Consider the following 230,686-nt stretch of genomic DNA (forward strand, 5'->3'; position numbering starts at 1 on the left):
GCTTTCAGGAAGTACTGGACGAGGCGGAATCGCTGGGTGTGCAGTCGCGCTTGTGCCTGCTCAACGAGCAAAGCCTGCCGCACCTGCTGCGCACCTGCCATGCATGGATAGCGCCCGGCTCCGCGCCCGACGAACTGCCGGAAACACTCGGGGCTGGGCAGGCGGCTCAAACGCCCGTCATCTGCGGACAGAGCGCCCTGCATGAGCAGCGGCTTGCCGCCGCCCCCGATGCCGCCTGCATGTTTGAAGAAAACAATCCGCAGTCGCTGGCCGAATGCATGATAAACGTCATGACAGACGCAGCCCAGCGCCGCCGTATTGTGGAAGCGGGCAACGCATTGCGGCCCGGCCTGAGCCATGAATCCTTTGCCCTTGCAACCTGCACCCGGCACGAAGGCTGGTGCAGCCAGCTTGGCTGGCTTGAAAAAAACAGCCCGCCGCAAGCCCCAGTGCAGTCATAAACAGCCAGCTATCATCAGCGCGCCCCGCGCCAGTGGCAGCAGCATGCCGCCTGAACGTGGGACAATACCGCAAACACATACAGGAACCGTATGAAATGTAAAATCTGCAAAGCCGAGGCCGTGGTGGCTCTGCGCAGCCACAACGCCGCCTTTTGCCCCGACTGTTACAAGGATTTTTTTGCCCGCCAGGTGGAACGCGGCATTGAAGGCCAAAAGCTGTTTACCCGCGATGAGCGTGTGCTGGTGGCCCTTTCTGGCGGCAAGGATTCGCTGGCGCTCATGCTTGAGCTCTCCCGTCAGGGATACAACGTAACCGGTCTGCACATTGATCTGGATATTCCGGTTTCTTCCGCTGCGGCGCGCGGCGTGGTTGAACGCTTCTGCGCCAAGCACGGCCTCAAGCTGATGGTCAAGGAAATGGCCGCAGAAGGCCTGTCCATTCCGCTGGTCAAAGAAAGGCTGCACCGACCCATCTGCTCGGCCTGCGGCAAGATCAAGCGTCATTTCTTCAACAAGGTCGCTCTGGACGAAGGCTTTGACGCCCTCGCAACCGGGCATAACCTGGACGATGAAGTGGCCCGTCTTTTCAGCAACACCCTGCGCTGGGATACCTCGTATCTTTCAGATCAGGGGCCACGGCTGGAGAGCGAACACGGCTTTTCGCGCAAGGTTAAGCCCCTGTGGCGGCTTTCGGAATTTGAAACGGCCAACTACGCCTTTCTTATGGGCATAGAAAACCACTACGCCCCCTGCCCGTACAGCCCCGGCGCGAGCTTCACCACGCTCAAGGGTCTGATGCAGAACCTCGAGGCCGCCATGCCTGGCCGCAAGCTGGATTTCTATCAGGGTTTTCTCGCGCGCGGGCGGCCCGTCTTTGCCCGCCGTGAGGCGGAGGAAGGCCTGGAGTTGGCCCCGTGCACGGAATGCGGCTATCCCACATCCTCCGGCGACCGTTGCGGCGTGTGCCGCATCCGCGCCGCCCTGCTTGACGAGGGCTAGAAAGAACATCACTTTGTGCAAAACGGCCCGGCATCTGCCGGGCCGTTTTGCACGTTTACTACCGTCTATTCTTCATATTTCCTGAAGACGAGCGAAGCGTTATGCCCCCCAAAACCAAAAGAGTTGGAGAGCGCATAACAGGTGGATGTTTGCTCGGCCCGGTTGCAAATGTGCGGAACATCGCAGTCCGCATCGGGTGCATCCAGATTTATTGTCGGCGGCAACAGACCATGCCGCAAAGCCTCAAGAGTAATGATGGCTTCAATGCCGCCAGCCGCCCCAAACAGATGCCCTGTCATGGACTTAGTGGCGCTGACCTTTACCGGTTTAAGGCTGTCGCCAAAAACGCTCCTGATTGCTGCGGCTTCAGATCGGTCGCCTTCCTTTGTCCCTGTGGCGTGAGCATTGATGTAGCCAATTTCTGCCACGGAAGCGCCAGACTGGCGTATGGCGATTTCCATGGCCCGCGCTCCGCCCTGAAAGTCTGGCGATGTGATATGTCCCGCATCGCACGTTGCTCCGTACCCAACCACCTCGCCAAGGATTGTCGCCTGACGGCGGCGGGCATGTTCCTCTTCCTCCAGCAGCAACACAGCAGCGCCCTCAGCCATGACAAAGCCGTCACGCCCGCTGTCAAAAGGACGGCTGGCCTGCTCCGGCACATCGTTGCGGGTTGAAAGAGCCTTCATGCTGGAAAAACCCGCCAGCAAAAACGGTTGAATACCCGCATCGCTTCCGCCTGCCAGCATGACATCCGCCTGCCCGTGGGCGATGCTCAAAAATGCCTCGCCGATGGCATTGTTGGCAGTGGCGCAAGCGGACACAGGCGCATAGTTCGCCCCTTTAAAGCCCGTTCTGATAGCAACCACGCCCGAAGCCATGTTGACGATCATCATGGGAATCATGAAAGGCGAAACCCGCCGTGCGCCCTTGGCCAGAAATGCTTCATGATTTTTCATGATCGTTTCTATGCCGCCGATGCCAGAACCCACATAAACCCCGGCGCGTTCCGGATCCCAATCGGCACCTTCCAGACCAGACATTTCAACGGCCTGCAAGGCAGCAACAACGGCAAACTGGATATATTTGTCGTATTTTCTTGCGTCCTTTGCGCAAAAATATGTCTCTGCCGAAAAATCGTCCACCTTCCCGGCGATCCTCACCGGGGATTCATCAAACACAGAATCGTCCATATACCTGATGCCGGATTTTCCGGAGCTGATGTTCTTCCACATGGTTTCAGGGTCGTTTCCTGAAGAAGAGATAACCCCAAAGCCTGTTACAACTACTTTACGCATGGCGTCTCCTGGCCTGTTAATTTATATGTATATACATGAATATAACTGCACAAAGCCCAAAAACTCGCAAAAATTGCAGCATGCGCTAGGCGCTGTCCTTTTCTGCAATCCCGGAAACCTTGAGCAACAGTCGCAACAACTCCTGGACATCATCGTCCCCCATTTCTGAAATCATAAGCTGCTGCGCCTCTTCCCAATGAGGGTGAGCTTCCTTGAGACTGTCTGCACCAAGGGCCGTCAACTGCATGATCTTTTTGCGGGAATCCGTCGGGCCTGGGGCACTCGCAACAAAACCCATTTTTTCCAGCTTTTCCACATTTCTGGTCACGGTTGTCTGGTCAATGCCCAAAACCCGGCCAATCTCCGTTATCGAAGGCTCCTCCAGACCTGCAATCGCCCGCAGCAAACCATACTGGGTGATACGCATTCCGTTGCGCGCCAGAAACTTGCCGTAAAGCTGGTTGAGTTGCCGATCCGCCTTTCGGATTTGGAGAAAAAGACAAGGCAGTTGCATGGGTGCTCCGCGTTTTCATGTATGTACATACTTTATTCGATGCACGACCCATGTCAATACCAACCAATGCGCTTGACTTCGTCATAATTTGAAAATAGATTTCAATTCCATTCAAATTGAGCCACCCCGGCTGTTCCGGTGCGGCGATGACAGGAGCGCACAGCATGCCGGAATCTCTTTACGCCGTCGCCGGGGCGCGTGGCGGCAATGCCCGTACGCTCATCGGCGGTCTGGCCTATTCCCTGCGGCTTGCCATCGCTGGCAATCCCAACTGCGGCAAGACCACAGTTTTCAATGCCCTCACAGGCGCGCACCAGCATGTGGGCAACTACAGCGGCGTGACTGTTGAAAAAAAAGAGGGCTTTATCCGCCACGAAGGGCAGGAGATCATCCTTGTGGATCTGCCCGGCGCGTATTCGCTTTCCGCCTATTCGCAGGAGGAGGTGGTGGCGCGCAACGTGCTGCTGGGCGGCGCGGTGCAGGCGGTCATCAACGTTGTGGACGCGGGCATTCTGGAGCGCGGGCTGTTGCTCACGGCCCAGTTGCGCGAGATGGGCCTGCCTGTGGTCATTGCCTGCAACATGATGGATGAAGCCCGGGCGGCGGGCATCAGCATTGACTTTTTGCGCCTGTCGGAACTCATGGGGGCCATCGCCGTGCCCACGGTCGGCACCTCGGGCAATGGCCTGCGCGAGGCCCTTTCTGCGGCGCGGCAGGTTGCCCTTGATGCAGAAAACAGCAGCCAGCAGCATGGCATTCCCGCAGCTTCGCCCAGCGAAATCCACAGTTCTGCCCTGCACATAAGCTACGGCCCCCTGCTCGACCCGATACTGGAAACCATGGAAAAACGCATTGCGGAAAGCCAGGGCATGGCATCCTCGCCCTATGCCCACTGTGAGCCGCGCTGGCTGGCCCTGAGCCTGCTCCAGGATGATGCGGAAGCCGTGGCGGCCTTGCAGGCGGCGGATGCAGACCTTGCGGCCGACATGGCCCAGGTTTGCCGCTTTGTGCAGGAAGAACTGGGCAGCATTGGCCGCGATGCGGAAGGCTTGATAGCAGACGGACACAGCGCCTTTGTGCGCAAAATTGCCGCCGCCTGCGTTGTTAAAACCGGCAAGCGCCACCGCCTTAGCCTCTCGGACAGGCTCGACCGCGTACTGGCCCACGCGGTGTGGGGCGCGCTGATCATGCTTGGCGTGCTTTACGCCATGTTTCAGGTCACCATTGTTTTAGGCTCCTACCCGCAGGGCTGGCTGGAGGGTGGGTTCAGCGCGCTGGCTGGCGCGGTGCGGGGCACACTGCCCGAGGGTCTGCTCTCCTCCCTGCTGGTGGACGGCGTGATCGCGGGCGTTGGCGGAGTGCTCAGTTTTGTGCCGCTGGTACTTATCATGTTTGCGCTCATCTCCATTGTGGAAGACAGCGGCTACATGGCGCGCATGGCCTATATTGCCGACCGAGTGTTCCAGTTTTTCGGCCTGCACGGCGCCTCGGTGATGCCCTATATCATTTCCGGCGGCATTGCAGGGGGCTGCGCCATCCCCGGCGTCATGGCTACCCGCACCATGCGCAGCCCCAAGGAAAAACTGGCAACCATGCTCACCCTGCCCTACATGGCCTGCGGGGCCAAACTGCCCGTGTATCTGCTTCTGGTGGGCACGTTTTTTCCTCACAATGCCGCCAACATCATGTTTGCCATCATCATGCTCTCGTGGGTGCTGGCCTTTTGCGTGGCTCTGCTGCTGCGCAGAACCGTCTTGCGCGGCGAAGCGACGCCCCTGGTCATGGAAATGCCGCCCTACCGCATGCCCACAGTGCGCGGCATCTGCATACATTGCTGGGAGCGCACCTGGATGTACCTCAAAAAGGCGGGCACGGTGCTTGTGCCGCTGTCCATGCTCATTTGGGCGGCCATGACCTTTCCGGCCCTTGATCCGCAAACGGCCCTGCCCTTTGAAAACGAAATCGCCCGCCTGAGCGCGGGACTTGAGCGAGAAGACCTGCCTGCGGAAGCGCGCGCCAGTCAGGAAGAAGCCCTTGCAAAAGTGCAGGAGAAACTGGATGCCGAGCGCCTGCGGCACACCCTTGCCGGGAGCCTTGGCACATGGTTTGAAGGCGCAACATCCTACGCGGGTTTCAGCTGGCGCACCGATGTGGCTCTTATCGGCGGCATTGCAGCCAAGGAGGCCATCATTTCCACACTGGGCACTGCCTACGCCCTTGGGGAGCAAGACCCGGAAGACCCGGCCTCTCTGGCGGAGCTGCTGCGCGCCGACCCAACGTGGAATCAGGGCACTGCCCTGGCTCTGCTTGTTTTTGTCATGCTGTATGCCCCCTGCTTTGTCACTCTGGTTGTCATCCGGCAGGAGTCGGGAAGCTGGAAGTGGGTGGCATTCAGCATAGCCTTCAATACACTGCTGGCCTTTGGCATGGCCGTGGGCGTGTATCAGACGTACCGCTTTTTCTGGATGGACGCATGATGATCAGACGTACAGGGCGCGCACCCGGCATGAACATACGCGCATATGTTGCCTTGGGGCTCACGGTGATGGCCCTGCTTTTTACTGCCAGCTTTTTCTATTTTATGAGCATGGCGCGCGAGGTCAGCGTGTCCGGCACCCGAACCTACGGGCTTTTCATGACGCTGACCGAGAGCGACAAACTGACCGACAGCCGCAATATGGCGCGCCTGCGAGGCGCAGAATCCGCACTGGCGGCCTTGCCCTCACTGACCGCAAAGCCAGCGGAGCCGGGGGCCAGCGCCGCGCTGGCGGAGCTTTCCGCCGCCATAGCGGAACTGGCAACGGCACAGCCCGTAACTGATGACATGCTGCTGCAACTGCGCCGCACGGCTACCCTTGCGCACGAATTTGAAAACCGCCTGCTCGTGGGCTTTCTACTGCTGGGCACCGGGCTGGCCCTGTTGTTCGGCCTGCTGCGTCTGCATCTTGCACGCCCGCTGCAAAACATCATGGTCTTTCTCAACCAGTTGGGCACAGGTTCCGCCAGCCAGCCGCCCAAACACAGTTTTATCACCGAACTGCGCAACATATCGGCAGCGCTTGAAAATCTTGGCACCTATCTGTCGCTTGCCACGGTGCGCTCGCAAAAACTTGCCACGGAGCACGACCACTTTCAAAAAATGTCGCTGGTGGACGGCCTCACCGGCGTGGGCAACCGCCGCGCCTTTGACGACAAGCTGCATTCCCTGTGGCTTCATGCCCTGCAACATGGCACGCCCCTGGCGCTTATCATGCTGGATGTGGATACCTTCAAGCGATACAATGACAGTCTGGGCCATCAGGCCGGAGACGAATGCCTGCGCCGCATTGCAGTCGCCATGAGCCGGGCGGCACGCTCCACGGATGTTTGCGCGCGTTACGGCGGGGAGGAATTTGCCCTGCTGCTGCCCGGTGCGGATGCCGCAACGGCGCAGTCCGTGGCCGCCCGCGTGCATGCGGAGGTAGCGCGGGAGCAGTTGCCCCACCCCAGCTCGCCAGTGGGCGACATGGTGACGGTCAGCCTGGGAGTGAGCAGCCTCACGCCGCTGGAGGAGCAGAAGGAAGAAAGCCAGCTGCTGGTACGACAGACAGATTCCGCCCTCTATGCCGCCAAGGCCGCAGGCCGCAACCGCACCTGCGTTTATGGGCAGGCTTCATAAGCATCCAAGAGGGTAGCCCGGCATACAAAAAGCCGCCCGGATTCAATCCGGACGGCTTTTATTCACTGTTCTGGCAGGAAATATAACTTACTTCACCGTTACAACCGTTGAAGCCGCAATAGTTTCCTGCGTCAGTTCCTGGCCCAGACCGGGCAGCTCGGGCACGGAGTACATACCCTTTTCAGGCATGTAATTATGCACGCAGCTTCTGGTGTTGGGCTCAAGCAGTGCGTAGCGATGCAGCTCATGGATCATGAAGTTGGGGATAGCAGCCTCCATATGCAGGGCCGCAGCGGTCGAGATGGGGCCGCCGCACACGTGAATCTGCACGGTCACATCATAGACATGTGCCATGTCGCAAATTTTCTTTACTTCTGTGAGGCCACCGCAGGTGCAGATATCAGGCTGGATGACACTCAGCGAACCCTCTTCAAGGAAGGGACGGTAACCCCAGCGCCAGTAAATGCGCTCACCGGCAGCGATTGGAATCGGCACATTGTCCGCAACCTTCTTCATCTGCTTGGGGTTCAGAGGCATGACGGGTTCTTCGTAGTACAACACGTCAAGCTCCGCGATCATGCGGCCAAACTGGATGGCCGCAGTGGTGGACGTAAAGGAGTGCATTTCAACAATGATATCCATATCCGGCCCAACCGCCTTGCGCATGGCTGCAAGACGGTCATAGCCCCTGCGCAGTATATTGTCGGGCAGCACGCCTGAAAGATCCTGCTGGTTCCAGTTACCCTGCCCGTCCATGGCGAGTACGTCCACCTTAAGGGCATCATAGCCTTCTTCCTGGGCTATAAGCGCAGTTTCGGCATAGGCCTGGGGATCAACAAGCATGGCTTTGTCCTGCCCGGCCCCCCAGCCAAACTGCAACTGGCTGGCATAAGCTCGTATCTTGCTGCGAGTCTTACCGCCAAGTAGCTGATACAGGGGTACTCCAAGCGCTTTCCCCTTGATGTCCCACATGGCAAGGTCAAGGCCGCTCATGGCAGCGGAAAAAATACCGCCGCCGCCCTGTCCCCAAAATGTCTTGCGCAGCATCTTTTCCCAGATTGCTTCGTTGCACATGGGATCCATGCCAATGAGTATCTGGGCCAGATCCTTGGCCATGCCAAACCCGCCAGAAGCACCCACGCCGTAAGCAAGGCCCACTTCACCGAAGCCGCTGATGCCTTCATCCGTATTAACTCGAACAACAACCGGACGCCACTTGCTGGTGGCAGAGCTGAAGTCATTGGCCACATCAATAATATCAATGCTCGTAATCTTCATCATTATTCTCCTGTAAACTGTGCCGCTAATAACGCTTGGCCGCAAGAATACCTGCCGCAATGGTCGCCGCCGCCCCTGTGAACACAAGGCAAAGCAGGCCGCTGCTGTACTGGCCGGTAGTGCTTATGAAAAATCCGATCATGGCGGGCGCAAGCGATGCAAGCCCGTTGGCAAGGCCATTCATTATGCCTGACGCCGTGGACATGGACGAGCCGGGAATCAACCCCTGCAGCAACGTCCAGGCCACCGGCGTTCCCATGGTGCAGAATGCCACAGCCAGAGACAGCAATACGGCCGAGAGGTATTTCTGCTCGGCGACGGCCCCCAGATAAACACAACAACCGGCAAAGAACATGGCTGCCATAAGAATTGGCGCGCTTCTGCCTATCTTGTCCGTCAAAAATCCGCACGACACCTTAAAAATAATGGAAAGCACAAAGGGCAGTGACGCCAGCCAGCCCATTTCGCTCCAGCTGAACCCTCTGGCTGTTTTAAGGTAGCTCGGCAACCAGGTTATCAGGCCCCAGTACATGCATTGGAGGCACAAATACCAAAAGACCAAAAGCCAGTACCGGTAATTGCCGATGAATCCCTTGAGACGCTGCCCCAGAGGCAACGCAACTTCCTTGGAAGCCGTAACTTCCTGTCCTGCTTCAATATGGGCCAGTTCTGCATTGTTGATGCTTTTATGCTGCCTCGGGGTATCCGCCGTATGCCGCCACAAAAGATACAAAGGGATCAAGCCCACCACGAGGCAGAAATGGAAGTTGGCTCTCCAGCCGTAGTTTCCAATAAGATAAGCAAAAAACGGCATGGCCAGAGCTGGTGCGACAGATTGCCCGACAACCCAGGCGGCGTTGGCCCGCCCGCGTTCATGCCGGGGGAACCAGTTTTTTACAAAAACGCTTTGCAGCGGGTAGTACATGCCCTCGCCAACACCAAGCATGATCCGGCTGACGATGATGATCGCAAACGTAGAGGCAACGCCGCCCAGGAACAGAGAGGCCGTCCAAAGGCCAATGCAAAGCATCATGGACTTGCGCGGCCCCAGATAGTCACCGATCGGCGCCAGCAGCACGTTGGCCACACCATATGCCGCCAAGAAAACAGACATCATCATGCCTATTTGCACTGGGGCGCCCTTGATGCCCATTTCAAGCAGAAATGGATCGTTTGCGGCCAGAACAGAAACATTGACGCGGTCAAGATATGCTATGAATATCCCGATAAACAGACAAAACACGATTATGAATCGTTTTTTTGTTTGTGTTTCGTCTGTTTCTTGCGTTTCTTTCGCAAAGGAAACGATTTTTTCACCCATAGTATTCCTTCCTGACGTTTTTTATGATCAGGCAATCCGCACTTGCTGTAATCATACATATAGTTAATAAACTTTAAATTCCAAATATGAGTCACCGGTATTTCCCATATGGAATTTCTATTGTCACGACTATGCTGTGTAAATCCAGATTGGTAAAATTGTTTTTATTTGTCGATTAATAAGATAAAGTTATTGAAAGCGCTAAATGAAAGGAAAAACTCATGCAATTGACGCTGCGGCAAATTGAGGCATTTCTGACGGTTGCAAACCTTCGTAGCTTCACTGCTGCCGGGGCTTCCTTGCACATAACCCAAAGTGCCGTAAGCAACCTTATCAAGGATCTTGAGGCGCAGGTCGGCGTGCCGCTTTTTGACCGCACATCGCGTTTCGTCTCACTTTCCCCCGATGGGCGAGAGATGTACACGCTGGCCCAGAAGGCCTTTCACGAATTTTTGCTTATGGAAAAATACGCCGCAGATCTTAGCAGCCTGCGCGCGGGCAGAGTACGCGTTGTTGGCGCGCCGCTCATAGCCTGCACTCTGTTGCCGCTACTGCTCGCGCATTTCAAGAGAGCCCAACCTGCCATACGTGTCGAGCTGGTGGATCAGCCCATGGCGCTGGTACAATCGAGTATACAGCAAGGGGATGCAGAAGTCGGTTTTGGCCCGGCCCGCCTGACAGAAACAGACATTATCGCCCGCCATTTTTTTACCACCCCTGTGAGCATGCTCTCACGCCCGGATCATCCGCTGGCAGGGAGGCACAGCACCTGGAGCGAGGTAAAGAAGGTTCCGGTGGTTGCAGTTGGCAGGGAATCCGTGGGCTATATCGCCGCGGATGTGGGAACGCAGCCGCCGTTTACCATTGGCCATGTGGTCAACCAGATGCCAACGGCCTTTGCCCTGGCCGCAGCAGGGTGCGGCGTTGCGCTGGCTGGACGGTTTTCGCTGATGCTGGCGCGGGGCTATGGCCTTGTAGCTACCCTCCTGCACGACCCGGTACTGTACCGGGAAATGCAGATGTACTTGCCTGCTGCCCGCAAACTCTCGGACGCTGCTGCCACATTTGTGGATTTTGCCACGCAGTTTGTGAAAGATCACGATCCCAATACACTGGATTCAGCCACTGTTGCAGAGCTGGCACCGCCGCTCAGTACACGCAGAGACGCCTGATCACAGGGGCTGGCCTGCCTTTGCAGCATAAAAAAACGCCCTGCTGAAAAGCAGAGCGTCTGAACGCATACATGTAGGGCAAGCCTGAAAGCTAAAGTGCTAATTGTTTGCCGCAGCAGCGGGCTGCACCATGATGGCCCCGGCCTCCCTGCGGCGCAGGGCAATGGTTACTTCCGCGCAACGCAAGGCCAGAGGGTCGCGCAGGGGCGCATAGCCCACCACAGAAACAGGCATGCCCGAACCCAGCCCCATGTCGCGGATGCGCCGCGCAAGCTCGCCCCTGGCATTGATGCTGACAATACGCGCTACCTCGCCCACTTTGAGGGACGTGAGAGGAATAACTGAATCCATTGCGCCTCCGGGCATCTTTTAAAAAAGTCGCCCATTTTAAAAATAACATTCATTTTCAATTTAACGATCATCCTGCCCAGCGTCAAGAAAATATGACCACAGCAATCTGCAGTGGTTGCGCCACACTCGGCACCTCGCGCGGCAGGCCCCAGCCGCTCCACTCGACCATATGGCCCGACTCTGGCATGATGCCTTGCAGCGGGAGCGCCACTGGCCTCCACGCCGATCCGGCACACGTCAACAACGGACAAGCCATGAGCATCCTGAAAAAAGTTCTGGAACGGGGCCTCACCCCGTCCAACGTCATAAGCTATTTGTGTTTGCAGATCATGCGCGTAAACGGCGCGCTCTGGGGCACTCTGCGCCTGCGGCTCAAGGCCTTTGCGCTGGGTGTAAAGGTTGGAGCGGGAGTATCCGCCCACGGCCCTGTGGGTCTGCTGCGCTGGCCGGGCAGCCGCATGAGCATCGGCGCTGGCGCAAGCCTTATTTCTTCCTGGCGGCGGGCCACGGCTGCTGCGCTGGCACATCCCGTGCGGCTGCGCACCTTTGGCCCCGGAGCCAGCATTGAAATCGGCCCCGGCTGCCAGTTGAGCGGCACATCCATCACCGCGCGCTCCAAGGTCATACGCCTTGGGCGTCAGGTCATGGTTGGCCCCAACTGCGTTGTGGTGGATTCCGACTTTCACGCCCACTGGCCGCCGAAAGCCCGCGCCACAGAACCCGGCATGGAAGGCGACCGCCCGGTAACTATTGGCGACTATGCGTGGATTGGCATGAACTGCCTTATCCTCAAGGGCGTAACCATTGGCGAGGGGGCCATCATAGGCGCTGGCAGCGTGGTCACGCGAGATGTGCCGCCCTTCTGCCTTGCCGCTGGCTCTCCTGCCCGCGTGCTGCGCAGCCTCCAGCCCGGCGAAAGCGCGCAACAGCCCGCCACTGCGGAATAGGTCGCTGCACGGTGTCTGTGGGGGAATATATTGCGGCGCTGCTGGCGTCGGAAAAGCTGGGCGCGCAGGTCACGTGCCACAAGCTCTTTCCGCCAGTGGAGCCATGCTACGCGCCCACGCGCCTGCCCTGGCCCGCGGCCATCAGCCGTGCCCTTGAGCAGCGCGGCATCAAGGGACTTTACAGCCATCAGGCCCTTGCCACAGACCACATCCGCGCCGGGCATTCCATTGTTGCGGCCACGCCCACGGCCAGCGGCAAAAGTCTTATCTACAACCTGCCCGTGCTCGACCGCTACCTGCGCGACCGCGATGCCCGCGCCCTGTATCTCTTCCCGCTCAAGGCTCTGGCGCAGGATCAGCTGGGCGCGTTCAACGCCCTGGTGGAGGGCTGGCCCAAGGAGGCCCGGCCCACCGCCGCCCTGTATGACGGCGACACCACCGACCATTTTCGCCGCAAAATCCGGCGCAATCCGCCCACAGTACTTATCAGCAATCCAGAGATGCTGCACCTCGGCATTTTGCCCCACCACGAACAGTGGGCGGAATTTCTGGCGGGCCTGAGCCATGTGGTTGTGGACGAAGCCCATACTTACCGGGGCGTGTTTGGGGCGCACATGGCCCAGGTATTCCGGCGGCTCAACCGTATTGCCGGGCGCTACGGCGCGCGGCCCGTCTACGTGCTGTGTACGGCCACCGTGGGCAATCCCGGCGAGCTGGCAGCAGCGCTGACCGGCACGGAGGCTCCCGCCTCCACGTCTGCCCCTGCTACAGGTCTGGATTCCCCGGCTCGGGTTCCGTCCTCCGCTCCTGCCACCCGCACAGCGGATGCGCCTGTGGTTATTGACCAGTCCGGCGCGCCGCAGGGACCACGGCACTTTGTTTTTCTCAATCCGGAGCAAAGCCCCGCCACTGCGGCCATTGACCTGCTCAAGGCGGCGCTGGCCCGCAACTTGCGCACCATAGTCTACTGCCGCTCACGGCGCATGACAGAACTCATCAGCCTGTGGGCCGGGCAATCGGGTGTATTTTCCGAACGAATCTCCGCCTATCGGGCGGGCTTTCTGCCTGAAGAAAGGCGTGACATCGAGGCCCGCATGGCCTCGGGCGAACTGCTGGCAGTGGTCAGCACCAGCGCGCTGGAACTTGGCATAGACATTGGCGGGTTGGACGTGTGCATCCTTGTGGGCTACCCCGGCACGGTCATGGCCACCCTGCAACGCGGCGGGCGCGTGGGCCGCGCCCAGCAGGAATCGGCCGTTATCATCGTGGCGGGCGAGGATGCGCTGGATCAGTATTTTGCCCGCAATCCCGAAGATTTTTTCAGTCGCCCTGCGGAAAAGGCCGTGGTCAACCCGGACAACGAAGTCATTTTGACCCGGCATCTGGAATGCGCGGCGGCAGAAATGCCCCTCACCCCCGGTGAAGCCATGCTGGCAAGCCCTGCTGCCCGCGCCGCCGCCCGCGCGCTCAACGCCAAGGGGCTGTTGCTGCAGTCGGCGGACGGCACCCAACTGCTGGCCGCCCGCAAGCGCCCCCAACGGCATGTGGATTTGCGCGGCACAGGCCAGACCTTCAGCATTGAAGATCAGGACGGCCAGATCATCGGCTCTGTGGATGGCTTTCGCGCATGGCAGGAGACGCACCCCGGCGCTGTCTACCTGCACCGGGGCCGCAGCTATGTGATTGAAGAGATGGACCCGGCCCGCGCCCGCATTGTAGCCAAGGCGACCAAGGTCTCGTGGTTTACGCGTACGCGCGGGCAAAAAAGCACCGACATTCTTGAAGAAGTCGAGCGCACATCAGTGGGTCGTGTGCTGGTCTGCCGTGGCCGCCTGCGCATCACCGACACCGTGACCGGGTATGAAAAGCGCTCCACATCGGGCAACCGCCTGCTCACCATCACGCCGCTTGCCGCGCCGCCGCAGGTTTTTGAAACCGAGGGTCTGTGGTACGTCATACCAGACAGCATCCGCGCCTCGCTGGAAGAACGCTTTCTGCACTACATGGGCTCCATCCACGCCCTTGAGCACGCTGCCATTGGCCTGCTGCCCCTGCTCATCATGGCCGACCGCAACGACTTTGGCGGTATTTCCACCCCGCTGCATGCCCAGACCGGGCTGTCAGGCGTATTTATTTATGACGGACTGCCGGGTGGGGCTGGCCTGACGCGTCAGGCCTTTCCCGATGCGCGGGGCCTTCTGGAAGCCACCTTCAAGGCTGTTGCCGCCTGCCCCTGCGAGGACGGCTGCCCCTCCTGCGTGCATTCGCCCAAGTGTGGCTCCGGCAACAGGCCCATCAGCAAGATCGGCGCGCTGGAACTGCTGCGCGAAATGCTGGCCCCCGGCACGGAAGGCGATGCCCTGTGCCGCGACCTGCGCATCAGCCCCGCCCCTGACAGGCTGGAAATGGAATCGTTGGACGCAGCCTCTGCCCTGGCGGCAGCGCCCCGGCCTGCAGTTTCGGCTCTGGATTTCATCAATCAAGAAAGCCAGCCCGAAGCCGCGCACACTGCAATGGAGGAACAATCCATGAGCAAAAAGCACTCCGCGCCGGACAATCAGAACAGTCTGTTCGGCGCTAACGGTCTTGCGCAATCCGGCCCCAGCGGCAGTGCCCCCGCGCCGCAGGGCGCGGCCAGCAGCGCACCGGGCGCTCAGGGGACAACTACCTTTGACGCCGCAGGCCTGTTGACGCACATTCCCGTGCCGCCGCCAAAAAATTTTGTGGTCTTTGACGTGGAAACCCGGCGCTCCGCCGCCGAGGTAGGCGGCTGGAACCGGGCCGACCGCATGGGCGTAAGCGTTGCCGTGGCCTATGACAGCAAGGCGGACGACTATTTCTCCTACCAGCAGGAGGAGCTGCCCGCATTGTTCGAGCGCCTGCGCGCGAGCGACCTTGTGGTGGGCTTCAACAGTCTGCGCTTTGACTACGCCGTGCTCTCGCCCTTTGCGCCATTTGATCTGCGCACCCTGCCCAGCCTTGACCTTTTGCAGCGCGTTGCCGAGCGGCTGAACTACCGCCTCTCGCTGGACAATCTGGGACAGGCCACCCTGGGCGAACCCAAGAGCGCTGACGGACTGCAAGCCCTGCAATGGTGGAAGGAAGGAAGGCTGGAAGATATCGCCACGTATTGCCGCAAGGATGTAGACATCACCCGCCGCCTTTATCTGCACGGTCTGGAGCAGGGCTTTTTGCTGTTCAGCAACAAGGCTGGCTCCCGTGTGCGCGTTCCTGTGGATTTTCACCGGCGCTGAGACCGGCTTAGCCCGAAAAAGCAAAACGCCCGCAATAGCGGGCGTTTTGCTTTCAAATCTCTGTAACAAATTAGGGTTACTTCAATTTTTTCAGTGTCTTCTCCATACCTTCTGGCAGGGGGTAGACGTGATCCTCGCCGGGGAAAGCGCCCGCGCGCACTTCACGCGCGTAGGCCTCCACCGCGGAGCGCAGGCTTGCGCCCACTTCGCCAAAGCGTTTGACGAAGCGCGGCAGATGGCTCAGGGTCATGCCCGTCATATCCTGCCACACCAGCACCTGACCATCACAGCCAGCGCCAGCGCCGATACCGATAACCGGGATGGACAGCGCCTGGGTCACGCGCTCGGCCAGGGGCGCGGGCACGCATTCCAGCACCAGGGCGAAAGCCCCGGCTTCTTGCAGGGCACGGGCATCGTCCAGCAGCTTCTGGGCTGCGGCCATGCTTTTGCCCTGCACCTTGAACCCGCCAAAAGCGTTCACCGATTGCGGCGTGAGGCCAAGATGCCCCATGACGGGAATGGAGGCCCGCGTCAGCGCTCGCACTTCTGCGGCAAATTCCGCACCGCCTTCAAGCTTGACCGCCTGGGCACGGCCTTCAGTCATGAGCCGCCCGGCGTTGCGCACGGTTTCTTCCACAGAAACATGGTAGCTCATAAAGGGCATGTCGCAGACCACAAGGGCTTTTTGCGCACCCCGGGCCACGGCGGCGCAGTGGCGCACCATGTCGTCCACCGTGACGGAAAGCGTATCGGGATAGCCCAGCATCACCATGCCCAGCGAATCGCCCACAAGCAGGGCATCCACCCCGGCCATATCCATGACCTGTGCGGTGCTGTAGTCATAAGCCGTCAACATGACGAGCTTTCCCTGCCCTTTGGCCTCGCGGAAGGTAACTATCGTATTCTTCATGCCTGAGCCTCCTTCTGATTGGCATCGTGGGCCAGCCCCATGATGAGGTGGGTAAGCTTGGCAGCCGTAAAGTCCGCATGGTGCAGGCCCTCAATGGGGGCCAGTTCCACCACGTCCAGCCCCACCACGCGGCGGCCCGCGACGCAGCGTTCCAGCATGTACTGGGCCTCGCGCCAGTTGATACCGCCGGGCGAGGGCGTTCCTGTTGCTGGCATGATGGACGAATCAAGCCCGTCCACATCAAAGGTGATGTAAATATTTTTGGGGAAATCCTCGGGCAGGGGCAGTTCCGGCAGGCCCACGCGGGCAAGGAAGTAGGCGTCGTAATGGGTGACGTTGAACTTCTTGCGGATCTCGGCTTCTTCCCGGCAGAAATCGCGCACGGCAAACTGCGTGAGCGGCAGGCCGAGGTCGGCCACGGCGCGGTACATGACGCTGGCGTGTGAAAAGGGGCTGCCCTCATACTGGGGCCGCAGGTCGGCGTGGGCGTCAAACTGCACAACGCCAAAGGATTCGCCCGTTTTTTCAGCCTGCCGGACCAATGCCCGCAAGGCTCCAAGCGTCACGGTATGCTCGCCGCCCAGCACCACAGGCACTGCCTCGCAGGCAATGGCATGGGCCACAGCGGCCTCTATGCGGTCAAGCGTGTCGGTTATGGGGCCAGCGCAGTCCACGGCCTGAGCGGTAAAAAAACCTGACTCGCCCGGTGCGAATCCGCATTCCCAGGCCTCCAGCTGGTGCGATGCGGCAAGCAGGGCCTGAGGGCCTTTGACCGTGCCGCTGCCATAAGAAACGCTCTGCTCCAGAGGGACGGGGATAATGTGAAACCCTGCCTGCTCCGGTGCAGACTGGGGATATTCAGAAGCCAGAAACTTGTCTTGCATGTGATCCTGCCGTGATTTGACATAAAAAAACGGCCCGCTTGGGGAGGCAGGCCGTTTTGGTTGGAGGAGACTGTCAGCAAAAGAAAGGAAGGTACTTTCCAAGCTGCAATGGCCGTGCCACAAAAAGCAGCATACGAATAATCACATAACATACTGCTTTTTATTGGTAATTTTTTACAGCCCCGCAATGGGCGCGTTAAAAATGTTTAACCCCTCGTGCCTGTGCCCTGCCTGAAAGGCGCAAAACTGTACAAAATATTTTCTTGCGCAGCCTACTGCACAGTGCCCTTGCCCGGCGCGACAGCCGCCCCCTGCAAAGAAAGGGAAAGCTTTTCGGCCAGTTCACGCGCGGCGGGCGTATTGCGCCATTCGTCAAAGAGTTTCTGCCAGCCGCCAAAATCCACAAAGTTGCGGTCAAGCTGCGCTTCGTGCATCTGCACCCATGCGTTGAAAAGCTGCATCTGCACCTGGAAGGTGGCGCTTTCAAAAATCATGGTCGCAGAATCGCGGGGCATGACCTGACCGTCCACATGGGCCAGAACAAAATTACAGACCGCGCGGCGGGAGGTTTCAAAGGTCACTTCCTGGCCGTTCATGTCTTCTGCCAGGGGCAGCAGCCGGGGGAACATCTCGCTGATGCGCTCCATGGCCTTGACCGGCACGGCAATGAACAGGGCGGGCTGACCGTCAGTGGCGGCAGGGGCATCGGGCTTTTCAGAGATGAAATAAAAACGCAGCCAGTTCTCGAACATGACGGCTTCCAGAACCTTGGCAACGCCATTCTGAAATTGTTCTTGAGCTTCGGGCATGGGGACTCCCTTAGTGTTTTACGGCCACGACCCGCAGCCGCCGATAATCAGCAATCCAACCGCCGTTATTCCACATGGATGCGCGCAGGGCATCCGCCACGGCGGCAAAAACCTTTTCCTGAGCCTCTGGGGCCACGCAATCCAGATCCTGGGCAAAAAACTGGGCCATCCAGCGGGCAAGGCCTTCTTCCCCGCCTTTGAGAGGGGTGGGCCTGTCGTATTCTTCCGCCAGCCGCACGGAAAACCCGTGCCGGCTCAGCAGGGCCGCATATTCCTGCGCCGAGGGAAAATAAAAACGCTCGCAGTTCAGATGCGCCGGGCCAATGCCCTCCCCCGCCAGCGCGGCCTGAAAGGCCGCCCCAAAGGCAGCGCGGATGCGCCCGATGTTGCCGCGCGCGCCAAATTCGCACACCAGCAGGCCGCCGGGGCGCAGCGCCCGCGCCATGACGGCGGTCAGACGCTCCTGATCTTCTATCCAGTGCAGCGCGGCGTTGGAAAACAGCGCGTCCACGCAGCCGTTCCACGGCATGCCGCAGGCGTCCATTACCAGAAATTCCACTCGCGGCAGACGCATTCTGGCCTGCACGATCATGTCGGGCGAGGCGTCGATGCCCACCACGCGGGCGGCTCTGGCGGTCAAGGCTTCTGTCAGTGCGCCAGTGCCGCAGCCAACATCAACAACAAAGCCCAGACCATCGGGCAGCAAGCCCAGCAGATTTTCACCGTAGGCTGCCACAAAGTCGTGGCTCTGGTCGTAAAGGCGGGCATCCCAATCCATGAATCCGGCTCTCCCTGCGCGGCGAAAAAAAGCGCAAACGCCACTTGTTGTAAACATCAGACTACAGCGCGTCAATGCGGCGGGCTGATTTGCAGCAACAATGCCCCCGCTCCCCGCCAGAAACGACATGGCTCAGGCCTGCTTTTCCCGCAATACGCGCTTTTGCATTTCGCGGTTGCCAATTTGTCCAAGTACTGCGGCGGCAAGCCCCGTGCAAGCGCTCACCAGCCCCAGCGGCACAGCGGTATCTCCCCCGGCCAGCCCCACAAGGGGCGAAGTGCACGCGCCAAAAATAAAGACCGCCACGCCCAGAATGCCCGAGGCTGTTCCCGCGCCCACATTTTGCGCGCTGATGCCAAGGGTAAAGCTGGTGGGGAGCGTCATGCCCTGAAGGGCGATCATGAAAAACAGCCCCACGAGCAGCGGCAAGGGCGAAGCTGGCGCAATCACCGTCACGGCCAGCACACCAAGGCAGGCCGCGCAGCGCAGCGCGTTGCCGATCTGCAGCAAACGGGCTTCGCCAAAGCGGCGCGAGAGCCGTGCTGTGGCAAGGGCGACAAACATGACGCTCAAGGCGTTGCAGCCAAAAATGACGCTGTAGCCCTGCGGCGAAATGCCGTACATGCCCTGCAGCACAAAGGGCGAGGCCGCCACGTAGCCGAAAAATCCGCCCATGGTGAAGCCCTGCACACCCACATAGCACATAAAGGGCTTTTGCCGCAAAAGCTCGCCCATGGCCTTCCAAGAGGCGCGCAAGCCGCCCTCGCGGCGCATGGTTTCCGGCAGGGTTTCGGGCAGGCCCACAGCGCTCAGCACGATCAGCAGTACCCCAAAGCCCGTCAGAAAATAAAAAATCAGGGGCCAGCCGCTCAAGGACGCCAGCCAGCCGCCCAGAAGCGGCCCGGTAATGGGAGCAATGCCGTTGACCGCCATGAGCAGGCTCATGAAGTTGGTCAGCTCCGGCCCGCGAAACAGGTCGCAGGCCATGGCGCGGGCCAGCACAATGCCCCCTGCCCCGCCAAGCCCCTGCGCAAAACGCAGGGCAATAAAGCTGTTGCCCGTTTTTGCCGCTGCGCAGCATATGGAAGCCAGCGTAAAGAAGATCAATGCCACGAACAACGGCTTGCGCCGCCCTGTGGAATCTGAAATGGGCCCCACAAACAATTGCCCGAGGGCCATGCCCAGCAGACAGGCCGTGATGGTCAACTGGGTTGTTGCCGTGGAAATGTCAAGGTCTGCCGCCAGCGCGGGCAGACTTGGCAGATAGGTATCGGTACACAGCGGGCCAAAGGCGGCCATCATGCCCAGCAAGAGCGCCAGAAACAGCCTGCGGCGGCGTGGCAGCTTTGCGCCGGCACCCACAATATAATCATTTTCCGTAATGCGCATGTTTGTCCCTTTTCTTTTCTTTGCGCGATATTCGGGACGGGCGCGGGCAAAGTCAAGGGCGGGGAATGCCCCTGCGCGGCGCTGGTATGCGCTGCCGCCTTATGCTACCCTGCGCCCATGATTGATTACGCTCAAGCCCTTAACGAAGCCCAGTACGAGGCAGCCACCTGCGGCGACGGCCCGGTGCTGGTTGTGGCAGGCGCAGGCAGCGGCAAAACCCGCACCATCGTCTACCGTCTGGCATGGCTGGCAGAACACGGCGTGGAACCTGACGCCATGCTCTTGCTCACCTTTACCCGCAAGGCCGCGCATGAAATGCTGCACCGTGCGGGGCTGTTGCTCAATCAGGGGCTTGCGGGCGTGCAGGGCGGCACCTTCCACGCCTTTGGCTTTGGGGCGCTCCGGCGCTGGAAGCCCGCGTGGCTTGGCGACAGGCCCTTTACAGTCATGGATTCCGCCGACATCAACGAGGCGGTCAAACACTGCAAGGATCAGCTCAAGCTGGGCAAGGGGGACAGGTCGTTTCCCAAGACCCAGAGCATTGTGGGGTTGCTGAGCAAGGCCCGCAACAAGGAATTGCCGCTGGACGAAGTGCTGCGGCGCGAGGCCTTTCACCTGCTGCCCCACGCCGAGGGTCTGGCCCGGCTGGGTGATGCCTACAATGCCTACCGCCGCGACAAGGGCCTGCTGGATTACGATGATCTGCTGTTCGAGCTTGAGGCCCTGCTGCGCGAGAATCCGCTGGCAGCCGCCTCGCTGCGGCAGAGGTTCAGCCATATTCTTGTGGACGAGTATCAGGATACAAACCTGGTTCAGGCCCGCATTGTGCGCCTGCTGGCAGGGCCGATGGACGGCCCCCCAGGCAACGTCATGGCGGTGGGCGACGAAGCCCAGTCCATCTATGCTTTTCGCGGTGCCAACGTGCGCAACATATTGGACTTTCCCACGCTTTTTCCCGGCGCGCGCGTGGTGCGGCTGGAAGAAAACTACCGTTCCACCAAGCCAGTGCTGGATGTGGCCAACAACCTGCTCTCCCACGCTGCGGAATCCTTCCGCAAAAACCTCTTCACGCGCAAGGAAGGCGGCGACCCGGTGCGACTTGTGACGCCGCTCAGCGACATGAGTCAGGCCAAGCTGGTGGTGCGCCGGGTTGAAGAACTGCTGACGACACATCTGCCGCATGAAATCGCGGTGCTTTTCCGCGCTGGCTTCCATTCCTACAATCTGGAAATGGCCCTCAATCAGGCGGGCATTGCCTTTCGCAAATACGGCGGGCTGCGCTATACCGAGGCCGCCCACGTCAAGGATGTTATTGCCTACGCGCGCCTGCTGCTCAACCCGCTCGACCTGCCCGCCTTTGCCCGTGTGGCGGCCCAGCACAGCGGCATTGGCCCCAAGACGGTGGAAAAACTCTATGCCGTGGCCCGCAGCGGCGACCAGAAATCCACAGAAAAAGCCTTTGCCAAGTATCCAGGCTTTCTGGAAGACATGCGCTTTGTGGACGACCTGCGCGCCCGGCCCATGCCGCCCTCGGGCACGCTATCATCAGTTCTTGAACATTACCGCCCCCGCCTCGAGGCCCTTTACCCCGAAGACTGGCCCCGCCGCCAGCAGGGGCTGGAAGAAATCATCCAGATGGCCTCCGGTTACAGCGAGCTGGATCTCTTTGTGGCAGATCTGGCCCTTGAAGCGCCGGAAGACGATGACGCCGACAGCAACGAGGGCAAGATCACCCTTTCCACCGTGCATTCAGCCAAGGGGCTGGAGTGGAACGCCGTTCTGATCATTGATCTGGTGGAAGACCGCTTTCCCTCGCGCCACGCTCTGGCGCGGCCAGAAGATTTTGAAGAAGAACGCCGCCTCATGTACGTGGCCTGCACCCGCGCGCGCCAGTGCCTTGACCTTTACGCCCCGGCCTCGCTCTACAACAGGGCGGAGCGCGGCAGTCAGCACGTGAGCCAGAGTCCCTTTGTGCGCGAGCTTGCGCCCGGCATGGTTGAAGAATGGATTGAAGGCTTCGGCGGCGTGCTTTCGCGCCGCAGCGTTGGCGGCGTGGGCTTTGGGCGCAAACCCGCCGTGCCTTCAGCTGGCGGGCCTGGTGGAGCGCAGGGCTTTTCGGGCGGGCTTTTGCCGCGTCCGCAACGCCCGCCAAGCCACGATGTCTATGACGACTGCCAGCTTGCGCCAGACGATGCGCCGGGCTGCGCGTCAGCGAGAGGCCCGGCTGGGCAGGCCCTTCCCTTTGCGAATCCCGTGTCCGCCCCTGCGGCGGCTCATGGGAGTTCAGGGCCGCAGGCCGCAGGCGATGGTGAACTGTGCTACTGCCGCCACCGTATTTTCGGGCGCGGCAAGATCGTACGCCATCTGCCGCCGGACAAGGTGCAGGTGAATTTCCCCGGCTTTGGCCTCAAGGTCATTCTGAGCGAATATCTGATTCTGGAGAGCTGATATGGTTCCGCCCCACGCATCCCCTGTTTCTCATGGCTCTCTTTCTGAAGACGGCATTCTGGCCTGTCTTGGCAGACATTTTCCGCAAACCGGGCCTTCCCTGCTGCTGGGCAGGGGCGACGACTGCGCCGTGCTGCGCGGCGGCAAGCCCCTTGCCGTGAGCAGCGACCTTTTTCTGGAAGACGTGCATTTTCGCCGCTCGTATTTTACCCCTGAAGAAACAGGCTACAAGGCGCTGGCCGTCAATGTGAGCGATCTTGCGGCCTGCGGGGCGCGGCCCGCGGCCTTTACCCTGTGCCTCGGCCTGCCCGGCTGGGTGGACGAACCGTGGCTGGACGCGTTTTTCTCCGGCATGGCCGGTCTTGCCAAGCAACACAACATGGTGCTGGCTGGAGGCGATCTTTCCGGCTGCGAGCGTCTGCATATTTCTGTGACCGTGTGGGGCGAGCCCGCCGACCCCGGAACCTTTCTTGTGCGCGGCGGCAGCATGCCCGGCGATGTGCTTTTTGTGGTGGGACGTCTGGGCCTTGCCCGCGTGGGGCTCAAAGCTCTTGAAGCTCAGGGCCGCGCTGCCCTGGCGCAGTGGCCCGCCGCCTGCGCGGCGCACCTGCACCCCGAGCCGCAGGTGGACGCTGGCCTCATGCTGGCCCGGGCAGGATTCAACGCCCGGCCGCCTGCGCTCATGGATGTTTCTGACGGCATCATGCGCGATCTACCCCGGTTGCTTGGTCTTACGGGCGAGTTGAGCGCTGCGGGTCAGGTCTCGCGCGGCAGCCTGGGGGCGGAGATTATGCTGGCCCGTGGGCAACTGCACCCGGAAGTAGTGAGCTATGCCGAAGCCAATGGCAGAAATCCTGTGCACGAAGCCCTGCTTGGCGGCGAGGATTACGCCCTGCTTGGTTCGTGCGCGCCCGACATGCTGCCCCCCCTGCATGCGGCCATACCGCGCCTCACGAGCATCGGCGTTGTGACTGCGGGCGGCGGCATTGTGTGCAACAACGAACCGCTGGACACTCTGGCGGACATGCGCGGCTTTGACCACTTTGAACGCAAAGGGCAGGAAGCCTGACATACGCGCATGGCAAAACAAAGGAAACCCCGCATGAGCATCACCTCGCAGCGGCCAACAACCGCGCCGATCCCAGAAGATCAACCTTCCATTCCTTCTGAAATGGTTGAAGAATTTCGGGCAGTTTGCCGCGATGCATGGAAGCAGGGCCTGCTGTCCGGCTGCAACGGCAACGCCAGCCGCAGGCTTGGCAGCCATACGCCGGGGCTTATCTGCGTCACTCGCAGTGGCGCTGCCAAGGGCAGGCTGACCGCCGCCGACTGCTGCCTTATGGACATCGCCACAGGCGCCGCCGTGTCAGGAGGGCCAGCATCCACAGAATCGGGCATGCACCTTGCCATCTACCGTGCCCGCCCGGACTGTAATGCCATCCTGCACACCCACCCCCGCCGTCTGCTCGCCTTGAGTCTGCGGCTGGCGGGCAGGCAGGAGGACTTTTTGCGCCTGCCCCTTTTTGAAGCAGAAGTGTGGCGTGCCAAGCTGGGCTTTGCCCCGGCCCTGCCCCCCGGCACCACCGAGCTGGCAGATGCCGTGGCTCTGGCCGCCAGCGGCAAGGATGCCGTGTGGATGGCCGGGCATGGCTTGTGCTGCCTTGGGCGCACCCTGGCCGAAGCCCTGTGTCTGGCTGAAGAACTGGAACATCTGGCCGCACTGCAGATACTTGCCACGGTTTAGTGCAAGCATTGCCGCCCGCTCCTTGCAGCCCGCATTTTGCGGGCTTTTTTTGCGCCCATGAGTGTTACAACTTGCAAAAACATATGCGCCGCTGTAGCATACACTATATTTTCGTAACACAAACTCAAAGGAGCCCCCCACCATGCATATCCGTTCGCACTTCTACGCTGCTCTGGCCCTTATGGGTCTCATGATTTCCAGCACTGCCGCCCTGGCCCACGAATTTATCCTCAAGCCCGACACGGCAACCCCCGCCGCCGGGCAAAAAACCCGCATGCAGGCGCAGGCAGCTCATGTGTTCATGGTCAGCGAAGAAGCCGAAAATCCCGCCAACGTGCGCCTGTACCTCTTGCAGGGCGACAAAAAAACCGACATCGCCTTAGTGGAAGACAAGGCGCTTGTTTCGCTGGTGGGCGACTTCACCCTCGCGCAGAACGGCCCTGCCATGCTGGTGGGCCACCGCCTGCCCCAGATATGGTGCGAAACAACGCAGGGTGAAATGGAAGGCAGCCGCGCCGCCCTTGAAGCCAAGGGCATGAAGGTCAAATCTTCCGGCAAGTATGAAAAATTCGCCAAGACTCTGCTCAATCCCGCCAGCAACGACACCCTGTTCGGCAAGGCTCTTGGCCAGGATCTGGAACTTGTGCTGCTGACCAATCCCGCAGACATCAAGCCCGGCGCACCCCTGAACGTACAGGTGTTGCTGCGCGGCAAGCCCGTGCCCAATGCCACTGTGGGCTTGACCCACGATGCCTTCAGCAAGGAGCAGGACACCTACAAATCCAAGGCGCAGACCGATGCGCAGGGCAAGGCCTCCTTTACCGTGGACAAGCCCGCCCTGTGGATGCTGCGCACCACGGTGGTGGAAAAGACCCCCGGCGCGGATGCTGACGAGCACCATCTGCGCGCCACCTATGTGTTCCCCGTAAAGTAGACCCCATATCCACACGCAGGCAGGCGGGGGAAGGTTCGCTCTCTCCCGCCTGATCGCATTCCCACACCTGCTTGAGGCAAGGATAGTTATATGCGCATTTTTCTTTTGGGGCGCTGCGCCGCCATCTGTCTTGCGGTTGCGCTGCTTCTGGCAGGCGCTGCGGCTCGGGTTTCGGCCCATGCCCTGTATGCGGCAGACACCCGGCACGACGGCGTGGTGCTTGTGCAGTTTGCCTATTCCAGCGGCGAGCAGCCCACCTATGCCAAGGTGGAGGTTTACAGCCCCGCAGACGACAAGGTGGAATTTCAGAATGGCCGCACGGACGCGCAGGGGCGATTTGCCTTCATGCCTGATGCGCCGGGCCGCTGGCGCATTATCATGGCCGACAACATGGGGCACAGGGTTGAACACCCGGTGGAGGTCAGCGCCGCTCAGGGGGCCACAGCCGCAGACAGCGGGCACGATGCGGGGCCGGGCGGCTTTGCCATGCCCTTGCGCATTCTGCTGGGCCTGAGCCTGATCGCCAACATGGCGCTGGCGGCTGCCGTGCTGCGGCGCAGAAAAAAACTTACGGTCTGACCGCCGCTCCAAATTATTTTTGACCGCAAAAAAACCGGGCGCCTCCTGATGGAAGCACCCGGTTTTTACATCTGGCAAACAACGCTTATTTCGGCTCGATAACTTCTCTGCCGCCCATATAGGGAACCAGCGCCTTGGGCAGCACAAGGCTGCCGTCCTTTTGCTGGCAGTTTTCAAGGATGGCGGCAATTGTGCGGCCCGTGGGCAGGCCGGAGCCGTTAAGCGTGTGCAGGAACATGGCCTTGCCGCCCTTGGGCTTGAAGCGGATATCAGCCCGGCGGGCCTGAAAATCCGTGCAATTGGAGCAGGACGAAATTTCACGGAAGGTTTTTTGCGTGGGCAGCCACACTTCCACATCATAGGTCTTGGCAGAGCTGAAGCCCATGTCGCCCGTGCAGAGCGTGATGACGCGGTACGGCAGTTCGAGCATTTCCAGCAGGTTGCAGGCATGACCGCGCATGATTTCAAGCTGGTTGAAGCTGTCGTCAGGATGGGCGAAACGCACCATCTCGACCTTGGTGAACTGGTGCATGCGGATAAGGCCGCGCGTATCCTTGCCCGCGCTGCCCGCCTCGGAGCGGAAACAGGGCGTGGCCGCGCAGTAGGCGCGGGGCAGATCGGCCTCGTCCAGCACTTCGCCAGCGTGCAGGTTGGTCAGCGGCACTTCGGCAGTGGGGATCAGGTAGTATTCCCACTCGCGCAGCTTGAACAGATCTTCCTCAAACTTGGGCAACTGGCCCGTGCCTGTCATGCTGGCGCGGTTGACCATGTAGGGCGGACAGGCTTCAATATAGTCTTCGGCCACTGTGTGCTGATCGAGAAAAAAGTTCACCAGTGCGCGCTCAAGGCGTGCGCCCCAGTTCAGAGACACCACAAAGCGGCTGCCGGTCAGACGGGCGGCGCGCTCAAAATCAAGCCCGCCAAGGGCTACGCCCAGATCGCCATGCTCGCGCGGCTCAAAATCAAATTCGCGCGGCGTGCCCCAACGGCGCACTTCCACGTTTTCCGATTCGTCCTTGCCCACTGGCACGGTGGCGTCAGGCAGGTTGGGTACGCGCATGAGCCAGGTTTCCACATCGGCCTTGGCCTGGGCGGTTTCAACGTCCAGTTCCTTGATACGGTCGGAAACGCCGCTCATTTCGGCCAGCAGGGCCGTGGCATCTTCGCCCGCGCGTTTTTTGGCGGCCACTTCGGCAGAGGCCGCGTTGCGGCGGCTCTTGAGGGTTTCCACCTCGGTCAGCAGGGCGCGGCGGCGGGCGTCCAGCGCCAGAAATTCATTAACATCCAGATCCGAATGCCGGTCGGTCAAAGCCTTGGTCAGCACTTCGGGCTGCTTTTGCACCAGTTTGAGGTCAATCATAGCCGCTCCTGAAAAAAACGCGCACCGCGCGGGATATAGCAGAATCTGCTCCTCATGAGGATGGGGAGCGCAACAGACAGGCTGTAGCACGCTGGGCCGCTGCCTGCAAGGCGGCCGCACACGGCCTGTATCTGACAATCCGGCGCAGGCAGACCTGCAAACCTTGCAAAAGGCAAATTTTGCGTATACGTAGTAACGAGTATTCTGGAGATTTTCTATACAAGTTACGTGAGGCCGTCATGAAACATTTACGCATTGTTCTTTGTGTATCCCTGCTGGCGTTGCTTGCAGCCTGCGGGCCGAGCAACAATGTTCGACTCTTGCCGCCGCCCGCTCTGGACGCTTCAGTGCTTCCTTCTCCCAACGCACCCCGTGTGACCGTTGTGATGTTTGAAGACAAACGCATGGATCAGACCGTCATCGGCACCCGCCGCGACAGCAGCGCGTTTGTCACCACCGACAATGTCGCCCAGTGGATCAGCAAGGCTCTGGCCGATGAACTTGCGCGCAACGGCATGCAGGTTTCCTACTCCATCAGCGTGAACGAAGCGCGCAAGGGCAACCCCGACTTTATGGTCACTGGCCAGGTCGACGAAGCCAACATCCGCGAAACGTCCACCACCGACATGTCAACATCGCTGCGCGCAAACTACGTGCTTGCCAACCGGCAGGCGCGCATCCTGCGTGAATCGCTCAACGCGTCACAGTCGCGCACCGGCCTGCCCTCAGGCAGCGCTGCCGACAACCTGATGCTGGAAACTCTGCGCGACCTGGTCAAGCCCATGGCGCACAAGATTGTCCAGACCATCGAGGCAAAAAAATAAGCCCATGCGGGCCTTGCGTACATTTTTTTCCAGCTTGCCCCTGGCGGCTCTGCTGGGAACTTTTGCCCTGCCGCCGGTCTTGCTGACCGGCGGCGCGGCATGCGCAGCAGAACACACGCCCGGCCCTCCGGCGGCAGTCTCTGCCGCTGACAAACCAGCAACTGCGGGTAAGGGTAGCAACGGCAATACGGCTGACAACAACCCAGCCGAAAGCGCCAGCCCAACGCCTGATCCGCTCTCGCCTTTGCAAAACGGCCCATCTGCTTCCAGACCAGGCCCCCTCCCCCTGCCATCGCCCGTTCTTCGCAGCGCGCACTGCCCCGCCGCTCCACTGCCCCCGCATGCCCAAAGGCTGTGCGCGGAAGCCGCCGCCCTTCTGGATGCCCTGCACACTGCCGCAGCAGCCCTGCCCAACAGACGCGACATCCGCATGGGCATTACCGATTTCAACGAATACACGGCGCTGGCCGCAGAGCTGTACACCCCGCTGACAGAGGTTGACCATGCTGCCGCTGGTGGGGATTCCGGCGCGCAAAGCATCACAGTCACCTTGCTGGCCCGACCCGACGCGGCGGAAACGCTGCTGCGGCTGCTGCGCAATCCTGATGCCCTGAAAGTGCGGCGCTTGCTGCTGGCAGACCTGATGGCCGCAACGGCAAACGCCCGGCAGGTCGCTCAGGAGGTTGCCACTGCCGATGCCCTGCCCGGAGCGGGCGGCTCCGGCGATGCAGGCCCCGGTTCTGGCGGTACGTGGTATATTGCCAAGGCGACACCGCCGGGGCAGTTGACCCAGCACCCTCCCATGCCGACCCCCGAGGGTATCGCCAGGGAGACGGCGCAACAGAACGCGAGGCAGAAAGCAGACGCCCTGGCAGACTCTCTTGCCGCCGCCATTGCGGCTCTGGATACATTGCGCCTTTCGCCCGAGGGCTGGCTGACCTCGGCAGACTCTCTGGCAGTCCTTGAAAAATCTGCCGTCAATCTGCCGCAGAGCGCCGCAACCCAGCTACTTCTGAGCGAGGCACTTTTGCAGGCGGGCATGCCGCAGCGCAGTATCGCCTCCTGCACTGCCGCGCTGGAGCTTGCCCCCGGCCTTGGGCGCGCGCGGTACATCCGCGCACTGGCCCACTGGCGCTTGCAGCAACTGGCTCTTGCCGAAGATGACCTGAGCGCCGCGCTGGAAGCCACAACGGATGCTTTTCCCCACACTTCGGATAAAGTCCGGCTTTTGCGGGCGCGCGGCGCGTTGCGCATGCTGCGCAGCAACGAACCCGGCATGTGTGATGATCTGGCCGCCGCCTGCGCTCTGGGCGACTGCGATGGCCTTGCCGCCGCCCGTGGGCAGCAGATGTGCCTTACATCTTCAAGGCAAGAGGGAGGCCAGCCCGCGGTTGATGCCGTCACGCCCCAACCGCCCGTCAAGGCTGGCGACACGGCCGAAAAACCATGAGCCGATCCCCTCTGCTTAAGGTTTACGGGCATGTGTATCCTGTAAACGATGATTTTTACGCGGCCCTGGAACAGGCCTGCGCCGGTGCCATGCCGGATGAAGATGACGTGCCTGTTCTTGAGCGTGACGGCGACATGGCCCGCATTTCCTTTGAAGGCATGTACTTTCCCGTGGATGAAGTATTGGCTGTGCTTGGGGAGCACCTATGCCCGGAACATAAGGGAAAGCTCGACGTACTTGATATGGAGGGCTGGCGGCTTAATCGCCACACCTTCAACTGCGGACGTATTGAAAGCCACCGTGCTCCGCTGAACAATGTTCTGGATTACTCCGGCCATTGATTTCAGAATTTTGCCCTTCCTGCCTGAATTTCGTCATATTCCACAAAGGCATTCCGTGTTTGTGCCGCTGCGCCAAAATGTGATTTGATCACATTTTACTCTCGAATTTCCGCGCCAAAAAAATATGGTTTCCATATTTTTTTGTTTGCGCCCTCCCTTTGCTCCCATAATCACAACCATTGTGCCCGCCGGATATTTGGCATCTTCGATATTTCTTTGGCACTCGCCTTTCTGTCCGAAATCTCTGGCGAAATAGTTCCCTTCTATATATTCTGGCGTTGAAATCGACAGAGTCTTTGCCGCAGTTCCGCGCCAGCAGGGGCAATGCCCCTGAACCAGTCAGGGCGGCAAAGGAGGGGGAATCGTGTCGATGCAAAAAAACACCAGAAAATCATTTTGCTGGGGCGTTGACCCTGATCTGGCCTATCGCCATGTGGATGCGGCAAAGGAGCGGTTGCTGGATTTACCAGTGGGATCACTCGCGGGCAAATCTCTGGTTCATTGCATGCACCCGGACGATGCCGCCATGCTGCGCCGCGCTCTTGCTTCTGCCGAGCCAAGGGCGCTCACAGGCTGCACCGTGCGCTATGTGTGCCCAAAGGGTACACACACGGTTACCAGCCTGAGCATAAAACCACTACGCAGTGCCTGCGGCACACTTCTCGGCTTTGAAGGCGAAGAACACAACATAGGCACTGTGGACATGCGTGGAGATCTCACGCCCATTTTTGAGGAGGTGTTTGCGCACGATTTCATGGCGCTCTGCATCGTCAACAGGGATGGGCAACTGCTGGCGGTCAACGCGCAGTACGCCATTATTGCGAACAAGCCCGCCAACACGCTGGTGCGCGCCCACATTCTTGAAGCGGGCATTCCCTCTGTTGAAGATGTGGACAGGGCGTTCAGCATCCTTCCTTCTGGCAACGCCATCTCCGAGCAGGAGATCATCTGGGACGGCAAGGACTACGTCATGGCCATGTACGGCCTGCCCGATGCCTGCGGCGAGATTCGCTCCATCTGTGTTTCGCTGCGCGACATAAGCCTGCGCAAGGGGCTGGAGCGCCGGCTGGAGGCCGCCAATCGCCAACTGGAAGAGATGAATCTCAAGGATTACCTGACAGGCGTGTTTAACCGCCGCCATTTTGATGAAGCCCTGCAAAGGGAAGTGGCGCGCCTTGCCCGTGAAGGCGGCGAAATGTGCATTGGCATGGTCGATGTGGACAAGTTCAAGCTGTACAACGACGCCTATGGGCACCTTGCCGGGGACGACTGTCTTGCCCGTGCGGCAAAAGCCATGAGCGCCGCGCTTTTCAGGCCCGGTGACGAACTGTTTCGCTACGGAGGCGAAGAATTCGCCATCATCATGCCCCAGACAGGCAAGAAAAGCGCCACAATGGTTGCCGAGCGCGTGCGCGAAGCCATCAGCGCTCTGCGCATCCCCCACTGCCAAAGCGCCCTTGGACATGTGACCATCAGCATAGGCGTTGCGGCGCTTGATGCAACCAGCGCCCTGTCAGGCTACATGGCCTGCGAAGAACTTATCAGAGTAGCGGACAAAGCCTTGTACGCAGCTAAAAACAGCGGGCGCAACAAGGTCGCCTCAGCCGCATGCAGCCTTGCTGAGAGCGATTAGCAGTGCAAAACAAAGCCCCGCTGGTTTATCCGGCGGGGCTTTGCGGTTATGGCAAGCTTGATTAAAAGCGCGTCTGGCGCAGGCCTATTCCCGCTCAAAAAGTGATTTCTGGATCAGGGCGTCCGCACGGTCATCGGCCCCGCGCAGGGAATCATAGGCCTTTTGCAGGGCATCGGGCCAGTCCGTGTCGCTCACATCACTGATAAACAGCAAGGTCAGATCCCCCTCAGTGGACACATCCGCATGGGTCATGACCCTGCCGGACATGGCCTGGAACGTCCAGCCGCCGCCGTCGTCAGCCTTTGAAGGCGCAGTGCCTTTAAGCCTACCCGACTGCTTTTCGGCAAACTGCTTGGGCGTCATATTGCCGGTTTCCGCCTTGGTAAAAATACCAATGGAAAAAAATGAATCCTGCCCGCAGGTAACTGTTACAATGCTTTCTTTTTCTGTTGCCGAGCACTTGGCGGGCAAATCTATGCTGAAATGGTTAAATTTTTTTTCCGCAGCGGCAGCCGCCCCGCACAGGCCCGCCAACAGCACACAGGCCATCAATGAACCCAACAGCGCATATTTCATGGACAAGCTCCTTGAAATGTCCGCGCAGCGCGCGGTATTTTTCGGGCGGAAGTATCGCACAAGGAAGGGCGGCTGTCTAGAACAGCCGCCCGCAATACTCATAAGGACATAATTTTGTTAAGTATTATTGCCAGAGCGCGTTGGCGCTGGCAATATCTGTAACACTGCCCCCTAAAACTGATAAAGAAACACCGGGCTGCTGGAAGAAAGGCTGCCCAGCGCGCTCAGATCTACCCCAAGCATGGTCTTGAGACTGCGCGGTAGCCAGCCGCCTTCCTTGGGCCGGGTCACAAGCTTGCGCTCCGCTGGTACGCCGCACTGCTCCGAAAGCCAGACCAGGGCCGTTTGCTGCCCGCCCAGTTCATCCACCAGTCCAAGCTGCACGGCCTCACGCCCGGTAAAAATCTTGCCGCTGGCAAGCGCGGCGGCGCGGGCATGCTCCATATGCCGCCCATCGGCCACGATATCCACAAACTGCTGGTGCATGTCGTCCAGCACTTTTTTAAAATAGTCGCGCTGTTCGGTGCTCAGCGGGCGCATGTAGGAGCCTGCGTCTTTGTAGGGGGCGGTGGTTATGGTCTCCTGCCCCACGCCGATTTTACCCATAAGACCCTGTAACTGCGGGATGTCCATGCGTACGCCAATGGAACCTGTCACGGTGGAGGCATTGGCAAACACGCGCGACCCAGCCATGCTGACCATCAGCCCGCCCGAAGCAGCCAGAGAACCCATGCTGACAGCCACGGGCTTTTTGCGGGCCAGCTCGCGCACGGCGCTATAAATTTCCTGCGATGCCGCTGCGCCCCCGCCAGGCGAATCCACGCGCAGCAGCACACCCGCTATCATGGGGTCGCGCTCCACCTTGCGTATCCACTCAAGGGCAGGTTCCGGATCCATGATGGGGCCGGAAACAGACACAAGGGCTATGCGCTGGCCGCCCATGAGGCCATTGCTGCCAAGGGCAGCGCCAAACACGCCGACACCTGCCAGCAAAAGCAGTATAAGCCCCCAAAAGATGACCGGATGCCGCTTGCGGAACGGACGGCGCAGCAGATCCTTCCATACGTTTGCCGGAACCTGCGCCAGCGGGCAGACGCAGGGCTGCCCCCCAGATGGAGATGCGGATGACGCAGTGGATGACGACTCGGGCGTAGCCGCAGGGATGGAAGCAGACATGGCGTCAGCATGACCGACTTCGCTGGCGGCAGACATGGACAGGGGTTGATCTGTATTCAATGAAAATTCCTGATTGCTCATAACGCTCTTTGACCTGATTGTAGTTGTGATGGGCCTTGGCCCGAAGGTGGAAAAATTGCAGGCTGGCGGCGCTATCGGCGGGGATGGCCGCATGCCTGTTCAATGGCTTGGGAAATATTTTATGGCAAGGGGCTGTGCACACGGTTGGGCTGACGGCAGAGGCCGGAGACTGGCGCGGAGCGGGATTGTTCATGCAGGTTTATGCGGCGCCAAACTATCTGCCCGGTTCGTGGCGCGCATGGCTGCCCAAAGGAGCCTGCACTTTTCAGGCACAGCCTGATGATCTGTTGCACTGGCGCGCCCCGCAAGATGCAGGGCGCGCCCTTATGCTCAGCGTTGCATGGGCTCGGGCCAGAATTCTGCAGCCATTTCGCGCAGTTTGAACTTCTGGATTTTGCCGCTGGCCGTGAGCGGGAACCCTGTTATTGTTTTGATGTACTTGGGTATCTTATACCACGACACCTTGCCGCGGCAAAAATCACGCACGTCTTCCGGCAGAATTTCCACACCTGGGCGGGGGATGATGAAGGCCGCGACCTCTTCGCCGTACTTGCGGCTGGGAACAGCCACAACCTGCACGTCCAGAATGCCGGGCATGCCCAGAAGGAACTCTTCAACCTCACGCGGATAGATGTTTTCGCCGCCACGGATAATCATATCCTTGATGCGGCCTGTCACACGCAGGTAGCCGTTTTCGTCCATAACGCCCAGATCGCCGGAATGCAACCAGCCCTCGGGGCTGATGGCCTTGGCCGTATCATCGGGCATATTGTAGTAGCCCTTCATGACATTGTAGCCGCGGCAGAGGATTTCGCCCACCTCGCCGCGCGGCAGTTCCTCGCAGGTATCGGGGTCGCCCACGCGCACCTCAATGCCGGGCATGGCGCAGCCCACGGTTTCGCAGCGCAGCGACAGGGGATCGTGGATGTCCGACTGGGTCATCACCGGCGAAGCTTCCGTAAGGCCGTAGCAGATGGTGATTTCCGTCATGTTCATGTCGTCCACCACACGGCGCATGAGCGGCTCGGGGCAGACGGAACCGGCCATGATGCCGGTGCGCATGTGCGAAAGGTCAAAACGCTTGAAGAGTGGATGCTCCAGCTCTGCCAGAAACATGGTGGGCACGCCGTACACAGCCGTGCAGCGTTCGCTGTCGAGGGCAGCCAGCACCTTGAGCGCGTTGAACGACTCAAGAATAACCATGGTCGCGCCGTGATTCACTGCGGCGGAGACGCCAAGCACGCAACCGAAGCAGTGGAACAGCGGCACAGGCAGGCACACCCTGTCTTCCGCGCCGAAATTCTGGTGGCGGCCAATCCAGTACCCGTTCAGCCCCACGCCCACATGGGTCAGCATGACCCCGCGTGGAAAGCCCGTGGTGCCCGAGGTGTACTGCATGTTGATGACATCCCACGGCTGGAGCAGGGCCTGACGGGCGGCGTATTCCGCCTCGTCCACCATGACGGAAAGAGAGAGTATTTCCGGCACGGAATACATGCCCCGGTGCTTTTCCGCCCCCAGAAAGCACACACGCTTGAGGTGCGGCAGGCTTTTGCACACAAATCTGTCGCGCGACTGCAAACGCAGCTCCGGCGCGATGCGGTAAAGCGTGTCCAGATAGTCGTGGTCGCGCACGCTGTCGATAAGAAAAATATTTTCGCACTCGGAGTGGGTGAGCAGATAGCGCAATTCGTGTTCACGGTAATTGGTGTTTACCGTAATCAGTATGGCGCCGATTTTTGCCGTGGCAAACTGCAATGCTACCCAGTACGGCACGTTGGTGGCCCATACCGCGACCTTTTCGCCCTTTTGCACGCCAAGAGCCATCAGCCCCTTGGCGAAATCGTCCACCAGAGCGCCAAATTCGCTCCAGGTCTGGCGATAGTTGCGGTCAGGGTATACCAGGGCTTCATTATCGGGAAAGCGCGCCACAGTGTGGTCAAGCACCTGCCCCAACGTCCATTCACGCAGTTCAAACTGTGCCTGACGCTCACGAACTTTTTCTTCCATGCATCCTCCCAAAGGCGTGTTGCGGCGAGTGCGCCGCTGTTACGCGGTGTGCGGTCTGAAGGGCTTTGAATCGCGCCCGGAGCAGACCAACAGAAAGTGAAATGCCCTAGGGATTGTAGGTCACAGCCAGAAATTCCACAGGCTCGTCGCCCGCAGCGCCCACGTAATGAGGCACAATGGAATTGTAGTAAATTGTTTCGCCGGGCTTGAGCACGCGGGTTTCGCGCCCATAGACCACAAGCAGTTCGCCCTTGAGCACGCAGATAAATTCCTCGCCCTGATGCGAGGTGGTCTTGCGTTCGCCGCTGTCGGGGAAAATGCGGATGTGGAAGGGTTCCATGTTGCGGTCGTTCTTGCCCTTGGCCAGCGCATGATAGGTATAGCTGGAGCGGGGTACGCGCCCTGTGTGCAGCGCTTCATCGGCCTCGGCCTCGCCATTGATGCTGCTCACCACCGGGTCGCGCGAAAACTGGTCGTCCAGAAAAGTGCCAAGGCGCACGCCAAGAGCGCGGGCCACCTTTTGCAGGGGGCCGATACAGGGATAGATGGCGTCTGACTCCAGCTTTTCAAGATAGTCTTCCGTAAGGCCCGTATTCTGGGAAAGAGTTTGCAGGTCAACTTCGCGTTCTTCGCGAAATCCACGGATGCGGGAACCAATGGTACGCACGGGGGGCATAGACGCTCCTGATTGCCGGATATGCCGGGTTGGATGCCGCGCTGGCAGGATGACGTGGCGGCAAGCAACCAACTAAATACCGAAAAGCCCGTACGCTCGCAAGCAAACATGCGCTGTTGAGCGGTCATACCGTACCCCTGCTGACACATTTTGCTCTTTGCGCTATGATGAAAAGCATGAGCAAACAACCGTTGGTCAGAAGGGCCTTTGTGGCTTCCGGGCAGGTGCAGGGCGTGGGTTTTCGCCCCTTTGTCTATCGCCTTGCAGCCGAAGGCGGGCTTACAGGCACTGTGGGCAACACCTCAGAAGGCGTGCGTATGGAAATGCAGGGCGCAGAGGCAGAAGTGCAGCGCTTTGGCCGCCGCCTGCGCGCCGAACTGCCGCCGCTGGCACGGCTGACCGGTGTGGGCGAACACGACCTGCCTGTTGTGGAGGATGAAACAGCCTTCCGCATTGTTCCCAGCTCAGGGCAGGCAGCGCACAGCGTGCTTGTAAGCCCGGATATGGGCGTATGCGCCGACTGCCTCGCCGACATGCGCGATCCGGCCAACCCCCGCTACCAGTACGCCTTTACCAACTGCACCAACTGCGGGCCGCGCTATACCATCACGCGCTCCATTCCCTATGACCGCGCTGTCACATCCATGAGCTGTTTCCCGCTCTGCCCCCGGTGCAGCACAGAATATGCCGACCCGGCAGACAGGCGCTTTCATGCCCAGCCCGTGGCCTGCCCAGCGTGCGGGCCGCGCCTGTGGTTTGTGGATAAGGCGGCTGCCAGCAAGGGCAACACAGCGCCGACCGCAGAAAATCAGCAACAGGCTCTGGAACAGGCCGTGCAGACCCTGCTCCACGGCGGGATTCTGGCGCTCAAAGGTCTGGGGGGCTTTCAACTGGCCTGCGATGCGCGCAATGCCCAAAGCCTGCAAGAGCTGCGGCGGCGCAAAACACGCCCGCACAAGCCGCTGGCCCTCATGGTTGGTGATCTGGCAACAGCCCGCGCCCTGTGCGACCTCACACCGGAACACGAGGCTCTGCTGCAAAGCCCGGAAAAGCCTGTTGTTCTCTGCCCCCGCCGCAGCACGCCGCAACATGGTGCAGCCATTCAGGATGATGCTGCATATTTGCCGCATGAGGTAGCTCCCGACACTGGCAAGATCGGTATCATGCTCGCTTACACGCCCCTGCATGCCGTACTTTTCAGCCACCTTGCAGAATGCACGTCCTTGCCGCCCGTGCTGGTCATGACCTCGGCCAATGCCGGGGGCGAACCCATTTGCCTTGGCAACCGCGAGGCTCTGGCCCGGCTTGCCTATCTGGCGGACGCATGGCTGCTGCACGACCGGGATATTCTGGTGCGCGTGGACGACAGTGTGGTGACGCTCCAGCCGAGCCTGCCCGGCGCAGATGCGCACGGCACACCTGCGACCGCAAACCAGCTTGCCGAACCGCTGTTCTACCGCCGCGCCCGGGGCTATGTGCCGCGCCCGGTTTTTCTGCCCAAGGCGGACCAAAACGCCCCTTGCGTGCTGGGAACCGGGGCGGAGCTCAAGGCCACCATTTGCCTGACGCGCGGGGCCGAGGCCTTTGTGGGCCAGCACATCGGCGATCTGGAAAATCCCGCCACCCTGAGTTTTTATGAGGAGGTGGCCGCGCATCTGGAAAAACTGCTGGAGGTGCGGCCCGAGGCTCTGGTGTGCGATGCGCACCCCGATTTTCTTTCCACCCGCTATGCCGAGGCCCGCGCAGAACGCGAGGGCCTGCCCCTGTGGCGCTTGCAGCACCACGCCGCCCACGCCGCTGCGGTTTTGGCCGAAAACAGCCACTACGGCCCGGCGCTGGCCCTCTGCCTTGACGGCACGGGGCTTGGCGGTGATGGAACAGTATGGGGTGGAGAACTGCTGTTCATGGAGCTTGAGCAGGCTCAGTGGCGCAGGGTGGGCCGTCTGGCCCCCTTTGCCTTGCCGGGCGGAGATGCGGCAGTGCGCCAACCCTGGCGCATTGCGCTGGCCCTGCGCAGCCTTTGCGAGCAGGCGGAAATTCCCCTCCCGTCACTGCACACCCCCTGGCTGCCGGAACAGACGCAGGCCGCAGATGCTGTGACAGAAATGCTGCGGCGCGGCATCAACTGCCCGGTCACATCCAGTTGCGGACGCCTCTTTGATGCGGTGGCCGCGCAATTGGGGCTGTGCCTTGATACAAGCTACGAGGGTCAGGCCGCCATCCGCCTTGAAGATGCCGCCAACCGGGCAGATGAACGCATACGTACTGCGCTTGAGGGCAAGGCGCGCGACAAGGACGTGGCCGCATTGATCTGGCCCGTGGGTATTGCGCTTCACCACGATTTGCTGGAAATGGACAGCGCGGGCCTGTTTGCCCACGTTGCGCAGGCGCAGGCGCAGGGAATGGACGCCACAGAAGCCGCGGCGCGTTTTCACCTCAGCCTTGCGCGGGCACTGGCAGGCATGGCGGGCCGTGCGGCCCGCAAACTGGGGGCGAGCGGTGTGGGCCTCACCGGCGGCGTATTGCAGAATGCCACGCTGGCGCGGCTGCTGCCGCTGGCGCTGGCGGAACAGGGCCTCACAGCCCTCACCCATCATGAACTGCCGCCCGGCGACGGCGGGCTTTCCCTCGGTCAGGCCGTGTGGGGCAGACTGATGCTGGCAAGGGCTAAACTCTGATTGCAAACACGGCGGGAAACGCAGAAAGCTCTCGACTGACAGTCTCCGCGCCTATTTAAATCCGGCTATGGCCCTGCCCTGCTTGAGAACAATGCGCCCCAAAGGCAGATCGCGCCACCACAGGCCAGCCTCGCGTCCATTCAAACCTGTCTGGCGGCTTTGCCCGCTCAACAGGGCCGTGATATCGGCCACATCGTCCAGCACCAGGCTGGAGGCGGCATCCGGCGGCGACTGCATGAGCACGCGCAGGCGCGGCGCGGCATCCAGCGTTCCGCCGCTGAGCTTCCCCAGCAATGAACCCTGCCATACGCAACCGGGGGGCAAAAGAGCCGTGGCCTGAGGCGACACAAAGCGCACATGTTCACCATACAGCACGGCCCGCCCTGGGGGCAGCAGATCAGGGTTGCAGGTCGCGCCCACAAGGCTTTCCGGCGGCAACGGACTGCCCGAAGGACGTTCAACGGGCTTTCCCGCACGGTCGTCACCGCGATTCCTCCCGGTACGCCGTCCATTGCGCGGGCCAAGGCTCTGGCTCGAACTCTGGCCCGCAAGTGGCCCCCCGGAGGGAACAGAAGCAGGCACGCCCCAAACGGCTGCTTGCGGCTCAGACGCGCTGCTTTCAAAGGGCAAAACCGCCGCATTCTCATTACCCGGTTTGCGGAAAAGGGCCACATAAAATCCCTGAGCCTGCGAGCGTGCGCCATCCACACGCAAGGTGCCTTCACCGCCGGGCATTTCCTCCCACACGAAACCGGGGATGGGATCAAGGTGTTCGCGCTCCAGCCCCAGCTCCTGCTCGGCAAAGCGCACCTGCGCCTCGTTTTCATCCACATTGGTCGTGCAGGTGGAATACACCAGCCGCCCGCCGGGACGCAGCAACGAGGCCGCATGGCGCAGCAGACGGCGTTGCAGCCCGGTGAGGCTGTCGAGCTTGTCGCCCTGCCAGAGCTTGAGCACCTGCGGGTGTTTTTCTGCGGTTCCCCAGCCGGAACAGGGCGGGTCAAGCAGGATTGCGTCCCACGAGCCGGGGCGTAAAGGCAGGGCATCGCCGCTGTACGAACAGGTGGCGGCCTGTATCAGATTAAGCTGGTGCAGGTTGGCCCGCAGGGTGCCAAGGCGCGTGGGCGAAGGCTCGTTGCCGAGCACAAAACCATTGCGCCCCACAAGCTGGGCCAGAAAGCCGGTTTTGCTGCCTGGGCTTGCGCACATGTCGAGCACGGCGCTGCCAGCAGCGGGAGCCAGCGCCAGCGGCGGCAACATGGACGACCGGTCCTGTATATAAATGTAACCGAAAAATGCAGCCAGCGAACCGCCAAGCGGGCGCGGCTCGGCCACAAGGCGGCGGCACAGGGGAGAAAAAGGTTCCGGCTCAAAATCATACCCCTGAGCGCGCAGCAGGGCCTCCACTGCGGGCACCTGCTCCGGGGCGCATACCAGGCGGAAAGAACGGATAAGAGTTTTCGGCATGGCGGCATATTATTGACAGTACGCCCTTCCCGCAAGGAATTTATCTGTTGCGGCGCGCTCCGCAGGCTCCTTGCGTCTTGCACGGCGCTGCAAGTGTGCGTATAGTGCGCCAGTGCGGACGTGCCGGGCTGCATTTGACAGTCGGTACCGGTAGACCGCCACAACGGCCCGTGGCCGTACTTTACCGGGTATTTGCGTGAATACTCAAGGAGAATGGAATGAAATTCGCCATGCGACTGACTTTTTCGGTCTGCCTGCTGCTCGTCGCCGTTGCTGCGGGCGCCGCCAGCGCCGCCGCTAAAAGCGCTGTGGTATTGCCCTTTGTGGTCAATGCCCCCCAGAGCTATGCTTACCTTTCCAAGGCTGTTCAGGCTACCATTCAGGGACGCCTTGACCGCCCTGGCGTGCTTGAAGCCCGTACGGGACAGAACAAGGCCGCCAGCCAGGCAGAAGCCCAGCAGGCGCTCCGCTCTTCTGGTGCAGACAACGCCATATGGGGCTCGGTGAGCGTCATGGGCAACGACTGCACCGTTGTTATGAACAGCGTGGACAAGGCAGGCAAAACCTGGAGCAAAACCGCCCAGGCTCCTGTGAGCGAACTGACCACTTCTGTGCAGAAACTGACCTCGGCCCTGAGCCAGGAAGTGTTTGGTATTTCCTCAGCAATGCGCACCCCCGGCTCCACCGCCTCTGGTTCCCCGCGTGGCGCAACCGCCAATGGCGACATCGTCACCAACGAAACCGGGCAGCAGCAGGTATACCTGAACCCGCAGTTCCGCTATCAGGGCGCTGGCGCTGAAGACGGCTCCCGCCTGCGCACCCAGCGCCTGGGTTACAACATGGTCGATATGGCCGTGGGCGACTTTAACGGCGATGGCAAGAATGAAATCGCCATCCTGAGCGATCACGATCTGCGCATCTACAGCTGGCCCGCCAACGGTCAGCTCCGGCTGATTGGCGAAACCGTGGTTTCGCGCTCCAACAACAACTTCTCCATGCGCGCCATCGACCTCAACCGCGACCGCAGCATGGCTCTTGTTGTGACCACCACCGAAGAATCAAGCAACCGCCCTTACTCCTTCATTTACAGCTTCAAGGGCAACAAGTTCACCACCATTGCCGACCGCATTCCTTACTATGTGAGCGTCATGCGTGTGCCCCCCACCTACAGCCCCACTCTCGTGGGTCAGGGCTGGGATTCGCTCAAGCTCTTCGCCCCCGGCGTGCGCATCATGACCAAGCAGGACGGCAAGTTCACGCTTGGCACCCGTCTTGACCTGCCCACCGGCGCCACCGTGTTCAACTGCGTGTGGCTGCCCGCCGGCAAGAATGGCAAGGGTGAACAGCTTGTCATGCTGACCGACGACGAGCGCATCAAGCTCTTCCAGGGCCACGGCAACACCCTGGTTCACACCACCATGGAACGTTATTCCGGCTCTGCCACGGGCATGGATCACTACAAGGGCATGCCAGGCCTGGGCGTGGACAAAGCCTACCAGTTGCCCAGCAAGTACTACGCCCCCATGCGCCTCATCGCTGCCGACATCGGCAATACCGGCGACTACACGCTGCTGGTCAACAAGCCCATATCCACTGCGGCGCAGTTCTTTGACCGTTACCGTTTCTTCCCCCAGGGCGAAGTTCATGCCCTGTACTGGGACGGCGTGGGCCTTGGCCTCAAGTGGAAGACCCGCCGCATCCGTGGTTCTGTGGCAGAAATCGATTTGGCTGACGTGAACAACGATGGCATCCTTGATCTGGTGGTGGGCCTGAACACCTCGCCCGATCTCGGCATCGGCAGCCGCCAGTGCATGATTACCGCCTATCCTCTGGACGTTTCGGCCACCAACCCCAACGTGCCTGCGGACTTGAGCGACTTTGAAATAAGCCCCAACTAGCGGGGTAAGCGGCCCTTCGCCAGCGCGAGGGGCCGTTTTTATCTGCGGCGCAGAGCTGCGGATATGGAGCAACGGCCTTGCCGCGGCTCTGGCAATAGCCAATATTAAAGCGGTAAAATCCACATGGGTTTTACCGCTTTATAACCAGTTTACTGAAACGGAAAAAGTTTTTGGAGTAAGGAGACAGCATGCGCATCCTTGTGATCGGCTCCGGTGGCCGCGAACACGCCCTGGTTTGGAAAATTCTGCAAAGCCCTGAAGTCAGCGCCGTTTTTGTTGCGCCCGGCAACGGCGGCACCAGCAGCGAAGGGGCCGTTAACGTGCCTGTGGCTGTGGACGACCTGAACGGGTTGCTGGCCTTTGCGCGCAAGGAGCACATCGACCTGGTGATTCCAGGCCCCGAGCTGCCCCTGACGCTGGGCATTGTTGACCGCATGCGCGAAGCCGGCATTCCCAGCTTCGGGCCGGATGCCTATGGCGCGCGCCTTGAGGGCAGCAAGGCCTTTGCCAAGGAAATCATGAACCGCGCCAAGGTGCCCACCGCCCATTGCGCCGTGTTCAGCGATGCGCAGGCAGCCCGCGACCATATCAACAAAGTGGGCGCTCCTCTGGTCATCAAGGCGGACGGCCTCGCTGCGGGCAAGGGCGTCATCATTGCCCAGACCGTGCAGGAAGCACTGGACGCAATTGACGAAATCATGACCGAACGCGCCTTTGGCGACGCTGGCAATCTTGTGGTGGTTGAAGAATGCCTTGTGGGCGAGGAAGCCTCCTTCCTCTGCGTATGCGATGGCACCCGCGCGGTTCCCCTGCCCTCGGCGCAGGATCACAAGCGCGTATTCGATAATGATGAAGGCCCCAATACCGGAGGCATGGGCGCATACAGCCCCGCCCCTGTGCTGCCCGACAGCATGCTTGAAGAAATGGCCGACCTCACGGTGAGGCCCATCCTGCGCGAGCTTGCCAAGGACGGACATCCCTTTGTGGGCGTGCTGTACGCGGGGCTGATGATGACCGCCGACGGCCCCAAGGTGCTGGAATACAACGTGCGCTTTGGCGACCCGGAATGTCAGCCCCTGCTCATGCGCCTTGACGGCGACCTGCCTGCCATCATGCTGGACGCCGTACGCGGCAAGCTTGACCCGGCAAGCCTCGGCCAGACCAGCCAGACCGCGCTTGGCGTTGTGATCACCGCCAAGGGGTATCCCGGCTCCTACGCCAAGGGTTTGTCCATCGAAGGTATTGAAGATGCGGACAGCGTACCCGGCGTAAAGGTTTTTCACAGCGGCACTGCGGTTAAGGATGGGTCGCTCGTTTCCAACGGCGGGCGTGTTTTGTGCGTCACCGCACTGGGCGACAGCCTGGCCGCCGCGCAAAAGGCCGCCTATGCCGGTGTGGCCAAGGTACGCATGCAGGAGGGTTTCCATCGCACAGATATTGGCGAAAAAGGCATCCGCCGCCTGGCCGGAAAATAGCAACAGTCTGATTTTGCAAGAATATTCCGGCGCGCAGCGCCGCACCACAGGAAGGTAAGACTATGCCGCAAGTAGTCATTTTGATGGGGTCAAAGTCTGACGAAGAAAAGGTCAGCCCCTGCGTAGACGTTCTGAAAAGCCTTGGCGTGAGCTGCGCTATCACCGTGAGTTCCGCGCATCGCACGCCTGAACGCACCGAAAAACTGGTGAGCCAGTACGAAGCCGAAGGCACACGCGTGTTTATTTGCGCCGCGGGCATGGCCGCCCATCTGGCTGGAGCCGTTGCCGCACGCACCACGCGCCCTGTGATCGGCATTCCTGTTTCCAGCGCCGCCCTGTGCGGCATGGACGCGCTCTTCTCCACCGTGCAGATGCCTCCCGGATTCCCGGTCGCCACCGTTGCCACCGACAAGGCCGGCGCACGCAACGCCGCATGGCTGGCCGCCCAGATTCTGGCCGTGTCCGATCCTGCGCTCAACGAACGCATTGCCGAAGCCCGCGCCAGAATGCGCGAAGAAGTGGAAAAAGCCGGGGACGAAATCAGCCGCAAATACGCCTAGCGTAGTAGGCCCTGGCAACAGGGTCAGTTCTTGCGCTGTGTTCTGTCCATTGCTTTGATTCGCAATGGAAACGCACCGTACGCACCCAAAAAACATAAATGCCCGCAAGTTAAGCTCGCGGGCATTTTTTTATTGCCAATTGTTGCTGAGGCAGCAAAATGACAGGCAGATTGATTACACGGACGCGTCTGCACCGTAGTCAAGGCCAACAGAGCACACCCTGTTGCGTCCCTCCTGCTTGGCGCGGTACAGGGCTGTATCTGCCGCCAGAATGAGGGCATCGCAGATCTGCGTACTTTCCATGCCCTGCGGAGCGCCCGGCTCAAATACTGCGGCGGCAACGCCAACGCTAATGGTCACATTCATGGCAGTGCCGTTGAACGCCACCTCTAACATGGCGGCAACCTGCCGCAGCCGCTCCGCGAGAGCCACGGCCTCGTCCTGTCCCATACCTGGCAGCAGCACAGAAAATTCCTCGCCGCCATAGCGCCCAAGCAGGGCTTTGTGACCAAGCGTGTCTTTCAGGGCAGCCGTGACGCCGCGCAGGACTTTGTCGCCCGCCATATGCCCATATTCATCGTTGACGCGTTTGAAATGGTCGATGTCCAGCAGCATAAAACCGAGCTTGCCGCCAGCCTCCCGGCAGCGGTCGATCTCGCGCTGGAAGGCCTCCATAAAAAACCAGCGGCTGAACACCTGTGTCAGCGCGTCCTGCGATGCGATGCGCTGCATTTTTTCAAGCAGTTCCTTGCTCTCGGTCATGTCGTACAAGGAGACAATGAGGCCGGAATCTTTTTCAGACGCGCCAACCCTGGCGCAGGAAACCTTGTAAAAACGCAGCCCTCCCGCCACCGGCAGAGCAATCTCCATTTCCTCATTCTGCACAAGCGCCGCCACATCAAGGGAACTTTGTTCAGGGAACACATCCCTCACCGCCAGCCCCACGGCATCCTCTGACAGAGCTGGAAGAATGGACACGGCGCTGTCGTTGAAATCCACCACCCGCAGTTTGTCGTCCAGCACAAGGACGCTGGCGCTCATGGTCTTGAAGACCTTGTCGCGCGCTATGGGCACGAGGTCGAACATGCGCAGACGGGACATGGCAAAGCCGCTCAGCGGCAAGGCCGCAGAGAGGATGAAGGGCTCAATATCAATGCCGTAGGGCGCAAAGCCCAGAGTCTGCAAAAAATTGCCTATCCAGAGGCTCAGCGCGCCAATAAAGATGGTTTTTGCCTGCCGCCTGCGATAGCCCGTTGCCTTGCCATAGGAAAAGGCAAACAAAGCCAGCCCGGCAAAGGCAACAAGCATCTTGTAAACAAAATCAACATAATACCACCAGCCCTTCTGCGTTACCGCCACAGGGAAGGGACCGCTGGCATCTACAGCAAATGTTTTATAATGAAAGTGGTGATACTCATTGGTGTAGAGCATCACAATAGTCGTCAGCGGCACCACAAACAGCAGAGCCATCACAGCCTTGCTCTTTATTGAATAGTTATTGTAATAAACGGCAAAAAGAAACCAGAACACCGCTATAAGCGGTGCTCCAAGATATTCAATTTTTAAGGAAAGATAGATTGTTTCAGGCGTGCTTGATGCAAGCTCGAAAATGTACCCGACCGTGTACATGAAAATAGACATGAACAAAAACAAAAAGGCCGCATACCCGTTTGAGCGTGCTATTCTGGACGAATAGCAAACAGCATAGAGCATGCCCGCGCACGATATACTTAGAAAAAGAATACAGGCAGCTCTTATAATCACTAACTATGCCTTATACTATTCACCCTGTAAGCGCGTCATATGCAACTGGCATTTTGTGGCACAGCTGCGCATTCATAATGCTCTGCGGGAGCGGGAAAATACAGCCCCTCGCCCCTGTACAGCTTCGCTCGTCCGATTTTTTTACCTGCATCCCCACAAGCTGACAAGCCGTGCGGTCCCGGCAGCAAAACAAAAACTCCGGGGCTGCCTGAGCAGACACCGGAGTCTTTGCAACAATCAAACCAGCTTGCTGACTAAAATTTGCCGGTCACGTCCAGGCACTGCCAGGGCAGGCCGTACACATTGAGATCCTTCATGAAAGGATCGGGATCAAACTGTTCCATGTTCCACACGCCGGGCTTGCGCCACAAGCCCTGAGCCACCATCTTTGTACCGATCATGGCGGGCACGCCCGTGGTGTACGAAATGGCCTGGGAACCCACCTCTGCGTAGCATTCTTCGTGATCGCAGATGTTATACACGTAGACGGTCTTTTCCTTGCCGTCCTTAACGCCGCGCATGAGATCGCCAATGCAGGTCTTGCCCTTGGTCAGGGGGCCAAGGGAGGCCGGGTCGGGCAGCAGTTTGGCAAGGAACTGGATGGGCACAATGTCCTGCCCCTGAAATTTCACAGGGTCGATACGGGTCATGCCCACGTTGCCAAGTACCTTGAGGTGGTTGAGATAGTTCTCTGAAAACGTCATCCAGAAGCGGGCTCGTCGGATACCCTTGAGGTTCTGCACCAGTGATTCCAGCTCTTCATGGTACATGAGGAAGCACTTTTTGGAGCCGATGCCGTCAGGGAAATCAAAATTCATGGACCAGGACAGGGGGTCGGTTTCCACCCACTCGCCGCGCTCCCAGTACCGCCCGCGCGCCGTGACCTCGCGGATGTTGATTTCAGGATTGAAGTTGGTGGCAAAGGGCTGTCCATGATCGCCCGCATTGCAGTCGATGATGTCGAGCACATGCACTTCGTCCAGCTGATGCTTGAGAGCCCAGGCTGCGTACACGTTGGTGACGCCGGGGTCAAAACCGGAACCGAGCAGGGCCGTCAGCCCCGCCTCGCGGAAGCGATCCTGATAGGCCCACTGCCACTTGTATTCAAACTTGGCTGTGTCCAGCGGTTCGTAGTTGGCGGTGTCCACGTAATGCACGCCGCATTCAAGGCAGGCGTCCATGATGTGCAGATCCTGATACGGCAGGGCCACGTTGCAGACCACATCGGGCTTGACCTGCCGGATGAGGGAGCACAGCTCGGGTACGTTGTCCGCGTCCACCTGAGCGGTGGCAACCTCGACGCCAAGGCGCGTCTTGACGCTCTGCGCAATGGCATCGCAGCGGGAAAGGGTGCGGCTTGCCAGCGTTACCTTTGAGAATCCGCCTTCCTTGAGTACCTGCGCACACTTGTGCACCACAACGCTGCCTACGCCGCCCGCGCCAATAATCAGAATATGAGACATGTTCCTTCTCCGTGGTGGAAGAGGTATACCACTGCGCGGCATGACCGCGCCGCCATTTTCATATATTGCGCCCGTGGGCGCAGGGTTGCCGGGCCGCATGACCCAGGCCGGAAAACATGATGCCCGCACGGCGTGACAAAGTCGTTACGCCACGCGCGGAATGGGCCTTATGGCCCAGGAAAGTTCCGGCGTCAACAGGTCGCGGTGCAAAAACCATCAACTCTGCCTTATTTCTCACTTTTAGCCGCAGAACCCGGATCTGCCGCATCGCCATCCAGCAGGCGCACATGGGCGTAACGCCCGCTTTTGCGCGCCTGTTCGGCAAGCTCCAGCCCCTGGCTCCTGCACTGCGGGCAGGCGTGGCGCGGCACCAGTATGCACAGGGAGCGGGGCACCCGTTCCGAGGCGGTCTCAATGCGCCCCAGGCCCGAGCAATCGCTGCACAGCCGCCAGGCTTCTGTCTGCCCTTCGCGCAGATTGTCCGTATCGTAAAAGATGTGCTTGCGGCGCACCCACCAGCCGTTTTCTTCCTCGCCTTCCGTGGGCTGTGCCGGGGGATGAAAATACACATCGCGGATCTGCCCGCACAATCTGGCGATGTATTCCCCCACCTGCGGCCGCTGACGCGTGGCTTCCGGCGTCCAGCCCGGCTCGCGGATATCTGAGGCGTCCAGCCCCGCCAGGGCAAGGCAGATGCCCAGATTCACGTAGGGCAATGCCCCGCGTATGGAGTAGCCGCCTTCAAGCACGGCGATATGCGGCTGCAGGGCCGCATTGAGCGCCGCATAGCCCTGCGCCGAAAGTTTCATGTTGGCAAGGGGGTCAGTGAAGTGATTGTCCTGCCCGGCGGAATTGATGATCAGGTCAGGCTTGAAATCTTCCAGAATGGGCAGCACCGCATGTTCTATGGCGTACAGATAGCCCTCGTCCGAAGTTTCAGGCGGCAAAGGGATGTTGATGGTGCGCCCAAGCGCACCGGGGCCGCCGCATTCCTGCGGGAAACCCGATCCGGGGTACAGGGTGCGCCCGTCCTGATGCAGGGAGATGAACAGGGTATGCGGGTCGTTCCAGAAGATATCCTGACTGCCGTCGCCGTGGTGCACATCCGTATCCACAATGGCGATGCGCAGGGGGCGCCCATCGGGGCGGGGATAATGATCGCGGATATACTCCACCATGACGGCTTCGTTATTGATATTGCAGAAGCCGCGGTTGCCGTGCACCACGCGCATGGCGTGGTGGCCTGGAGGACGCACGAGTGCAAAGGCGCGCTGTTCGCGCCCCTCAAGCACCAGCCGGGCCGCGCGGATAGCCCCGCCCGCCGAAGCCAGATGCGAATCGGTACTCACCGCCGCAGCCGAAGGCAGGCAGAAGTGCGCGCGCTCAAGCTGGGCATGCGTGGCAAAGGCAGGGCGGTATTCCGTAATGCCGGGAATGTCGAACAGCCCCTCTTCCAGCAGCTGGTCGCGCGTATAGAGCAGGCGCTCTTCCCGCTCCGGGTGTGTTGCAGAAATGGCCCAGTCAAAGGCAGGGAAAAACACTACGCCAAGACTGCGGGCCGCCACCAGAGGCGGCAGTGGTTTTTCAGTCATCACCTTCGCCAAGTTCTTCAAAAATATCTGCCCCATAACGGGCATACGTCACCATACGGCCCATGTGCGCAAGGCCCATGCCGTAGGCCAGATTGCTTTCGGCCACGGCCATAAAAAGCACGCCTTCAGTATCATGCAGGGCAAAAAAGCCGCCAGCACCGCCATCCTTGCGAAAAACGGCGCAGTGCAGCAAACCGGGATCGCCAATAACGTTGACAAGAGTGTAGCCCTTGGGCGGCTGACCCGGCAGATAGGCCAGTTCCTTGCCTTCACGGGGGGCAAAGCGTACGCCCGCACCTTCAACTTCGAGTGTATAACATTCGTACATATATTCTCCTTGGTGGCGTATTGAGCGCGCCAAAAGCCTGCATAGCAGGCTGAACCGGCAAAATTGCAAAGGCCCGAAAAGCGGCTTTCACCGCAAAAAACTATTCCAATCCCCAACCGCGCTGACGCAAGTGGGACTCAATGGCGGAACGGCACTGCAAAACCACGTCTTCCGGCGGCTGCGAGGCGTCAATAATGGCAAAGCGCTCGGGTTCTTCCTCGGCCAGAGCCCTGTAGCCCTGACGCACCCGCTCGTGAAAATCAAGGCTCTCCGCGTCAAAACGGCCCTCTGAAACCACCAGGCCTTCCAGACGGTTGCGCTCGCCAGCGCGCATGAGGCCGCAACGCACCGGCAGATCCAGCAGCAGGGTCAGCTCCGGCTGCAGGCCGCCCGTGGCCGCCTGGTTGAGCCTGTGCAGATATTCCGTATCAAGCCCGCGTCCATGCCCCTGATAGGCCAGAGTGGAGTCGGTGTAACGGTCGCACAGCACGGTCTGCCCCGCTTCCAGCGCAGGCCGGATGATCTCCGCCACATGCTGCGCCCTGTCGGCAAGAAACAGAAAAAGCTCCGCCCTGCTGGAGAGTTCGCGCGTACGGGCATCAAGCAATATGGAGCGCAGGCTGCGCCCAAGCGCGCAGCCCCCCGGCTCACGTGTGCACAGGGGGTCGTGGCCGTTTTCCTGCAAGAAACCCGCAAGATAGTTGATGGCCGTGGACTTGCCCGCGCCTTCTATACCTTCAAAAGAGATAAACATTCTTCTTTCACCGCTTTTTTGCGGGTTGCGGGGGCGGCTTTGTCCGGCGTACGCGCGGCCCGGTGCACGGGTCGCCCCAGCGTAGCCTGCCAGGGTGTCCAGGCCTCGCCTTCGCCCTCTATCTGGGCAAAAAGGCCACGGCACTGGGCCATCTTGGCGTCCAGGTTGTCGGCATAGTGCAGGGCCATGGCTTCAGGCGTATGCGGCACGCGCACCGCGCCGAACTCCAGCTCGCCATGGTGGCTCAAGATCAGGTGTTTCAGATGCCGCTGCAACGGCTCTTCCAGACCGGATTTAGCCAGATACGGCTCCAGCATTTCAATGCCCAGCATGAGGTGCCCCAGCAGGCGGCCCTCATCAGTGTAATCATTGGCGATACCGCCAGAAAATTCGCGCAGTTTGCCAATATCGTGAAACAGAGCTCCCGCAAGAAAAGTCTGCCGGTCGAGTTCCGGATAATGGTCGGCAATACGGCGACAGAGCTTGAATACGCTCAGGGTATGCTCAAGCAGCCCGCCCACATAGGCGTGGTGCACCCCCTTGGCCGCCGGGCAGACCCGAAAGGCGGCGCGCATCTCATCGTTGTTAAAAAATCCCTGCACCAGCTTGCGCCATGGCGCGTGGACAAATTCCTTCTTGATGAGATCAAGCAGTTCATCCAGCATTTCATCCAGCGGAAAGGGGCTGGCGGGCATAAGGGCCGCATGGTCCACAGCAGCGCATTCCTCATCGGAAAGAAAGCGCATCTGCTCCACCGTGAGCTGTACCTGATCGCGGTACAACCCCGCGCGCCCTTCGGCCCACACAAGGGTTCCTGCCGCGATTTCGCTGAACTCCGCACTCAGCGGATGCCATATCTTGGCTTCAAGGCTGCCGCTGGCGTCAGCCAGGGCAAGCCGCCAGTACGGGCCGTTGCGCGACTGCCCCTGCGCCGCCTGCGTAACCACGAATATGCCGCGCGCCTCCGAGGCGGGGCCAATATCTTTGACGTAACAACCTTTTTCCATATATCGTTCCAGCGGCGCGCATCTGCGCCGGGCATATGCAGTTTTCCACGCGGGCATGGCCCCTGACGCGGAACTTCCAAATTGGCAGGGCCGCGCAAAACACTGAAACCACGCGGGCCTTAGGCCGAATTTCCCTTCTTTCCGAGGTATTGTCAAATGGACGTTCTTCTGACCAACGATGACGGCATCCGCGCACGCGGCCTGCGCGCGCTTTACGCCGCCCTGCTTGAAGCAGGGCATACAGTGCATGTGGTGGCCCCCATGACCCAGCAATCTGGCGTGGGCCACTCGCTGACCGTATTTGAACCTGTACGCGCCATGGATTTTGAAGAACCCGACTTCAAGGGTCTGGGTATTTACGGCACACCCACGGACTGCGTCAAACTGGCCCTTGGACAGCTCTTGCCCAAAAAGCCCGACATGGTCATTTCGGGCATCAACGCAGGGCCCAACGTTGGCCCGGACATTCTGTACTCCGGCACGGTGGGCGCCGCCACTGAAGCGGCCCACGAAAATCTGCCGAGCATCGCTGTTTCGCACGACTGCTACAAGGTCAAAAATGGCGATCTGCTGCCGCAGGCCCGGCATCTGGTGGCGCTGGCCGAGCGCATCGACTGGTCGCAGTTGGGCCGCCGCAGGGTCGTCAACGTCAACTATCCTGCCTGCCCGCTGGACGAGGTCAAAGGCATGCGCGTCTGCCCGCAAACCAGCGCCGTGTGGGTAAACACCTACTCGGAGCGCCTTGACCCGCGCGGCGCGCCCTACTGGTGGCTTGAGGGCGAAATCCCCGCGGAAACCATTGAACCGGACTCGGACAAAGACATGCTCAACCGGGGATACATTACCCTTACCCCCCTGCGCTTTGACTTTACCGATGCGGCTGGCTTGAACGCGCTGGCAGACATGAAGCTCGGCTAGCGCTCACACCGCCCCAAGGCCTTGGACAACCTGCCGGAAACATAAGGGATCAGGCGAACCCTCTTGACGCCGCCGCCACATGTGGGCTACAGGCGCGCTCGGGCATACAAAATATGTTTTGCGTTTGCCCGGGCACTGCGCCCGCCGGAAGAACTGCAAAGTAAGCCCGTTTCCTGCGCGACAGGCATTCCCCTTTACGGGGAATTGGTGTATGTGCAGACTTGTCATTTCCGGGCGACTTATGCTTTTTTGACCGTCCTTAATGCCAGACCCCTCTGGAGGAAATCATGCCTCTTATCAATCCCAAAGAAATGTTCGCTGCCGCCTATGCCGGCGGGTATGCCATTGGCGCGTTCAACGTCAACAACATGGAAATCATCCAGGGCATCATGAACGCGGCCTCCGAGGAAAAATCTCCGGTCATCCTTCAGGTGTCTTCGGGCGCGCGCAAATATGCCGGGCAGATATACATCATGAAGCTTGTGGAAGCGGCGCTTGCGCTTGATCCTTCCATTCCCGTGGTGGTGCACCTTGACCACGGCCCCAGCTTTGAAATGTGCCGCGACTGCATTGACGGCGGCTTCACCTCTGTGATGATCGATGGTTCGCACCTGTCGTTTGAAGACAACATCGCCCTGACCAGGCAGGTGGTGGATTATGCCCACCCTCGCGGCGTATGGGTTGAGGCCGAGCTGGGCAAGCTGGCTGGCATAGAGGAACATGTGCAGTCTGCCGAACACGTCTACACCGACCCCGATGAAGCCGTGGAATTTGTAAGCCGCACGGGCTGCGATTCGCTGGCCGTTGCCATCGGCACAAGCCATGGCGCGTACAAGTTCAAGGGCGAAGCCAAGCTTGATTTTGACCGTCTGGCCCGCATTGGCGACAAGCTGCCGAATTACCCCCTGGTGCTGCACGGCGCGTCCAGCGTACCGCAGGAATTTGTGAGCCTGTGCAACCAGTTTGGCGGCCAGGTTGGCGGAGCCAAGGGCGTGCCCGAAGACATGCTGCGCAAGGCTGCGGGCATGAACGTGTGCAAAATCAATGTGGATACGGACATCCGCCTGGCCGTCACCGCGTCCATCCGTCAGTATCTTGCCGAACACCCCGACCAGTTTGACCCGCGCGCCTACCTCACCCCCGCTCGCGATGCCGTCAAGAACATGGTGGCCCACAAGATCCGCAATGTCATGGGATCTTCAAATAAAGCCTAATCCCTACGCCCCAAGGAGCGCGAATCATGCCCGTGAAAGTTGGAATGAACGGCTTTGGCCGCATTGGTCGGTATCTGCTGCGTCTTATGGCCGACGACAAAAAAATTCAGATCGCCGCCATCAACGCCCGTGCGGACAACGCCGCGCTGGCCTATCTTTTCAAGTATGATTCCACTTACGGAACCTTTCAGGGCACTGTTGATCACGATGAAAACGGCATCATCGTCAATGGCCGCCACATCACCGTTACCCGCTGCAAGGCGGGCGAATGGGAATGGGAACGCCTTGGCGTGACTCTGGCCGTGGAAACCACGGGCACCATCAAGGATCGCGAAGGGCTGGCCCAGCATCTGGCATGCGGCGCAAAAAAGGTTGTGATCTCCGCCCCCGGCAAGGACGTGGACGCCATGATTGTTATGGGCGTGAACCATGATGTCTATGACGGCGCAAAACACAGCGTCATTTCTGCCGCGTCCTGCACCACCAACTGTCTGGCCCCTGCGGTCAAGGTGCTGCACGAGACCTTTGGCTTCCGCCATGGCCTCATGACCACCATCCACTCCTACACCATGAGCCAGCGCATTCTGGACGGCACCCACAAGGACTGGCGTCGCGGCCGCGCCGCAGCCGTGTCCATGGTGCCTTCAAGCACTGGCGCTGCCAAGGCTGTGGGACAGGTCATGCCGGAACTGGAAGGCAAGCTCAACGGCATGTCGGTGCGTATTCCCACCTTTGACTGCTCGCTGGTCGACCTGACCTGCGAAGTGGAAAAAGCCTGTGATGCCGCCGCTGTCAACGCGGCCCTCCAGGCTGCCAGCAAGAGCGCTCTGGCCGAAAACATGGGCTATTCCGAAGAGCCGCTGGTATCCATTGACTACAAGGGCAGCACCTTCGGCGGCGTAGTGGATGCGCTTTCCACCCAGGTGCTTGACGGCACCATGGTCAAACTGCTTATCTGGTACGATAACGAATCCGGCTTCACCAACCAGCTGCTGCGCCTGCTTCGCATGGTGGGCAAGGACTGCTGATAAAGATCGCGCCTTGCCCTAACAGGCAGGGATGGTCATGAATTACGCGCGCGGCGGGTTGCATTACCCGCCGCGCTCTGTTTTTGTTCGCCGTTTTGACAAGCACTACGCAGCGCGGCCACAATCTGCCCTTTTTGGGCCTTTCTCAACACCAGGTCTGACTTGCACGGCCCAGGCAAATTCTGCTCACCCCTCGCCACCACGGAAAAAAATTTCCTCTTTTCTTTGCCACATTTTAAACATTATCCAAGGAAACTGGCGCTGCTAAACGATTTTCAGACATTTGGCCTGAGCGCGTCATTTACGCCAGACCCTAATACTTTTTGCCGTTGCGCCGATAAAGTGGACAAAAGGTGGTAGCACGCAAGGACGCGTCGGCATTTCGCGCCGCCTGTGACATACAGCATTCATGGAGGAATGTATGTATATCAATCACAATACGATGGCCTCGCAAGTGGCCAACAATCTGACCTCGCACTACAACGACCTGAAAACCTCTACCTCGCGGCTGTCATCCGGCCTGCGCATCAATTCCGCTGCGGACGATGCCGCCGGTCTGGCCATTCGCGAACTCATGCGTACCGATATCGCCGCCCTGCAACAGGGCGTGCGTAACGCCAACGACGCCATTTCCCTCATTCAGACCGCCGACGGTGCCCTGGGCATCATCGACGAAAAGCTGACCCGTATGAAGGAACTGGCCGAACAGGCCGCCACCGGTACCTATGACTCCACCCAGCGTCTGATGATCGAATCGGAGTACCAGGCAATGGCTTCGGAAATTACCCGAATCGCCACCGCCACGGACTTCAACGGCATCCACCTGCTGGACGGCAACCTGTCGAGCGACACGCACACAGGCAGTACCATGTCCAGTACGGGCAAGCTCAAGGTACACTTCGGCACAGCCAACGATTCGGCGGAAGACTACTACTACATCCAGATCGGCACGAGTACTGCCTCTGCCCTTGGTGTAGGCAATCAGGCTGTCAGCACGTCTGCCGGCAGATCGGTATCGACTCAGGAGGCGGCGCAGAAGGCTCTTGTGGCCATCACCAACGCCGTTGTCTCCAAGGACAAGATCCGGGCGCATCTGGGTGCGCTGCAAAACCGGCTGGAGAACACAATCTCCAACCTGAGCACTCAGGCCGAGAACCTGCAGGCGGCTGAATCCCGCATTTCTGACGTGGACGTTGCCACGGAAATGACGCAGTTTGTCCGCAACCAGATTCTCACCCAGTCTTCTGTGGCCATGCTTTCGCAGGCCAACAGCATGCCCAAGCTGGCCTTGAACCTGATTTCCGGTTAGCGGCAAAACCAGGTGGTGGAGGGCAATAGCCCAGGACCGGCCAAGAGGCTGGGGAGAGCTTTAAGGCCACAACCAACACGTTTCTGATGAAAGCCGGGTCGTACGCGACCCGGCTTTTTTTACGCCCTGCCATCTTCTGAGCTTCGGCAAATTCTGCACTGGCACAGCAGCAGAGTTTTTCAGAATGCGCAGTCATTCCTTTCCCCATTTCCACGCTTGTGCTACGGACTCCTGCACACCTGCCCCGCAAACATTTCTGCACCCGTTCAAAAAACAACGCGGTGCCCCCGCCCGTTCTGCCAGAGCTTGCCTTGCACAGAATAGCCGTGGCAGGCAATGGATATTGTTCACAGCAGCATATCCCAAAAATTCGCATCATATAGAAATTTGTATATTTTTTCAGCGCGTGCCTCAGTATTTTGCCATTGGCGCACCAGCCGCCAGCTTATTGACGCATAACTCTGCGATCTCTGGCATGAATCCTGCTGTAAACGGAGTGCAGGTTTTCAGGCAAATATTGCCTCTCTGAAGCCACGAATCAGAAAGGCAACAGCGCCTGTTGTTTAGGGCTGCCAGCCCAGGTCGGCTCAGGCCGATACCAGTCTGGCTTTTTGGTAACTCTTTCCCCGCTCCTTGCGGGATGAACGGCGGCAGTCCGCATGGACGCGGGCGCGCATAGTGCGCCGCCGGGCAGACAGAACATTCATGGAGGAATGTCATGTATATCAATAACAACTCAATGGCTTCCAATGTTGCCAACAACTTGACCTCGCATTACAGCAACCTGTCGACTTCGACCCAGCGTCTGTCCACAGGCCTGCGCGTGAACTCCGCTGCCGACGATGCCGCCGGCCTCGCTATTCGCGAATTGATGCGTACGGATATCAAGGCGTTGCAACAGGGCGTGCGTAATGCCAACGACGCCATTTCCCTCATTCAGACCGCCGACGGCGCCCTGGGCATCATCGACGAAAAGCTGACCCGTATGAAGGAACTGGCTGAACAGGCTTCCACCGGCACTTATGACTCCACCCAGCGCTTGATGATCGAATCGGAGTACCAGGCCATGGCATCGGAAATTACCCGAATCGCCAACGCCACGGACTTCAACGGCATCCACCTGCTGGACGGCAATCTGTCTGGTGACACGCACGACGGCAGCACGATGACCGCCACTGGCAAGATGAAGGTCCACTTTGGCACAGCCAACGACTCCGCGGAAGACTATTACTACATCCAGATCGGCACGAGCACAGCTTCTGCCCTTGGTGTAGGCAATGAGACTACCGCCGGACGGGACGGTGCGACCATCTCCACCCAGGAGGCGGCGCAGAAGGCCCTTGTGGCCATCACCAACGCGGTGGTTTCCAAGGACAAGATCCGGGCGCACCTGGGCGCACTGCAGAACAGGCTGGAGAACACCGTCTCCAACCTCACCACCCAGGCTGAAAACTTGCAGGCGGCTGAATCCCGCATTTCCGACGTGGACGTGGCCACGGAAATGACGCAGTTCGTCCGCAATCAGATCCTCACCCAGTCGTCTGTGGCCATGCTCTCGCAGGCCAACAGCATGCCCAAGATGGCCATGCAGCTTATCCAGGGTTAACGCTGGTTGAGGGCGTGCTTTAGCACGTATCCCAAAATATCCCCGAAGGGTTCGCCCTTCGGGGATATTTTGCTGCGGAGACGTTTCTTGCGGCTGGGCCCGGTATGGGCCGAAGGCGCTGGCTCAGGCCAGAGCGGTCAGATCATAGTCCGTATTTTCCACCATATCGCATTCCACGAGCGCTCCGGGCGCAACGCCCGGCCCGCTCACGTAGGTGATGCCGTCCACCTCCGGCGCCTGAAACCACACGCGCCCGCTGTGCAGCCCCGGCCAGTCGGGATGCGGGGCGTCCACCAGCACCTGCATACGGCTGCCCACCTGCGCGGAGAGCAGCTCGTTGCTGATGTCGGCCTGAATTTCCATAAGAGAATCCCTGCGCCACTGCTTGACTTCATCCGGCACCTGATCTGGCAATGTTGCCGCCACGGTGCCGTCTTCTGCCTGATAGGCAAACACGCCCACATGCTGAAAGCGGCCTTCTTCCACAAAGCGGCACAGGGTTTCAAAATGCTCTTCCTTTTCGCCGGGGTAGCCAACAATAAAGGTGGTGCGCAAAGCCGCATGGGGCAGCACGGAACGCACTGTATCCAGCACGCGCCGGGGGTCGCCCGCAAAAGGCCGGCCCATGCGCGACAGCACATCAGGGTGAGCGTGTTGCAGAGGAATATCCAGATAGGGCAGCAAAGGCGCGCCGCAATCCCTGATAAAGCGCAAAAGCTCCGGCGTCACGCCTGTGGGGTACAGGTAGAGCAGACGCAACCAGGCGAGGCCCTCAAGCCCCACCAGCTTTTCAAGCAGGCTGGGCAGGCCGTGCTTGAGCCCAAGATCAACACCCCAGGAGGTCAGATCCTGCGCCACAAGATCAAGCTCGCGCACGCCTTGGGCCAGCAGAGCCCTGGCTTCATCGGCAATATCATCGGCGGTCAGCGATTTAAGTCCGCCCCGAATGGAAGGAATGGTGCAGAACGCGCACTTGTGCCTGCACCCCTCGCCCACCTTGAGCCATGCGTATGAAGGGCCGGTAGAAAGCAACCTGCCCCCGCCGGGGATACGGGCAGGCGGCTCAGGCAGGTTCAGGGCCGCTGCCAGCATGGCTGGCCAGCGCGGCAGTTCGCCCGTGGGCAGCCACACGTCCACTTCCGGCAGTTCCGCTGCCAGATCGGCAGCGCCATAACGCCCCACCATACAGCCGCCAACAGCCAGCAGCGGTTTGACCTTGCACTTTTCAAGCCTCTGGATAGCGTCCACAACCGCGCGAACGGACTCACGCACGGCAGGGTCGATGAATCCGCAGGTATTGATGAAAACCAGACGTGCCTTGCCCATGTGTTCCACATGCTGCACGGCGACCCCAAGCGAACCGAGCAGGCGCTCACTGTCCACACGGTTTTTGGGGCAGCCAAGGCTCAGCGACCATACTTTCAGGGAATTAGGAAAAATAACTCGTGTCATGGGGGCACAATACAGAGGGGCGGGGCGCTTGTCATCATTGAGGCCAGTCCTCATTCTTCAAACCGGGCGGGCTCAGGCCGGCAAATTTGCAAAACGATAACACAGATGCTAGATTCAATCTGTTGTCTAACAGGCTAATACACAAATGTAATGCCGCACGGCGGAACATAAATATGAAAAACGCGGACCCTGCAAACCTCAGCATATCGGCTACCCAATCCGGAGAAAAACCTCCTGCGGAATCTCCCCAGGAAATTTGCCTTTCCCACGCCTTGCAGAGCGTCTACGGCGACATATTGCTTATAGATTTTGAAAGGGATACCTGCCGCGAACTGTACCACGGGGAAGGTCATTTTGCGCGCATGCCGCTGGGTCAGCCCCTTGCCGAAACGCTCAGGAGCGAACTTGCCAAGAGGGTGCATCCTGATGATGCGCAGCGCTTTGCGGCGTTTTTTTCTCAGGACAGCCTGCGTCAGATGCTGGCTCAGACTCCCCTCTTTGCTGCGGAAGACATTCGCAAAAAAGCCCTCAACGGTTTATACAGGTGGGTGCGCGTTATTGTCTTTCCTGCACCCCAATACGGCGGGGAACAGACCTATATTGTCTGCACGGAAGACATTGAAAACCACAAGATTGCAGCCGACATTGCCCATGAGAACGAGATGCTGCGCCGGCAAAAGCTGGATGCCCTGCGTTACAAGGCAGTGGTGGACCACACCCGCACCCTGGTTTTTGAATGGAGCGGCACAGATCTGACCTACCTGAGCCACAGGATTCCCGAACTGCTGGCAGGCGAATATGACGGGCGCAATCCCTTTGACGTGTGGCGTGAAGACGATGTTCTCTACGCGGGCGACATGGAGCCATTTGACACCTGTCTGGCGCGCCTTGCCCTGGGCATCCGCTCTGGCGAAATGACCGTTCGGCTGCGCCGCCGCGACGGCCAGTACATCTGGTGCAAGATCACCTATACCAAGCTTGACGACGGGGAGTCGGAAGAACGCTACATCGGCACTCTCAACGATGTGGACGCCACCACCCGTACCGAGCAGGCCCTGCGTCTGCGCGCAGAGCACGACCCCCTCACCGGTGCTTTCAACACCCAGACATTTTTTGAAAAAATAGACAAGCTCATCAAAAACCGGCCCAACGAGCAGTACTGCGTACTGCGCTTTGACGTGGCCGGGTTCAAGGCCATCAACGAATCTTTCGGGCTTGAGGAGGGCAACCGCCTGCTGCGGGGCATTGCCCGCCTGATCCGCCAGCGCCTCATACCTGAAAAGGAAATCTTTGCCCGGCTCACCGCCGATGTTTTTGCCGTCTGCCTCACAGGCGGCACCGAGCGGACGCTACAGTTCATCCAGAACATTTCTCTGCGGCTGGATCACTATTCCGACACCTTTCGGGTCAAGCTGTTCTTTGGCATCTGCCCTGTGGAGAACTCCCGCACTCCGGCTCACATCCTGTGCGACTGGGCCTATCTGGCGCAGAAGACGGTCAAGGGCAGCGACATTGTCAATTTTGCCTTTTACGATGATGCCCTGCGCAAACGCCTGCACGATGAAAGCTACATCACTGACCAGATGTACGAAGCGCTGGAAAAACACCAGTTCAGGCTTTTTCTGCAACCCAAGGTGCAGATTTCCAGCGGGCGCATCGTGGGAGCAGAAGCGCTGGTGCGCTGGCAGCACCCCACAGACGGGCTTATCCTGCCTGGACGTTTTATTCCCTTGTTTGAGCGCAACGGCTTTATTGTGCGGCTGGACTCGTACATCTGGGACCAGACCTGCCAGACCCTGCGCACATGGCTCGACAAGCAGTACGAACCCATGCCCATCTCTGTGAACATGTCGCGGCTGCATTTTAACGATGACGACCTGCCCAACAAGCTCGTCAGCCTCCTGAACAAGTACAATCTGCCCCGTCACATGCTTGAGCTGGAACTGACCGAGAGTGCCTTTTTTGCCAATGAGCCAAGGCTGAAACGCCTGATGAACGAACTGCGGGCCGCGGGATTTGTTTTTTCCATGGACGATTTCGGCACGGGCTATTCATCGCTGAGTACATTGCGTGATCTGCCCTTCAACGTGGTCAAGCTTGACCGGGCCTTCATCAGCGACGGCACCACCAACAAGCGCGGCCAGATTGTGGCCCGCAACACCATCGCTTTGGCGCGCGATCTTGATATGTCCATTGTGGCCGAAGGCGTGGAAACCAAGGAACACGCCCGTTTCTTGCTCAACAGCGGCTGCAACTGCGCCCAGGGTTTCTATTATTCCAGGCCAGTGGATACGGCGGAGTTTGAAGTGCTCAGCTTTGTGCAGGAAAAGGCCTTCTGGGTGCATCCGCAACTGAAGGAAGACGCCATCCGTCTGGGGCTGCCCATAAGCACTGAAGCACCCATCAAAGAATACTGAGTCTTCCCGCCCCGCCTTCTCGCCCAAGCCTCGGCAACACACCCCAAGCCGTCAGATCGCGGCGGAACTGTCGCTGCACATGCTGTCTCAGCGTGTCTGGCATGCATGGTCGCGGGCTTTCCCCGGCTACTATTCCGTGACAGGGCTTGCCCCCGTTTACAGCGGCAGGCGCAGCAGGCGGATGGTGTGCGGCTGGATATACAGCAACTTGCCTTCGCGAATGTCGTCCGCACGGGTCACAAAGCTGTCTTTGTTCACGTTCAGGATGGCTTCTGCCTCGTGGCTGCAGTCAAAAAGATGCAGCACGTCATCAGTCAGCGAGTCGGCGGTGGTCCAGTGCCGGTTCACAGGCGGGCCATCCGGGGTGATGTGACGCAGAAAACGGAAGATCACAGCCCTGCCGCTGCCCGGCGCAAGCCATGTGCGGCAGCATTCCCAGACCTGATCCACAGAGGGGTCGTCCTCATCTGTAAAGGGCTGGCGCACTTCCAGCGGAAAGGAACGGCTCTGGATGCGCAGCATACCGTCAACCAGCCCGCAATAATCCGTTTCCTGCTCCAGCACGGCACGGAAGGCCTCAGGCGAGGCCGCAAGGCCCATCAGGGTTTCGTTAAGAATGTCGCGCGCCTTGAGAACCCTGATGGTGTGGGTCAGCCGCAAGCCGTTGAGCACTGCATAAATTGCGCAAAATGTGTCCAGCTTGCCCTGATAAAACGGTTTCAGCATGAATACCCCCATCGGTTGTTATGCCCACAGCAACACCCAGGGTCAAGCCTTCCACCCCGCCAGCTTTTCTGCTTTTGCAAAGGTCTTTCTTTACAAGCTGCTGCCTCACGTGTATAAAAGAGCCTTCACAAACAATATCACAATACCTTGATATGCAGATATTCACAAATCCCCGAGAGTTGGCGGCCCAATGCAAGGCCTGGCACCGCGCCGGAGACGATATCGCTCTGGTGCCCACCATGGGCTACTACCATCAGGGGCACGAAGACCTCATGGCCTATGCCCGCACGCAGGCAAAACGTCTGGTGGTGAGTCTTTTTGTCAACCCTACCCAGTTTGGCCCCGGCGAGGATCTGGAAGCATATCCCCGCAATGCCGAGCGCGATGCGGACATAGCCCGCAGTCATGGGGCGGACGCGCTGTTCATGCCGCAGCCCGAAACCATGTACGCGCAAGACCACGCCACCTGGGTGGAAGTTCCCGAACTTTCCCGAGGCCTGTGCGGCCTCACCCGGCCTGTGCACTTTCGCGGCGTATGCACCGTGGTGCTCAAGCTCTTTATGCTGACCGGCGCGGATGTCGCCGTTTTTGGGCAGAAGGACTGGCAGCAGCAGGCCGTTTTGCGCCGTATGGTACGCGACCTTGATGTGCCTGTGCGCATTGAAACGCGCGAAACCGTGCGCGAAGCTGACGGCCTGGCCCTTTCCTCGCGCAACGTCTACCTCAGCCCGGACGAACGCGCCCACGCTCCGGAGATCCGCAAGGCCCTGCTCTACGCTCAAAAACTGGCCCAGAACGGTGAAACCAGCGTCAAGCTGCTGCGCGAGGCTGTGCTGCGCCGCTGGGCGGAATTTTTGCCCATGGGGCGCCTTGACTACCTCAGTATTGTTCACCCGGAATCCATGGCTCCGCTCACCGAAGTCACCGGTCCGGCGCTCATGGCCTGTGCCGTGCGCATGGGCAAGGCCCGGCTTATCGACAATATTCTGTTGCGACCCTAAACCCGCGCCGCACTGACGCGAGCGCCCAAGGAGATTCATATGCACACCAAGGGCAAATACTTTTTCACTTCCGAATCTGTAACTGAAGGCCACCCCGACAAGGTCGCCGACCAGATTTCCGATGCCATCCTTGATACCCTGCTGGCACAGGACGCCAACGCCCACGTGGCCTGCGAAACCCTGGTGACCACGGGTATGGCCGTTATCGCTGGCGAAATCACCACCAGCGGCTACGCCGACCTGCCCCATGTGGTGCGCGAAACCATCAAGGGCATTGGCTATAACAGCTCAGAAATGGGTTTTGACTGGCAGACCTGCGCGGTCATCAACGCCATTGGCCGCCAGTCGCCCGACATCGCGCAGGGCGTACTGCGCGAAAAGCCAGAAGATCAGGGCGCGGGCGACCAGGGCATGATGTTTGGCTATGCCTGCAACGAAACCTCCACCCTTATGCCTGCTCCCATTTACTGGGCGCATCAGCTCTCTCAGCAGCTGGCGAAAGTGCGCAAGGACGGCACAGTGGACGTCTTCCGCCCCGACGGCAAGACTCAGGTGTCCTTTGAATATCAGGACGGCAAGCCCGTGCGCATCAACAACGTGGTGGTCTCCACCCAGCACAGCGCCAACGCCAGCCAGGCTGATGTGGCCGAAGCCGTGAAAAAGCACGTCATTCGCCCCATCCTGGAACCCTCCGGCTATTTTGACGAAAAAGCCTGCGAAATTTTCATCAACACCACCGGCCGTTTTGTGGTGGGTGGCCCCATGGGCGACTGCGGCCTCACAGGCCGCAAGATCATTCAGGATACCTACGGCGGCAGCGGCCACCACGGCGGCGGCGCGTTCTCCGGCAAGGATCCCTCCAAGGTTGACCGTTCCGGCGCGTACATGGGCCGCTACATCGCCAAAAACGTTGTTGCCGCGGGCCTCGCACCTATATGCGAAGTGCAGATCGCCTATTGCATCGGCGTGGCCCAGCCCGTCAGCGTGCTTGTTTCCTCGCAGGGCACCAGCGACCTGCCGGACGAACTGCTGACCAAGGCCGTGCGCGAAGTCTTTGACCTGCGCCCCTACTTCATCAGCAAGCGCCTTGATCTCAAGCGCCCCATCTACCAGAAGTCTTCCTGCTACGGCCACTTTGGCCGCGAACTGCCGGAATTCACATGGGAAAAGACTGATGCCGTAGCCGACCTGCGCACCGCCGCCAAGGTGTAGCGCAAGCCTGCGTATTTGCCCTTTTGAGGTGCAGGAAACTCCTTGCTGGGTTTTCTGCACCTCTTTTTTGTCCACATCTTTTTCTCGCATACTTCGGCCACAGGCTCTTTACCGCCTTAATCCCGGCGAAATATCCCGTTCGCCGCACGAGTTGCAAGCCGCCCCGCCCTTGCCTATACTGTCTCACTTGACCGCGCCGCTCCGGCGCTATTACGAGCAGTTTCCCCCTGGAACTGCCCGGCGTCTACGTGAACAGACGCCCGCCACGAAGGCCCAGACGCAATGTATTGCGCTGGCAAACGCCCCGTGAGCGACTAAATGCTGTAGTGAAGGCGAGGTAGCACATGGCTGGCAATACATTCGGACAGGCCCTGCGGCTGACAACATTCGGCGAATCCCACGGCGTGGGCCTTGGCGGCGTCATAGACGGCTGCCCGGCGGGCCTGGCCCTGACAGAGGCCGACATTCAGGCCGAGCTTGACCGACGCAAACCCGGTCAGGGCCCCACCGCCACCAAGCGCAAGGAATCGGACACGGTTCGCCTGCTCTCCGGCGTGTATGAGGGCCTCACCACGGGTACGTCCATTGCTTTTTACATCGCCAATGAAGACCAGCGCTCGCACGACTACGGCAATCTTGCCGAAGTTTTCCGCCCTGGCCATGCGGATTGGGGATATTTTCAGAAGTACAACGGCATACGCGACCATCGCGGCGGCGGGCGCTCCTCAGGCCGCGAAACCGCTGCACGCGTGGCTGGCGGCGTTATTGCCCGCAAGATCCTTGAACGCCGTGGCGTAAAAATCATGGCCGCCTGCGTGGAGCTGGGTGGCACAGCCGTACAGGACTGGGCTACCCTTGATCTGGACAATGCCCGCACACGTCCCTATTGCGCCGCTACAGAGGCCATGCCCTCCCTGTGGGATCAGGTGGTGCTGGCCGCCCGCAAAGCGGGCGACACATTGGGCGGCATTGTGCGCATTGAAGCGCGCAACGTGCCCGCAGGCCTTGGCGAACCCGTTTTTGACAAGCTGGAGGCAGTGCTGGCCCATGCCATCATGAGCATTGGCGCAGTCAAAGGCTTTTCTGTGGGCGAAGGTTTCGGCGTGGCCAAGCTGCATGGCTCCCAGAACAACGATCCCCTGCTCCCTGCTGACCCGGCGCAGCCCGGCAAGGCCTGCTTTGCTTCCAACCACGCAGGGGGCATATTGGGGGGCATTTCCAGCGGGCAGACCATTGTCATGCATGCTGCGGTCAAGCCTATCGCATCCATAGCTGTTACCCAGCAGACCGTGGACAAGGAGGGCAACGCCGCCTCCGTGCTCATTGGCGGACGGCACGACCTTGCCGCCATCCCACGCGTTGTGCCGGTTCTGGAAGCCATGACGGCTCTGGCCCTTGCCGATGCCCTGCTGCTCCAGCAGCGCATGGGGCTGGGCCTGTGAACAAAAAGGCCGACGCTCGCGCTCTGAACGCCCTGCGTTCTGTTGGCCCGGCAACCATTGAAGACCTGCGCCTGCTTGGCGTTGCTGGTATTTCCGACCTGGCGGGGCGCGACCCTCAGGCTCTGTATGATGAATTGTGCCGCATCAAAGGCCAGAAAATTGATATCTGCTGCCTTGATGTTTTCAATTGCGCTGTTGCCCAGGCAAAGAACCCGGAACTTTCCGATGAACAGCGCGACTGGTTCTGGTGGTCGCGGCAGCGCAAGGCTGCAACAAGCCCAAGGATTGCTGACAAGGCGAGTGCATGAGCAACCTGCCCCTTTTACAAGATCCCGATTCCGTTGAACTCACCGGTACGGTGGAGCGCGTTGTCTTTCATAACGAAGAAAACGGCTACACGGTGCTGCGTCTGTTGCCTGCAAGCGTGAACAGCGGCAGCGGCAATGCTGGCCTTACTCGCCCGCGCGACCCTGTTTCGTGCATCGGGCACATGGTCAACCCGCAGGCGGGAGTGCAGCTCAAAGTATCAGGCCGATGGGTCAACAACCCCCGTTTTGGCCGCCAGATCGAGTTTCAGAACGCCGATGAAATGCTGCCCGCCACCAGCGAGGGCATCCGCCTCTATCTCGCCTCAGGCCTTATCAAGGGCGTTGGCGAAGAAATGGCGGGGCGTATTGTTGAAGCCTTTGGCACAGATACCATACGAATTCTTGATGAAGAGCCAGAGCGTCTGCTCAAGGTGCGCGGCGTAGGCAGCAAGAGCCTTGACCGCATCCGCACCTCCTGGGCTGAACACCGGGGCATGCGCGACCTGCTGCTTTTTTTGCAGCCCCACGGCATCACGCCAGCCTACGCTGTACGCATCTACCGCGCCTATGGCGCGGACGCGCTCGCCATTGTGCGCGAAAATCCCTATCGGCTTGCCATGGACATTCACGGCATTGGCTTTGTCACCGCTGATGCCGCCGCCAGCAAGCTGGGCTTTGAGCACGACAATCCCCTGCGGGTTCAGGCGGGCACCCTCTATGTGCTGCAAAAAGCCACGGACGACGGCAACGTCTATTTGCCGCAGGCGGAGCTGACCGAGGCAGTCTGCGCCCAGATTGGCGTTGACGAAGGCCTTGTGGAGGATGCCCTCGCCGCGCTCGAAGCTGATGAACGCATCGTGCGCGAAAAACTGGACATGCCTGACGCCCCTGGCGAGATTGGCGTATACATGCGGCGCTACCACCACTGCGAGTCAAAAACCGCCTTCTACATCCAGCGCCTTTTGCGCTCGCCCAAATCCGTGCGTTTTGAAAAGCCGGATGCGCTGGTGGACAAGGTTGTGGGCGAACTGAACATATCCCTCGCGGCAGAGCAGCTTGAGGCCGTGCGCACCGCCGCCCGCAGCAAGATGATGGTGCTCACCGGCGGCCCCGGCACGGGCAAAACCACCATCATCAATGCCATCATCAAACTCTTTGGCGAGGTGCGCGCCCGCATTCTGCTGGCCGCCCCCACAGGCCGCGCCGCCAAGCGCATGTCTGAAACATCGGGTCGCGAATCGCGCACCATCCACCGTCTGCTGGAATACAGCCCCAAGGAAGACGGCTTTGCCCGCAATGAGGACAATCCCCTCGCCTGCGGCCTCCTCGTGGTTGACGAAGCCTCCATGATGGACACCCTGCTCTTCTATCACCTGCTCAAGGCCGTGCCGCTTGGCGCAACGCTTGTGCTGGTGGGCGACGTGCACCAGTTGCCCTCGGTAGGCCCGGGCAACGTGCTTGCAGACATTATCCGTTCCGGCGTTGTGCCTGTTGTGGAACTGACCGAAATTTTCCGTCAGTCCGCCGAGAGCGAAATCATCTGCAATGCCCACCTTATCAACCGTGGCGAAATTCCCTCGCTGGAATCAAGCAAGGAGCGGCTCTCGGACTTTTACTTTATCCACCAGAATGATGCCGAAAAGGCCGCAGAGCTCATTGTGGATCTGGTGCGCAACCACATTCCCCGGCGATTCAACCTCGACCCCGTTGACGACATCCAGGTGCTCACGCCCATGCACAAGGGCGCTGTAGGCGCTGGCCGCATGAACGCCTGCCTGCAGGAAGCCCTGAACCCGCACGGCATTGAAGTGCGCCGTGGCGACCGTTGCTTCCGCCTGCACGACAAGGTCATGCAGATACGCAACAACTACGACAAGGACGTTTTTAACGGCGACATGGGGCGCATCAGCTTTATGGACGTGCGCGAACGCACCCTCAGCATCACCTTTGACGAACGCGTTGTGCCCTACGAATTTGACGAACTGGACGAAATCGCGCCCGCCTACGCCATTTCCATCCACAAATCGCAAGGCTCGGAATACCCTGCTGTGGTTATTCCCGTCATGATGCAGCACTATGTGCTCCTGCAACGCAACCTTATTTACACGGGCGTAACGCGCGGCAAGAAACTGGTCATTCTGGTTGGCGAATCCCGCGCCTTGCACATGGCTGTCAAAAACAACAAGACCCGCAAGCGCTTCACCCGCTTGGCGCAACGCCTCACGCCTGTGGAGTAGCCGACTCTGCACGAATTATTTTTCTGAAGCTCCAGCCAATTTGTAATACGTTTTTTAAAGAAACAGTGCCGCACCAGGATTCATTATGAAATACCTTGATAACTCATGGGAAAGAAATGAACATTTCAATTTCTTTCAGTCACGAAAAAATCCGTGCTTCAGTGTTTCGTTTTCAGCAAATGTTGCCAGGTTGTATGAAGCAAAAAAACAGAATGGCTTTCGGCTTACAGATTGCATCTATTTTGCCGCCATGCTCGCCGTTCATGGCGTTGCTGGCTTCAGACAGCGCATAGTCAATCTGCGCCCCGTGGAATTTGACAGCATTGATGCAGCGTTTACCTACATCCCCAAAGGCAGAACCTTACATTGCAATTGCGTTGCGAAATTTGATCGCAAATTTTCCATATTCAGCAGCAACATCAGCGCAGCGCGGGCCATTGCCGACCAGAATCCAACGCTTTGCCCCGAGGGCGGCGATGTGCAAAACTTGATCTACTTTAGCTGCCTGCCAGATATTCCCATACTTTCTGCAACAAATCCCTGGGGTGATCCGTGGGTTGACAGCGTGCCCAGAATTCTTTTTGGAAAAAAGGATTCCTTGGGGAATCTCACCGTGTCCATTGAAGCGCTCCACAGCTTTATTGATGGAATACATCTGGCTGAGTTTTATAAGCTCTTCTCGCAAATCATCGAATCACCCCACGAATACTTCGGCTAATCACGACAGCGCCATTCAAAATTCAAGCCCGGCTCATTCCATGAACCGGGCTATCTTTTTTTCATGAGGTCAGACTTTCCTGCGCCATGTGAGGAAGGGCCGCTTTGCGTTCAGAGAGCCGCCCCCTTGACTTCCCGCACGATGGATTTTGTTCGCTGACGAGAAAAGCAGGGCTTTTTGCGCATAACCTTGATGGCCGCGCTGCATGATGCATTTTGTTCTCTGACAAGGAAGGAGCGCTTTGTATGCAGGGGGAGTGTACTCTTAGGTACTCGACCGAAATACAAAGCACTCCTGACGCAGCCAGAGGGCAAAAGGCGCATGCAGCGCGGCCATCAATTAAGCACTGGCGGCAAGGTGGAGGTCGCCCATAGCCAACCTCCACGCAGCAATATCTTCCACACTGCACAAAGGCATGTTGTGAGCGCGGGCAAAGCCCGCAACTTCGGGCAGCCGGGCCATTTCGCCGTCATCCATGGTCAGTTCGCAGAGCACGCCGCAGGGTTCAAGGCCTGCCATACGCATGAGGTCGACCGTGGCTTCCGTGTGGCCGCGCCGTTCAAGCACACCGCCGGGACGCGCCCGCAGGGGGAACACATGGCCGGGGCGGCGCAGATGGGCGGGCTGGGCAGCGGGCGCAGCGGCGGCCTTGATGGTGGCAACGCGGTCAGCGGCGGAAACCCCCGTGGTAACGCCCGTGGCCGCCTCAATGGTGACGGTAAAGGCAGTTCCCTGAGTATTGGTGTTGTGGTCGGTCATCATGGGCAGGTCAAGGCGCTGCACATGCTCGTCCGTGAGGCACAGGCAGACAATGCCGCTGCAATGCCGGATCAGCATGGCCATCTGCGGCACAGTGATGTGCTGCGCGCTGAAAATGAGGTCGCCTTCGTTCTCGCGGTTTTCGTCATCCACAACGCAGACGCCGCCGCCTTTGCGCAATGAGGCAAGAGCAGCGCGAACACGTTCTTCAGATGTGCCGAAAGAAGCAAGGGATAATGAGGACTGATGCATTCCGTTCTCCTGTTTCCGGCTTTGTTTGCCGGGAGATGGTGCATCAGGGCGTGGACGGGCCGCAACACAAAGTGCGCCTTCCAATAAAGGACGCACCGCTGCTGTGGGCGGCAAAAAACCGTTCTCTTCCATCCGGACTATAACCGTCGGCTTCGGATTCTCACCGAATCTGCTGACCCCAAACACTGGGCGCTCGCGGGCTGGCGGAAGCCTGCTGGCCGCCGCATCACCGCCGGTGGGGACTTTCACCCCGCCCTGAGAAATCTCGAGCAGCTTACACCCCGGAAAGGACATGTGCAAGCATCACGTCACCTGCCGCGCCCCAAAGAGGCGTAATTATTCAGGCCCGGCCATTCAGGTGGCGGCCTTGAACACAACAGCCTCATACCAGAATAATTGCGCCCCCGGCAGCTTCCACGAGCCGGGAGGCACCCCGGCCTTGAGACACAAATTATCCAGATAGGCCAGACGATCCCAACCCTGCTCCACAGGCACCTGGGGCAAAAAAACGCCGCTGCGCCCCTCGTAGACCAGCACAAGGCCGTGCCGCCCCACCTCCACTGCGTCCGGGCCGGAGCAAGGACTGAGCTCGTCCAGAACGGAAATATCGAGGGCAACATGCGGCCATTCGGCAAGCGTTAGCTCGGGGAAACGGGGGTCTGCAAAAGCCGCAGCCTGCGCCATATGCCACACAGTCGCATACAATGGCTCACGCCCCACAATATTGCCAATACAACCTCGAAGCCTCTCACCCATATTCAGGGTTACAAAAGCCCCAAGCGTTCGCCACAGGGCACTTTCTGGTGCAAATTGTCCGGCAGGAGGTTGCGGAGCATCCGTCACGCTTTTTCCTGCCAATCCGGCTTCTATGGACATGCGGGCCTGATGCGACAAAAATTGCTTTTCAGTGTCAGACAGGGAAAATGCAATGCTCATTCTGCCTCCCGCGTAACAAACAGGGTGTGAAAGCGAAACAGGACAGACCGGCATACAGGTTTACCCGTTCAGCACAGATTGCGGGGAATACCCGCGCAGAGCAAGCCTTTGTGATCAAGAGGGAGCGTGGATGCTGCCACATATGTGCCACATATGCCTTGTGACTTTCAGCTATGCATCTGTAGGCCAGTCTGCCGTAGCGCTTTAAACAAAGCCGAAGGCGGAGGAGCATACGACCGCCCCCCAAAAAAAAAGCAAGAAATGCCACAACTCGCGTTGCGGCATAACTTGCTGAGGCTTACACGCAAAGGCTGACGCACCTTGCGAAGGCGCATGCATCAAGACATGTCCTTGCCGTTCGGGATAAGAATCCCGACAAATAATCCTGAGGCATTCTGAAGAAATATGCCAGACGACATCGGCCAGCAGCCAGATACAGTCGGCAACAAAGACGCGCTTTTTATGCAGGGAGCGTACACGTTGTACTCGACCATAATAAAAAGCGCGTTTTGGCGCAGCCGAAAGCAAAGACCCTGGGCCAATGCGGTTTGCTGCTAATCTTCGCCTTCAGCGGCAGACTGCTTGCCCGCGCCCTTCATGCCGTACATGGTGGTGGAACCGGAAGACCAGAATTCCAGCACTTCTTCGTTCACCAGCTTGGTGAGCACTTTCTTCACGTCGCGGGGTCCCTTGTCGGGGAACAGTTCAAGGAAATCCTTGAAATAGAACTTGGACTTGGACGAGGATTTGCTTTTCAGGAATTCAACAACAACGTCTTTGTCGTCAGCCATGGTGAGTCTCCTGTCCCGGCGGCGCAAATAGCGCCGCCGGGGTTGATAAACAAGCTATATCTAGAACTTGAACTGCGTGCTCTGGCGCCACGTGTAGTAGGCGGGATCACGGAAGTCGTCGATAAGGTGGTGGGTGAATTCAAGGCCGGTCATCTTGAAGAAGGTTTCCCAGCCGATGCGTTCAGCCCAGTCGCCCAGACGTTCGTACTTGTTGGCGTTGGCCGCGTACACTTCAACGATGTGCTTCACGGTCTTGGTCAACGAAGGCCAACGGGGCGGTTCGTTGGGGATGTAACCCACAACGACCTTGGAGAACTTGGGCATGCTGATGCGGTTGGAAACCTTGCCGCCAACCATGATGGCAACGCCATCGCCTTCGCCGTCCGAGATGGGCAGCGCGGGGCACATGGTGTAGCAGTTACCGCAGTACATGCAGCGGTCTTCCTTGATGGCGATGGAGTTCACCTTGTTGCCGTTGTATTCCACCTTGGTGGGACGCACAGCGGCGGTGGGGCAAGCAGAAACAGCCAAAGGAATTTCGCAGAGCTGGTCAGCCCATTCGTGGTCGACCATCGGGGGCTTGCGGTGGATACCCACAAGGCCGATGTCCGAGCAGTGCACGGCGCCGCACATGTTGATGCAGCAGGCAAGCGCGATGCGCACGGGGGCGGGCAGACGCATGGACTTGAAGTCTTCAAACACGGCGTCCATCACGGCCTTGACCGGGCCGGAAGCATCGGTCGCGGGGGTGTGGCAGTGCACCCAACCCTGAGTGTGCACCATGTTGCTGATGCCAGCGCCGGTGCCGCCCACGGGGAACTTGAACGAGCCACCGTCAAACTTGCGGCTGTTCAGGTCGTCGCGCAGGGCCTTCATGCCGGCTTCGCTGTCCACCATGAATTCAATGTTGTTACGGGTGGTCCAGCGCAGGTAGCCGCCACAGTACTTGTCGGCGATGTCGCACAGCTCACGGATGTGAGTGATGGACATGGTACGGGTGCCGCCCACGCGGACGGTAAAGCACTTGTCGCCGCTTTCGGCCACGTGCACGAGCACGCCGGGCTCCAGAATTTCGTGATAGAGCCACTTGCCGAAGTTGTTCTTGATCACCGGCGGGAAGTATTCATTATACTTATGGGGTCCGATGTCAGTAATGCGGCCTTCCATCGGTTTTGCGGGATTGTACCCGGAAGAAATAAAAGCCATGTTCTTCTCCCCCTTTCACTAGCGTTGATGGCGTTTGCGGTAAGCAGCGAGGTCACGGGTCCAGCCGCCGGGCACTTCTTCTTCCTTGAAGAAGATGTACGGGTTGGAACGCGGTTCCTTCACATGGTAGGCAGCGGCGGGAGTGTCGGTGACTTCCAGCAGCTTCTGGAACGACAGGCGCTTCATGGTTTCACCCACGCGCTCGCGGTTCTTGCCTTCTTCCATCCACCAGTCCCAAATCTTTTCGATGACTTCTTTCACGTCATCGTAAGGGGCTTCACAGGAAACGAAGGGCACGAGCAGCGAACCCATCTGGGCGCCGTCCACCACGGGGGCCTTGGCGCCCACGAGGATGCTCGCGCCGCGTTCGTCACCGATGTGCAGCGCGCGGGGCATGGTGTTGATGCAGTGCATGCAGCGCACACAGTCGGCGGTCTTGATGGAAAGCTTGGAGCCGTCCCACTTCATGCACTTGGAGGGGCACAGGTCCACGACTTCCTTCTGGATGTCGAACTTGCCCCAGTCGCGACCGGAGTGAGCGCCGGCGTTGGGGGCGAATTCGCCGCCCACGTAGCCCTTCACGGCGTCCTGGTCGATCTTGATGTCGTCCTTCCAGGTACCGACAACGGCAAAGTCGGAACGCGCCATGGCGCACACGCAGCCGTTGGGGCAACCGTCGAACTTGAACTTGAACTTGTAGGGGAAGGCGGGACGGTGCAGTTCGTCCTGATAGTCCATGGTCAGCGTGTAGCACATGTCCTGCGTGTTGTAGCAGGCATATTCGCAGCGCGACTGGCCAAGGCAGGATTCGGGCGTACGCAGGTTGGAGCCGGAACCACCCAGGTCAACATTCATGTTGTGGGTCAGTTCGTGGAAGATTTCTTCCAGCTGGGCAGTCTGGGTACCGAGCAGCACGATATCGCCGGTGGAACCGTGCATGTTAGTCAGACCAGAACCACGCAGATCCCAAATATCGCACAGGTCGCGCAGGAACTTGCTGTGGTAGTACTTGCCGGAAGGCTGGGCCACACGCATGGTGTGGAAGTGCGCCACGCCGGGGAACATTTCGGGCTGGTCGCAGTAACGGCCGATAACGCCGCCGCCGTAACCGAACACACCCACGATGCCGCCGTGCTTCCAGTGTGTTTCCATTTCGTTGTAGGAAAGCTCAAGCACACCCAGAAGGTCTTCAGGGCAGTCCACAGGGATCTGATAATCAAGACCCTTGGGATTCTGGGCCCGAGAGGCCGCCTCCTGTTTGATGTCGGACACAAAGCTCGGCCAAGGGCCGCTTTCAAGCTGGTCCAACAAGGGGGTTGCATGTTTCGCCATTGCCATACCTCCACATGGTTTGTTTGTATCACGCGCTCGCGTGACGTGCCGGTCAACTGCGGCGATCCGGTGCGGCAATCCGGGGTACAGGCGCGAAATCGCTGCCCGTGCATGGCGGGGATACTCCCCCCAGCACACGCATGAAGGTAAAACCTGCATGCGCCCGCCCCGTAAAATCGGGACGCCCCAAGGGATCGCGGATAACGGACGTGCAAGGGCCACCGACCGTCAGGCCGCAACGCGGTCAAAACACTGATTAGCCCATTTTCCACTTAATGACAACCGGGGCGGCATGATATACGCAAAAGGCGCAAGAATACCCGGCGATCAAGGCTTTGCGACACAATGCACGTGAGCACAGCATGCCAAAATCATTACTTTAGGCGAGACGTAGGGGCATTTTTTTGCGGAAAAAAGCAACTTTTTTCTTAAATATTGTACTATTTTTCACAACAATACCGCACAGCCTTGGCAAAGCGCTTTCTTGCGCGTATGCTCAATATGGAATGTGCGGATGCGCCGCACCAACAACGGCCTCACACGGCCGCATATCCGCAAGGGTTATCACTATAATGAAAGACGAACTTGGACTGTACTATCACCCGCAGGCGGGCAATGCCCTCTCGCGCGTTTACGTGCGCCGCGGGCCTGACGGCGAGGTTGAATTTCGCCTCTGGCGCGCCGACCATCCCGAAGTGTGGGAGCGGCACCCCTGGCTGAGCATGGCTGTGGTGCGCAGTGCCGCGCGCATGTACCAGCAAGAACGCAATGCCGAATCTGACCCCCTGCTGCTGTACGACATCGCCGTGGCCCGCGCCCTGCTCCAGGAGGACGAAGCGTGAACGGGCGCTGGCTGCTGGCCAACCGCGATTTTCTCGTGCGCGATCTGGTGCGCGATTATTGCACCGTTTACAGCCTGCTGGCCGATCAACGCCGCCGCTTTGACGCGGACGGAGCCGTTTCTTACACAGCCTTGCGCGACCTTTTGGGCGAGGCCATGCGCAAGGGCGTTTTCTGGCGGCTCAAGGATACGGCCCATCACCTTTTCCGCAACAGCCCAGGCATCGAGGCCATGGCCCCCGGCGGCATGCCGCCGCTGGAGCTGCCACTGCCGGAAGAACCCGCCGATGAAAGCGGCAATACCGCGGAGATGGCTCAGATCACTGCGCTGCGCCGCCATGCGGACAGCGTGTTGCCTGGTGGCGCTCATGCCCAGAAGTCTTTTGAAACCCTCATTGACTGGTGCATCGGCTACGCCTTTCACGAATGCGCCAAACTGAAGGAAGACGCCTTTCAGGGCCAGCACTACGCCAACCGGCTTATTCAGATTTCGCGCAGGCCCGGGGTTACGGCAGACATGTACAACCCCTTGCGTGGCCTTGGCGGGCAAACCTCTGAAAGCTCCTCGCGCGAACTTTCGCGCATCATGCACGTTCTGGCTCACGGGTTGCGGCTTCTCACAAGCTATCTGGCGGTCGAGCGGCACAACGCGCATCTGGCGCGCTGGCTTGCCACCGAAGAAGACTTTGCCCGCCAGGTCTTTGGAACGGGTTACGAACACCTCCTGACTTCGCTCTTCGGCAACGACAGGGAACGCCTCTACCTTCTGGCTGCCAGGGATTTTCTCAATGCAGGCCGCCGCAATCCGGCGCTGGCCCTGCTTGCCCGCGCGCGCGACGGCGGGAGCCTTGGGCGGGAGGGCCATGCCCTGCTGCACGAACTGGAATGCGCCGCCGCGTCAGAGGCCGACTGCTCCGGGCTTTGCGCCGCCTGCGGCAAAAAGAACACACTCCCCTGCCTGCCCTACCTGAGCAGTCAGGGCCACGGATGTGCATGACGGTCAGACCGCTTCTTATTTTTCTTGTTGCCCTGCTTTGCGCCGCGCTCCTGAGCGGCTGTGGTTCGCGCTCCTGGCGCAAGGGCGGGGTTCCCGGCAGCCGCCCTTATACTGTGCGCGGCAAGACCTACTATCCCCTCAAGTCAGCCAATGGTTTTGTGGAAGAAGGCACGGCCTCATGGTACGGGCCAGGTTTCCACGGCAAAACCACGGCCAATGGCGAGACCTACAACCAGTACGCCATGACGGCGGCCCACAAACTGCTGCCCCTGGGCACCAAGGTGCGCGTCACCCACATGGGCAACGGGCGCTCCATCATTGTGCGCGTCAACGACCGTGGGCCTTTTGTGGATGACCGCGTCATTGACCTCTCCCGCGCTGCGGCCAGCCGCCTGAACATCCTTGGCCCCGGAACGGCGCGCGTGCGCATTCAGAGCATGGGCGGCGTTGAACGCATGAAAGAAGACGGCGACCTTACCGGGGCTTTTTATGTTCAGGTGGGGGCATTTGCCGACAGGGTGAACGCCGACAACCTCATCAACATCCTTTCCCAGACCGGCAAACGAGGACGCCTCATTTACGGCAGCAACAACATGTGGAATGTGCAGGTGGGGCCGTGGCCCGATTCTTTCGGGGCGCAGCAAGAGCTTGATATTTTCCGCGCCATGTATCCCGGCGCTTTTGTAGTGGGTGACAATTAGCGACAATTATACACAGATCCCAAGCAATTTTTGTGCGGCAATCACCCCTGCCGCAGCTTTCAAATTCTATCTAGCTTTGGGCAGCAAAAAACCCCGCTTGCGCGGGGTTTCATATTTCTGAAATGAGATCGGCTGCTACAGGTTGGCTGCGTACCAGTCGCCCGCAAGGCGCAGGCCCTGGCGCACGTCAAACTGGGGACCGTAGCCCAGCAGTTTTTCTGCGCGGCTGATATCGGCAAGGGAGTGACGCACATCGCCAGCGCGGAAGTCGCGATGCGCACACTCGGCGCTCATGACTTCGGGCTTGTGGCGGGCCACTTCTTCCTTGATGAGATCAAAAAGCTCATTCAGTGTGGTACGCTGGCCAAAGGCCACGTTGTAAATCTTGTTGGTGGCTTCGCCCTGGGCAAAGCTGGCAAGCAAATTGGCCTGCACAACGTTGTCGATATAGCAGAAGTCACGGCTGGTTTCGCCATCGCCGTTCACAAAAACGGTTTCCTTCTTGATAAGGCTGGCGAACCACTGGGGAATAACGGCGGCATACGCGCCGTAAGGATCCTGGCGCTGGCCGAACACGTTGAAATACCGCAGGCCAACACTTGAGAACCCGTAGCAGCGGTTGAACACGTCCGCATACAGTTCGTCCACGTACTTGGTGACAGCGTAAGGGGAAAGCGGGCTGCCGATCTTGTCTTCCACCTTGGGCAGTTCGGGCGAATCGCCGTAGGTGGAGGAAGAAGCGGCGTACACAAAGCTCTTCACGCCCGCATCGCGCGCAGCCACAAGCATGTGCAGATAGCCGGTGATATTGCAGCTGTTGGACAACAGCGGGTCGTCAATGGAACGCGGCACAGAACCAAGGGCCGCTTCGTGCAGAACATGCTGCACGCCCTTGCAGGCGGCGTGGCAGGTGTCGATATCGCGAATATCGCCTTCGATGAAGGTAAACCGACTCCACGCTTCTGGGCCAACGATGTCGCGCACCATGTCCAGATTTTTCTGGTAGCCGGTAAGAAAGTTGTCCAGACCAACCACGGTCTGCCCAAGTTTCAGCAGATGTTCCAGCAGGTTGGAGCCAATAAAGCCCGCAACGCCGGTGATAAGCCAACGCGAAGGCTGGGCAGTCATGGACTTGGTAAGATCGGAATACGCGCTCATTTTTGCGTCCTGTTTTCAGATTTCCGGCCTGCGCCAAGGCTGATTCCCGGGCAGCAGAACCATTGCTCTTTTACCCTGTAGCAGCACGACTGTAAAGCCGCGACGGCCTGCGCCGCCTATATATGCAAAAGCTCCTCCCCTTTTCATAACACGGTTGTAGTGCTATAGGCTTGCGCATGCGACACAAGCCCGCAGGACAAGCGCCGAACAAGGGAGAGCGCCGAGCATGAAGATCATTGTTCTGGGCAACCAGACCAAAGCCATGAGCAACTTCTGGAGCGTGTTGATCCGGCACATGCGCAAGGCCGGGCACGAGGTGGTTTGCTGCGCCCCGCCAGGCGATGCCGATGCTGAAGCAGCACTGGCCGCTCAGGGTGCGCGCCTGCGCCACTATTCGCTGGACAGAAAGGGGCTGAACCCCCTGAGCGACCTGCGCACCACGCGGGAGCTGTTCAGCCTTTTCAGGGACGAAAAGCCAGACCTGCTTTTTGCCTCCACCATCAAGCCTGTCATTTACGGCTGCATGGCGGCAAGGGCTGCTGGGATTCCCCACGTTTATGCCACCATCACCGGCCTTGGTTATGCCTTTGAGGCTGATACCTTCTTCAAGAAATGCGTCAACCGCCTGGGCCGCCTGCTATACCGAGTGGCGCTTTCGGGCGCGGAAGGCGTTTTTTTTCAGAATCAGGACGACATAAAGGTTTTCCGCCAGTCGGGCATCCTCGGCCGCAACGCGCGGGTGCTTACCGCGCGCGGCACCGGGGTGGATACAAAGCGCTTTGCCCCCAGCCCCTTGCCCGGCTATTCCGCCGATGGCCGCCTCAGTGGGTCGCCCCTTTTTCTGCTGGTGGCGCGCCTGCTTGAAGCCAAGGGCTTGCCGGAATATGCCGAAGCCGCACGCCTGCTCAAGGCCCGATACCCTGATGCCCGCTTTCAGGTGCTCGGCCCGCCGGAAAAAGGCCTCGGCAGCGTGAGCATGGAACAGATGGATGCGTGGCAGAAACAGGGCTGCATAGAATACCTTGGGGAAACACCCGATGTGCGCCCCTATGTGGCTGCGGCTCATGTGCTTGTGCTGCCTTCGTGGCGCGAGGGAACACCGACCTCCATTATGGAAGGCATGAGCATGGGTCGCCCCGCTGTAGTCACGGATGCCCCCGGCTGCCGCGAAGTTGTGCGCGATGGCGTCAACGGCTATCTTGTGCCGGTGCGCAATCCGCAGGCGCTGGCAGGTGCCATGGAATCCTTCATCACCAGCCCTGAAAGCATTGCCCGCATGGGGCAGGCCGGGCACGAACTGGCCCTGAGTGAATTTGACGCCGAAAAAGTGGCCGCGCGCATTCTTGAAGACATGCGCGTGCCCGCCATTGAGGATACCCTATGATAAGCACATACCGCATGGCCATGCTGCAGGTTCTGGATCTCGTCTGCATTTTGCTGGCACTCAGCATTACCGGCTTTCTGACGGTCGAATCCGATCTGAGCATTTTCCACGACTATACGGGCGCTACGCTCTTTACCATCTTCTTTTACATGCTCTTTTTTTACATCCTTGATGCGTACAGCGTTGGCAACGAGGACTTCAAGGAGACCGTGGGGCGTGTGCTGGTAGCCTGCCTGCTTGGCATCATTTCTTCGGCCACCGCTTCTTACGCCTTTCAGCACTGGCGTTTTGACCGCGAAACCGTGGCCATGCTTTTTGCTCTTTCGCTGGCCTTTTCTCTGGGCTGGCGCTGGATTTATCACCTCAATGCCGAAAGGCTCACCCATCCCCTGCGCATTTTGCTGGTGGGGGTGGACCGCGCAGGCAAGGTGCGCCAGTTGCTGGCAGAGGGGCTGCCCAAGGCCGAGATTCTTGGCTATGTGGGCGAACGCGATCAGGGGCCTGATGCCGGGCCGTGCCTTGGCGCACCCTTCATGGCTCTGGACATTGCCAAAGAAAAACAGGCAACCATGATCCTGCTGCTGCCCGATGCGCCCATTGACGACGACATCGCCCATGATCTGCTGGAAGCGAAGCTGCGCGGCAGCATGGTGGTGGATATCCGCAGTTTTTATGAGCATGTGGTGCAGCGCCTGCCGCTCTCGCAGATCAACGATGAGTGGCTGTTGCAGACTGAAGGCTTTTCGCTGAACACGCGCGGCTCGTTACGCAGGCTCAAGCGCGCCCTCGATGTGCTGATCTCGCTGCTCCTGCTCATTCCCGCAGCGCCCATCATGCTGCTGACCGCCCTTGTGGTGCGGCTGGAATCGCCCGGCCCGGTCATTTACAAACAGGATCGCGTTGGCCTTTTTGAAAAGGAATTTACGGTCTACAAGTTCCGCTCCATGCGCGCAGATGCTGAAAAGAACGGAGCCGTATGGGCCAGCGCCCACGACGCGCGCGTGACAAAGTTCGGCAAGTTCATCCGCAAGGTGCGCATAGACGAACTGCCCCAGATATGGAACATCCTGAAAGGGGACATGAGCTTTATCGGCCCGCGCCCCGAGCGCATGGCCTTTGTGACCAAGCTCAAGGAAACCATACCCTACTACAGCCTGCGGCATACGGTTAAGCCGGGCCTCACCGGCTGGGCGCAGGTGTGCTATCCATACGGCGCGTCAGAAGATGATGCCCGCCGTAAACTGGAATATGACCTGTACTACATCAAGAACATGTCCATTCTGCTGGACATAAATATCGTGTTCAAGACGGTCGGCGTTGTGCTCTTCCCCAAGGGAGCGCGCTAGTCCGCGCCTCAAAGCGCACAGCCGCTGCAAATACCAAAGCCCCGCGGGATAATCCCGCGGGGCTTTTTATGGCCTTGAAAAACTGGCAGATTAAGCCATTACCGCCGCAATGCTAGCGGCAGAACTTTTCAGATAGGTTGCAAAATCGCTGCCGCTGAGCGCCTGGGAAAAGATATAGCCCTGAATGATGCCGCAGCCATTATTTGCCAGAAAATCAATCTGTTCCCGTGTTTCAACGCCTTCTGCCACTGTTGACATACCAAGGCCGGAGGCGAGGGTCAGCACGGTTTTAACAAGTTCATTGGAAGCGTTGAACGGCGCGTTGATACCGTCAATGAACGACTTGTCGATTTTCAGGCTGGCGATGGGCATGGTATGCAGATAGTACAGCGATGAATACCCGGTTCCAAAGTCATCCAGATATATCTGTATTCCCTGCTCGCTCAATGCCGCAATGGCCCGGGACGCCTCCGCCATATTGGACATAAAGGCGGTCTCGGTGATTTCCATGCCCAGGTGCCCGGGGCGCACATCTTCCCGGCCCAGCACGTCCAGCACATCATCCACAAATGTTTCAGCAATGATGCTGCGCCCGGACATGTTCACAGACATATGGACATTCCCAAGCCCCTGCTCCTTCCATTCCCTCTGCTGCCGGCACGCCTTGCGCAGCACGTACATGTCGAGCCGACGCACAAGCCCTATCTCTTCAGCCAGGGGGATAAACACAGAGGGAGGAATCCACGTGCCGTCAGCGCGCTTCCAGCGCACCAGAGCTTCACAGCCTGCAACTGCGCCGTTGGCAATATCAATCTTGGGCTGGTAGTGCACCTCAAAGGCAGCACTGTCCATGGCGCGAAAAAGCTCCGTTTCCAGCGCCATGCGGTCGTTGGCCGCCACCGTGAGGTCTTCTGTAAAAAACGTATGCGTGTTCTTGCCCTTGGCCTTGGCTCTGTACATGGCAAGGTCGGCGCTTTGCATCAGCGCTTCCACTGTAGTGCCGTCGCCGGGATAGCAGGCAATGCCAATACTTGCGCTAAGATAGATGGAATATTCGTCCACATAAAAACAGCGGTTCAACGAATGCAGCACATTGCTTGCCAGGGCCTCAAGCTGGACCTTCCCCTGCGCCTTGCCCACCACAATGACAAATTCATCGCCGCCGGTACGCGCCACGCAGTCATCCTGCCGGGCCAGATACGTCAGACGCTCCGCAGCCTGCCGTAAAAGTTTGTCGCCCAGCGAATGCCCGAAGCTGTCGTTCACCTGCTTGAAGCGGTCAAGGTCGATGAGCAGCACGCCCACCATGCCCCCGGATTCATGCACTTCTTGCATGGCGGCCATGAGCCGCGTTGCCACCAGAGCCTTGTTGGCAAGCCCCGTGAGCAGGTCATGGTTGGCCCTGTAGGCCAGTTCCCTCTCCATTGCCGAGCGTTCCGAAATATCCAGCAGGGAAATGACGGACAGGCCGCTTTCAGGAACTTTTGCCCGGGTTACCAGCACATTGATGGTTTTTCCCGTGCTGCTCCGGATTTCTGCTTCGTATTTTTCACTGCCCCGTGTTGCAGAAGAGCCGAACGACAGCGGCGAATGCCCTTCGCCCTTACCCAGGAATCTGGTTATGAAGAGCTTTCCTTCAATCTCATCCGGGGGCATGCCCACAAGGTTGGAAAATTCAGTATTTGTCAAAAATATCAGCCCAGTGCTGCTAATAACCGCCGTCGCCGTGCCGGTGTTCATGAACAAGGTCTTGTACCGCTCTTCCGAGCGTTGCAGCTCCTTACGCGTTGTTTCCAGATCCGTTATGTCCACAAACGATTCCAGAAAAATCTCTTCGCCCTTCATCTCAATGGCGCGCACGGATTTCACGATGGTCTTCATGGTGCCGTCCACAGACGTCAGCTGGCCTGCGAGCAGCTCGCCCTTGGGATTGCCCTTGCTCATGGGGCAGAGGTCCACCCCGCCGGGGCAGATAAATTCATGGCAGGGCCTGCCCACAATTTCATTGGCAGGCAGGCCGATGAACTGTTGCGCAAAAGCATTGATGCTGCGCACTTTCAGGCTGCCCGGTTCAATGGTGATTACGCCTGCCTGAAGAGTATCCAGCGTCTGTTGCAAAAACTTTTCGTTGGATTGCAGGGCGTCAATCATGCTGTTGATCTTCTGGGAGAGGTCAAATATTTCGTCATCACCATGAATATCAATCTTTTTCAGTGGCTCGCTGCTTTTTTCAATATGCTGCGCCTGCCGCTGCATGGAGAGAATGCGCCTGAGTATCTGCTTTTCTGTAAACACCAGGAATGCAATCAGCATACCCATACCTGTGACGACAATCAGAATAAAATTCTGCAAAAACATGCGCTTGCCAAGCTGGGCAATTTCCCGGCCTGTCACAAGCCGCAGGCAAAACGCCGCACAATCAAAAAGATCGCGCACCACTGAATATGAATTGATGCTGCCGTCTTCGCGCACAATTTTGAAGGCGTTCAGATCATCCGCAGCCACGGGCAGACTGGTGAACGCTTCCACCGGCAGCACCGTAAAACGCAGCAGGGTATCGTGTTCCACGTCCTTTATAAAATCCGCATCAATGGCGCGGGTCATGAAAACCACACCGTTGGCGGGCAGCAGCATGCCCGTATCGCGTATTTTCTGTGCCGCAACAATGTGCGGCACAGAGCCAATCACCATGACCCCTGCAAGACCTTCTTCCGAACTGCCATCAAGCCTGTTGACCAGTTGCCCGTAAAGGCGTTGCACCTCGGCTGTATGCTCAGGCTTGCGCCAGTCCGCATCGTCTTCAACCATATGTACGTTTGCTGCATCTCTGCTGACATAGGCAATGGACGACAAATTCAACTTTGCCAGCATCTTCTGCCGCAGGTTGGTTCGTACAAACTCATCATTATTGTCCTGCATGAACCGGTAGGCGTCATCCCAGCATGCCCAGTCCACTGCGATATGGCTTAGCTGTGTTTCCTGCGCATGAATGTGGTTGCGCAACTGCTTCATTTTTTCGGCGGAACTGTTGCTCTCAATGGCGTCAACGCCGCGCACCACCACAAGCTCGGACGTGACGTAGGAAATAAGCACGAACAGCCCGACTATGGCGGCGCACACAATAAAGGAAAGCTGTTTTATACGCATAGATCACCTGCCCGGTGTTCGAACCTGCCAAGGCACGCCACCTGAGTGACATGCAAGGCCGCACGCCAACACCGTTTGGGAAGGGATAAAATGATGCGGCCGGGCTTGCAGGGCGTAGCCCACCGTTCCGCTGACAGCATTCGCATAGCCTCTCCCGAATTTTTTGGAAAAAGCAGTGATCAGTGGCGGTTTCGATAAATACTGATTTCAGGCTACCTTTTTGCGGGGAACATTTCCACCGCCAGTTGCACCCTAATTCCCCTGCCCATAAAAAAAGCCCGCCATAGGCGGGCCGAAACAAAAATATTCACTGCGAAGGGAGGCACATCACGAAAATTATCAAAGAATGCTCGGTTGCCTCGCTATGAGTTCTTCAAGCACCGCGGCATCGGCAGGCAAAAATCCGAGGGCAAAGGCTTCCTGCGGCTCAACCCATCGCAGGTTTTGCCCTTCTTCGCCGCAGGGTTCGCCCACGAATTCGGTGACATGAAAAAAATACAGCCGCACGCTGAAGCCGCGCTCCACATATTCATGGTCAAGGCTTTTCCAGAACACGGCCTGACGCACGCCCACGCCCAGCTCTTCAGCCAGTTCGCGTTTGAGGGCGTCTTCCGGGCTTTCTCCGGCTTCGAGCTTGCCGCCGGGAAACTCCCAGTATCCTTCAAGAGGCTTGTCGCTAAGGCGCTGGCTGGCCAGAAACCTCTTGCCCCGCCAGATGATGCCCGCAGCTACTTCTATATGTTGCATGCCGCTCTCCACACCGGGCACGCGGCCCTGGAGCAGTTTTGGGTGAAAACGCATTTGTACTATTGCACCAAGCTGTTACGGCACGCAACGCCTTTGTGAGGGTTGCCGCGAAACCTGTCGGTCAATCCTGCTCCACGTTCCACTTTTCCCGCACAGCCGTCATGCCTTCTTCAAGTGTGGTCATTTCTTCAAAAATGGCTTCACTACGCTGTTTGCATGATTCAAATGTCTTGAGCAGATCGCTGGAACGGGCGTGGTCGGCGTACACATCCGGGTCGGCCAGTTGGCCTTCCACAAGGGCCTGCTGGTCAAGCACCGAGGCAAGCTCTGTTTCCAGCGCTTCGTAACGGCTTTGCAGGGGCTTCAGCTCCTTGTGCAGGGCATTGCGCCTGTCGGCCTGTTCGCGCTTGATGCGCTTCTGTTCATCACGCGACAGTGGCAGCGCGGCGGGCGCGTCCGGCTGCCGGGCGCTGTTGCCCGATGCATTGGCGGCACTCTGGGGGCTTTCGCCCAAACCGTTCTGGCGGGCGCGGCGGTTCTCGTCATACGAGGCAAAGTCGGGGAATACGGTCAGCCCGTTTTCATTGAGTTCCCACGCTTCAGCCCCGACCTGCGAAAGCAGCCAGCGGTCATGCGCCACCATGAGCAGGGTGCCGTTAAACTTCTGTAGCGCGCTCACCAGGGCTTCGCGGCTTTCAAGGTCAAGATGGTTGGTGGGTTCGTCCAGCAACAGAAAGTTGCAGCGCTTCAAAAAGAGCGTTGCCAGCACAAGGCGGCTTTTTTCGCCACCCGAAAGGGCGCTCACCTGCCGTTCAAAATAGTCCTGCCCCAGCATAAAGAGCCCGAGAACACTCATCAGCTCTTCTTCCGTGGTGCGCGGGTCTGAAAGACGGCGGATTTCGCCAAGCACCGTGGTATCGCCCCGCAAGGTGTCCATCTGATGCTGGGTATAGTAGCCCATGCGCATCTGCGATGCCGTAACCACATTGCCGCCGCAGCGTTCCAGCGTACCGGCCAGCAGCTTGAGCAGGGTGGACTTGCCGCAGCCGTTGTGCCCCACCAGCGCCACCCGCTGCCCACGGAACAGGGTCAGAGTCAGAGGCGGCCACATGGTTTTGCCGTCGCCAAAATGAAATTCCAGATCCGCAGCAGACAGAACGATCTTTTCTGAATGCGGAGCTTCAGGCCAGCTAAAATTCAGTTCCTTGCGCTTGGGTTCCGGCCTGTAGTCTTCCAGCTCTTTTTCAAGCTTTTTAGCCATCTTCATCCGGGAACCCGCCTGACGGGCCTTGGTGGCCTTGGCGCGAAAACGCTCCACAAAGGCCATCTTGCGGTCAAGGTCATCCTTGAGGGCACGGGCTTCACGCTCACGCTGGGCGTTGTATTCGTCCTGAAGGGTCAGAAACTGCGTGTAGGTGGCCTTGCGGAACACGGGCTTGGACAGCCCGAGGTAGAGAACATGGGTGCCGACATTGTCCATGAACACACGGTCATGGGCTACAAATACCAGCGCGCCGCTGAAGTCCATAAGGAAGGATTCCAGCCATTCCACGGCTTCTACGTCGAGATGGTTGGTGGGTTCGTCGAGCAGCAGCACGTCAGCACCGGCGGTAAGCACACGGGCCAGCTTGGCGCGCTCGCGCCAGCCGCCGGAGAGTTCGCGCAGGGTTCGGTTCCACTTGTTTTCGGCAAATCCCAGACCGGAAAGCACGGCCTTGGCCCGATGCTCGGGATTGTAGCCGTAGAGCGCCTCAAGCTCGCTCTGACGGTGCATCAGGGAGGTCAGGCGCGACTCGTCCTTGCTGGCGGCGGCTTCTTCCCATTCGGCCCAAAAGTCGCTCCAGTCGTGCAGCACGTCCAGCACATAGGCCAGCAGCGGCGTTTCGAGGGATTCCTCTGAAAGTTCCTGCTCCACAAAACCCAGACGGCAGCCACGCGGCAGAATCACCCGCCCGCCGTCAGGGCTTTCCACCCCGGCCAGGAGGCGCAGCAAGGTGGATTTACCCGTACCGTTGGGGCCGCAAACGCACAGCCGCACACCGGGATCCACTTCCAGCGAGAAGTTGCTGAGAATGTCCCGTCCGCCAAATGCCTTGGAAAGTTCCTGTATGGTGATCTTCACAACCAGCCCTCGCGGCGGTAGCCGTCGACGGCTTCGGTCATGCCTGCCTCAAGGCTCACGCGCGGCGCAAAGCCCAGTTCGCGGCAGATGCGGCTGTTGTCGCACAGCCACCCGGCCTGACGGGCTTCACGGTATTTGTCCAGATTCCAAGCCGGGGCGCGCCGCAGCCCACGCCCCAAAAGGCGGCGGGACACGGCATCGGCAGCCACGGCAAAGGCCGTGGACAGCCCGGCAGTACAAGCCATGACGGGCAAAGGTATGCGCACTACGCGCACATTGCGGGGCGCGCGGCCAAGGGCCTTGTCCACCGCTGCGCCCATGACCCGGCAAAAGCCGGACATGGTATAGGCCTCGCCGTCACTGAGATGATAAACGCCGCTGGCTTCGGCCCTGCATGCGCACAGCACGGCCTGGGCCATGTCGTCCGCATGTACGGCGCTGACCGGGAACTCGCGTCCAGCGCCGGGGCTCACAGCCACATGGGCACGCATAACCCCCTGAAATACCGGCAGCAGGCCTTTGTCGCCCGAGCCATAGATGATGGGGGGGCGCAGGGTTACAAGACTTTGCCCAAGGGCGCGCCCAAGCACCTGCTCGGTAAGCATTTTTGACCAGCCATATGCGGAAACCGGCGCAGGCGGCGTGGCATCGTCCACACCGGGGGCAGTGCCGCAGGGGCCGGTTGCCGCGAGGCTTGAAACCAGCACAAAGCGAAAGTCCGCCGCAAGGTTTCCCTCGCGGGCAAGGCTTGTAATGGCGTTGGCCATGCTGCGGGCGGCAAGGGCATTGGCCCGCAGATAATCCTGCCAGCCAAGGCCAAAAAGCAGGGCCGCCATGTGGATGACCACATCCTTGCCGTGCAGGGCTTCTGCAAGCCCCAGGCCCGTGCTCAGATCGGCCTGGACTGTTTCCACACCCGCTGGCAGATGCCCGGTGCGCGAGGCAGCCCGCGTGAGGCAGGTGACCTGCGCTCCGGCTTCCAGCAGTTGCGGCAGCAGATGTCGTCCCACAAAACCAGTGCCGCCCGTAAGCAGCACTTTTTTACCCGCCAAGTGCCGAGTATATATGGCGCTTTCAGTCATGGTCACGACTGAATCTCCCTGCGGTAGAGGCGGTAACGCTTGGTAAGCTGGCCCGAGAAATCTTCAAGCAGATCGTTGACGGGCGCATTGTCTTCCAGCACCCAGGAACCCTCAACCCACTGAAAATGCGGGTGCTGACGCGCCTTTTCCAGCATGAAGTCGAGCAGCAGCAAGGGCAGGCCCATGAGGCGGAATTCTTCACGAATACCAAAAAGAATGATGCGGTAGCCACCGCGAATTTCTGCGCGGGACTGCCACCAGTGCCACAATGCCGAAATGCCCAGCTTGCCGTTGAGCCGCCGCAAAAGCGGGGCCATGTCCGGCAGGGCCACCATGCCTGCGGCAGGTTCGTTATTGTGGAAGAACAGCACAAAAAATTCCGGATCAAGAACGCTTTTGAGCTCCTTGACGTGCTGCTCCGCCTCGCCGTCAGAAAGGGGAGAAAAACCCCAGTTCTTGGCCCAGGAAACCTTGTACAGCTCCAGCATGGCGCGGATATCCTCCGCCAGCGTGGCCTTGCTGGACGTACGACAGGTAAAGCGCCCCTCGGCCTTGAGGCGCGTCACTTCCTCACTGAGCCATTCCGGCGGGGTAAGGCGCGAGCGCTCAATCTGGTAGGCGAAAAGATCCTGCTCCTTGCGCAGATGCCACGTTTCAAGCAGTTCTGCGTAATACGGCGGGTTCCAGGGCATCATGATGGTGGGCGCAAGGTCAAAGCCGTGCACCAGCAGGCCGCAGGTATAGTTGGCCGAAGGATTCAGCGGCCCGCGCATAAAGCGCATGCCCTGCGCGGCCAGCCAGCCGTGCGCCGCATCCAGCAGGGCGTGGGCCGCCTCGGGATCATTGGCGCACTCAAAAAAGCCGAAGGCCCCGCACTTTTCATTGGCATAGGCATTGTACTTTTCGTCCACAATGGCTGCTATGCGGCCAATGGCGCGGCCATCGCGCAGCACAAGAAAGAGTTCGCGTCGGGCGCTTTCCCAAAAGGGATGTTCACCGGGCGTGAGTAGTTCACGATCCTGGCTTTTAAGGCCAGGCGTCCACAGGGAGCCACGTTCGTACAGGCTCCACGGCAAATCCATGAACTGGTCAAACTCCTGCTTGGAGCGGGCGGGGATAACGGTAAGCGACATAATTAGTCCAAATCCAGGCTGCCGCAATAAGCGCCCAGGTCTTCAATGCCCAGCTTTTCACACAGGGCGGGGAGTTCCTCTGCCAGGGCAAAGGCGCAGTCGGGCCGCATGAAGTTGCCCGTGCCAACCTGCACGGCGCGCGCGCCCACCAGCAAAAATTCCAGAGCGTCTTCGGCGGTGACAATGCCGCCCACACCGATAACGGGGATGTTCACGGCGCGGGACACCTGCCACACGCAGCGCAGGGCCACGGGCTTGATTGCGGGGCCGGAAAGCCCACCCACCACGTTGGCCAGCGAGGGCTTGCGGCTGTTCAGATCCACAGACATTCCGAGCAGCGTGTTGATGCACGAGATACTGTCCGCGCCTGCGTCTTCAACGCTACGGGCCATAAGGGCGATATCCGTCACGTTGGGCGAGAGCTTGACCATAACGTGCTTGCCCGGCGCGGCGCGGCGCACGGCAGCCGTAACCTGGGCGGCAAGCACCGGATCCTGGCCAAACAGCACGCCGCCTTCCTTGACGTTGGGGCAGGAGACGTTCACCTCAAGGGCGGCAACGCCTTCTTCCGCATTGAGGCGGGCGGCAAGCTCGGCGAATTCCTCCACCGAACCGGCGTAAATATTGGCGATAACGGCTGTTTCCTGCCAGGGCAGGCGGGGCAGCTTGTCTTGGCAGAAAACCTCGACTCCGTCATTTTGCAGACCCACGGCGTTAAGCATACCTGCGGTGGTTTCCACAATGCGCGGCGTAGGGTTGCCCTGACGCGGCAACAGGGAAAGACCCTTGGCTACCAGACCGCCAAGCGCGGCGAGATCGCCGTAAGAGGCAAACTCCAGCCCGTAGCCGAAGGTGCCTGAAGCCGTGAGCACAGGGTTCTTAAGGGTCAGATCGTGCGTCTGCCCCTTGAGTGTGACGGAAAGATCCATGCCGCTTTCTCCAGATTGCCGGCATCCGGCATTTTGTGCGTGGCTTCGCCTGGCAAGAAAGGCCCGCGCGCGTGCCCACGCGCGACCGCCAGTTCGCCGGTGCGGCGCGCCATGGCCGTAACCGATGCCGCATGCGGGCGTTAACGTCGTTTCAGGAATCAAGGAAGCGCAGGCAAAACCTACAGTTCTACCTGATCCGACCAGAATACCGGGCCGTGGTTGCACACCTGCACCAGGCCTTCGCGCTTTGCTTCGACCGGCCAGGCTTCTGTGGTTTTGGTCACGCAGCCAAGGCACGCGCCCACGCCGCAGGCCATGCGGTTTTCAAGCGAAACCTGGCAACGAACGCCAAGCTCGGCGGCAAACTTTTGCACGGTGCGCATAAAGGGCGTAGGCCCGCAGGCAAGCACAAGGCCCTTCTGCTCGGCGTATTCGCTCATGCGCTCCTGAATGGTAAAAATAAAGTCGTCCAGATCGCCGGATTCCGCTTCGCGCAGGCTGTCCAGCGGCACGTGCTCGTTGATGCTGTCCACTGGATAGCAACTGATGTGCTCGCGGTGCCCAAAGAGCATGGAAACATTCCACGGCTTGGGATGCTCGCTCACGTAGCCCACAAAGGGCACTATGCCCATACCGCCTGCCAGCAGCAGGGTCGGGGTGTCCGGCTCAACGACAAACCCGTTGCCCAGCGGCCCCCACACGCGCACCTTGTCGCCCGAGCGCAGCTCGGACATGCGCCTTGTGCCTTTGCCGCGCACCTGGAAAAAGCAGATCATATGCCGGGAGGTCATATGGCAGATACCAAGGGGGCGCGCCCAGGGGATATCCAGCCCGAAATTTCGGGGACGGATCATGACAAACTGCCCAGGCCGCCACCGAGTCCACTCGGGGCGGGAGAGGCGCAACGCAAAAAAGCGGCTTTCGTTGCCGGTCTGCCCAAAAGGCACAAGATCGAGAACATCAAGCTCGCAAGAAGATGTTTGTGACATGTCTATAATAATAGTCCTAGTTAGGTTCTAGGTCAACTGACCCCGCTACTCCAAGCCTCTTTGCTAATGTATACAAGAAATGTATCAATTGTCCATTCTGACGGCCCGCCCGCCCACCATAATCCGCTCCGCTCAACCCCGTTAAATTTAACCTTTTCAGCCAGCCCTGCGCTGGGTATAGTGCCCGCAGGAGAATTTTTATGAGTGACATCTTCGCTTCCCGCCGTGAAAACCTCCGGCGTGCCATGCGCTTGCGCGGGCTTGACGCCATGCTCATCAGCCAGGCTGCCAACAGGTTTTATCTTTCCGGTTTTGAGCTGCATGATCCACAGTTTAACGAAAGCGCAGGCAGACTTGTCATCACATCTGATGGGCACGACTGGCTGGCAACAGACGGCCGCTATCTGGACGCAGCCTCACGCATCTGGGATCGCGAACGCATCTTTATATACGGCGGCAACGCAGCGCGCGAACTGCACGGATTGCTCAGGCGCTGCGGCAGCCGCATTGGCATTGAGGCCAACGGCGTCAGCCTCGCCTTTGCCCGCGATCTGACTGACGCTGGCTCCGGCCTGTATTGCGAGGCGGCAGACGGCATGGTCGAGCGCCTGCGCCGCATCAAGGAACCCTGCGAAATCTCCGCGCTGGAAAAATCTTTTGCGCTCAACCACAAGCTGATGAAATGGGTTGAGGGCCAGCTGGAACCGGGTCGCACCGAGGCCCACATAAGCTGGCTCATTGAGCGCTTTTTTCGCGAGAACGGCGCTTCGGAACTTGCTTTTGCCAACATTGTGGCCGTGGGCAAAAACGCCGCCCTGCCCCATGCCATCCCCGGTCAGGACGTTGTTACAGACAACTGCCCGGTTCTGGTCGATGTGGGCTGCCGCATTGAGAACTACTGCTCTGACCAGACCCGCACCTTCTGGGTAGGCACTGCGCCCACTGACGAGTTCCGCCGTGCGCTCGACCTTACCCGGCAGGCGCAGACGGCGGCCATTGAGGGCATGCGCCCCGGCATGCCTTTGCGCATGGCCTATGCGCTGGCGCATGATGTTTTTGCCAAAGCTGGCGTCGCCAATGCCTTTACGCACGGACTCGGACACGGCGTGGGCCTTGAAACCCACGAAGCACCCAGCCTTTCGCCCCGCGCTGAGGGCGTTCTTGAACCTGGCATGGTTGTTACCGTTGAGCCGGGGCTCTACTACCCCAAATGGGGCGGCATCCGCTGGGAATACACCGTGCTGGTCGAAGAAGACGGCGTCAGAATCCTTTAAGGAGGCGGCATGAGCATTCTCTTTCTGGTGGGCGCGCGGGCTTCGGGCAAAACCACCATCGGCAAGGCGCTTGCCAGAAGCCTCGGCCTGCCCTTTGCCGACACTGATCAGCATTTGCTGCACCGGGCGGGCCTTACCGTTGAGCAGATTGTGGCCGCAGAGGGCTGGCCCGGCTTCCGCAGCCGGGAAAGTCAGGCCTTGCAGGAAGTGGCGGACGCGCACCCCGCTGGCTGTGTTGTCTCCACCGGGGGCGGCATGGTGCTGGCGGAAGAGAATCGCCTTCTTATGTGGCAACGCGGCATGGTTATTTTTCTTGATGCGCCTTTGCAGACCCTTGCCGAAAGACTGAGCCGCAACCCTGTCAACAGTCAGCGCCCTTCGCTGACTGGCAAGGGGCTCATTGAAGAAATCAGTCAGATTTTGGACGAGCGGCGGCATCTTTATGAACAGGCAGCCCACCACATAGTTGACGCATCGCAGCCCATGCCTGTTGTCTGCCGGCACATAGAACAACTCTGGCAGGAACGGAAACCGCAAGGTCACGCCAAGTCATGACCGCACATTTCCCCCTGCCTTCATTGCTTGCCTTCCATGGCTGCTACTAATCACATTTCATCTCAGTTGCCCGCCCCGCTTGTATCTGTGGTGCTGCCAGCGTGGAATGCGGCCCGCACGCTGGGCGCAACCCTGCAAAGCCTGCTTGGGCAGCGCCCCGCCCCTGGCGCGCCCTTACCTGAATTTGAAATTATTGTTGCTGACGACGGATCCACCGATGACACCCACGAGCTTCTGGAATACTGGGCAAACCCCGCTCGTTGCGGGCACAGATTGCAGGCGCTGCACCTGCCCCACGGCGGCATTGTGGCGGCGCTTAACGCAGGGCTTGCTGCGGCGCGCGGCGCGTTTGTAGCGCGCATGGATGCGGACGATACGGCGAATCCCTTGCGCATTGCCACGCAGACGGCTCATCTTTTCAACAATCCGCAACTCAGCGTATCGGCAACCTGCGTGGCTTTTGGCGGAGATCGCGCAACAGCACACGGCTTTGCCCACTTTGTGGACTGGCAGAACAGCCTGCTTACACATGACCAGATCAGCCGCGCACGTTTTCGCGATACGCCCTTGTGTCATCCCTCGGTCATGTTTCGCAGGGAATGCGTAGACAAATGGGGCGCGTACCGTGACGGCGACTTTGCTGAAGACTGGGAGATCTGGCTGCGCTGGCTCCACAACGGCGCGATAATGGAAAAGCTGCCGCAGAAAATGCTGGTATGGAATGATGCCCCCACCCGCGCCACCCGGGCAGACAGCAGATACGCGCGCACCGCCTGCGACAGGCTGCGGGCACTGTGGCTGGCTCGCTGGCTTGAGAAACACAACCCCTTTCATCCCCATGTTTGGGTAATCGGCGGCGGGCGTGTTGCCCGGCAACGGCTGGCCCCTTTGTGGGCACTTGGCCCAAGACCTGCCGCTTATATCGATATAGATCCCAGGAAGATAGGCAACCGCGTAAACGGCGTTCCTGTTCTGGGGCGCTGTGCCCTGCCCAAACCCGGGCAATGCAGCGTTCTCAATGCCCTGACGGCCCACGGCGCAGCAGAAGAGGCAGGCCAGTGGCTCTCGCAGGCAGGTTATGAGCAACAGGATTGGCTCCTGGTTTAATGCATCCTTTTTTAATAATGCAGACCTGTTAAATCTGGTTTAACATTTGTTTGTGTCTTTCTGCGCAAGCGCTTTTCACTCAGTAGCGCGCACTCCCCACTGCAATACTGCAACTGCAATATACTTTATTACACAATTCTCTGCTTCACGTGCTGCCACAACCAGTCGAGCACTTTATTTGTTTGTTTAAACAGCCAATATTGACGCACAGACAGCATAGAGTTGATGCAGTAGACCAAAACAACCGTCATAAAGACTGTTTTACACTGCCCGCAGCTTTGAGCACAAGGCTTGTGAAAAAAAAATTGCGGAGTTTGCGAAATTTGTCACCAATACCCTTTGACATAACAGGGCTGAGCAGATATCTTGCAAGGGCTTTATGTATTTTCAACTCCTTCAATCCGCAATTCACATGGAGGATGCGGCATGCTGGACCTAAACGTCACTCTTCTTTTTCAGCTGGCGAACTTCTTTATCGCCATTTATGTGCTTAACATCCTCCTGATTCGCCCCATCCGCGAAATCATCAAAAAGCGCAACGGCGTCATGGATGATATGGCCGAGGAAGCCGGTTCTTTCGAGTATCAGGCTGGCGAACGGCTCACCAACTATGAGGCCGAACTGGCCCGCGCCCGTCAGGACGCAGGCAGCAACCGTGAGGCTGGCCGTGCCGCAGGCGTGGCCGAACAGCAGAAAATGGTGGGCGAAGCTCAGCAAAGCGCCCGTGATATTCTGGCTGAAACCCGCGCCTCGCTGCAGGCACAGGCTGCGGAAACCCTTGCTGCGTTGCGCAAGCAGGTGGGTGAATTTTCCACCCGTCTGGCCGACCGCCTCATCAAGGGCTAGCAAGCGGCGCTGACTCAGGCCTTTGCGGGCCGTTCCGCAACGTTCGCGTTGCGGCTTCATTGGGAACTGTTTTCGAATCGGTATTATCGAACAGAGGGGGTGGGCTTTGAGCAGATGGAAACACGCGGGGTTTATCCTGCCGCTCGTTATTGCCTTTGCCGCGCTGGTGGTCCTTCCTGCGGGAGCCTTGGCTTCTGAAGGGCATGCAGCGCCGCGTTGGGGCGACTTCGGCTGGCGCGTGCTCAACTTCGTAATTTTTGCCGGCATCCTCTGGTACTTCGTTGGCGGGCTGGCCAAGCGTTTCTTTAAGAACCGCCGCGAAGGCATCAAGAATGCGCTGGACGATCTTGACGAACGTCGCAAGACGGCCAAGGAGCAGCTGGCCTCGGTAGAGACCCGCATTGCCAACCTTAATGCTGAACGCGAGGCCATCTTGGCCGAGAGCCGCCAGCAGGCCGAAGCCCTCAAGCAGGGCATTGTGGAAGAGGCTCACCGCCAGGCCGCTCAGATTGTGGAGCAGGCGCGCCTTACGGCGGAAAATGAAGGCCGCGCGATCTTTGCTGAAGTGCGCGCCTCCATTGCCGATGAGATCGTGAACGCCGCCGAGAAAGCTCTGAGCTCCAAGCTCAATGCGGCCGAGCACGACAAGCTTATCGCCAACTCCCTTAACAAGGTGGTGCTCCATTGATTAACACCGTGGTTGCACGCAGGTATGCCAACGCAATTTTTGCGCTTGGCAAAAAGGATGGGGATGCAGCCCTGAGTTCGCGTGGCGATTGCCTGGCGTCTCTTGGTGAAATGCTTGTCGCCGCGCCTGGGCTTGACCTTACCTTGAAAAGCCCTGTTATCGGCGTAAGCGAAAAGAAGGCAGTTCTCGACAAACTGCTGACCAAGCTCAAGGCTGACCAAACCATGCGCAATTTTTGCTTTCTGCTTGCAGATAAGGAAAGGCTTGCCTTTCTGAGCGAAATTGCAGCTTGGTACGGCAAACTGCTGGACGAGGCCAAGGGTATCATCCGCGGTCAATGCATAACCGCAGTACAACTTTCCGCAGACAAAAAGTCTAAGCTCAAGGATACCTTGCAACAGAAAGCGGGCACCGATATTGAGCTGACCTTTGCCGTGGACAAAGACATACTAGGGGGTATGGTGCTCAAAATGGGTGACCGGGTGCTGGACGCAAGTCTGCGCGCGCAGTTGGGAATCCTTCGGGAGACATTCAAGAGGGGTGAATAGCACATGCAGATCAAAGCGGAAGAGATAAGCAAGATCATTGAGGATCAAATCCAAAACTACGAGCAGCGCGTTGAAATGAGCGAAACTGGCACCGTACTCTATGTCGGTGACGGTATCGCCCGTGTCTACGGGGTCAAGAACGCGATGTCCATGGAACTGCTGGAATTCCCCGGCGGCATCATGGGCATGGTGCTCAACCTCGAAGAAGACAACGTAGGCGTGGCCCTGCTCGGTTCGGACGTGGGCATCAAGGAAGGCGACCCGGTCAAGCGTACCGGCAAGATCTTCTCCGTGCCTGTGGGCGACGGCGTTATGGGTCGTGTGCTCAACCCCCTGGGTGAGCCCATCGACGGCCTTGGCCCCATCGAGGCAACAGAATTGCGCCCGGTGGAAATCAAGGCCCCTGGCATCATCGCGCGTAAGAGCGTGCATGAGCCCATGCCAACTGGCCTCAAGGCCATTGACGCAATGACGCCCATTGGCCGCGGACAGCGCGAACTTATCATTGGCGACCGCCAGACCGGTAAGACCGCTGTTTGCGTTGACGCCATTCTGGCGCAGAAAGAAACGGACATTCACTGCTTCTACGTGGCCATCGGCCAGAAGAAGTCGTCCGTGGCTCTGGTGGCCGACACTTTGCGCCGTCACGGCGCGATGGAATACACCACCATCATTTCAGCCACGGCGTCCGATCCCGCGCCCTTGCAGTACATTGCGGCGTACACCGGCTGCGCAATGGCCGAGTTCTACCGCAACAACGGCAAGCACGCCCTCATCATTTACGATGACCTTTCCAAGCAGGCCGTGGCTTATCGCCAGATGTCGCTGCTGCTCCGTCGCCCCCCGGGACGTGAAGCTTTCCCCGGCGACGTGTTCTACCTCCACTCGCGTTTGCTTGAACGCGCCGCGAAGGTGAACGATAGCCTTGGTGCCGGTTCTTTGACGGCTCTGCCCATCATTGAAACCCAGGCGGGCGACGTTTCCGCGTACATCCCCACCAACGTGATTTCCATCACCGATGGTCAGGTGTACCTGGAACCCAACCTCTTCAACGCCGGTGTGCGTCCGGCCATTAACGTGGGCCTTTCGGTTTCCCGCGTGGGTGGCGCAGCGCAGATCAAGGCCATGAAGCAGGTTGCCGGTACCATGCGTCTTGACCTTGCCCAGTATCGCGAACTTGCGGCTTTTGCCCAGTTCGGTTCTGATCTGGACAAGGGCACCAAGGCCAAGCTTGATCGTGGTGCACGTCTGGTGGAACTGCTCAAGCAGCCCCAGTACAAGCCCATGCCCTCGCATGAGCAGGTCGCCTCCATCTACGCCGCTACCCGTGGTCACATGGATGACGTGCCGGTGGATCAGATCCGTAAGTTTGAAGACGACATGCTCACCTTTATGCGGGATACGCGTAAAGACGTGCTTGACGCCATTAAGGATAAGAAAGTCATTGACGAGGCTGTGGAAAAAGCGCTCACCGAGGCCATTACCGCCTTCAAGCAGGGCTGGAAGGCCTAGGGGCCCCCTCCATACGGGAGATAAGCATGCCTTCACTCAAAGACGTAAAAATGAAGATCGTGGGGGTCGGTAAGACCAAGCAGATCACCAAGGCCATGAACATGGTGGCCTCGGCGAAACTGCGCGGCGCCCAGACCCGCATCGAGCGCTTCAGGCCGTACGCGGCCAAATACCGCGACGTGCTCGCCGAACTGTCGAGCAAAGTGGAGGGCAATGCCCACCCCCTGCTGGCAGAGCATGAGGAAAAGAAACACTGCGCCATTGTGCTGGTTACATCCGACCGTGGCCTGTGCGGCAGCTTTAACGGCAACATCATCGCCACTGCTCTGCGGCTGGCGAAGGAAAAAGCCGGGGCAGGAATGGAGATCAGCTTTGCCTGTGTGGGACGTAAGGGCCGCGACGCCGTTCGTTCTGCCGGGCACAAGATCTTCACTGCCTATGGCGACCGCATGGGTAGCATAGACTTCGCTCTCGCCAGCACTGTGGCGCAGGAAGTCATTTACGGCTACGAAACCTTCGCATTCGACGAAGTGTGGCTGATCTACGGCGAGTTCGTATCCATGGGCAGCCAGCCGCCCCGCACCCTTCGCCTTCTGCCGTTGCAAACGCCGGAAGCTGAAGAAGTGGCAGAAGTGGCCGGAACGCCCCGTTGCGAATACGTGTACGAGCCGCAGGAAGAAAAGCTGTTGGCGGAGCTTTTGCCCCGCTACGTCAAGGTGCAGGTTTACCGTGGCATGTTGGACACCTCGGCCAGCGAGCACGCCGCCCGCATGGCTGCCATGGACAACGCCACCCGTAACTGCAACGAGATGATCAACATGCTGACGCGGCTCTATAACAAGACGCGGCAGGCTTCCATCACCAGCGACCTCATCGACATCGTCGGCGGCGCTGAAGCGCTGAAGGGTTAAGGAGCCAAACATGAGCAAAAACATCGGTAAAGTCGTTCAGGTTATCGGCGCCGTGGTGGACGTAGAGTTCAGCGACGGCAACCTGCCGAGTATCTTCACCGCCCTGGAGATAACCAACCCGAACAATAGCGATGCTCCCAGCCTCATCTGTGAGGTTGCGCAGCACCTGGGCGACAACGTCGTCCGTACCATCGCCATGGACGCCACTGAAGGCCTTGTCCGCGGCATGGACGCGGTCGACACCGGGAACCCCATCATGGTTCCTGTTGGCAAGGCCGCCGTTGGCCGTATCCTGAACGTCATCGGTCGCCCCGTTGACGAACTGGGCCCGGTCAATGCTGAAAAATACTATCCCATCCACCGTCCGGCTCCTAAATTCACGGATCTGAACACCAAGGTGGAACTGCTTGAAACCGGCATCAAGGTCGTTGACCTTCTTGTTCCCTTCCCCAAGGGCGGCAAGATGGGCCTCTTCGGCGGCGCCGGCGTGGGCAAGACCGTTATTCTGATGGAGATGATCAACAACATCGCCAAGCAGCACGGCGGTTCGTCGGTTTTCGCGGGCGTGGGTGAACGCACCCGTGAAGGCAACGACTTGTACCACGAACTCAAGGACGCAGGCGTTCTGGAACGCGCCACGCTTGTGTACGGTCAGATGAACGAACCTCCGGGAGCCCGTGCCCGCGTGGCCCTTACGGCCCTTGCCTGCGCGGAATACTTCCGTGATGAAGAACATCAGGACGTGTTGCTCTTCATCGACAACATCTTCCGTTTCACGCAGGCTGGTTCCGAAGTGTCCGCTCTGCTTGGCCGCATGCCCTCGGCCGTGGGTTATCAGCCCACCCTGGGTACTGACCTTGGCTCCTTGCAGGAACGCATCACCTCGACCAACAACGGTTCGATCACGTCGGTGCAGGCCGTTTACGTCCCTGCTGACGACTTGACCGACCCGGCCCCGGCCACCACGTTCTCGCACTTGGACGGAACGCTCGTGCTTTCCCGCCAGATCGCAGAACTTGGCATCTACCCCGCCGTGGACCCGCTCGACTCCACCTCGCGCATCCTCGACCCCAACGTTGTGGGCGATGATCACTACATGGTGGCCCGTCGTGTGCAGATGGTGCTTCAGAAGTACAAAGAACTTCAGGACATCATCGCCATCCTCGGCATGGACGAACTGTCTGACGAAGACAAGCTGACCGTTGCGCGTGCGCGCCGCATTCAGCGCTTCCTCTCGCAGCCCTTCCACGTGGCCGAAACCTTCACCGGCACCCCTGGCCAGTATGTGAAGCTTGAAGACACCATCAAGGGCTTCAAGGGCATTCTGGACGGCGCATACGACCACATGGCGGAAGGCGACTTCTACATGCTGGGCGGCATTGAACAGGCCGTTGCCAAGTACGAACAGCGCAAGCTGCAGGAAGAGAAGTAAGGCGTTAATCGCAACGCTTTGAGGTTCTGGGTCGCGCCTTGCACAAGGCGCGACCCGAACCCGGCCATCTGCGTATATCAGGAGCGAAGGAGTACCTATGGGCACGCTGCAACTTGAAGTGGTTACGCCGGACAAAACCGTGGTCAGCGGCGAAGTGGAAATGGCCGTCTGCCCGGGAATTGAGGGCGAATTCGGCGTGCTGCCCAAGCACGTTTCCCTGCTTTCTGCCCTGAAGATCGGCGGCCTGCGCTACCGCGCTGACGGCAAAGATGGGCACGTTTTCATCTCCGGCGGTTTCGCCGATGTGAACAACGATGTGCTCACAGTGCTGGCCGAATCGGCAGAGCTGGCGGACAGCATTGACACCGCTCGCGCCATGGCAGCCAAGGAACGCGCTGAAAAGCGCATTGCCAGCCATGACGAAAAGGTGGACATTGTCCGCGCTGAAGCCGCTCTGCAACGCGCAGTTGTGCGCTTGCAACTGGCCCAGCTCCGCTGAGCTACCAATTTTCAGATTTGTGGGGCCGCAGCAGCGTGGAAATCTCCGCGCTGTTGCGGCTTTGCTTTTTTCCAAAATTTCATACGCCCGGCCGGTTGTACCCGCAAGCGCCTCCACTCCGCCATTTTCATCTACCTAGCGTGACCTTTTACGGGTATTCAGGCTGAAATAGGCATTCTGCCAAGAATTCACGGCTTGCAAAAATAGACTTCCGCACGAATCTTGGATATTGATTCTGGTTCAACGCGGAAAATTCGCCGCCAACCCATCCAGTTTCCCAGGACATGACCATGCCCAACCAGGAAAATATCCGCAATTTTTGCATTATCGCCCACATCGACCACGGCAAATCCACCCTGGCCGACCGCATTCTTGAGCTGACCCAGGTTGTCAGCAAGCGGGAGGCGCGCCAGCAGTATCTGGATAAAATGGACCTGGAACGGGAACGGGGCATCACCATCAAGGCCCAATCCGTGCGTATTCCTTACAAAGCCAAAAACGGGCAGGTGTACGAACTCAATCTCATTGATACCCCTGGGCATGTGGACTTCAACTATGAAGTTTCGCGCTCCCTGGCTGCCTGCGAGGGTGCGCTGCTGGTGGTTGATGCCACTCAGGGAGTAGAAGCGCAAACGCTTGCCAACGTTTACCTTGCGCTGGATCATGACCACGAAATCGTGCCCGTACTCAATAAGATCGACCTGCCCAGTGCCGAAGTTGACCGCGTGAAGGCTGAAATTGAAGAAAGCATCGGCCTTGACTGCTCCGAGGCAATGCCTGTTTCTGCCAAAACGGGTATGGGCGTTGATGCTGTTCTTGAAGCCATTGTGCACCGCCTCCCCGCGCCAAAGGGCGATGTGGCGGGCCCTCTCAAAGCGCTCATATTCGATTCGTGGTACGACAGCTATCAGGGCGTGGTTATCCTGTTCCGCATTATGGATGGTGCCATCAAGCGTAACGACATGGTGCGCCTGATGAGCACCGGCAAGGAATATGAAGTGCTACGCCTTGGCGTATTCTCCCCTGAAGCCACGGATGTGAACGAACTTCACGCTGGCGAGGTGGGTTTCATGTGCGGCTCCATCAAGGAGCTTGGCGATGCGCGCGTTGGCGACACCATCACACTGGTGGAAAACCCTGCCACAACACCTGTTCCCGGCTTTACGGAAGTAAAACCCATGGTTTTCTGCGGTCTGTACCCCACAGAATCCGACGAGTACGAAAACCTCAAAACCGCCCTTGAAAAACTTCAGCTCAACGATGCGGCTTTTTCCTTTGAGCCGGAAACATCTCAGGCGCTGGGTTTTGGGTTCCGTTGCGGCTTTCTTGGCCTGCTGCACATGGAGATCATTCAGGAACGGCTGGAACGCGAATTTGAGGTCAGCCTCATCGCCACCGCGCCTTCTGTGGTCTACAAGGTGGACACAAACGATGGCAAAACTTTGCAGATCGACAACCCCAGCCACCTGCCAGACCCCACCAAGATCCGCACCCTTTATGAGCCGTATGTGAACATGGACATCCACGTGCCCAACGATTACGTGGGCAACGTCATGAAGCTGTGCGAGGAAAAGCGTGGCATGCAGAAAAATCTGCACTATCTGGCCACCAACCGCGTGGTTGTCACCTATGAGTTGCCGTTTGCAGAAATTGTTTACGACTTTTTCGACCGGCTCAAGTCTGCCACGCGCGGTTACGCCTCCATGGATTACCATCCGCTGGACTACCGCGAATCTGACCTCGTGCGCCTTGATATCATGCTCAATGGTGAAACCGTTGATGCTCTTGCCGTCATTGTTCACCGCGACCGCGCATATACCTACGGACGCGGATTGGCGCTCAAGCTCAAGCGCAGCATTCCCCGCCAGCTTTTCCAGGTGGCCATTCAGGCAGCCATCGGGCAGAAGATCATTGCCCGCGAAACCGTGTCCGCCTTCCGCAAGGACGTTACGGCCAAGTGCTATGGCGGCGACATCACGCGTAAACGCAAGCTGCTTGAAAAGCAGAAGGAAGGCAAAAAGCGCATGAAGCGCATGGGCAACGTTGAGTTACCACAGGAAGCGTTTCTGGCTGCCCTCAAAGTGGGCGACGAATAGACCTGAAGATGTAAAAAAGAAGGGTGGCTCGCTTGAGTCACCCTTCTTTTTTACATCGTAGCATGCCCCTCAGGCTTTACACCCAATCTGGCCCGCAAATGGCCTGTCAAAGTACGGTTGCGCCAACGCGCATCCATTCTATCAAAAATTAAAAAAATCTGCTCACAGGGCAAGCCAGGGCCACGGTTTTGTCTCTCACCACTTTGGTCGAGTGGCGCAGCAACGCAAGCCTTGCTGTGCTTGCATGGCTGTCTTGAGGCAGGCGTGATTACGGCAGGCGCAGTTTGCGCATTTCCGTATCACTGATTTCAAAGCGCTTCATGCACATGTCGTAGTAGGCACGCCAGGGAAAATAGCTGGTATCGCCCCGCCACTCATTGTTCATCTGTGTGGCTTCTGCCCGGCATTGCTGATTGGCCGCCAAGGCCTGCTGGTCATCAAATGTCAGGGGAGGCCGCTCACGAGGGGTGCAGCCGCAAGCCAGGACGCCTGCCGCCAGGCACAGTGCAAGCAAGCATCTGCCAACAAATGAATGTTTCTGCATGACGGAGCCTCCCTTGTGCCATGCTTGGGCAAAGCGCCCAGCTACATGTCTATTCGGCTGATAACCCCATGCACGGCATGCACCGGCATTTTGTAAAACTGCACGAACGATGGCGCCAGTTTTTTGATGATGGCGTAAATGCGCCACAAGGGCGAACTGGTGAGGATGTCTTCCACACCATAAAAAATGACGCGCGGCTTGATGCCAGCCTCAGACAATATGTGGTAGATATCGACTACCTCCATATAACCTGCAGCAACTTCAAAGACACGAATACCCTCAGCGGGGTCCTCATCAAAATGCCATGTCACGCCAATGGGCTCATTGGTGCGCCCGATGCAAAGCATGATGTTCTGCTCATAAATGATGCCATTGCTGAACATGGTCTTGACTATGTATGGCGAAACCTTGTCCAGACTGCGCAGAAAAAATATGGCTGTACCGCGTATGGCGCAGCCCCTGGCCCGCTCTTCGGCAAATTTTTCCAGAAACTGCTCCTTGCCCATGGGGCGCATGCGTTGATACGCAGCCCTCTGCCCACGGGTATAGATAAGAATAACAGTAAGAGGAATAAGGGAAATGAGAATGGACCAGTACCCGCCGTGCGGGAATTTATGAAAATTGGCAAAGAGATAGATAAAATCAAGCACACAGACAATGGCCGCAATGACGGAATTGAAGTGCCGCCCCTGTAAATGAAAAATCCATACCATGAATGAGGCCGTTATGGACATGGTACCTGTAACTGCAAGGCCATAAGCCGCAGCAAGCTTGTGGGATTCGCCAAATCCACAGATGGCGAGCACCACTGCCACATACAAAGCCCAGTTTACTGAATTGATATATATCTGCGAGTGCAACTCTTTTGAGGTAAAGTCTACCTTGAACAAGGGCATGATGTGAGTTGCCATGCACTGATACATGATGGAAAACAAGCCGCTTATGAGGGCTTGCGAGGCAATAACCGTGGCCATGAGGCTGAGTATCAGGAATGGAACATACAGATGTCTGGCCTGGCTGTTGATCAATTCAAACAGCACGTTCCCGGCATCAGGATTGCGGATAAGAAACGAGGTCTGCCCCATATAACTGGCTACCAGAGCCACAAAAACAATGCCCCATGCCGCAATAATGGGTTTACGCCCCATGTGCCCCATATCCGCATAGAGAGCCTCGCCGCCTGTGGCGCACAAAATAACCTCAGACAGCACAAAAAAGCTCGCAATACCGTTGTGCACCATAAAATCGATGGCATACATGGGGTTCAGCGCCTTGACCACCTGAGGCGTCTGCGTAATGGAGGCTATGCCTGAAACAGCCAGCACGCCGAACCACAGCGCCATGATCGGGCCAAACACGCCAGACACCGCGCCACTGCCTTTTTTCTGCACGGCAAAAAGCACCGTCGTAAAGACCAGGGCAACGGAAATAATCGCAACTTTAGGGGTTTGCTCAAGGCCTGGCACAAGGGTCAGGCCTTCCACCGCTGAAAGGATGGAAATGGCCGGGGTAATGACCCCGTCGCCAATGAGCAGTGAAACACCCACAAAAGCCATAACCGAAGCAAAGCCGATTTTTCTGCCAGAACGCAGCAAGGGCCGCAGGATGGAAAGCAGCACAATGGTGCCGCCCTCGCCGCCCTTGCTCAGGCTCATGGCCAACCACGCGTATCCCACGGTTACGAGCAGCAGCAAAGTCCAGATAACCAGCGAAAGAATGCCGATAAAATGGTCTTCTGTGCGCTCGGTCAGCATGAATATGACTGCCAGCGTATATATGGGGCTTGTGCCGATATCGCCAAACACAAGGCCCAGCGACTTGACGATTGAAGAAAACGTTATCTGCTGCGAATCCATGTGGTCCTCCAAGCATTGCAGCGCACCATAAAGCAGACACGAGCGGCTGGCAAGACAGCCTGGAATGCACGGTCCTTAAGGATTTGCAGGTTCTCTGACGGATAGTGCCTCTGCGCCACACCAACGCGGCCGCTGCCCATAAACGCAAAAACGCCGCCCCTTGCGGGGCGGCGCCAGATTACGGAAGGAAAACCAAGTTTACGGCAGCATCCAATGCAGCACGTTAGACTGCAAGTAGGTGAGCACGCAGATAAAGGCCGTCATGGCCAAGCTGTGCCCAAGCGTAAACCGGAAGAGGTCGCCTTCATGACCAACCAGATTGGTGGCAGCAGTTGCCACACTGATGGACTGGGGCGAAATCATCTTACCGGTAACACCACCGGACGAGTTGGCGGCAACGGCCAGAGCCGGATCCATGCCCACCACTTCAGCCGTGGAGCGCTGCATACCGCAGAACAGGGCATTGGAAGAAGTGTCCGAACCGGTCAGGAACACGCCCAGCCAGCCCAGAATGGGCGAGAAGAGCGGGAACAACGGGCCAGTCAGGGTAAAGGCGATACCCAGGGTGGAACTCATGCCCGAGAAGTTCATGAGGTAAGCCAGGCCCAGGATCATGGCGATGGTCAGGATGGGGAAGCGCAGCTGATGAACGGTACGGAACAGGCAGCTGACGGCCTTGCCAAACGAATAACCAGGCATGAAAGGCACGGAGAAGAAACCAGCCAGCAGAATGGCCGTACCACCAGCGGAGAGCCAGTTGAACGTGAACACTGCGGGGTAGTTGGGATCCTTGCCAGCGGCCAGAATGGGAGCAGCCTTGTGAACCATGCCGTCAAGAGCGGGCCAGGAGAACTTGAGCACCGAACCGGGCACGGCGTTCAGCATGTTCTTGAACTGGGGCAGGCCCCACAAGAACACCATGACGGCCAGAACGATGTAAGGCAGCCACGCGCGAAGCACGATACCCGTTGAAGGGGCAGCACCGCTCAGCACGGTTTCCTTTTCACCCTCAAAGCGCCACACGGTCTTGGGCTTCCACACGCGCAGCAACAGCACCATGGCGATGATGGTGATAAGAGCCGACATGATATCGGGCAGCGTAGCGCCATGGTAGTTGGAGAACAGGAACTGCGAACCGGCGAAGCTCACGCCAGCCACGATGATGGCGGGCAGCACTTCCATGGCGCGCTTGAAGCCGCACATGACCACGCAGAGCCACAGGGGCACCAGAATGGACAGGAAAGGCAGCTGACGGCCCACGATCTGGCTCACGTGCATTTCGGGAATGCCGGAAACCTGGGCGCCAACGATGATCGGGATACCAATGGCACCAAAGGCCACGGGCGCGGTGTTGGCAATCAGACAGATACCAGCGGCGTACAGGGGGCGGAAGCCCAGGCCCACCAGCATGGCGGCGGTGATCGCCACAGGGGTGCCGAAGCCAGCGGTACCTTCAATGAAGGAACCAAAGGCAAAGGCGATAAAGATAGCCTGCAAACGGCGGTCGTCTGTCAGACGCGCGAGCGATTCTTTGATGTATTCAAATTCGCCCGACTCCACAGTCATGTTGTACACCCAGACCGCCGTAATAACGATCCAGATGATGGGGAAGAGACCAAAGGCTGCGCCGTAGCTAAATGCGCCCAGCGCTGTTCCGAACGGCATGCCCCACACAGCAACCGCCAGAACGAAAGAAAGTGCCACAGCGAGAACCGCAGCGTAATGCCCCTTAGCACGACGCACGGCCAGCATGTAAAAAAGGCTGATCAGGGGGATACCTGCCAGCAGGGCGGAAACTACAGCTCCACCAACCGGATCATACACTTGTGTCCAAGCCATATAACAGACCCTCAACTGTTATGTGTTGCTAGGGGGCTTGAGCAGAGCGAGTCCCTTCCGTGCGACCCAGAAATGCTACCTCTTTCCCCCCAATAAGACCTTTGAGTGCGAATATAATCTTTCAGCAAAAAATACAATATGTTTCCCTATCCAAGTCGAGACAAAACTTACTGCTATTGTCGCAAATTGGCTGGCAGCGCGAAATACAGGCGGGCGGCCACGTCAAAAAAAAATCCTGGCAGATAACTTGCCCACCAGAAAATCCTGAATTTGCGCCCGCTGTGCCGCCAGGGTCTTATGGCCTCCCGGGCGGCGGCGTTGTGCCCTTCGCGCCACAGGGCAACAGCTTTCTGAAAACCCGCCCTGCGGGTCATCATTGTGACAAGACCTGAATATTCCTGATCATAGCCAGGGTACAACACCCGGTGTTTCTCAAGGATACGCAAAGTTTCATCAGCAAACTGGCCAAATTTGCGAAAGGTCGTGTTGCCCCCATGCACCCGCCAAAGGGTCAGAGGCTCATCCACAAAGTCCAGCTCCCAGTCGTGGGCAATGCGGTAAAAAACATCGGCCTCCTCGCACACGTTGAGGCTCTGGTCAAACCACCCCCCGTTGCGCCCTTCACCCGATGGTGTTTTATCGGGCGAAAGGCTTGCCAGCGCCTCGCGGCTGACCATGGCCGACGACATGGAAATCCACTGGCGTTCCATCAATGCGGCAAAGGCCATGCCCCGCGCAGGGGACGTTTCGGCAAAAAGCCTCTTGAACACACGCTTGCCGTCAAAAATTTCCGTGTCCGTGCACACCAGACCCACACGCGGATTGGCTTCAAACAGGGCCACCTGGCGTTCCAGCTTGGTAGGCCGCCACACGTCATCGCAGTCAAGAAAGGCCAGATACCGCCCACGGGCCTGCGCCAGGGCCAGATTGCGCCCCTCGCCCAGAGGCACAATGCTCTCTCCCCGGAAGTAGCGCACCTTTTCGCCATAGCTTTTGGCAATGGCGGGGCTTTCGTCCGTTGAGCAGTTGTCCCAGAAAACAACCTCAAAATCCGTGAATGTCTGGGCCATGAGGCTGTCCATGGCTTCGCGCAGATCGCGGGAACTGTTCAGGCAATTCATGATGACCGAAACTGCGGGGGCGTTCATGCTTTATCCTCATTGCGCGCGGTGGGGGGGGTGGATGTCTGTTGCGCCGGGCTTTGCCCTGCCCCGGCGGCAGCGAATGAAGCCTGCGTTCTGAATACCCAGACCTTGCACAGCGCATAAACCATGAGAGGCACGGTCAGAACAGCAACGGGCATGGCCCAGGCATAAGGAATTCCAAGCCGCACCAGCAGCCAGACAATGGCCGAATTGCAGCACAGACCCACAGCCTGGGTAGCCGCAAAGCGCGGCAGCATGGTGCGGTGGCTGGCAATGCCTGCGGCGGAATCCGCGGCGCGGAACGTCCACAGGCATTGCCCAAGATAGGAAACAATAAAACTGAGCGTATAGGCCAGGGCGTTGCCCGCCAGCGTGGGCAAACCTGCCACGTTGACGAACAACAGCCCCAGCAGAAAGTAGCTTACGGAAGCCGCGCCGCCCACAATGCCAAAGCGCACCCAGCGCCGGGCCAAAAGCCCGCGCACCAGATCCACCAGCCATCTGAAGCCCGGCACAGCCTGCCAGCCGCTAACCACGGCAAATCTCCTGCGCACTGGCGAGCGCTACTTGAGTGCGGCAACAAGCGCGTCGCACACGCTCTCCACATCTTCGGCGCTGAGGCCGGGGTGCAGGGGCAGGGTCACAAGTTCGCCATAGAGCTGTTCCGTCACGGGCAGCGACTCCGCGCCCCCGCCAAAGCAGCTAAGCAGGTGGTTGGGTTTGTAATGCACGCCGGTGGGGATATCGCGTGCCGCCATAAATTCCTTAACGGCATCTTTGCGGCCACCCAACACACGCACGGGCATGATATGGCGCACCACAAAGTCCTGCGGATCAGTGGCCAGCAGGGCAAGGCCCTCCACGTTGGCGAGGCGCTGTTCATAAATGGCTGTAAGCATTCGGCGTGCCGGAATAAATTCCGATTCAAGCCGCCCAAGCTGTACCCGCCCGATGGCGGCCATGATATTGCTCATGTGATAGCGCCAGCCCTGACGGGTCACATCGGGATCCCACGAACGCGCCCCGGCAAACCGCTGTTTTGCATCGTTGGCTACAGAAAGCAGCCGGGCGTCAGAGGCCAGATTTCCGGCGGCCTCATCAAAGGCCACCAGGCAGCCGCCCTCACCGCAGGTGATATTCTTGATGCCGTCAAAGCTGAAGCAGACCATGTCGCCAAAGCTGCCGATCATGCGTCCCCTGCTTTTGCAGCCAAAGGCGTGGGCGGCGTCTTCCACCACGCGCAAGCCCTTTGCACGGGCAAAATCGTATATGGCGTCAATATGCCAGGGATTGCTGGCATAGTGCACGGGCATGATGGCAATGGTGCGGGGGGTCAGGCGGCGTTCGGCATCGGCAAGGTCGATGGTGCCGGTTTCGGGCAGCACGTCGCAGGCCACAGGCTTGCAGCCCGCGGCGGTAATGGCCTGAAAAGACGCCACAAAGGTAAGGGAAGGAACCAGAACTTCCGGCTTGCCGTCTACGCGGCACTGGGCGGCAACGCCATCCACAGCCAGATGCAGGGCCGCAGTACCTGTATTTACGGAAATAACCTGACTGGGCTTAACGCCGAGGTAGCGGGCGACTTCTTCTTCAAAAAGACGCACTTCGTTGCCCATGCCGAGGTAGCCGTCTTCAGTAATAACACGGCTTACGGCGCGGGCTTCAGCTTCACCCACAATGGAGCGGGAAAGACGCATGGACATAAGGCCTCCTGCTGCGGCGGCATAACCGTAGCGGCTGTGCCGCTCCGGCTGGCGAAGGCTTCAGGCTGCGCGTCGTTCACTCAAAACACCGCAGGACGCCGGGCTTTAAAAAGTCCGCCGTCCGCACGGAATCAGTAGTGCGCGCCTGGCCGCCATGCTAACCCGCATCGGCGTTCATGTCGCTCAATAACGTGTCGAGGTCAAGCAGAATGAGCAGGCGGTCTTCAAGCTTGCCCACGCCCCGGATATACTCGGAGCCGATACCGCAAACCACCGGTGGCGCGGGCTCCACAGTGGAGGCGGGAATGCGCAGCACTTCGGACACGCCGTCCACCAGAAAACCCACTATCTTCTGGTTAAATTCCATTACAACAATGCGCGTGTTGCCATCGTGCTCCAGGGCGGGCATGCTGAAGCGCGTACGCATGTTGACGACCGGAATAACCTTGCCGCGCAGATTGATGACGCCTTCAATAAAGGCTGCGGCATGGGGTACCATGGTGATCTGCATGAGACGGATGATTTCCTGAACGGAAAGGATGTCCACCCCGAACTCTTCTTCGCCAATGCGGAACGTCACCAGTTGGAGCAGATCGCCCTCATGTTCCTGCCCGGAACCTTGCAGCACGTCCTGCCTAGTCGCCTGCGCCGCGTCCATTGTATCCGTCATGGGATGGCCTCCATGGTATAAGCGGGCGTTTTCCGCCCATGAATCGCCGCTTTTGCGGCAATCCGTCATATGCAATCCGCTGCAATCTGCGCCGGGATCGACCCCGCTAACTGGAGCGTTCAGGCCCCGGTTTCAACCTTATCGGACAGAGCTGAGAATACTTCAGAGTGGGTGACAAAAACAATACTTTCGGGCCGGGTTACGCCCAGCTTTCCACCAGTGTGCGTTCCTGGGGATTCAGGTATTCCATCCAGATTCCCCGCATGTAGTCATAGTGATTGATGCACAGGTCAGGCAGGTTGGTTCGTTTATATGCCCATGGCTTGGGGCCGTGAAAATGCACTATCCGCGCTTCATCCCTGCATTCCTCTCTATAGGGGGGGCTGTTCCAGCAATCATCCAGCCGCGTAATGCGCTTGCCAAAAAAATAATTCACCAGCGACTGATCAAGGTTGCCGATACGCGATTCGTTTTCCCGGCAAAAAGCCATGAAGTGTCCTATCAGGTCGCGCTTGCGCAGCCGCTCAAGATTGAACAGCGCCACTCCGCTGGAATATGTCCAGATGGGAAAAGGCATGGGGACGGTATACCGTTCGCCCCTGTATTCATAAAAAAGCTGCTGGTGCTGGTGATAAAATGGAGCTGTGTATTCCCTTGCCATACCCACGTAGGGCGGATGTTGTGCAAAAAGTTCGTCCAGAGGACGATAAAAAAGCACATCCGTATCGCAGTAAAGCACACGGTCGTCCTGGGCAAGCTCGGGCACAAGGGCCAGCTCAAGCTTGAGAAAGCATCCGGCGCAGGCCTGTCCCAGAGGCGTGAAACCGCTTGGGTCAAGGCGCGGCGTATAGCGCGCAACAGGGATATTTTCCGCAGCAAGTTCTGCCAGCAAGGCCGCATCATTTCCGGCGTAGACGCAGAGGCAGGGGGCGTCCTTGCCCTGAACTGCGCGCAACGACCGCACCGCCACCTTGAGCAGGGTCAGGTACTTGATCTTGTCGTCAAGGCAAAAAACGGTCTTCACAGGCTTTCTCCGCGCAAACGCCGTTGCAGGGCTGCCGCCTGACCCTGGAGTGCCGCATTGTCAAAGTCTTTTACCGAGGCAAGAATGGCGGTCAGATCTTCTGCATAAGGGGTGCCGTTCACAAGAGGCATAAACCGTTCAAGGGCGCTTTCCGCATTGCCCCAGTCCGTTTCCGTCAGTTCGGGCAGTTCGGCAAGCAGAGCCAGCAGGTTGTCCCGGTGCTCCCCTTCCAGGTGCATGGTGCCAGCTGTGGCCATGCTCCCATCGCCTTCAAGACAGCGCACACGCAGCAGCACCTCGTTCATGCACGCTTCAAACTCGTCCATCAGTTCTTCGCTCGGCGGAATAAGGGGCAAAGAGTTTTCCATGTGCCGCGTAAGGCGGCATACCCGCTCCACACCAAGGTTGGCGGCAACGCCCTTAACTGTATGCGCCAGACGGGCCGCGCCACGCAGATCGCCGCAGGCAAGCAGCCCGCGCAGCTCTCTGGCGCTTTCGCCGTAGTGATCCACAAAACGCAGCAGCAGTTCACGGTACAATTCGCGGTTGCCGCCTACGGTTGCAAGGCCAGCCTCCACATTGACCGCCTGCCCCTCCGGCACTGAAGAGGCTTGGGCAGGATCGCGCATAACGTCCAGCGAAAGCCGTTCCTCGCCCTCCTGAACACGGTTTTCCCCGTCTGCTGCGGCAGAAATAACATCCGGGCCAACATCCGCGGCCAGCGGATTGGACTGCAATCCGCCCGGAAGCCACGTTTGAAGAGCGGCATACAGGGCGGCAGGATCAACCGGCTTGGTGAGATAGTCGTTCATGCCCACGTTCTTGCCTTCCAGACGGGAAGCGGCATCGGCATGGGCAGTCATGGCAAGAATGGGCAGGCCCGCAGGTGAAAAACCCAGCGCGCGGATTCGCATGGTGGCTTGAAGGCCGTCCATTACGGGCATCTGCACATCCATGAGCACAAGGTCAATGCCGCCGCCGCGCACTTCTTCAACAGCCGCAAGACCGTTGGAGGCCACACGCACGTCAAGCCCGGCCTGGGTCAGCAGCTCGCTGGCGATCTGGGCGTTGATATCATTATCTTCCACCACAAGCACCGTACGGTGCGACGTGGTCGCAACGCCAAGGGCACTGTCCACAACGGCGGCGGCTTCTTCCTGCGCAGAGGTTGTTTCCGTAATGGCTTCGCCCTGTTGGACCCAGCCGAAGCCCAATTCAAAGAAAAAGCGGCTCCCCTTGCCGGGTGCGCTTGCCACAGAAAGCTCGCCGCCCATGAGGTTGACCAGTTGCCGGGCCAGCGCAAGCCCAAGGCCAAGGCCGCTGTTTGATCGCGTCAGCGACTCATCGCCCAGAGCAAAGGGCTCAAAAAGCTTGTCCTTAAGAACAGCATCCATGCCGGGGCCGCTGTCGGCCACCACAAAGAGCAGACGGCATCCGCCATCTTCCAGACCGCCGTGGGCAAGCTGCACACTGCATTCTACGGAGCCAGTGCGGGTATACTTGACCGCATTGTCCAGCAGGATGCGCAACACTTCTTCCAGATGCCGTTCGTCACCTTCCACAACCACCGGCACAGCCGGATCAAGTGTAAACATTAGCTCCAACTGTTTTTCAAGGGCGCTGCCCGCCACGCTTTGCCGCAACAGCTCCAGCAGGCGGGGCAACTGAAATGCCCGGTTTTCCCGGCGCAGCAAGCCCTCGTTTGCACTTGAAAAATCAAGAATCCTGTTGACCATGTCCAGCAGCAGGCTGCCCGACTTGTTGATCTGGGATAGATAATCGCGCTGCACGCCACTGAGGCCCGCTTGCAGGCTTAGATAGCTCATGCCGATGATGGCATTGAGGGGCGTGCGGATTTCGTGGCTCATACGGCGTAAAAAATCTTCCTGCACGTGTGAGGCCCTTTGGGCGAGTTCCAGTGACGACAAGGCCTGTGCACGGGCAAGCACGGCCTGCTGCTTGCTTTTGCGAGCACGCCTTTCGGCTTCTTTCAGTTCGCGGATACGGGAGAACAGCGTTCCCTTCATGCGTTGCAGGGAGGCGAACATGACGGCCAGTTCATCCCGGTACTTGAGCTTCAAGGGTTCGGGATCCTCGCCCGCCGCCACGTCTTCCGCATACTGGCTGACCTCGCCCAGCGGCTTGGCGACCCTCTTCTGGAAAATATAGATATTGGCAACCGCGCTGGCCCCCAGGGCCAGCAAGGCAAAAAACATGGCCCAGACCATCTGGATAAGCGGAGACTCCTGCTTGCTCACCTGCTCCAGAAAGCTGCGGTACTGCACTTCGCGCAGAGCCTGCGCGCTGAAAAGAACCTGCTGCGCTTCACTGTCCAGATTGACCCTGTCCACCCAGCTCTGCGCGCCTTTCAGATCAAGCCCGTCCCTGTCCCACAGGGGCGGCCCGCTATTGCCCACAGCCATGTTCACGGCGGTATCAAGCAGACTGTCGAGGTGCCTGCGCTGGGCAAGAAGCGTCTGAACCTGCCCTTGCAGACTTCCCGTCACATTGAGATTGCGGGCAATATGCTCAAAGGTTCCCTCGTGCCCGGCGGCGTCCTGCGTCTCGTGGACGCGATCCTGATTCAGCATCTGCCACTTGGCATAACGCTCTGGATTGCCCGTAAAAATAAAGGCGTGGGCTTCTTCGTAACTCTGGCGGGTATTGGTTTCCACATCCACCAGGAGGGAATCAAGCCTGTAATAGTTTTCGATTACCCTCCGGCCCTCATTCAGGCCACGCCCCAGAGAGACCAGGCAAAGCCCAAGCAGAAGAAGAAGCAGCAACTGCGCGAGGTTGGAAGTTTTGATGATGGTTCTGATGCTCATGCTTCTTGCTCCCGCAGGCAGCGGACAGTGCCTTTCGTCAAGCTTGAACCCGGACAGGCAGGCACCCCCGTGCGATTGCCGGATGGCCTCATACCTTGAAGTATTGGCATTCTTACCATAGGCTGCCGCAAAAATCATCCGCGACCATTCTGGAGAAACTGAAAATCCTCATGTCCCCCACCGCCCGGAATTTATTGCCTCACGCGGCCTTGCTGACAGCCATGGCCTTTTGGGGCTCCACCTTTGTCGTGCTGCGCATCGCCCTGACAGCCCTGACCCCCCTGCAAACCATGGCCGGGCGCATGCTTGTGGCCTGCATTGTTTTTTTGCCCCTGTGGCCGCGCCTCTGGCGCGAACTCAAGGAACACGGCAATCTGGGAACGCTGACGCTCATGGCCCTGTGCGAACCCTGCCTCTTTTTTCTGTTTGAAACCCATGCGCTGCGCCTGACCACGGCTTCGCAGGCGGGCATGATAACATCCCTGCTGCCGCTTCTGGTGGCGGCAGCAGCCTTTGTCGCCCTGCGCGAACACGCGGGCCTGCGTATGTGGCTGGGTTTTTTGCTGGCTGTTTGCGGCGTCACGTGGCTCACCCTTGCCGCGGTTCCGGACGAAAAAGCAGCCAATCCCCTGATGGGCAACATTCTTGAGGGTATCGCCATGTGCTGCGCCGCCGGATATACCGTGCTGGCCCGCCACCTTTCAACAGTGTACAGCGCCCTGTGCATCACCGCTGTTCAGGCCTTTGTGGGCATGATCTTTTTTTGTCTGCTGGCTCTTGTGGTGCCGGAATCAGATACGCTCATCAGCCTTGGCAGGGATTTTCCAGCCTGGGTTCCATGGGCCTGCGTGTTCTATCTGGGCGGCATTGTGACCTTTGCAGGATACGGCCTGTACAATTTTGGCGTTAAGCGCCTTTCTGCTGGTCGCGCCGCCGCCTACACCAATCTCATACCTGTTTTTGCCCTGCTCTTCGGCGTCGCCCTGCTGGGCGAGAAGCTCCCCCCAGCGCAATATGGCGGGGCCTTGCTTATCGTGCTTGGCGTACTGCTGAGCCAATGGCGGGGAATAAGCCGCAACGCCCTGGCCCAAAAACCGACAGTATGATTTTTTCTGCTCAAGCCTGTTGCAGCAAGTTGAGTATGGCTGGCATGTCCAGCGCTGCTTCCACAGCATCGGCCAGCCTGTCCAGCTCAGGGCCGAGACTGTAGGCTGTCTCCTGCGCTGGCGGCAAACCAGCCTCACGCCGCAGGCGGCGCAAAAATGCATGGCGAAAGGAATCCTCGTCAAAAAGGCCGTGCAGATAACTGCCCCACACGCGGGCGTAACCCCGCGCATCGCACCGGCCCCAGCCCAGGGCGCTCCCCCCGGAGTCGGTCATCACAACCCGCATGACGGCAGACGCGGCATCGCCCGTGGCTGGTTCGCCAGCTATATCCGGCAATCCTCCGTGCAGGGAGGAGGTCTCGCCGTGATGGATTTCATAGCCTGTCACGGTCTGGCGTTCTGCCCCGGTCACACAGGCATCCGCCCATCCGGCGGTGCGACACAGGCGTTTGGCAGCCAGCAGCCTTGTACTGAGAGGCAGCAGGCCAAGCCCCGGCTCGCATCCGCCTTCTTCAATCAGCAGAGGGTCGGCTATTTCGGCTCCAAGCATCTGCAATCCCCCACAGATGCCCACCAGTGCGCCAGTGCCGCGCTCCAGGCACTGACGGGCAAATTCCTGAACCAGCCCGGCCAGTCCGGTGCTCCGCAAAAAGCGCAGATCACCCACGGTATTGCGGCTGCCCGGCAAAATGACCACATGCGGTGCGCCCCACTGATCCGCATGGCGCACAATGCGCACCTGCACCCCCGGTTCGTCCCGCAGGGCGTCAAGATCCGTGGCATTACTCAAATGCGGCAGATCGGGCACCACAATATCCAGCAAGCCTGGCCCGCCAGAATTTTGCCCCATGCGCAGGCCAGGGGTCAGACCTTCCTTGAAACTTACGGAGTCCTCTTCGGGCAGGCGCAGGTTTTCCAGCATGGGCACAACCCCCCAAAAGGGTTTGCCCGTGCGTTTCTGGAGCATGGCCAGGGCGGGATCCAGCAGGCTGGCGTCGCCCCGGAACTTGTTGAGAATAAAGCCCCCTATCCGCCCCCTTTCGGCGCGGGTGAGCAGAGCCATGGTGCCCGCCAGGGCCGCAAAGGCCCCGCCGCGGTCGATATCCGCCACCAGGGCCACATACGCCCCGGCATAACGGGCCATGCGCATATTTACAATGTCGTGGGCCTTGAGGTTGATCTCGGCCGGGCTGCCCGCCCCTTCAAGCACCATCACGTCCATATCTGCGGCCAGACTCCGGTAGGCGCGGCGCACGGTATTCCAAGCTTCCGGCTTATAGGCGAGATACTCGCCCACGCGCATGTGGCCCACGGCTTCGCCCAGTACAATAACCTGAGAACCCACGTTGGACGTGGGCTTGAGCAGCACGGGGTTCATGCGCACGTCTGGCGCGAGGCCGCAGGCGGCGGCCTGCAAGACCTGAGCGCGGCCCATTTCCTTGCCGTCGCTGGTTACAAAGGAATTGAGCGCCATGTTCTGCGCCTTGAAAGGTGCAACACGCAGCCCCCTGCGGGCCAGCAGACGGCATACGGCCGCCGTAATCAGGCTTTTGCCCGCGTTTGAGCATGTCCCCTGAATCATGAGAGCCGGAGGCAAAGAGCGCCCCGTCCCCGATTGCGCCGTATGAACCGATCTGGCCGCCATGCGTGGTAATCCTCCCTGCACTTGCGGCAATGTCCGTTCAGTGCTGTGTCTTTTTATGATATCTTTCCGGCAATATATGGATTGCGGGAAACTACCGCAACCGATACGCCCGTGCAGGCCGCCAAGGTACAGAGTCTGCCTGCACAGAACGTTCTTCGCCTTGCACTGCTTGCCAGCTTTTCGTATAAAAGAAATGGTGGTCATACAATTACCCGCCGCAGCCCTGAAGGGCACGGCGGTTTACGCGGCCGCCAGGGCCGCAAATACCTGCGGAGTTTCAATGAAGCGTGTATTTTTATGGATTCTGGGTGGCGCCACGGTTCTGGCAGTGGCGGCGGCTGTCCTGCTCAGCAGGGTTGACGCTGGCTTTGTGGTGCGGCAGATAGCTGATGCCACGGCCAAAGCCACTGGGCAGCCTTTAACGTTTGACAGCCCGCCCGGAATTTCCTTTTTCCCCCCCGGCGTCAATTTTGGACAGGCGCACTGGGGCAGCGCCAGCGATGGGCAGGGCGTGGTCATCTCCGTCAAAAGCGGCATGGCCCAACTGGAGCTGAGCCCCCTGCTTACGGGCAATGTTGTCGTGCGTGAAGTACGGCTGAACAGCCCCGTGCTTGAAGTCCGCGAAGGCAAGGCCGTTGCCGCTGCCAAACCGGACGCGGAAAAACCCGCCGTTGAAACCAAACCTGCCGCTGCGACCCCGCCAGCCCTTCCCATTGAGCTGAAACGCCTTGTACTGCGTCAAGGTGTTGCGACCTACACAACCGCAAATGGCAAAACACTGCGCGTTGATGATGTAAACTTTTCTGTAGAAAATCTGCGCACCGGGCAAGAAGCCGTGGTGCAGTGCGACTTTGCCTTTATTTTTGGCGACAACACCGCCGAGCCTGCTGCCCCCGCCGCCAAATCTGGCGCAAACAACATCTCGGGCACGCTGGCATTTTCTTCCCGCCTGCGCTACGCCCCGCCTCAGCTGCTTTTCCGGCAGACTGCGCTGACTGTCACACCGCTCACCGGAGCGCTGCCCAAGGAAGCCGGGCCGTTGCAGTTCACCTGTGAAGGGTCGTTGCGGCTGAGCGATCTGCACCTCCAGTTGAGCAAGGCCTTGCTCAATACGCCCCAGGCGCGGGTGAGCGCATCCGGCGAAGGCGGGCTGGCTCCTCTGGCGTTCAACGGCGCTCTTGAGATGGAAGGCTCGCCCCACAAACTTGCCGCGCTGGCAGGCCACAAACTGGCGACTCCCCCAGCCAAGGACGATCTGCGTTTCAGAACAATGGTGCGCTATACCGCCAATGCCCTGAATCTCAGCCAGATGCTTCTGCAACTTGACGATCTTTCCTTGCGCGGCGGTCTGCGCCTTGACCTGCCCGAAAACGCCCCCATGCTTGTGACTGCTGACGTGCAGACCGGTATGCTCAATCTTGATCCTTATTTGCCCCAGGCAGAACCCGGCAAAAATGCGACGGAAACCAAGCCTGCGGGGCACGACGGAGCATCGGCCAGCGGCAAGCGAGCCAAGCCGGATGCGGAAGCGGCACGGCGCATGCCGGGGCTGGACATCCGCGCCAAGGTGGCTGGCATTACCAAGGGCGGATTGCAGGTAAAAGACATTGCGCTGGCCATCAAGGGAGAAAAAGGACGCTACGCCCTGACCTCCTTAACCGCCAGCCTTGGCAGCGGCGGGCTTATCAAGTCCACCGGCAACATGGATATGGCGACTGAAACTTGCGCTCTCAAGGCGCAAGCCGCCGATGTGGAGCTTGGCCCGCTGCTGGTTGCCCTTGGGAAGGGCAGGCAGGCCGACGGGCAGGCCTCGCTGGATGCGGATATGACCATGAGGTGCGCGGACGCCAACGATATTCGCCAGACTCTTGGCGGACGCGGGCAGCTTGAGATACGCCGCCTGCATGTTCCGGCCATGGCAGAGCTTTCCAAGAGCATCCCTTCGCTCACCGGCAAGGGCGGGCCGCTGCCCGACCGCTTTGATCTGGCCCGTGCGCCCTTTACCGCCCGCGATGGCGAAATCAACGCAAGCCCCATCACCGTTACTTCCGCCACTCTCAACGCTGCGGGCAAGGCGCGCATCAGTCTGCCCAAACAGTATCTGGAGGCGGCCCTGGACATCAAAACCATGGGGCTGACGATTCCTGTGACGGCCAAGGGGCCTTTGAGTGACATTTCGTACGGTGTTGACCCGCGTTTTGCCCTTGATATGGCAAAAAATCTGCCGGGCACATTGCTGAAAACGGGCAAGGAAGCCGGAAGCACCACCAAGGACGCGGCAAAGGGCGCCGAAGGGCTGGTTCGCGGCATTCTGGGCCGCTAACAGGCATGGCGACGGCCCGGACAAAGATACGTGCGAAGGGCAAATGGCAAGGCAAACAGCTCCGATTCACGGATAAAGGTATTTTGCCTGGGGCTTGCCTTTTCGGCGTCATGGGCTAAAGCTATTAGCATCACGGGCGTTAAGCATTAAAGAAGGCCTGAACGCGCTGTAAGGGCGCGATTGGTGAGCGGAGTGGTCAAAATTCCGCCAGCCAGGCAACACACGAGCTTTACGGGTTTTCTTTGCCCAGTAAGGCATAGAGCGAACAGGCGGCAGTATGTACTTACTTATAGGACTGGTCATTGTTGCGGCTTCAGTCGGCACGGGCTACACCATGGCTCACGGCGACTGGGGCGTTCTTTTTCAGCCCGCCGAGTTCATCATTATTTTGGGTTGCGGCCTTGGGGCTTTTTTTGGTTCGCAGACCAAGTACACCTTTGGCTTGGTTGTCAAAAGCCTCAAACACCTGTTTGCCGACCCAGGTTCCAGCAAAAATCATTACCTTGAGACCCTCGCCCTGCTGTATGCGCTCTTTTCCAAAATGCACCGCGAGGGCGTAATCAGTATTGAAAGCGACGTTGAAAAACCCGAATCCAGCCCAATTTTCAGCAAATATCCCAATATTTCCAAAGATGCCGTGCTGGTGAACTTTGTGGGCGACACGCTGCGCGTGTACCTGACCACCGGCGACCCCGCAGATATCGACAGCCTCATGGATGTGGATATCGAGACCATGCGCGAAGAAGGTATTTTGCCCGCCCACGCCGTGTCGCACATGGCCGAATCGCTGCCGGGCATGGGTATTGTGGCCTGCGTGCTGGGCGTGGTTTTGGCCATGGGCAAAATCAACGAACCGCCGGAAGTTCTTGGCCACTACATCGCAGCAGCACTTGTCGGCACGTTTTTTGGTATTCTTGCCTGCTACGGCCTCTTTGGCCCCATGGGCGCAAAGCTTGAAAACTACGTGGCCGAAGAACATTTTTATTTTAACGCCATCAAGGAAGCCGTGGCTGCCGCCATTCGCGGATCAACTCCGCTGATCGCCGTGGAATATGGGCGCAGGGCCATACCTTACCCCTTCCGTCCCTCGTTTGCCGAAATGGAAGAGCGGCTCAAGAGCGGCTAAGCCGGGGCAAACGGGCTGGCCCCCTCCTAACTGGGGAGTGCGGACGCAGATATTTTGCCCTTCTGTAAAAACCTGCTATGGTTTGCACATCAAGGGCGCGGACGGCTGATTTTTATGCCGTCAGCAAAAGCGTAAGGCCCGGAGCAGATTACTACGAAGGAGAAAGCCTATGGGCGGCGGCGCATGGAAAGTGGCGTATGCCGACTTTGTTACGGCCATGATGGCCTTCTTCCTTCTGTTGTGGATCCTCAGCATGGTGCCGCCCGACACCAAGGCGGGTCTCGCCGCGTACTTCAGCGGCGAGCGCAATTTCGACTCCAGCTCCACATCTCCCATATCAAACAATCCGTTCATCCAGAACACGGATAAAATTGATGCGCGCGACCTCAAAATCAACGAGGTTGAAAAGTCGCACTACGCCATTGCGCAAAAAATCAAGCAGATGCTCATGGCAGATGCCGTGCCGCAAAATTCCTCGGGCATCAGCGCGGATGACGTGGGCGTGCAGTTGCGCGTCAATTCGGACGTCATGTTCCGGCCCGGCAGCGTTGACCTGCTGCCCGAAGGCACCAAGGTGCTGGAAGCGGTGCTGAAACTCATGAACGAGTACAATCTTTACCTTGTGGTGCGCGGGCACGCTGACTCCACCGAGGCCAGACCGCCATATGCCTCCGCGTGGGAGCTTTCCGGAGCGCGCGCATCGGCCATGGTGCATTTTCTTGCCGAAAAGGGCATCAAGCCCACGCGCATGCGCGCTGTGAGTTACGGCGATACGCGCCCCCTCAAGCCGGGCATTGACGAACAGAGCCGCGCCATGAACCGGCGGGGGGAATTTTTCTTCCATCGCCCAGAGGTCATGTCGTACAGCGTTGTGTACTAACCCCACATTCAGCCAGCAAGTTGCAACAGAAACGGCCCCGGTGAAAATACACAAGGGCCGTTTCTCTATTTCACTGACGGGGATGCTTTTGGGCATCCCGGCCTGAGCTATATCTTACGTACTTCCGTGTACCAGGCGGCAGCCTCTTCAAGCAGCTTGCCCGTGCGGGCCGCCAATGCCTGAGGATCCTTGAGGTAGCCGTCCAGCAGCAGGCTGGCGTCAAACAGGCAGCCAGTCATGTCGGCCAGAATCCTGTCGTCCGCGTCAGCCTTGAACATGCGCAGCATGCTGCGCAGCAGCGGATGATCGCGGTTGACCTCCAGCACCTTCACGGGGATGGAATCATCCTTCTGCATGACCTTGAGCAGCTTTTCCATGGAGGACGACAGGCCGCCATCGGGCGAAACCAGCACTGCGGGGCTGTCTGCCAGACGGTGAGAAACACGCACGTCCGTCACTTTGTCACCCAGGATTTCCTTCATCTTGCCAAGCAGGGCGTCAAAACTTGCCGAATCATCGTCAGAAAGCGGCGCTGCGGCTTCGTGTTCCGGCTGCTCCTTGTCGGTAAAGTCTTTCAGGGCGTCATCCGCCGCTGTTTCCACCGACTTGAATTCCCAGTCCTTGTATTTGGCAAGGCCGTCCATGACAAATTCATCCACAGGCTCATACAGCCACAGCACTTCAATGCCCTTGCGGCGGAAGCGCTCCATGTGCGGATTGAGCCGGGCGGCCTCACGGTTGGGCGCTGCCACATACCAGATGGTCTTTTGCCCTTCTGGAGCGCGGGCCATGTATTCATCAAGGCTGGTGAGGGCCTCCGCATCCGCAAGGGACGAGGAATTAAAACGCAGCAATGCGCTGATGCGTTCGCGGTTGGCATAGTCGTGGTAACCCAGCTTGAAAACCTTGCCGTGCAGCTTCCAGAAGCGGCTGTATTTTTCCGCATCGTCCTTTGCCAGCTTTTCAAGATGGTTCAGGGTCTGTTTGACCAGCACCTGATTGATCTTGCGCAGCACCACATTTTCCTGAAGCGTCTCGCGCGAGATGTTCAGGGGCAGGTCTTCCGTATCGACCACGCCTTTGAGGAAGGCCAGATATTCAGGCACCAGCTCTTTGTTGCGGTGCTGGATGAGCACACGGCGGGCATACAGATCAAGCCCCCAGAATTCGCGGTCGGCACCAAAAAAATCCTGCGCCGAATCGGGCGTGAACAGAAGGGCATTAAACTGCACAGGCGCATCCACAGAAAGATGCAGGGTGTCCAACGGCTCCCTGGCGTCATAGGTCAGGGCTTTGTAAAAGGAATCGTACTGTTCCTTGGTGACCGAAAACTTTGGCTCGCGCCACAGCGCAGGCTGGGTGTTGACCCGTTCGCCGTCCACGAGGACAGGGAAGGGAACAAAGGCCGAATGCTTGCGGATAACCGACTCAACGCGGAACTTCTCTGCAAATTCTGCGGCATCGTCCTTGAGCCATGCCTTGATGACCGTTCCGCGAGCGGGTTCATCCCCGGTTGCGGGTTCAACGGTAAAGGTGCCAAGCCCATCACTGACCCACACGCTGGCCTCGGCATCATCGCCAAAAGCCGGACGCGAAGTGACCTCCACCTTGCTGGCCACCATAAAGACGGAATAAAAGCCCACGCCAAAACGGCCGATAATGTTGGCGGCATCAGCAGGACCGGAGGTTTCTCCCTCCTCCCCGGCTTCGGCCTTTGCCGCGTCGCTGCCGGCATTTTCAGCCGCAATATCGGCCAAAAACTGCTCGGAGCCGGATCTGGCAATGGTGCCAAGGTTTTCAGCCAGCTCTTCTGCGGTCATGCCAACGCCGGTATCTGCAATGGTCAGAACCTTGGAGTCCTTGTCCAGGCTGATGCGGATTTCAAGGGGGATATCAGCAAGACGGGGGCTTTCGCCCCTGCTCATGCGATAGCGCAATTTATCCAACGCGTCCGAGGCGTTGGAAACAAGTTCCCTCAAAAAAATTTCGCGATTTGTATAGAGCGAATTGGTGAGGATATGCAGGACTTTGCGCACCTCAGCGCGGAATTGGCGGGAATTCTTACCAGCCTCTGCCATGACAAACCTCCTGAAAAAATATATAAATGAAAATAATATCCCCCACTGAAATTTCAAGGGGGATTTGCCAAATTTTACGGCATTTTTCCGCGCGGCAGTTGGCAACGCAGGGAAAGTCGCGCGTCCAGCACCCTGTAAAACAGGCTGACAGGCACGCTCGGACATTCCAATTCAATATTTCATATAAAAGGGGGATAAAACATCAAGCCCGCAGGATTCATACTCATACGGGCAAAATGATATTCGTAACTACTTGCCATTTGGTGGGAAAAAAGCTATCTCGCCTGAAGGATATTCAAGGAGGGCCTACATGGACGTTGTAATGCTTTCGCGTTTGCAATTCGCTGTGGCCGTTTTTTTCCATTTCATATTCGTACCGCTTACGCTCGGTCTTTCCGTCATTCTCGCCTGGATGGAAACCCGCTATGTGCGTACCGGTGACGAATTCTGGAAAAAACAAGCCAAATTTTGGGGAAAACTTTTTCTCATCAACTTTACCCTGGGCGTGGTGACGGGCATCACGCTTGAGTTCCAGTTCGGCACCAACTGGTCCCGCTACTCGGAATACGTGGGCGATATTTTTGGCTCCCTGCTGGCTATTGAAGCCACGGTGGCTTTTTTTCTGGAATCCACGTTCCTTGCAGTGTGGCACTTCGGCTGGAACCGCGTTGGCAAAAAAATGCATCTTGCCTCAATTTACATTGTGGCATTTGCGGGCAACCTTTCCGCCCTGTGGATCATTCTTGCCAACGGCTTTATGCAGAACCCGATGGGCTATACCATCAATGAGGCTGCTGGCCGAGCTGAGCTTGCCAACTTCTGGCAGGTGGTAACCAATGGCTACGCCTGGGGCATGTACGCGCATACGGTGCTTGCATCGTGGGCGCTGGGCGGCTTTTTTGTGCTGGGCGTTTCGGCCTGGCATTTGCTGCGCAAAAGCCAGGTGGACTTTTTCAGGGCATCTTTCAGGATGGCCGCGCCTTTCACCCTGATTCTTGTATTGCTGCTGGGCCTTTCTGGCGACCAGCAGGGCAAGACTGTTGCCCAGGTGCAGCCTGCCAAACTGGCCGCGCTGGAATCCCACTGGGAAACCGGGCGCAACGTGCCTTTCTATCTGCTGGCATGGCCTGACGAGGCCAATGAAGGAAACAAGGTTCAGGCCATTGGCATTCCCGGTCTGCTGAGCTGGATTGCCTACGGCGACACCAACGCTGAAGTGAAGGGCCTCAAGGACTTTGCCAAGGAAGACCGCCCCCCGGTTATGCCTACCTTCCTGAGCTTTCGCGGCATGATCGCCATGGCAGGCCTGTTTGTGCTGCTGGCCGTGGGCGCCTTCTTGCAACGCAAGAAGGACGACCCCTGCCCCCTGCTGCTCAAGGCGCTGGTGTGGAACATCCCCCTGCCCTACGTTGCCATCATGCTGGGTTGGGCCGTGGCCGAAATTGGCCGCCAGCCCTGGATTGTTTATGGTCTCATGCGCACTTCCGACGCGGTTTCGCCAGTTCCAGCCGAGAATGTCGCCATTTCGCTGGGTGCCTTCATAGTGGTGTATTCCCTGCTTGGCCTTCTGGACATTTACTTGCTGCGTAAATACGCCATCAAGGGCCCTGACGCCCAGGAGGTATAGCCATGTTGGAAACCATCTGGTTTGTGCTGTGGGCATTGTTGTGGGCCGTGTACTTTATTCTGGACGGTTTTGATCTGGGCCTTGGCGCGTTGCTGCCCTTTTTGGGCAAAAACGAGTCTGAGCGCCGCATCATGTACAATGCTGCCGGGCCCTTCTGGGACGGCAACGAAGTGTGGCTTATTTCCGCTGGCGGCGTGACCTTTGCGGCTTTCCCCAAGGCCTATGCGGTCATGTTCAGCGCGCTGTACGCTCCGCTGCTTCTGCTGCTGTTCGCCCTTATTTTCAGGGCTGTTTCCTTCGAGTTCCGCAACAAGGTGGAACACGACAGCTGGCGCGCCCTGTGGGACGGTGTGCACTTTCTTGCCAACCTTATCCCCTGCGTGCTTCTGGGCGTGGCTTTCGCCAATCTGTTCATGGGCATTCCCATTGACGCCAAGGGCGTGTACCACGGCAATCTGCTTGCCCTGCTGAGCATTTACGGCCTTGCGGGCGGCGTGTTCTTTTTGTGTATGTTCCTGCTGCACGGCTCCCTGTGGCTGGCCATCAAGAGCACAGGCAGCCTGCAAACCCGCGCAGTGGCATCGGCCACCTTCCTGTGGCCTGTCATGCTGTTGCTGCTGGTGGTTTTTCTGGTTCTCACCGCCATGTACACCAAGCTGTACGCAAACTTTCTGGCCATGCCTGTTCTGTTTGTTCTGCCCTTGCTGGCGCTGGCGGGCCTTGTGGGTGCGCGCGTCATGCTGGGTGCGGGCAAGCTGTGGCTGGCCTGGGGGTGCAGCGCCGTGTTCATTCTTGGCGTTACCTTCTTTGGCGTGGCGGGCATGTTCCCCGGCATGATCATATCTTCCATTGATCCTGCCGCCACGGTCACGGCCTTTAACGGCGCTTCCAGCCAGCTGACGCTCAAGATCATGCTGGGCGTGGCTCTGGTCATGGTGCCCATCGTGCTTGCGTACCAGTTCTGGCTCTACAAGACCTTCTCCGCCCCTGTGACGGACGAGGATCTCAAGGACGAGCACGCCTACTAAACCCAGGCTGTTCCCCCCTTCCAAAAGCAACACCCCGCATCGCCTGATGCGGGGTGTTTTCATTTAAAGCCAACGGTGCAGCTTGTCGTTAACTTCATCAACCGGGGGCTGCGAACATTGCCAGCAGGATTGCCTGCGCTGTTCAGCGTTGCACGGTTGCGGGAACAATTCTGCGTCATAAAAAGCCAGCACGGCGAATCAATTCCGCGTGCTGGCTTTCCCTGTAAAAAGGCTCTAATCGGTGGATTCCACCTCACGCACGCAGTAGCCCTGATGCCGGAGCGGCGTAAAGTAATTGGTGCCCCAGGTCACGGCCAGCACAAAGAGCGCGGCGAAAAGACCGATGGCAGGGCTCCACACCGGGCTTGCGGAAAGGGCCAGCCGCATGAGCAGGGTGCCTATGACAAAACCCGAATTACGGAATACCGCATGAAAGGCAGGCATATACCGCTGTGCGATGAGCACCATGGCGATATCTGCAAAAATCAGAACGGTATAGAGTGTTTCAAAAAACTTGAGGTCTTCGCCGGTTTTGACAAAATGCATGAAATCTCGGGAGCCGATGAACAAAAATATTACAAACAGGGCCAAGGCCAACATTTTTTTGCTCATGACGTAGCGCATGCGCAGATCTGCGGTGGCGATAAAATGCAGGTGCTGCCGGGCAATGCGCTTGTACATCCCAAGGCACATATACACGGCCAGAGCCCCTGCCCCGGAAACAGCGATGCTGATAACCGGCAGCAGGTCGTCAACCACGCTGACCGGCTCCGGCAAATGCGCCAGTTCTTTAAAGGCGTTGCGCAGCAGAATAAGGGTAAGTATCTCAAACTGCTTGCCCATGGATTGCGAAAGGGAACTTGGGATCGCCAGAATCAGGCTCATGACCTCAAGCCCCAGAATCAGGGTAAAGGCCAGATGGATGGCGTAAAAATGGCTGTGCGGCGTAATCGCGGCCAGCCACGGGGGCAGAATGCCCATGCGCTTGAGTTCCACCCCAAGCAGGGCGAGCAGATATACCCAGAGGATGCACAGGGCCACGCGGCGCTGGGTGGCCGCACGCTCCCAGGCTGAGTGCAGCCAGTCAAAAACATCCGTAATTGGCTGTAATTTTATGATAAACATGCGGATAACTCCATAGATGAATACCCGAAGGCCCAGAAAGGCCCCGTCTGGAAGAAGAATATCTACAGCTTGCCAAATGTCAAAGACTACTAATCCTGTTATGGCAGACGGAATCATGGGTAGCATGCGTGAGCCAATGCCCTGTGCACTTGCCTTCCATCAATATAGAACGTAGAGAAAAGGCTTCCCCCGCGTTGCAGACCTTCGGCTTGCCCGATGGGTTTGAACAGTGTCGGCGGCCTGCGGCCTGCCGAGAGCGCGAGTTTTTTCCAAACTGCCATGCCGCCCGACCCCGCATCACAACGGGCATCGGTTCGGCATGGTCGGCTATTGGGCGACTCGCCAATGCGCGGGAAAACAGGAGGTGGATTGAGCATGCCCCGCCTGTCTTCACGGATTTGACCGGCGGCAACGCCGCAAGAGCTTCATCGAGCTTTACGAGGTAGAACGTCATGCCCCACAAGGGTCCGCATATCTCCATTTCTCCCGACTATGTGGTGAACAGGATTCTGCGCATCAACATTGATGACTTTGCAGAATGGCCCGAATCTGTACGCAACCTGGCCATCGCCATAGCCGAAGAACTTTTTCTGGTGGCCTACAACCCCTTTATCAATGCGGAAACCGTGCGCACCAGCGTGCGCGAAAGCTATGACAAGGAATCGGTCTCCCTGGCGCACTATTACGCCACAGCCATCAGCGAAGGCCTCACCATGTTCTGGTCGGCCCACGAGGCCGAAACCGCCTTCCGCGCCAAGCTGGTGGACGCCCTGCACGGCGTTTTGCCCGATGAATGCATTCTGACCAATCCCGCCGCCATGGTGGAATCGGCAACAGACGCCACCGACTTGCGCATGGAACTGCCCCTGCTGGTGGTTGAACCGGACAATACCGAGCAGGTGGCCGAGCTTGTAAAGCTTGCCAACGACATGAAGTTTGCGCTCATTCCGCGCGGCGGCGGCTCCGGCATGACCGGCGGCGCTGTGCCCGCGCGCAAGCGCACGGTTATTGTCAGCCTTACGCGGCTGACGCGCATCGGGCCTGTTGACCTTGAAGCCATGACTGTAACCTGTCAGGCAGGGGCCATCACCCAGGCCGTCATCAACGCTGTGGATACCGCGGGCGCGCTGTTTTCCGTTGATCCGGCCTCCAAGCAGGCCTCGACCATCGGCGGCAACGTTTCTGAAAACGCGGGCGGCCCCAGCGCCTTTGAATATGGCACCACGCTGGATAACCTGTTGTGGTGGCGCATGGTCACGCCCACAGGTGAAATCATCACCGTTGAGCGTGAAAACCACCCCCGCCACAAGATCCTGCCTGACGAAACCGCCGTCTTTGTGGTCAAGGACGTAAGCGGCGGCGTGCGCAACGTGGTGCACCTGCGCGGCGACGAAATCCGTCTGCCGGGCCTTGGCAAGGACGTGACCAACAAGGTTTTGGGCGGCCTGCCGGGCATGCAGAAAGAAGGCGTGGACGGCATTATTACCGAAGCCTGCTTTATCGTTCACCCCAAGCCCAAGTACAGCCGAGTCATGGTGCTTGAATTCTTTGGCCGCTCCATGCACCCCGCCGCCATCGTGGTGCGCGAGCTGGTGGCCCTGCGCAACCGCATCCGGCAGGAAGGCGACTACGCCCACCTCTCGGCCATGGAAGAATTCAACGCCAAGTACGTGCAGGCCATTGAATACAAGCGCAAGTCCGAGAAATACGAGGGCTCGCCCATTTCGGTTATCATCCTGCAGGTGGATGGCGACGATCCCTACCTGCTCGACAAATGCGTGGGCGACATCGTGGGCGTTGTGGAACAGCAGGACAACGTGGACATCATCGTTGCCGCTGATGACAAGGAAGGCGAACGCTTCTGGGAAGACCGCCACAAGCTCTCGGCCATTGCCAAGCGCACCTCCGGCTTCAAGATGAACGAAGACGTGGTCATCCCCATGGACCGCATCCCCGACTTTGCGCTGTTCCTCGAGCAGATCAACCTGGAATGCACGGCGGCCTCCTACCGTTACGCCTTGCAGGAAGTGGGTCGTCTGCCGGGCTTCCCCATGGAAGACAAGGACTTTAACCGCGAGTTTTCGCAGGCCTCCAAGGCTGCCTCGGGCGATGTTGCCGCCACCGAAATTTCGGATATGGAACTGGCCGCCCGCTCAGAAGACTTTCTTGCCAAGCTCAAGGAAAAATACCCCCATCTTGCCAAAAAGATCGACAAAATCAGGGAATACATGGATGCCAGCCGCATTGTGGTTGCCAGCCACATGCACGCAGGCGACGGCAACTGCCATGTGAACATTCCCGTGAACTCCAACGATGCCCACATGCTTGAAGAAGCGGAAGAAACCGCAGCCCGCATCATGGCCGAATGTCAGGAAATGGGCGGCGAGGTTTCGGGCGAGCACGGCATAGGCATCACCAAAATCGCCTTTTTCGGCAAAGACAAGATGGACGCCCTGCGCGCTTTCAAGGAGCGCGTGGATCCCCGCGATGTGATGAATCCGGCCAAGCTGGTCTTTCGCGAACTGCCGGTGCGCCCCTTTACCTTCTCGTTCAACCGCCTGATCCGCGATATTCGCGAAAGCGGCCTGCCCGACAAGGAAAAGCTCATCAGCCTGCTCACCTCCATTCAGGTTTGCACACGTTGCGGCAAGTGCAAGCAGGTATGCTCCATGTGCTATCCCGAGCGCTCCATGCAGTACCACCCCCGCAACAAGAACATGGTGCTGGGCATGCTGCTGGAGGCCGTGTACTACAGCCAGGTCAACAAGGGCCGCATCGAGGAAAGCCTGCACAAGGCCCTGCGCGATATTGTGGAGCACTGCACCGCCTGTGGCCGCTGCATGGCCAACTGCCCGGTCAAGATTCCCTCGGGCGAGGTGGCCCTTACCCTGCGCGCCCTGCTGGAACACGAAGGCGCTGGCGGCCACCCCATCAAGGGACATGCCCTTGAGTGGCTCTCGCGCGATATTCAGCACCGTGTGCCCAAGGCGGCCAAAATGGCCTCGCTCGGGCAGAAGATGCAGAACAAGTTCCTTGGTTTTGTGCCAGAAATATGGAAGCGCCGTCTGAAAAGCCCGCTCTTTTCTGGTCGCGGCCCCAAGATGGGCTACACAAATCTGTATGAAACCCTCAAACTGCACAGGGGTTCCATTTTTGCGCCTGCCGAGCCAACGCCGGGCATGCCCTGCGTCTTGTACTTCCCCGGTTGCGGCGGCGCGCTGTTCTATGACCGCATCGGCGTTTCGTCCATCATGCTTCTGCTCAAGGCCGGCTTTGCCGTAGCCGTGCCGCCCCGGCACATGTGCTGCGGCTTCCCCTTGCTGGCTGCGGGCATGGATACGGCCTTTGAAGACAACATGGCCCAGAACCGGCAGTATCTGGCCTCCATGCTGCGCAATCTTGCCAAGCTGGGCTTTGACTGCAAGCATATGGTCACAGCCTGCGGCTCGTGCCGTGACGGTCTTGAACGCCTGCACATGGAAACGCAGTTCCCGCAGTTGACCCTGCGCGATGTGGGGCAGCTTACCCTGCCCCTGCTGGACAAGGACAAGCTCAAGTCTCCCCTGCCGGAAGGCTCAACGGTTCTGTACCACGGCGCGTGCCACTGCGAATGGGCCGATGTGCACAAGATCAAGGGACAAAAGCAGATTATCAAGGCGCTGGGCGACTTCAGCGGTGCCAAGATTGCGCTCAACCCCGGCTGCTGCGGCGAGTCGGGCATGGGCGCCATGACCTCGCCCGACATCTACAACCTGCTGCGTTCGCGCAAACAGTTGCGCCTTGGCGAAGCCTTTGAACAGGGCAACGACGGCCCCGTGATTGTGGGTTGCCCCTCGTGCAAGATCGGTATTGGCCGCTGCCTCATCAACATGCGCGACAAACGCCCTGTCATGCACGTGGTAGAATGGCTGGCCGGGCAGGTGGATGGCGAAGACCGCCGCCAGACCTTCCGCAAAAAAGTCAACGAAATGCGCGGCGAAGTGCGCGTTATTGACGTAAAATAACTGCCTTATCATCAGGCGGCTTGCACATGCAGACTCGGCCTCTTGCCTCTGGTGAGGCCAGCATACATTCCCAAAATACAGCGCGGGGGGTTCCGGTTACGGGGCCTCCCGCGCAAACACAAGGTCTGTCAGCATATGGCGCACCCTGCCGATTCCTGCCCCGCACACAGCGGTAAATCCCCGGCCCCTGAATTTAAGGCGGATACTTTTACCTTGCCTGCTCCCGGTTGGGGATGGTGGGTGGCGCTGGTGGTGGTGCTGCTGCCCTTTGCCTATGCCTTTGGCTTTCTGTTTCCGCGCGGGGATGACTTTGATGAAGTCACCAGAGCCATGTTCCCCTTTGATCTGCCCGGCGGGCTGTATGAAATTGCCCGCGAATGGCTGACCTGGAGCGGACGCTACACCTACCACTTTCTGGCGGTTTTTCTTGGCAAGGCGGGCGAAATCCGCCCCCTTTACGGGCTTGTGTGCGCCGGCGTGGCGGCGCTGTTCGGCCTTGGCCTGTTCGGCCTTGCGCGGGTGGTAAGCGTCCGGCACGGCGGGGCCGCTTTTTGCGGGCTGCTGGGCGTGCTTGTGGTGCTTGCCGGTCATCAGAGCCTGCCCAACTTCTACCTGCTGACAGATGCGCTCACCATGGGCCTTTTGCAAGCCACGACCCTTGTCTTTCTGTGGATGCTGTGCCGCCTGTGGGCCGCTCCGACAACCGAGGCCCGCAAGGCGCGGCGTCAGGCCATCATGGTGGGTGTACTGACTGTGGGAGTGTTTGAACATTCGGCGCTGGCGGCTTTGACGGCATGCACGGTTGCTGTGCTGCTGGCTCTTGCGGATCGCTTTGCAAGCAGAGAGACGGAACCCGATGGCACGCAAAACGCCCGCACCCGTCTGCGCCATTTAAGCGTTCTGTGGATATGGGTTTTCGGGGCTTTGCTGTTTTCCTTTCTTGCTCCGGGCAATCAGGTGCGCAGGGCTGCCCGCCATATCGGCACAGACATACAGCTGCGCCAGCTTGCCGCAGCTTTTGACGAATGGCGGCAGGTGGCCTTTTGGTTTTTTGACGGCCTGTGGCCGTGGGCTGTTCTGCTGCTGGTGCTTGTGTTGCGCGGCATGCGCGGGCAATGCTCCATCGTGGGCAAGGGGACTGCGCGTTCCGGCCTGCTAATGGCAGTTTTGGCCATAGCCGCGTATCTGGGGCTGTCAGCCCTGCTTACCGTGCTGCATGCCCTCAGCGATGTGACCATCAGCTCCACTGGCAAACTGCCCGCAGGTCTGACCATTTTTTCAGCCTATGCCTGGGGCTTTGCCCTCTGGGGCTTGCTGAACGCGTTCCCTTCTGTGGAACGCGCCTTGGCGCGGCTGCCCCAACGGGCGCTCATGGCTGCGCTGCTTATTCCCCTGCTGGCTCTGCTTGCCAGCAGTTCCAACTGGCGCAACACCATGACCAATGCCGCCAACGGCAGCATGCTCCACCTTGGGCTGCAATTGCAGGAACGCTACGACACGTTGCATGCCTTGGGTGATGCCGCCCAGCCAAAGGATGCGCCGCCGCGCTTCGGCCTGCTTGGCGAAATCTACCGCCCTGGCGCGCGCAAACGGGCCATTGACACGAACCTGCCCCTGCCTGTGGTGCAGCGCAGTATTCCGGCGATGGTCTTTCCTGTACAGATGGATGAGGCCTTGCCAGCGCAACCTGAAACATGGCCCAACCTCTGGGCAGCCTGGATGCTGGGCCTTGGCGGCGTATACAGCGCGCCGCCCGTGGCCTCCGCAGCCGTGGCGGCGCTGGAGGCACCTGCGGACATGGCCGCGCAAAAGCCCGTAACGCTGGGCTTGCCGCAGGCCTTGCAAGATGCGGGAATTGACGCGGCGTGGCTGGTGCGCGCCAATGGCGCGCCGTCAAACGTACCACCCACAGCGGCTACCACCACGTTCAGTGATCTGTGGCTGGTGCTTCACGGGCAGGATATTTCAAAGATTGAGCGCATTGCGGTTTTGCGGCTCAACAGAACGGACTGGCGCAGGCTTATGCCCATATTTCTGCAAGGGCTGGCGGCATCCCATATTCTGGATCTGCGGGTGCTTGCAGGCAGCGCTGCCGGAGGCTCCGCCTATCAGCAAATACTGACCGCATTGGCAGGCGAACAAATCCACTTCAAGGCTGAAGGCTGGAAAGTCGGCGAGTATCTGGCAGTGCCCGTGAGCCAGGCAGTCAATGCCCCGCTGGGCCTTTTTGTGAGCCTGAACAACGGCCCCATGCACCGGCTTGATTTGTCAAAACCCTGACCAGCCGAACGTTGCAAATGCGCGCAAGCGCAGGAGCCGATCAAGGCTGGTCTGACCAGCCTGAGCTGGTTGGCGAGTTTGGGCTGGCGTGGTTTGGCGGTCAGCTTGCGTCGGCTTGATCAGGCTATTTTGCCCAAGGCACGGCCCGCAGGCTGGCAGCTCCTTCTGGAGCGCGATGGATTCCGCTACGCCGCAATCCACCAGGGCATACGCGTCCAGCAGCAGACTCATGCCCGGCATGCGCTCACCCCTGCGGTTGTTGTACCTGAAGTGTTGTGCGTCTTTTTCCTGACTGGCAGCCATTTCCGTTTCCTTGCCAACGCGCAGCCCCGCAGAAAGCCACTGCCGAAGCAGCGGCCTGTCCACGGGGCTGGCAGATACGGGGGCTACTTCAGCCGCAGCGTCCAGTCGGTCATGGCCTGCATGAGGGCCGTTGCCTGACCCGCAAGGCCTTCATCCTGCACATCGCCGTTATCAGCAAAGGCAGGCGTGAAAGCGTTGGAAAAAAGCTCAGGCTTGTTCAGCACGTGCAGATTCAGATACACGCATACCTGGCGCAGATGATACTGCGCCCGCGATGTGCCCATGCCGCCGCCAGCGCCCACGATGCAGGCGGTTTTGCCTGTAAGGGGCGCGAGGTCGGGTTCGCGCGAGAGCCAGTCCAGCGCGTTTTTCAGCGCGGGAGCAAGAGAATAGTTGTATTCTGGGCAGGCCAGAACCAGCCCGTCCGCTGCGCTCACCAGATCAATGAGGCGCTGCACCACAGCGGTTTTTTCAATATCCGCATTGTAAAACGGCAGAGCGGAAATATCTGCAATTTCAAGGCTTACATTCTGAGGAAGATGCGCTGCGCAGCACCGCAAAAGCCCGGTATTGCGCGAAGCCTTGCGCAGACTGCCCGATATGCCGACAAAGGTAAGGTTGCCCATAACTACTCCTTAAGGGTTGCATAGACACGAGTAGTTTACTGTGTTTTTAGGCAAAAGCCCATATGCCAGTGCCGCCGAAATCCCGCAGGGAGGGTCGTTTGTCAGGCTTTTGCCTTGTCCCTGGTTCTGCTCTCAAATTTATCTTTGTTCACAACCACGCGCTCGTGGGTGCCCTCGCCGATCAGCCCAGTTTCGTCATAGGCAGCCACCCTGAAACTCAGGCCTTTGCCATTTGGGGAAACTACGGTTACCTCTGCGGTAAAGCGCACCTTCATACCCTGCGGCGTCGCTGCCACATGGCTGACGCTGATGCCGGTTCCTACGGTCGTCTGCCCTTCTTCCAGGTATGGCTGCACCACATCCACGGCGGTGCCTTCCATCCAGGCTACCATCATGGCCGTGGAAAACACGCTGACCTTGCCGCTGCCCACCGTGCTTGCCAGCATGGCCTCGGTAACAGTGGTTTCTGCCGTGCCGTTCATGCCGGGCGTAATAGTATTGCTCATGCCTGCCTCGCTGGCTTTTAACATTGTGCATGCCAGGCGCTCGCGGCAACTGCCATGCGTATTTTCATTCTTTGTGGATGATAGATGACTTGCTGCCCGCTTTCAACACGATTGCCCCACGCCCTGAATATGCCCATTGAGCATGATGCTGCCGCTTAAAAAAATCTCGACCCCCAAGCATAAGTCTGGCATCATTACCAAAACCTTGCACGTGATCTTTTTTTACCGAGGGTACATTGCAGCGGCAACGCCCGGCCACAAGCCCCGCTGCAACACCTGCCGGCGTCCATCGGCCCACAAGGCTGCCTTAAGGATCTCGTTTTCACGACAAAGCTGCCGCGCTCCAAGCGGCGCGGCTTTCTTGTTCTTTGCGCGCAATTCTTTGCGAGCAAGGCCTTTTCGTTCACCTTTTTGATGAGGAGTCCGTTTTATGAAGGGCTTTTTGCGTTGGACATGGGGCGTTGTGTTCGTCTGCCTGCTGGCGGGCGGCGTGTTGACCGCATTGCCGCAACAGGCGGCTGCGGCGGCCTACAAGGCGGAATACAAACTCAGCGTGGTACCCGGCGCAACATCCGGGTGGGGCCTCACGGCAGCCCGCTTTGCGGAACTGGTGCACGAGCGCACCAACGGGCGCATCAATATCAAGGTCTACCCCTCCAGCCAGTTGCTGGCAGGCAAGCAGACTTCCGAATTTCTCATGCTGCGCAATGGTGCCATTGACTTTGCCCTGGCATCGCCGATCAACTGGTCGCCGCAGATCAAGGAACTGAACCTCACAGCCCTGCCATTTCTCATGGCTGTGCAGCCCGACCGCTACAAAGCCATAGACGCCGTTACCTCCGGCAAGTCTGGTACAATGCTGATCGCCGCCGTTGAAAGCAAGGGCGTCAAAATCCTCGGATGGGGCGAAAACGGCTTCCGCGAAATGACCACAAGCAAAGGCCCCATCACCAAGTCTGAAGATATGCAGGGCCTGAAAATTCGCGTGGTGGGCAGCCCGATCTTTATTGATACGTTTCGTGCTCTGGGCGCGAACCCGGTCAACATGAACTGGGCCGAAGCCACCACGGGCTTTCAGCAGGGTGTTGTGGACGGGCAGGAAAATCCCACCAACGGCATCAACATCCCCCTGAAAATATGGGACTATCATAAATTCCTCTGTGATTGGCACTACGTCATCGACCCCCTGATGCTGGGCGTAAACCCCGGCGTGTGGAAGAGCTTTTCGCCTGAAGACCAGCAGATTCTGCTGGCCTGCGCCAAGGAGATGGAGCTGTACGGCAAGGCGCTCTCCCGCCTGGGCATGGATGACGGACAATCCAAGGCCTACCTTGAAAAAATCGGCAAGCTCCCGGAAATTACCGATCCTTATGCCTGCCTTGAGCAGCATGGCATGACCGTGACACGCCTTAGCCCGGAGCAGACTGCCCAGTTCTTCAAGGCCACACAGGCCGTGCGCGATGAGTGGACTGCAAAGATCGGGGCCGATCTTGTCAAAGCGGCAGAGCAGGACATGGCGGCTGCGAAATAGCATAACAATAGCCCCCTTTTGCAGCCAGCGGCTCAGGAGGGGGCTTTTTTCAGGGATGGGCAAGAACATGTGGAGTTTGCTGGACAGACGGTTTGAGGACTACCTGGGATCGTTCATGCTGGCTGCTATGGCGGCCATTGCTTTTATCAACGTGGTAGTGCGCTACTGCACCTCTTTTTCTTTTGCCTGGACAGAAGAACTGACCATCAATTTTTTCGTCTGGATAACCATGCTGGGAACAGCCCGGGCATTCCGCGAAGGCGGACACCTGGGCATGACCGCCCTGTACAATGCACTGCCCTTGCGTTTTCGCCGCGCATGCTACTGGGGCTCCGTGCTGCTGGCGGTATGCTTTTTTGGCGCTCTGTTCTGGACAGGGCTCACCGAAGTGCTGGACGAAATTGACCTTGAGGCTACTTCCGAAGCTTTGGGGATTCCGGTGTGGTGGTACACCATTGCCACGCCCGCGTTTTCCCTGCTGATCATTTTCCGCATTGCGCAAAGGGCCGTTGAAGACCAGCGCGCCAACAACTTTTAGGAGGCGGGACTATGGATTCCCTGTTACACGATCCCGCATTCTGGCTGCTGGCGCTTTTCATCATCCCCCTGTTGCTGCGGGTGCCCATTGCCCTGGCGCTGGGCTTTTCCGCCCTCGCTGTGGTGTGGAAGTGGGATATGGGACTTAACATGCTTTCCTACAATTTTTTTGCAGGAATAGCCAAGTTTCCCCTGCTGGCCATCCCCTTCTTTATTCTGGCGGGCTACATCATGGAGCGCGCAGGCATTGCCGCCCGCATTGTGGCGCTTATGGAAGCGCTGGTCGGCTCCATGACAGGCGGGCTGGCAGTCGCAACGGTTGCGGTTGCCACCTTCTGGGGCGCTGTGAGCGGCTCCGGCCCTGCAACGGTTGCTGCGCTGGGTCTTATTCTTATTCCCGGCATGGCCAAGGCTGGCTACGATAAAGCCTTTGCCACCGCAACGGTTTCCGTTACCTCCGGGCTTGCCATCGTCATCCCGCCAAGCATTGCCTTTATCGTTTATGGCGGTGTTGCGGATGTTTCTGTGCCTGCGCTCTTTGCGGCTGGTTTTATCCCCGGCGTTGTGGTCGCCGTATTCATTATGGGCGCGGTGCTGCTCATATCCCGCAAGCACGGGTACAAGGGCAAGGAGCGGCAACAGCCTGTCAGCAAGGCTCTGCGCGAGGCCTTTTGGGGCATCATGACCCCGGTGGTTATTCTGGGCGGGATTTACGGCGGCGTGTTTACCCCCACCGAGGCCGCTGCGGTTGCCATCTTTTACGGCCTCTTTGTGGGCGTCTTTATTTACCGCACCATCAACAGCCTTTCGGTGATGGTTGAAATTCTCACTGAAACCGTCAAGGCCACGGCCGTTGTCATGATTGTGGTTACCTGCGCAGGCCTGTACTCCTGGGTGGGATCAACCGTGGGGCTTGTAGAAAAATGTTCTGGCGTTCTGCTGGGCGTTTCGGAAAATCCCTGGATTGTCCTGTTCATGATCAACATCATCCTGCTGCTTGCGGGCATGTTGCTGGACGCCATTTCCATCTACTATGTTTTTCTGCCCTTCATGCTGCCCATTATGACGCATTTTCAGTGGGACCCTGTGTGGTTCGGCATCATGATGACCACCAACCTTGCCGTGGGGCAGGTTACGCCGCCTGTTGCGGTTAATCTGTACGTAGGGGCCAAGATCAGCGGCCTGACCATGGAGCAGATCAGCAAAGCGGCCCTGCCGCTCATTGGCGCTGCCCTGCTTGCTCTGGCTGTCATAACCGCATTCCCGGAACTCTCCACCTTTATGCCCAAGCTGCTGGGCCTGTATTGATGACACACAGTGCCCGGCCCCGCCGTGATTTGGGGTCGGGCACCAATGCAGAGCCAGACTTCAGCCCCCCCTAAGACCGGACAAGGCATTGCCAAGCCCCCCGCAGCACACGTTTATGGATACTGCGGTCACTCGCAGGGTGTGGCCCAAGACATCTGGAAAGCAGAAAATGAAAAAGCCCTCGCAAAGAGGGCCGTTTCATGTGGAGGTTGCTGCCGCCAACGCATACGCGGTGACTGCGGCTATATGGAAAAATCAGGCATTGGCTGCCTTGAGCATCTCTTCAACCATGGAGAGCGAAGGGGTCGCGCCAGAATCAAGGCCGCACAGGCCACGCACTGCCAGCATGAGCATGTCAAACTGGAGGGCCATTTCGGTCACGCCGTTATGGATCACGCACACATCGCCGCGCATGAACAGCTTGTAGGCGTGACGGCTGCGCTCCTGACCGCTGGAACGAACAATGTAATAGATCTGTTCATTGCTTTCGGTCACATACAGCTTTTGGCGGGTAAGTGTGCCAAGCGATTCGTCATACCAGGAACATTCCGAAAAAAGACGACCGCAAAAAGCAAAGTCGCAGCCGTTGTCCTGTTTCAGGCAAATGTCTTCCATGGTTTTCTGCACGTCCATTCATTCCCTCCGCAGGCTCAGACCATCAAACAATGGCCACAAAAATCCCCAGTTAACGTTGGGGAAAACTAGCACTGCACCAGAAGCGTTGTCAATAAAGCGCAGCAAGCGAACAACAAAATCGCATGCACAAAGTGCAATTAAAATTTATAACACACCGATATATATGCTTAAAAAAGATATGTTTTCTTTTGCGGTTTACCCTAAAGAAAATGGAATACCGCGCTTGCCATGAATAAAACCGAGGGTAGAAGGCAAGGGCACTCACAGGTAGCTTTTCTGTCCGGAGCGCTCGTTGCTCTCAACACGCATTGCGGTTGCGGCTCTGGCGGGTCTTACCGTCGGCTGCTCAGCGTGTGCGCCGCCGCCGGATAAAGCGCGCATAGGCTCGCGCCACCGGCGATGCAGGATCCATTGCCTCCAGATATACGCCATCAGCGCGCAGAGGCTCTGGTGCTCGCAACCGGGGCGCTGGCTTATCCGCACTTGCTGTTTTCCGTGTTGCGGCCTTGTCCAGCCCGGTCTTGCCCATGAGCAGGCTGACCTTTATGGCGCTGAAAAAAGGCTGTTCCATAAAGGCATTGACCCTCTCCAGCATTTCGCCCGCCATAAGGTGCAGCTCCTGCGCCAGCATGGCATCCTCTGCCCCGATAAGCAGAACATCCCGATGATGCCCCATGGGCCGCGCCAAAGGCGTAAGATCAGGCCCCATGACCATGCCCCAGTTGAGCCAGAGCTGTTGTAACCGCGCTCGCGTTTCTCCCTGGCCGGGGGCCGCGCCGAGCCCCGCCATCACGGAGGTCATGACCTCCATGGCGTGTACGGGCTGAGAGTCTTTCTGTCGTTTGCGGAATACGGCCATTATCCTTCCTCGAAAACAGGCGATGACCCTGATCCTGGCTGGGATTCGGGTGTTGCTGGGCGCGGACTTCTGGCTATGCCTGTTTTGAACATATTGACTATATGCTGATATATTGATACTTACATCAATCAAATTTGATTTACTGAAACTGGACAGATAATGGCACTTTTATTTTTCAAAGCGCTGTCGGACGAAACCCGCCTCCGGCTGGTTCACATTCTGCTGCATTACGAACTCTCGGTCAACGAGCTGGTCAGTATCCTTGATATGGGGCAATCGCGTGTTTCGCGGCACCTCAAGATTCTTACCGAGGCCGGGCTGCTCACCTCGCGCCGTGATGGCCTGTGGGTTTTTTATGCCACGCCTCGCGCGGGCGAAGAGCTTGATTTTTTGCGCGCCATCACGCCCTTTGTCCACCCGGATGCCGCCATGCGGGCAGACCTCAATATGGCCGCCCAGATTCTTGAAGAACGCGCGCTCAAAACCCGCCAGTTCTTTAACGCCATTGCGGAAGACTGGGACGAGCTGAACCGCGAGGTTCTTGGCAGCTTTGATCTGGCCGAGGCAGTTTGCGATGCCATGCCTGACGGCTGCGGCACCGCAGTAGACCTCGGCTGCGGCACGGGCGCTGTGCTCACGCGTATGCTGCCCAAGGCGCAAGGGGTCATTGGTGTGGACGGCTCGGCCCGCATGCTTGAGATCTGCCGCCGCCGCTTTACGCCGGAGGATCTGGCCGAGGGCCGCGTTTCACTGCGCATTGGCGAACTGAGCCACCTGCCGCTGCGCGACCACGAGGCGGATTTTGCCTGCATCAACCTTGTGCTGCACCACCTTTCAGATCCGGCTGAAGGCCTGCGCGAGATCCGGCGCATCATGGCGGTGGGCGGCAGGTTTTTTGTGGCCGATTTTCAACGCCATGCCGATGAAACCATGCGCTCCCGCTACGGCGACCGCTGGCTTGGCTTTGACGAACAGCAGCTTGGCCTTGATCTGGCTGCGGCTGGCTTTGCGGTTTTGCACTGCAAGCACATGCAGGTGAACAGAAACATGACCATGCTTCTGCTCAGCGCCGAAGCCCGCTGACAACCTAGCCCAGCGGCTCATATTTCCCCAAATTTCACCGACAACAACAAAATTGCGGATAGGAGAAAACAATGATTAAGCCTCTTGACCTGACCCTTGACTACAAAGTGGCCGACATATCTTTGGCTGACTTTGGCAAAAAAGAAATGCAGCTTTCCGAGCGCGAAACGCCCGGCCTCATGGAATGCATCAAAAAATACGGTCCCACCCAGCCCCTCAAGGGCCTCAAGGTCACCGGCTCCCTGCACATGACCATTCAGACGGCCATGCTCATCAAGACCCTGCACGCCCTTGGCGCAGACATCCGCTGGGCTTCGTGCAACATCTTTTCCACCCAGGATCACGCCGCCGCCGCCATTGCGGAAAGCGGCATGGCCAAGGTCTTTGCCTGGAAGGGCGAAACCCTTGAAGACTACTGGTGGTGCACGGAAATGGCCCTCACCTGGCCTGACGGCAGCGGCCCCGATCTTATCGTGGACGACGGCGGCGACGCCACCCTGCTGATCCACAAGGGTTTTGAGGCGGAAAGCGACCCCTCCATCCTTGACCAGAAGACCGACAACAAGGAATTTCAGTGCATTCTTGACCGCCTCAAGCTGCGCCTCAAGGAAGACCCGCAGCACTGGCACAAGGTTGCCGCCAAGGTAAAGGGCGTTTCGGAAGAAACCACCACCGGCGTTCACCGCCTCTACCAGCTCGAAGCCGCCGGAACCCTGCTGTTCCCGGCCATCAACGTCAACGACTCGGTCACAAAGTCCAAGTTCGACAACCTGTACGGCTGCCGCGAATCCCTGGCTGACGGCATCAAGCGCGCTACCGACATCATGGTGGCAGGCAAGGTGGTTGTGGTCGTGGGCTACGGCGATGTGGGCAAGGGCTGCGCCCAGTCCATGCGCGGCTTTGGCGCGCGCGTGCTGGTGACGGAAATCGACCCCATCTGCGCCCTTCAGGCCGCTATGGAAGGATTTGAAGTCACCACGGTTGAAAACGCCCTTCCTCAGGGCGATATCTATGTGACCTGCACCGGCAACTACCATGTCATCACCGGCGCCCACATGGAAGCCATGAAAGACGAGGCCATTGTGTGCAACATCGGCCACTTCGACAGCGAAATCGAAATGTCCTACCTGGAAAACACCCCCGGCATAACCTGCCTGAACATCAAGCCGCAGGTGGACAAGTGGACGCTCAAGTCCGGCCGCAGCATCATTGTGCTGGCCGAGGGCCGTCTGGTTAACCTTGGCTGCGCCACCGGACACGCCAGCTTTGTCATGTCCAACAGCTTCACCAACCAGACCCTTGCCCAGCTCAAGCTTGCCTCCGAGCCGCTGGAAAACAAGGTTTACACCCTGCCCAAGGAACTGGACGAAGAAGTGGCCCGCCTGCACCTTGCCCGCCTTGGCGTCAAGCTTACCACGCTTACCTCCGAGCAGGCCGAGTATATCGGCGTGAAGGTTGAAGGGCCGTACAAGCCTAGCCACTACCGCTACTAATCAGTTCAGCGGATATTACTAAAAAGCCGGAGCATTGCTCCGGCTTTTTTTGTTGCACTGCCCTGAAAAAAGGGGAGGATATTATCATAACGCATCCCTTTTTTTCAGGTTTTCAACCTCATTCATAACTAGTTGAATAAATACATCAGGCCTTATTTCAAGCGCCTCACTTAAAAAAAACAAAACATTCAATGTCACATTCCATTTGCCATTTTCCAATCCGGTAATGTAAGCCCTTTCTATCATCGCAAGCTCAGACAACTTGCGCTTGCTCATGCCAAGAGCTTCACGCTTTTCCTTCAGAATATTCGCAACTGCTTCATTTAAATAAGGATATTTTTCCATTCTATTACTATAACGGAATTTTCTTGACTAGATATGGGAGTATATTACCATCTATATCAGGTGGAAGCAGCCCTGTTGTTTCGTGCTTTGGGGTCAAATAATACAACAACATTATTTTTTTATTGCACTTTAATATTATTTTCATAACCGAATAAAATAGGGATTAAATTATTATCTGCCTATTCATTTACTTTAATGATACATAACTATTTCTCATAATAGTTATTTTATTTTGTAAATAATGTTGTTATAAAAAAAAATTTTACTTTGTTATTTTATATAAAAATAGTAATTACGATCTTTTTATTATTATAATATTTTATAATTCTTTTTTATGATTTAATATAATATCATTTTTTCATTTTTATATATTTAGGTATTTTTATACTTAATCAATATACACCTATGCAAAAAGAATATGAAGTCGATCATACTAAAACGGTAGCAGAAATTTCTATACAAAACCAATTCTGCACTCCATTTTATTAAAATTTTAACAAAAGATTGAGCAAACAGCCTAAACAGATCTTATCACAGTGGAGAAGCATCATGAAGTTGAGTGTCAAGTTATCCCTAATGGCAGGTTTTTTAATGGCTCTGACAATTGCCCTTGGGCTTTTCAGCCTTGTGCAGATGTCAAAAATCAATGACGGCTCAACAGACATCAATCAAAACTGGCTTCCGTCCACACGGTACGCCTTGAATCTCAATATAGACATGGCTGGCTTTCGGCTGGCACAGGTACAGCTTGCCAACAGTCCTGAAGCGCAGGACAGGGCGCACTACCAGACGCGCATGGACATTTATTTAAAGAGCATTGAGACGAATAAATCCAAGTATGTGCCCCTCATTGCTTCGTCTGAAGAAAGAAAGGTTTATGAGGCATTTCTGCGCGAATGGGAGAAATATCTGGATACTTCCAAACAAATTGTTCGTCTTGCAGATCAAGGACAAATAGATGAAGCGCGAAGCCTCACCCGGGGTGAAACACGCGCTGTTTTTGAAAAGTGCAACAACAGCCTAACTGAACTTGTCCGCATAAATACGGAAGGCAGCCTGGCCGCCAGCAAAGGCTGCGATGACTTGTACGCCTCGGCCAAGCTTCTGGTTATCTGCCTGCTGGTGGCCTCTATTCTGGCAGGAACCGCCACTGCGGTTGTCATCCTGCGCGGCACCCACAAGCAGCTGGGCAAAGACCCCGGCGAACTGAACACTATTGCCCTGCGGGTTGTGGACGGCGACTACAACATTGACGATGGCAGCCCCAAGGCTGGCGTGTACGAATCCATTGTAGCCATGGTGGCGGCCCTCAAGAGCCACATTGACCACGCCAAGGAAGAATCCAGCAAGGCTCAGGAAGCGGCAGAACAGGCCCGCAAGGCCCAGATTGTGGCAGAAGAAGCCACTGCGCGGGCAGAAACGGCCCGTAAGGAAGGTCTGCTTGACGCCGCCACCCAGCTTGAAGGCGTGGTCAACGTCATCGCATCAGCCTCTGAAGAACTTTCCGCCCAGATCGAGCAATCTTCGCACGGCGCTGAGCAGCAGGCCCACCGCATTGCGGACACCGCCACCGCAGTGGAAGAAATGAATGCTACGGTCATTGAAGTTGCCAAGAACGCCGGAGCCGGTGCAAACCTGTCCGCATCCACACAGAGCAAGGCCAAGGAAGGCGATGATGTAACCACAAAGTGTCGGCGAGCCATGGACGAGGTTCAGGCCGAAACAATAGGGCTCAAAACCAACATGGACACTCTTTCTGTCCACGCACAGGCCATCAACGAAATTATGACTGTTATCTCGGACATCGCCGACCAGACAAACCTGCTGGCCCTGAACGCGGCAATTGAAGCTGCGCGCGCTGGTGAGGCGGGCCGTGGCTTTGCCGTTGTGGCAGACGAAGTGCGCAAACTGGCAGAAAAGACCATGTCTTCCACCCAGGATGTGGGCAAGGCCATTCAGGCCATTCAGGAAAGTTCCAAAGAAGGTGTGCGCCGCATGGACCAGGCGGTTGGCAAGGTAAACCTTGCTGCCGATCTTGCCGAAAAATGCGGTGCCGCGCTTGCGGAAATTCTCAGCCTTGCGGAGCAGACAGCTGATCAGGTGCGCAGTATCGCCACCGCCAGCGAAGAGCAGTCCGCTTCTTCTGAAGAAATCGCGCGCTCCGTGGAACACGTCAACACCATCGCATCTGAGACATCGCAGGCAATGGGCGAAGCCAGCAAGGCTGTTTCCGAGCTGGCGGCACAGGCCCAGAACCTGTCCCGCATCATAACCCACCTCAAGAATTCCTAGTTCTGACTGCATGCCAGTCACAGGGCGGCCTTGCGTAGCAGGGCCGCCTTTTTTGGGCCGTGTTTGAGGGGGATTCTCCACAACTCCTTCAATGCCCCGCGAGCGCCGCAAAGCTCACCCCCCTCACCAAGAAGAAATACGCACTCCTGCTCTGGCGGCAGTGGCGACAACGTGCTCTTCCATGGCCAAACGCGCCCCATGCGAGTTCCGCGACCGGAGATGTTCCAGCAGTACCGCATGTTCACGCATGGTGTCCACCAGCCCTTCCTGATTGGAAAAAGGCAACCGCTGGCTTTCAGAAAACAGATCAAAAAACGGGCGCATGGCCTCAATGAAAAAAGGATTGTTTGCCGCTTCAATCATCTGGGTATGAAAGGCGAAATCCAGTTGGGCAAAAAGCTGCACGTCACCGCGCACGCTGGCCTGCTTCATGTCGTCCAGCATGGCTGCCATGTCGTCAAGCTGGGCCTGCGTAGCGTTCAGGGCCACAAGGGCGGCAATGGCCGGTTCTATGGCGTGCCTGAACTGAAAAATCTGCGTTTCTTTGCCCGTAATAAATGACCGGTCAAACCGCGTGACAGGTGCCGCAGGCAGGCTCTCCTGTGCGCGTGTCACAAGGAATACGCCCTTGCCGGGCTGAATGGTCACCTTGCCCATGGTCTCCAGAATAACCAGAGCCTCGCGTACCGTGGGCCGGCTGACCCCCAGGGTTTCTGCAAGCGCGCGTTGTGGGGGCAATTTATGCCCTTCTTGCCAGTTATTATCTAAAATCATTGACAAAATTCTTTCAGCGGCTTCTTCTGAGCTAGATTTCCACAATTTTGTAATTTTATCTAAATTTTCCTGTAATTTAGCACACATAGTTTCCACCAATTTGTAGAAGTAACATTTCTCGTCAACCTATGTTGACAAATTTGTAGGAAACGAGCAATCATTTTTTACTGGTCTTACCAGAATTTGACCAAAATGTTGATAGTTCGGGTTTACTCAAACACTTTCTTCGGGGGACGTCATGCAATTTTTTTTCAGCCGCCTTGGTTTCATACTGGCCGTCTTGCTGCTGACCGCAGCTTTGCCGCAATCCCTTTACGCCCAAAAAACTGATAACACGCTTGAAACAATAAAAAAATCAGGCGTTATCTCCATTGCTGTTCCGCAGGACTTCCCCCCCTTTGGTTCTGTGGGCGCAGATATGCAGCCTGTGGGTTACGACATTGATACTGCCCGGCTTATTGCAAAAAGCCTGGGCGTCAAGGTGAAGCTTGTGCCAGTTACCAGCACAAACCGCATTCCCTACCTTACCACTGGCAAGGTTGATCTGGTCATCTCCTCGCTGGGCAAAAACGCCGAACGCGAAAAAGCCATCGACTTTTCAGTTCCCTACGCGCCTTTCTTTAACGGCGTATTTGGCCCCGCCGATCTCAAGGTCGCCACGGCAGAAGATCTGACGGGCAAGACAATTGCGGTGACCCGTGGCGCGGTTGAGGACATGGAACTGACCAAGATTGCGCCCGCATCAACAGAAATCCGCCGTTTTGAGGACAACAGTTCAACCATCGCCGCATATCTTTCCGGCCAGGTGCAGATGGTTGCCACAGGCAACGTTGTGGCGGCTTCCATCAACGGGCAGAACCCGGCCAAACATCTGGGAGTCAAATTCCTCATCAAGAACTCGCCCTGTTACATCGGGCTGAACAAAAACGAGCCGGAACTGCAAAAGGCTGTGGACGACATCATCATCCAGGCAAAGAAGGACGGGCAGCTTGAAGCCATTGCGCGAACATGGCTGCACACCTCCCTGCCGCAGGATTTTTAAAGATTTTCTGGTGGCTTGCCAAAAAGGACAGCGAGGAGCACCGTGCTTGCCAGCTCTTTACCGGTAAGACCACAAGGTTATAACGGCAAGATCCGGATGCGGCAACCTCGCAAAGCTGCAAAATAGCGACTTTGCCGCAGCAACCAGGACGTATGGGGCGGTCGCCATAGAGCGACCTCCAGTTAGGGGAACAGCCATGGCCTATCAGTTTACCTTCGAGCCCATTGCGGCAAACTGGCCATTGCTGGTTCAGGGGGCAGCGCTGACGCTGGCCCTCACGGCGGTCAGCGCCACGGTGGGCCTTGCCGTGGGCATTTTGGGAGCGGTTTCGCGCGAGTGGCGGTTGCCCTTTTTGCACCCGTTTTTTACCGCCTATGTGGAATGCGTCCGCAACACGCCCTTTATTGTGCAATTGTACTTCATATACTTCGGCCTGCCCGCCCTTGGGGTACGGCTGAACGGATGGGAAGCCTCCGTGCTGGCAATGGTCGTCAACCTTGGCGCATATTCGACCGAGATCATCCGTGCTGGTGTGGCGGCTGTGCCCAGAGGCCTGATTGAAGCCGCAGACTCCCTGGCCATGAGCCGCTGGCAGTGCCTGCGCCACGTGATTCTGCGCCCGGCGCTCAAGACAGTGTGGCCCGCCCTGTGCAGCCAGATTGTCATTGTCATGCTGGGGTCTTCGGTATGCTCGCAGATCGCCGCCGAGGAACTGACCTTTGAGGCAAACCTGATCCAGAGCCGTACGTTCCGTGCCTTTGAGGTCTACCTCGCCAGCACGCTCATGTACCTTGCTCTGGCCATCGCCGTGCGCAAGAGCCTGCATGCCTTTGGCAAACACTGCATCCGCAGGGGGCGCGCATGATCAGCTTCTCTATCTGGGACATGGTGCGCCATCTGCTGACGGGCGCGGGCTGGACAATCGTTTTATCCGTCATCGCTTTCGCTCTTGGCGGATTCATGGGCCTTATTGTGCTGTTTGTACGCATTTCGCCCAAGGCACAGCTGCGCGCCCTAGCCGTGACGTACATTGAGTTTTTTCAGGATACGCCGCTGCTTATGCAGTTTTTTCTCATCTTTTTCGGGCTGGCCCTGTTTGGCGTGGATATTTCGCCCCTGGCCGCCGCAACGCTGGGCCTTACGTTCTTTACCAGCGCGTACCTTGCTGAAATCTGGCGCGGATGCGTTGAGGCGCTGCCCAAGGGTCAGTGGGAGGCATCGGCGTGCCTTGCCATGAACCGTTACGAGCAGCTGCGTCACGTCATTCTGCCCCAGGCCTTGCGCATAGCCATCCCCCCGACTGTGGGCTTTTCAGTACAGGTCGTCAAAGGAACAGCCGTGGCCTCGATCATCGGCCTTGTGGAAATAACCAAAACCGGGACCATGATTGCCAACGCAACCTTCAGGCCGCTGCTGGTCTACGGCCTTGTGGCTGCGGGTTATTTTCTCATGTGCTATCCGCTTTCGGCCTTTGCCCGCTGCATCGAAAGGAGGCTCCATGTCGCTGGTCGTCGTTGATGAACTGCACAAGCAGTTCGGTGAAACCAAGGTGCTGCGTGGGGTCAACCTCACGGTGGAAGAAGGCGACGTTGTGGCCGTCATTGGCCGCAGCGGATCTGGCAAGAGCACGTTTCTGCGCATTCTCAACGGGTTGGAATCCTTTGATGCGGGTTTTGTGAAGATTGACGGCGACCGCGTCCGGGGGCTGGAAAACGATTTGCGCCCCCTGCGGCTCAAGGTGGGCATGGTCTTTCAGCAGTTCAACCTCTTTCCCCACCTTACGGCGGGGGAAAACGTCATGCTGGCCCCGCGCATTGTCAAAAAAGAGCCCGAGGCCGAAGTGCGGGAGCTTGCCGCAGAAATGCTCGCCCGGGTGGGCCTTGCCGACAAATTCAACGCCTTTCCCGATCAGTTGTCTGGCGGGCAGCAGCAGCGGGTGGCCATTGCCCGTGCGCTTGCCATGCGCCCCAAGATGTTGCTGTGCGATGAAATAACCTCCGCTCTTGATCCCGAGCTGGTGGGCGAGGTGCTTGAGGTCGTGCGCAAGCTTGCGGCGGAAGGCATGACCCTGATCATGGTCACTCACGAAATGCGCTTTGCGCGCGAAGTAGGCAACAAACTGGTGTTCATGCACCAGGGCAAGGTTCACGAGGCCGGGGCCCCCAAGGCGCTTTTTGCCAAGCCCGGCACTCCGGAACTGGCTTCGTTCATCCAGACGGTAAACTGAGCATTATGGGCAATTTATCAAAAATTGCTCCGGCATCCGCCCATGCGAACGCCCGTTGCGGAGACCGGCGCGCTGTGCCCGGCCTGGGCAAACAAAACTAAATCTGCTCAAGGAGGAAACATGGCTTATCCAGAGGGTTTGCTGAAAACACGGGCGGTCATCCGGCCCGGCGAATATGCGGTCATTCCGCCGGAGGGTCGGGTGCGTAACGTCATACCCGGCATTGAGGACTGCAACATGTCCATCATTGCCTCCCCCAAACTGGGCGCGAGTTTTGTGCAGTATGTGGGCACCGCCCTGCCCGGCGGGGGCACCGTTGCCCCCTTTGCGCAGGAGCCGGGCGTGGAGGCCTTTTTATATGTCATGGATGGCTCTGGCGCGCTGACCGCAGCCACCTGCGAGCAGAAGCACGCTCTGGCCCCCGGCGGCTACGTGTTTGCCCCTGCGGGAAAAGGCCTTGAATTTACCAACACCACCAATGCCCCGGTGCGCTTCCTGCTCTACAAACAGCGCTACATTGCCCTGCCCGGCCACGAGGTCGAAGCCGTATTCGGCAATACCGCAACAATGGAAGAGCGTATCTACGAAGACATGACCAACGTGTTTATCCGCGATCTGCTGCCCACCCATCTGGGCTTTGACATGAACATGCACACCCTCAGCTTTGACCCCGCAGGCTGCCATCCATTTGTGGAAACCCATGTGCAGGAGCACGGGGCCTACCTGCTGGAAGGCGAAGGCATCTATCTGCTGGGGGCCGAGTGGATTCAGGTGCAGAAGGAAGACTTCATTTTCTTTGGCCCCTACACCCCGCAGGCCGTGTACGCCACGGGCCGGGGAAGGCTCACGTACATTTACTCCAAAGACTGCAACCGCGATGTGGCCCTCTAGCCTCCCGCTTTTTCAACAAGGATATACCATGTCACAGTTTGGCGAAATTTACCGGGACGAAGACGTTGATATTTCCGTGCTGCACGGCAAGACCATTGCCATCATCGGCTACGGCAGCCAGGGCAAGGCTCAGGGCAAAAGCCTGCGCGACAGCGGCATCAACGTGATTGTGGGCGTTGGCGACAGAACCGTGCACAATAGCTGGAAGGACGCCGAGGCCGACGGATTTGCCGTGTACAACATAGAGGAAGCCGTCAAACAAGCGGATATCGTTCATATTCTGCTGCAAGACCCGGCCCAGCCCGCCGTGTACTATTCTTCCATCCACGCCCACCTGCGCCCCGGCCAGACCCTCAGCTTTGCGCACGGTTTTGCCATCCTCTACGGCACCATCAAACCGCCCAAGGACGTGGATGTCATCCTGTTTGTGCCCAACGGCCCCGGCCCGGTGGTGCGCCGCAAGTTCAAGGAAGGTTCGGGCATCTACGGCGCGGTGGCCGTTGATCAGGACGTCAGCGGCCATGCCGCCGCCACTGCTCTTGCCATTGCCAAGGGCGTGGGCAGCACCCGCGTGGGCACCATCAAGCTCTCGTTCCAGCACGAAACCGAGGGCGACAATTTTGAAGAACAGGTGCTCTACGGCGGGGCCATCCAGCTCATGCGCTCCATCTACAAGGTCATGACCGATAACGGCTATCCGGCTTCCTTCGCCTATGCCAAGGCCGTGCGCTCCATCCGCTCCATCATTGACGATATTGATGAAGTGGGCGTGGAAGAATACCTCACGCGGCGGGCCAGCCGCACCTGTGAATTTGCCGTGCGCACATCCGGCCCGCGCGTCATCAACGAAGACGCCATCCAGCAGATTTTTGAAGAAACGGGAAAAGGCATCTTTGCCCGTAACTGGCTGAATGAATTCAATCTGGGCATGCCCACTCTCAACCGCATGCGCCGCACCTGGGCCGATTCGGACATGGAGCGCACAGGCAAGCTGTTCCGCGACAAATTCGGCATGTCATAGGCTTTTTCCGCCGCTGGCGGGATGTGCCTGCGGGCACGGGCTGTCAGCCCGTGCCCCCGCCGAATGAATAGAGCCAGAACCAAGGGAGAAGGCATGAAATCTGTGCGTGTAGACAAAGCGCGGCTGCAAAACCGCATGGAAGCAATATCTGCATTCGGGGCATCTGCGGGCGGCGGCGTCACCCGGCTGGCCCTGTCCGATGCGGACAAAGACGCCCGGCAGCAACTCAGCGCATGGCTGAAGGAGCTGGGCTGTGAAATCCATGTGGACGGCATGGGCAACATCTTTGCCGTGCTGCCGGGCAAGGACAGAAGCCTGCCCCCGGTGATGACAGGTTCTCACGGCGATTCCCAGCCGCTCGGCGGACGTTTTGACGGCATGCTGGGCGTTGTGGCTGGCGTGGAAGTTGTGAACACCCTGCGCGATGCGGGCGTGACCCTGCTGCGCGATCTGGTGGTGGCCGACTGGACCAATGAGGAAGGTTCCCGCTTCACCCCCGGCTGCTCCGGCTCCGGAGTATGGGCTGGCAAGCTGGCGCAACAAGATATGTACGCCCTCAAAGACCAGCAAGGCCTTACCCTTGGCGGGGAGCTCACACGCATCGGCTTCCGGGGCGATTCCAGTTATTTCCCCCGCCCTGTGCATGCGGCCTTTGAACTGCACATAGAACAGGGGCCTGTGCTGGAAGAGAAAAGCATCCCCATCGGCATACCACAGGGCATTGTGTGCCTGCGCTGGTACAATGTGCGCGTGCAGGGCGTGCCCAACCATGCCGGGCCAACGCCCATGACCAGCAGGCACGATGCCATATACGCCTTTTCGCTCATGGCGGCGCGCATCTTTGAGATCGCCCGCAGTTCCGGCCAGGTGGTTGCCACTGTAGGCGAAGTGCATGCTTCGCCTAACTCGCGCAACGTCATTGCCGGGGATGTGCAGTTCACCATCGACGTCCGCGGCTGGGACGAATCCGCCACAGATAATGTGTGCCTACGCATCGAGGCCGCGCTGGCCGAAGCTGCGCAACTGGCGGGGTGTGAGGTAACGCCCGAGCGCATCTGGCAGGTTTCGCGCGTGCCCTTTGACCAGCGCCTGCGCGGAATGGTGCGCGAGGCCGCGACCAACCTTGGCCTGCCCTGCCTGGACATGGTCTCCGGAGCATCGCACGACATGATCTATATTGCCCAGGTTGCGCCGGGAGCCATGATATTTGTGCCCAGTATGGGCGGACGCAGCCATGCCGAGGTAGAAAACACCTCGTGGGAAGACTGCGCGGCAGGCGCTGACGTGCTGCTGCACTGTCTGATGCGCGCGGGCAACGAACATGGTTAGAACATTTTACGAATGAAATGAGTTAACTGCTCTGCAAGGATTTTCCTGAAAATTCTTGCCTCGAAATTTTACGGGGGGGCCATCTCCTCCCCCGCGCCCTCCATCCTCATTTCTGCCGCAATCTATCCAGGGATCTTTCTGCCGGGTGGAATCCGCCCTCACCTGCCTCAAGAGGCGCATTGCCCAGCAAGGCTTTGCCGTGTATGCTTGCCCCTCGCCGAACAGCTTCGGCAGGAACCCGCGTAAAGGACTACAATGCAGAAAGTGACCATTCATACTGACGGCTCATGTCTGGGCAATCCCGGCCCCGGCGGCTGGGCCGCCGTACTCAAACTTGACGATCAGGACTACCGCAAGGAATTTGCCGGAGGCTACAAGCTGACCACCAACAACCGCATGGAAATCCTGGCGGTTGTGGAAGCCCTGAGCCAGTTGCAAAACCCCTGCGAAGTCGAGCTCTACTCCGACTCAAAATACGTATGCGACAGCATTGAAAAGCGTTGGGTCTGGGGCTGGCAGAAAAAGGGCTGGATCAAGAGCGACAAAAAGCCCGCCCTCAATGTGGATCTGTGGAAGCGCCTGCTGCCCCTGCTTTCCACCCACAAGGTGCGCATGCGCTGGCTGAAAGGCCATGCCGGGCACCCTGAGAACGAACGTTGCGACGTTCTGGCCCGCGCAGAAGCTGGCCGCAGGGATCTGCCCCCCGACACGGGCTATAATCCCTAGCCACGGCGAATCCTAGTTTTACCCTTGCGGGCATTCCCGCAGGGGCGCGCAAATCCTTGACTGTTCCTCATTTCAGCTTCCGGCAGCGCCAAGCCAACCAGCATGACAGCAACCTCCCCAGATACCGCACTCACACTCGCAAGCCTCTGGCATTCCCTGGGCTGGCCCTTGCTGCGTCTGCTGCTGGGGCTGGCGGTGGGCCTGCTTGTGGCAAACCTTCTGGAGGCCCTGCGCTGGACGCGCCATCTTGCCCGGCTTGCCGCGCCCCTGGCCCAGACCGCCCATCTGCGCGAAGTTGCGGGTGCGAGTTTTTCGCTGGCCTTTGTGTCCCCCGCCGCTGCCAACGGCCTCCTCTCTGACAGCCATAATCTGGGCGAGCTTTCGAGCAACGAGCTTATGCTGGCAAACCTGTTCAACAGCCTGCCAGCCTACCTAGTGCACACGCCCACCATTTTTCTGCTCACCTGGCCGGTACTGGGCACTCCTGCCCTGGTGTACGTGGGGCTTACATTTATCGCCGCCGCAGGACGCACGGGCTTTACCGTTGTGCTTTCACGCTGGCTGCTGCCGCCGCCACCGCCGGGCTGTATTGCCTGTCAGAACATCAAGCAGGCGGGCACATCGTGGCGCGAGGCCCTGAACAAGGCCTGGCGGCGCTTTTTGCGGCGTCTTCCCAAGCTGGTGTACTTCACGGCGCCCATTTACGTGCTTATGTTCTGCATGCAGCGCTACGGCTATTTTGCGCTGGCAGAGGCATGGCTCGCCGATCACATGGGCTGGCTCTCGTTTTTGAAGCCGCAGGCCATGGGCATCATTGTGCTGCACCTGGCGGCGGAGCTTGGCGCGGCCCTTGGCGCTGCGGGCAGCGTGCTGCAAACTGGCGGGCTTTCGCCGCGCGATGTGGTGCTGGCCCTCATGGTGGGCAATATCCTTTCCACACCCATGCGGGCCATACGGCACCAGCTGCCATCCTATGCGGGCTTTTTCCGCCCGGCGCTGGCCATGCGGCTTATCCTCGCCAATCAGGGGCTGCGGGCCGCCAGTATGACCGTTGTGACCCTCGCTTACTACTTCTGCACATAAGGACAAAGCATGAGCACCCCTCCTGAACTTGAAGAAGTGCAAGAAGACTTCAACATGGGCATTATCTGCGCGCAGCAGGTGCTGGCCCACTTTGCAGACAGGCTTGGCCTGACGGAAGCAATAGCCCTGCGCATTGCCTCGGCCTTCGGCTCAGGCATGGGCAAGGCCGAGGTATGCGGCTGCGTTTCCGGCTCGCTCATGGTCATAGGCATGATGTACGGCCCGAGCGGCCCATGCCCGCGCCCGCAAAAGGACGCCTTTTACGCCCGGCGCGACGCCTTTACCGAAGCTTTTGCCAAGGCTCACGGCAGCTTGCAGTGCTGCGGCGTTCTGGGGCATGACATTACCACGCCCGAGGGCATGGCAGCTGTCAAACAGAACAATCTTTTCATCAAAACCTGTGCGCCGCTGGTTTGCCACACCTGCGCGCTGCTCGAAGAATACCTCTAGGAGTATTGCATGACTGACACCGCCACCCCGGCTAACGATACCCAGGCAACCGAGGCCGCAGCAGCCCCCGCCGTGCACGTTCAGGTGGTCAAGCCGGAACACACGGGCGCGCGCGTGACCGTACTGGTGCAGCCGGAAGAAAAATACCTTTCCATGCCCCGGCCCAAGACTTCGCGCCAGCTGCTTGCAGCCCTTGGCCTTGCCGAGGAAACAGCCCTTGTGGCCCGCAACGGTCAGCTGCTTACGCCTGACCGCCACATCTGGCCTGACGACGATCTGCTGGTGCGCAAGGTAGCCTCTTCGGGCTAGGCCCGACCTTGCCGCGCCAAGAGGAAAATGGTACCCGCAACATATGCTGAACCTAGACCTTTCCCAGGTGCTGAGCACCCTGGCAGTAGCCGCTGTCCCCGCTCTTCTGGGCATCATTCTGCATGAAGTGGCCCACGGATGGGTGGCCTACCGCTGCGGCGACCCCACCGCCAAATACATGGGGCGGCTGACCCTGAATCCCCTGCCGCACATTGACCCCATGGGGCTGCTGGCCTTTGTGCTCACCAGCCTTTCCGGAAGCTTTGTTTTTGGCTGGGCCAAGCCTGTTCCGTTCAATCCCCGCTACTTCCGCAATCCCGCAAAAGACATGATGCTGGTGGCTCTTGCCGGGCCGCTCACAAACTTTCTGCTGGCAGGGCTTTTTGGCCTTTTGCTGTGGGCGGTGCTGCATATTTTTCCGCCGCAGCAATGGATGGACAGCACAAGTTACGTCTTTGCGCTCAAGACCATACAGACGGGCGTAATCATTAATTTCGGGTTGGGCTGGCTCAATCTGATGCCCATTCCTCCGTTGGACGGCAGCAAGGTTGTAGCCTATTTTCTGCCCCCAAACGCCGCATATCGTTACCTGAGTGTGGAGCGTTACGGATTTGTCATTCTTTTGTTGTTGCTGTTCACCGGGGCGCTTGGGCTTGTGCTTGGCCCGCTGGTCAGCGGCAGCGCCCTTGGCCTGCTGTCGCTGCTGGGTATCATTTAGACCACCTTGCCTTTGAGAATGCATTTTTTTAGGGATGGCCGTACCCGCTGGCAAACGCGCCGCGCACAACGAGGCTTGCAGTGAAATTCGTTGCCGTTGATTACGGTCTGGCCCGCACGGGCCTTGCCGCATCCGACCCTGAGGGCCGGCTGGCCTTTCCGCTGGCTACCTTGCGGCTTGAGGATTTTACCGACCGCAAGGCCTTTCTGGCCGCCCTTGCCGAGCGCATTGCCGAAGCCGGGGCAGAAGCGGTGGTGGTAGGTTTGCCCCTGACCCTTGATGGGGAAGAAACCATGACCACGCGCCAGATACGCAACGTAACCGAGCGCCTCAAGCGCCGGGTGCCGCTGCCTTTTTTCTTTATGATTGAGGCGCTGAGTTCCGAGGAAGCCTGGGCCGACCTGCGCGAGGCCGGTCTGAAAATGCGCAAACGCAAGGCAGTGCTTGACCAGCAGGCCGCTGTGCGCATTCTTTCTTCCTTTCTTTCGCTTGCGCCCCAAGACCGGAGACCCGCATGAAAACATTGTTGCGCGCGCTGGGCCTGCTGCTTTTGCTGGCCCTCGCAGGCGGAGGATGGGTGGCTTACGAGGCTCACACCTTCCTCACCACCGCACCGGAAACCCCAGGCCGCGATGTTTTTTTTGACGTTCCAGCCGGGGCGCGTCTGGCGCAGGTAAGCGCAGGGCTGGTCAAGCAGGGGGTTGTGACCGACGCCCGCAAGCTTGACCTGCTGGCCCGCTATAAAAAATGGGAAAACCGCCTCCAGGCTGGCAGATTCGCCCTCAATACGGGCTGGCTGCCGGAAAAGGTGCTGGACGAGCTGGTCAACGGACACCCCGTGCTGTACCGCGTCACTGTGCCGGAAGGCCTCACATGGTGGCAGACGGGCAAGGTGCTGGAGGAAGCCGGACTTGTGGTTTTTGACGACTTTCGCAAGGTCGTGACCGACCCGGACTTTTTGCGTCATTACGGCATTCCTTTTGCTACGGCTGAGGGCTTTTTGATGCCGGATACGTATCTGCTCAAAAAGAATGACGTTGTCGATCTGGCACAGGCCAAGGCCGTTGCCGGACGCATGGTGGACAACTTCTGGCGCAAGACCGCCAGCGTGTGGCCCGACGGCAAAAAACCGGGGCCGAGCCAGACAGAACAGCTCAAAACATGGGTTATCCTTGCTTCCATTGTGGAAAAGGAAACAGGCATTGACGCAGAGCGCGCCCGCGTGGCCGGGGTCTACCAGAACCGCATTAACAAGGGCATGCTGCTCCAGGCCGACCCCACAGTGATTTACGGCCTTGGACCCAACTTTGACGGCAACCTGCGCCGCCGCGATCTGGACGATCCCAATAACCTATACAACACTTATCAGCGCCCCGGCCTGACGCCAGGCCCCATCTGCTCGTTCGGCGCAGCGGCCCTTGCCGCAGCTGTCCGCCCCGAGGCGCACAACTATCTGTACTTTGTGGCGAAATTCGATGGTGGCGAGCATGTTTTTTCCACCAACCTCAATGACCACAACAAGGCCGTGCGGCAGTATCTGCAAAACCGCCGCAATGCCAAGCCCGCCGCGCCCGACGCGCGCTAAGGAGGCCCCTGTGAAGTACCTCATCGTTGAAGACTTTTCTGGTCAGGAAGTGCCTTTCATCTTTCCGCGCCGTGTAGACCACAGCGACATGCGCGAACAGCTGCCTTACAGCCGCGTTGTTTCCGCCGGTTTTGTGGAACTGGGGCCAGAGGGTTTTGCCTGCTCCGGCGGTAACCCCGAGCTGCAACTCAAAGCCCGGCCAGAGGCAGACGCGGCCATCATTGCCGAGGCCCTGCGACAACGCTGACAGTATCTGCCGCAAGGCAATCCCTGCCGACACCCTACGGAGCGTAAGCATGCCCAAGCCGCAGCCGAGCATACCCGGCCTTGTCATAGGCGGCACGGGCAGTAATGCGGGCAAAACGACCTTTACCCTCTCCTTGCTCTGCGCCCTGCACGCTCGCGGGCTCTTGGCCCGCGCGGCCAAGACCGGGCCGGACTATATTGATGCTGCCTTTCATGCGGCGCTGACAGGCCAGCCCGCAGCCAATCTGGACACATGGATGTGCCGGGAAGCCGCGCCGTCCCCTGCTGAACAACCCCTGCCCGCAGGGCGCATCCCCAAAGGGTTGGGCCGCGTTTTTGAACGCATGTCCGCAAGTTGTTCCCAGCATGGGGACGCGGACGACGCAAAGGCCGGAACAAATTCTTCCGCCAAGCCAGACCTGCTGGTGGTGGAAGGGGCCATGGGCCTCTTTGACGGAGGACACCGTGGAGCGGGCAGCACTGCGCATCTGGCCTCCCTGCTGGGTCTGCCCGTACTGCTGGTACTCAACGCAGGCGGTATGGGGCAGTCCATTGCCGCGCTGGCAGAGGGCTTCCTGCATCACCGTCCCGCATGGGCAGGCGGTCTGCCTGTCCGTTTTCTTGGCATGGTGTGCACCCATGTGGGCAGCGCCCGCCACGCCGACCTGCTGCGCCAGTCATTGACGCCCTTGGCAAAGAGCGCTGGCGTGCCCCTCTTGGGCCTGCTGCCCCGTCAGGGCCCGCCGGAACTTCCCTCCCGCCATCTGGGGCTAGTGGAAGCGCGCGAGGCCCTGCCTGCGGTGGACAGGCAAGCGCTGACCCAATGGGTTGAGCAGCACTGCGACCTGAACCGCATGCTCAAACTGGCGGGAGTGCAGACGTCACAAAGGGCAGTCGATGCAGACAAGTCCGGGGCGTCAATGCCGGAAGTTGCACGGCAAGCGCGATTATCCGAGGCACATGAACCGCCGTCAGACAAATTTTTTCCCCTTTCAGACGCACAAACGCAGCGCCCACCTCGCCCCCACCGCAAACGCAGGCCTGTTGTGGGCCTGGCATGGGACGAGGCTTTCAGCTTTTGTTATGCGGATCTGCCTGCCGTGCTGCACGAGTTTGGGGCGCACGTTGTCGCTTTTTCTCCCCTGCGGGATGCCGCGCCGCCAGCCGAATGTTCTGGCCTGTACTTTCCCGGCGGCTACCCGGAACTGCATGCCCCCCGGCTCGCGGCCAACACGGCCATGCGCGCAGCCCTGCACGGGCTGGCTGCACAGGGCATGCCCATGTACGGCGAGTGCGGGGGCTATATCTATCTCATGCAGTCCGTGCAGATGGCAGGGCAAGGCCACGCCATGAGCGGCCTCTTGCCGCGCAACTGCGCACTTGGCGCAAGCAAGGCTGCTCTAGGCTATCGGGCCGCACAGGCCGCGCATGGCTGGCCCGCGCTCAACCAGCTTGCCCCCCGGCCCATGTGGGTGCGCGGACACGAATTTCACTATGCGCAGGAAGAAGAAACACCCCTGCCCACCCCATGCCGTCCCCTGTGGAAGCTCTATGACAGCCAGGGCCGTTTTTTGCGGGATGAAGGCTGCCGCCTCGGATCTGTCGCCGGATCATGGCTGCACTGCTATCCCGAAGGCTCCCGCCGCTTCTGGCGCGGATGGCTGCGCACCTGCGCCGCCTACTTTTCAGACACACGCCCCTGAGGATTTTATGGTTCACAACCCCACAGATAAAATCAGTGTTGATCTTGACCCGGCCTGCACCCCAGCCGAAATCGAAAGCCGCTCTTTCGCCATCATAGATGCGGAAATTCCTGAACCGCGAACCTTTGATGGCCCGCTCTGGCAAGTGGCTCGCCGCTGTGTCCACACCCTTGGCGATACGGATATCGTGAACGACCTGCGGCTGAATGCCCAGAGCCTTGAAGCTGGCGTGAGCGCCCTGCTCGCGGGCTGCACCGTGTATACCGACACCCGCATGGCTGCCGCTGGCCTGCCCATGCGCCGCCTTGAACCGCTAGGGGTAACGGTGACGCCTCTCATGGCACTGCCCGGCCTTGCGGAGCTTGCCGCCAGCCGGGGCACCACACGCTCCCGCGCCGGGCTTGAGAGCATTGCGCAGAATATGGGCGGCAACATTGTGGTCATCGGCAATGCGCCCACGGCCCTGCTGGGGCTTCTGGACGTGCTTGCGCAGGGCGCGCAGCCGCCTGCCCTTATAGTGGGCATGCCTGTGGGTTTTGTGAACGCGGCGCAGTCAAAGGAACTTCTGCGACAAAGCCCCTGGCCCCACTTTACCTTGCTGGGCCGTAAGGGCGGCTCCGCTGTGGCGGCGGCCTGCATCAACGCACTGGCGGACATGGCCCTTGCGCGGCGCGGCCTCACGCAGGTTGCGGCTCTTTAGATAAAGCACCTGGTAGCGGCTCTTGTCAGCAATAGCCTGAATACTGTCTGGTTATTGAAAATGGGCATTCCCTGAACATGAACACGTTCAGGGAATGCCCATCAGTTTTTGGCGGCTAAACGCTGGGGAATCAATCACACGGGCACATGCTGCCGTCTTTGAAGGTTTGAACTTGGGCAATTCTTGCTATTTTTTTCATAGCTCGCTATTTATTCCATAGCGCGCGCAAGAACACTCACCCTCGCTTGCAGCTTCGCAAAATACGTGGAGCGCAAGCCAAAAGATCAAACGACAAGGAGCAAACCATGCCCGTCATCACCATAGCCCTGCACAGCACAACGGAAGAAGTGAAGAAGAACCTGATTGAAGGCCTGACCGCAGCCGCAGTGGCGGCAACGTCCGTTCCGCAGGAAAAGTTCGTGGTATTTGTTGAGGAATACGCAACCGATGCCATCGGTCTGGGAGGCCGGACGCTCAAGGCCATCAAGGCTGCGCAGCAATAGTCGCGGCCCGATTATGCAGGAATCCCCGGAGGAGGCTACGCGAGCCTTTTGCTGAGCAGTTCGCTCCAGCGTTCGGCTTCCTCCGGGGCCACTTCCATAGCCCAGGTGATGGCCCAGGCTCCAAATGGCTCCAGCAGGAGGCTCAACTCCACACCCATGTCTGTCAGGGCATAACCGTCATTGGTGGTGCACACGAGTTTTGCCTCGCGCAGTTCTTTCAAACGGCTGTTGAGTACCGCCGGGGATATGGATTCGCAGGCCTCCTGCAAGGCCCGGAATGTGGCTGGCCCCTTGCGCAGTTGCCAGATAACTCCCATGGCCCACCGTTTGCCCAGCAGGTCAAACAGCGCCATGAGCGGCACGCCGCTGCGGGAACCTCGAACAGGTTTACCTGGTATGGGTATGCTCATGCTTCCGCCGCATTCGTGCTGAACAATATGGTGCCATATCAGCAATTAACCTTGTCTGCGGGGCTTTTCAGCCTCATCGGCTGCGGAGGCATCCGCGGGCTTTGACGCATCAGCGGGGCTGGCTGCGCTGTCCGCAGATGTCGTGTCAGCCTCATCTTCAGACGGATTTGCCGTGTCGGGGCTGATAATTTCCGCATCGGTCACATCGTCATCATGCCCTGCTGATCCATTCCCGTTAGCTGCGCCATCACCCGATGCAGCTTCGGCGTCAAGGGCCGGGGGCAAGGCCTGCGCCTCCACCACATGACCGCCAAGAGCCAGACGCTGCACCTCATTTTGCGGCAAGGGTATGCAGCCCTTGTCCACCAGCACGATGCCCGTGCGTTCCAGCACTTCGCGCCGGTACTCATATTCCTGCTGCATGCGGTGATGCCGGTACACAAACCAGCGGTGCACCAGATAGCACACGGCAATAAGGGCAGCCAGACTGCCCGCAATCCAGGGGATATATTCGGTCAGCGCGCCGCCAAGGCGCATCAGGGCAGAGAAAGCCCCGTCCACAAAAAACAGTCCCGCACCCAGCAGCATGATGCCCAGCAGCAAAACCACCGTGGGCGCATTACGGATTATGGCATAAAAACGGCGCAACCGTTCGGGAACCTGTTCATCGTCAGCAGCCTGCCCTGCACCCTGCCCGCCCTGTATGTTGTCCTCGCGCCCCAGATAGCGCGAAACCCAGGTACCGGAGAGGTGCACAATGAGCATCAGCCCCACAGGGGCCAGCACCGCGGCCACGGCCCAGCCAAACCAGGGAAAGCGCGCCAGCGGCGGGCCGCCGGGAACATCCGGCGCGGCATGCATGACGCCGTAAAAAAAAGAAATGCCGCCAACAATCATCTCTACAAAAAAGATGGCGACCATAAGGTATATAAGCGCATCCTTGTACGGGCCAGCGTACCAGGCGGCGCGATCCTGACGGCGGCTTTTATCCGCAGAAGATGCGGACTTGCCTTGCGCTTCGGATCCTTTATTCTCTGCTTTCTGCATTCGTTACCTCGGTTCCCAAAACATACGATGCGGCGCTTTTTCCCGCAAGCCCCCATACCCCGAAACAAGGATTTCGTCGTGGCGCGGCGCTCTTGCCCAGAACGCGCATCTGGCTTACTTTGCCTGCATGCACACTGGGAGGTTCTCATGCATGTTCTGGTAACAGGCGCAGCGGGCTTTATTGGATACCATCTTTCCCAACGGCTTCTGGCCGATGGGCACAGCGTGGTGGGCGTTGATAATTGCAACGACTATTACGATGTGCAACTAAAAAAAGACCGTCTGGGCCAACTTGCCGCCATGCCGGAGGCGCAGCGCTTCCGCTTTGAACTTCTGGACATGGCCGATGGCCCGGCAATGGCCGCCCTGTTTGCCCGCGAAGGATTTACCCATGTTGTCAACCTTGCGGCTCAGGCTGGCGTGCGCTACAGCCTCCAGAACCCGGAATCGTACCTCAATGCCAACCTGCTGGGCTTTGGGCATATTCTTGAAGGTTGCCGCCAGAACAAGGTGGGACATCTGCTTTTTGCCTCGTCTTCTTCAGTGTATGGCATGAACACGGCACGGCCCTACAGTGTGCACCATAATGTGGACCACCCGGTCAGCCTGTACGCCGCCACCAAGAAAAGCAACGAACTGATGGCCCATTCCTACAGCCACCTGTTCCGCATCCCCTGCACGGGATTGCGCTTCTTTACGGTATACGGCCCCTGGGGCAGACCGGACATGGCCCTGCACCTGTTCACCACCGCCATTGTGCGCGGCGAACCCATCAAGGTGTTCAACGAAGGGCGCATGCGCCGCGATTTTACCTATATCGACGACATCATCGAAGGCGTGGTGCGTCTGCTGCCGCTGGCCCCGCAGCCCGACCCGGACTTTGACCCCGCAAATCCCAACCCCGCCAGCAGCTCCGCACCCTGGCGCATCTACAACATAGGCAACAACAATACGGTGGAACTCAACGATTTCATCAGCACCCTTGAAGACGCCCTTGACATGAAGGCCCGCAAGGAACTTCTGCCCATGCAGCCGGGCGATGTTGAATCCACCTGGGCCAATATTGACGACCTCACCGCCGCCACCGGCTTTGCCCCTTCCACGCCCCTCAGCGAGGGTATAGCCCGCTTTGTGGCCTGGTACAAAGAGTATTATAAAATATGAACGACACTTTCTCCACTTCTGCGGATCATCTGAACATATCCGCCCCCACGCCCGCCCGGCCCGAAATTCTGGCTCCGGCGGGCGACGCGCCTTCATTCCTGGCCGCCCTTGCCGCCGGGGCAGACGCCATCTATCTGGGCCTCAAACATTTTTCTGCCCGCATGCAGGCAGAAAACTTTGGCCTGACGGAACTTTCGCGCCTGACAGACCTTGCCCATGCGGAAAACGCCCGCGTTTACGTGGCCATGAATACCCTGGTCAAGCCCAACGAGCCAGCTCAGGCCTATCGGCTGGCGGCGCGCCTTGCCCGTCAGGTCAGGCCCGACGGGCTGATCGTGCAGGATCTGGCTATGCTGGATCTGGCGCGCCAGGCTGGTTTTGAGGGCGGGCTTTATCTTTCCACCCTTGCCAACCTCACCCATCCTGAAAGCCTTTTGCAGGCCAAAAGACTCGGCGCCAACCGTGTTATCCTGCCGCGTGAGCTTTCCATAGATGAAATCCGCACCATGGGCGAGGCCTGCCCCGAAGGCCTTGACCTTGAATGTTTTGTGCACGGCGCGCTGTGCTACTGCGTTTCGGGCCGTTGCTACTGGTCGAGCTACATGGGCGGCAAAAGCGGCCTGCGGGGCCGCTGCGTGCAGCCCTGCCGCCGCGTGTACCGTCAGGGCGGCCCCGCTGCCATTGCTCTTGTGCGCAATGCGGAACGCGAGGAACAGGACCGCATGCGCCAGGAACAGTCGCGCATGGACATTGCCCGCAAAAACCGCACCGGGCGTGATGGGCGTGGCAAGGCCGACGACCGGCGCAACGAATCTTTTGACGCGCCCCGCCGCCCAAGCTCACGCGGGCAGATACGCGGCAAGGAACACAACGGACGCTGGTTCTCCTGCCTCGATCTTTCGCTGGACGTGCTGGCAAAAACCCTGCTGAACATCCCCCACCTTGTGTCGTGGAAGATCGAAGGTCGCAAAAAAGGCCCGCATTACGTGTATCACGTGGTTACGGCCTACCGCATGCTGCGCGACAACCCCGGCGATGCCCAGGCCCGCAAGGCTGCGGAAGAAATCTTGCAAATGTCGCTGGGCCGGCCCTCCACGCGCGCGCGCTTTTTGCCGCAGAAGGACCACACCATCCCCACCACGCCGGACGGTCAGACCAGTTCCGGCCTGCTGGCGGGCAAGATTCGCATTGAACCTGAAGGCGGCGTGACGCTCAAGCCCTTCTTTGAACTGCTGCCGCAGGATTACCTGCGAGTGGGTGTTGAAGACGAGCGCTGGCATGCCACTTTGCCCGTAACCCGGCGTATTCCCAAGGGCGGCAGCCTTACCATGCGCCTGCCCAAGCACAAGACGCCCAAGGCTGGCACGCCTGTCTTTCTTATTGACCGGCGCGAACCAGAACTCATGCGCATCATCAAAAGCTGGCAGGCGCGCCTTGAGGCCATGCCCGCCCGCCCCAGCAAGGCTGTGGAAAGCGACCCCCGCCTGCCCAAGCCCATCAAGGCAAAAACCCGGCCCGACATGTACGTGCGCTCAAGCGTGCCCCATGGCAAGGAGACCCGCACTGGCCGCAGCCAGTTGCAGGCCCTCTGGCTTTCGGCGCGCAGCGCCGAGCTTTCACGCACTGTTACCCCGCGCATGTGCTGGTGGCTGCCGCCGGTTATCTGGCCTGATGAAGAAGAAACCATCCGTCGCTCCATCGGGCGGCTGTGGCGTGACGGCGCGCGACATTTTGTGTGCAACGCTCCGTGGCAACGCGGATTGTTCCCCGAACAGCTTGACGAAAACGCCGACCTGCTGGCCGGGCCTTTCTGCAACGCGGCCAATGCCTCTGCCCTTGGCATACTTGCCAGTATGGGATTTTCGGGCGCTTTTGTAAGCCCTGAACTGGCGCAGGAGGATATGCTGGCCCTGCCCGCGCAAAGCCCTCTGCCCCTTGGCGTGGTGCTTTCCGGTTACTGGCCCGTTGGCATCAGCCGTTTCGGTCTTTTGGGCGTCAAACCCAATGAGCCATTCCTCAGCCCCATGGGCGAACCCTTCTGGGCGCGGCAATATGGCGGCAACATCTGGATTTATCCTGGCTGGCCGCTTGATATCACCGCCAAAAGGCAGGAACTGCTCTCGGCGGGATACGGTTTCTTTGCGCACATGCAGGAAAATCCGCCTGCCTCCGTGCCCGAAATGCGGCGCAAAAGCCTGTTCAACTGGGAAGGGGATTTGCTGTAAGGGGCATGCCGCCCCAAACCCCGGGCGGCTGACCGCATTCACAGCATCCTGACACATACTTGCGGGCCGCCGACAGAATATGGTTTCTGACGGCGGTCCTTTTTCCGGCGCAGGAAGCCCCAATGCACACGGATGAACCTTTTTACAACGCCCGACAGCTTTTTCCACGCGGGCTTGAGCAGCCGGAAGGCAGCCTGCGCTTTGGCGCAGACGCCCTCCTGCTGGCTGCCTTTGCCGCACGGCATGTGGAAAACCTGAACGCGTCACGCCAGGCGCATCTGACTGCGGCAGAATTGGGCTGCGGCTGCGGAGCCGCCCTGCTGGGGCTGGCCTTGCGTTGCGCTGGCATTACCGGGCTGGGGCTGGACAGGGAAGGGCCGCTCGTGCAGGCCGCCACAGCCAATGCCGCGCGCCTTGGCTTGACAGACAGGCTGCGCTTTGTCGAAGCTGATCTGGCCGACAGAAAGCTCTTGCCAGAACAGGCAGGCGCAACAGGTGGCAGCCATGCCGGAAAGTTTGATCTGGTTCTGGCAAATCCGCCCTATGGAGTAGCCGGGAGGCCCTCGCCCCGCCATATGCGCGAACGGGCGCTGCGTGGCGCACAGGGCGAGGAAAGCCGGGAATACGTGCTCCAGCTATTCTGCCGCGCTACGGCAGCCCTGCTGCGGCATCAGGGCTGTTTTTGCTGCATTTATGACGCACAGGCCTTGCCGCTGTTGTGCACGGCCTTGAACGATGCGGGCCTTGGGCTGCGCCTCCTGCTGCCCGTGAGGGCGCACAGGACAAAACCCGCATTGCGGATTCTCGCTCTGGCCCGTAAGAATGCCGCGCACGAAACCCTGATTGAAGCGCCGCTGACGCTGCACACCGGGCCATCCATCAATGTCAGCCGTGGAACCAGCAGCGTCATGGGTGGCGGCACGGGCGGGCCTCGGTGGTCTGCACAGGCCTTGCGCTTCTGCCCCTGGCTGGCCTGACGCATGCTTTGCCGTAATCAATCCCGCACAGATTCCATCCCCACAGGGTGAATTATGAATTTTATAGCTGATCTGCACATCCATTCCCGTTTCTCGCGCGCCACAAGCAAGGCCCTCAATCCCCGCCATCTGGCGGCCTGGGCGCGCTGCAAAGGCATCAACGTACTGGGCACCGGGGATTTTACGCACCCCCAGTGGCGGGCGGAACTGGCGGAACAGCTCGTGCTGGACGAGCACACGGGCCTCTACAGGCTGGCGGTTGAGCCGGAAACGCTTGAGTTCATGGATGCCAAGGCTGGCCCGGGCATGCAGGAATCCACCGCTCCGCTGTTTTTGCTGCAAACGGAAATCAGCTCGATCTACAAACGCGGCGGCAAGGTGCGCAAGGTGCACAACCTTGTGTTTGTGCCCACCCTTGAGGATGCGGAGCGCCTTTCGTTGCGGCTGGCGCAGATCGGCAACCTCAATGCCGATGGCCGCCCCATTCTGGGGCTGGACTCGCGCGACCTGCTTGAAATCATGCTGGAATGCGCGCCCGGATCGGTGATGATTCCCGCCCATGTGTGGACGCCATGGTTTGCGCTTTTCGGCTCCAAATCAGGCTTTGACAGGCTTGAAGACTGCTACGGCGATCTTTCGGAGCACATTTTTGCGCTGGAAACGGGCCTTTCGTCTGACCCAGCCATGAACCGCCTGATCAGCAGGCTTGACGGCTACGCCCTTGTGTCCAATTCAGACGCGCATTCCGGAGCCAACCTTGGGCGCGAGGCCAATCTGTTTGCGGGCCGCCCCAGCTATGCGGGCATGTTTGCGGCTTTGCGCGCCTCTGCCCGGCGGGAAGACCAGTGCAATCTGGACTGCCGCTTTCTCGGCACCATGGAATTCTATCCTGATGAAGGTAAATACCACCTTGACGGGCACCGCGCCTGCAACGTGGTGCTGGAGCCTAAAGAATCGCTGGCTCTAGGCAACATCTGCCCGGTCTGCGGCAAGCCGCTCACGGTCGGCGTATTGCACCGGGTGCTGGAACTGGCAGACAGGGAAACCCCGCCGGAACTCCCGCGCGAACCGGAAGTGCGCCCGCTGATTCCGCTGGCCGAAGTCGTGGGCGAAATCCTTGGCGTTGGCCCGGCATCGCGCCGGGTGCAGGAGCGTTACAGCAGTCTCCTGCGCGAGCTGGGGCCGGAGCTGGATATCCTTTGCCGTCTGCCGGAAGCAGACATTCGCGCCCACTGGGAGCCGCTGGGCGAAGCAGTGGCCCGCATGAGGCGCGGTCAGGTCTACCGCAAAGGCGGCTATGACGGCGAATACGGCACCGTGCGCGTTTTCTCCCCTGAGGAAGTGGCCGATGCGCGCGGCACCCTGCCGGGCGTAAAGGCTCCTGCCAAACGAGGGCGCAAAAAGGCTGAACCACTTGAATCTGCAACTGCCGCACAGCCCGCATCCGTGCGCGTGCGTCGGGCCAGCCTCCCCCTTGCGGGTGATACCAACGCAGAAGCCACAAGCAATTTTTCCGCGGTAAAATCCGCAGCTAAAACTGACATGCCTGCGCAGGCCTTTGCCTATTCTGACGAGCAGCAGACGGCGCTTGCAGCGGGCCCAGCGCCCGTGCTGGTGCTTGCTGGCCCCGGCGCGGGCAAAACCCGCGTTCTGGTGGGCCGCCTGCAATGGCTTGCGGAACAGGGCGCGGACATGCGCAGGGTGCTGGCTGTCACCTTTACGCGGCGCGCGGCGGATGAACTGCGGGAAAGACTGTCCAAGGCCTTTGATGGTGGCGCGCAAACGGCGCTGCCGCAATGCGACACCCTGCACGGCATGGCCTGGGCGGCCCTGCGCGCTGCCAGCGCGGACAATCCCCCGCTGTTGCTTGGCGAGGATGCCGCGCTCAATTTGTTCCGTCTGGCAAATCCGGAACTGGAAAAGCGCGACGTGCGCAAACTGTGGGATGCCCTTGCTCTGGCGCGTGAGGGTGGCGTTCTTGCGCAGGAGCCTGCTCAAAGCCCTCTGGCCCGAGCTGCTGCCAACTACGTTGCGCGCAAAAATATGGGGCAGCGCTATGCGGACTACGCCGACCTTCTGGACTGGTGGCTGGAGCACGCCCGCACCCTGCCCGAAAATGAGCGTCCACAGCATGTGCTGGTAGATGAAGTGCAGGATCTTTCCGCTGTGCAGCTTGCCATTGTTCGCGCCTTGCTGCCTGCGGATGGGCATGGATTTTTCGGCATTGGCGACCCGGATCAGGCCATTTATGGATTCCGTGGCGTTACGGGCCAAAGCGAGGCCAGTCTGCGCGCCTGCTGGCCGGGGCTGAACGTCTTCCGCCTTGGGCAGAGCTTCCGTTCCAGCCAGAGCGTACTGGATATGGCCCGCAGCCTCCTGCTCCACAAGGGGCAGTGCGGCCCATTGCTGGCCGCGCAATCCCTCACGGCTGAACTGCGGCTCTTTTCCGCTCCCGATGAGCGCACCGAGGCCCGCTGGGTAGCAGAGCGGGTTCGACATCTGCTGGGTGCAACGGCCCACACCTTGCTGGATCACAGCAAGGGGGACGACCTGCACGGCCTGGCCGGAGCACTGGCACCGGGCGACATTGCGGTTCTTGTGCGCCTGAAAGCGCAAATTCCCCCCCTGCGTGCGGCCCTTGAACAGGCGGGGATACCATGCGCCGCGCCCTCACAGGATGGATTCTGGCAAGACGCCGCCTGCGCGCACCTGTTGAGCCTGCTAGGCGCTCATTGCGGTTTTGCGCATGTATCTACCGAGGATCGGGGTCAACAGGATACCTTGCCGCAAAACTGGACATCGGCAGAGAGCCTGCCTGCTCCGGAGCGTATGCTCCCCTGGCTTGCCAAACAGCCATGGGCAGGGGAAGTCTTTACCGGCAGCCGCCCTTGGCGCGAACTGTGCCGCCTGTGGAACCAGAGCGGGCACTGGGCGGGCTTTTTTGAGCAGCTGGCATGGCTCCAGGAGGCCGAGCTTGTACGCGCCAAGGCCGAGAGTGTGCAGATTCTGACCTTGCACGCATCAAAGGGGCTTGAATTTCAGGCTGTTTTTCTGCCGGGGCTTGAAGACGGTCTTTTGCCTTTGCGGCGTGAACTTTTGTTCCCTGCTGCGGATGCCGCGACCAGCAGCACCCAAAGAGAGGCCGACGAGGCCGAGGAGCGCCGTTTGCTGTACGTGGGGCTTACGCGTGCTGCGCGGGCGCTTTTTCTCAGCCATTGCGCACAACGCTCTCTTTATGGGCGCACCCTGCATTTGCAGCCCTCGCCCTTCATGAGCCAGATATGCGAATTTTGCCGACACAGCACCCTTGCAACACGCACCCGTAAGGAACAGAAACAGATCAGCCTGCTCTGATTTCCTCCCCCGATCTACGCCACCGATGGCAGGATGAAGGGCACAAAAAAAAAGCGCCAGTTGCGCTTGTGCTTTTGCGGAATTGATTTCGGCCTGTGGCTCGATAGGCGATCAAGCAGGCTTGTAGGTTGGGCATAGGAGCATTGCACCACCCTTGCCCCTATATCTAGCGGCCTGGAAACAAGGGCGCAACAGGCTGTCCGGCCTGACAAACGCCACACCCGGCAAAACTGCTCAAGAGTGCGCCACAATGTGACGCAGAAAAGCCGCTTATTCTTCCAGCCAGGAGTCGTCTTCAAGCACCTTGTAACCGCGCACGATGAGGTACACCACGCCGTCCGCTTCTTCCATGATGCCTGATACTTCCACGGGCACGCTGACCTCGTCATCCAGGTCAACCCCGGCGCCGCGCGGCACAATGCGGTATTCCACATCATCCTGCACAACAGCGACACGGGCCTGGCGCGCATCCACAGAGCGCGGCACTGCCGCGACATAACCTCTGACAGTAATGGGACTCTTGTTCATAAGCTCTAACATTGCCTTTCAATGCCGGTTTTTCTCGCCTATAGCTCCTTTTATTTTCTGACGCAAGCATCCCTGGCTCTTTGCCGCGTTTTTTTGACGCGCTTCGGCTCCGCACGCCTGAAGACCTTGTTGCAGGCCGTTTTTTTTCATCAGCTCATACCAGTGACCACGTGAAATACCTGCCACTTCCGAGGCTTTTCGCACGTCTTCCGCGCACATGTCCCAAACCTGCCGCACGTAGGCTTTTTCAGCCTGCGATTTCCATTCACGCAGGCTCGGCGGTTTTTGCCCCAGCGCGTCATTTACTAAAAACCCGTTTTCCTGGGCAGTTATCCCCGCGCCGTCACTGCCGTGCAACCCACCATTCTCTTTGACCGGCGGCACGGTTCCCTGCCCCATGCGACGCCGCACGGAGTCCACGCGCATACGCGTGGGAAGATGCGCAGGCAGGATCAGGTCGCTTTTGCCAGCCGTGAGGCATGCCCGCTCAAGACAATGGATCAGTTCGCGCACATTGCCGGGCCAGGCATACTCCAGCAGCACATCCAGCGCCTCGTTGGAAAGGGTTTTTTCCGGCTGGTCGTTGCCCAGGCAAAAGCGCGCAATGGCCTGCCGTGCCAGCGCGGGGATTTCGTCAAGCCGCTCGCGCAACGGCGGAATCACAATGGTGAGGCCTTGCAGCCTGTAGAGCAGATCTGCCCGGAAGCTGTTTTCCTTGGCCATGTGCTCCAGATTTTTATTGGTGGCGGCCACCAGCCTGAAATCGCTGCTGACCTCGCGCACCTCGCCCACAGGGCGAAAACGCCGCTGTTCCAGGGCTCGCAAAAAAACCCCCTGCATGGGCTGAGGCAGGTCACCCACTTCATCCAGAAACAGCGTCCCTTTGTCTGCCGCAAGCAGCAACCCTTCGCGCGCCCTGTCCGCACCTGTGAACGCGCCGCGGCTGTGGCCGAACAAATGGCTTTCCACCAGGGTTTCTGGCAGCGAGGCGCAGTCAACCGTTATAAACGGCCTGGCTGCCCTTGCACTGTTGCGAAAGAGCGCCCGGGCAAAGAGTTCCTTGCCTACCCCGGTTTCACCCAGCAAAAGCACGTTTACTTCGCTTTTTGCAGCCTGCGCCAACAGCTTGAGGGCGCGGCTCATGCCGGGGCCACTGCCAAGGATATGCCCGCTGTCCACAACCAGAGCTTCTGATACTGGGGTACGGTTTTGCCTGAATTGCAGAATTTGCCGCAAACACTGCTCAATATCGCGCATCTGCAAGGGTTTGGTGAGGAATTCCCACGCCCCGGAGCGCAAGGCGGCCTCGGCATTGTCGCCGTCGCCGTTACCGGTGATGACAACCACATCCGGCGCACCGGGCAGGTGTGCAAAGTCGGCCTGATATTCAAGCCCGTTACCGTCCGGCAGCCATACGTCCAGCAAAACTACATCCACAGGCTCGCTGACCATGCGCAGCGCCTCCTGAATGGAAGCGGCCAGCAGGGTTTCGTGCCCCATACGGTTGCAGACCACCTGCACCATTGTGCGCATCAGTCCTTCATCGTCCACCACAAGCACTTTGGCCATCAGCTTGTTCCCCTTGTGATCACGCTTCCGCCGATTTTTTGTCTGCACGCCTTGCCGCGTCTGTCGGACAATACCTTTTGTGCTGGTATTCTGCACCTCAGACGGTCTTCTCCTGCTCCACGGTTGCGGCGAGCACCTGCGCTGCTTCCTGCATTGCGGTGCGCAATTTTTGCGCTTCTTCCGAAATACGTTCTGATTGCGCGTCTTCTGTTGCTGTTGCAACCGCCCGCAGATGGTCAAGCCTCATGACGCCTGCCGAATTTTTGCAGGCATGGGCTGTGCGCCGCAGCTGCTCAAAATCACCCGTTGCAATGGCGGCATCCAGGGTTTGCAGACGCTCGTGAAGTTCATGTTCCAATACGTTGGCAAGGCTTTTCAGCACGTCTTCATCGCCATCCAGCGCTTCAAGTGCTGCATTGCGGTTCCAGACAACATTTTTGCATTGTATGTCAGCAGATTGATGCTCAGTCACGGCGGTTTCTGGCCTGTTCGCAATTGCGGTTTTTACCTGCGCAACAGTTTTTGGCCTGCCGGAGCAATCTGCCGACTTTGCTGTCACCAGTTTTTCCAGTTCATGGCGCAACTGTTCAAAGCTCAAGGGCTTTAGAAAAACGCCGTCAGCGCCAAGCTCCTCGCATTTGCGCAAAAACGAATCGCTTGTTGTCGCTGTGTAGACAACGGAGAGGGTTTCTGCCGGGGACAATGTATCGCCATTCCGCAAAGCCCGCAGCACATCCAACCCACCAATGCCGGGCAACCGGCTGTCGAGCACAAGCAAGTCCCACAGCCCTTGCCTGGGATCACGCAGCAGTTCCAGTGCCTTTTCGCCGGTTTCAACCGCTACTGGTTCTGCCCCCATGCTCCGCAACATATGCTGCATGGCGTAGGCAATGGACGCGGTATCCTCCGCCACCAACACTTTTTTGCATACCCGCAAGGGCTTTGCGCAACACGGTTGCCCTGACTTGGACGCATCTGACGTGCCCGCATTCTCCCGGGGGTTGGCTTGTAAGGGTTGCGAACACTGCGAAAGCAACACGTAAAGCGTAAAACAGGCCCCCTGCCCTGTACGGGAAGCCAGATCCACATCCCCGCCCATGAGCCGTGCAAGGGTGCGGGCGATGTTCAGCCCGAGGCCGGTTCCCGGTGTGCGGGCGGTATCGCGCCCCCGCTGAAAACTCTCAAACACCCTGGCCTGATCTTCCTGCGACATGCCGGGGCCAGTATCAGTGACAGAAATTGCCAGCTTCAGATGTTCACTGGTACATTCAAGGGCCGTGGCATAAACGCGAACAGAACCAGCCTCGGTAAATTTGACGGCATTACTGACAATGTTGCCCAGGGCCTGCCGCAAGCGAAAGCTGTCGCCCACCGTACATCGCGGTAGCTTTTCGTCCAGGCCGAGGGTCAGGGAAATCCCCTTGCTGTCGGCAATGGGCCTGTACAAGTTCACACAGCTTGCGAGGCTCTCCCGCAGATCAAAGGGCGCGGCTTCAAGCGTAGGGGTTCCCTGCTCCAGCGCTGCGTGGTCGGTTATGTCGCCCACCATTTCCCGCAGGGCCTCTGCGGCTTGTGCAAGATAGCCCAAGGCCTTTTTGCGTTCCTTTTCAGGCAGGTCAGTGCGCTGCGCCAGTTCGCTCATTCCTACAATGGCTGTCAGCGGTGTGCGCATGTCGTGGCTGAGGTGCCCCATAAACGAGCTTTTCATGCGGCTTGCTTCCTCCGCCAGCCAGCGCCGATGCGTGAGGTTGAAGGTCAGGCCGCCAATGGCGAGCACGCCCGTGACTGCAAGCAGCCCGTACAGCAAGCGCATGTTGTAGCGCTGCCTTTCCAGCCCTTTGTGGAATGAGCTTGCGTCCTGGCTCACGCTGATGCCGCCGAGCACTTCTCCCACTTTTTTGTTTGTATGGCACCGCAAACAGCTTTGCTGGGCCATAAGCACACTCAACAGGCGCAGGCTTTGACCATTGCCTGGTTGTGGAGCCGTAAACACTTCGGGGGTTTCTTCCGCACAGCGGGCAAGCGCTGATTTTTCCCACACATCCGCCATGTTTTCAGGCCGCAGGGGCGCACTGCTTATTACGCTGATGGTCACCCCTTCGCGCGAGCTGCGCTCCGCCAGCTGGCGGCTCATGTATGCCGGGTTAACCAGCACCAGGGTGCGCCCATCCTGTGTGGTTACTGTGCGTTCCGATTCTGGCAACCAGGGGTTTGGCTGACCGTTGTCACTTTTTTCAACATATACGCCGCCGTGCGCGGCATTCCAGTTTCTTGCGTCCATTAATTGCTGCGCCATGGTTGAAAGTCGTGTATGCTCCAACTCAAGGCTATGCTCAGCATTGACCTGCACTGCCTGGCTGTAAAGAAAGCCAGTAAGACCAAGCCAGGCAAGGCTGGCAACAAGTACCAGCCACGGCATCTTTTTCGACTTTACAAATGATTCGCGCAGCATGCTCACCCTTCCGGTGGTGTTGTCATTTATTTCTGAATCTGTCTTTTTTTTCTGAATTTTTCTGTGACCGAAATCACTCTTTTTCTTTTGACTTCATGCAATTATCTTATTTATCTACTAATTATTTTTTTATTTTATTTACTGGTTTTGGTACGTTTCTTGTTTTCATAACCAGGATGCCGCCATGGGGGCGGCACACAAGGAGCGAGTTAAGGAGGCTCTATGGGAACACCCCGCAATGGACCATGGCTTAAGGTGCTGTTGGGCGGCGTTGCGGCGGGAATGGTGCTTTTGGGTGTGCTTGCGTACGCCATGACGACAACTGACCAGCGACCTTTTTGCGCCAGTTGTCACATAATGCAGGAAGCAGCCGTGACCCAGAAAATGGGATCACACGCCAAACTTTCCTGCAATGAGTGCCATGCCCCGCATAATCTGCTGGCCAAGCTGCCGTTCAAGGCCCAGGAAGGCCTGCGCGACGTTATCGGCAATGTTTCAGGCCACGACATTCCGCGTCCTTTGAGTGTTCGCACCAAGGATGTTGTCAATGCCAACTGCATGGCCTGCCATAGTCAGACCAATGTCAATGTGGCCAGCATGGACGCCAAACCCTACTGCGTGGATTGCCACAAGGGTGTGGCCCACATGCGCATGATGCCTATAAGCACAAGGACGGTAGCCAATGACTAAGAGCAACATACACAAGGCCCTGGGAGTGGTGGCCCTGCTTGGCATAGCTTTGCTCGCGGGCTGTCAGGATGTTTCCACTGACCTTAAGCCCCCGAAGTACAAAACTTCCATACCTGAAAGTGAAACCCGTATTTCTGCTTTCCAGAAAGATTTTCCGCAGCAGTACGCCTCGTACATGAAGAACAACGAATCCTCGGTCATGACCGAATACAAGGGTTCCATCCCCTATCACAAGAACGACAACGTCAATCCCCTGCCCAAGGGCTTCAAGCATGCGCAGCCCTATCTCAAGAATCTGTGGCTGGGTTATCCCTTCATGTACGAATACAATGAAGCGCGCGGCCACACGTACGCCATTGAAGATTTTCTCAATATTGACCGTATCAACCGCTTTGCCGCCGACGGCAAGGGCGGCCTGCCCGCCACCTGCTGGAACTGCAAAACCCCCAAGATGATGGAATGGGTCAAGCAGTACGGCGATGCCTTCTGGTCAAAAGACGTCAATGAATTCCGCAGTAAAGACAAGATCAACGAAATGGATGAAACCATTGGTTGCGCCAACTGCCACGATCCTGTGACCATGGAACTGCGCCCTTACTCCGAGCCGCTCAAAGACTGGTTGAAGCGTAGCGGGCAAGACTGGGCCAAGCTTTCGCGCAACCAGAAGCGCAGCCTTGTATGCGCGCAGTGCCATGTGGAATACTATTTCACCCACAAGGACAACGGCCCCGCCGCCAAGCCCGTGTTCCCCTGGGACAACGGCTTTAACCCCGAAGACATGTACCAGTACTACAAAGGGCACGGCCCCAAGGGCGCCGATGGCAAGCCCGGGCCTTTTGTTGACTGGACGCACGCGGCCTCCAAGGTCGGCATGATCAAGATGCAGCATCCTGACTATGAAATGTTCCAGGACGGCCCCCATGGCGCTGCCGGAGTTGCCTGCGCCGACTGCCACATGCCCTACATGCGTGAAGGCGGCAAAAAGGTTTCCAGTCACTGGATGACCTCACCCCTCAAGGATCCGGAACTGCGCGCCTGCCGTCAGTGCCACGCCGACAAAACCGCTGACTACCTGCGCGGCCGCGTGGAATACACCCAGAAGAAGGCCTTTGAACAGCTGCTGAAAGCGCAGGAAATCTCGGTTAAGGCGCATGAAGCTGTTCGTCTTGCCAATGCCTACGAAGGCAAGCGCGCAGCCGATTACGACGCCCTGATGACCGAAGCGCGCGAAATGGTGCGCAAGGGCAGTTGTTCTGGGATTACGTTTCTGCGGAAAACAGCGTTGGTTTCCACAACCCCGCCAAGACGCTTGATACGCTCATGACCTCTATGGAATGCAGCCAGAAGGCCGTTGATCTTGCCACCAAGGCTACGGATTTTGGCATTGCTGAAGCGCTTTCCAAGGATATCAAGGAAACTGTGCCGCCCATTCTGGAAATGAGCCGCAAGCTCCAGCAGGACCCCGAATTCCTCAAGAAGAACCCCTGGACCAAGCTGCTGCCCACCTTGCCAAAGGCTGATCAGGTTTGGGACAATCAGACAAGGATCACTTCTGAGGCAAAGCCTGCCCAGTAGCCCGTAGTTGCATGCAGGCCAGGCGATTACGCGGCACTGCATAACTTTCAAAACAGCAAGGCCCCTCTTCAGGGGCCTTGCTGTTTTGATCTCTCAAAGTATGAATACTGTTGTTATTACGGTTTGTTATCCCATTATTATTTTTTTGTCTGCCAAAAATAATCCTCGTAGCTTGCCAATCAGGCACACAAATTGCTTAATCCTGTGCAGCACATATGTGTTATATTTTTGACTTTTGCAAAATTATTTGCAAACACAGTAGGTTGCAGCATGGAAGCAGCAATACACTCAAACACTTGGCGAAGATGGCGCAATTTTGCGTTGCTCTTGGCATGCGCCGTACTTCTGACAGGCTGCGGAGCTTTCAGATCCGCGCCCGATAGCGGCCCAGCACCAGAATCCGCGCGCAAGGTTGTTAAAACGGCCTATACGCAAATGGGCAAAAAATACAGACCTGGCGGAGCCTCACCGCAAAAGGGCTTTGACTGCTCCGGTTTGATCTGGTGGGCATATAATCAGAACGGCGTAAAAGTGCCGCGCATAACAACTGATCAGGCTCACACAGGGCAGCAGGTTCCGCTTTCATCTGCCCGGCAGGGAGACATCCTTGTTTTTCGCACCAGCTCCGGCCCAAGGGGGCTGCACACTGGCATATATGCTGGCGGCAATTCCTTTATCCACAGCCCCAGACGCGGCGAAAATGTGAGGGTTGAGAGCCTTGACGTACCATACTGGCGCAACAAACTTATCGCGGTAAGGCGGGTTGTGCACTGATCAGCAGCAGCGCCACCGCGTAATCACGCAATTGTTTATTTTATTGGCGGTAACGGCTCAGTCTGTACCGCCTTTTCTGTTTGCTGACTTGCTATTAAATTTTGTTTGGAGTATTTCAAAAAGAATTACATCGGAATCACCTTGTTGCTGATTTCCGTTTCTGCCCACTCCTTTTATCCGATTCAAATAGCCGGGTAGCCCACTTCGCAGCTCGTTTGAGGCGTCCTTGCCCGGCGCGGGAGGAGACATGGCTCGCAAGGCTGTAGTTGCTGAAAGCCTGTTGAGTATTGCGGATATTTCGCGCCATTTTTCCTTGCCAGAATCCACCACCCGCTATTACTGCAAACGGTTTGCCCATTTTATTCCCAGTGTTGGCGACGGCCGCAGACGCCGCTATCGCCGTGAAACGCTGGAAGTAATTGCTGCCGTGCTTGAGCAGATGCAAAAATCCCGCACGGCAGCAGCGGTTGAAGATGCGCTTAACGCGCGCTTTCCGCGAAATGCCGTTGCTGTTACAGATGCTGATTCTTCCACAGCCATTGCTGAAGTTCCTTCGAGCAATGACTTTTTCCCTTCCGCTGCACTTCAGATTCTGGAGCGCCAGACAAACGCCATTGAGGGCATTGCCCATTTGCTGCAACTTGTTGTACAGCGCCTCCCTGCCCCCGGCGGCAGCAATACGCCAGAGGTTGGACAGTTGCGCCAGGAGGTTGCAAACTTGCGTGTTTTGCTTGATTCGTCCGAAAAAACGCAACAAGCCGACCTTGATCAGTTGCGCTCATGGATGACCAAGGTTATCCGCAATCGCGGTGGTTCAGGACAGTCAGAATAATTTTGCCACAGCAAGCAGAAAGGCCGCGCAATTGCGCGGCCTTTCTCATGTTCATTTTTACGTTTCCGAAACACATAGAAATCAGGAGCTGGTTGCACTTTTGCCGCACCGTAACGCGACTGATTTACATGCCGCTCCGCCTGTCTATTCTGCGGATATACTCCGCCAGAACATCACGTTGAGGCGTGTCACTCACTACCGAGCTTGCTGATTTTTTCCAGCCAGACCAGTTCAACCCCGCTTGCGGTTTGGGCCTTTTTGTACGGAACAAAACCGAATTTTTCATATAACCGCAAGTTGCGTTCACTTTTTGCGCTGGTGAAGAGTTCATACCGGGCGGCTTTTATTGCGGACAAAATTGCCGTCATCAGTGCAGAGCCGTATCCCCTGCCCTGCCATTGCGGCAATACGGCAAGGCGACCAATGTGGGCTGTACCTTCTGTAAGGTGCGCCCTGACCGTTCCTGCCAGCGTCTGCCCATCCAGTGCCTTGAGTACTACGCAAGTGCGCCATTCCGCCACCAGTTCTTCAAGCGTTTGCGTGAGTGGCGGGATATTCCAATTTTCTACCAGCCTCGCTTCGCTTTCAAATGCGGCCCTTTGCAGGGCCAGAATTTGCGGCAAGTCGGATTTTGTAGCTGGCAGAATTGTCATGCGCTACTTGCTGTTTTTCAGCGCCATATCAATAGCGCTCTTAAAGAGATCAAGCGGCAGTGCTCCGCGAACCACAAGGTTGTTTACAAGAAAATACGGAGTCCCTTCAATGCCGAGCTTTTGGGCATCCATCTGGTCTTCGGCAATGATGTCTGTAACCTTTTTGCTGTGTACATCCTTGGCAAGGCGCTTCATGTCCACGCCAAGGCCTTCGGCAGTCTTTTTCAAAAAGGTTTCACCCTCGGCAATGAGCTTGTCCCTGTCTGCAAACAGGGCCTTGTAGAACTGCCAGGCCTTTTCCTCACTCTGCTGGGATATGGCTACAAAATATGCTGAGGCAATGTTGGCCGGGCCTTTGTCGTCCAAAGGCATATTTTTGAAAACAAGGCTCACGTCCTTGCCGTACTCCTGCAAAATGACATCCACAGTTTTGGAGGCCTGCTGGCAAAAGTGGCAGGTAAAATCAGAAAAGGCCACAATGCGCACCTTGGCCTTGGGTGATCCCATGACCGGGCGGCCCTCTGTTTTAACCGTTTTTGTCACTTTCATATCCTGCGCCCACTGGGCCTCAAGGCTGTGCTGACGGCGCAGATTTGACCCCTGCTGAGCGATATCGAGCACAGATTCGCTTTGCCTGCGCAGCACATCCATGACCAGTTCTGGCCGCTCCCGGAACAGTTTTTCAAGCAGCTTCGGCAGGTTTTCTTCCGTGACTTCCACAGCATTTGCAACGGCGCTCATACCGGGCACAATCCCAGCAGCCATGCTTGAGGCCAATATAAAGGCCGCCATCAATTTTTTACTAACCATACACTATCCTTATTTTCTGCGCTCTCGCTTAGCCCTGCTCCGCCTCGAGGCGAATCTGGGTAGCGGCATCTTCAATTTTAAAGAGCAGTTCATCAATGTCAACAGGCTTCATCAGGTAGCCAAATGCCCCCTCGCTCATGGCCTGAACAGCGAGCTGCATATCCGCATGGCCAGAAAGCAAAATAACCTGAGTTTTAGGCCACCGGGAATGGATAATCTGCAAGGCGGACATGCCATCCATAACCGGCATTTTTACATCCATAATTACAATGCCAAAGGGGAACTGCTCCATGGCATCCACAGCCAGTTGCCCGTTAGCAGCGGATTGGCACTCATACCCTCGGCGGCCAAGGCGCTTGGAGAGTATTCGCGTTACATCTGATTCGTCATCAACCAACAGCACTTTTGCTAGTTCCATACTTTCTCCAGCCAAGAGATTGTGCCATTTTTTACGCGCTTTAGCTTTACGGAGCAAGTTTTGTTGCTCAATATGCTTTAAGCCTTGACGCTCTCAATACTCTCTTTTACAAACAACCCATTGCAGCTTTCAGTGCCGCCCTCATGTTTCATGTGAAACACGAAGTTTTTTCTTCAAGTAAATCATGAAAAGGCGGCTAAGCCAGAAATTTCATGCTCGTTGACGCATCTGCTCCTAACAGGATCGCCTGGTGGTTGAAGCAGCAGTTCCTCTAAAATCAGTCAAAATGACTGGGAGGCCTCAATGGCGCGCATTATTTCCATTGCGAATCAAAAAGGTGGGGTGGGCAAAACCACCACTGCCATCAACCTTTCCGCTGCCCTTGCAGTCATGGAAAAAAAAGTTCTGCTCGTTGATTGCGATCCGCAGGCAAACAGCACCAGCGGCATAGGCCTGCACCAGGAAGACCTGCACGGCGACCTGTACAATACCTTTTATGAACCTGAAAAGTTGAAAGAAAATATAGCCAAAAGCCGATCACCATTTTTGGATATTCTGCCCGCTAGCACCAACCTGGTGGCAGTTGAACTGGAACTGGTGGACAAAATGGCACGCGAATTTTTTTTGGACGAATGCCTCAAAAGCGTGCGCAACGACTATGAATATATTATCCTCGACTGCCCTCCTTCTCTGGGACTTTTGACACTCAATGCCCTCTGCGCGTCACGCGAGCTGCTCATTCCCCTGCAATGCGAATTTTTTGCCCTTGAAGGCATCGTCAAGCTGCTGCAAACCTACGAGCAGGTGAAAAAAAGACTCAACCCCGATCTTTCCCTGCTGGGTGTAGTGCTGACCATGTACGACACGCGCAATCGCCTGACTCGCGAAGTTAAAAACGAAGTGCGCCGCTGCTTCCCCGAACACCTGTTTGAAACAGTTATTCCCCGCAACGTACGCCTTTCTGAAGCGCCCAGCCACGGCAAATCCATCATCCACTACGATATTAAATCAAAGGGAGCAGAAGCATACCTTGGTTTGGCCAAAGAAATCGTGCTGCGCAGACCAAGCAAAAAAAATACTGTTCTGCAATAGGGGCAAGCTTATTCCTTAGGGGTGGTGTGCTCTACCGCAACGTGCTTGTGAAAATGCTTCTGCCGGATTGTGGTTCCGCATGCACGGCAATGAAAAACAAGCAGGCCGCCAATATTCGCGTTAGTCAGTATAAACGGACTTTCGGGATCATTGCGCCAATCCTCGGTGCTGGCGGCACAGTGGGGGCAGGTAACTGAAGGGCTGTAGGGATATTTGAAATCCCAAAACTTCATGAGTTCTTCAAAACTTTCCAGCGGGCCGGCTGCCTGTTCGAGTTCTTGGGGCTTTGCATCGGCTGCCAAAATGCTGCGAACCTTGGGCTCCATTTTTTCCCAGAGGGGCCAGGGAATAATCACAGAAGAAATATTGCCCTTGATATCGGTGATATACTGAAGCTGCGGGTTATCCTGCATAACGAGTCCTTGAAGTAAAAAGCGGGGCCAAACCAAAGTCGAACTTTGGAACAAAAAGATACGCCTCGCACAAGGGCAAAATACCGCCCATTGCGCAACAAAACCAGCCAGGCAGATTTCTGCCAGAAAACAATAGCGCATAAGGTGCCGCGCCCCAAGGGCAAATGTCAAGGATACTGCAACGAAGTGCGGGTGTTTTGCGCAATAAGCTTGCGCCCCTTAAAAAGACCCTGCAACGTGCAGCAAAAGTTTGGCACATACAAATTTTGAATGAAGGCAATCACACAAGCGGTTTGTTGAAACGGCAATCCGCAATGGCAACGGGCTTGCACCACTGGGGTCCGGAACAATGGTTGTATTGCCGCAACCACAGCTTATGCTGGAGGAATAAAAATGAGCAGCAGCAAGGGATTGGGCAGAGGGCTTGACGCACTGTTTGGCGGAACCGCGCCAAAGCAGGAACCGCAAGGGCAGGAGAGCTCTGTTAACCTGATGCCGATTACGGCCTTGCACCCCAACCCAAATCAGCCGCGCAGGCACTTTGATGATGCCGCATTGCGGGAACTGGCCGATTCCATCAAATCGCAGGGGATTATTCAGCCGCTGCTGGTACGCCCGCTGGGCGGGGAAAATACCTATCAGATTGTTGCGGGCGAGCGCCGCTGGCGGGCGGCGCAACTGGCGGGACTCAAAGAAGTGCCCGTGTATGTACGCCAGTTGAGCGATAAAGAGGTCATGGCCGCTGCTCTTATTGAAAACTTGCAGCGCGAAGACCTCAACCCCATTGAAGAAGCCGAAGCCCTCCAGGCCTTGCGGGATGCCCTTGAGCTAACGCAGGAGGAACTGGCAAGTCGACTTGGCAAAAGCCGCCCAGCAATCGCCAACGCATTGCGCTTACTGCAACTGAGCGCAACTGCACGGGCCGACATTCAGGCCGGATTGCTCAGCGCGGGGCACGCGCGCTGCCTGCTGGGCATTGATGCGCCTATTGCTTCCGAAGCGTTGCGCCAGCGCATCCTGAGCCACAAGCTGACCGTGCGCGAAGCAGAAGACGCAGCCGCCTTCTGGCGTGGGCACAACGCCCTGCCCTGGGAACAAGAAGACACAACTCCGCAACCTCGCGCCAAAGCCCCCAGAAAGAAAAGCCCGCAATTCAAGACGCTGCAAATGAATCTTTGCTCCAGCATTGGCTGCAAAACGCAGGTAAGCGGCGATGAAAACAGCGGCCGCATTGCGTTTGCATACGGCAGCCGGGAAGAACTTGAACAGCTGTTGCAGAAACTGGGAGTGGCCCTGCCGGAGGCAGAAGAAGAATCTACAGAAAATCCCGCTAAGTAAACAGCGGGAAAATATGCAAGCAGAACAGATACCATGCCAATCCAAAGATAAGCGCAACCGGAGCATTCCGCATTGCGTTTATCTTTTTTGAAGAGGTCAAACCTTACACAACAGCGTGCCATACATGCCCTCAAGCCAAGGGTGGTCATGTGGTGTCTGCCACTGCCTGAGTACCTGCAAGCCGTCTGATTCGCGCACAAGACGCTCAATCTGCTTTTCATTCTCATTGGGCCGCAGTGTACAGGTAATATAGGCCATCTGGCATCCCGACCGCATCACTGATGCTAAACTCGCTAAAATGGATTGCTGCAAGCCCTCATGGTCAGTGGCCTCATGTGGGGCCCTACGGCGGATATCAGGCCTGCGGGCAAGCACGCCAAGCCCGGAACAAGGCGCATCCACAAGCAGATGCCCATCCCAACGTTTGAGAGGCGGCTTGACTGCATCGGCAAGAGCTACTGATGGGCAAGACAAGACAAGCCGCTCGCACTGGCCCGGCAGGGCCGAAAGACGCTGCATACTGCGGTCTGTGGCAAAAGGAACAGCAATCCCCCGTTCAAGCAGGGCAACTGTCTTGCCGCCAAAACCAGCGCAAACATCCCAAACGGGTTTGTCCCAACCATAGAGGCCAAGCTCTTCAAGAACAAGCTGCGAACCTGCGGATTGATACGAAAGCGCACCTTCACGTTGCAAGTCGTGCAAGGACTGACCACAAACAGCAGACGGCTGCGCACCCGGCGCAAAAGCAACACCCCACTGCCCCACCGCTACGCCACCACTGGCAAGCAAAGCCTCACGCAATACCACGGAAGAAGAATGTTGCGCGTTGACGCGAACCGCACTCCATGGGCGGGCAAAAGACCTGCGGGCAAGCTGCAAGGCGGCATCACGTCCGTAGTGCTTGTACCAGTGCCCCATGATCCACAAAGGCAATGAATAGAAAAGCCCCATGTGCTCCGCGCATCCGGTCTCCGCCCCCTTGGGCAAATAAAAATCCTCATGCATGGGGGCGTCTGCAAGGCGCTGTACTGAACGCAAGGCCCCGTTGGCTACACGGGCCAGCCCTTGACCGTACAAGGCTTGTGCAGTCTCTACAGCGCTAAAAACAGCGGCATGATCCGGCACCTTATTCTGAAATAGCAGGCCGTATACCGCAAGGCCCAGCACATGCAGCAAAGGGCGCGGCAAGGATTGCGGACGCGGCAACACTCTGGACAAAATAAACGCAATGCGCAGTTCCGTTCGCAAGTATCCGTATACAAGCTCTGTGCACAGATTGCGCTCAACCGGGACAAGGCCTAAAGATTCTGCGCTGCAAGCCACTGATGAAGCACAGGAAAATGCCGTTGCAAGCGCCTGCTGGGCTGTCATGCCGGAATCAACCAACAATAAAGCCCACAGCGCGGAATGCCGGGCCGTGGGTGAAAGCTTGCGAATCTTGCCGGGCAAGGGCGCAACAGCAGAGCCAGATTGGGCAAAACGAATTTTAGTCATGTTATGCCCTGTCCTGATGCAAGGGTTGAGAAAGGCCAAGAAAAATCCGCACGGCGTCTTCCAGCGCCTTCATGGGCACAAGCGTATCAACGCACGGCCCATGCGGCCTCTGGTTAAGAACGCCAAAGACAGGCAAAGGATAACTGTCCTGAATGCCGGATGTAAGGTCACGTTCGCAGGCAACCGCAATAATGCAGCGCGGGCGCGTTTGCACCACAATACGGCGGGCAATGGTGCCGCCAGTGGCAATGGCAAGCCGCACACCATATTTGTCCCTCAATGCAAGCAACTCACCAACCGGGCATTTGCCGCAACGCTGGCAATTATCCGGATTGTGTACAAGCCTTTGCGGGCACAAGGCCTGCTGAACGCAATGCGGTAAAAGCAGCAAAAGCTCCTGCGGCTGCGCCGTACAGCCACTGGCAAGCACCAGCTCGTTGTTCACCTTGATAAAGCTGCGCCGCACTCTTCCTCTGTCAATACCAACTGCTTTTGCAAGCAATTCCATAAGTGGAAAAAACAGACGAATGGTGACATGCCGTACACTGTCCACACCAGGCAAAGTTTTACCCGTATAAATATGAAATATAAGAATAATGCAAAGCCATAACAAGGCAATGATAACAACAAAACCAAAACCCATACTCAGCGTAGGCAGCCAGTGTTGCGTAGAAAAAAAACCAATCCACGGCAAAATAAGAAAAAATGCAACCCCGAGGCACAGCAGAAGGCACGAGGCCAGCATGAGCCCGATAAAAACGCGTTTTCGCGCACCACCATACTGCTCTGGGGGCAAAGAAAAGGGCGACTTACGAAACATGTGACCTCGGCTTGATGAGTCAGAAGCAAAAAACAGTCTTGAGCCTCAAAATCGCACAAAACTGCCCTTATGAAAAGCGCAAGCTCGCAACGCGATGAGTAGGTCAAAAAAAGAAAAAACGAGGCTCAAAAGAGCCTCATCAAAAATACCCATTGCGGAAAAAAAACATTACTCCCCTGGTTCAGGAGCTCTAGCCAGACCGCAAACACCCTTCGGCAACCCGCGCAGCACTCCGTTGAGCAGATCGCGCGCGGACATTTCTTTTTTGCCCTGAGGCTTGACCGTAGACAGCACATACCAGCAATCCGCGCAGGCAATGCTCAAACCGTCAGCATCGATCCTCAATGTGCCGGGGGCCTGTCCTTGTGCAGATTGCCCCACCCTGCCCGGTGCAAGAATGAGCGAAAGGGGGTCGCGTTGATTGTCATCGGAGTCCACAGTTTCCAGCACAGTACGCGCACCAGGCCACGGGGTAACACCCCGCACCCGCGCATGTACCTGCACGGCAGGAAGCGACCAGTCAATAAAACCGTCTTCCTTGGAAATTTTAGGAGCGTGGGTGGCGAGGGCATCGTCCTGCTCCACTGCATGGGCCTTGCCGTCAAGGATATCGTCAAAAACGCGCACAAGCAGTTCTGCGCCAATGCCGGCAAGGGCATCATGCAGGGAACCTGCCGTATGCTCACCGATGGGCAGGCCATCGGTGGCGAAAACCGGCCCCGCATCCAGCTTGCGTACAATGCGCATGATGGAAATGCCAGCACGAGCGCCAGGATGCCAGCCTTCCATCACTGCCCGCTGAATAGGGGCAGCACCACGCAGGCCAGGCAAAAGCGAAGCATGAACGTTGATGGTATCAAGCGTGGGCATGGCAAGGACAGCATCCGGTAAAATCAGGCCATAGGCCGCCACAGCCAGCAGATCAGGATTGAAAGCCGCCAGCTCCGCCTGAGCCTCGGCACCTTTCAGGCTGGCGGGCTGCATGACAGGCAGACCAAGCTGCAGGGCGAGCTTTTTTACAGGAGATTCAGCAAGTTTGTGGCCGCGCCCTGCCGGTCTGTCCGGCTGGGTGTATACCGCCACTATTTCGCCACGAGGCCAGGCCGCCAGCCTTTTCAGGCTGGCGGCGGCAAACTCGGGCGTTCCCATAAAGACTATACGGCACTTTTTCGTTTGAGCCATTTTTTCACCTTGCTGTCGTACAGGGTGCGGCGCAGGCGGCTGATCCTGTCGATAAACAGTATGCCGTCCAGATGGTCATATTCGTGCTGGATAATGATGGCCGGGAATTCGTCCAGATATTCATCAATGATATTGCCGTCCAGATCCGATGCATGCAGATGCACGTTGCTCATGCGCTTGACGTCGGCCCTGTAGTTCATGGGAACAGAAAGGCAGCCCTCCTGTTCGCTCAGAACTTCCTCGCCGGAGAGGGTCAACACAGGGTTAATCAGTACCCTGGGCTGCTTTTCCTCATCCTTCATGGCCGGATCCATCACAAGCATACGGATATTGCGCCCAACCTGCGGCGCAGCAAGGCCAACACCAGGAGCAGCGTACATGGTTTCAAGCATGTCGGCAGCAAGCTGGCGAATGTCGTCCGTCACCTCGGCAACAGGTTCGCAAACCACTTTGAGCCTGGGGTCAGGATAGGTGACAATATCAAGAATCATGCAGACGTCCGCCTCCTACACTTTGTCGGCTGTAGCGCCGTCCTTTTTCTGCTCTGCGCCGGGCACTTCACGCAAGCGCAGGCCAAGATCCCGCAACTGACGCGAAGACACCGGGGAAGGCGCGTTGGTCATGAGGCAGGTTGCCTTCTGCGTCTTGGGGAAGGCAATGACATCACGGATGCTGGACGAACCGGAAAGCAGCATGACCAGACGGTCAAGGCCAAAAGCCAAACCGCCATGCGGCGGCGCACCAAGATCAAGCGCCTGAATAAGGAAGCCGAACTGCTCTTCGGCCTGCTCGGGCGTAAAGCCAAGGGCCTCAAACATACGGCGCTGCACTTCACCGGAGTGGATGCGGATGGAACCGCCACCCACTTCGCAGCCATTGAGCACCATATCATAGGCGCGGGCGCGGGCCTTGGCCGGGTCAGTAACCATCAGTTCCATATGGCCGGGCGCAGGCGAGGTGAAGGGATGGTGGCAGGCCACATAACGCTTGGCTTCCTCGTCGTATTCGTACAGCGGAAAGTCCGTAACCCACAGAAAATTGAAGCTGTTTTCAGGAATCAGCTTCAATTGGTTGGCAAGATGCACACGCAGGTTGCCAAGGGCGGCGTTGACCATGGAAGCCTCGCCCGCCTGGAAAAAGACAATGTCGCCAACCTGGAGATCAAGCGCTTCTGCAATGCCCTTGCGCTCTTCGTCCGAAAGGAACTTGGCGATGGGCGACTGCCACTCGTCGGCCTTGATCTTGATCCAGGCCAGACCCTGAGCGCCATAAATCTTGACGAATTCGGTAAAGGCATCAATTTCCTTGCGGGTCATGGATTCACCGCCGGGAACTTTCATGCCCTTGACCAGCTGCGCAGTGGCAAAAAGCTTGAAGCCGGAGCCACGCACAATATCCGTAATATCCACAAGCTCAAGGCCAAAACGGGTGTCGGGCTTGTCCACGCCATAACGGGCCATGGCTTCGTCCCAGGGCATGCGGGGGAAAGGAAGAGCCAGATCCTTGCCCATCACGTCCTTGAACACGCGGGCCATGAGGCCTTCGGCGATGCCCATGACCTGTTCTTCATCGGCAAAACTCATTTCAAGGTCAACCTGGGTAAACTCGGGCTGACGGTCAGCGCGCAGGTCTTCGTCGCGGAAGCAGCGCACGATCTGGAAGTAACGCTCCATACCGGCAACCATCAGCAGCTGCTTGAACAGCTGGGGAGACTGCGGCAAGGCGTAAAATTCACCGTTGTTCAAACGGCTGGGCACCAGAAAGTCACGCGCACCTTCAGGGGTGGACTTGGTAAGCACCGGGGTTTCCACTTCCGTAAAGCCGTTGTCGTCCAGAAAACAGCGGGCGGCCTGCGAAACTTTGTGGCGCAAACGCAGATTGGCCTGCATGCGCGGACGGCGCAGATCAAGATAACGCCAGGTAAGGCGCAGGTTCTCACCAGCATCGCTACGGTCTTCAATGGCGAAAGGCGGCGTCTTGGAAGTATTGAGCAGCTTCCACTCATAGGCCACAATTTCAATCTGGCCAGTGACCATATTGGCGTTGACCATGCCTTCGGGGCGCGGACGCACCTTGCCCTTGACCGCAAGCACATATTCCGAACGCAGAATATGCGCGTTTTCGTGCGCAGAAGGAGCGATATCCGGGCTGAAAACAACCTGCGTGAGGCCGTCACGGTCGCGCAGGTCGACAAAAATCAGGCCGCCGTGGTCGCGGCGGTACTGCACCCAACCCATCAGGCAAACATCTTCACCATCATTGGTAATGGTCAACTGACCGCAGGAATGGCTGCGCTGCCAGTCACCAAGCTCAGTGACAAATTTCTGGTGTTCGCGCTGCACATCCTGCTGCGCGTCCTGCGTCTGCATCTGTTCAGTCATTGTTGGTTCCCGTTTGCAAAAATTGGAGTACGCCTGACTGCGGCACAGAGCACTGCTCGCCGCTTTCAAGATTTTTAACGACCACTGTGCCCTGAGCGGCTTCATCAGGGCCAATAATCAGACAATGCCCAGCGCCGGACTTTCCAGCCTGACGCATAAGGCTTTTAAAGCCGCCTTCACTGAAATTCATCTCGCCAGTCAGTCCGGCGTAACGCAACTTCTGGGCAAGCTGCCAGCCCTGAGCGCGGCTCAGCGCGTCCATGGCAACCAGATAAAAATCGGTTGCCTGGCCACTGCCCTCACCCATCATGAGGGCAAGGCGTTCCATGCCGCAGGCAAAGCCAACCCCCGGTACATCCGGCCCGCCAAGACTTTTCACAAGGCCGTCATACCTGCCGCCGCCGGCCACAGCTGCCTGCGCGCCAATACTGCCGCTTACCACCTCAAAAGTAGTGCGGCAATAGTAGTCAAGACCGCGCACAAGCCTGTGATCAAGCTCAAAGGCAAGCCCCTGACCTTGCAGCAGTTCCAGCACCGTATCAAAGTGGGCGCGGCATTCAGGGCAATTATAATCAATAAGTTTTGGGGCATTATCCGTAATGGCGCGGCAGCCGGGCTGCTTGCAGTCAAGTACGCGCAAGGGGTTGGTCTCCACCCTGCGGGCGCAGTCCGGACAAAGGGCGTCCTTATCAACTCCGGCAAGGTATTCGAGCAAGGCCGCCTTGAACTTGGGGCGGCATTCCGAACAGCCAAGGGAATTTATCTTGAGCGTCAGGTCCGTGAGGCCAAGGTCTGATAAAAAGCGCAGCAGCATGCTGACCAGTTCTGCATCAGCCATGGGGCTATGACTGCCAAGGCACTCGCAGTTGATCTGGTGAAACTGGCGCATGCGGCCCTTTTGCGGGCGTTCATAACGGAACATGGGGCCGGTGGTGAACAGGCGGCTCACAGGCTCGCGGTTGGTCAGCCCGCTCTCGATATAGGCGCGCATAACGCCAGCCGTGGCTTCAGGCCGCAGGGTAAGCGAACGGCCCTTGCGGTCAGGAAAGGTATACATTTCCTTTTGCACCACATCGGTTTCCTCACCGATGGAACGGCAAAAAAGCTCGGTAAACTCCAGCAGCGGCGTGCGCAGCTCCACAAAACCGTAGCGCCCAAAAACCTGGCGCGCGGTATTTTCAATGCGTGTGAACTGGTCGCTGTCCGGCGGAAACATATCCGCAAAACCCTTGATACGTGCGATACTCATGGCTTCCTCATAAAAAACTGGCTGCCTTGACGTGCAAGACGGCGCGAAAGAAATGGTCTACCTGCTGGCGCAAGGGGATTCAAGGCTGAATTTTCCGACGCAATCGTCACAGGGCACAGGATATTCGCCAGTAAAGCAGGCCATGCAGTAATGCTGCGGCTTGCTCACGGAGCCGAGCAGCCCTGCTATGCTGAGATAATGCAGCGAATCAACATCCAGCTTGCGGGTTATTTCTGCCAGGCTGTGCTGGGCTGCAATAAGCTCCCCGCGCGAAGAAAAATCTATGCCGTAAAAGCAGGGAAACTTGACCGGCGGGCTGGAAATACGGATGTGAACCTCTTTGGCGCCCAGCTCGCGGAGCTTTTTGACGCGCGTCATCATGGTGGTGCCGCGCACAATGCTGTCGTCAATAATGCAGATGCGCTTGCCCTCAATCATTTCGCGCACAGGGTTGATCTTAACCCGCACGCCAAAGCTGCGCATGCTCTGCGAAGGCTGGATAAATGTACGCCCCACATAGTGGTTGCGGATCATGGCATGTTCATAGGGCAGGCCGGAGCGCTGGGCAAAACCAAGGGCGGGATAAATGCCCGAATCCGGGAAGGGCATCACATAATCCACTTCCGGCGCAGATTCGTCAGCCAGATTCCAGCCCATCTTTTTGCGGCACAAATAGACCTGCTCGTCAAAAATATAGGAGTCGGGCCGGGCAAAATAGACCAGCTCAAAAATACACTGGCGGGGCTTTTCGGGCAGCGGCCCCATCAGATGGTCGCTGCGCACGCTGTTTCCGTCAACAATGATCATTTCGCCCGGCTTCACAGAGCGTTCAAAGTCGGCCTCAAGCAGATCAAAGGCGCACGTTTCAGAGGCGAACACGGGGCTGCCGTTCATGCGGCCAAAAGCAAGAGGATGGAAGCCGTGGGGATCACGCACCGCCACCATAACGCCGTCTACCATAACCAGCAGGCAGTACGCGCCGCGAACACGGGCACAGGTTTCCTTGACTGCGCCAGGCAGGTCATTGTGCCTGAGCGCGCGCACCAGCAGATGCATGAACACTTCCGTGTCATTGCTGGTGGAAAATATGGCACCTTCGTTCTCAAGATCTTCGCGCAGCTGCGCGGCATTGACCAGATTGCCGTTGTGCGCAAGCGCCACATCCCGTCCCTTAAAATGGGCAAGGAAGGGCTGGGCATTGCTGCTGGAGGAACGCCCGGTGGTGGAATAGCGCACATGGCCTATGGCTGTTCTGCCGGTCAGAGCCTTGAGGTGCCCCTCTGAAAAAACATCGGGCACAAGGCCCATACCCTTGTGTTCGTGTACGCCGTCGGTGTCAAAGGTAACTATGCCCGCGCTTTCCTGTCCGCGATGCTGCTGTGCATACAAACCGAAATAAGCCAGACGAGCCGCTTCCTCGTGGTCATAAATGCCGAATACGCCGCATTCGTGCTTGATCATAGGCCTTACTTCTTCAGTTTTTTGCGCAGATGCGCAATGCGATTATCAATGACCGACGGATTGGGATAATCGTCGCGGGCCAGTTCAAAGTTTTTCAGGGCTTCTTTTCCCTTACCGAGCTGTTCAAGGGCATCAGCCAGCAAATAGCCCGCCAGACCACGCAGAATCTTGTCCGGATCGCTGTCCAGTATCTGTTGACAAAGGTCAGCCACATCCTGCCAGCGTTCCCTTGCCATATTCTGGTCGGCAAGGTCGTACATGCACATTATTTTGTCATGATCCGCCATGGGCAGAGCAAGACACTGCTGCAAGGTATCTTCGCCTGCGTCAAACCGGCGCAGGTTGAACTGCATGGCCGCCAGCCTGCGGTAACCATCCACAGTCTGCTCCGCCGACAGGCCTGCAAGACCTATATAAGCATTCCAGGCGTCCGCGGCACGGCCATAACGCCGCAAACCCTCGTTTACCTCGCCCATACGCCGCAAAATAACAGCGCTTCTGGCGTCATTATCTGCAAATTCCGCCAGCATGGTTTCAAGGCATTCAAGGGTGGCGCGAGGTTCCTGCCCGGCGGCATTGAGCACAACCAGCAACTGCTGCCACGCTTCCCAACGCAGATCAGCATCCCGTGCCTCACGCAGATAACGCTCAAGCAGCCTTTCGGCAAGGGACCAGTCACGCAAAGAAACTGCGGTGCGGGCTGCGGAAAGGTCATCGCCCACCATGCTCTGGTCTTTGCAAGCGCACAAAAAGCCAGCAAAAACCAGGCACAGACACAGGGTCAAACCCTTGCCGCAAACCCGCCGCAATATTTTCATCAGCTGTGGTTATTCTTCGCCGTCATCGTCTGCACTGTCGTCAGCAAGCCCTTCGGGCTCGGCAACAACAGGCGCGGAAACGACATCAGTCAGATCGCCATCGTCCATTTCGGCGCTGGCGTCCCTGCCGGTCTGCCCGCCTTCGTCCACTCGGTCAAAGCCCACCACATGACCGCCTTCATCAAGACGCACGAGCATAACGCCCATGGTGGCACGGCCCTTGCTGCGCACATCGTCCACGCCAATGCGCACAATCTTGTTGGAAGAGGTCAGCAGGATAAGACCATCGTTGTCGCGCACAGGCATGGCGCCGATCACAGGCCCGGTCTTGGCCGTCACCTTGAAGTTGATGATACCCTTGCCGCCGCGCGATTGCAGGCGGTAGAGATCAACGCTGGTGCGCTTGCCGTAACCATTGGCGGAAATGGACATGATCTCGGTGGTCTGGTCTATATCCTTGACGATAACCGCCGCCACCACAAAGTCCTGTCTGCGCAGGGCAATGCCCTTGACGCCCGTGGCCACGCGGCCCATGGGACGCACATCGTTGCAGGCAAAGCGGATGGAGAAACCGTCCGCCGTAGCCAGAACAATATGGTTATTGTCGCGGATGGGGCGCACCACCACAAGTTCATCATCCTCACGCAGGCCCACGGCCATGAGGCCTGTCTTGCGGCACTTGGCGTACAACGAGGCGGAGGAACGCTTGATCATGCCCCTCTTGGTGATGAACATGAAAAACTTGTCTTCAGCAAATTCGCGCAGGGCAAGAACTGTCGTAACCCACTCGTTTTCTTCAAGCGGCAACAGGTTGTTGATATGCACGCCCTTGGCCGTGCGGCTGCCCTCCGGCACCTGATGCACCTTGAGCTGGTGCATGCGCCCCTTGTTGGTAAAGAGGCACAGATACTGGTGATTGGTGGTGGACAAAAATTCCTGCACGTAGTCGTCATCCGAGGTGTGCAGGGCCGCAATGCCCTTGCCGCCGCGTTTCTGCTGCTGATAATTCTCAAGCCCGGTACGCTTCATGTAGCCACGGCGCGACAGCGTAATGACCACTTCTTCGTCAGGGATGAGATCTTCAATATCAATGTCGGTCAGGGCTTCACGCAGCACTTCCGTACGGCGGGGCGTGGCGAAATTATCGCGGATTTCGGCGATCTCGCGCTTGAGTTCGCTGCGCAGCACTTCGGCATTTTCCAGAATGGAGCGGTAGAATTCGATTTTCTGCAGCAGATCCTTGTATTCGTTCATCAGCTCTTCTCGCTGAAGACCCGTCAGGCGCTGCAAACGCATTTCAAGAATGGCCTTGGCCTGCACTTCTGAAAACGCAAAGCGCTCCATCAGGGCATTACGGGCTTCTTCCGGATTGGCGGAAGCGCGAATAAGGGCCACCACTTCATCGATATTGTCGATGGCGATGCGCAGACCTTCCAGAATGTGCGCGCGGGCTTCGGCTTTTTCCAGATCGTAACGCGTGCGGCGGATGACCACCTCACGCCTGTGATCCACAAAGCAGGAAAGCGCCGTCTTGAGGTTCAGCAGCTGCGGGCGGTTGTCCACCACGGCCAGCATGTTGATGCCAAAGCTCGTTTCCAGCGGCGTGAACTTGTACAGGGCGTTGACCACAATGTCGGGGATGGTGCCGCGCTTGAGGTCAATAACAATGCGTATGCCCTTGCGGTCGGATTCATCGCGCAGGTCGGTAATGCCGTCAATCTTGCGGTCATTGACCAGAGCCGCGATTTTTTCCACCAGCGAGCTTTTGTTAAGCCCAAAGGGAATCTCGCGGATAACGATGCTCTGCGCGCCTTTTTTGCGGTCTTCAATTTCAATGCGGCCGCGCACCTTAACCGTGCCGCGCCCAGTGTGGTAGGCATCATACAGGCCCTTGCCCGCGTAGACAAAACCCCTGGTGGGGAAGTCCGGCCCTTTCACATAATCCATGAGTTCATCGATGCTGCACTGCGGGTTATCCAGCAGCAGTTGCAGGGCATCGCACAGTTCACCCAGGTTGTGGGGCGGAATATTGGTGGCCATACCCACGGCAATGCCCGAGCTGCCGTTGAGCAGCAGGTTGGGAACCTTGCTCGGCATGACCGTAGGTTCCTGAAGGGTGTTGTCGTAGTTGGGGCGAAAATCCACGGTGTTCTTGTCCAGGTCGTTCAAAAACTCCTGGGCAAGCTTGGACATGCGCACTTCGGTATAACGCATGGCAGCAGCGGCATCACCATCAATGGAGCCGAAGTTGCCCTGCCCGTCCACCAGGGGATCGCGCATGGAAAATTCCTGCGCCATACGCACCAGCGCGTCATACACGGCAGAGTCGCCATGCGGGTGATATTTACCGATGACGTCACCGACGATACGCGCGGATTTTTTGTGCGGACGGTTGTAGTTGTTGGCAAGCTCGTACTGCGCAAAAAGAATACGCCTGTGAACCGGCTTAAGGCCATCGCGCGCGTCCGGGATGGCGCGCCCGATAATGACCGAAAGGGAATACTCCAGATACGATTTGCGGAGTTCTGTTTCAATGCTGATCTGCGGCTGCTGCATATCTGCCACTGCGGGCCTCGCTGCTGTTATTTTTGGGTGAAGGGCAAGCCCTCCTGATACAAAGGGCCTGAGCCCTGGTGCATCCCCATTTTACGTGTCATGCGGCGAAAAACCTTGTCGAAAATCCGGCTTTTCGCTTCACGCTATTGATATCTTCACAGAAAAGCGTGTGGAACTATCCGCTCCGGACAGTTCCACACGGATTTCTTTTAAATATCCAGATCCTGTACGGCCAGGGCGTTGCGCTCGATAAAATCGCGGCGCGGTTCCACACGGTCGCCCATAAGCTCCACAAAAGCATCAGAAGCCTCATTGGCATCTTCCACCGCAACTTGCAGGAGAACGCGATTTTCTGGATTCATGGTGGTCACCCAGAGCTGGTCGGGGTTCATTTCACCAAGACCCTTGTAACGCTGGATGTTGATGCCCCTGCGGGCTTCATCAAGCACCATGCGCATGAGCGTAAACAAGTCCTCTGTGGCAACTTCGCCGTCCTTTTTGCGCAGGATAAAGGCAAAAGAGCCGCACTGCTGGCGCAGTTCGTCAAAGAGCTGCCAGCCTTGCTTGTAAAGGCGGGAAGAAAAGAATTCCATGCCCCTGCGGGTGTGGTGCCCACCGGTATTTTCAAACACGGCAAACAGGCGTTCTTCTTCGTCTTCGCTCTTTTCCCGCTCAAGGGTGAGCATGTAACCGTGACCGTTAAGCCATTCGGTGAGCTCGCTGTCCTGATTTTCAAGGTTCTGGGCATCAATCTGCTTTTCATGGGTAACAAGGGCCATGAAGAGATCACGCGGAGTGCCGGACATTTCGGCATCGTTCACGCGTCCTTCGGCCTTTTCAATGTGCTCCATGAGGCGGATGAGTTCCTTGCCGCTGAATTCCTTGCCGTTGGAAGCCACCACGGTCACGTCTTCACTCACGCGGGTGAGCAGAAATTCGTTGAGCGCGGGGTCGTCCTTGATGAACTTTTCCATGCGCGAATTGTGCACACGGTACAAAGGCGGCTGGGCGATGTAGACAAAGCCGCGCTCCACCATTTCCTGATACTGCCTGAAGAAAAAGGTCAGCAGCAAGGTGCGGATGTGCGCTCCGTCCACGTCGGCGTCTGTCATGATGATAATTTTATGGTAGCGCAGCTTGTCGAGGTCTGTATCTTCCTCGCCGATGCCAGCGCCCATGGCGGTGATCAGCGCCTTTACTTCCTTGTTGGCAAGCATCTTGTCAAAACGGGTGCGTTCCGTGTTCAGAATTTTGCCGCGCAAGGGCAAGATGGCCTGATTTTTGGGATTACGCCCCTGCTTTGCAGAACCGCCTGCCGAATCACCTTCCACGATGAACAGTTCGGATTCAACAGGATCCTTGCTCTGGCAGTCGGCCAGTTTGCCGGGCAGCGAGTTGTCAGACAGCGCGCCCTTGCGGCGGACAAGTTCCTTGGCGCGGCGGGCGGCGTCTCGCGCCCGTGAGGCGTCCACGGCTTTTTCGATAATGAGGCGGATATCCTTGGGATTCTCCTCAAAATACACATTCAGGCGGTCATAAACCACACCGGCAACCAGACCGGCAATCTCGCTGTTGCCGAGCTTGGTCTTGGTCTGCCCTTCAAACTGCGGCTGGGGCAGCTTGACGCTGATAACGGCAGTGAGACCCTCGCGCACGTCATCACCAGACAGCGAGGTGTTCTTCATCTTTTTGACCAGGTCAGCCTGGCCCTTGATGTAGCCGTTGATGGCGCGCGTGAGCGCAGTACGGAAGCCCACAAGGTGGGTGCCGCCTTCCTTGGTGCGGATATTGTTGGCAAAGGTGAAAATGTTTTCCTTGTAGCCAGCATTGTACTGCAAGGCAAAATCCACGGTAACATTATCAACAATGCCTTCACCAAAGATGATGGGGTGAATGCCCTGCTCACCAGAGTTGAGGTCGCCCACAAACTGGCGGATACCGCCTTCGGCGTGGAACACATGGGTTTCGCCGATGCGCTCGTCGATGCACTCGATGGTCAGGCCCTTGTTAAGATAGGCCAGCTCTTCAAAGCGCTTCTTCAATGTTTCATATGAAAACTCGAGAACTTCAAAAATCTCTTCGTCAGGTTTGAAACGAACGGTGGTGCCGTGCCCTTCAACGAAGCCCTCGCTGATAACCACCAGTTCGTCCTGCGGTACGCCGCGGGCATAGTGCTGGCGGTAGCGTTTGCCATTACGGCGCACAGTGACTGTAAGCTCTTCAGAAAGGGCGTTGACGCAGGAAACACCCACGCCGTGCAGACCGCCCGAAACCTTGTAGCTCGAGTTGTCAAACTTGCCGCCAGCATGCAGCTTGGTCATGACCACCTGCACTGCGGGCACGCCTTCCTTGGGATGGATATCCACAGGAATGCCGCGCCCGTCATCGCGAACAGTCACGCTGTTGTCAGCATGCAGAATAACAGTGACCCGCGAACAGAAGCCGGCCATGGCTTCGTCAATGGAGTTGTCCACTACCTCGTACACCAGATGGTGCAGGCCGCGCGCGTCTGTAGAGCCTATGTACATGGCCGGGCGCTTGCGCACAGCCGAAAGGCCTTCCAGAATGGTAATGGAAGAGGCGTTGTACCCGCCGTTGCCGGTTTCAGGAGCCATTAAACGTCTTCCTCGCTATAGTAGGTCGTTTCAGAAACCTTCATGGGCATGATGATAACGGTATATTCGGCATCATCGGCGCCGCGGATACCGCAGGGGCCTTCAGAGCCGGTAAGCATCATGTCGATCTTTGCAGAAACAAAGTGTCCCAGCACGTCAAGCAGGTTGCGCGTGGGGAAGGCAATGCGTTTTATATCGCCATTATAAGCAACTTCAAGGCTTTCATTGGCCGAGCCCACATCCTGCCCCTGGGCAGAAAGCAATGCTTCCCCGGCAGAAAGATCCATGTAGGTGCAGCGGTCGCTCTCGGTATTAAAAATGAGAATACGGCCAAGCGCTTCAATGGCTTCCTTGCGGGCAAGAGTCATGGGGTGCATGTCTTCGCTGGCAAGCTTGCTCATGAAGATGTTGTAATCAGGGTATTCGTGGGCGGCGCGGGGCAGGCTGAGTGTTTCAGCGCCGTCCAGGCTGCGCAGATACAGGCGCTTGTCGGTGATGTTCAGTTCAATTTCATCCACGCCAAGCCATTTTTTAATGTCCGCCAGGTATTTCTTCTGGATCAGCATACCCGCTTCGGGCAGGCGCTCGGCAAGCTCGTCATGGGTAAAGGAAACAAGGGCAAACTGGTGGCCATTGAGACCGCACACATCGATGCGTCCGTTGCCGCGCGGCTTCATGCACAGGCAGGCAATGGCGTCCATGGCATCGTCGTCGCTGATGCAAAAGCCCACCTTGTCCAGAATATCCTGCAAAAAGTCGCCAGACCAGGTGACGGCATTTTCAGCAGGAAAGGCGGAAAAATTCTGAAACCACTCCGCTCCGCTCACAGGCAGTTTGTAGGTACGGCGTCCCTGTTCCAAAAGCAGATTGCCAGAAGCTTCATCAAGGGTGAGGTGCAGAACACCCGTGGGCAACTGACGCACAAGATCCACAAAAGCTCTGCCCTGAACGCCTATAAGGCCAGGCGCAGATACTTCAGCAGGATAACGCCCGGTAAATTCAATGTTGGCGTCAGTGGACATGACTGAAAGACTGCCTTCCTCAGCCTTAAGCCAGATGGAGCGCAGATACTGCGCCCCTGCCTTGGCAGGAATGATGGCAGCTGCCTTCAGCAGGCCTTCGATGATCTGCTCTTTGTTTACAGTAAGTTTCATATGTTTTTTCCTTACTATTATAGTCGTCTGTGTCTATGTTCTTAAGACAGCTAACTTGCTTTTATCATTGAAAAATCAAGTGAACATTCCAACAACGTCCAAGGAAACACCGGAAACATTTTCCCGTATTTTCGCCCGGTTGACGGGCTGCTATTGTGCCTTGAGCTCCAGTTCTGTCACTAGTTGTTGGAGCGCTTTGTCACTAACTAGAATTTTTTTAATTTTTTTAATAGCATATATAACAGTGCTATGGTCTTTTCCGCCAAAGGCCCGCCCGAGTTCCGGGTAGGAAAGACCCAACTTGCGCCTGCATATATACATGGAAACCTGCCGCGCCAGCACGAGGTCTGGCCGGCGTTTGCCGCCAAGCACGTCTTCGGGCCGCAGATTCATGGCCCGGGCCACTACGCCAAGAATTTCCAGACAGCCTGGCGTTTTGTCGGCCACGCCCGTGCGCACAATGTTTTCAAGGTCTGCCTGCGACAATTCGCACCCTGTAACGGAACAAAAGGCCGCCACCTTGAGCAGCAGCCCCTGTAGCAGACGAAACTGCGAACAGCGCTGGGCAATGAACAGCAGCTGTTCCCGAGTGAGGTTCATGTGCCGTTCTTTGCTCATGGCCTGCAGGTAGCGCATACGCACATCAAGATCAGGCTCCATGAGTTCTACCACAAGCCCGCTTTCTAGGCGCGAACGCAAACGTTCGTCCAGAGCCTTGAGAGCCTGCGGCTGACCCGTGCAGGCAAAAACCATCTGTCCTGGCTTGCCGTCCTGCCCGGCGCTGCGCGGGCAGGCATCCATGCAGGATACCAGTTTGCGTTGCCACGCCGACTGCCCGGCAATATCCTGAATATCGTCCAGCAGCAGAACGTCGCACTGTTGCCAGAAAATTTCCGGCCTGCGCACCCATGCCGGATTGTCTGCGCAAAAGCGCGCAGCCGCAGCAATAATTACGCGGCTGCCTGTATGCCCTTCTGCCAGGGTGGCTGCCATGGATCGCAAAATATGGCTTTTGCCTGTGCCGCTGTGCCCACAGAGCAGAAAGGGATTGTAGGCCACATCGGCGCGCCTTTCTGCGATCTCCTTGGCGGCAGCCAGGGGAAAGGCATTTTTTGCATTGGCAATAAATGCTGTGAAGGCATCGTTTTCAATTCTGGGCGCTGCGGGGGTATCCGCGCGCACCATAAAAATTTGTTTGTTCTGATCGGCAGTTTTTTGCTCCACATGCGGGAGCGACCATGTCTGCGCGTGGCCCAGGGTGGGCTGTTCGTATACTATTTGCGGAAGCTTTTTGTCGGCAAAGCGGCAGGAAAGCGCCTGTTCAAAAAGATCGCGCTTTTGCTGGTTGAACCACGCGGCAAAATAAAAGTGGGGAAAGCCGACGGTTAGTGTATCGCCTTCATGACGCAGGGTAAGGGATTCCAGCCAGTCTCCCCTGTCGTTGGCCTTTTGCTGTGCCAGTATGTCCCGCAACTCGTTTTTCAGCATAGCGTATGTGGCCTGTCCATAGGCCTGTGGATAACTGTTCCTTCCGGGGTATTGCGCCAAGACATGCCAGCATTTCAGGCAGGGCCCACAGGCCTTGTTTGCCGGATTTGGCGCGGTTCTCGCCATGAAGGAACAAAGAGCATGCATACCATAAAGCTTAATATGAAACAAGTGCCGCCATATTCAACGGCCTCCCCGCTCCCTGTCCTGCGTGGAAAAACAGAGGGGATCAATGATACCGGTCAACGGCATGGATACAGTTTTTATAATATACTGCATTATCTGTTAAAATCTGTGTAAAACCTCAATGCCTGCTAAGGCGGCTGGACAAGGAACACCACGGCAGGTATACGTTTGCAATGTTTTTGCACATGAAGATTCGCTGGATACTGGTCGCGGCCCTGTTTCTGCTTTTTGCAGGTTTGTTTGCCTGGGAAAAGGGGTGGCTCCCGCTTGATCAGTTGCAAGCTGGCATTCCCGATGCGGGTGGGCAGGCTTCTGCTGATCAGGCAGCACCTGCTAACAGTGGGGAAGACCCTGCCAACGTTTCCAAAGCCCAGGGGACAGAAGCCGCCTCTCAGAGCAATCTTGCTGAAGGTGACGGAAATACCGGAGCAGGTCTGACGCAATCCGCTGCGCCGGACGCTGCAAATCCTGATGAAGAATCTGCCGCCCCTGGCGAAGAAGTGGTCAAGGGCACGGTTGAGAAAGGTGATACTGTCACCAAGATTCTTGCCGGGGCTGACAGCCAGGCCGTGCAGGATTATATAAGCGCCGCGCGCCGAGTGTTTTCCATGCGGGCTTTTCGTGATGGTCAGCCCTACGTGGTTGTAACCGATGCCGCCACAGGCAAGGTAAAGCGTTTTGAATACGAAATAGACAGCCGCCGTCGTCTGGTGGTGGAGGGCATGGAACAGCCAGTGGCCAGGGTGGAGGCCATTGAATATGTCACCCTGCTCACCACCATGAGCGCCACCATTGACGACAATCTTTTTCAGGCAGTGGCCGATGCCGGGGAAAGCCCGCAAATGGCCCTTAAGCTGGCAGAGCTTTTTGGTTCGGAAATCAACTTTATCCGTGATCTGCAGGAAGGTGATTCTTTCTCTGTGCTGGTTGAAAAGCGCTACCGCGAAGGTGAGTACAAGGGCTATGGGCGTATTCTGGCCGCGCATTTCACCAACAAGGGTAAAACCTTTGAGGCCTACCTGTTCCGCGAAGGAAACAAGGCCGCCAGCTATTATAACAGCAAGGGCGAAAACGTCCGCAAATCACTGCTGCAGGCTCCCCTGGCATTCACGCGCGTGACCTCGCGCTTTACAAAAAACAGGCTCCATCCCATATTGGGATATAGCAGACCACATGAAGGTGTGGACTATGCCGCTCCCACGGGTACGCCTGTCAAGGCTGTTGGTGAAGGTGTGGTTACGCAGCGTGGCTGGGCTGGCGGCTACGGCAATCAGGTTATTGTGCGTCATGGGGGCGGATTGGAGTCTTTGTACGCGCATTTATCCGGCTATGCCCGGGGCCTGCAAAGCGGGCAGAAGGTGCGTCAGGGGCAGGTTATTGGTTTTGTGGGCATGACGGGCCTTGCCACTGGGCCGCATCTTGATTTCAGGCTGCGGCAGAATGGCAAATTCGTAAATCCCGCCAAGGCCATTAACCCCAGAGGCGAACCGGTCAGCAAGAGCGCCATGAGCGCCTTTGAAAAAGTAATGGCTGTGGAACTGGCAGCGCTTAAGGGAGAAAAAAACTTTCCCGAGTATACTGTGGACAGTATTGTGGTCGACAAGGTGGATCTGCCGCAGCCCGAAAAATCATCCGAGCCGGAACACAAGGCTGAAAAGCGCAAAAAGAAGCATAGAAACTAGTTTATTTTAAGCTCGTAAAGTTTTTTCCGACAGGGCCGCCACATCTCGTTAAACGGATGCGCGGCATTGCGGCGGATTTTCCGCCCAGGGGGGGCTTTATGACATACTATGACCCAGCATCCGGGCTTTCTGTTATCGTGCTGCCGGGCTCACCCGGCAACCCGGACTCCATTACGTACTACCCCTCCATTATCAACGATTCCACGGCTGCTGCGGAAGCCCTGCTAGCGGAGGAAAGCGCCAAATCCTTTATGCAGACCCAATGGCGGCTCGCCGCCTCCAACATGGTGGGGATTGGCGTTATTGCAAGCGGGTGGGCCTGAGTGTCGTTTGTCACCAAGATATGAATTTTATATTAGTTATTTAAATATATTATATAAAAAATAAAACATATTGATTATTTCCCTGCTGTCATTTTAAGGCAGGCTTTTGCCCAAGCAACAGCCAAATCTGGCTGAAAGTTGCACGGTTTCCCCCCTTTTTTGCTGCAAGTAGCCGAACATGGCCTGTTTTGGGCCTTGGCGGTTGCATTGTGAAGCGCGAAACGATACACAAATTCTCATGTCATCGCGCCGTCTTCTTTTTCTTACCCCCGCTCAGGCAGTCACTGCCGTCTTTCCCGCGTTGCGAAATGCGGGCTATGAGCTTGGCATTGCAGAAAATCTCAAGGGCGCTTCCGTTTTTATAAAAAAATCCGGGCCGGACGTGATTTTTTCACGCCCCTCATTGCCGGGTTTTCGTGTGGAAGATCTGCTTGCCGTTGGCGCGGAAGACCCCAATTTTCCTCCAGTCATAGTTATTACGGACAAAGGCAGCCCTGAAGAGGCCGAGAGGCTCATGGGGCTGGGTGCGCGGGACTACTGGCTTGAACCGCTGGATGTGGACCGTGTGGCCGCTGTGGCAGGCCAGAAACGCAAGACTGCCCCAGTTCCGGCTGTGTCCACCCTTGGCGGACACAAGACCCGTCACGGAGGCTCTGGCCCGCGTATTGTGGGCGAGCACCCTGCCATTGCCCGTGTGCTGCAACTGGCCCGCCAGGTGGCCGGATCGCGCGCTACAGTGCTGATTACCGGTGAATCGGGTACTGGTAAGGAAATGTTTGCCCGCTATCTGCATGCCATGAGCAAGCGCGCGGAGCAGCCCTTTGTGGCTGTGAACTGCGCCGCCCTGCCGGAACACCTGCTTGAGAGCGAGCTTTTTGGGCATGAGAAAGGCGCGTTCACCGGGGCCATTGCCCGCAAACCCGGCAAATTTGAACTTGCCGATGGCGGCACCCTCCTGCTTGATGAAATTTCTGAAATGGATATGGCCCTGCAGGCAAAGCTCCTCCGTGTGCTTCAGGAGGGCGAGATCGACCGTGTGGGCGGCACCGAGACCATCAAGGTTGATGTGCGCGTACTTGCCACCACCAACCGCGATCTTGAAGGCTGGGTAAAAGAGGGCAAGTTCCGTCAGGACTTGTATTTTCGTCTGAACGTTATTCCCCTGCGGCTGCCTTCGCTGCGCGAGCGCGGGGATGACGTGCTGGAACTGGCCAGATTTTTCATAGGCATGTATACGCGTGAATATCAGTTGCCTGCCGCCCCCCTTTCTGAAATCGCAATTGCCTGGTTGCAGCAGTATGACTTTCCCGGCAATGTGCGCGAACTGCAAAACCTGATGGAACGCGCAGTGCTGCTGGCTAACGGCAGGCCTGTTGAGCCTTGCCATTTTCTGCTTGAGAATGAAGACTGGCCGCTGTTTGAAGAAGAAGCTCCCCAGTCGGCTGCACTGGTGGAAGAAGACCATGCCAACGCGCTGGCGGCCTCTGCGGCTGTTCAGGATGTTGATGCACCACGCGCCGGCGAATATGCCCCGGTACAGGGCGTATCGGCTGGGGCTGGAGACAACCGCATGCAGGGCGCCGTTATTCCTCTGCACGAGATGGAGCGCATCATGATTCTCAAGGGGCTTGAGGTAACCTCCGGCAACCGTACGCAGGCCGCCGATCTTCTGGGTATTTCAGTGCGCACGCTGCGCAACAAGCTGAACGAATACCGCGCTGCCGGGCACCCCATCGACTGATTTTGCACGGATAATTTTTCTGACAGATATAAAAACGCCCGCTGATGCGGGCGTTTTGCGTTACGTGCTCTGGTTAGCACCTCAATGCGGAGGTGGGTGCGCGGAGGGTCTTTTGCAAGACGACCCCTCCCCCGCAACCACCCACCATGAAAGGTACTAGCTGTGGATGTGGCAGCAGCTTTTGGCAAGTTTGTCATAAAGCCATGTCATGTCCATTGAACCATGTTTTTCAATGGATTGCAGCTTTCTTAGACCAGCTTCTGTAATTTTGCGGGCCAGTTCCGCCACAGAAGCTGCCTCCTGCCGTCGGATGGACACAATGCCGTCCGCGTCCGCCACAATCAGATCACCGGGCTGAATAACCACGTTGCCCATGCTGACAGGTATGTTAATCTCACCGCAGGCGTCCTTGTATGGCCCGTTGGGCGACACTGCCCGCGCGTAGACGGGAAAATCCGTCTGTCGCAGGGCTTCGGCATCACGCACGGCTCCATCAATAACAAAGCCTGCCAGACCGCGCGCCTTGCCAAGTGCCGCTACAATTTCGCCAGCTACGGCTCTTTCCGTATAGCCTGCGCAGGATACCACCAGCACGTCGCCGGGCCGGGCGTTGTCTACAGCATAGTAGAGCAGCAGATTTTCGCTTGCTGGCAGATTGACGGTATAGGCGGTTCCCAGAATGCGGCTGTTGTTAAAGGGCTTGAGCCCTGACGGCAGGGCGGCGTTGCGGCCCAGGGCATCGCAGATGTCCGCAACAGCCAGATCAGCGTACTGGCGTACAATTTCAGACGAAAGGCGATCAATCTGACAGTTGATGGCGTAACGCATGTTTTGTTCCCTGCGCTGGATGCTTGCCCACCTTTGCCAAGCGGGGTTGATGTTGCTGCACATCTGGGTTGATCAAATGTCTATGCGGTAATGCTTAACAACATCCTCATCCACGTCTATGCCAAGACCCGGCGCGTCGGAAACTGTTATTTTGCCGTGGACAGGCCGGAAATCCGGGCTGATGAAGTTCTCTTCAATGGGGGTGGTGCAGATTTCCATTTCGTTGCCAAAGGGGTTGGAGATCACAAAATGGGCTGTGGCCGCCACACCAGCGCCGTAATAGAACGAGTGGGTTATCAGGGGAATATTCCAGGCTTCTGCCATGCCCAGAATTTTGCGGCAGCAGGACAATCCTCCGGCCTTAATAACGTCGGGCTGTAAAATATCAACGGCGTTTTTTTCAATCAGGGTTTTGAATCCATAATGGGTGTATTCATTTTCGCCTGCGGCAATGCTGATGTTGCTGCGTTCGCGTATGAAGCTCAGACCATCATAATCATCCATGGGGCTGACGGGTTCTTCAAGCCAGCGGAGGGAGTATTCTTCCATGCGCTGCGCCATGGTCACCGCTTCCCGCCTGCTCCAGCAGCCGTTGACATCCAGCGCAAGTTCAACGTTGTCGCCAATGGCTTTTCGCGTTGCCGCCACAGATGCCAGATCCCGCTGGTGCAATTTGACCATATGATAGCCGTCTCCGGCCTGTGCCGCGGCATCTTCCGCTGCTTCTTCCGGCGTTGGGTACGGAGGGAGGCTGGCGTATCCACGAATGGAACTGTGGTGCGCGCCACCGAGCAATTTGTAGACCGGGAGGCCGCTCATTTTTCCCAGAATGTCCCATAGGGCGATTTCCACGCCGCTGATGGCGTTCAGAACCATCCCTTTGCGCCCGTATCTGAAGGTGGCGATGTACATTTTTTGCCACAGGGCATCGATGCATGTTGGGTCAGCGCCCATCAACCGGGGTTTGAGAGCTTCAACAATGAACTTTGCCACGGCGCATGGCGTGAGCCGCCAGGCTTCGCCAATTCCGGTAATACCTTCATCCGTGTGGATTTTTACCAGTACATGGCCGTCACTTTCAGTGTTGAAACACTTTTCAGATTTTGAAGCCTTTATTTTTTGCGGAATGCGCAAAGGTATAGCCTGCACATCAGTAATTTTCATCCCACACATCTCCATGTAATGCAGTGAATCACAACAAACTTGCCGATGTTCCATCCAGACATATTTCTAAAAAAACATGCCTGTGGGCGTAGGTACATTGAGCAGCTTCACAAAACTGAGCCAGAGCAGGATGCAAAAAATCAGGGAATACAGCGTGCTGACTTTGGCCAGATGCCCAATACCTTTGTTTTTGTCGCCCAGAATCATGGACGTGCAAAAAATAAAGGCAGCCGTGCTGACAAAGAAGCCCAAAATTGGTAACAAAACTGCGTAAAACAATGCTATTGCCGCAATTATTGCTACCTTTTTCCAGGCAACGGATTCGGTTTCGCAAGAAGAATTGTCACGCCGTTTCAGGTATATCCCCTTACCGACAAACCACACCCCGCCAAGCGCTATCACTGTAAGAAGCGCCGCAGGAAAGACGCGCGTCACGTCTTCCAGCTCGTGCATCTGCAGGGCGAAAGCGGCGCTGATTGCCAGAAAACACAGTCCGCACAGGATATCTTGATTGCTTTTACACATTGGTATTCTCCGGGCGTTCATCCTGACAGCGACATTTTGCTTCATTTTCCTGCATACGCAGTTTTTTCAGGTGCAGCAGATACGGGGTGGCCAAAGAAAGCGCCAACGCAAGCACAAGCACCTTGCTGATGGTGCTGTTGAGCATGATGGCAGGGAGGCCGCCCGGCACGGAGTGGGCAAGATCAAGGCACTTGCCAAGGTTTTCTTCAATCATGGGCCCCAGAATAACGCCCAGGGCCATTGCCCCGGTGTCCATGCCAAGCTTGCCGCCAAAAAAGCCCACAAAACCGAACACCATGACAACCCATATGTCGATTATGCTGTTGGAAATGGCATAAGCGCCAATATATGACAGAACCACAATGCCAATGGCCACAAAGGTCAGCCTCAGCGTCAGCAGTTTTGCCATGCAGCGGCACAGAACAAAGCCAATGGGAATCATGAGCAGATTTACGGCAAACTGCGAAAAGATGAACGTATAGGCCAGTTCGCCTGTGGCAGAAAAAATCTTGAATCCAGGCTGGATGCCATGCGCCATAAGAGCCCCGAGGATTACGGCCGCAACGGCGCTGCCGGGAATCCCCAAGGTCAGCATGGGGATAAGAGAACCACCGATAACCGCATTGTTGGAACTTTCAGATGCGGCAACACCCTCTATGCATCCCTTGCCGTAAATGGAAGGATCTTTGGCCCAGCGTTTGCTCTCATTGTATGCGATGATGGAGGCGATTTCTCCTCCTGCTCCGGGCAGCATGCCCACCCACGTGCCAATAAGCGACGAGCGCAGCAGGATTTTTTTGCATCGGCGGGCGAGGTATGAGGCTGTTCTTCCAAACGTACCCTTGCGGGGATTGTAGTCAGCCACAAATGTTTTATCCGTACCAATCAGATAAAGCACTTGCGAGAACGAAAACAGGCCAATCATGCACGGGATGACGGAAACGCCCTGAACCAAGCCGTAAGAACCAAATGTGAACCTGGGTACGCCAGCATTGGGATCAATGCCAATGGTGGAGATAAGCAGCCCTATCGCGCCAGAAACAATACCCTTGCCCATGTTTCCGGGGCTCATGACGGCAATGGTGCTCAAACCAAAAAGACACAGCCAGAAATTTTCCGGCCCGCCGAATTGCAGGGCAAATCGCGCCAGAGCGCCAGCAAGGAACAAAAGAAAGAATACGCCTACAATGCCGCCAAAGGCAGAGGAAAGCAGCGAGGTATACAGGGCCTTGTCCGCTTCGCCGTGTTGCGTAAGCGGCCAGCCGTCAAAAGTTGTGGCAACAGAAGAAGGCGTACCTGGTGTGCAGATGAGCACCGCCGAGTTGGAACCGCCGTAAATGGCGCCTACATATATGGCGCCGAGCATGACAAGACCAGAGGTAGGATTCATGGCAAAGGTCGCGGGGACCATAAGGGCAACACCCATGGTAGCCGAAAGACCCGGCAGGGCGCCAATGACTATGCCGCCTGTAAGGCCAACAATCATAAGAAGAATATTCAGGGGATCAATAAGGTTCAGAAGCGATGGAACGATAAACTCGGTCATATGTGGCTCCTGGGGACAGGATGGACAGCAGACTGTCCATCCTGTCCAAAAAATCTATTTGAGTAGGCCGGCTTCTGAGAGCAGAGCTTTGTCTTTTTCCTCGACAGAACGGATGTAGGCTGCTGTGGCAGCTCCATCCAGGTACTCCGCAGGTTGGCCGGCTTTTTTCATATCTGCCAGATAGCTGGGATCGTTGCAGATTTTATTAAAAGTTTCCCGCAAAAACGCCATTTTGTCTGCGGGGGTGCCCTTTGGGGCAGCAAAAATGCGACGTATGTCAGAAACAAGATTCACGTTTTGTTCACGCAGGGTCGGCACATCGGGCAAAAAGTCATTGCGCTTTTCTGCCGCAACATTGAGCACATTAAATTCGTCAATGGAGCGCATGACATCGTTGATATTGCCAAAAATCAGATCAACTTCGCCGCCAAGCAGGGCCGCGTTCTGATCAGCGGCGCCTTTATAAAAAACACGGCTCAGCTTCACATCGGGGAAGAGTTTGTTGAACTCCAGAAACATCAGATGATGCCCGCTCAGCGGGCCGACAAGCCCAACCCTGACTGCATTGGGAGAAGCCTTTGCGGTATCAATAATATCCTTGAACGACTTGAACTTACTTGACTTAAGCACGGCGATGCACTGTGGGTCGTTGACCACCTGGGCAATGTATTCAAAGCTGTCTGCATTGAAAGAGGCACGCTGTGCGAGGGATTGAAGTACGAGATGCGGGACGTTAAGGCCGCCGATGGTGTAGCCATCAGGGTTTGCCTTGGCTATTTCCGTAAAGCCGATAATGCCGCCAGCGCCGGGTTTATACACAAACACCCAGGGTTCTTTGACATATTTATCCCAGTACTTTTGCATGATCCGTGCTTGAACATCACTGGAGCCACCTGCGGTAAAAGCAATGATCATGCTGACGGGTTTGTCTGGGTACGCGGCGGCAGCCGGATGGGCAGCCATTGAAATGAGGGAGAGGGCGAGGAAAAGGCAAGGTAAAATGGCTTTGAACTTCATCTAGGCCTCCTTTTCGAAAGCAGTATCATTCCTTTTTTTGGGAGGAAAGTATCCTGGGAAAGCAACTTTCCCAGGATACATAACGCAACTTAGGCGCTTTCGTACAAACGGGTCATAATGAATTCTCTGTGTCCCAGAACTTCAGCGGATGTATTGCGTCCATTGCAGGTGCGGAACATCATTTCAAGCAGCTTGTCGCCAGCGGCATCAAGGTTGATTTCGCGGCGCAGAATACCGGAAACGTCAACATCAATGTGCTCGCTCATGGTGCGCACGGTACGGGGGTTGGCCGAAAGCTTGATCACCGGCAGAATGGGATTGCCGATGATGTTGCCCTGACCCGTGGGGAAAAAGTGCACCACAAAACCGGAGGCAGCGCAGAGCGTAACCATTTCAGCAGCGGCAGAAGAGGAATCCATGAACCACAAGCCGGGGCCGGTGGGCATTTCTGCCTTGTCGAGGCAGCCGATAACAGGGGCTTTGCGGCCAATTTTCTGCACATTGCCCAGGGCTTTTTCTTCAATGGTGGTCAGGCCGCCTTCAATGTTGCCCTTGGTGGGCTGGGAGTCGCTGAGGTCGTCTGTTTTGTGGTCGTCCACAACCTTGGCGTAGCGGTCAAAAAAGCCCTTGAACTTGGCCCGGACCTCATCGTTGGCGCAACGTTCCATAACCAGGTGTTCGCCGCCGGTGATCTCAGTGGTTTCACCAAAGAGGGTGGTGGCGCCCTTTTCCCACAGTTTGTCAAAAGCGTTGCCAACGGTGGGGTTGGCGGCGATACCGGAGGTGGTGTCGGATTCACCGCACTTGGTGGAAACCCACAACTCGTTTACCTTGCATTCGGTGCGTTGCAATTCGGTGGCGAAGTGCATGAATTCCTTGGCCTTGCGGGAAGCGCTGCAAATGGTTTCAAGGTCGCCGTGCTGTTCGATGGCAAATCCTTCAACGGGCTTGCCGGTTTTGGCGATACCGTCTACCACGCGCTTGGTCCACTGTGGCTCAATACCGATAACGATAACGGCGGCAACGTTGGGGTTGGAGCCCACGCCGATCAGCGTGCGGAAATGCAGGTCAAGGTCTTCGCCGAACTGAAGGCGGCCATAAGCGTGGGGAAGAGCCAGGGTGCCCTTGACGTTGTTGGCTACCGCTTCGCAAGCGGCGTTGGAAAGATCGTCCAGGGGCAGAATGATAACGTGGTTACGGATGCCCACGCGGCCATTTTCGCGGCGATAGGCCATAAATGTCTGTTGCATCAGATCACCACCTCTTGGTTTTGACGTTGTGGACATGCAGGTGCTCGCCACGCTTGATGGGCTGCACGACCTTGCCAATGTCGGTGCCGTACTTGATGACGGTGTCGCCCACAGCCATATCCTTAAGGGCAATCTTGTGGCCGATCGGAATGTCGTTCCGCGTTTCAAAGTCGAGGCTCTGGTTGCCGTCCATGACCCAGCCATTGAGCTTGTCGCCTTTCTTCACCCCTTCGACAACGATAACACCGACGCTATCGCCGGGTTCATGAACCACAAAATGGGTTACCATACCGCTCTCCTTTAATAACATTGCTATAAAAAAGTTTTTTGAGGCAAAAACTTAATGGCAGTATGAGCAAAACAAGAGTATATTTTGCAAAATTATTAGTTTGTATCTGTGGAGTACTGTATATCCACACATAAATACCAATAATATTTTGTGCCTTTAAGCCTTGCTGCAAGATATAGAGCAATTGGTGTGCCAAAAAGTATGCTGCCCGGTATCTTATGAGAATGATGGACTTATTTTCACAAACTTGGTTGAATAACCAGTGAATGCATTGATTTATTGGTAAATTTGATTATATTTGGGCATAGAATTGCCCAAATATAGGCGGACAGGATGAAATATAAAATTACCCCAAAGGGGCTGAGCAGTCCCTCTCTCACTGTCGGACAGGTTGTTCACCACCTGGCGCGTATTGTGGCCGGAAAAATCGACAGAAACGTTTTTTTTCAGATTTTATCCAGACAGCTTCGTGAGCTTTTTCACTATGACAGGTTTTGTATTAATCTCTATGACGCAGAACGGGAATTTCTGAACCTGTTCACCGCTGCGGATGGAACCGTGGTAGAATCACTTTCAAATACGCGCATAGCGCGCAACACGGTTGCCGGCCTTGCCATATCCTCGCGCAAGCCTGTGGTTATTAATGACCTTTCTGTGCATAACCTGGGCGATGGCCCCATGCCGCTCTCGTCAGTGGGCCTTAACGCAACTATTGCCCTGCCCCTGATCATCAACCGCGAGGTCATTGGCACGCTGCACGTCTCCTTTGTAAAACAACCTGATAATATTGTTGAGATTCTGAATTTTCTCATTGAACTTACGCCAGTGCTCACGGCTTTTCTGTTCGCAGTCCTGGCTGAGGAACGCATGGCAAAGGTCAGGCCAGTGGCGGAGCATTCCGGCAGAATGCAGGATGACTCAAGCAGTATTCTGCTTGAAAGCAAGCTGCTCGAGACGCCGCCCATGGTGCGTACAATGGCTGTGGTGCGCAAAGTTGCAAAGTTGAACATTCCCGTGCTTATCACCGGAGAAACAGGCACGGGTAAAAGCATGCTGGCGCGTTGGCTGCATCGTCACAGCCCGCGAAGGGAAGAAAACTTCGTCAAGGTCAACTGCCCTTCCATCGCGCCCACACTTTTTGAAAGCGAAATGTTCGGCTACGCAAAGGGTGCTTTTACCGGGGCCACAGCCAAGCGCATTGGCCGTATTGAACTGGCCCAGCACGGAACCCTGTTTCTGGATGAAATTGGCGAACTTGCGCCGGAAATGCAGAGCAAACTGCTGCTTGTGATGGAAGAAAATTCGTTTGAGCGCGTGGGCGAGGCTGAATCGACGGGCGTGGACATCCGCGTAATTTCAGCCACCAATATTGATCTGGCGGCGGCCATGGCCGAGGGGCGACTGCGGCGGGATCTGTACTACAGGCTCGGTTCAGTGGTTGTGCGTATGCCTTCGCTGCGGGAGCGCAAAAGTGATATTCCCCTGTTTGTGGACCATTTCATTCATCAGTTCTCCAAGGAGTACGAGATACGCCCTCCCCGGCTGAGCCGTTCCGTGGTGCAGGCCCTGCACGGGCATTCATGGCCCGGCAATATCCGTGAACTGCGCAATGTGGTGAGCCGTATGCTGCTTCATTCGCTTGATTCGGCGGTCACAGAGGATTTTGTTTTGGAGGCCCTGCACCAGTGGGAACCCGAAACTGCGGAGAGACAGCCCTGCGAGTCAGCTGCTCCTGCGGCGGGCGGAATCTCTGGGAGCGTTGCTGCCCCGGCATCGGGCGGCGCAGGCAGCGTGCAGGCGACAGCCCCGGAGCGCCTCCCCACACTTGAAGAAAATGAGCGTGGTCATATTGAACGAGCATTGCGTCAGTCCGGCGGGCGTATTTCCGGGCCGCGAGGAGCAGCGGCGCTGCTGGGTGTGCCGCGCTCTACCCTGCAACACAGAATGCGCAAGTTGGGCATGGACAGGTAGCGTTTTTTAGCTCCCGTTCGCTGTGCCGCAAGTCGATAGGTGGCTATTTTCTTTCGTACTGTTCCTGTTGTTGAGTTTCCTACAGTTTGCGCTTATGATGCCTCCCTATCTTTTGGGAAATTCCGCATCTCGGAGTAAGCATGCTTGAGTATATCCGTTCCAATTCGCAGTCTCTTGGCGTCAAACTGGCTTTTGGCCTCATTATCCTTGTCTTTGTTTTTTGGGGCGTGGGCAGTATGAAGGATCAGAGCGCGGGCAATGTTGTCGCCATGGTTAACGGCGAACCCATTACCGTGCGTGATTTTGAACTCGCTTATCGCAATGCGGAAGAATCCGTGATGCGCAACAACCCCGGCGCAACGCGTGAGCAGGTTCGTCAGGGGCTTGGACGTCAGGTGCTGCGTGATCTGGTCAGCCAGACCCTCGTGCGTCAGGAAGCCGCCCGTGCGGGCATTACTGTGACGCCGCTTGAGCTGCGCATTGCAGTGGGGCAGATCCCGGCTTTCCAGAATGCCAAGGGGCAGTTTGACCCTCAGGCCTACAAGCGGGTTTTGGAAATGCAGCGCATCTCGCCCGCGCAGTACGAGCACGACATGAGCGAAGACCTGCTGCGCCAGAAGCTCTTTGCCCTGGTCACTGCCGCAGCGTGGCATGATCCTGCCGAAGCTCAGAACCGTTACAACTTCCTGCGTGAACAGCGGGTGCCTGACTACATCTTTATTCCTGCTGCCGATTTCATGGCAAATGCCAAACCTTCGGATGCGGAAGTAGCCGCCTATTACGACAGCCACAAGGCTGAATTTGCCGTTCCTCCCAAGGTGGACGTGGCCTATATCCGCGTTTCGCCAGAAAATCTGGTCAAGCCAGAAGCCATCAGCGAGGCTGACGCCCGCAAGTGGTACGATGCCAATCTCGCCCGCTTCAATCAGCAGGAAGAAGTCAAGGCCGCACACATTCTTGTGCCGCTGGCCGAAGACGCCGCCGAGGCGGACGTGAAGAAGGCCCAGGAATCAGCTGCGGCCATTGAAAAAGAACTCAAAAGCGGCAAAAGCTTTGCAGATGTGGCCAATGCTCATAACGGCCCCAATGCTGCCGGCCCCGGCGGCGAGCTTGGCTGGATCAAGCGCGGCACCACGGTCAAGCCTTTTGAAGACACGGCCTTTGCCCTTGAACCCGGCAAGGTTTCCGCCCCTGTGCGCAGCCAGTTTGGTCTGCACATCATCAAGGTGGAGGAAAAGAAGGGCGGCGACACGCAGCCCTTTGCCAGCGTTGCCGCCGATGTGCGCAAGGCCATTGCCAAGGAACAGGGCGCGGACAAACTGCGCGATGTTCTTGACAACCTTATTGAAGACAACATCCTCGGCAAGCCGCTTGAAAAAAGCGCGCAGGCCCTGGGACTTGAAGCCCAGCAAACGGGCATGGCTTCCGCGCAGGAACTGCAACAGAAGATGGGCATCAGCGCCGAAGCCGCCGCAAGCCTTGAAAAGACCCCGGTCAATTCGCCGGTGGACAGGGCGCTTGAAGCTGGCGATGCCTATGTGGTGGCCCGCGTGCTCAAGGCGGAACCCGCGTCCACTGCGCCGCTTGAAGCTGTGAAAGACAAAATTTTTGCCCGTTTGCAGGGTGAAAAGGCCCTAGCCGAAGCCCTGCGCACAGCGGTGGAGCGCCGCAAGAACCTTGCGGACGGCCCCATCAACCCCACAGTTAAGACGGGCATGGGCATCAAGACCGCCAACCCCATGGATCGCAGCGGAGGCCTGGCAGATTTTGGGGCTGACCCCGAGCTTGCCGCAGCCCTGTTCCATGCCAAGGTTGGCCAGTGGCTGCCTGCGGCCTTTGCCGTCAACAGCCCCAAGGACGGTCAGGGCGCAGTGCTCGTGCATGTTGGCGCTGTGCAGCCTCCCGATCCCGCAGAATGGGACATGATCAAGGACATCATGGTCAACGCCGTGGAGCGCGAACGCCTTCAGGGCATGTATGAAACCTTCATGCAGCGCCTGCTTTCGACCGCCAAGGTTGAAGTGCACAACATGGACATTGTGGACAGAAAAAATATGTAGCTCTGCCCTGCCGATGGCCCAGTGCCCCCGGCGCGCAGGCGACAGACACATTGAACTCTCGACCGGAACCGCGTATTGCGGTTCCGGCCTTGCATATTTCCCCCCAACCCTCTCCGTTCTGGCGGCAGGGATATTTACAAAACGACATACCTACCTATTTCTCACAGGTCGACCGAATGGTCTGTGAACGGGCCTTGCCCGGCGATAAAAGGAGGCACTCTATGTGCGGCATTATCGGTTATGCGGGCCACAGGCCTGCGGTACCCGTTGTAGTTGAGGGCTTGCGCCGTCTGGAATACCGTGGGTACGACTCTGCGGGCGTGGCTTTCGCCCGTCAGGGCGATCTGCATGTGGTGCGCGCCACCGGCAAGCTGGCCGCGCTGGAAGAAAAGCTCGCCCACGAAGAAGGCGTGACCACGCCCACCAGTGCCATGGGCCACACCCGTTGGGCCACCCACGGCGTGCCCGCCGAGCGCAACGCCCACCCCCACCGTTCCAACGATGGCACGCTCGCCATTGTGCACAACGGCATCATTGAAAATTATCAGGAAATCAAGGCCGACCTGACGGCCAAGGGCTATACGTTCAGCTCCGAGACTGACACCGAAGTGCTGGTGAACCTCGTAGCCGAACGCCGCAAGACCGAGCCTGACCTGCTGCACGCCTTTGCCGCCGCCCTGCGCGAAGCGCACGGCGCATACGCGGTCTGCCTTATGGACAAAAGCGAACCCGGCGTCATCTACGCGGCGCGCATGTCTGCTCCGCTTATCTTCGGTCAGGGCACGGGCGAAAACTTTGTGGCGTCCGACATCCCGGCCTTTCTGCCCTACACGCGCCAGGTGGTGTTTCTGGAAGACGGCGAGCTGGTTCGCGCCACCGCTTCTGACTACGCCATCATGCGCCTTAAGGATCTGAGCCCGGTGCAGCCCGAGCCGCAGACCATCCAGTGGGACATGCAGGCCGCGCAAAAGGGCGGCTACCGCCACTTTATGCTCAAGGAAATTTTTGAGCAGCCCCGCGTTATCACCGATGGCCTCACGGGCCGCATTGAAGGCGACCACAGCGATGTGCGCCTTGCGGAGCTGGACAGCCTGCCTGTGCCGCGCCGCCTGCATATTGTGGCCTGCGGCACGTCTTACCATTCCGGCCTGTGGGGGCGGCATCTGCTGGAGCATTGGGCGCATGTGCCTGTGCAGGTGGAAATCGCTTCCGAGTTCCGTTACAGGGACGCCCTGCTGCTGGACAAGGACGACATGGTGCTCGTTATCAGCCAGAGCGGCGAAACCGCCGATACCCTGGCAGCACTGCGTATTGCCAAGGAAAAGGGCGTGACCGTGCTTGGCCTGTGCAACGTGGTGGGCTCGTCCATCGCGCGCGACGCCTCCGCCGTGCTCTACACCCAGGCCGGGCCTGAAATCAGCGTGGCCTCCACCAAGGCCATGTGCAGCCAGATGCTCATGCTGGCCCTCATGGCCCTGTACTGGAGCAAGCGCAACGGCACCATGTCTGCAGACGAAAGACGCAAGATCATCGACATGCTGGAAAACCTGCCCGCCATGCTGGACGCTTCGCTGCCCGCCATGCACAAAAAGGCGCGCGAGCTTTCGCGCAAGTACGCCCAGGCCCGCAACTTCTTTTACCTTGGGCGCGGTCATTGCTACTCCCTGGCTCTGGAAGGCGCGCTGAAGCTCAAGGAGCTTTCGTACATCCACGCGGAAGGCTATGCGGCTGGCGAAATGAAGCACGGCCCCATTGCCCTGATCGACCCCTCGTTCCCCACTTTTGCCCTGGCGCTGGATGATGTCCTGTTGCCCAAGGTGAAGTCCAACATGGTCGAGGTGCAGGCCCGGCAGGGCAAGGTTATCGCCCTGACCAACGAAGGTTTTGACCTTGGCGCGGAAGATACCTGGGTTATCCCCTCCCTGCCCGCTCCTCTGGCGGGCTTTATGGCCCTGCCCGCGCTTCAGCTTTTCAGCTATGAAACCGCCGACTACCTCGGCAAGGATGTGGATCAACCCCGCAATCTGGCCAAGAGCGTAACGGTGGAATAGACAGATCAGCCCCCGGCGGGCACTTCGCCGCCGAAAAAACAGTTGCCCCGCGCCTGCCGTGCAAATATATCCGCCGGCAGGCGCGGGGCTTGCTGTGGTGCACCGGTTGTCCGGCCTGTCCGGTGTCCTGATATTCGATTCAGTCATATCCGGCAGGCAATTGCCGCCTAATGCCCTGATTCTGCGCGGCTTGCCTAGTGCGGGCAAATTGGGCATAATCCGGTTCTGTAACCTTTCAGGCCTTTGCGGAGGCGCACATGCAGCCCGAGATTCTGCTTTTCGACATAGGCAATACATCCATCAAGATTGGGCTGGGCAACGAGCGTCATGTGCTGACCTCGTACACCCTGCGCACCGATACCGCCCAGTCGGCGGACAATTTTGGTCTTACCCTTCTCACTCTTTTGCAGCATGCTGGCGTTGCGCCAGCGCAACTCAAGGCCTGCGTCGCGTCTTCTGTGGCGCCCGGTTTTGATCCCCTGCTGCGTGAGGCTGTGGCCCGCTATGTGGGCTGCCCCTTGCAGCGCGTGGGCAAGGAACTGCCCGTTCCACTTGAAAACCGCTATGAACGCCCTGCGGAAGTGGGCGCGGACAGGCTGGTGGGGGCCTACGCTGCGCGCCGTATGTATCCGGAAACGCCTTCTCTGCTTATTGTCGATTTTGGCACGGCAGTAACCATCGACTGCGTGAGCGGCGATGCCTACATGGGCGGCCTGATTTTCCCCGGCCCGCGCACGGCCCTGACCGCGCTTTCGCGTGAGGCCGCCAAGCTGCCAAGGGTCAACCTTGACGTGCGCGCCAACGAGCCCACGCCGGGCCGCAATACCACCACCAGCATCCAGCACGGCCTTGTTTTTGGCTTTGCCTGTATGGTCGAGGGCCTCACACAGCGCCTCAAGCGGCAGATGTCCGGCCCGGTCAAGGTGCTTGGCACAGGAGGCTTTGCCTCTTCCATCGCCAGGGTCAGCAACGTGTTTGATCAGGTGCTGCCCATGCTCCTGCTTGAGGGTCTGCGCAGGCTGCACTATGAAGAGCCCGGCACTGACGAGTAGCGCCATAAATCCAGCCTGACTGTCAGGCGGCGCTTCTGGCCCGGGGCGGAAGTTGCACTGACAAATTTTCTGATCGACATTATCCGCAGACCATCGGCCTTTGCCCGTGGTAAGCATTTTCGTAAACAAGCCCGCCAGGGCAAAAGGAGTAGACAATGAGCAGCATTGCTTCTGTTTATGGCCGTGAGATTCTCGATTCGCGCGGCAACCCCACTGTTGAAGTGGAAGTGACGCTGGAATCCGGTCACAGTGCCCGCGCAGCGGTGCCCTCCGGGGCTTCCACGGGCAGCCGCGAAGCCCTGGAAATGCGTGATGGCGACAAGAGCCGTTTTGGCGGCAAGGGCGTGACAAAGGCCGTTGACAACGTCAACGGCGAAATCGCCGAAGCCATTGTCGGCATGGATGTGCTGCGTCAGGTGCAGATCGACAACACCCTTATCGATCTTGACGGCACTGACAACAAATCCCGCCTTGGCGCCAACGCCATGCTGGGCGTTTCCATGGCCTGCGCGCGCGTGGCTTCCGAATTTCTTGGCCTGCCGCTCTACAAGTATCTTGGCGGCATCAACGCCAAGGTGCTGCCCGTGCCCATGATGAACATCATCAACGGCGGCGCGCATGCTCCCAACAATCTGGATATTCAGGAATTCATGATCATGCCCTTGGGGGCCATGACCTTCCGTGATTCCCTGCGCATCGGTGCGGAGATTTTCCACACCCTTCAGGCCATCCTCAAGAAGGACGGCCACGTGACCAGCGTTGGCGACGAAGGCGGCTTTGCCCCCAACCTGAAGAACCATGATGAAGCCTTTACCTACATCATCAAGGCCATTGAAGAAGCGGGCTACAACCCCGGCTCCGAAGTGGCTCTGGCCATCGATGCCGCGGCCAGCGAATTTTACAAGGACGGCAAGTACGTGCTGGGCGGCGAAGGCAAGACCTTCAACAATGCCGAAATGAGCGACTGGCTGGCCGAATTCACCCAGAAGTACCCCCTCATCTCCATCGAAGACGGCATGTCCGAAAGCGACTGGGACGGTTGGGGCATGCTGACCGCCTCCCTTGGCGACCATATCCAGCTGGTGGGGGACGATGTGTTCGTGACCAACCCCGGCATTCTGGCCGAGGGCATTGATCAGGGCGTGGGTAACTCCATCCTTATCAAGCTCAACCAGATCGGCACGGTTACGGAAACTCTGGACACCATCGAGATGGCCAAGGAAGCTTCGTACAGCACAGTTGTTTCACACCGCTCCGGCGAAACCGAAGACAGCTTCATTGCCGACCTCGCCGTGGGCGTCAACGCCGGGCAGATCAAGACCGGTTCGCTCTGCCGTTCCGAGCGCATGGCCAAGTATAACCAGTTGCTGCGCATTGAAGAAGAACTGGACGACGATGCGGATTTCTTCGGCCCCATCATGGCCGAATACTATCTCCAGGCAGAAGACGAAGACTAGGTTTATCCGCCCGCAGATCAGGCCGCGCTAAGGCAGGGTCTGCGGGCTTTTCACAGCTGATCGCGTATGGACCTCCAACCCGCGCGCAACCATATTGGAAGGGCGCGGGTACCACCAGCGACCGTCGCACCAGCCGGGCGCGGCGGTCGCCCTGTTTGCGGCGGCTATCTTATTTTTTGGAGTTTGACATGATCTTGATTGACGGCAAAAAAACCGCCGCCGACATCCGGGCGGAACTTGGCGCGGAAGTGACCGCCGCCTGTGCGCAGGGCCATCGTGCTCCGGGTCTTGCGGTTATCCTTGTGGGCGAAGACCCTGCCTCGCAGGTCTACGTGCGCAACAAGGAGCGCGCCTGCGCCGAGGCCGGTATTGTTTCCTTTCCGCACCATTTGCCCGCCACCACCAGCCAGCGGGATCTGCTGCAACTCATTGGCGAGTGCAACGCCAATCCCGCTGTGGACGGCATCCTGCTGCAACTGCCCCTGCCCAAGGGGCTGGACGCGCAGGAATGCCTGCTGGCCATTGATCCGGAAAAGGACGTGGACGGTTTCCACCCTGTGAGCGTGGGCCGTCTTTCGCTGGGCTTGCCGGGATTTGTCTCCTGCACGCCCGCCGGGGTCATGGAGCTGCTGCGCCGCTACGACCTGCCCACCAGCGGCAAGAAGGCCGTGGTTGTGGGGCGTTCCAACATTGTGGGCAAACCGCTGGCCATGCTGTTGGCCCGCTCTGGCCGTTTTGGCGACGCCACGGTGACCGTATGCCATTCGCGCACGCCAGACCTTGCCGAGCAGTGCCGTCAAGCCGATTTTCTGTTTCTTGCCATGGGCAGGCCGCGCTGCATCACTGGCGATATGGTGCGCCAGGGCGCGGTGGTCATTGATGTGGGCATCAACCGCACACCAGAAGGCCTGTGCGGCGATGCGGACTTTGCCAGTGTAAGCCCCAAGGCGCATGCCATTACGCCTGTGCCCGGCGGCGTTGGCCCTATGACCATTGCCATGCTGCTGAGCAATACCGTGCAGTCGTGGCGGCAGCACCGGGCCTGATCTTGCCCGCTGGAGGGAGAGCACATGGAATTCAGGGAAGCCGTAAAAATTTGCCTGACCAAGAAGTATTGCAGCTTTAAGGGCCGGGCCTCGCGCTCCGAATTCTGGTGGTTCTGCCTGTTCACGCTGCTGATTAATATCGCAGTGGGCATTGTGGGAGCTATTGCGCCAGCGCTGGCTTCCATCATCAGCGCCGTGCAGGCCCTGTGGCTGCTGCTGCCAACGGTGAGCGTGTCAACGCGCAGGCTGCACGACCGCGACCTTTCCGGTTGGTGGCAGGCACTGCCTGCGGCATTGATGTTGCCGGGCCTGATCGGCCTGGCGGCCGATGCCGAGTGGCTGTACATTGTGGCGGCCCTGGCCGTGGGCATTGCGAGCATCGGACTAATGATCGTATACGCGCTAAAAGGAACCTCCGGGCCCAACCGTTTTGGCTCTGATCCACTTGACGACAGCGGGGTCTGAGGGCCAACATAGCATGGTTGTGCCGCCCTTCGGCGACAACAGGCGAAAATCCGCGCCAGTGGCCTATTGCAGGCCATCTTGCCAGACGTTCGGCTATAGCGTATGGCCCGGTCATCATCTGCCATATTGAGAGGGCAACTATGTTTCGCAACGCAAAGAATGTCGGTTACTATATGATTGGTTCGGGCAGCCTTGCCCAGCTTGGCGATCTGATCGGCGCGCGCCGCGCCGCAGTGAACGGCCCTGCCGTGTTCTTTATTGACCATTTTTTTGAAGGCAAGGATCTCATTGCCAAGCTGCCCGTGGAAAGCAAGGACATGGTGGTCTATGTGGACACCACCAACGAGCCCACCACTGACAGCATAGACGGCTACACCGGCAAGGTGAAGGCCTTCCTCAACGGCGCGGCCCCCTGCGGCCTGCTGGCCTTTGGCGGCGGCTGCGTTCTTGATACCTGCAAGTGCGTGGGCAACCTGCTGAACAACCCCGGCAAGGCCGAAAACTATCAGGGCTGGGAACTGGTCAAGAACCCCGCTCCCTACAAAATCGCCGTTCCCACCCTTTCCGGTACGGGTTCCGAAACCTCGCGCACTGGCATCATCTGCAACGAGGAAAAGAACATCAAGCTGGGCATGAACAGCGACTACACCATGTTCGAGCAGGTGCTGCTCGACCCTGACCTGACCGCCAGCGTGCCGCGCAACCAGTATTTCTACACGGGTATCGATACCTACATGCACTGCTTTGAGAGCATTACTGGCTCTTACCGCAACGTGGTGGTGGATTCCCTGGCTGAAAAGGCCATTGATCTCAGCAAGCAGGTCTACCTTTCCAGCGACATGATGAGCGATGAAAACCGCGAAAAGCTCATGATCGCCTCCTTCCTGGGCGGCATGGCAGCCGGTTTCGTGGGCGTGGTGCATCCGCTTTCGGCGGGCCTCAGCATGGTGCTGCACATGCACCACGGCATTGCCAACTGCCATGCCCTCACCGTGCTGGAGGACATCTACCCCAATGAGTACAAAGACTTTATGGCCATGATGGAACGCCAGGGCATCGACCTGCCCAAGGGCATCTGCCAGGGCCTTACCGATGCGCAGTACGATGCCCTTTACGGCGCAAGTATTGTGCACGAAAAGCCGCTTTCCAACCGCCTTGGCCCGGATTTCAAAAAGATCCTCACCAAGGAAAACGTTATCGAGCGCTTCAAGCGCATGTAGCCGCGCGCGGCGCAACCCGCGCCACCGCTTGCAGTGATAACCGCAGATTGTGCGCCGTCGGGCCTTCCGGCGGCGCATTTGCCACAAGGAGTCCTCATGGACCTTAAAGTGAATTTCAGCGGCCGCGCCATCCGCTACACGGAAGAAGAAATCGCCGTGGTTGTCGAGGTCATGCGCAATGCCGACACGCTCACCCAGGGCGTGCACATGCGTGATTTTGAGAGCAAGTTTGCCAGTTACCAGGGCGTTGCCCCAGGCAGCTGCTTTGTGACCATGAACGGCGTTTCGGCTCTGGAGCTTTCGGCCCAGCTGTGCCGCTTCAAGCCCGGCGATGAAGTGGTCATGCCTTCGCACACCTTTACGGCCTCCGCCTACCCCTACATTAAAAAAGGCGCCACAATGGCCTGGGCTGACGTTGACCTTCTGACCCGGGTCGTTACGGCCGAAAGCATCGAAAAAGCCATTACGCCCCGCACCAAGGCCGTTGTGGTGGTGCATCTGTACGGTTATGTGGCAGACATGGTCGGCATTGCCGCCCTGTGCAAAAAGCGTGGGCTTATCCTCATTGAAGACGCGGCCCAATCCATCGGTTCCGAGCTGAACGGCAAAAAGGCTGGCAGCTTCGGCGACATGGCCGTTTTTTCCTTCCATTCGCACAAAAATCTTACCACCCTTGGCGAGGGCGGCATGCTCTATGTGCGCGATCCCAAGCTGGCGGGCCTGGTGCCCACCCTGCGCCACAACGGGCATTGCGGCTATGATTTTGAGCGGCCCGACTACTGGAAGCCCGCCATGGGCAACGTTGATCTGCCCATGCTGGACGGGGAGCCACTGCAACCCAACAACTATTGTCTTGGCGAAGTGGAATGTGCGCTGGGGGCAAAGCTGCTTGAGCGTATCGACACCATCAATGACGAAAAGCGCGCCCGCGCCCTGCGCTTCATTGATGCGCTGGCGGACTTTCCCGAGCTGGAGTTCCACCGCGAGGACTCGCGCCGCCACAACTACCACCTGCTCGCTGCGCGCATGACCACGGGCACCAAAGCCCGCGACCGCTTTATACGCGCCATGTTCAACGAAAAAGGCGTGAAGTGCGTGGTGCAGTATATTCCGCTCGACCGTTACGATTACTACCGCCGTTTGGGCATGGGCAAGGCCGACTGCCCCAATGCCGACACATTCTTTGACGCCATGATTTCCTTCCCCTTCCAGCACTGGCTGACGGATGAGGAATTTGACTACATGCTGGCTTCCACCCGCGAGGTTCTGGCCAGCCTGCGCTAACGCGGTCTGTATTGCCCCGGACGGCATCGGCATTTGCGATGTTGTCCGGGGTTTGCTCACTGCGTCCTGTCCCTTCCGCACAGCAGAGAACACACGTGAAAGAACGCTGCATCGTCATACCTGCCATCAAGAAAAATGCCGTCATTCCTGACCAGCTTGTTAAAAAACTGGCCGGGGTTACGCTTGTGGAACGGGCCGTCAATACCGCGCGCGGCGTCTTGCCCGGCGATGATATTGTTGTGCTGACCGACAGCCAGGAGATTGCGCTCATCTGCGAACGTGCGGGCGTGCGGCACCACTGGAACAAGGACCTGCGGTTCACCAGCCTTGATATCGTTACCGAAATGCGCGGGCTGCTGACAGAGCTTGCGCGGGAATACGAGCACTGCATGATTTTGCGCGCCTCCTGCCCGCTGCTCACATGGGTGGACGTGGAAGACGCCTGGAAGCGCTTTCGCGAGGCGCAGGCCGATAGCCTGGTGACGGTCAAGAGCATGCGCCAGCGCATCTGGAATGTGCAGGGCGAAGGGCTTGAGAGCCTGCTGGACGAAGACGCCGGGCACGACAGCGAAAAAATGCTGGTGGTGGAAAGCCGCGCGCTGATCATTTTGCGGCTTTCACTGCTGGACAAGGCCAACGGCCACACGCTGGGGCGCGGCAAGATAGTGCCGTATTTTCTCAACGACAGGGCCATTGAAATTCAGGGCTATCAGGACTGGTGGATCTGCGAGCACCTTTTGCAGCGGCGGCATGTGGTCTTTGTGGTGGCTGGCTGGCCCGCCATCGGCATGGGGCATGTGTTCCGCGCGCTGATGCTGGCGCACGAGATCACCAATCACAAGATCAGCTTTGTCTGCACGCGCGAGAGCGAGCTGGCGGTGGAAAGCATAGCCCGCAAAGACTACAAGATCGTACGCCAGGGCAACGAGGAGCTGGCAGACACCGTGCTGCGCATGCGGCCCGACCTTGTGGTCAACGATATTCTGAACACCACGGCGGCCTATATGGCGCGCCTGACCACGGCTGGCGTGCGCTGCGTCAATTTTGAGGATGAAGGCCCCGGTGCAGACTGGGCGCGGCTGGTGGTCAATGCCCTGTACGAAGACAGGGACAGCAACGAGCGCCTGCGCTACGGGCCGGATTATTTCTGCCTGAGGGATGAATTTCTGGGTGCAGCGCGCAATCCCTTCCGCCCTGAACTCAGGACAGTACTCATCACCTTTGGCGGCACGGATCTCAACGACTGCTCGCGCCGGGTGCTGGACATCATCGAACCCATCTGCCGGGCCTACGGCATCCGCATCCGCCTTGTGGCAGGGCCGGGCTATGCCCACAAGGACGCCATGGAGGCGCATCTGGCACAGCTGGATAACCCGCTGGTGGAATTTACCTGGGCCACCAACGTCATGAGCCGCATGATGGAAGGGGCCGACCTTGCCATCTGCTCCGCAGGACGCACGGTGTACGAGCTGGCCCACATGCGTATTCCCTCAATGGTGCTGGCCCACCACGAGCGCGAGGCGCGCCACACCTTTGCCCGCCCCCGCAACGGCTTTGCCTTTGTGGGCATCATGGACAGGGTCAGCGATGCCAAAATTCGCAATGTTTTTCTGGCCATGCTCAAGAATCCCCGGCGCAAACGCTTTTGGGATCGCCAGAACGCCCTTAATTTTACGGTCAACAAGGGGCGTGTTGTAGCCCTTATGCAGAATATCCTGCAGGAAGGCGCAGCCACCCCGCAGGCGGAGGAAGATGCCGCCTCCGCAGAACCGCAGCAAGCGTAACCTGCTCCACAAAGGAACACCCATGCGCAAGACCGGCAAGGTTATAGCCATTGTTCAGGCCCGCCTCGGCTCCACGCGGCTCCCCATGAAATCACTGCTCTGTCTGCGCGATGTGCCCGTTATCGACTGGGTAACGCGGCGGCTGGCGCAGGCGGCAAAACTGGACGGCATCATGGTGGCCGTGCCGGATACGTCCCTTGACCGTGTGCTCGTGGAGCATCTGCAAAGGCGCGGCGTGCCCTGCGTTGCCGGTTCGGAGGACGATGTGCTGGCGCGGTTCTGCCTTGCGGCCCGCACGGCGGATGCCGGGCGCGTGGTGCGCGTGTGCGCCGATAATCCGCTCATCTGGGCCGGGGCCATTGACCGGCTCGTGGATTTTTATGAGCAGGGCGGCTGGGACTATGCCTATAACCATATTCCGCGCAACAACCTCTGGCCCGACGGCCTTGGTGCGGAAATCCTCTCGCGCGAACTGCTGGAAGAACTGGACGCCAAGGCCGTCCAGACTTCGCAGCGTGAGCACTGCCTCAACTACATCTGGGACAATGCCGCCAGCTTTAAAATAGGCACGTTTGACCCGGAAGAAGACTGGCTGCGCCGCCCCGAACTCAAGCTGGATATGGACAGGTCTGATGACTTTTGCCGTCTGGCGCTCAAGCCCATCCACCCCGACATGGACGCAAGGGATATTGTGCGCGTGTTTGGCTAGAGTCCGTTTCTCAACAATTCTTTTGGCCGGTCACTGCGTCATCCAGCATTTTTTACTCCAGTCATGGACAGAAATCGTCCACTCCTGTCGTAAATAACACTGTTTTCCTTGTCCTAGGCGCAAAATCTTTTATTGAGAAACAGCCCCTAGTTTGGTTCAGGGATGCATGCTCAGGTCCCCAAGGTGTTTTTTAGCCCGTAATGCGGGCTGAGGGACGCCTTGGGGACCTTTTGCATGGTTGTTACAGATAGGGTGAAAATATCCAGCAGGCGGCATTGCGCAGCTTTACGGGCAGGGGCAGGGCGGCAAGGTAATCTCTGGTGATTTCGCGTCCCGTGATGATGGCCCTGTCTATGTGGGCGGTAATCTGGTCGTGCACGTCCGGGTTGAACACTTCCATGTTCAGCTCAAAGTTCAGGCGCAGGCTGCGTGCGTCCAGATTGGCCGAACCTATCTGTGAATAGTAGCCGTCCACGGCCAGCAGCTTGGTGTGGGCAAAGGGGGGCTGCTGGTACCATACGCGTACGCCAGCTTCCAGCAGGGTGGGCAGCAGGCGGTACTGCGCCCAGTGCACGTAGAAGAGATTGTTTTTTTCAGGCAGCACAACGCGCACGTCCACACCGCGCTGCCCTGCGGAGCGCAGTGCGGAAACCAGCCCGTGCGAGGGCAGAAAGTAGGGCGTCATGATGCGCACGGAGCGCCGGGCCGCATTGATGACGGCGCAGTAGATGTCGTTGAGGATATCCGCCTCGGAGCCGGGGCCGTCCATGATGATGCGGCAGCGGCTTTCGCCGCGCGGCAGGGTGGTGGTTGGCGGCAGGGGAGTATAGTTATTGGTGCAGAAACCCCAGTTGAGCAAAAATGCGCGGCGCAACTGGTCCACAATTGGGCCTTCGCACTGAAAGTGCATGTCCTGCACATACCTGGTCTTGCCAGCGGCGATATTGTCGTCCGCTATGTTCATACCTCCGGTAAACGCCACGGTGTCGCACACCAGCATTTTGCGGTGGTTGCGCAGGTTGATGCTGAAATTGGGCGGAAACAGGCGCGGCGGCATGAACAGGGCCACGCGCACCCCGCGTTTGGCAAGCTTTTTCCACGGCTTGCGCAGGGAATAGAGCATGCCGATGCCGTCCACCAGCAGGCGGGCGTCCACGCCGCGCTCCGCAGCACGGGCCAGGGCCTCGCCAAAGGCCGTTGCAACCTGGCCTGCGTTGAAAATATAGGTGCAGAGAAAAACGTGATCCTTGGCATTGTCTATGGCAGCAAGCATGGCCGGGTAGGCCTGATCGCCGTTGCGCAAAGGAGTGACGGCATTGCCGGTGCTCAGGTGCTGCTCGGTGAGTACACGCCCGATGTGTTCCATGCGGGCTATGCTGTCAGGGATATTTTCCGGGGGAACCTTGGAAAGGGGCGGATGGGCGTAATCCGGCTCCAGAGGCTGCTGCCGCCGCATGATGCGGCTGGCCCTGCTTTCTGCTCTGCTGATGCCAAAGCAGGCGTACAGAATGGGGCCTACGACAGGCAGAAACAGGGCCGTGACAGTCCAGCCAAGGGCCGCGCGGGGGTCGTGTTTGGTCAGCAGGGCATGGCAGACGGCAACCCACGAAAGTATGTGGGCGGCCAGGAGGCCCAGTGTTTCAAAAAATAGCAGCATTGTTTTCCCACAGTGAGAGCGCGTCAGCAGTGGGTGCGCGCGGTTAAAGGCAGGGCGGCGCAGGGCGTCTGCGTACAGGACGGGCTAAGTAACAGCCAGCCTTTACAAACATTTTGCGCCGCCACAGCCAGCACAGATGGCGCGGTGCCTAGCGGCGTATGGCCAGCAGCGGCGTGTCGGTATTGCGCAGCACACGCTCTGTGATGGAGCCGAGCAGCATGTCTTGCAGCCCGTCGCGTCCGTCAGTGAACATGATTATAAGGTCGGCATTTTCCTCATGCGCCACGCGAATGATGGTTTCAGCAGTAGTGCCTTCTTCTACGCGGCAGCGAACAGACCCGGCGGGTTTTTCCATTTCCGCAGCTACAGTGTTCAGCAGGGTTTGTCCCTTGGCCTTCTGCTCCGCCAGAAGTTCGGCGTGGGCCTCGCCGCCCACGATCTGGGGCAGCGGCTCAAAAATGTGCAGGAGGACAATATCGCCGCAGGCAAGGTTTTTGGCATGATTCAGGGCAGACTTGGCACGGTTCAGGCCGTTTTTGCCGCTCACAGGAATAAGAATGGTCTTGTACATGGCTTCCCTTGGGTCAAAGGTTATTGCAATGCTGGTTGCGCCTGAGGAACGTGGGCGCTCAGCGGCGCGGTGTCAGGCCGATGCGGTTGCGTTCAACCGCCACGGCCAGCTCGGGCAGCAGGTCGCGCAGTGCGTTCATGTCATTGGCCTTGGCGGCGCGCTCCACACAACGGGCCATACGGGCCAGCACGCGGAAGCCAAAGGCGTCAGATTCCGTGGCAATGCGGTTGGCCGCATCACCCACCACCGCGCAGCGGCGGTTTTTGAAGCCCTGTTGGGCATCGTCCATGGCGGCATCAAGCCGCGCCACAAGCTGCGGGATTGTTTGATCCGTTTCACGCGGGGCTGTGGGCTGCACAGGAGCCTGCGGCGCAAATACGGCTGGCTGTGGCTCCGCGGTTCTCTGCTCCGCAGGGGCCGCACGATAGCTCTCTGCCCCAAGGGCCTGTGCAGGTGCTGTTTCACCGGAGTGACCGCCTTGAGGCGCATGCTGGGCGTTGTCATGCCCGTTATGGCGTAGCGCCTCTGCTGCTCCTGCAATGAAATTCATAATGGAATTGCCAGGTGCCTTGCCCTTGAGGTGAGCGGCGGAACGCTGGGGTTCCGCAACTCCGGCAGATGACCCTGCGCGGGGCGTGCCAGCAAGTGCAGGGGACTCGGCCTGCACATCATCCTGACGTGGCATGTCCGCCAGATCCGCCATGAGATCAGGCTTGCCGCCAGGCAGAGGCTCGTTGTCAGCCCCAAGGGGGCGGTCGCCAGCGCTGCCCAGCAGTTTGAGAATGAGCCGCCCTGTTGCGGTGCGCGGCATTTCAACCTGACGGGAACGTCTTTCATCGTCAGCATGACCGGAATCCTGCTTGGAATTCTGGTCGACCGTACCGGAGGCATCATCCTGCCTGGCGGGCTTGGTCATGGGCATGGGTTCGCCCACCCATTCCCCGGGGTGCGCGAGGCTGGGGCTGACATAGCTTTTTTCTTCTTTGGCGGGCGCAGCAAGCGGGCGAGTGGCAGATGCCGCAGACAGGGCATCCCGTGCGGAAGTCCGAGTCATGCCTTGCGCCAGACTTTGCACAGGACCTGACGCAGATTGGGGCGCAGCTTGAGGCGCAGACTTCGCCGCGGGGCTGGCTGTTTTGATGGGGGTGCCAATGGGCATGGGTTCACCCACCCATTCATCCTGAAGGCTGTAGGCATCCCATGCGCCCTTGCCAGCAGGCGCGGGGACATCAAAGGCTGCGGTGTTGACAGGAGACAGAGTGGCTTCTCCTGCTCGGCCTGTCATGGCCTTGAGAGGGTCGGCGCTTTCGGCGGCGGGTTGCTCTGCGGGCTGTTCTGCTGGTTCGGACATATCTGGTTCCGAAGGCAGGGAAGCCTCAAGAAATTCTGCCGGGGTAACTGTTTCCCTGGCCGCAGGGGTTGGGCCGGGGTGCTGTTCTGGCTCAGGCCATTCAGGGGTTTCAAAGCCCTCAGGCGTCTTGTCCGCCGGGGCAGACATTTGTTCCGTTACTTCTGGAACAGGTGTGGCTGCGGAGGTATCTGTGACGAGTTCCGCCTGTTCCACTGGTGCTGAGGCGGGGTTCTCTTGCTGTGCTGGCGCGCCCTCCGCATCGGATCCCCGTGCAGGTTCAGGCTCAGGCTCGCTCGCCTGCGGGTCAGCAGGGGTTTCTGCCGCCCACAGCGGGCCTTCAAGGCCAGCCGAGGCCATAAATTCAGCGTCAGTGTTGTTCGCCGCCTGCGCGGGTTCCTGCTGCGGGTGCGCCACAGCAGCTTCCTGCGGTTCTTGTGCCGATGGCTCCGGCAAAATCTCCGCAATAATTTCCGGCTGCTCTTCCGGCAAGGGGTCTGCATCGTCCTGCATGCTCAGAGGCACTGACTGCGGCGCATCGGGCAAAATATCCAGCGATTCAGACTGCTGCGGTGCGGCCTCTTCTTCTACCGGGTCTGCTTTCCTTTCGACCGGGGCAGCACCAGCAGAGTCAGCATCGGCAGGAGCTGGAATAACGGCGGCAGGTTCCTCCAGGGAAATTTCTGGCGTGTCCGGCATGGCGGCAAGCGCCTGCCCGGCATCCTGCGCGGTGTTCTCGGGAGGCAAAAGATCCGTCAGTTCAATGGGCGCATCTTCTTCTGCCTGCGGGGAATCTTCCATCATGGGCAGCAGCATGCCAGACTGGTCGGCGGTGCCAAAATTCAGGGATTGCGGGGAAGACAGCAGCCCGTCATGCGACAGCGGCATTGTCAGCGGCTGAGAATACATGGGTGCGCCAGTGTCCGGCAGGGCATTCTGCAAGGAGGCGTCGTGGCCGAAGAGATCGGGCAGCTGGTTCTGCTCCGGTGCCTGTATGCTGGGTGCGGCATCAGCCGGTCCGTTCTCGGGTTCGGGCGAGCCGACCTCGTGAACGGGTAGGGGAATATCCTCTGCCGCAGAGGCAGGGACCGACACTGCTGACACCGCCGGGCCGTGGTCTGTAAATCCGGCTTCGTCCAGCACTTCGCGCAGGGTAGCGGCAAAGGCCTCCGCATCCACAGGTTCGAGCAGGGCGTGGGTGTAACCCGTGTCTGCCAGCTCATCCCAGCGGGTGTTGTCCTTGGTGACGGCAAGGGCCTTGAATACGGGTAGCCCGGCTTTGAGGGCTTCGGCCTCAAAGCGGCCCAGAGCATCCGCCTCTGTGGGGCCGTCGTGGGGGTACTGGGCCACGAGCATGAGAGCGGGGGCCTCGCGATTGCATTCCAGCGCTTCGCGCATGCTGCGGGCCTGGGTGCTGTTGCAGCCAAGGGTGGTTATCATGTGGGCCAGCGCCTGACGGTCAACGGCGCTTTCGGCCACCACGGTAATGGTGGGCGCGCGCTGTGGTTCCGGCGCAGCTTCTGTTCCGGTTTCGTTCTCCAGCGGCTTCAGGCGCAGGGTAAAGGCAATGGATGTTCCCTGGGGCCCGCATTCCACATTGAGGTACCCGCTGTTGGAACCGGCCAGTTCCCATGCGCGGGTGAGCGCCAGCGATGATCTGTCGCGCGGCGGAATGCCCGCCCCGGTGTCGGTCACAGTAAACAGCAGATGCCCCGGATCGGCTGTTTCGGGCACTCGGCGTATAGAAAGGTGCACTGCGCCTCTTGTGGTGGCGCGCACTGCGCTTTCAAGCAGCAGGCCGAGGGTTTCGCGCAGGGCTTTGGCCTGCCCTTCATACATGTGCCCCAGCAGCGGGGGCATGTACCACGCAAGGCCAATCCCCGAGTTCTCGGCGGCGGCGGTCACGGCATCGTGCGCCTCGCGCACAAGATGCTGCAGGTTGAAGGCCGTGCGCTGTTCGCCCACGCTGGTCTGGTCCAGCTCCTTGCCGGGATTGTCAATAATTCTGGCAAGATCGCCAGCAGCGCCAAGCATGTTTTCAGCATACTGGCGCACCGCAGGGGGCAGGGAGCAATGGCCGAGAGCCGCGCCTTCGCGCATGAGGCGATCCAGCGGCGGGCGCAGCAGGTTTTCCCACATGCCTGGGTCAACGGCGGAGGCTGATTTTTTCTGGTTTCTGGCAGGCGCTGCAACTGGTTCCAGATCGGAATTGTCAGAAATGTCCACCGGCAGTGCGGAAAAGTCAGCGGCGGTTTTGCCTGTGACGGCAGAGGGAGGCAAGAGACGCAGATTGGGGTCGTCCAGCGGGGTGTCAAGACTGATGGGGCCATCGTTTGGCCCGGCGCCAAGGCTGGAACTGATCAGCGCCGCATCAAGCGCGGCGGAGTTGCGTTTGCCCTCGGCTGCGGATTCGCGCTTTGCGCCCTTCTTGGCCTCTTCGGCCTGGGCAGCGTCACGCGGCAGGCCTGTTCCGGCAATGAGCAGGGCGCTCAGGGCCGTGCCCCACAGGGGAGCAG

190 protein-coding genes, 1 pseudogene and 1 riboswitch (2 of these 192 only partly in view) are annotated in these 230,686 nt (G+C 58.2%); of the genes and pseudogenes, 104 read left to right on the plus strand and 87 right to left on the minus strand.

All coding sequences use genetic code 11. The annotated features are described in order from the left end of the window. A protein-coding gene (locus G449_RS0108440; protein ID WP_022658871.1) for a glycosyltransferase crosses the window boundary here: on the plus strand, positions 1-461 show its end. The gene continues 781 nt to the left of window position 1, outside the view; 461 of the gene's 1,242 nt are visible here — the last part of the coding sequence; its start codon lies beyond the left edge, outside the window; it ends in the stop codon at positions 459-461. 90 nt (positions 462-551) lie between these two features. Beyond that, complete coding sequence (locus tag G449_RS0108445; RefSeq protein WP_022658872.1) at positions 552-1,460, plus strand: PP-loop family protein; 909 nt, start codon at positions 552-554, stop codon at positions 1,458-1,460. A 65-nt stretch (positions 1,461-1,525) separates the two neighbouring features. On the opposite strand, the gene fabF is transcribed toward G449_RS0108445, so the two are convergent. Beyond that, positions 1,526-2,758, minus strand: coding sequence for a beta-ketoacyl-ACP synthase II (fabF, locus tag G449_RS0108450; RefSeq protein WP_022658873.1), 1,233 nt, complete (start codon positions 2,756-2,758; stop codon positions 1,526-1,528). A gap of 85 nt (positions 2,759-2,843) precedes the next feature. Then, positions 2,844-3,272: a MarR family winged helix-turn-helix transcriptional regulator gene (locus G449_RS16550; RefSeq protein WP_022658874.1), complete on the minus strand. Its 429-nt coding sequence runs from the start codon at positions 3,270-3,272 to the stop codon at positions 2,844-2,846. 164 nt (positions 3,273-3,436) lie between these two features. Between G449_RS16550 and feoB the strand changes: the two genes are divergently transcribed. Next, entirely contained in the window at positions 3,437-5,749 is a 2,313-nt protein-coding gene (feoB, locus tag G449_RS0108460; protein WP_022658875.1) for a ferrous iron transport protein B, read from the plus strand. Beyond that, complete coding sequence (locus G449_RS17795) at positions 5,746-6,930, plus strand: GGDEF domain-containing protein (RefSeq protein WP_022658876.1); 1,185 nt, start codon at positions 5,746-5,748, stop codon at positions 6,928-6,930. The genes feoB and G449_RS17795 overlap by 4 nt, the downstream gene beginning before the upstream one ends. A gap of 87 nt (positions 6,931-7,017) precedes the next feature. Here G449_RS17795 and G449_RS0108470 read toward each other — a convergent pair whose 3' ends face one another. Both G449_RS0108470 and G449_RS0108475 read right to left on the minus strand, forming a co-directional pair. After that, entirely contained in the window at positions 7,018-8,211 is a 1,194-nt protein-coding gene (locus tag G449_RS0108470) for a mandelate racemase/muconate lactonizing enzyme family protein (protein ID WP_022658877.1), read from the minus strand. 22 nt (positions 8,212-8,233) lie between these two features. After that, complete coding sequence (locus tag G449_RS0108475; protein WP_211215148.1) at positions 8,234-9,451, minus strand: MFS transporter; 1,218 nt, start codon at positions 9,449-9,451, stop codon at positions 8,234-8,236. A 299-nt stretch (positions 9,452-9,750) separates the two neighbouring features. Between G449_RS0108475 and G449_RS16560 the strand changes: the two genes are divergently transcribed. Continuing rightward, the gene (locus G449_RS16560; protein ID WP_022658879.1) at positions 9,751-10,701 is read left to right on the plus strand and encodes a LysR family transcriptional regulator; all 951 of its coding nucleotides are present in this window, start codon (positions 9,751-9,753) and stop codon (positions 10,699-10,701) included. 99 nt (positions 10,702-10,800) lie between these two features. Here G449_RS16560 and G449_RS0108485 read toward each other — a convergent pair whose 3' ends face one another. Next, on the minus strand, positions 10,801-11,052 hold the full coding sequence (locus tag G449_RS0108485; RefSeq protein ID WP_022658880.1) for a FeoA family protein: 252 nt from the start codon (positions 11,050-11,052) through the stop codon (positions 10,801-10,803). Positions 11,053-11,306: 254 nt separating this feature from the next. On the opposite strand from G449_RS0108485, the gene G449_RS16565 reads away from it, so the two are divergent. Both G449_RS16565 and G449_RS0108500 read left to right on the plus strand, forming a co-directional pair. After that, positions 11,307-11,999, plus strand: coding sequence for an acyltransferase (locus G449_RS16565; protein WP_022658882.1), 693 nt, complete (start codon positions 11,307-11,309; stop codon positions 11,997-11,999). A gap of 11 nt (positions 12,000-12,010) precedes the next feature. Continuing rightward, positions 12,011-15,253, plus strand: a complete 3,243-nt coding sequence (locus G449_RS0108500) for a DEAD/DEAH box helicase (protein WP_027180834.1) — start codon at positions 12,011-12,013, stop codon at positions 15,251-15,253. A gap of 76 nt (positions 15,254-15,329) precedes the next feature. Here G449_RS0108500 and panB read toward each other — a convergent pair whose 3' ends face one another. The 5 genes from panB to G449_RS16570 form a co-directional block, all read right to left on the minus strand. Further along, positions 15,330-16,163, minus strand: coding sequence for a 3-methyl-2-oxobutanoate hydroxymethyltransferase (panB, locus tag G449_RS0108505; protein ID WP_022658884.1), 834 nt, complete (start codon positions 16,161-16,163; stop codon positions 15,330-15,332). Next, positions 16,160-17,047, minus strand: coding sequence for an agmatinase (speB, locus tag G449_RS0108510; RefSeq protein ID WP_022658885.1), 888 nt, complete (start codon positions 17,045-17,047; stop codon positions 16,160-16,162). The genes panB and speB overlap by 4 nt, the downstream gene beginning before the upstream one ends. Positions 17,048-17,319: 272 nt before the next feature. Continuing rightward, positions 17,320-17,856: a hypothetical protein gene (locus tag G449_RS0108515; RefSeq protein WP_022658886.1), complete on the minus strand. Its 537-nt coding sequence runs from the start codon at positions 17,854-17,856 to the stop codon at positions 17,320-17,322. A 10-nt stretch (positions 17,857-17,866) separates the two neighbouring features. Continuing rightward, on the minus strand, positions 17,867-18,634 hold the full coding sequence (locus G449_RS0108520; protein ID WP_027180835.1) for a class I SAM-dependent methyltransferase: 768 nt from the start codon (positions 18,632-18,634) through the stop codon (positions 17,867-17,869). Between the two features lie 132 nt (positions 18,635-18,766). Then, positions 18,767-20,023 (minus strand): multidrug effflux MFS transporter, encoded by a 1,257-nt coding sequence (locus G449_RS16570; RefSeq protein ID WP_022658888.1) that lies wholly within the window; start codon positions 20,021-20,023, stop codon positions 18,767-18,769. A 117-nt stretch (positions 20,024-20,140) separates the two neighbouring features. Between G449_RS16570 and G449_RS0108530 the strand changes: the two genes are divergently transcribed. The 5 genes from G449_RS0108530 (at position 20,141) to G449_RS0108550 (ending at position 25,728) form a co-directional block, all read left to right on the plus strand. Continuing rightward, a complete protein-coding gene (locus tag G449_RS0108530) occupies positions 20,141-22,471 on the plus strand; it encodes an ATP-dependent helicase (protein WP_022658889.1) in 2,331 nt (776 codons plus the stop codon). A gap of 1 nt (position 22,472) precedes the next feature. Next, positions 22,473-23,540: a thiamine-phosphate kinase gene (gene thiL, locus G449_RS0108535; RefSeq protein WP_022658890.1), complete on the plus strand. Its 1,068-nt coding sequence runs from the start codon at positions 22,473-22,475 to the stop codon at positions 23,538-23,540. Positions 23,541-23,573: 33 nt separating this feature from the next. Continuing rightward, positions 23,574-24,215 (plus strand): class II aldolase/adducin family protein, encoded by a 642-nt coding sequence (locus tag G449_RS0108540; RefSeq protein ID WP_022658891.1) that lies wholly within the window; start codon positions 23,574-23,576, stop codon positions 24,213-24,215. A 142-nt stretch (positions 24,216-24,357) separates the two neighbouring features. Further along, a complete protein-coding gene (locus G449_RS0108545; RefSeq protein ID WP_022658892.1) occupies positions 24,358-25,149 on the plus strand; it encodes a DUF4198 domain-containing protein in 792 nt (263 codons plus the stop codon). 90 nt (positions 25,150-25,239) lie between these two features. Continuing rightward, positions 25,240-25,728, plus strand: a complete 489-nt coding sequence (locus G449_RS0108550; protein WP_022658893.1) for a hypothetical protein — start codon at positions 25,240-25,242, stop codon at positions 25,726-25,728. An 85-nt stretch (positions 25,729-25,813) separates the two neighbouring features. Here G449_RS0108550 and serS read toward each other — a convergent pair whose 3' ends face one another. Continuing rightward, positions 25,814-27,088 carry a serine--tRNA ligase gene (serS, locus tag G449_RS0108555; protein ID WP_022658894.1) on the minus strand — a complete coding sequence of 425 codons (1,275 nt, stop codon included), beginning with the start codon at positions 27,086-27,088 and terminating at the stop codon, positions 25,814-25,816. 239 nt (positions 27,089-27,327) lie between these two features. Here serS and G449_RS0108560 point away from each other — a divergent pair, with 239 nt between their 5' ends. The 4 genes from G449_RS0108560 (at position 27,328) to G449_RS17800 (ending at position 31,336) form a co-directional block, all read left to right on the plus strand. Further along, positions 27,328-27,912, plus strand: a complete 585-nt coding sequence (locus G449_RS0108560) for a YajG family lipoprotein (RefSeq protein ID WP_022658895.1) — start codon at positions 27,328-27,330, stop codon at positions 27,910-27,912. Between the two features lie 13 nt (positions 27,913-27,925). Then, entirely contained in the window at positions 27,926-29,362 is a 1,437-nt protein-coding gene (locus G449_RS16575) for a translation initiation factor IF-2 (RefSeq protein ID WP_159060458.1), read from the plus strand. After that, positions 29,359-29,703, plus strand: a complete 345-nt coding sequence (locus tag G449_RS0108570) for a hypothetical protein (RefSeq protein WP_022658897.1) — start codon at positions 29,359-29,361, stop codon at positions 29,701-29,703. The genes G449_RS16575 and G449_RS0108570 overlap by 4 nt, the downstream gene beginning before the upstream one ends. A 370-nt stretch (positions 29,704-30,073) precedes the next feature. Further along, on the plus strand, positions 30,074-31,336 hold the full coding sequence (locus G449_RS17800) for a sensor domain-containing diguanylate cyclase (RefSeq protein WP_022658898.1): 1,263 nt from the start codon (positions 30,074-30,076) through the stop codon (positions 31,334-31,336). Between the two features lie 84 nt (positions 31,337-31,420). Here G449_RS17800 and G449_RS0108580 read toward each other — a convergent pair whose 3' ends face one another. The 4 genes from G449_RS0108580 to G449_RS0108600 all read right to left on the minus strand — a co-directional run bounded on the left by G449_RS0108580 (position 31,421) and on the right by G449_RS0108600 (position 35,855). Beyond that, positions 31,421-31,912, minus strand: a complete 492-nt coding sequence (locus tag G449_RS0108580) for a hypothetical protein (protein ID WP_022658899.1) — start codon at positions 31,910-31,912, stop codon at positions 31,421-31,423. 171 nt (positions 31,913-32,083) lie between these two features. Beyond that, entirely contained in the window at positions 32,084-33,148 is a 1,065-nt protein-coding gene (gene sppA, locus G449_RS16585) for a signal peptide peptidase SppA (protein ID WP_245170795.1), read from the minus strand. A 351-nt stretch (positions 33,149-33,499) separates the two neighbouring features. After that, positions 33,500-35,179: an AMP-binding protein gene (locus tag G449_RS0108595; RefSeq protein ID WP_022658902.1), complete on the minus strand. Its 1,680-nt coding sequence runs from the start codon at positions 35,177-35,179 to the stop codon at positions 33,500-33,502. A 106-nt stretch (positions 35,180-35,285) separates the two neighbouring features. Then, positions 35,286-35,855: a helix-turn-helix domain-containing protein gene (locus tag G449_RS0108600; RefSeq protein WP_022658903.1), complete on the minus strand. Its 570-nt coding sequence runs from the start codon at positions 35,853-35,855 to the stop codon at positions 35,286-35,288. 176 nt (positions 35,856-36,031) lie between these two features. Between G449_RS0108600 and hypF the strand changes: the two genes are divergently transcribed. Next, positions 36,032-38,533, plus strand: a complete 2,502-nt coding sequence (hypF, locus tag G449_RS0108605; protein ID WP_034605480.1) for a carbamoyltransferase HypF — start codon at positions 36,032-36,034, stop codon at positions 38,531-38,533. A gap of 51 nt (positions 38,534-38,584) precedes the next feature. On the opposite strand, the gene G449_RS0108610 is transcribed toward hypF, so the two are convergent. After that, positions 38,585-40,000, minus strand: coding sequence for an RsmB/NOP family class I SAM-dependent RNA methyltransferase (locus tag G449_RS0108610; RefSeq protein WP_022658905.1), 1,416 nt, complete (start codon positions 39,998-40,000; stop codon positions 38,585-38,587). A 218-nt stretch (positions 40,001-40,218) separates the two neighbouring features. On the opposite strand from G449_RS0108610, the gene G449_RS0108615 reads away from it, so the two are divergent. The 3 genes from G449_RS0108615 to purE all read left to right on the plus strand — a co-directional run bounded on the left by G449_RS0108615 (position 40,219) and on the right by purE (position 43,933). Beyond that, positions 40,219-41,898, plus strand: a complete 1,680-nt coding sequence (locus G449_RS0108615) for an FG-GAP repeat domain-containing protein (protein ID WP_022658906.1) — start codon at positions 40,219-40,221, stop codon at positions 41,896-41,898. A gap of 188 nt (positions 41,899-42,086) precedes the next feature. Next, positions 42,087-43,373 carry a phosphoribosylamine--glycine ligase gene (gene purD / locus G449_RS0108620; protein WP_022658907.1) on the plus strand — a complete coding sequence of 429 codons (1,287 nt, stop codon included), beginning with the start codon at positions 42,087-42,089 and terminating at the stop codon, positions 43,371-43,373. Between the two features lie 62 nt (positions 43,374-43,435). Then, entirely contained in the window at positions 43,436-43,933 is a 498-nt protein-coding gene (purE, locus tag G449_RS0108625) for a 5-(carboxyamino)imidazole ribonucleotide mutase (protein WP_022658908.1), read from the plus strand. A gap of 174 nt (positions 43,934-44,107) precedes the next feature. On the opposite strand, the gene G449_RS0108630 is transcribed toward purE, so the two are convergent. The 6 genes from G449_RS0108630 to G449_RS0108660 form a co-directional block, all read right to left on the minus strand. Continuing rightward, the gene (locus tag G449_RS0108630) at positions 44,108-45,697 is read right to left on the minus strand and encodes a histidine kinase N-terminal 7TM domain-containing diguanylate cyclase (protein ID WP_081640514.1); all 1,590 of its coding nucleotides are present in this window, start codon (positions 45,695-45,697) and stop codon (positions 44,108-44,110) included. Between the two features lie 254 nt (positions 45,698-45,951). After that, a complete protein-coding gene (locus G449_RS0108635; protein ID WP_022658910.1) occupies positions 45,952-47,160 on the minus strand; it encodes a saccharopine dehydrogenase family protein in 1,209 nt (402 codons plus the stop codon). Between the two features lie 227 nt (positions 47,161-47,387). Next, positions 47,388-48,752: a histone deacetylase family protein gene (locus G449_RS16590; RefSeq protein ID WP_022658912.1), complete on the minus strand. Its 1,365-nt coding sequence runs from the start codon at positions 48,750-48,752 to the stop codon at positions 47,388-47,390. Further along, positions 48,745-49,080 (minus strand): hypothetical protein, encoded by a 336-nt coding sequence (locus G449_RS0108650; RefSeq protein WP_022658913.1) that lies wholly within the window; start codon positions 49,078-49,080, stop codon positions 48,745-48,747. The genes G449_RS16590 and G449_RS0108650 overlap by 8 nt, the downstream gene beginning before the upstream one ends. Positions 49,081-49,180: 100 nt before the next feature. Further along, on the minus strand, positions 49,181-49,834 hold the full coding sequence (tmk, locus tag G449_RS0108655) for a dTMP kinase (RefSeq protein WP_022658914.1): 654 nt from the start codon (positions 49,832-49,834) through the stop codon (positions 49,181-49,183). Then, entirely contained in the window at positions 49,810-50,841 is a 1,032-nt protein-coding gene (locus G449_RS0108660) for a 3'-5' exoribonuclease YhaM family protein (protein ID WP_022658915.1), read from the minus strand. The genes tmk and G449_RS0108660 overlap by 25 nt, the downstream gene beginning before the upstream one ends. 156 nt (positions 50,842-50,997) lie before the next feature. On the opposite strand from G449_RS0108660, the gene surE reads away from it, so the two are divergent. From surE to G449_RS0108685, 5 genes are all read left to right on the plus strand, one after another. Then, positions 50,998-51,759, plus strand: coding sequence for a 5'/3'-nucleotidase SurE (surE, locus tag G449_RS0108665; RefSeq protein ID WP_022658916.1), 762 nt, complete (start codon positions 50,998-51,000; stop codon positions 51,757-51,759). Positions 51,760-52,046: 287 nt separating this feature from the next. After that, positions 52,047-52,973, plus strand: coding sequence for a class II fructose-1,6-bisphosphate aldolase (fba, locus tag G449_RS0108670; protein ID WP_022658917.1), 927 nt, complete (start codon positions 52,047-52,049; stop codon positions 52,971-52,973). 26 nt (positions 52,974-52,999) lie between these two features. After that, positions 53,000-54,001 carry a type I glyceraldehyde-3-phosphate dehydrogenase gene (gene gap / locus G449_RS0108675; protein WP_022658918.1) on the plus strand — a complete coding sequence of 334 codons (1,002 nt, stop codon included), beginning with the start codon at positions 53,000-53,002 and terminating at the stop codon, positions 53,999-54,001. Positions 54,002-54,422: 421 nt separating this feature from the next. Continuing rightward, a complete protein-coding gene (locus tag G449_RS0108680) occupies positions 54,423-55,310 on the plus strand; it encodes a flagellin N-terminal helical domain-containing protein (RefSeq protein WP_022658919.1) in 888 nt (295 codons plus the stop codon). A 718-nt stretch (positions 55,311-56,028) separates the two neighbouring features. Then, complete coding sequence (locus tag G449_RS0108685; protein ID WP_022658920.1) at positions 56,029-56,916, plus strand: flagellin N-terminal helical domain-containing protein; 888 nt, start codon at positions 56,029-56,031, stop codon at positions 56,914-56,916. 123 nt (positions 56,917-57,039) lie between these two features. Here the strand turns inward: G449_RS0108685 and rimO are convergent, their stop codons facing one another. After that, complete coding sequence (rimO, locus tag G449_RS0108690; protein WP_027180840.1) at positions 57,040-58,368, minus strand: 30S ribosomal protein S12 methylthiotransferase RimO; 1,329 nt, start codon at positions 58,366-58,368, stop codon at positions 57,040-57,042. Positions 58,369-58,541: 173 nt separating this feature from the next. Between rimO and G449_RS16595 the strand changes: the two genes are divergently transcribed. Beyond that, positions 58,542-60,785: a putative bifunctional diguanylate cyclase/phosphodiesterase gene (locus G449_RS16595; protein ID WP_022658922.1), complete on the plus strand. Its 2,244-nt coding sequence runs from the start codon at positions 58,542-58,544 to the stop codon at positions 60,783-60,785. A 156-nt stretch (positions 60,786-60,941) separates the two neighbouring features. Here the strand turns inward: G449_RS16595 and G449_RS0108700 are convergent, their stop codons facing one another. Next, positions 60,942-61,511 carry a hypothetical protein gene (locus G449_RS0108700; RefSeq protein ID WP_022658923.1) on the minus strand — a complete coding sequence of 190 codons (570 nt, stop codon included), beginning with the start codon at positions 61,509-61,511 and terminating at the stop codon, positions 60,942-60,944. 152 nt (positions 61,512-61,663) lie between these two features. Between G449_RS0108700 and panC the strand changes: the two genes are divergently transcribed. From panC to G449_RS0108735, 6 genes are all read left to right on the plus strand, one after another. Continuing rightward, the gene (panC, locus tag G449_RS0108710) at positions 61,664-62,512 is read left to right on the plus strand and encodes a pantoate--beta-alanine ligase (RefSeq protein ID WP_022658925.1); all 849 of its coding nucleotides are present in this window, start codon (positions 61,664-61,666) and stop codon (positions 62,510-62,512) included. Between the two features lie 39 nt (positions 62,513-62,551). Then, positions 62,552-63,724 carry a methionine adenosyltransferase gene (gene metK, locus G449_RS0108715; RefSeq protein ID WP_022658926.1) on the plus strand — a complete coding sequence of 391 codons (1,173 nt, stop codon included), beginning with the start codon at positions 62,552-62,554 and terminating at the stop codon, positions 63,722-63,724. A 344-nt stretch (positions 63,725-64,068) separates the two neighbouring features. Continuing rightward, positions 64,069-65,166, plus strand: coding sequence for a chorismate synthase (aroC, locus tag G449_RS0108720; protein ID WP_022658927.1), 1,098 nt, complete (start codon positions 64,069-64,071; stop codon positions 65,164-65,166). Continuing rightward, on the plus strand, positions 65,163-65,474 hold the full coding sequence (locus G449_RS16600) for a helix-hairpin-helix domain-containing protein (RefSeq protein WP_022658928.1): 312 nt from the start codon (positions 65,163-65,165) through the stop codon (positions 65,472-65,474). The genes aroC and G449_RS16600 overlap by 4 nt, the downstream gene beginning before the upstream one ends. Further along, the gene (recD2, locus tag G449_RS0108730) at positions 65,471-67,711 is read left to right on the plus strand and encodes an SF1B family DNA helicase RecD2 (RefSeq protein WP_022658929.1); all 2,241 of its coding nucleotides are present in this window, start codon (positions 65,471-65,473) and stop codon (positions 67,709-67,711) included. Before G449_RS16600 ends, recD2 begins: the two co-directional genes overlap by 4 nt. An 85-nt stretch (positions 67,712-67,796) precedes the next feature. Further along, positions 67,797-68,429: a CatA-like O-acetyltransferase gene (locus G449_RS0108735; protein ID WP_022658930.1), complete on the plus strand. Its 633-nt coding sequence runs from the start codon at positions 67,797-67,799 to the stop codon at positions 68,427-68,429. A 339-nt stretch (positions 68,430-68,768) separates the two neighbouring features. Here G449_RS0108735 and ribB read toward each other — a convergent pair whose 3' ends face one another. From ribB to dsrA, 5 genes are all read right to left on the minus strand, one after another. Then, a complete protein-coding gene (gene ribB, locus G449_RS0108740; RefSeq protein ID WP_022658931.1) occupies positions 68,769-69,440 on the minus strand; it encodes a 3,4-dihydroxy-2-butanone-4-phosphate synthase in 672 nt (223 codons plus the stop codon). Between the two features lie 116 nt (positions 69,441-69,556). After that, positions 69,557-69,707, minus strand: a riboswitch (FMN riboswitch). Between the two features lie 87 nt (positions 69,708-69,794). Beyond that, positions 69,795-70,376: an AmmeMemoRadiSam system protein A gene (gene amrA / locus G449_RS0108745; RefSeq protein ID WP_022658932.1), complete on the minus strand. Its 582-nt coding sequence runs from the start codon at positions 70,374-70,376 to the stop codon at positions 69,795-69,797. A gap of 554 nt (positions 70,377-70,930) precedes the next feature. After that, positions 70,931-71,167 carry a dissimilatory sulfite reductase D family protein gene (locus tag G449_RS18635; protein ID WP_022658933.1) on the minus strand — a complete coding sequence of 79 codons (237 nt, stop codon included), beginning with the start codon at positions 71,165-71,167 and terminating at the stop codon, positions 70,931-70,933. A 60-nt stretch (positions 71,168-71,227) separates the two neighbouring features. Next, on the minus strand, positions 71,228-72,373 hold the full coding sequence (dsrB, locus tag G449_RS0108755) for a dissimilatory-type sulfite reductase subunit beta (protein ID WP_022658934.1): 1,146 nt from the start codon (positions 72,371-72,373) through the stop codon (positions 71,228-71,230). An 18-nt stretch (positions 72,374-72,391) separates the two neighbouring features. Next, entirely contained in the window at positions 72,392-73,705 is a 1,314-nt protein-coding gene (dsrA, locus tag G449_RS0108760) for a dissimilatory-type sulfite reductase subunit alpha (protein ID WP_022658935.1), read from the minus strand. A gap of 572 nt (positions 73,706-74,277) precedes the next feature. On the opposite strand from dsrA, the gene G449_RS0108765 reads away from it, so the two are divergent. Genes G449_RS0108765 through G449_RS0108775 form a run of 3 tightly spaced genes read left to right on the plus strand, consistent with a single transcriptional unit; the run spans position 74,278 to position 76,243 of the window. Continuing rightward, the gene (locus G449_RS0108765; protein ID WP_022658936.1) at positions 74,278-74,547 is read left to right on the plus strand and encodes a hypothetical protein; all 270 of its coding nucleotides are present in this window, start codon (positions 74,278-74,280) and stop codon (positions 74,545-74,547) included. Next, entirely contained in the window at positions 74,544-75,542 is a 999-nt protein-coding gene (locus tag G449_RS0108770; RefSeq protein WP_022658937.1) for a hypothetical protein, read from the plus strand. Before G449_RS0108765 ends, G449_RS0108770 begins: the two co-directional genes overlap by 4 nt. After that, positions 75,533-76,243: a septal ring lytic transglycosylase RlpA family protein gene (locus G449_RS0108775; protein WP_027180843.1), complete on the plus strand. Its 711-nt coding sequence runs from the start codon at positions 75,533-75,535 to the stop codon at positions 76,241-76,243. The genes G449_RS0108770 and G449_RS0108775 overlap by 10 nt, the downstream gene beginning before the upstream one ends. A gap of 135 nt (positions 76,244-76,378) precedes the next feature. On the opposite strand, the gene G449_RS0108780 is transcribed toward G449_RS0108775, so the two are convergent. Continuing rightward, positions 76,379-77,401, minus strand: a complete 1,023-nt coding sequence (locus G449_RS0108780) for an NAD-dependent epimerase/dehydratase family protein (RefSeq protein WP_022658939.1) — start codon at positions 77,399-77,401, stop codon at positions 76,379-76,381. A gap of 226 nt (positions 77,402-77,627) precedes the next feature. On the opposite strand from G449_RS0108780, the gene G449_RS0108785 reads away from it, so the two are divergent. Together G449_RS0108785 and G449_RS0108790 are read left to right on the plus strand one after the other, a co-directional pair. Continuing rightward, on the plus strand, positions 77,628-78,785 hold the full coding sequence (locus tag G449_RS0108785) for a glycosyltransferase family 4 protein (protein ID WP_022658940.1): 1,158 nt from the start codon (positions 77,628-77,630) through the stop codon (positions 78,783-78,785). Then, a complete protein-coding gene (locus tag G449_RS0108790) occupies positions 78,782-80,131 on the plus strand; it encodes a sugar transferase (RefSeq protein WP_022658941.1) in 1,350 nt (449 codons plus the stop codon). Before G449_RS0108785 ends, G449_RS0108790 begins: the two co-directional genes overlap by 4 nt. 90 nt (positions 80,132-80,221) lie before the next feature. Here G449_RS0108790 and G449_RS17805 read toward each other — a convergent pair whose 3' ends face one another. From G449_RS17805 to G449_RS0108825, 7 genes are all read right to left on the minus strand, one after another. Then, complete coding sequence (locus G449_RS17805; protein ID WP_022658942.1) at positions 80,222-83,278, minus strand: EAL domain-containing protein; 3,057 nt, start codon at positions 83,276-83,278, stop codon at positions 80,222-80,224. A gap of 339 nt (positions 83,279-83,617) precedes the next feature. Next, positions 83,618-84,025: a (deoxy)nucleoside triphosphate pyrophosphohydrolase gene (locus G449_RS0108800; protein WP_027180844.1), complete on the minus strand. Its 408-nt coding sequence runs from the start codon at positions 84,023-84,025 to the stop codon at positions 83,618-83,620. A gap of 121 nt (positions 84,026-84,146) precedes the next feature. Beyond that, positions 84,147-86,147 carry an ATP-binding cassette domain-containing protein gene (locus G449_RS0108805; protein ID WP_022658944.1) on the minus strand — a complete coding sequence of 667 codons (2,001 nt, stop codon included), beginning with the start codon at positions 86,145-86,147 and terminating at the stop codon, positions 84,147-84,149. Continuing rightward, the gene (locus G449_RS17810) at positions 86,144-87,229 is read right to left on the minus strand and encodes an NAD-dependent epimerase/dehydratase family protein (protein ID WP_027180845.1); all 1,086 of its coding nucleotides are present in this window, start codon (positions 87,227-87,229) and stop codon (positions 86,144-86,146) included. The genes G449_RS0108805 and G449_RS17810 overlap by 4 nt, the downstream gene beginning before the upstream one ends. Positions 87,230-87,231: 2 nt before the next feature. Continuing rightward, positions 87,232-88,362 carry a hypothetical protein gene (locus G449_RS0108815; protein WP_022658946.1) on the minus strand — a complete coding sequence of 377 codons (1,131 nt, stop codon included), beginning with the start codon at positions 88,360-88,362 and terminating at the stop codon, positions 87,232-87,234. 2 nt (positions 88,363-88,364) lie between these two features. After that, a complete protein-coding gene (locus G449_RS0108820; RefSeq protein WP_022658947.1) occupies positions 88,365-89,291 on the minus strand; it encodes a dihydroorotate dehydrogenase in 927 nt (308 codons plus the stop codon). 179 nt (positions 89,292-89,470) lie between these two features. Further along, positions 89,471-90,280, minus strand: a complete 810-nt coding sequence (locus tag G449_RS0108825; protein ID WP_022658948.1) for an iron-sulfur cluster-binding protein — start codon at positions 90,278-90,280, stop codon at positions 89,471-89,473. A gap of 200 nt (positions 90,281-90,480) precedes the next feature. Here G449_RS0108825 and G449_RS0108830 point away from each other — a divergent pair, with 200 nt between their 5' ends. The 11 genes from G449_RS0108830 (at position 90,481) to lepA (ending at position 101,748) form a co-directional block, all read left to right on the plus strand. Then, on the plus strand, positions 90,481-91,554 hold the full coding sequence (locus G449_RS0108830) for a M24 family metallopeptidase (RefSeq protein WP_022658949.1): 1,074 nt from the start codon (positions 90,481-90,483) through the stop codon (positions 91,552-91,554). Positions 91,555-91,563: 9 nt separating this feature from the next. Next, a complete protein-coding gene (aroL, locus tag G449_RS0108835; protein ID WP_022658950.1) occupies positions 91,564-92,109 on the plus strand; it encodes a shikimate kinase AroL in 546 nt (181 codons plus the stop codon). Positions 92,110-92,145: 36 nt separating this feature from the next. Continuing rightward, positions 92,146-93,216, plus strand: a complete 1,071-nt coding sequence (locus tag G449_RS0108840; RefSeq protein WP_108702570.1) for a glycosyltransferase — start codon at positions 92,146-92,148, stop codon at positions 93,214-93,216. A gap of 426 nt (positions 93,217-93,642) precedes the next feature. Beyond that, entirely contained in the window at positions 93,643-94,062 is a 420-nt protein-coding gene (locus G449_RS0108845) for a F0F1 ATP synthase subunit B (RefSeq protein ID WP_022658952.1), read from the plus strand. A 106-nt stretch (positions 94,063-94,168) separates the two neighbouring features. Continuing rightward, on the plus strand, positions 94,169-94,750 hold the full coding sequence (locus G449_RS0108850; protein WP_022658953.1) for a F0F1 ATP synthase subunit B: 582 nt from the start codon (positions 94,169-94,171) through the stop codon (positions 94,748-94,750). Further along, entirely contained in the window at positions 94,747-95,298 is a 552-nt protein-coding gene (gene atpH, locus G449_RS0108855) for an ATP synthase F1 subunit delta (RefSeq protein ID WP_022658954.1), read from the plus strand. The genes G449_RS0108850 and atpH overlap by 4 nt, the downstream gene beginning before the upstream one ends. Positions 95,299-95,301: 3 nt before the next feature. Next, the gene (atpA, locus tag G449_RS0108860; RefSeq protein ID WP_022658955.1) at positions 95,302-96,810 is read left to right on the plus strand and encodes a F0F1 ATP synthase subunit alpha; all 1,509 of its coding nucleotides are present in this window, start codon (positions 95,302-95,304) and stop codon (positions 96,808-96,810) included. Positions 96,811-96,836: 26 nt separating this feature from the next. Next, a complete protein-coding gene (locus tag G449_RS0108865) occupies positions 96,837-97,721 on the plus strand; it encodes a F0F1 ATP synthase subunit gamma (RefSeq protein WP_022658956.1) in 885 nt (294 codons plus the stop codon). Positions 97,722-97,731: 10 nt separating this feature from the next. After that, a complete protein-coding gene (atpD, locus tag G449_RS0108870) occupies positions 97,732-99,153 on the plus strand; it encodes a F0F1 ATP synthase subunit beta (RefSeq protein WP_022658957.1) in 1,422 nt (473 codons plus the stop codon). Positions 99,154-99,250: 97 nt separating this feature from the next. Then, entirely contained in the window at positions 99,251-99,652 is a 402-nt protein-coding gene (locus G449_RS0108875) for a F0F1 ATP synthase subunit epsilon (RefSeq protein WP_022658958.1), read from the plus strand. Positions 99,653-99,942: 290 nt separating this feature from the next. Continuing rightward, complete coding sequence (lepA, locus tag G449_RS0108880) at positions 99,943-101,748, plus strand: translation elongation factor 4 (RefSeq protein WP_027180848.1); 1,806 nt, start codon at positions 99,943-99,945, stop codon at positions 101,746-101,748. A 268-nt stretch (positions 101,749-102,016) separates the two neighbouring features. Here the strand turns inward: lepA and G449_RS0108885 are convergent, their stop codons facing one another. The 9 genes from G449_RS0108885 to G449_RS0108925 form a co-directional block, all read right to left on the minus strand. Next, on the minus strand, positions 102,017-102,292 hold the full coding sequence (locus G449_RS0108885) for a hypothetical protein (protein ID WP_022658960.1): 276 nt from the start codon (positions 102,290-102,292) through the stop codon (positions 102,017-102,019). Positions 102,293-102,333: 41 nt separating this feature from the next. Further along, positions 102,334-104,148, minus strand: coding sequence for a KUP/HAK/KT family potassium transporter (locus G449_RS0108890; protein ID WP_022658961.1), 1,815 nt, complete (start codon positions 104,146-104,148; stop codon positions 102,334-102,336). Between the two features lie 198 nt (positions 104,149-104,346). Beyond that, entirely contained in the window at positions 104,347-105,987 is a 1,641-nt protein-coding gene (locus G449_RS0108895) for an L-lactate permease (protein ID WP_022658962.1), read from the minus strand. 173 nt (positions 105,988-106,160) lie between these two features. Continuing rightward, a complete protein-coding gene (locus tag G449_RS0108900) occupies positions 106,161-107,135 on the minus strand; it encodes a glycosyltransferase family 2 protein (RefSeq protein ID WP_022658963.1) in 975 nt (324 codons plus the stop codon). Next, positions 107,132-107,668, minus strand: coding sequence for a GtrA family protein (locus tag G449_RS0108905; protein ID WP_022658964.1), 537 nt, complete (start codon positions 107,666-107,668; stop codon positions 107,132-107,134). The genes G449_RS0108900 and G449_RS0108905 overlap by 4 nt, the downstream gene beginning before the upstream one ends. A gap of 27 nt (positions 107,669-107,695) precedes the next feature. Next, a complete protein-coding gene (locus G449_RS0108910; RefSeq protein ID WP_022658965.1) occupies positions 107,696-108,835 on the minus strand; it encodes a DegT/DnrJ/EryC1/StrS family aminotransferase in 1,140 nt (379 codons plus the stop codon). Positions 108,836-108,992: 157 nt separating this feature from the next. After that, positions 108,993-109,460 carry a chemotaxis protein CheW gene (locus tag G449_RS0108915; protein WP_027180850.1) on the minus strand — a complete coding sequence of 156 codons (468 nt, stop codon included), beginning with the start codon at positions 109,458-109,460 and terminating at the stop codon, positions 108,993-108,995. Positions 109,461-109,704: 244 nt separating this feature from the next. After that, entirely contained in the window at positions 109,705-110,529 is an 825-nt protein-coding gene (locus tag G449_RS0108920) for a glycosyltransferase family 8 protein (RefSeq protein WP_022658967.1), read from the minus strand. After that, positions 110,526-113,357, minus strand: coding sequence for a response regulator (locus G449_RS0108925; protein ID WP_027180851.1), 2,832 nt, complete (start codon positions 113,355-113,357; stop codon positions 110,526-110,528). The genes G449_RS0108920 and G449_RS0108925 overlap by 4 nt, the downstream gene beginning before the upstream one ends. A gap of 170 nt (positions 113,358-113,527) precedes the next feature. On the opposite strand from G449_RS0108925, the gene G449_RS16615 reads away from it, so the two are divergent. Further along, complete coding sequence (locus G449_RS16615; RefSeq protein WP_022658969.1) at positions 113,528-114,463, plus strand: DMT family transporter; 936 nt, start codon at positions 113,528-113,530, stop codon at positions 114,461-114,463. Positions 114,464-114,473: 10 nt separating this feature from the next. Here G449_RS16615 and G449_RS0108935 read toward each other — a convergent pair whose 3' ends face one another. After that, positions 114,474-116,108, minus strand: coding sequence for a cobyric acid synthase (locus G449_RS0108935; RefSeq protein WP_022658970.1), 1,635 nt, complete (start codon positions 116,106-116,108; stop codon positions 114,474-114,476). Between the two features lie 280 nt (positions 116,109-116,388). Here G449_RS0108935 and G449_RS0108940 point away from each other — a divergent pair, with 280 nt between their 5' ends. From G449_RS0108940 to G449_RS0108950, 3 genes are all read left to right on the plus strand, one after another. After that, positions 116,389-118,431, plus strand: a complete 2,043-nt coding sequence (locus G449_RS0108940; protein ID WP_022658971.1) for an AsmA family protein — start codon at positions 116,389-116,391, stop codon at positions 118,429-118,431. A gap of 277 nt (positions 118,432-118,708) precedes the next feature. Then, positions 118,709-119,557 (plus strand): flagellar motor stator protein MotA, encoded by an 849-nt coding sequence (gene motA / locus G449_RS0108945; RefSeq protein ID WP_022658972.1) that lies wholly within the window; start codon positions 118,709-118,711, stop codon positions 119,555-119,557. 169 nt (positions 119,558-119,726) lie between these two features. Next, positions 119,727-120,437 carry an OmpA/MotB family protein gene (locus tag G449_RS0108950; protein WP_022658973.1) on the plus strand — a complete coding sequence of 237 codons (711 nt, stop codon included), beginning with the start codon at positions 119,727-119,729 and terminating at the stop codon, positions 120,435-120,437. A gap of 107 nt (positions 120,438-120,544) precedes the next feature. Here the strand turns inward: G449_RS0108950 and htpG are convergent, their stop codons facing one another. Continuing rightward, entirely contained in the window at positions 120,545-122,515 is a 1,971-nt protein-coding gene (gene htpG, locus G449_RS0108955; protein ID WP_022658974.1) for a molecular chaperone HtpG, read from the minus strand. 310 nt (positions 122,516-122,825) lie between these two features. Between htpG and G449_RS0108960 the strand changes: the two genes are divergently transcribed. Further along, positions 122,826-124,142 (plus strand): cytochrome ubiquinol oxidase subunit I, encoded by a 1,317-nt coding sequence (locus tag G449_RS0108960; protein ID WP_022658975.1) that lies wholly within the window; start codon positions 122,826-122,828, stop codon positions 124,140-124,142. 2 nt (positions 124,143-124,144) lie between these two features. After that, entirely contained in the window at positions 124,145-125,170 is a 1,026-nt protein-coding gene (cydB, locus tag G449_RS0108965; protein ID WP_022658976.1) for a cytochrome d ubiquinol oxidase subunit II, read from the plus strand. Between the two features lie 234 nt (positions 125,171-125,404). Here the strand turns inward: cydB and G449_RS16620 are convergent, their stop codons facing one another. Next, on the minus strand, positions 125,405-126,295 hold the full coding sequence (locus G449_RS16620; RefSeq protein ID WP_022658977.1) for a hypothetical protein: 891 nt from the start codon (positions 126,293-126,295) through the stop codon (positions 125,405-125,407). 452 nt (positions 126,296-126,747) lie between these two features. Here G449_RS16620 and G449_RS0108975 point away from each other — a divergent pair, with 452 nt between their 5' ends. Together G449_RS0108975 and G449_RS0108980 are read left to right on the plus strand one after the other, a co-directional pair. Next, complete coding sequence (locus G449_RS0108975) at positions 126,748-130,299, plus strand: FAD-binding and (Fe-S)-binding domain-containing protein (protein ID WP_022658978.1); 3,552 nt, start codon at positions 126,748-126,750, stop codon at positions 130,297-130,299. 213 nt (positions 130,300-130,512) lie between these two features. Further along, positions 130,513-132,579 (plus strand): hypothetical protein, encoded by a 2,067-nt coding sequence (locus G449_RS0108980; RefSeq protein WP_159060461.1) that lies wholly within the window; start codon positions 130,513-130,515, stop codon positions 132,577-132,579. Here G449_RS0108980 and G449_RS0108985 read toward each other — a convergent pair. The 3 genes from G449_RS0108985 to G449_RS0108995 form a co-directional block, all read right to left on the minus strand. Beyond that, positions 132,568-132,882 (minus strand): hypothetical protein, encoded by a 315-nt coding sequence (locus G449_RS0108985; protein WP_159060462.1) that lies wholly within the window; start codon positions 132,880-132,882, stop codon positions 132,568-132,570. The genes G449_RS0108980 and G449_RS0108985 overlap by 12 nt on opposite strands. A gap of 83 nt (positions 132,883-132,965) precedes the next feature. After that, positions 132,966-133,508, minus strand: a complete 543-nt coding sequence (locus G449_RS0108990) for an NADPH-dependent FMN reductase (protein ID WP_022658981.1) — start codon at positions 133,506-133,508, stop codon at positions 132,966-132,968. A 101-nt stretch (positions 133,509-133,609) separates the two neighbouring features. Continuing rightward, positions 133,610-134,014 carry a thioesterase family protein gene (locus tag G449_RS0108995; protein ID WP_027180853.1) on the minus strand — a complete coding sequence of 135 codons (405 nt, stop codon included), beginning with the start codon at positions 134,012-134,014 and terminating at the stop codon, positions 133,610-133,612. Positions 134,015-134,444: 430 nt separating this feature from the next. Between G449_RS0108995 and G449_RS0109000 the strand changes: the two genes are divergently transcribed. The 3 genes from G449_RS0109000 to G449_RS0109010 are packed head-to-tail and all read left to right on the plus strand — an operon-like array spanning position 134,445 to position 137,390. Then, entirely contained in the window at positions 134,445-135,545 is a 1,101-nt protein-coding gene (locus G449_RS0109000) for a DctP family TRAP transporter solute-binding subunit (RefSeq protein WP_022658983.1), read from the plus strand. 55 nt (positions 135,546-135,600) lie between these two features. Beyond that, positions 135,601-136,083, plus strand: coding sequence for a TRAP transporter small permease (locus tag G449_RS0109005; RefSeq protein WP_022658984.1), 483 nt, complete (start codon positions 135,601-135,603; stop codon positions 136,081-136,083). A gap of 11 nt (positions 136,084-136,094) precedes the next feature. Further along, the gene (locus tag G449_RS0109010; protein ID WP_022658985.1) at positions 136,095-137,390 is read left to right on the plus strand and encodes a TRAP transporter large permease; all 1,296 of its coding nucleotides are present in this window, start codon (positions 136,095-136,097) and stop codon (positions 137,388-137,390) included. 255 nt (positions 137,391-137,645) lie between these two features. Here G449_RS0109010 and G449_RS0109015 read toward each other — a convergent pair whose 3' ends face one another. After that, on the minus strand, positions 137,646-138,023 hold the full coding sequence (locus tag G449_RS0109015; RefSeq protein ID WP_022658986.1) for a hypothetical protein: 378 nt from the start codon (positions 138,021-138,023) through the stop codon (positions 137,646-137,648). Positions 138,024-138,372: 349 nt separating this feature from the next. Continuing rightward, positions 138,373-138,885, minus strand: a complete 513-nt coding sequence (locus tag G449_RS0109020; protein WP_022658987.1) for a DciA family protein — start codon at positions 138,883-138,885, stop codon at positions 138,373-138,375. A 159-nt stretch (positions 138,886-139,044) separates the two neighbouring features. On the opposite strand from G449_RS0109020, the gene G449_RS0109025 reads away from it, so the two are divergent. Next, entirely contained in the window at positions 139,045-139,968 is a 924-nt protein-coding gene (locus G449_RS0109025) for an ArsR/SmtB family transcription factor (protein ID WP_022658988.1), read from the plus strand. 71 nt (positions 139,969-140,039) lie between these two features. After that, positions 140,040-141,461: an adenosylhomocysteinase gene (gene ahcY / locus G449_RS0109030; protein WP_022658989.1), complete on the plus strand. Its 1,422-nt coding sequence runs from the start codon at positions 140,040-140,042 to the stop codon at positions 141,459-141,461. Between the two features lie 84 nt (positions 141,462-141,545). On the opposite strand, the gene G449_RS0109035 is transcribed toward ahcY, so the two are convergent. Beyond that, the gene (locus G449_RS0109035; RefSeq protein WP_022658990.1) at positions 141,546-141,806 is read right to left on the minus strand and encodes a helix-turn-helix domain-containing protein; all 261 of its coding nucleotides are present in this window, start codon (positions 141,804-141,806) and stop codon (positions 141,546-141,548) included. A 549-nt stretch (positions 141,807-142,355) separates the two neighbouring features. Between G449_RS0109035 and G449_RS0109040 the strand changes: the two genes are divergently transcribed. Next, complete coding sequence (locus tag G449_RS0109040) at positions 142,356-144,098, plus strand: HAMP domain-containing methyl-accepting chemotaxis protein (RefSeq protein WP_022658991.1); 1,743 nt, start codon at positions 142,356-142,358, stop codon at positions 144,096-144,098. Between the two features lie 123 nt (positions 144,099-144,221). Here G449_RS0109040 and G449_RS0109045 read toward each other — a convergent pair whose 3' ends face one another. Further along, positions 144,222-144,959: a FadR/GntR family transcriptional regulator gene (locus G449_RS0109045; RefSeq protein WP_081640515.1), complete on the minus strand. Its 738-nt coding sequence runs from the start codon at positions 144,957-144,959 to the stop codon at positions 144,222-144,224. A 151-nt stretch (positions 144,960-145,110) separates the two neighbouring features. On the opposite strand from G449_RS0109045, the gene G449_RS0109050 reads away from it, so the two are divergent. From G449_RS0109050 to G449_RS0109135, 18 genes are all read left to right on the plus strand, one after another. Beyond that, positions 145,111-145,914 (plus strand): transporter substrate-binding domain-containing protein, encoded by an 804-nt coding sequence (locus tag G449_RS0109050; RefSeq protein WP_022658993.1) that lies wholly within the window; start codon positions 145,111-145,113, stop codon positions 145,912-145,914. 196 nt (positions 145,915-146,110) lie between these two features. Beyond that, positions 146,111-146,779 (plus strand): amino acid ABC transporter permease, encoded by a 669-nt coding sequence (locus G449_RS0109055; protein WP_027180857.1) that lies wholly within the window; start codon positions 146,111-146,113, stop codon positions 146,777-146,779. Then, positions 146,776-147,432: an amino acid ABC transporter permease gene (locus G449_RS0109060; RefSeq protein WP_027180858.1), complete on the plus strand. Its 657-nt coding sequence runs from the start codon at positions 146,776-146,778 to the stop codon at positions 147,430-147,432. Before G449_RS0109055 ends, G449_RS0109060 begins: the two co-directional genes overlap by 4 nt. After that, complete coding sequence (locus tag G449_RS0109065; RefSeq protein ID WP_022658995.1) at positions 147,413-148,141, plus strand: amino acid ABC transporter ATP-binding protein; 729 nt, start codon at positions 147,413-147,415, stop codon at positions 148,139-148,141. The genes G449_RS0109060 and G449_RS0109065 overlap by 20 nt, the downstream gene beginning before the upstream one ends. A 120-nt stretch (positions 148,142-148,261) precedes the next feature. After that, positions 148,262-149,032, plus strand: a complete 771-nt coding sequence (gene allE, locus G449_RS0109070) for a (S)-ureidoglycine aminohydrolase (RefSeq protein ID WP_022658996.1) — start codon at positions 148,262-148,264, stop codon at positions 149,030-149,032. A 28-nt stretch (positions 149,033-149,060) separates the two neighbouring features. After that, positions 149,061-150,053, plus strand: coding sequence for a ketol-acid reductoisomerase (gene ilvC / locus G449_RS0109075; protein WP_022658997.1), 993 nt, complete (start codon positions 149,061-149,063; stop codon positions 150,051-150,053). A 93-nt stretch (positions 150,054-150,146) separates the two neighbouring features. Beyond that, positions 150,147-151,382 carry a M20 family metallo-hydrolase gene (locus tag G449_RS0109080; protein ID WP_022658998.1) on the plus strand — a complete coding sequence of 412 codons (1,236 nt, stop codon included), beginning with the start codon at positions 150,147-150,149 and terminating at the stop codon, positions 151,380-151,382. A gap of 255 nt (positions 151,383-151,637) precedes the next feature. Then, complete coding sequence (gene rnhA, locus G449_RS0109085; protein WP_022658999.1) at positions 151,638-152,108, plus strand: ribonuclease HI; 471 nt, start codon at positions 151,638-151,640, stop codon at positions 152,106-152,108. Between the two features lie 102 nt (positions 152,109-152,210). Beyond that, positions 152,211-153,191 carry a membrane protein gene (locus tag G449_RS0109090; RefSeq protein ID WP_022659000.1) on the plus strand — a complete coding sequence of 327 codons (981 nt, stop codon included), beginning with the start codon at positions 152,211-152,213 and terminating at the stop codon, positions 153,189-153,191. A gap of 9 nt (positions 153,192-153,200) precedes the next feature. Next, positions 153,201-153,641: a C-GCAxxG-C-C family protein gene (locus G449_RS0109095; protein WP_022659001.1), complete on the plus strand. Its 441-nt coding sequence runs from the start codon at positions 153,201-153,203 to the stop codon at positions 153,639-153,641. Between the two features lie 9 nt (positions 153,642-153,650). After that, on the plus strand, positions 153,651-153,950 hold the full coding sequence (locus G449_RS0109100; RefSeq protein WP_022659002.1) for a ubiquitin family protein: 300 nt from the start codon (positions 153,651-153,653) through the stop codon (positions 153,948-153,950). 43 nt (positions 153,951-153,993) lie between these two features. Continuing rightward, positions 153,994-154,668 (plus strand): site-2 protease family protein, encoded by a 675-nt coding sequence (locus tag G449_RS0109105; RefSeq protein WP_022659003.1) that lies wholly within the window; start codon positions 153,994-153,996, stop codon positions 154,666-154,668. An 80-nt stretch (positions 154,669-154,748) separates the two neighbouring features. Further along, positions 154,749-155,186, plus strand: coding sequence for a Holliday junction resolvase RuvX (gene ruvX, locus G449_RS0109110; protein ID WP_022659004.1), 438 nt, complete (start codon positions 154,749-154,751; stop codon positions 155,184-155,186). After that, positions 155,183-156,253 (plus strand): endolytic transglycosylase MltG, encoded by a 1,071-nt coding sequence (gene mltG / locus G449_RS0109115; RefSeq protein WP_022659005.1) that lies wholly within the window; start codon positions 155,183-155,185, stop codon positions 156,251-156,253. The genes ruvX and mltG overlap by 4 nt, the downstream gene beginning before the upstream one ends. 10 nt (positions 156,254-156,263) lie before the next feature. Continuing rightward, on the plus strand, positions 156,264-156,500 hold the full coding sequence (locus tag G449_RS0109120) for a hypothetical protein (RefSeq protein WP_022659006.1): 237 nt from the start codon (positions 156,264-156,266) through the stop codon (positions 156,498-156,500). A gap of 49 nt (positions 156,501-156,549) precedes the next feature. Further along, positions 156,550-158,202, plus strand: coding sequence for a cobyrinic acid a,c-diamide synthase CobB (locus G449_RS16625; RefSeq protein WP_022659007.1), 1,653 nt, complete (start codon positions 156,550-156,552; stop codon positions 158,200-158,202). A gap of 7 nt (positions 158,203-158,209) precedes the next feature. Then, complete coding sequence (locus G449_RS0109130; protein WP_022659008.1) at positions 158,210-158,902, plus strand: precorrin-8X methylmutase; 693 nt, start codon at positions 158,210-158,212, stop codon at positions 158,900-158,902. Positions 158,903-159,207: 305 nt separating this feature from the next. Continuing rightward, positions 159,208-159,405, plus strand: coding sequence for a tautomerase family protein (locus G449_RS0109135; protein WP_022659009.1), 198 nt, complete (start codon positions 159,208-159,210; stop codon positions 159,403-159,405). A 35-nt stretch (positions 159,406-159,440) separates the two neighbouring features. Here G449_RS0109135 and G449_RS0109140 read toward each other — a convergent pair whose 3' ends face one another. Next, positions 159,441-159,815 (minus strand): winged helix-turn-helix transcriptional regulator, encoded by a 375-nt coding sequence (locus tag G449_RS0109140; protein WP_022659010.1) that lies wholly within the window; start codon positions 159,813-159,815, stop codon positions 159,441-159,443. A gap of 45 nt (positions 159,816-159,860) precedes the next feature. Beyond that, on the minus strand, positions 159,861-160,862 hold the full coding sequence (locus G449_RS16630; RefSeq protein WP_022659011.1) for a hypothetical protein: 1,002 nt from the start codon (positions 160,860-160,862) through the stop codon (positions 159,861-159,863). Between the two features lie 147 nt (positions 160,863-161,009). On the opposite strand from G449_RS16630, the gene G449_RS0109150 reads away from it, so the two are divergent. The 4 genes from G449_RS0109150 (at position 161,010) to G449_RS0109165 (ending at position 168,582) form a co-directional block, all read left to right on the plus strand. Then, complete coding sequence (locus G449_RS0109150) at positions 161,010-162,026, plus strand: NAD-dependent epimerase (RefSeq protein ID WP_022659012.1); 1,017 nt, start codon at positions 161,010-161,012, stop codon at positions 162,024-162,026. Beyond that, positions 162,023-164,251, plus strand: a complete 2,229-nt coding sequence (locus tag G449_RS0109155) for a peptidase U32 family protein (protein ID WP_022659013.1) — start codon at positions 162,023-162,025, stop codon at positions 164,249-164,251. Before G449_RS0109150 ends, G449_RS0109155 begins: the two co-directional genes overlap by 4 nt. Before the next feature lie 122 nt (positions 164,252-164,373). Further along, positions 164,374-165,228 (plus strand): methyltransferase domain-containing protein, encoded by an 855-nt coding sequence (locus G449_RS16635; RefSeq protein ID WP_022659014.1) that lies wholly within the window; start codon positions 164,374-164,376, stop codon positions 165,226-165,228. A 54-nt stretch (positions 165,229-165,282) separates the two neighbouring features. Beyond that, positions 165,283-168,582, plus strand: a complete 3,300-nt coding sequence (locus G449_RS0109165; RefSeq protein ID WP_027180863.1) for a UvrD-helicase domain-containing protein — start codon at positions 165,283-165,285, stop codon at positions 168,580-168,582. 270 nt (positions 168,583-168,852) lie between these two features. Here the strand turns inward: G449_RS0109165 and G449_RS0109170 are convergent, their stop codons facing one another. The 3 genes from G449_RS0109170 to G449_RS16645 form a co-directional block, all read right to left on the minus strand. Next, on the minus strand, positions 168,853-169,110 hold the full coding sequence (locus G449_RS0109170; RefSeq protein ID WP_027180864.1) for a hypothetical protein: 258 nt from the start codon (positions 169,108-169,110) through the stop codon (positions 168,853-168,855). Between the two features lie 18 nt (positions 169,111-169,128). Beyond that, positions 169,129-170,679 (minus strand): sigma-54-dependent transcriptional regulator, encoded by a 1,551-nt coding sequence (locus G449_RS16640; RefSeq protein WP_022659016.1) that lies wholly within the window; start codon positions 170,677-170,679, stop codon positions 169,129-169,131. 97 nt (positions 170,680-170,776) lie between these two features. Beyond that, a complete protein-coding gene (locus G449_RS16645) occupies positions 170,777-173,131 on the minus strand; it encodes an ATP-binding protein (RefSeq protein ID WP_051135420.1) in 2,355 nt (784 codons plus the stop codon). 222 nt (positions 173,132-173,353) lie between these two features. Here G449_RS16645 and G449_RS0109185 point away from each other — a divergent pair, with 222 nt between their 5' ends. The 4 genes and pseudogenes from G449_RS0109185 to G449_RS0109200 all read left to right on the plus strand — a co-directional run bounded on the left by G449_RS0109185 (position 173,354) and on the right by G449_RS0109200 (position 177,002). Continuing rightward, positions 173,354-173,821 (plus strand): cytochrome c3 family protein, encoded by a 468-nt coding sequence (locus G449_RS0109185; protein WP_022659018.1) that lies wholly within the window; start codon positions 173,354-173,356, stop codon positions 173,819-173,821. Beyond that, positions 173,814-175,396: pseudogene (locus G449_RS16650) on the plus strand (ammonia-forming cytochrome c nitrite reductase subunit c552). The gene G449_RS0109185 and the pseudogene G449_RS16650 overlap by 8 nt, the downstream one beginning before the upstream one ends. A gap of 435 nt (positions 175,397-175,831) precedes the next feature. Beyond that, on the plus strand, positions 175,832-176,170 hold the full coding sequence (locus tag G449_RS0109195) for a C40 family peptidase (protein ID WP_245170799.1): 339 nt from the start codon (positions 175,832-175,834) through the stop codon (positions 176,168-176,170). Between the two features lie 247 nt (positions 176,171-176,417). Then, positions 176,418-177,002: a MerR family transcriptional regulator gene (locus G449_RS0109200; RefSeq protein ID WP_022659020.1), complete on the plus strand. Its 585-nt coding sequence runs from the start codon at positions 176,418-176,420 to the stop codon at positions 177,000-177,002. Positions 177,003-177,190: 188 nt separating this feature from the next. Here G449_RS0109200 and G449_RS0109205 read toward each other — a convergent pair whose 3' ends face one another. From G449_RS0109205 to G449_RS0109215, 3 genes are read right to left on the minus strand one after another with little or no spacing between them, the layout of a single operon-like run. After that, complete coding sequence (locus G449_RS0109205; protein WP_022659021.1) at positions 177,191-177,655, minus strand: GNAT family N-acetyltransferase; 465 nt, start codon at positions 177,653-177,655, stop codon at positions 177,191-177,193. A 3-nt stretch (positions 177,656-177,658) separates the two neighbouring features. Next, entirely contained in the window at positions 177,659-178,465 is an 807-nt protein-coding gene (locus G449_RS0109210; protein WP_027180866.1) for a DsbA family protein, read from the minus strand. A gap of 28 nt (positions 178,466-178,493) precedes the next feature. Then, positions 178,494-178,883: a response regulator gene (locus tag G449_RS0109215; protein ID WP_022659023.1), complete on the minus strand. Its 390-nt coding sequence runs from the start codon at positions 178,881-178,883 to the stop codon at positions 178,494-178,496. A 303-nt stretch (positions 178,884-179,186) separates the two neighbouring features. Between G449_RS0109215 and G449_RS0109220 the strand changes: the two genes are divergently transcribed. After that, complete coding sequence (locus tag G449_RS0109220) at positions 179,187-179,975, plus strand: ParA family protein (protein WP_022659024.1); 789 nt, start codon at positions 179,187-179,189, stop codon at positions 179,973-179,975. An 8-nt stretch (positions 179,976-179,983) separates the two neighbouring features. Here G449_RS0109220 and G449_RS0109225 read toward each other — a convergent pair whose 3' ends face one another. Then, complete coding sequence (locus G449_RS0109225) at positions 179,984-180,559, minus strand: hypothetical protein (protein WP_245170800.1); 576 nt, start codon at positions 180,557-180,559, stop codon at positions 179,984-179,986. Between the two features lie 222 nt (positions 180,560-180,781). Between G449_RS0109225 and G449_RS0109230 the strand changes: the two genes are divergently transcribed. Then, positions 180,782-181,726, plus strand: a complete 945-nt coding sequence (locus tag G449_RS0109230; RefSeq protein WP_022659027.1) for a ParB/RepB/Spo0J family partition protein — start codon at positions 180,782-180,784, stop codon at positions 181,724-181,726. 96 nt (positions 181,727-181,822) lie between these two features. On the opposite strand, the gene G449_RS0109235 is transcribed toward G449_RS0109230, so the two are convergent. The 12 genes from G449_RS0109235 to G449_RS0109290 all read right to left on the minus strand — a co-directional run bounded on the left by G449_RS0109235 (position 181,823) and on the right by G449_RS0109290 (position 198,944). Beyond that, entirely contained in the window at positions 181,823-183,220 is a 1,398-nt protein-coding gene (locus G449_RS0109235; protein WP_022659028.1) for a transcription antitermination factor NusB, read from the minus strand. A 1-nt stretch (position 183,221) separates the two neighbouring features. Then, positions 183,222-184,040: a DUF116 domain-containing protein gene (locus G449_RS18735; protein ID WP_022659029.1), complete on the minus strand. Its 819-nt coding sequence runs from the start codon at positions 184,038-184,040 to the stop codon at positions 183,222-183,224. A gap of 168 nt (positions 184,041-184,208) precedes the next feature. Next, on the minus strand, positions 184,209-185,222 hold the full coding sequence (gene fmt / locus G449_RS0109245) for a methionyl-tRNA formyltransferase (protein ID WP_022659030.1): 1,014 nt from the start codon (positions 185,220-185,222) through the stop codon (positions 184,209-184,211). After that, positions 185,195-185,713, minus strand: coding sequence for a peptide deformylase (def, locus tag G449_RS0109250; protein ID WP_022659031.1), 519 nt, complete (start codon positions 185,711-185,713; stop codon positions 185,195-185,197). Before def ends, fmt begins: the two co-directional genes overlap by 28 nt. 15 nt (positions 185,714-185,728) lie before the next feature. Further along, complete coding sequence (aspS, locus tag G449_RS0109255) at positions 185,729-187,603, minus strand: aspartate--tRNA ligase (protein WP_022659032.1); 1,875 nt, start codon at positions 187,601-187,603, stop codon at positions 185,729-185,731. Next, on the minus strand, positions 187,596-188,852 hold the full coding sequence (gene hisS, locus G449_RS0109260) for a histidine--tRNA ligase (protein WP_022659033.1): 1,257 nt from the start codon (positions 188,850-188,852) through the stop codon (positions 187,596-187,598). The genes aspS and hisS overlap by 8 nt, the downstream gene beginning before the upstream one ends. 57 nt (positions 188,853-188,909) lie before the next feature. After that, on the minus strand, positions 188,910-190,313 hold the full coding sequence (purF, locus tag G449_RS0109265; protein ID WP_022659034.1) for an amidophosphoribosyltransferase: 1,404 nt from the start codon (positions 190,311-190,313) through the stop codon (positions 188,910-188,912). A 5-nt stretch (positions 190,314-190,318) separates the two neighbouring features. Further along, the gene (locus G449_RS0109270) at positions 190,319-191,131 is read right to left on the minus strand and encodes a tetratricopeptide repeat protein (RefSeq protein ID WP_022659035.1); all 813 of its coding nucleotides are present in this window, start codon (positions 191,129-191,131) and stop codon (positions 190,319-190,321) included. A gap of 9 nt (positions 191,132-191,140) precedes the next feature. Next, complete coding sequence (gene gyrA / locus G449_RS0109275) at positions 191,141-193,687, minus strand: DNA gyrase subunit A (RefSeq protein WP_022659036.1); 2,547 nt, start codon at positions 193,685-193,687, stop codon at positions 191,141-191,143. A 209-nt stretch (positions 193,688-193,896) separates the two neighbouring features. After that, complete coding sequence (gyrB, locus tag G449_RS0109280) at positions 193,897-196,302, minus strand: DNA topoisomerase (ATP-hydrolyzing) subunit B (RefSeq protein WP_022659037.1); 2,406 nt, start codon at positions 196,300-196,302, stop codon at positions 193,897-193,899. Beyond that, positions 196,302-197,456, minus strand: a complete 1,155-nt coding sequence (dnaN, locus tag G449_RS0109285) for a DNA polymerase III subunit beta (protein ID WP_022659038.1) — start codon at positions 197,454-197,456, stop codon at positions 196,302-196,304. The genes gyrB and dnaN overlap by 1 nt, the downstream gene beginning before the upstream one ends. Before the next feature lie 150 nt (positions 197,457-197,606). After that, on the minus strand, positions 197,607-198,944 hold the full coding sequence (locus G449_RS0109290; RefSeq protein ID WP_022659039.1) for a DnaA/Hda family protein: 1,338 nt from the start codon (positions 198,942-198,944) through the stop codon (positions 197,607-197,609). Between the two features lie 371 nt (positions 198,945-199,315). Here G449_RS0109290 and G449_RS16655 point away from each other — a divergent pair, with 371 nt between their 5' ends. The 3 genes from G449_RS16655 to G449_RS0109305 all read left to right on the plus strand — a co-directional run bounded on the left by G449_RS16655 (position 199,316) and on the right by G449_RS0109305 (position 202,876). Next, positions 199,316-200,812 carry a M23 family metallopeptidase gene (locus G449_RS16655; RefSeq protein ID WP_081640524.1) on the plus strand — a complete coding sequence of 499 codons (1,497 nt, stop codon included), beginning with the start codon at positions 199,316-199,318 and terminating at the stop codon, positions 200,810-200,812. A 98-nt stretch (positions 200,813-200,910) separates the two neighbouring features. After that, positions 200,911-201,135 carry a hypothetical protein gene (locus G449_RS0109300; protein WP_027180870.1) on the plus strand — a complete coding sequence of 75 codons (225 nt, stop codon included), beginning with the start codon at positions 200,911-200,913 and terminating at the stop codon, positions 201,133-201,135. A gap of 238 nt (positions 201,136-201,373) precedes the next feature. Next, on the plus strand, positions 201,374-202,876 hold the full coding sequence (locus tag G449_RS0109305; RefSeq protein ID WP_022659042.1) for a sigma-54-dependent transcriptional regulator: 1,503 nt from the start codon (positions 201,374-201,376) through the stop codon (positions 202,874-202,876). 156 nt (positions 202,877-203,032) lie between these two features. Here G449_RS0109305 and G449_RS0109310 read toward each other — a convergent pair whose 3' ends face one another. From G449_RS0109310 to G449_RS0109340, 7 genes are all read right to left on the minus strand, one after another. Next, positions 203,033-203,704 carry an RraA family protein gene (locus G449_RS0109310; protein WP_034605506.1) on the minus strand — a complete coding sequence of 224 codons (672 nt, stop codon included), beginning with the start codon at positions 203,702-203,704 and terminating at the stop codon, positions 203,033-203,035. A gap of 72 nt (positions 203,705-203,776) precedes the next feature. After that, entirely contained in the window at positions 203,777-204,868 is a 1,092-nt protein-coding gene (locus tag G449_RS0109315; RefSeq protein ID WP_022659044.1) for a mandelate racemase/muconate lactonizing enzyme family protein, read from the minus strand. Between the two features lie 66 nt (positions 204,869-204,934). Then, the gene (locus G449_RS0109320) at positions 204,935-205,438 is read right to left on the minus strand and encodes a tripartite tricarboxylate transporter TctB family protein (protein ID WP_245170802.1); all 504 of its coding nucleotides are present in this window, start codon (positions 205,436-205,438) and stop codon (positions 204,935-204,937) included. Next, positions 205,386-206,939: a tripartite tricarboxylate transporter permease gene (locus G449_RS0109325; protein ID WP_022659046.1), complete on the minus strand. Its 1,554-nt coding sequence runs from the start codon at positions 206,937-206,939 to the stop codon at positions 205,386-205,388. Before G449_RS0109325 ends, G449_RS0109320 begins: the two co-directional genes overlap by 53 nt. A 54-nt stretch (positions 206,940-206,993) precedes the next feature. Next, a complete protein-coding gene (locus G449_RS0109330; RefSeq protein WP_245559847.1) occupies positions 206,994-207,854 on the minus strand; it encodes a tripartite tricarboxylate transporter substrate binding protein in 861 nt (286 codons plus the stop codon). A 191-nt stretch (positions 207,855-208,045) separates the two neighbouring features. Further along, positions 208,046-209,206, minus strand: a complete 1,161-nt coding sequence (locus tag G449_RS0109335) for a UxaA family hydrolase (protein ID WP_022659048.1) — start codon at positions 209,204-209,206, stop codon at positions 208,046-208,048. A gap of 4 nt (positions 209,207-209,210) precedes the next feature. Next, positions 209,211-209,495, minus strand: a complete 285-nt coding sequence (locus G449_RS0109340) for a UxaA family hydrolase (protein ID WP_022659049.1) — start codon at positions 209,493-209,495, stop codon at positions 209,211-209,213. Between the two features lie 333 nt (positions 209,496-209,828). Between G449_RS0109340 and G449_RS0109345 the strand changes: the two genes are divergently transcribed. The 11 genes from G449_RS0109345 (at position 209,829) to G449_RS0109395 (ending at position 224,594) form a co-directional block, all read left to right on the plus strand. Further along, positions 209,829-211,466, plus strand: a complete 1,638-nt coding sequence (locus tag G449_RS0109345) for a sigma-54-dependent Fis family transcriptional regulator (RefSeq protein WP_022659050.1) — start codon at positions 209,829-209,831, stop codon at positions 211,464-211,466. A 140-nt stretch (positions 211,467-211,606) separates the two neighbouring features. Continuing rightward, entirely contained in the window at positions 211,607-213,526 is a 1,920-nt protein-coding gene (locus G449_RS0109350) for a SurA N-terminal domain-containing protein (protein WP_022659051.1), read from the plus strand. A 221-nt stretch (positions 213,527-213,747) separates the two neighbouring features. Continuing rightward, positions 213,748-215,577, plus strand: coding sequence for a glutamine--fructose-6-phosphate transaminase (isomerizing) (gene glmS, locus G449_RS0109355; RefSeq protein ID WP_022659052.1), 1,830 nt, complete (start codon positions 213,748-213,750; stop codon positions 215,575-215,577). 257 nt (positions 215,578-215,834) lie between these two features. Continuing rightward, positions 215,835-216,629, plus strand: a complete 795-nt coding sequence (locus G449_RS0109360) for a type III pantothenate kinase (protein WP_022659053.1) — start codon at positions 215,835-215,837, stop codon at positions 216,627-216,629. Between the two features lie 155 nt (positions 216,630-216,784). Continuing rightward, complete coding sequence (gene eno / locus G449_RS0109365; protein WP_022659054.1) at positions 216,785-218,086, plus strand: phosphopyruvate hydratase; 1,302 nt, start codon at positions 216,785-216,787, stop codon at positions 218,084-218,086. A 188-nt stretch (positions 218,087-218,274) separates the two neighbouring features. After that, on the plus strand, positions 218,275-219,132 hold the full coding sequence (gene folD, locus G449_RS0109370) for a bifunctional methylenetetrahydrofolate dehydrogenase/methenyltetrahydrofolate cyclohydrolase FolD (RefSeq protein ID WP_022659055.1): 858 nt from the start codon (positions 218,275-218,277) through the stop codon (positions 219,130-219,132). Positions 219,133-219,156: 24 nt separating this feature from the next. After that, on the plus strand, positions 219,157-219,597 hold the full coding sequence (locus tag G449_RS0109375; protein WP_022659056.1) for a DUF805 domain-containing protein: 441 nt from the start codon (positions 219,157-219,159) through the stop codon (positions 219,595-219,597). Between the two features lie 140 nt (positions 219,598-219,737). Further along, positions 219,738-220,817 carry an iron-containing alcohol dehydrogenase family protein gene (locus G449_RS0109380; protein ID WP_022659057.1) on the plus strand — a complete coding sequence of 360 codons (1,080 nt, stop codon included), beginning with the start codon at positions 219,738-219,740 and terminating at the stop codon, positions 220,815-220,817. Positions 220,818-220,913: 96 nt separating this feature from the next. Beyond that, complete coding sequence (locus G449_RS0109385; RefSeq protein ID WP_022659058.1) at positions 220,914-222,101, plus strand: DegT/DnrJ/EryC1/StrS family aminotransferase; 1,188 nt, start codon at positions 220,914-220,916, stop codon at positions 222,099-222,101. A 95-nt stretch (positions 222,102-222,196) separates the two neighbouring features. Beyond that, complete coding sequence (locus tag G449_RS16660) at positions 222,197-223,885, plus strand: cytidine 5'-phosphate N-acetylneuraminic acid synthetase (protein WP_022659059.1); 1,689 nt, start codon at positions 222,197-222,199, stop codon at positions 223,883-223,885. A 22-nt stretch (positions 223,886-223,907) separates the two neighbouring features. Continuing rightward, positions 223,908-224,594: a cytidylyltransferase domain-containing protein gene (locus G449_RS0109395; protein ID WP_022659060.1), complete on the plus strand. Its 687-nt coding sequence runs from the start codon at positions 223,908-223,910 to the stop codon at positions 224,592-224,594. Positions 224,595-224,835: 241 nt separating this feature from the next. Here the strand turns inward: G449_RS0109395 and G449_RS0109400 are convergent, their stop codons facing one another. The 3 genes from G449_RS0109400 to G449_RS0109410 form a co-directional block, all read right to left on the minus strand. Further along, complete coding sequence (locus tag G449_RS0109400; RefSeq protein WP_022659061.1) at positions 224,836-226,251, minus strand: phospholipase D-like domain-containing protein; 1,416 nt, start codon at positions 226,249-226,251, stop codon at positions 224,836-224,838. 148 nt (positions 226,252-226,399) lie between these two features. Then, on the minus strand, positions 226,400-226,822 hold the full coding sequence (locus G449_RS0109405; protein ID WP_022659062.1) for a universal stress protein: 423 nt from the start codon (positions 226,820-226,822) through the stop codon (positions 226,400-226,402). Positions 226,823-226,880: 58 nt separating this feature from the next. Further along, on the minus strand, positions 226,881-230,686 hold the 3' portion of the coding sequence (locus tag G449_RS0109410; protein WP_022659063.1) for an ATP-binding response regulator. 1,096 nt of this gene lie beyond the right edge of the window; the window shows 3,806 of its 4,902 coding nt (coding positions 1,097-4,902); the start codon falls outside the window, past its right edge; its stop codon occupies positions 226,881-226,883.

Source organism: Desulfovibrio desulfuricans DSM 642 (genome assembly GCF_000420465.1).
Lineage (GTDB): Bacteria > Desulfobacterota > Desulfovibrionia > Desulfovibrionales > Desulfovibrionaceae > Desulfovibrio > Desulfovibrio desulfuricans.

Excerpts from the sequence above, each read along its gene's own strand:
- G449_RS0108910 (WP_022658965.1), bottom strand. The coding sequence starts at position 108,835 with ATGTCCATGCGTCTTTCCCGCTCCATTGTGGGTGAAGCTGAAGCCCGC.
- G449_RS16635 (WP_022659014.1), top strand. The coding sequence starts at position 164,374 with ATGCACACGGATGAACCTTTTTACAACGCCCGACAGCTTTTTCCACGC.
- G449_RS0109300 (WP_027180870.1), top strand. The coding sequence starts at position 200,911 with ATGACATACTATGACCCAGCATCCGGGCTTTCTGTTATCGTGCTGCCG.
- G449_RS0109005 (WP_022658984.1), top strand. The coding sequence starts at position 135,601 with ATGGGCAAGAACATGTGGAGTTTGCTGGACAGACGGTTTGAGGACTAC.
- G449_RS0109020 (WP_022658987.1), bottom strand. The coding sequence starts at position 138,885 with ATGGCCGTATTCCGCAAACGACAGAAAGACTCTCAGCCCGTACACGCC.
- G449_RS0108990 (WP_022658981.1), bottom strand. The coding sequence starts at position 133,508 with ATGGGCAACCTTACCTTTGTCGGCATATCGGGCAGTCTGCGCAAGGCT.
- G449_RS0109400 (WP_022659061.1), bottom strand. The coding sequence starts at position 226,251 with ATGCTGCTATTTTTTGAAACACTGGGCCTCCTGGCCGCCCACATACTT.
- G449_RS0108735 (WP_022658930.1), top strand. The coding sequence starts at position 67,797 with ATGAAATACCTTGATAACTCATGGGAAAGAAATGAACATTTCAATTTC.
- G449_RS0108685 (WP_022658920.1), top strand. The coding sequence starts at position 56,029 with ATGTATATCAATAACAACTCAATGGCTTCCAATGTTGCCAACAACTTG.
- G449_RS0108950 (WP_022658973.1), top strand. The coding sequence starts at position 119,727 with ATGGGCGGCGGCGCATGGAAAGTGGCGTATGCCGACTTTGTTACGGCC.
- G449_RS16620 (WP_022658977.1), bottom strand. The coding sequence starts at position 126,295 with ATGTTTATCATAAAATTACAGCCAATTACGGATGTTTTTGACTGGCTG.
- mltG (WP_022659005.1), top strand. The coding sequence starts at position 155,183 with ATGAAAACATTGTTGCGCGCGCTGGGCCTGCTGCTTTTGCTGGCCCTC.
- G449_RS0109375 (WP_022659056.1), top strand. The coding sequence starts at position 219,157 with ATGGAATTCAGGGAAGCCGTAAAAATTTGCCTGACCAAGAAGTATTGC.
- G449_RS16565 (WP_022658882.1), top strand. The coding sequence starts at position 11,307 with ATGAGCATCCTGAAAAAAGTTCTGGAACGGGGCCTCACCCCGTCCAAC.
- G449_RS0108470 (WP_022658877.1), bottom strand. The coding sequence starts at position 8,211 with ATGATGAAGATTACGAGCATTGATATTATTGATGTGGCCAATGACTTC.
- purF (WP_022659034.1), bottom strand. The coding sequence starts at position 190,313 with ATGATCAAGCACGAATGCGGCGTATTCGGCATTTATGACCACGAGGAA.
- G449_RS0108485 (WP_022658880.1), bottom strand. The coding sequence starts at position 11,052 with ATGGATTCAGTTATTCCTCTCACGTCCCTCAAAGTGGGCGAGGTAGCG.
- G449_RS0108785 (WP_022658940.1), top strand. The coding sequence starts at position 77,628 with ATGAAGATCATTGTTCTGGGCAACCAGACCAAAGCCATGAGCAACTTC.
- G449_RS0108825 (WP_022658948.1), bottom strand. The coding sequence starts at position 90,280 with ATGTCACAAACATCTTCTTGCGAGCTTGATGTTCTCGATCTTGTGCCT.
- G449_RS0108995 (WP_027180853.1), bottom strand. The coding sequence starts at position 134,014 with ATGAGCAATACTATTACGCCCGGCATGAACGGCACGGCAGAAACCACT.
- G449_RS18735 (WP_022659029.1), bottom strand. The coding sequence starts at position 184,040 with ATGTTTCGTAAGTCGCCCTTTTCTTTGCCCCCAGAGCAGTATGGTGGT.
- G449_RS0108985 (WP_159060462.1), bottom strand. The coding sequence starts at position 132,882 with ATGGCTGCCAGTCAGGAAAAAGACGCACAACACTTCAGGTACAACAAC.
- G449_RS16630 (WP_022659011.1), bottom strand. The coding sequence starts at position 160,862 with ATGCAGAAAGCAGAGAATAAAGGATCCGAAGCGCAAGGCAAGTCCGCA.
- G449_RS0109095 (WP_022659001.1), top strand. The coding sequence starts at position 153,201 with ATGAGCACCCCTCCTGAACTTGAAGAAGTGCAAGAAGACTTCAACATG.
- G449_RS0108660 (WP_022658915.1), bottom strand. The coding sequence starts at position 50,841 with ATGGAAAAAGGTTGTTACGTCAAAGATATTGGCCCCGCCTCGGAGGCG.
- G449_RS0108890 (WP_022658961.1), bottom strand. The coding sequence starts at position 104,148 with ATGGATTCGCAGCAGATAACGTTTTCTTCAATCGTCAAGTCGCTGGGC.
- G449_RS0109220 (WP_022659024.1), top strand. The coding sequence starts at position 179,187 with ATGGCGCGCATTATTTCCATTGCGAATCAAAAAGGTGGGGTGGGCAAA.
- hypF (WP_034605480.1), top strand. The coding sequence starts at position 36,032 with ATGAGCAAACAACCGTTGGTCAGAAGGGCCTTTGTGGCTTCCGGGCAG.
- G449_RS0108875 (WP_022658958.1), top strand. The coding sequence starts at position 99,251 with ATGGGCACGCTGCAACTTGAAGTGGTTACGCCGGACAAAACCGTGGTC.
- G449_RS0108830 (WP_022658949.1), top strand. The coding sequence starts at position 90,481 with ATGAGTGACATCTTCGCTTCCCGCCGTGAAAACCTCCGGCGTGCCATG.
- G449_RS0109140 (WP_022659010.1), bottom strand. The coding sequence starts at position 159,815 with ATGAGCATACCCATACCAGGTAAACCTGTTCGAGGTTCCCGCAGCGGC.
- G449_RS0109345 (WP_022659050.1), top strand. The coding sequence starts at position 209,829 with ATGAAATATAAAATTACCCCAAAGGGGCTGAGCAGTCCCTCTCTCACT.
- purD (WP_022658907.1), top strand. The coding sequence starts at position 42,087 with ATGCGCATCCTTGTGATCGGCTCCGGTGGCCGCGAACACGCCCTGGTT.
- panC (WP_022658925.1), top strand. The coding sequence starts at position 61,664 with ATGCAGATATTCACAAATCCCCGAGAGTTGGCGGCCCAATGCAAGGCC.
- G449_RS0109325 (WP_022659046.1), bottom strand. The coding sequence starts at position 206,939 with ATGACCGAGTTTATCGTTCCATCGCTTCTGAACCTTATTGATCCCCTG.
- G449_RS0108680 (WP_022658919.1), top strand. The coding sequence starts at position 54,423 with ATGTATATCAATCACAATACGATGGCCTCGCAAGTGGCCAACAATCTG.
- G449_RS0109105 (WP_022659003.1), top strand. The coding sequence starts at position 153,994 with ATGCTGAACCTAGACCTTTCCCAGGTGCTGAGCACCCTGGCAGTAGCC.
- G449_RS0108580 (WP_022658899.1), bottom strand. The coding sequence starts at position 31,912 with ATGAAATATGCGCTGTTGGGTTCATTGATGGCCTGTGTGCTGTTGGCG.
- hisS (WP_022659033.1), bottom strand. The coding sequence starts at position 188,852 with ATGAGTATCGCACGTATCAAGGGTTTTGCGGATATGTTTCCGCCGGAC.
- aroC (WP_022658927.1), top strand. The coding sequence starts at position 64,069 with ATGGCTGGCAATACATTCGGACAGGCCCTGCGGCTGACAACATTCGGC.
- G449_RS0108520 (WP_027180835.1), bottom strand. The coding sequence starts at position 18,634 with ATGGATTGGGATGCCCGCCTTTACGACCAGAGCCACGACTTTGTGGCA.
- G449_RS0109050 (WP_022658993.1), top strand. The coding sequence starts at position 145,111 with ATGCAATTTTTTTTCAGCCGCCTTGGTTTCATACTGGCCGTCTTGCTG.
- G449_RS0108540 (WP_022658891.1), top strand. The coding sequence starts at position 23,574 with ATGAGCATCACCTCGCAGCGGCCAACAACCGCGCCGATCCCAGAAGAT.
- G449_RS0109100 (WP_022659002.1), top strand. The coding sequence starts at position 153,651 with ATGACTGACACCGCCACCCCGGCTAACGATACCCAGGCAACCGAGGCC.
- G449_RS0109090 (WP_022659000.1), top strand. The coding sequence starts at position 152,211 with ATGACAGCAACCTCCCCAGATACCGCACTCACACTCGCAAGCCTCTGG.
- G449_RS0108610 (WP_022658905.1), bottom strand. The coding sequence starts at position 40,000 with ATGCCGAAAACTCTTATCCGTTCTTTCCGCCTGGTATGCGCCCCGGAG.
- ribB (WP_022658931.1), bottom strand. The coding sequence starts at position 69,440 with ATGCATCAGTCCTCATTATCCCTTGCTTCTTTCGGCACATCTGAAGAA.
- G449_RS0108845 (WP_022658952.1), top strand. The coding sequence starts at position 93,643 with ATGCTGGACCTAAACGTCACTCTTCTTTTTCAGCTGGCGAACTTCTTT.
- eno (WP_022659054.1), top strand. The coding sequence starts at position 216,785 with ATGAGCAGCATTGCTTCTGTTTATGGCCGTGAGATTCTCGATTCGCGC.
- G449_RS0109165 (WP_027180863.1), top strand. The coding sequence starts at position 165,283 with ATGAATTTTATAGCTGATCTGCACATCCATTCCCGTTTCTCGCGCGCC.
- G449_RS0109130 (WP_022659008.1), top strand. The coding sequence starts at position 158,210 with ATGGTTCACAACCCCACAGATAAAATCAGTGTTGATCTTGACCCGGCC.
- G449_RS0109080 (WP_022658998.1), top strand. The coding sequence starts at position 150,147 with ATGAAATCTGTGCGTGTAGACAAAGCGCGGCTGCAAAACCGCATGGAA.
- G449_RS0108700 (WP_022658923.1), bottom strand. The coding sequence starts at position 61,511 with ATGCTGAAACCGTTTTATCAGGGCAAGCTGGACACATTTTGCGCAATT.
- G449_RS17795 (WP_022658876.1), top strand. The coding sequence starts at position 5,746 with ATGATGATCAGACGTACAGGGCGCGCACCCGGCATGAACATACGCGCA.
- G449_RS0108900 (WP_022658963.1), bottom strand. The coding sequence starts at position 107,135 with ATGAACGCCCCCGCAGTTTCGGTCATCATGAATTGCCTGAACAGTTCC.
- G449_RS0108935 (WP_022658970.1), bottom strand. The coding sequence starts at position 116,108 with ATGGCGGCCAGATCGGTTCATACGGCGCAATCGGGGACGGGGCGCTCT.
- G449_RS0109040 (WP_022658991.1), top strand. The coding sequence starts at position 142,356 with ATGAAGTTGAGTGTCAAGTTATCCCTAATGGCAGGTTTTTTAATGGCT.
- motA (WP_022658972.1), top strand. The coding sequence starts at position 118,709 with ATGTACTTACTTATAGGACTGGTCATTGTTGCGGCTTCAGTCGGCACG.
- G449_RS0109155 (WP_022659013.1), top strand. The coding sequence starts at position 162,023 with ATGAACGACACTTTCTCCACTTCTGCGGATCATCTGAACATATCCGCC.
- G449_RS18635 (WP_022658933.1), bottom strand. The coding sequence starts at position 71,167 with ATGGCTGACGACAAAGACGTTGTTGTTGAATTCCTGAAAAGCAAATCC.
- allE (WP_022658996.1), top strand. The coding sequence starts at position 148,262 with ATGGCTTATCCAGAGGGTTTGCTGAAAACACGGGCGGTCATCCGGCCC.
- dsrB (WP_022658934.1), bottom strand. The coding sequence starts at position 72,373 with ATGGCTTTTATTTCTTCCGGGTACAATCCCGCAAAACCGATGGAAGGC.
- glmS (WP_022659052.1), top strand. The coding sequence starts at position 213,748 with ATGTGCGGCATTATCGGTTATGCGGGCCACAGGCCTGCGGTACCCGTT.
- dnaN (WP_022659038.1), bottom strand. The coding sequence starts at position 197,456 with ATGAAACTTACTGTAAACAAAGAGCAGATCATCGAAGGCCTGCTGAAG.
- thiL (WP_022658890.1), top strand. The coding sequence starts at position 22,473 with ATGGTTCCGCCCCACGCATCCCCTGTTTCTCATGGCTCTCTTTCTGAA.
- G449_RS0108940 (WP_022658971.1), top strand. The coding sequence starts at position 116,389 with ATGAAGCGTGTATTTTTATGGATTCTGGGTGGCGCCACGGTTCTGGCA.
- G449_RS0109065 (WP_022658995.1), top strand. The coding sequence starts at position 147,413 with ATGTCGCTGGTCGTCGTTGATGAACTGCACAAGCAGTTCGGTGAAACC.
- G449_RS0108530 (WP_022658889.1), top strand. The coding sequence starts at position 20,141 with ATGATTGATTACGCTCAAGCCCTTAACGAAGCCCAGTACGAGGCAGCC.
- G449_RS0109270 (WP_022659035.1), bottom strand. The coding sequence starts at position 191,131 with ATGAAAATATTGCGGCGGGTTTGCGGCAAGGGTTTGACCCTGTGTCTG.
- G449_RS0109380 (WP_022659057.1), top strand. The coding sequence starts at position 219,738 with ATGTTTCGCAACGCAAAGAATGTCGGTTACTATATGATTGGTTCGGGC.
- gyrA (WP_022659036.1), bottom strand. The coding sequence starts at position 193,687 with ATGCAGCAGCCGCAGATCAGCATTGAAACAGAACTCCGCAAATCGTAT.
- htpG (WP_022658974.1), bottom strand. The coding sequence starts at position 122,515 with ATGGCAGAGGCTGGTAAGAATTCCCGCCAATTCCGCGCTGAGGTGCGC.
- G449_RS16590 (WP_022658912.1), bottom strand. The coding sequence starts at position 48,752 with ATGACTGAAAAACCACTGCCGCCTCTGGTGGCGGCCCGCAGTCTTGGC.
- def (WP_022659031.1), bottom strand. The coding sequence starts at position 185,713 with ATGATTCTTGATATTGTCACCTATCCTGACCCCAGGCTCAAAGTGGTT.
- amrA (WP_022658932.1), bottom strand. The coding sequence starts at position 70,376 with ATGAGCATTGCATTTTCCCTGTCTGACACTGAAAAGCAATTTTTGTCG.
- G449_RS0108550 (WP_022658893.1), top strand. The coding sequence starts at position 25,240 with ATGCGCATTTTTCTTTTGGGGCGCTGCGCCGCCATCTGTCTTGCGGTT.
- fmt (WP_022659030.1), bottom strand. The coding sequence starts at position 185,222 with ATGGCTCAAACGAAAAAGTGCCGTATAGTCTTTATGGGAACGCCCGAG.
- G449_RS0109025 (WP_022658988.1), top strand. The coding sequence starts at position 139,045 with ATGGCACTTTTATTTTTCAAAGCGCTGTCGGACGAAACCCGCCTCCGG.
- G449_RS0109290 (WP_022659039.1), bottom strand. The coding sequence starts at position 198,944 with ATGCTGAAAAACGAGTTGCGGGACATACTGGCACAGCAAAAGGCCAAC.
- atpA (WP_022658955.1), top strand. The coding sequence starts at position 95,302 with ATGCAGATCAAAGCGGAAGAGATAAGCAAGATCATTGAGGATCAAATC.
- G449_RS0108790 (WP_022658941.1), top strand. The coding sequence starts at position 78,782 with ATGATAAGCACATACCGCATGGCCATGCTGCAGGTTCTGGATCTCGTC.
- G449_RS0108600 (WP_022658903.1), bottom strand. The coding sequence starts at position 35,855 with ATGCCCCCCGTGCGTACCATTGGTTCCCGCATCCGTGGATTTCGCGAA.
- ilvC (WP_022658997.1), top strand. The coding sequence starts at position 149,061 with ATGTCACAGTTTGGCGAAATTTACCGGGACGAAGACGTTGATATTTCC.
- G449_RS0108615 (WP_022658906.1), top strand. The coding sequence starts at position 40,219 with ATGAAATTCGCCATGCGACTGACTTTTTCGGTCTGCCTGCTGCTCGTC.
- G449_RS0108595 (WP_022658902.1), bottom strand. The coding sequence starts at position 35,179 with ATGGAAGAAAAAGTTCGTGAGCGTCAGGCACAGTTTGAACTGCGTGAA.
- G449_RS0109185 (WP_022659018.1), top strand. The coding sequence starts at position 173,354 with ATGGGAACACCCCGCAATGGACCATGGCTTAAGGTGCTGTTGGGCGGC.
- G449_RS16615 (WP_022658969.1), top strand. The coding sequence starts at position 113,528 with ATGTCCCCCACCGCCCGGAATTTATTGCCTCACGCGGCCTTGCTGACA.
- metK (WP_022658926.1), top strand. The coding sequence starts at position 62,552 with ATGCACACCAAGGGCAAATACTTTTTCACTTCCGAATCTGTAACTGAA.
- cydB (WP_022658976.1), top strand. The coding sequence starts at position 124,145 with ATGTTGGAAACCATCTGGTTTGTGCTGTGGGCATTGTTGTGGGCCGTG.
- G449_RS0108635 (WP_022658910.1), bottom strand. The coding sequence starts at position 47,160 with ATGTCTCATATTCTGATTATTGGCGCGGGCGGCGTAGGCAGCGTTGTG.
- dsrA (WP_022658935.1), bottom strand. The coding sequence starts at position 73,705 with ATGGCGAAACATGCAACCCCCTTGTTGGACCAGCTTGAAAGCGGCCCT.
- G449_RS0109310 (WP_034605506.1), bottom strand. The coding sequence starts at position 203,704 with ATGCGTTACGCCATCAACTGTCAGATTGATCGCCTTTCGTCTGAAATT.
- G449_RS0109320 (WP_245170802.1), bottom strand. The coding sequence starts at position 205,438 with ATGAAGCAAAATGTCGCTGTCAGGATGAACGCCCGGAGAATACCAATG.
- G449_RS0109305 (WP_022659042.1), top strand. The coding sequence starts at position 201,374 with ATGTCATCGCGCCGTCTTCTTTTTCTTACCCCCGCTCAGGCAGTCACT.
- G449_RS0108840 (WP_108702570.1), top strand. The coding sequence starts at position 92,146 with ATGGCTGCTACTAATCACATTTCATCTCAGTTGCCCGCCCCGCTTGTA.
- G449_RS0108865 (WP_022658956.1), top strand. The coding sequence starts at position 96,837 with ATGCCTTCACTCAAAGACGTAAAAATGAAGATCGTGGGGGTCGGTAAG.
- G449_RS0109170 (WP_027180864.1), bottom strand. The coding sequence starts at position 169,110 with ATGAACAAGAGTCCCATTACTGTCAGAGGTTATGTCGCGGCAGTGCCG.
- atpD (WP_022658957.1), top strand. The coding sequence starts at position 97,732 with ATGAGCAAAAACATCGGTAAAGTCGTTCAGGTTATCGGCGCCGTGGTG.
- recD2 (WP_022658929.1), top strand. The coding sequence starts at position 65,471 with ATGAGCAACCTGCCCCTTTTACAAGATCCCGATTCCGTTGAACTCACC.
- G449_RS0108960 (WP_022658975.1), top strand. The coding sequence starts at position 122,826 with ATGGACGTTGTAATGCTTTCGCGTTTGCAATTCGCTGTGGCCGTTTTT.
- G449_RS0109200 (WP_022659020.1), top strand. The coding sequence starts at position 176,418 with ATGGCTCGCAAGGCTGTAGTTGCTGAAAGCCTGTTGAGTATTGCGGAT.
- G449_RS16560 (WP_022658879.1), top strand. The coding sequence starts at position 9,751 with ATGCAATTGACGCTGCGGCAAATTGAGGCATTTCTGACGGTTGCAAAC.
- G449_RS17805 (WP_022658942.1), bottom strand. The coding sequence starts at position 83,278 with ATGCGTATAAAACAGCTTTCCTTTATTGTGTGCGCCGCCATAGTCGGG.
- aspS (WP_022659032.1), bottom strand. The coding sequence starts at position 187,603 with ATGACTGAACAGATGCAGACGCAGGACGCGCAGCAGGATGTGCAGCGC.
- G449_RS16550 (WP_022658874.1), bottom strand. The coding sequence starts at position 3,272 with ATGCAACTGCCTTGTCTTTTTCTCCAAATCCGAAAGGCGGATCGGCAA.
- ahcY (WP_022658989.1), top strand. The coding sequence starts at position 140,040 with ATGATTAAGCCTCTTGACCTGACCCTTGACTACAAAGTGGCCGACATA.
- G449_RS0108895 (WP_022658962.1), bottom strand. The coding sequence starts at position 105,987 with ATGGCTTGGACACAAGTGTATGATCCGGTTGGTGGAGCTGTAGTTTCC.
- G449_RS0109060 (WP_027180858.1), top strand. The coding sequence starts at position 146,776 with ATGATCAGCTTCTCTATCTGGGACATGGTGCGCCATCTGCTGACGGGC.
- G449_RS0108885 (WP_022658960.1), bottom strand. The coding sequence starts at position 102,292 with ATGCAGAAACATTCATTTGTTGGCAGATGCTTGCTTGCACTGTGCCTG.
- G449_RS0109315 (WP_022659044.1), bottom strand. The coding sequence starts at position 204,868 with ATGAAAATTACTGATGTGCAGGCTATACCTTTGCGCATTCCGCAAAAA.
- rimO (WP_027180840.1), bottom strand. The coding sequence starts at position 58,368 with ATGACACGAGTTATTTTTCCTAATTCCCTGAAAGTATGGTCGCTGAGC.
- G449_RS17810 (WP_027180845.1), bottom strand. The coding sequence starts at position 87,229 with ATGACTGAAAGCGCCATATATACTCGGCACTTGGCGGGTAAAAAAGTG.
- G449_RS17800 (WP_022658898.1), top strand. The coding sequence starts at position 30,074 with ATGCAAAAAAACACCAGAAAATCATTTTGCTGGGGCGTTGACCCTGAT.
- G449_RS0109215 (WP_022659023.1), bottom strand. The coding sequence starts at position 178,883 with ATGGAACTAGCAAAAGTGCTGTTGGTTGATGACGAATCAGATGTAACG.
- G449_RS0109330 (WP_245559847.1), bottom strand. The coding sequence starts at position 207,854 with ATGATCATTGCTTTTACCGCAGGTGGCTCCAGTGATGTTCAAGCACGG.
- G449_RS0108570 (WP_022658897.1), top strand. The coding sequence starts at position 29,359 with ATGAGCCGATCCCCTCTGCTTAAGGTTTACGGGCATGTGTATCCTGTA.
- G449_RS0108820 (WP_022658947.1), bottom strand. The coding sequence starts at position 89,291 with ATGGATCTTTCCGTCACACTCAAGGGGCAGACGCACGATCTGACCCTT.
- G449_RS0108815 (WP_022658946.1), bottom strand. The coding sequence starts at position 88,362 with ATGTCGCTTACCGTTATCCCCGCCCGCTCCAAGCAGGAGTTTGACCAG.
- G449_RS0109135 (WP_022659009.1), top strand. The coding sequence starts at position 159,208 with ATGCCCGTCATCACCATAGCCCTGCACAGCACAACGGAAGAAGTGAAG.
- G449_RS0109385 (WP_022659058.1), top strand. The coding sequence starts at position 220,914 with ATGGACCTTAAAGTGAATTTCAGCGGCCGCGCCATCCGCTACACGGAA.
- purE (WP_022658908.1), top strand. The coding sequence starts at position 43,436 with ATGCCGCAAGTAGTCATTTTGATGGGGTCAAAGTCTGACGAAGAAAAG.
- G449_RS16655 (WP_081640524.1), top strand. The coding sequence starts at position 199,316 with ATGAAGATTCGCTGGATACTGGTCGCGGCCCTGTTTCTGCTTTTTGCA.
- gap (WP_022658918.1), top strand. The coding sequence starts at position 53,000 with ATGCCCGTGAAAGTTGGAATGAACGGCTTTGGCCGCATTGGTCGGTAT.
- G449_RS0109010 (WP_022658985.1), top strand. The coding sequence starts at position 136,095 with ATGGATTCCCTGTTACACGATCCCGCATTCTGGCTGCTGGCGCTTTTC.
- G449_RS0108515 (WP_022658886.1), bottom strand. The coding sequence starts at position 17,856 with ATGCCCGAAGCTCAAGAACAATTTCAGAATGGCGTTGCCAAGGTTCTG.
- G449_RS16625 (WP_022659007.1), top strand. The coding sequence starts at position 156,550 with ATGCCCAAGCCGCAGCCGAGCATACCCGGCCTTGTCATAGGCGGCACG.
- G449_RS0108545 (WP_022658892.1), top strand. The coding sequence starts at position 24,358 with ATGCATATCCGTTCGCACTTCTACGCTGCTCTGGCCCTTATGGGTCTC.
- G449_RS0109000 (WP_022658983.1), top strand. The coding sequence starts at position 134,445 with ATGAAGGGCTTTTTGCGTTGGACATGGGGCGTTGTGTTCGTCTGCCTG.
- G449_RS0109035 (WP_022658990.1), bottom strand. The coding sequence starts at position 141,806 with ATGGAAAAATATCCTTATTTAAATGAAGCAGTTGCGAATATTCTGAAG.
- G449_RS0109210 (WP_027180866.1), bottom strand. The coding sequence starts at position 178,465 with ATGGTTAGTAAAAAATTGATGGCGGCCTTTATATTGGCCTCAAGCATG.
- G449_RS0109350 (WP_022659051.1), top strand. The coding sequence starts at position 211,607 with ATGCTTGAGTATATCCGTTCCAATTCGCAGTCTCTTGGCGTCAAACTG.
- gyrB (WP_022659037.1), bottom strand. The coding sequence starts at position 196,302 with ATGGCTCCTGAAACCGGCAACGGCGGGTACAACGCCTCTTCCATTACC.
- folD (WP_022659055.1), top strand. The coding sequence starts at position 218,275 with ATGATCTTGATTGACGGCAAAAAAACCGCCGCCGACATCCGGGCGGAA.
- speB (WP_022658885.1), bottom strand. The coding sequence starts at position 17,047 with ATGCAAGACAAGTTTCTGGCTTCTGAATATCCCCAGTCTGCACCGGAG.
- G449_RS0109235 (WP_022659028.1), bottom strand. The coding sequence starts at position 183,220 with ATGACTAAAATTCGTTTTGCCCAATCTGGCTCTGCTGTTGCGCCCTTG.
- G449_RS0109195 (WP_245170799.1), top strand. The coding sequence starts at position 175,832 with ATGGGCAAAAAATACAGACCTGGCGGAGCCTCACCGCAAAAGGGCTTT.
- G449_RS0109055 (WP_027180857.1), top strand. The coding sequence starts at position 146,111 with ATGGCCTATCAGTTTACCTTCGAGCCCATTGCGGCAAACTGGCCATTG.
- rnhA (WP_022658999.1), top strand. The coding sequence starts at position 151,638 with ATGCAGAAAGTGACCATTCATACTGACGGCTCATGTCTGGGCAATCCC.
- aroL (WP_022658950.1), top strand. The coding sequence starts at position 91,564 with ATGAGCATTCTCTTTCTGGTGGGCGCGCGGGCTTCGGGCAAAACCACC.
- G449_RS16640 (WP_022659016.1), bottom strand. The coding sequence starts at position 170,679 with ATGGCCAAAGTGCTTGTGGTGGACGATGAAGGACTGATGCGCACAATG.
- G449_RS0108780 (WP_022658939.1), bottom strand. The coding sequence starts at position 77,401 with ATGAGCGCGTATTCCGATCTTACCAAGTCCATGACTGCCCAGCCTTCG.
- G449_RS0109150 (WP_022659012.1), top strand. The coding sequence starts at position 161,010 with ATGCATGTTCTGGTAACAGGCGCAGCGGGCTTTATTGGATACCATCTT.
- fba (WP_022658917.1), top strand. The coding sequence starts at position 52,047 with ATGCCTCTTATCAATCCCAAAGAAATGTTCGCTGCCGCCTATGCCGGC.
- fabF (WP_022658873.1), bottom strand. The coding sequence starts at position 2,758 with ATGCGTAAAGTAGTTGTAACAGGCTTTGGGGTTATCTCTTCTTCAGGA.
- G449_RS0109015 (WP_022658986.1), bottom strand. The coding sequence starts at position 138,023 with ATGGACGTGCAGAAAACCATGGAAGACATTTGCCTGAAACAGGACAAC.
- G449_RS0109045 (WP_081640515.1), bottom strand. The coding sequence starts at position 144,959 with ATGTGTGCTAAATTACAGGAAAATTTAGATAAAATTACAAAATTGTGG.
- G449_RS0108800 (WP_027180844.1), bottom strand. The coding sequence starts at position 84,025 with ATGCAACATATAGAAGTAGCTGCGGGCATCATCTGGCGGGGCAAGAGG.
- G449_RS0109340 (WP_022659049.1), bottom strand. The coding sequence starts at position 209,495 with ATGGTAACCCATTTTGTGGTTCATGAACCCGGCGATAGCGTCGGTGTT.
- feoB (WP_022658875.1), top strand. The coding sequence starts at position 3,437 with ATGCCGGAATCTCTTTACGCCGTCGCCGGGGCGCGTGGCGGCAATGCC.
- G449_RS16570 (WP_022658888.1), bottom strand. The coding sequence starts at position 20,023 with ATGCGCATTACGGAAAATGATTATATTGTGGGTGCCGGCGCAAAGCTG.
- G449_RS0108775 (WP_027180843.1), top strand. The coding sequence starts at position 75,533 with ATGTGCATGACGGTCAGACCGCTTCTTATTTTTCTTGTTGCCCTGCTT.
- G449_RS0109335 (WP_022659048.1), bottom strand. The coding sequence starts at position 209,206 with ATGCAACAGACATTTATGGCCTATCGCCGCGAAAATGGCCGCGTGGGC.
- G449_RS16595 (WP_022658922.1), top strand. The coding sequence starts at position 58,542 with ATGAAAAACGCGGACCCTGCAAACCTCAGCATATCGGCTACCCAATCC.
- G449_RS0109205 (WP_022659021.1), bottom strand. The coding sequence starts at position 177,655 with ATGACAATTCTGCCAGCTACAAAATCCGACTTGCCGCAAATTCTGGCC.
- surE (WP_022658916.1), top strand. The coding sequence starts at position 50,998 with ATGGACGTTCTTCTGACCAACGATGACGGCATCCGCGCACGCGGCCTG.
- G449_RS0109395 (WP_022659060.1), top strand. The coding sequence starts at position 223,908 with ATGCGCAAGACCGGCAAGGTTATAGCCATTGTTCAGGCCCGCCTCGGC.
- serS (WP_022658894.1), bottom strand. The coding sequence starts at position 27,088 with ATGATTGACCTCAAACTGGTGCAAAAGCAGCCCGAAGTGCTGACCAAG.
- G449_RS0109405 (WP_022659062.1), bottom strand. The coding sequence starts at position 226,822 with ATGTACAAGACCATTCTTATTCCTGTGAGCGGCAAAAACGGCCTGAAC.
- G449_RS0108925 (WP_027180851.1), bottom strand. The coding sequence starts at position 113,357 with ATGAGCATCAGAACCATCATCAAAACTTCCAACCTCGCGCAGTTGCTG.
- panB (WP_022658884.1), bottom strand. The coding sequence starts at position 16,163 with ATGAAGAATACGATAGTTACCTTCCGCGAGGCCAAAGGGCAGGGAAAG.
- tmk (WP_022658914.1), bottom strand. The coding sequence starts at position 49,834 with ATGTTTATCTCTTTTGAAGGTATAGAAGGCGCGGGCAAGTCCACGGCC.
- G449_RS0108975 (WP_022658978.1), top strand. The coding sequence starts at position 126,748 with ATGCCCCACAAGGGTCCGCATATCTCCATTTCTCCCGACTATGTGGTG.
- G449_RS0109230 (WP_022659027.1), top strand. The coding sequence starts at position 180,782 with ATGAGCAGCAGCAAGGGATTGGGCAGAGGGCTTGACGCACTGTTTGGC.
- G449_RS0108445 (WP_022658872.1), top strand. The coding sequence starts at position 552 with ATGAAATGTAAAATCTGCAAAGCCGAGGCCGTGGTGGCTCTGCGCAGC.
- G449_RS0108650 (WP_022658913.1), bottom strand. The coding sequence starts at position 49,080 with ATGTACGAATGTTATACACTCGAAGTTGAAGGTGCGGGCGTACGCTTT.
- G449_RS0108765 (WP_022658936.1), top strand. The coding sequence starts at position 74,278 with ATGAAAGACGAACTTGGACTGTACTATCACCCGCAGGCGGGCAATGCC.
- lepA (WP_027180848.1), top strand. The coding sequence starts at position 99,943 with ATGCCCAACCAGGAAAATATCCGCAATTTTTGCATTATCGCCCACATC.
- G449_RS16645 (WP_051135420.1), bottom strand. The coding sequence starts at position 173,131 with ATGCTGCGCGAATCATTTGTAAAGTCGAAAAAGATGCCGTGGCTGGTA.
- G449_RS0108560 (WP_022658895.1), top strand. The coding sequence starts at position 27,328 with ATGAAACATTTACGCATTGTTCTTTGTGTATCCCTGCTGGCGTTGCTT.
- G449_RS0109360 (WP_022659053.1), top strand. The coding sequence starts at position 215,835 with ATGCAGCCCGAGATTCTGCTTTTCGACATAGGCAATACATCCATCAAG.